The following is a 230,686-nucleotide window of genomic DNA, read 5'->3' as shown; positions in this document are numbered from 1 at the left end:
TTCAACACGTCCTTCCCCTGAAGTCAGTCTGACTTCAATATGATGCGGATCGATATAACGACCATTACCGCGAATAATATCAACTTTACGGGTTTTAGCCATGCCGGCCAGACCGCCGGTCATTCTCGCTACTACTTTTTCCTTGTAGCTGCGCAACTGGTCGATATCAATTTTTGGTGCCGGATACTCAATGCCATTGGCTTTCAGTTCTTTAACTTCATCAATTACAGCTGCATTATGCAGTAAAGCTTTGGATGGAATGCAACCAACATTCAGACAAACACCGCCCAAAGTTGCATAACGTTCCACGATGGCAACTTTCAGACCTTCATCAGCTGCGGCAAAAGCCGCAGAATATCCGCCCGGGCCGCCGCCAAGTACAACAACATCGTACTCAGCATCACTGCTTCCGGAGTAACTGGCTGCCTGAGGTGCTGCTACCGGTGCACTTTCAGCCGCAGGAGCACTTGCTGCAGGTTTAGCTGTAGCTTCTACTACTGCAATCACACCACCTTCAGAAATTTTATCACCAACTTTAACTTTAACCTCTTTCACCACACCGGCTGTTTCTGCCGGTACATCCATCGTGGCCTTATCTGTTTCCAGCGTAATCAATGTGTCATCTACCGCAACGGTATCGCCCGGTTTGATTTCTACCGCAATAATATCGACATCTTTATAATTGCCGATATCCGGTACTTTCAATTCAATTAAGCTCATGGTCTTACCTTTTGCCTGACTGTTGCATCAGATACAACAGTAATTGCCTGTATTTCATGTATACAGGCTGCCAGAAACCAATCTGTTTTCAGGCAGCCTGTTATTTAAAAACTTACAGAGATACGCGGCGGAAATCAGCCAGCAGCTGGCTGATAAATACCAGAAAACGCATACCGGCTGCACCATCAATCACACGGTGGTCAAAAGACAGGGACAGCGGGCATTGTAAGCGCGGCTCAAATTCCTTACCATTCCAGGTCGGTTTGATCTGTGATTTACAAACGCCAAGAATAGCCACTTCCGGCGCATTAACAATAGGCGTAAAGCCTGTACCGCCAATACCGCCTAAAGAAGAAATGGTGAAAGAAGCGCCTTGCATTTCCTGAGGTTTCAGCTTGCCTTCACGGGCACGCTTACTCATATCAGCCAGTTCCTGCGTGATTTCTTTCAGACCTTTCTGGTCAGCGTTTTTAATAACCGGCACAACCAGACCATTCGGCGTATCAGCGGCAAAACCGATATGAATGTATTTCTTCAGAATCAGGTTATCACCATCAAGCGAAGAATTAAATTCAGGGAATTCCTGTAATGCTTTCACGCAGGCCAGAATGATGAAAGCCAGCGGCGATACTTTAATACCTGCACGCTCCCATTCTTTATTCAGCTGTTTACGGAAAGCTTCCAGATCTGTCATGTCTGCATCTTCATGTAAAGTAACATGAGGAATCATTACCCAGTTACGAGCCAGATTCTGACCGGAGATTTTCTTGATTCGTGACAGTTCTTTAACTTCAATTTCACCAAATTTGCTGAAATCTACTTTAGGCCACGGTAATAAATCCAGCCCGCCTCCGAGAGAAGCACCGCTACCACCCCGATCAACCTTCTGCATAACCGATTTAACAAATTCACGCAGATCAACAGGGGTAATGCGCCCTTTACGCCCACTACCACTTACACGTCCTAAATCTACGCCAAGTTCACGAGCCAGTTTGCGTACAGACGGGCTGGCATGGGCTTTTTCAAAACCCTTCTCATCAATATCAGAGCTGCCAAAAGCCTGAGGCACATGGCTTTTGATTTCGGCACGTAATTCGTTATTTTCTGCAGATGGTGTGGCAGCAACCTGTTTTTTGATTTCAGAAGCTTCTTTTTGTTCCGGCGTTAACGGTGCGGCAGCAGCACTTGCCGGAGCAACAGCCACTTCAATCAGAGCACTTCCTTCTGATACTTTATCGCCTACTTTTACATGTACAGCCGTTACTTTACCGGCAACAGTAGACGGTACATCCATCGTCGCTTTATCAGTTTCCAGGGTAACCAGTGTCTGATCAACAGCCACATCATCACCAACCTTAATATCTACTTCAATTACATCAACATTCGAGAAATTACCGATGTCCGGTACTTTCACAGCAACAGACTGAGCAGCTGTACCGGCTGCTTCGGTAGTTGTTGCCTTAACCGGAGCTTCAGTAGTGGTACCGGCAGATGAAGATGCACTTGCGGCAGCAGAAGTTTCTACTTTCACAATCACATTACCTTCAGATACTTTATCACCTACTTTAACCAGGACTTCTTTCACCACACCAGCCTTATCAGCAGGAACGTCCATAGTGGCTTTATCTGTTTCAAGCGTAATCAGGGTATCGTCTACCGCAATGCTATCGCCAACTTTGACCGCCACGTCAATAACATCGACACCGGTATAATTACCGATATCAGGCACTTTTATTTCTACAATCTGACTCATCATTATGTCCTTTGATGACAGCAGGCTTAAGCCTGCGTCCGACAATCATTAGCTTGCACAGCCAGCAAAACCTGCCTGAAATCCGAATGAACTTCAGGCATTGGGTTTATTAACGTGCCCAGCTCGGTTCTACATCAGCCTTGATACCATATTTATTGATGGCATCCTGTACCACCTGTTTACTGATCTTGCCTTCATCAGCCAGACCATTCAGAGCAGCTACAGCCACGTGGTAACGGTTGATTTCAAAGAACTCACGTAAATTGTCACGGGAATCACTGCGACCAAAGCCATCTGTACCCAGAACTGTGAACACATCCTGTGGTACATAAGCACGAATACGGTCAGCAAAGTGACGTACATAATCGGTTGAAGCCACAATCGGACCTTCATGACCAGACAGTAATTGAGTCACATAAGGTACTTTCTGGGTATCGGTCGGATGCAGACGGTTGTAGCGTTCGATATCAATACCATCACGGTACAGTTCATTAAATGAAGTCACACTCCAGATATTGGCATCAACATCGAAATCCTGTTTCAGCAGTTCTGCTGCAGCAATCACTTCCTGCAAAATAACACCGGAACCCATTAACTGCACTTTCAGTTTACCGCTGCCACCTTCCTGCAACAGATACATACCTTTCAGAATCTGCTGTTCGATTCCTTCACGCTGCGGCATAGCCGGATGTTTATAGTTCTGGTTCATCAGAGTGATGTAATAGAACACATCTTCACGGTCTACATACATGCGCTGCAGACCATGCTGAATAATGACAGCAACTTCATAAGAGAAGGACGGGTCATAGGAAATGCAGTTCGGAATCAGCTCAGCCTGAATATGACTGTGACCATCCTGATGCTGCAAGCCTTCACCGTTCAGAGTTGTACGGCCGGAAGTACCACCCAGCATAAAGCCGCGGGCACGCTGATCACCAGCAGCCCAGGCCAGATCGCCGATACGCTGGAAACCAAACATTGAATAATAAATATAGAACGGGATTAGCGGGCAATCATTATTGGAATAGCTTGTTGCAGCAGCAATCCATGAACTCATTGCACCCGGCTCATTAATACCTTCCTGGAAAATCTGACCATTTTTAGATTCTTTATAGAACATCAGCTGGTCGTGATCCTGCGGGGTGTAAATCTGACCTTTCGGATTCCAGATAGCATACTGACGGAACAGACCTTCCATACCGAATGTACGGCTTTCATCCGGCACAATCGGCACAATCCGCTTGCCGATATTTTTATCTTTAAGCAGTGTACTCAGAATACGTACGAAGGCCATTGTTGTAGAGAATTCACGGTCTCCGCTATCCTGCAGCTGAGCTTCAAATTCACTTAATGGCGGAATTGGCAGCTGCTCAGAATCAGGATGACGGTAAGGCAGGAAACCACCCAGCTGAGCACGACGCTCTTTCATGTATTTCATTTCTTCGCTGTCTTCAGGCAGACGGAAGAATGGCAGAGTATGTTCCATCTCTTCATCAGTTACCGGAATCTGGAAACGATCACGGAACTGCTTCAAAGATTTCATATCCATTTTCTTAGCCTGGTGAGCAGTATTCTGTGCCTCACCGGAAGCACCCATGCCATAACCTTTAATGGTTTTAGCCAGAATTACAGTCGGACGGCCATCCGGATTATTAACTGCTTCATAGTAAGCGGCATACACTTTATGCGGATCGTGACCACCACGGTTCAGTGACCAGATTTCATCGTCTGACATATTAGCCACCATGGCTTTCAGTTCAGGCGTATTGAAGAAGTGTTCGCGCACATATGCGCCATTCTGTGATTTATACATCTGATAATCACCGTCAACACATTCTTCCATGCGTTTTTTCAGCAGATTATCTTTATCCTGAGCCAGCAGTGCATCCCACTTACTGCCCCAGATTACTTTCAGTACATTCCAGCCGGCACCGCGGAAGTTGCCTTCCAGTTCCTGAATAATTTTACCGTTACCGCGTACCGGTCCGTCCAGACGCTGCAAGTTACAGTTAACAACAAAAATCAGGTTATCTAATCCATCACGGGCAGCCAGTGCAATTGCGCCCTGACTTTCCGGCTCATCCATTTCGCCGTCACCACAGAATACCCATACTTTACGGCCCTGAGTTTTCGCCAGACCACGGGATTCCAGGTATTTCAGCAAACGGGCCTGATAAATACCCTGGATTGGTCCCAGACCCATAGAAACTGTCGGGAACTGCCAGAAGTCAGGCATCAGCCACGGATGCGGATAAGAAGACAGACCATTACCATGTACTTCCTGACGGAAATTACTCATCTGTTCTTCAGTTAAGCGGCCTTCAACAAATGCACGTGCATAGAAACCAGGTGCACTATGACCCTGGAAAAATACCAGATCGCCTTCCTGATTATCTGTTTTACCATGCCAGAAGTGATTGAAACCAACATCATATAAAGTAGCACAAGACTGAAAGCTGGCAATATGCCCGCCCAGCTCAAGATTCTTTTTGCTGGCATTTAATACCAGTGCTGCTGCATTCCAGCGCACCAGTGATCGGATTCGGTGCTCTAATTCATGATTACCCGGTGATTTTTTTTCTTTACCAACAGGAATAGTATTCAGATAGGCTGTTGTGGCACTGAACGGCATATAAATACCCCGGCGGCGGATATAGCGCACCAGGCTTTCCATTAAATAATGCGCGCGTTCAGGTCCCTCTTCTTTCAGCACCGAGCTGAGCGAATCCAGCCATTCCTGGGTTTCAATCGGATCGATATCTTGATCATGGAAGTCAGCAGACATAGCAATATCCTCTTTCATTTGGGATTGAGTCATGAACAAAACACTTTATGTTGTTGCTATTTCATTTATCATTTTCTTTATTAACCAGATGCTTTACCAAATTAATTAAAAGAAATACAAATAAATTCAAATAACTTACAATAAATCTGCATAATCTTAGTTGAATAAAAGCATATATTATTGTGATGCAACATACTGTATTTTCGTTTAAATCGTACCAGCGTAATACCTAAACAGCAATGTATTTTTACACCAATTTTCTGATTTAAAACAAATAAACAAATCATCACAGAAAGTTTATCAGAATGTGGTAAATGATTTTTACTATGCCAAAAACAGGTAATTAGATAAAACAAAAGTAAATATAATAAGTTATATTAATACCAAATACGTAATTATCATTAACAAAAACTATTTTTTATTAATAAATTCAGAATTGGAATTATTTTTGAACTTCCGCACATTAATTGACATTTATTAACTAATAAATTTTATTTTATACAAACGCTATTACTGAGTAATCAATTTGTTTATTCGCTGCTTTAAACAACCAAACCTAAATCAAGTTATCAGTATCAGTTTTACTCAGACAAATGAAATTTTCTTTATTTTTTATCTTAGTTTTAATTCTTTAGAATTTTATTTATAGTTTAATGTTAAATAATTATCATAAATTGATCCCATAAAATTATTTCACATTCTGTTATTTTCAATCTCAATTTATAATTTATTTAATCTAATCAATATTATATTAGCTGGATTATTACAATTTTTCTTTACCGCATTATCAAATCAAGTTTTAATTTCTTTCAGACTTCAAAAATTAATCATTTCATTTTTATTTATCTATAATTAAAACACAAATATATATTTTATTAATTGTTTTTACTACATAAAATAAGCACTTTAAATCTTAATCATTTGACCTTATTTTGATTTAAATAGTATTTTGAAAACGAATAGAAATTTCAGCAAAGGATAAAATATGGCTGAACGCAATTATTATGAAATTCTCGGTGTTGATCGAAATGCCAGCGAAGACGATATCAAAAAAGCCTATCGTAAACTGGTTCGCAAATATCACCCAGACGTAAGTAAAGATCCTGATGCCGTAGCTAAAACTAGTGAAATCAATATTGCTTATGAAACCTTACATGATAAGGAAAAACGGGCTGAATATGATGAAATGCTGGACAATCCGTTCCGGCATAGCAGCCGGCAGGCTGGAGGTAGCCAGGGTGATTACAGTTATCAGCAGTATGATTTTGACCCAAGTCACTTTGGTCAGAACGGAGCCTTTGGCAATGGCGATTTTCGTTTTGACGACTTATTCTCTGCTTTCGGCAGCAGTGCAAGACAAGGCTTTCAACAACGCCGAAGCGGTCCGGTAGGCGGAGAAGACCAGCATGCTGAGCTGGTTATTGATATAGCCGCAGCCTATCAGGGAGCACAGCGTAATTTATCCCTGGATATGCCTACACTGAATGCTCAGGGGCAAATGGCTTATGAGCGTAAAACACTCAATGTAAAAATTCCGGCAGGGATTACTGAAGGTCAGCAAATCCGGCTTAGCGGTCAGGGATTACCTGGTTTTAACGGTGGTTCATCCGGAGATTTATATTTAAAAATCAGTTTCCGTAATCAGGATAATTTATATGTCCAGAACCGTAAAGATGTTTACCAGCGTATCAACGTTGCTCCCTGGACTGCTGCATTGGGCGGTAAAACAGATATTACTACTCCGGCCGGCAAACTGAGTGTCAATATTCCTACCAACAGCTACAACGGGCAGAAAATGCGCCTGAAAGGTAAAGGTATACCGGCAAAAGCAGCCGGTGATTTGTATCTGCTGATAAATATTGTGCTGCCACAAGCCAGTAACGAAGCAGACCGTGCCGCATGGCAGGCACTTGCCACGCATTATGCCGGTTTTAAACCCCAGAATCATGTTTGATAACAGGAGCGAAGAATGAATAAAAATCAACAAGATATTGAATTAAGCTTTGATGATCTGGTTCGTGCCTGTGACAATCAGAGTAACTGGATATTAAGCCTGATTGCTGAAAGCGTTATTCCTGTTGCACAGGAACCGCAATTGGCGCGCTATAGTGGCTATCATATGGCTATTGCCCGCCGTGCATGGCGTATTCATCGTGATTTTGATGCCAGCGCGAGTGCCACTGCACTGATTCTGCAATTACTGGATGAAGTAGAAGATTTACGCCGACGCGGTTAATCCGGAGTGAGTAATTAACCAATACTCTATGCAGTTACTGGTCATTATCCGGCAATTGTGCAGAACCCATTCGCCGTAAAATAACGTTGGCTTTACGGCGAATTTCTTTATCTCGCGGATGATCAATGTAATAAAGTGGTCTGGGTACACGCGCAGCGAGTTTGGCTGCCTGTTGCGGTGACAACTGCATGGCGGTTCGTCCATAAATCGTTTCACTGGCCGCTTCGGCACCGTATATCCCATATCCCCACTCAATTACATTCAGATATAGCGCAAAAATCCGGTCTTTATTGGTTGTAGCTTCAAGCAGCGAAGTAATCACTGCTTCTTCTGCTTTACGCCAGTAACTGCGACTTTCAGATAAAAACAGATTTTTAGCCAGCTGCTGGCTGATGGTTGACCCGCCAGCCTTAATATTACCCTGACGTTCATTTTTTTTAATTGCCGTACGGATACCATTCCAGTCAAAACCGTCATGTTCGGCAAAACGCGCATCTTCTGAGGCAATCAGCGCTTTTTTCAGATTGGGCGAAATACGGTTGTAAGCTACCCACTGATAATTCAACTGCGTATCCGGGCGGGTTTCAGCCAGCTCATGCATACGTAACAACATAAACATGGTACGGTGCGGCGCCACTGTCCGATAGATTAACAGACTGCCATAAATATAAACATTAAACAGCAAAAACAGCGTAACGAGCACAATTAACAAATTACGCACGATTTTCATGACTGTTCCATTTCTTTACGTATCTGCTCGGTTACCGGCCGGATATCAGGATTAAAACCATGCCACAATGCATATGAGGCTGCTGCCTGCGCTACCAGCATACCAAGACCATCAGCCAGATGCCGGCACCCTGCTTCATGAGCCTGAAGCAAAAAAGGGGTGAGCTTTGCCGAATACATCATATCGTAAACCAGTTGCGCTCTGGCCAGTACTGGCACAGACACAGGTAATTTCTGCCCGTGTAAACTACCTGAGGTAGCATTGATAATGACATCATATTCTGGTTTTATCTGCGTTACCGCGCACCAGTTTACATTATGCTCCTGAGCAAGCAACTGCGCTTTTTCTGCTGAGCGGTTAGCAATGGTCAGTGAAGCCGGCAGTTGCTGTAAAAGTGGCTGAATGACACCACATGCTGCACCACCTGCTCCCAGCAGTAATATATGTTTATTACTCAGAGAAAAAGACAATAATTCTTCAATTGCCCGCACCAGACCGATACCGTCAGTATTGTCCCCCAGCAACTGCCCGTTGCGCCAGAATAAAGTATTAACAGCTTTTGCTGCTTTAGCCCGTTCAGTCAGCACATTAGCCAGAATATAAGCCTCATGCTTAAAAGGCACAGTAACATTAGCCCCGGTTCCGCCAGCTTTAAAAAATTCTCTGGCTTGTGCAGCAAAATCATCAACAGCAATCAGACGCCGCTCATAAATTAACTTTTGACCGTGCTGAGCAGCAAAAGCCTGATGAATTTGCGGAGAACGACTATGCGCTACAGGATTACCCAATACTGCAAATATACTCATTGACTCCCCTCTGCTATGTAAATAACTGTTGCCATTATCCAGACTACACCGGTTAAAGGCAAAACCCTATCATAAAACCATTAATTTTTCTTTCATGATAAGCAGACGCTGGTTTTCATACGCATGCATATCTGGTCGCTAAATAAATTTCTGCCTGAATAAAATTAGTTTTTTAGCCTGAAAACCAGACCAATTAGCAACAATTGTAAAAATTATTTTTATTTAACTTCAATTTACCGTATGATTTACTCGCGCTTACTCTTTAATTTTCGGATTATCGATTAACCGTAATAAAACCTGATTACATCCAGGTAAACACAAAACTACTTATCAATCAGCTGGCATTCAATCAATCAGCACGTTCAAAAAATAATCTGATATCAGGCCAGCATCTGAAGCAAAAATTTTTAATTTTTATGCAATGCATATTGCAATGCCAATTGATATAGTTTTTATCAGGATGAATCATGCATACTCGCCGGCCTGTCATTCCTCACACATTCAATAAATTACCCTTACACGTTAAACTGGGATATGCCATCGGACAAATGGCTGATTCACTCGCCTATAATCTTTTTTATGTTTTTTATCTTTTTTTTCTGACAAACGTTGCCAGCATTCCTGCTGCTCAGGCAGGTACTATTGTTCTGATTGCTGTTATCTGGGATGCTGTGGCTGATCCGCTGGTAGGTCAGTTTTCAGATAATATCTGTTCACACTGGGGGCGGCGCAGACCATTAATGCTGGCAGCTATTCTGCCATATACCCTGCTATTGTTACTGCTCTATACTGATATTTCATCTCTCAGCACCAATCAGAAAACGGTTTATTTCACCATAATTGCCATTCTGTTCTGGTCTGCTTACAAAATCTACGTCATACCTTTCTACACTTTAGGTGCAGAAATGACCAATAACTTTGATGAACGTACTTCGCTTCGGGTATGGGCGGGTTATGCACTTAATGCAGCCGTTCTTGTATCTTCTTGCGCTCCGCCGCTGATTGTTAAATGGATTGTAGATCATGGATTCAGTGTCAGCAGCGGCTGGCACGGCGTGAGTGTGATATTTGCTGTTCTGACTTTACTGAGCGGACTCACCTGCTGGTTTCTGACACGTGGTTATGAACTGCCTGTCCGGCATAAAACAAGCCGAATACATAGCAGATACCGGCTTCTGGCTTTTATTCGCGAAGTTATCAGTAACATGATTGAAATCTGGCGTCTTTCATCAAGTAAATTTCTCGGCGCATCAGTTTTTTTCTGGTCGGCTGCTTACGCGCTCAGTACCGGAGCCTTATATTATTTATTCTTAAACAACATGGCATACAGCGAAAAAGATGCTGCGATCTGTTTTTTGATTTACAGCTTACTGGCTCTTGCCTGGCTTCCCGCTGTAAATTATACCGCGCAGAAATTTGATAAAAGAAATGTCTATTATCTGTCTATGCTCATCAGCTCAATAGGCACAGGCGTATTCTTTTTTTGCGGATTTCCTAACAGAACTATGCTGATAATTTTTTTAATTCTGCTGCAACTTGGTAATAGTTATTTTTGGACTATATATTATTCCATGATGTACGACATTAGTGAGCTGGATGATTTTATTAACAACAAACGAAGAGAAGGAGCAATTACAGCCCTGATGTCATTCTTACAAAAATTCGGTAGTGCACTGGCCATTTGGTTTATTGGTTTTTATCTGGAGAAACATGGATATATATCATCCACAGGTCAGGAAACCATTATTCAGCCACCACTGGCACAACAGGCTATTCTGGAATTAAACACATGGATTCATGCATTAGCCGGCATTATTGCTGCACTGTGTGCCATTGGTTATCCACTGACCCGCAGCCGTTATCAGGCATTACTTACCGCTCTTAAAGCAAAAAAAGAGCAGCAGCCGTACACCACCAGTAATTTCAAACAATTATTGTAAAAATACTGCAAAAGCTGATATTTACAATATAATCAAGATAAACAACATGATACATGTAAAAAAGGAGAAATATTATGACTAAGAAACGTGCACGGGAATTAGGAATTCCTCTAACCGGCATCACTGGCAAAAACAATGCGATAACCGATGTATGCGGCATTGAAGTTGGCTACAGTACCGTTATCTATGGTACACCGGATGATTATACAGGTCCGGGTTCAGCCTTTGCCCGTACTGGTGTAACCGCTATTTTGCCCAGAGGTAAACAACACAGTGCTGTATTCGTTGGCAGGCATGATTTAAACGGCAATGGAGAATTAACCGGCACACACTGGCTGGATGATTCAGGTTTAATGCATGGTCCGGTACTCATTACCAATACTAACAGCGTAGGTATTGTTCGCGATACCACCAGCAAATGGATGATAGATAATCACTTTTATTTTCCATATGTTAACAATGGTCAGCCTGTAGACGGCGTAGGATATTTTTATCCGGTAGTGGGCGAAACATGGGACGGATTATTAAACGACATTAATGGTTTTCATATCAAACCTGAACATGCACTTGAGGCTTTAAATAATGCACACGCAGGTGCCATTGCTGAAGGTAACGTCGGTGGTGGCACCGGCATGATCTGCCATGATTTCAAAGGTGGTACCGGCACCGCATCACGTATAGTCAGCACAGAAGCCGGTGAATTTACTCTGGGTGTACTGGTACAGGCCAACCATGGGATGCGTGATACTTTTCAAATTTGCGGTATTCCGCTGAAAGATGAATTTGGTCCTGAAACCATGCCGGTAATTAATACTTTTGCCCCCAAGCCGGGAACAGGATCTATCATTGTGATTCTGGCTACCGACGCCCCGTTACTTCCCTGGCAACTGAGTAAACTTACCAAACGTGTCCCTATTGGCATCGGCTTACTCGGCGCTTATGGTGATAACGGTTCCGGCGACATTTTTCTGGCTTTCTCTACCGCTAATGAAAATGCTTACAGTCTGGGCATCAGCAAAATTGATATGCTGAGCGATGAAATTATTGATCCGCTTTATATTGCCACAGTAGAAGCAGTTGAAGAAGCAGTATTAAATGCTTTATGTGCAGCTGAAACCATGGAAGGTCGTGACCACAATCTGGTTCAGGCGCTACCGCAGGATCAACTGTTAGCAATTTTGAAAAAATACGGAAAAATCAAATAAATAATTAATATTTATCAATTTCAGCCCGTTAATTATGAGTTAACAGATAACTTACGGGCTGAAATAAATTAATACGATTCGATTCAAATATCAGCATTCCGAATCAATAACATAAGAAAATTTGAAATAACGCCTTTTATTTACCGTTAATATTTTGCCTGATACATCAACCTGGCTCTTCTTTATTTCCTGACGGTATTTGATTTATTAAATTTTTCTGTATTGAATAACTAAATCTGATAGTTCACAAATTCTGATATAAACCAAAATAGATATATATAACAACATGTTTTTAAATAAATTAATTTAATCCATTATAAAAAACCGGCTTTTTTTACATCAATGCGTTTTTTTTACAAATTGAATGTGGCAGAATCACCTTAACTTGCCGGAGAGTTTGTTACTCTCCAGACCTTAATGGGAGCCTTAAATATGTCAATAAAAAAAGTAGTTAGCCTGATTGAAGAAAATGATGCCAAATTCATTGATTTGCGCTTTACCGATACAAAAGGCAAACAGCAGCACGTATCCGTGCCAGCCAGAATTGTGCTGGAAGACCCTGAAGAATGGTTTGAAAACGGTCAGGCTTTTGATGGTTCTTCCATCGCCGGCTGGAAAGGAATTCAGGCTTCCGATATGACTCTGAGACCAGATGCATCGACAGCATTTATTGACCCTTTCTATGATGACACCACAGTAGTTTTAACCTGTGATGTTATCGATCCGGCTAATGGTCAGGGTTACGACCGTGATCCGCGCTCCATCGCAAAACGTGCCGAAGCTTATCTGAAATCAACCGGTATCGGTGATACTGCATTCTTTGGTCCGGAACCGGAATTTTTCGTGTTTGACGGCGTAGAATGGCAAACCGATATGAGCGGTACCCGTTACAAAATTCATTCTGAAGAAGCCGCATGGTCTAGCGGTAAATCATATGACGGTCAGAATACCGGACACCGCCCGGGCGTTAAAGGCGGCTATTTCCCTGTAGCACCTGTTGATTCCGGTCAGGATTTACGTTCTGCCTGCACCCAGACACTGGAAGCGATCGGCATTCCGGTAGAAGTACATCACCACGAAGTTGCCACAGCCGGTCAGATGGAAATCGGTACCCGCTTCAATACACTGGTGCGCCGTGCTGACTGGACACAAGATATGAAATATGTCATCCAGAATGTAGCGCACAACTTTGGCAAAACTGCTACTTTCATGCCAAAACCTATTCTGGGTGACAATGGTTCCGGTATGCATGTACATCAGTCTATCTGGAAAGACGGACAAAATCTGTTTTCCGGTGATGGCTACGCCGGCTTGTCTGATCTGGCTTTGTACTACATCGGCGGTATCATTAAACATGCTAAAGCACTGAATGCGCTGACTAATCCGTCAACCAACTCTTACAAACGTCTGGTACCGCATTTTGAAGCCCCGACTAAACTGGCCTACTCTGCCAAAAACCGTTCAGCTTCTATCCGCATTCCGTACGTTGCCAGTGCAAAAGCCCGCCGTATCGAAGCTCGTTTTCCGGATCCAACCGCTAATCCTTATCTGGCTTTCACCGCTTTGTTAATGGCCGGACTGGACGGCATCCAGAATAAAATTCATCCGGGTGATCCTTCAGATAAAAATCTGTACGATTTACCACCGGAAGAAGATGCTCTGGTACCAACCGTATGTGCTTCTTTAGAAGAGGCACTGGAAGCACTGAAAGCAGACCATGAATTTTTAACCCGTGGCGGCGTATTCAGTCAGGACTGGATCGACAGCTATATTGAATTCAAGAGCGATGATGTAAAACGCATCCGTATGGCACCACATCCGCTTGAATTTGAAATGTATTACAGTCTGTAAAATATTAGTCTCAAGCTGATTCTCAGACCGCTTATCTGTGAATAAATCCGCCATACCGGTAAAATTTATCCCACAGATAAAGCGGTCTGAATTGTATCCGGATTTTAGCTGACTCAAGCTTTATACACTTCTGCAATCTGTCAGCATAATAGCAATGTAAAGTATTCAGCTCTGCCGAAATACTTAAGTACATTCAATCACAAATTTCTCCTTTTTATTTTTATTCAAAAATAAAATTCACTGTTACTTGTGTATCATTTTCGCCGACAGCATTTGGTAAAACAGCCATTCATGGCAGTTACGGTAGGGATACGGTAACATTATGTCTATCTGAACTAAAAAAATATTTATTATGACCACGCAAGACATGCTCGCTACTGTAGACCTAGGCTCTAACAGTTTTCGTCTCCAGATTTGCCACAATCAGAACGGCCATTTACAGGTCATTGATTCCATCAAAGAAATGGTAAGGCTGGCAGCAGGACTGGACGAACAAAAAAATCTTGATCAGGATTCTCAGCAACGTGCATTGGATTGTCTGGCCAGATTCGGAGAAAGGCTGCGTGGTTTCAATCCCGACCAGGTAAGAGTTGTTGCAACCAATACTTTTCGCGTTGCCAAAAATATCAGCCAGTTTATACCGCTTGCCGAAGCCAGACTGGGTTTTCCGATTGATATTATTGCCGGACGCGAAGAAGCCAGACTGATATATACCGGTGTGGTTCACACCTTACCGCCTAAGGGTGAAAACATGCTGGTAATAGATATTGGCGGCGGCTCTACTGAATTTGTTATCGGACAGGATTTACAGCCTGCCATTACTGAAAGCCTGAATCTTGGCTGTGTTTCCTACAGTATGCGGTTCTTCCCGCGCGGTAAAATACACCATAAAAATTTTCAGGCCGCAGTCAACAATGCACGGGCAGAAATTCAGCGTATTTCCGTCGCACTTAAAAATATTGGCTGGCATTACGCTATTGGTACCTCCGGCTCTGCCCGCTCAATTCGCGATGTGATTGCAGCCGGCGACACAACCATCGATGCAATTACCGCAACACAAATGCACAAAATTGCCAATCATATTATTGCAGCCGGAAGTACCAAAAAAGCCAAACTGGAAGGCTTAAAATCAGACCGGACAGAGGTTTTTGCCGGCGGACTGGCTGTAATGATCGCCGCCTTTGCCGAACTGAATATCAGCGAAATGACAGTAACCGATGCAGCACTGCGGGATGGTGTGTTTTACGACATGATCGGACGACAACTTGGTGATGATATGCGCAACCAGACTATAGCTGATTTTCAGCAGCGCTATCATGTTGACACCATCCAGGCAGAACGGGTAGCTGGGCTGGCTCAAATGATATTCAATCATCTGTCCGCCTCCGTCTCTCCTGATCATCCGGAACAATGGCAGCAATATGTACACTGGGCTGCGCTGGTACATGAAATTGGTCTGGATATTTCCCATACTGGTTTTCATAAGCATGCAGCCTATATCCTCGATCAGGCTGATATGCCCGGTTTTTCACGTAAAGAACAGCATATTCTGGCCACAATGGTATTAGGACAGCGCGGCGACCTACGGAAAATAGCCGAATTCAGTCAGCAGGAAATGCTCTGGCTGGGTATATTGTCATTACGGCTGGCTGCACTGTTCTGCCGGGCACGGCAAGACATTCAGATACCGGTGAATCATTGTGACATTCACTATGACAAACAGTTAAGGAAACTGACCATCAGCCTGAGTAAAGAAAGGTTAAAACACAATCCGCTTACAGATAGTGTCTTATTGCAGGAATCTGTTTTATGGCAGAAAATTGGATTACAGTTAGAAATCAAAGCCATGTAAACCAGAAATCAGTCAAGGATGTCCCATGAGTACAACGCCGAATGTTTCCAGTAACAAACTGGCTCAGACCCATAATCTGCCTAGTCTGGTACATCGCAGCAATGTCAGCAACATGCCGGCACAATCCATGACTATTATCCGGATTAAAGAAAAGCAACTAATCAATCATAGCTTCACTGGCGACGATATATGCAGTAAAAACATACCGGCACCTGATACAGAGTGTCTTACATGGATTCACCTGATTGGTATTACTGATAACGAACAGTTGCATCAGCTATTACAGCCTTTTAATATCCATGAACTGGCCATGGAAGACATGCTTAGTCGCAAGCAGCGTCCGAAAATTGAAGACTATGGACATTATCTATTTGTAGCCGCACGAGTTTTTGTTTATAAAAAACAAAAACTGCAATATAACCAGATTTATATCATTATCGGTCAGAATTATATTATTACTTTCCAGTTTGAACCGCTTGGATTACTGCATATTATCCGTAAATATATTCAGCATAATTACAGCGATATCTACCGCAAAGGAATTGATTTTCTGGCGTATTCATTACTGGATCGTATCATTGATGATTATTTCGTTACTGTAGATGAATTTGATAATCGGGTTGAAGGTGTTGACAAACGCCTGTTTAGCAACAGTAATAAAAACTTACTGATTCTGATCCACCAGTTAAAACGTGATGCCAGTAATCTGCGCCGTACCCTTTCCCCTATCCGTGATATTGTCGGCCGAATTGTACATGGTGAATTTTCCATGTTCAGTCAGAACACTCATGTTTATTTACTTGACGTGTATGACCATACCCAGCAATTAATGGAAACGCTCGACAGTGCACGAGATACTGTAATGGGCATGATGGATGTGCATTTATCCTATCAGTCAAACCATCTGAATGAACAAATGCGCATGCTTACCGTTATCACTATCATCGTCATGCCACTGAATGTCCTTACCGGTATCTATGGGATGAATTTTGATAACATGCCTGAATTACACTGGCATTATAGTTATTTTGTGGTACTCGGTCTTATGGCGACTATAATTATTAGCTTATTAATTTATTTCTACAGACGGCGCTGGTTATAACTATCAATAGCTTCTATAATAACAATCAGTCTTCATAGAAAGACAATAATTAATACAGAAATACACATCAGAGGCTATTCCATGAAACCTACACCTTTACCACCACAAGGTGCGCAGCATCAGCTTTCCATGTCTGTACTTATGACTCCAGCATTAGCAAATTTTCACGGAAATGTACATGGCGGAGATTTACTCAAGCTACTGGATCAGGTAGCCTATGCCTGCGCCAGTCGTTATTCTGGCGAATATGTAGTAACATTATCAGTTGATCAGGTAATATTCAAAGAACCAATTCACGTGGGCGAACTCGTTACTTTTTATGCGTCAGTTAACCATGTCGGCCGAACTTCTATGGAAGTTGGTATTCGCGTGGAAGCACAGGATATCCAGCATCGCAGTGCACGTCACACTAATAGTTGTTATTTCAGCATGGTTGCTGTAGACAAAAACGGCAAACCTACAGTTGTACCGCCGCTATGTATTGCCAGCGAAGAAGAGGCTCGCCGTTTTCAGGAAGGAGCCATTCGCAAAGAAGCCCGGTTAAAAGCTGCAAAAACCAGACATACACAATCTGCCTGATCTATTTAAAGGGAATATAAATGTTTACAGGAATTGTCTGCGGTTTAGGTACCGTTACCTCTATTCAAGAGTATGAACAATTGCGCACAATACAGGTACGTCTCCCTGAGGGAGCCTGTGACAACCTGACTATCGGTGCTTCTATTGCCAATAATGGCTGCTGCCTGACCATTACAGCCATTAAAGGTGATGAAGTATGTTTTGATGTCATGGCGGAAAGTCTGGCCAAAACCAATTTAGGACAACTACAAGTAGGTGATGCGGTAAACATTGAGCGGGCTGCACGCTATGGGGATGAAATTGGCGGTCATATTATGAGTGGTCATATTTTTACTACGACCACCATTAATAAAATTGACGATACACCTGATAATCGTACTGTCTGGTTTAATCTCCCTGAAAGTACAGCCCCTTATATCCTTACTAAAGGTTTTATCGGGCTGAACGGTTGCAGCCTGACCATCGGCGAGGTAACCACTACTGAATTTAACGTTCATCTGATTCCCGAAACCCTGAACCGGACTTTATTTGGACGCTGTCAGGTAAATGATCGCATCAATCTCGAAGTGGATGCTCAGACACAGGCAATTGTTGATACTGTGCAGAAATATATGCAACAGTATATAAATAAAGTAAAAAATTAATTATAAATTTGCTTATATATAAAATATGTTATATAAATATACAGAAACTGATTACTATTTATCCTAATAAGTAATAATCAGTTTCAAAATATTCGGCTATAAATAATTATTTGTTATTAATTTTATCTTTAAACTGAGTTTAATCGAAAATATTAAAGTACCTAAGTGACAGATATATAGATAATATTGTCGCAGGTAAAATTAATAATCCTATTCCTATCAGGGCACCAAAACTCAAACACAATGCAGCGTTAGGAAAACCGCAGCAACAGCCAATAATCACCAATATTTTCAGAAAACGATTAGTAGAAATATCAAATATCCATACAAACATCATAATTAATAATATTACTGTGGCTAAAAAAGCCATTACTCCCAATGTGAAATAAAAAATTTCATCACTGCTCATATTTTCCGGCATAGGCATAATATGCAATAAACGTAAAAACGGAAATGCTTTATCATCACCTACAATACCTAGAAAGAAACATGGTGATCCTATAATCAGGCACATGACAGAAATACTAAAACGCCGTAGAAATGTAGCCATAGTATATTCTTTATCCATAGTAGTTATCCTCTGTAATAATATTGATTAAAAATGTAATACATCTATTAAATTTATTAATTTATTTAATAAACTCAATACGAGCAGCAGATGTGACAATTAGTTTTAATTAATGAAATATTTCACGGCCAGTTATCATACTGATATTTTATATTTTTTTAATAGATATTTTTTAAATATAAAAACTAAATCATACTATAACTTTATTGATGACATATTTTAGCTGATTACCTTTAATCTAATTCTCTTTGGCTTTGTTGTGGGCTGGTAATTTGCACCACCTTTCAAATACCAATAAGCTAGGTAATAAGTAAATATGTATAAAGGGAGGCTGAAAATACCTAGCAGAAATACCAAACTGAATAATAAATGAGGAATAGCACAACATGACGCGATGATGACAACTGTCTTAATCCAAATATTTGATTTACAGTTAAGAGCCCATCCTAAAATCATTAAAACAAGTATAGTAAGTATAAAGTAGACTGATAACAAAAGCAGAATTAAATCATTATTTTTGTTTTCTTTATGAATTAATCCGATATACAACAATATTGGATATCCATAGCAAATTATAATTGCCAAAGAAGAGCATAAACGCGAAAAAAATACTGTTGGTGTAAAAGAGCTCATTACTATTCCTATATTTTCATAAATAAACTTTTCTTTACATTTATAAACAAATTATAACTTTAATAACTTAGATTTTCAATATTATTTTTTATTCTAAAAACTACAATTTAATTTTTTATTATTTCAGACAAATCCAGATTAATTTTTTTAGATACATACATATATTCAGACATCAATTGATATATAACATTATGTCTTCTAAGTTTAATTCATAAGGTATTTAAGGCAATACTATCCTATTCAGACAAATTTATATCTGGAATAAAATTTTTAATAAAAAAATTGAATTTAATAGCTAATAAATTTATCGGATACTTTATTTTTGTAATTATAAGATTTGTTTATTCAGACTATATAAATAAGAAATGACTGGGACAATCACCATTGAGCTTGCAGATATGGCTTACGGCACGATGTGTATGGAAAGCAAATTTAAAAATCTATACTATTAAAGTTCAGGAATAATATTGATATCGAATCAAATCTGATGAGCCAATTACTGGCTTCTATAGATATCTATCAGGTAAAATCTGGCTCGAATTTTATTCCCGAAACTGTTTTCCATAAAGTGCAGCTGATTAAAAAAAATTCTTGTCTACAAGGTATTTAATTAAAAGAATAGAAAATATAATTAAATATTATTTTATCTCGATAATAAAAGCTGTTCCGCCAAGTTTGTATTTATCCACCCTTCTACATTCAATCTGTTTTCAAAACGGCTTACTGCTATGTTTCGCTATATACTTACGCAATCAGAAGCAGAAACCTTTATAAACCTTTTTGTATACCGCGTAATATTATTTACCAATACCATTCTATCGTTACTTTCAAAAAAATTTCTACTTTAATCTGAACATGCAGAATTAATTTATGAATCTGTTTTATAGCAGATTGTACAATCTTATGACTGTCAGAATAATCTTTGTTGGTTAGTTGGCAAGTTTTGTGAAAAAATTCGCTAACTGACTGAACTTTACCTTGTTCAAAAATTCAGCTTGCCAGTACCTGAATAACCGAAGAAATCGACTGACTCATGTTTTATTCATCAATAATGCCTGCCGGTAAAATTTTATTATCTCATTGCCTATTCTGTAACTTGAGTAAAAAAAAACATTATTATTTATATAATTTCCTGCCCGATTAATGATATTGCAGCTTAATCTGTTTATTTTAATTTTTTTATTCCGGTAATTTCGTAGCCGGCATTCGAATAACGCTAAGATAAAAGCGCACCAGCCCCGGTAATCCAGAGTAAAATAACTCTTATTTTATTAAGGGAGCGTTGTTTACTATCATGAGTATTGCCACCATTCCTGAAATTATTGCCGACATAAAAGCCGGTAAAATGGTTATTATTACTGATGCAGAAAACCGTGAAAACGAAGGTGATTTAATCATGGCTGCACAGTTTGTCACACCTGAAGCCATCAATTTCATGATTAAATATGCCCGGGGTCTGGTTTGCCTGCCTCTGGAAGAAGAAATAGTAGATCGCCTCCGCTTACCACTGATGACACAGAATAATGGCGCTCAGTATGGTACTAATTTTACGGTTTCCATAGAAGCAGCACATGGTATTACTACCGGTATTTCCGCAGCAGACCGTGCCCATACTGTACAGGCAGCAGTTTCCCCTACAGCCAAAGCAGAAGATATTGTCCAGCCGGGTCATATTTTTCCATTACGTGCACAAAAAGGCGGCGTTCTGGTTCGTACCGGACACACTGAGGCAAGCGTTGATTTAGCCAAACTGGCCGGCCTGATTCCGGCAGCCGTTATCTGTGAAATCATTAATGACGACGGCACTATGGCCCGTATGCCGGAGCTAATGGTTTTTGCTGAAAAACATGATATTAAAATTGGCACTATTGCTGATTTGATTGAATATCGCAGCCGTCACGAAAGTCTGATAGAAGAACTGGGAGTAAATACTATCCATACAACATGGGGAGATTTTACTCAGCATGTATATGTTGATCAATTATCCGGTGAAACCCATCTGGCACTGGTTAAAGGCGATCCGGAAACTGCCGGTGAAGTACTGGTAAGAGTACATGAACCATTTAGTGCCATGGATTTTCTGCAACCGGATCAGTTGCATACATGGCCACTACCTGAAGCTATGGCACGTATACAGCAAGCTGATGCCGGTATAATAATACTGATGCACCGTACTGAAACCGGAGCCACTTTATTAGACCGCACCTTACCCAAAGGCACTCATCAGACCAGACAGTGGGATAGTAAAACTTATGGTATCGGTGCTCAGATATTGGCTGGTTTAAAAGTCAAACGTATGCGGGTAATGGGTAAGCCTTCTGCCTTTACCGGTCTGAATGGATTTGGTTTGGAAGTTACCGGGTTTGAAGAACCATCCCGATAATAATTCTTTACTAAACAAGTATATATTTTAGTAACACAATTAAATACAATACCCCACCTCAGGCTGTCTGAATTATCTGTTGCCATGGAACACCGGCATCGGGTATTTTCCGACAGCCTATTGTAATGGCTGTTATTTAAGGATGGTATCTAATGCAACTGACCCCGCAAAAATGGGCTGCTTCCGGTTTAACTTTCGGCTGCGTTGTTTTCGGACTCGGCAGCCTGATTGTTAAATTTGTATCTATTGGTTCTTATGCCATTGCATTATGGCGTGTATTCATTGGTGGTATCGTTTTTCTGTTTTTAAGTCGCTATTTTGGTCAGAAACTGCCTGAAAGCAATAAAGCAAAACGGTTTTGTATGCTATCAGGTGTATTTTTAGGTTTTGATCTGGCATTCTGGCATGAAAGCATTCATGCAGTAGGTCCGGGAATTTCTACTCTGCTCAACAGTATGCAGATTTTTTTTCTGGCGGCAATTGCCTGGTTTTTCTTCGGTGAACGACAGAGCAAATTACAACTATTTAGCATGATATTGTCTGTAATCGGTATTTTACTGATCGCCCACCCTGAACTCAGACACAATTCACATGGTGGTTATGGTATTTTTATCGGTCTGATTTCCGGTGCAGCAATGGCTGCTTCCATGGCATGTATTCGTCAGGCACATCTGGCAGAGCCGGTTGCATTATTTCCGCTGATGCTGCTGGTCAGCGTCGGAGCAGTCGGTGCATTAATTGTGCCAAGTATTCTCATTGATTCAAGCCATTTCTGGCCTACTAACACAAAAGATATTCTTCTGATCATGATTTACGGTGTGGTCATGCAGTGTTTTGCCTGGGGGTTAATTGCTTATGCCGTACCTTTGCTGTCACTGACTTTAACCGGTTTATTATTATTAAGTGAACCTGTTGCTGCTATTCTGATCGATTTTTTCTTGCTGAATAAACCGATAAATACTGTGCAATGGACTGGTACTGCACTGACCTTACTGGCCATTTATCTGGGCTCACTTAAGCCCAGACACAAACAGAAAAAAACGGTTTAAACATTCCACCCTATTGGCAAATTCGGTAAAATCAGAATGCTAAGCATAAATACTTGTATGTCTGTGATGTAAGTATTTTATTCCGGACAATGCAATGGTGCTTGAGGCGTAACAGATGAAAAAAGGAAACTGAATGAATACCATCACCCCGGAACATAACGGCTCTGGCCTGCGTATAGGCATTGTACAGGCACGCTTTACTAATCCTATCGGAGCAGAGCTGGTCAAAGCCTGTTGCAGCCGCTTGGTTAAACTGGGGGTTAAAGACAGCGATATAACTTTGGCTACTGTGCCGGGTGCTTTAGAAGTACCTCTGGTATTGAAAAGCATGGCTGGTAGCGGCAAATTTGATGCTTTGGTGGCCATCGGAGTGGTTATCCGCGGTGAGACTTATCATTTTGAGCTGGTGTCCAACGAAGCTGCCGCAGGTGTATCCCGAGTTAGTCTGGATCACAATATACCCATTGCCAATGCCATACTGACTACCGAGAACGATGCTCAGGCACTGGCGCGTATGCACAATAAAGGCAGTGAAGCGGCTATAGTTGCAGTAGAAATGGCCAATCTGCTTAAAATTCAATATTGATTATTTATTAAACAAGGACATTGTATACATGTCAATGATTACACCACGTCGTCGTGCACGTCAGTTTGCTGTTCAGGCTTTATATCAGGCACAACTGAATAACGAAGAATCAGCTGCTATTATTGCGCAGAATATTCGTGATAATGAATATTTCGCCAAAGCTGATGAAGAATTGTTTACCCAGATATTTTTTGGTGCCTATAACAATCAGCGTGATTACATGAAACGGATCCGTCCTCTGCTGGACCGCCACGAAGATGAGCTTAATCCAGTTGAACGGGCTGTACTGCTGATGGCCTGCCATGAACTTTCTGCCATGCCGGAAACACCCCATCCGGTAATTATCAATGAAGCTATCGAAATTACTAAAACCTTTGGTGGTACCGATGGCTATAAATTCATTAATGGTATTCTGGATAAACTCTCAGCTGAGTTGAGAACACCTGCATGATATAAAAACGGATTAGCTATATCATAAAACAGATATTTTATTTAAAAATATCTGTTTTTATTTATAAAAAAACATATTTACCAAATAAATCTAATGAAATATAAATAAATTCTGATATTATTATCAAATAATATTATGTAAATCTATAATATTATTTTTTATAAAAATTAACTTAAAACATTGCTGATTTATAAGCATATTGAGTTTGATTTCACACTAGGAGATTTATAAAATTTATGTCCCGTACTCGACAATCATCAGCATTAAATGATAAACATAATTTTTTAATGACAGAAAAAGGCGGCCTGGTTGAACTGGCTCCGCCATGGAAAAGAGTTACAGCATATCTGATTAATTATGTAATATATTATTTTATATTTTACATTGCTTTACATGTTTACAATTTTCAAACTGATTATGAATCGAATCATTCACAAAATATTATAAATCCTTTTGAATTATGGTTTTTTGCAGATTATAGAACTGATAAGTCAATAGAATCTATTTTTTCATTCTTATTTATGGATAATGAGTTTGAGGGAGGTGTACATCAACCAATACGAATATTCTTATATATCATATTACCTTTACTCATTTATGTTGTATTTCAATTTATACAAATGAGTCTAACAGGCCAATCTGTTGGTAAGCGATTAATGAAAATCAAAGTTATTAAAAAGAATGGTGAGAAAGCTGGCTTTTTCAATGTAGTATTAATTCGTGAAATTTTTTATACATTCATTACTCTTATCCTTTTTACAATGTTAATAATAATAATAGATGTGCCACCCAATCTAATGGATTTCGCTAAAAATGTTGGAGTTTACCAGAATTTTATTTATAAATTTTTAAATTATTTATATAGGATTTTATGTATATTCACTGAATTTTCAACTTTATTTCTTTTTATTTGTATAATTATGTTATTTATAAGAAAATCAGATTATCGTACACTGCAAGACTTTTTGGCTAATACAATCGTTGTTAAAATTAAATAACTAAGAAGCCTCAGGAAAAATTAAAATTTCTTGAGGCTGACTAAATTTAAAATTACTCAAATAATATTAATATATTTTTTATAAAGCTATTTTGAAATATTTTGTACTACTTTGGTTTTTGCAAGTTTATCCTGTAAAGTGATAGATAAAAATTTATCTGAAAGTAGTCGATATAGACACGTTAAATTGAATATATTTACCAAAAGAATGATAAATAATAACGGAAGTGTTGTTACTGATGACCATAGCTTAAGCAACGTCAGTAAGAAAAAATTCCAAAAATCCTCATTATGTAGATCTGGTAAATAAAAAATAGTTATTACAAGAAAAAATAAATATAAATAATAAATGATCTCCCTTTTTATCACATTAATCCAAAAATCAGACAACCTAATATTAAGGTATATTACCCTGAACCCATTATCTTTTTACCTATAAACTGCCACCGTGTATACCTTCAATACCATTTATCACAGCACAATGGATTATGATGAGTAAAACTGGTCAGTCATTTGGTAAGCGCATTATGAAAATTAAAGTTATTAACCTTGACGGACGCAATCCGGGATTTGTCGGTACTGTATTAATTCGTGAAATTTTGTTTCAAACAATTATCATTATTTTTTCATACTTATTGATTGAAATTTTTAACCTTAATCCTGAATCTACTGAGAAAATATTTAACTATTTAATTACATTTATTTGTTTTTTTATGCTGTTCAGAACAGAGGCCAATCGTCGTACTCTCCAAGATTATTTGGCCAAAACAATTGTCATAAAAGTATAATTATATATACTTAAGAATATTACATACTGATATGTCGTTTCAGCAATATTAATTTCTGTGTAGTCTGAAATTAACTTGTTAAAATTATATAATCAACTCAGTTCTAAGTTTACAAACATCAACTGCCTGCGTACCATGCTGGCAGTTGTTTTACATTTACAGATAAAAACCAATACAAGGGAATGCATAATGCCACAATACCGTTCACAAACTTCTACACATGGGCGTAATATGGCCGGTGCACGTGCGCTCTGGCGTGCAACAGGTGTCGCTGATAGTGATTTTGGTAAACCGATTATTGCCATAGCCAATTCTTTTACCCAATTTGTTCCCGGACATGTGCATTTGCACGATATAGGTCAGCTGGTAGCACGTGAAATTGAACGTTCTGGCGGTATTGCCAAGGAATTTAATACCATCGCGGTTGATGATGGCATCGCTATGGGACATGAAGGAATGCTTTATAGCCTGCCTTCACGCGACCTGATTGCGGATAGTGTGGAATATATGGTCAACGCACATTGTGCTGATGCACTGGTGTGTATATCCAACTGTGACAAAATTACTCCGGGAATGCTGATGGCATCCATGCGCTTGAACATTCCGACTATTTTTGTCTCCGGTGGTCCGATGGAGGCAGGTAAAATTATCGCTACCACCAATGGTGAGCAACAAATCCGCAAGCTGGATCTGATTGATGCAATGATTGAGGCTGGTAACGATAAAATCAGCGATGAAACGGTTGCACAAGTGGAGCGTAGTGCCTGCCCTACCTGCGGTTCATGCTCAGGTATGTTTACGGCTAATTCAATGAACTGTCTGACTGAAGCGCTGGGTTTATCCTTACCCGGTAATGGTTCTTTACTCGCTACTCATGCATTACGTAAAGAACTTTTTCTTGAAGCAGGCCGGCGTATTGTTGAATTAGCCAAACGCTATTATGAACAGGATGACTCCAGTGTGCTTCCGCGCAGTATTGCAACTAAGGCAGCTTTTAATAATGCTATGAGTCTGGATATTGCTATGGGTGGTTCTACCAATACGGTATTACACTTACTGGCAGCCGCCACCGAGGCCGGTGTTAATTTTAAAATGGCTGATATTGATCAGTTAAGCCGCCATGTACCCTGCCTGTGTAAAGTGGCTCCGGCTACACAGAAATATCACATGGAAGATGTGCATCGTGCCGGCGGTGTTATGGCCATTTTATCCCAGCTTAATCATGCCGGTTTACTAGATACCAGTGTACATACTGTACATATGCCTACACTGGCAGATGCGATTAAGCACTGGGATGTAAGCAATCAGAACAATACTGAGGCAATACAACGATATCGGGCTGCACCGGGCGGTATCCGTTCAACAGAGGCCTTCTCACAAAACGCGATGTGGCCTTCTCTGGACCTGGATCGTGAAAATGGCTGTATCCGTGATAAACAGCATGCTTATTCTCAGGACGGCGGTCTTGCTGTGTTATTCGGTAATCTCGCAGAACGTGGCTGTGTAGTTAAAACGGCTGGTGTAGATGATAGTATTCTTAAATTTACCGGCCGTGCCCGGGTGTTTGAAAGTCAGGATGAGGCTGTTGAAGCCATTCTGGGTAACCAAATAGTAGCTGGTGATGTGGTTATTATCCGTTATGAGGGTCCCAAAGGCGGCCCCGGAATGCAGGAAATGCTTTATCCGACCAGTTATCTGAAATCTAAAGGTTTGGGTAAAGCATGTGCTCTGCTTACAGACGGCCGTTTTTCCGGGGGCACTTCGGGGCTTTCAATTGGTCATGCTTCTCCTGAAGCTGCCGAAGGCGGCAATATCGGGCTGGTACAGGAAGGAGATATTATCGAAATTGATATTCCTGAACGCCGGATACATCTGGCTGTATCTGATGCAGAGTTAGTACAACGCCGCACAGAAATGGAAAGTCGTGGTGCTCGTGCATGGAAACCTGTTAAACGTCAGCGTCATGTCTCTGTTGCTTTACGTGCCTATGCAGCCATGACTACAAGTGCTGATACCGGTGCTGTACGTGATGTAACACAAGTAGAGCGACAAGATTAATTCATTCTGTCAGAGTACCCGTTTCGCTGTCCGGATAGCGAAACGGGTTTATTTTTTTAATCAAAATACACAGTGTATTAATTTGATATTCTGATCAATTCTTTAAATATGATTAAAGTGGTCAGATTAGCGCTATATGTGCAAACATGCTATCGTAACCATGTTGTAATATGCTTTTACTGTTTGTCACTATGTCTACTGCTGATTTTCCCTTTCCAGTAAGTGCCAATACGCTTGCCAAACTGACCAAACTCAATATTACTAATATTTGGGATTTGGCTTTACACCTACCGTTACGCTATGAAGATGAGACACATATTACGCCGATTGCTGATGCACAGAACGGGGTGCCGGTACAGATCGAAGCTACTGTTATTCATCAGCAAATACAATTTCGTCCGCGCAAACAGCTGGTAGTACAAGTTCAGGATGTATCCGGACATGTCTTGTATCTACGATTTTTGCATTTTTATCCTAATCAGCAAAAACAACTGGCAGAAGGTAATGTGATTCGGGCTCTGGGTGAAATCAGACATGGTTTTTTTGGCGATGAAATGGTGCACCCAAAAATTCGCACTGATATTGATAAAGGACTGGCAGAAAGCCTCACTCCCGTTTATCCCACCGTTAACGGACTAAACCAGCCTGCCCTTCGCCGGCTGATTCAGGCTGCACTCAAGCATCTGCCGGCAGATGATACACTGCCGGCTGAATTATTACAGCAGTTACAATTACCTCCTCTGCTGGAAAGCCTGATTTTTCTGCACTCCCCACCGCCAGAGTACACTGCGCGTGATTTACATGAAGGTACTTTACCAGCATGGCAAAGGCTGAAATTTGATGAATTGCTGGCTCAGCAGTTATCCATGAGGCTGGCACGCCAGCAACGCTTAAACGGGCATGCAAAAGCTTTAACTGGTAACGGCCATATTAGTGAGCATTTACTGGCTAATCTGAGTTTTACCTTAACAGAAGCTCAGCAGCGTGCTCTTGCTGAAATCACTGATGATTTAGCCCAGACACACCCGATGCACCGTTTACTGCAGGGAGATGTGGGCAGCGGTAAAACCATTGTTTGTGCTCTGGCAGCGGCAATAGCAATAGAAGCCGGTTTTCAGGTAGCGGTCATGGCACCTACAGAAATTCTGGCTGAACAACATTATCTGAAATTCACACAATGGTTTTCACCTTTAGGAATCCGGATTGCCAGACTTTCAGGCAGTATGCGCAAAAAAGCCCGTGATGACGCACGGAAAGAACTGGCAGATGGTACTGCTCAGCTGGCAATAGGTACGCATGCTCTATTTCAGGATGATGTTACTTTTCATAATCTGGGTCTGATTATTGTTGATGAACAGCACAGATTTGGTGTTGCCCAGCGTCTGGCATTAAAAAATAAAGGTGAAGATGTACATCAGCTGATGATGTCCGCCACACCAATACCACGCACACTGGCAATGAGTTTTTTTGCCGATCTGGATGTTTCTGTCATTGATGAACTGCCTCCCGGAAGAACACCTGTTATAACCCGTCTGGTAAACACTGCCCGCCGTCAGGAAGTTGAAAAACTGGTAAAGCATACCTGTGCACAAGGCCGGCAGGTATACTGGGTCTGTCCGTTAATTGAAGAATCTGAAGTACTGCAATTGCAAACTGCCGTAGATACAGTTGCTGAATTACAGACGGCGTTACCGGAACTGAATATAGGCTTAATACATGGACGGCTCAAGCCGGCAGAAAAAGCAGCTGTTATGACAGAATTTGTTGAAGGCAGTATTCAGGTACTGGTGGCTACAACAGTGATTGAAGTTGGTGTAGATGTACCCAATGCCAGTCTGATGGTAATAGAACATGCTGAACGTATGGGACTGGCACAATTGCATCAGCTTCGCGGTCGGGTGGGACGTGGAGCAGCAGCCAGCCGCTGTGTATTGTTATTCAGTGAACCTCTTAGTGATGTAGCCAAAGCACGTTTGAAAGTAATTTATGAAAATACCGACGGCTTTGAAATTGCCCGGCAAGATTTGAATATTCGCGGACCGGGAGAGTTTCTGGGAGCACGCCAGAGTGGTGTGCCGATGCTGCGTTTTGCCAATCTGGAAGAAGATCTGCCCATACTGGAAAAAGCACGTGATTTAGCGCCTGTTCTGATTAGCCAGCAACCTGAAGTAGTCAATAAACATTTGCAACGGTGGCTATCTCAACGGTCTGCTTATTTGGGCGTATAAAATATTTATCTGTATTAACAGCTCCAGTAAACCTGAAAAAATTAATGACAAAATTCAGCAGCTATATTCTCAGGACTAAACAATTAAACCAGCAATATTTCAAGCTAAAATAAAAAAACCTGTTTGAAAAATCAAACAGGTTTTAAAATCTGGCACGCCCACGGGGAATCGAACCCCGGTTACCGCCGTGAAAGGGCGATGTCCTAACCGCTAGACGATGGGCGCATTAGCTTGATGGTGCACCCGGAGCGATTCGAACGCCCGACCCTCTGGTTCGTAGCCAGATACTCTATCCAACTGAGCTACGGGTGCACTGCTTTCGAACTCGTTTAAGAGTCACCGAAAATCAAGAAGCGCGATAATACGCAATAAATGGTCTTTTGGCAAGCCAAAAATAGATAAAAATGAAAACAAATAGATAAATATCTTGATTTTTATATATTTATTTTGCAACTATATAAGCAAAAAATCTACAGCATTCCGATTCCGGATACTTCACGCGCCAGCTTTGCCGCAGTATTGTCAGTCATACCACCTACAAAATCCAGAACTTTCATATATCCCAGATATAAACCATCCTTTTTATCCAGTTTTTGTTCTTTTAATAATGACAATGCCAGCTCTTGCCTTTTACTAAGCTGACCGGTTTTAATAAAGGCATGTACCGCAGGTACAAGCAAACCCAGTATCGAACCCAGACAAGGAAAAGTAGCTATTTCAGTAATCAGTTTGCTTTGATGGCGGAATATACGTGTGCGAGCCAGCTCTTTTGCAGCGTTCAGGGCTTCACTAACATCCGGACTAGCCAGGGCAAGCAAATCCTTACCACGAAATGAACCATTCAATAAATCCCGATGATGCTTAATAAAAGTATGTGCAATATCGTCTACTGCTCTTCCGATGGCAATTCCGCGCAATCGGGCACAACGCTCCTGACTGCTATAAGACTGCCAGAAATATTCTTTATTTGTCAGCCTGGATAGAATTTGCTCTACGTCTGCCACCTGTAATAATCCCATTTCGACAGCATCTTCCAAATCCAGCAAGGCATAACAAATATCATCAGCAGCTTCCATTAAATATGAAAGCGGATGGCGCATCCACTGATTTTCACCGGTTTGCGGTAACCCCAGCTGTTCTGCAATACAACGCATAAAGGGCAGCTCAGTCTGATAAATATTGAATTTATTCCGCCTATGCGGCGCAGAACTGGTCCACGGATACTTAATTAAAGCACCGATAACAGCAGCAGTCAGACGCATTCCGCCATCATTCTGATACATTTCCAGACTGGCTACCAGACGCAAGCTATGTGCATTTCCTTCATAGGTTTCGATATCATTGCGTTCTGTATTGCTCAATTCCTGTAAATAATGAGCATGCTGCGGATCACGGAACCATTCACGCAATGCATCTTCACCTGTATGACCAAATGGCGGATTACCGAAATCATGAGCCAGACAGGCAACCTGTACAATCGCCCCGATATCAGCAGCATGGCTGCCAGATGGCAGGAAATGGCCGGCATTCAGCATTACACCGACCCGATTTCCAAGACTGCGCCCGACACTGGCAACTTCAACACTATGAGTCAGACGATTATGCGTATGGTCATGTAAGGCAAACGGATGAACCTGCGTTTTACGGGCGAGACGGCGAAAACCACTGGAAAAAACCACACGATCATAATCAATATGAAAATCAGTACGCAGTGCATCAGCCCCCTCTTCACTTGAAGCGGTCACTGTAGGCACAATACAACCATTTTCCGGCTTAAAGCGCTGGGTACTGAGCAACTTAGTCCAGTCCATGCGATATGATGATTTTTTCATATTCAGATAAATTGAAAGCTTCATATGCCGGCTGAGATTATCAGTCGCCATTCTTTAGCTCAGTTTCAACTCATTTATTCCTTCGTTATTATGTTGAAATAATCATAGCATGCAAAAAGTCACATTGTGATTAATTTTAAAAATGATTTTTCCACTCCCTTAAATAAGTAAACACTGCCAATGGTTGGGCAAGCTGCTGCTCTGAGAGGCCTTTTTGGCGTAATGTGGCCATCACTTCCGGTTGACTGGTACGCAAAAAAGGATTGATTGTGCGTTCATGTGCCAGACTTACCGGTAAGGTAGGTAATTTATCTGCCTGTACTAATGCTTTTCTGATTGCAGAATTATTCGGTTCAACGGCTTGTGCAAATTTCAAATTTGCTGCGGTATATTCATGTGCCGGATAAAACAAGGTATCAGGCGGCAGACTGTTTAAACGCTGCAAACTGCTGAACAATTGTGCCATAGTCCCATTCACTCGTCCGCAGCCTGCACTGAACAGCGTATCACCACAAAATACTCTGTAACGACCGGCAGAATCGCATACTAAATAAGCCAAATGATCTGTAGTATGCCCAGGAATATGCCAAACTGTTACATGCTGACCGAATACCTGAAATTTACTGCCTTCAGTTACGGGTATATTCACAATATGCCAATCAATGCAACCGGTAATCTGGCATTGCGAATAATGTTTTTTTAATTCCGCCACCCCATCAATATGGTCATAATGAGAATGAGTAAGCCAGATAGCATCCAGGGTCAGGTTGTGTTCAGTCAGATAATTTATGACAACAGGTGCTTCGCCCGGGTCAATTACTATAGCCTGATTTTCTTGCTGCAACAGCCAGATATAGTTATCAGAAAGAGCGGGTAACGGGATTATTTTCATGACAAATATAAATTTATTAACAATATAACAACCAGTACTGCAAAGCAATCAGCGTTTTTCCATCATGAATCTGATTATTTGCCAGTGCCGAACGCACTTGCTCACGATTGAGCAACACTGGTTCAATAATTTCATCTTCATCCGCCGCCAGAGCACTATTTGGTTGCACATTTTCAGCCAGATAAAGATACATTTTTTCATCACCGAAACCGGGAACAGTATAAAAAGTATGTATCAGTTTTACTTCAGCAGCAGTATAAGGGGTTTCTTCAGCCAGCTCGCGCAAAGCAGCATGCGCAGGATCTTCATTTTTTCCGTCCAGCTTACCTGCCGGGATTTCCAGTAAAGCCTCACCTACCGGATAGCGCCACTGTCGTACCAATACCACTTTTTGCTCAGCCGTAACCGCAAGTACAGCCGCGGCACCCGGATGCTGTACAACTACCCGCTGTGCCTGGTTGCCATTGGGTAAACGAACAGTGTCCTCTGAAACATTTAAAAAGGAACCGCGATAAACTTCTTTACTGGAAATTTTGGTTTCAGTCAGATCCATATTGATACTTTCTATATGTCTAAAAACACTAGCGTAGTCATTTCAGCAGCAGAAGGCAATATGGCATGTCCGGCTTTAGTTTAAAATTATTAATTGTATATTCGTTGTATGATCGGATTAATTATGTATTTATCTTTATTTGCCATTGCTGCCGGCGCAGCTCTGGGTGCCATCATGCGCTGGTTTCTGGGAATCTCGCTGAATACGTTTCATTCCGGTTTGCCCTATGGCACACTGCTGGCAAACTGGATCGGTGCTTATCTGATTGGTCTGTTCAGTGCATTGTGTATACATTTTACCCAGATCGCTCCAGAATGGCGTCTGTTTGTTATTACTGGTTTTCTCGGCGGGCTGACTACGTTTTCCACCTTCTCACTCGAAGCCGTGCAAATGCTTTTGTCACAACGTTATACTCTGGCAGTAACACATATACTGCTGCATACTGGCGGTTCTTTACTGCTGACTATTCTGGGTTTGGTAACTGTGCACTGGTGGCTTAAAGCCGGCTAAGATATGATTTTGTATTGATGGCGAGCTTTGTAAAAAACCGAGTTACTATTAACCATCGACAGGCTGAGCTGGTGTATCCAGAATTAACTGATAAAGTGCCGCATCCAGCCAGTGACCAAATTTAAAACCAATCTGAGGCAATGTGCCTACATGTTTGAAGCCAAGCTGTTCATGCAGAGCAATACTGCTGTCATTGGCTGCATCAATCACACCCATTAACACATGTAAATCAGCCTGACGTGCACGTACAATCAGTTCCTGCATCAGTTTGCGTGCCAGCCCCTGCCGGCGACAGTCATTACGTACATATACACTATGTTCCACCGTATATTTATTGGCAGGATAATCACGGAATGCACCCCATGAAGCAAAAGCCAACAGTTCACCCTGACCATTTACTGCACCGATAACCGGAAAATTGCGCTCACGTTTAGCTGCAAACCAGCTATGCATAAATGATAGTGAACGGGGCTCATAATCATACAGTGCAGTTGAGGTGGCGATAGTATCGTTAAACAGCGCCAGAATGGCTGCCGCATGTTCCTTTTCATTACATTCAATCAGCTCAACTGCGTTACTTTTGCCGGTATTCATTTTTTTCCCATATAAAAAACTGCCTGTAAACACAGGCAGCTTACAAATATTAAACTACACCTTTTTTAGCCAGATAACCTTCATAATCACCCAGATAATATTCATAACCACCTTCACCATCCAGCTCAATAATCTGTGTAGCCAGACTGGAAACAAACTGGCGGTCATGAGATACAAACACAAGAGTACCCGGGAATTTTTCCAGCGCCATATTCAGCGCCTCAATACTTTCCATATCCATGTGATTTGTAGGTTCATCCATTACCAACACATTAGGTTCCTGCAAAATCAGTTTACCATATAGCATACGGCCTTTTTCACCACCGGAAAGTACTTGTACCTGCTTGCCGACTTCATTACTGCCAAAAAGCAGACGGCCTAAAGTACCGCGAATCACCTGCTCATCATCGCCTTCCTTGCCCCATTGACGCATCCATTCTGTCAGAGTCATAGATACATCGAAATCATTTTCATGATCTTGCGGGTAATAGCCAACCTGTGCTTTCTCTGCCCATTTTATAGTACCGCTATCTGCTTTAATGCCATCATTGTATGCTTCATTATATGCACCAGCCAGTAATTTCAGTAGCGTAGATTTACCAGCACCGTTAGGGCCGATAATAGCCAGACGTTCACCGGCATCAAGCATCAAACTCAGTTTTTTAAACAATTGCCGGTCAAAACGTTTTGATAAATCCTCAACTTCAAGTGCCTGCCGATGCAGCTTTTTCTTATCATCAAAATTAAAGCGGATAAACGGGCTTTGACGGCTGGAAGGTTTCACTTCCACCATATCTGCCTTAATTTTATCAGCCAGTTTCGCCCGGCTGGTTGCCTGTCTTGCCTTGGATTTATTGGCAGAAAAACGTGCCACAAACTCCTGTAATTCCTGAAGTTTTTCCTTAGCTTTAGCATTATCTTTTAAAGTACGTTCACGTGCCTGTGTAGAGGCAAGCATATAATCATCGTAATTGCCCGGATACAGAGTAATGCCACCATAGTCCACATCGGCCATATAAGTACATACTTCATTCAGAAAATGGCGGTCGTGCGAAATAATAATCATGGTGGATTCATAGCTGTTCAACACACCTTCCAGCCAGCGAATAGTATTAATATCCAGATTATTGGTCGGTTCATCCAGCAACAGCACATCTGGTTTGGAAAACAGTGCCTGTGCCAGTAATACACGCAGTTTAAAACCCGGTGCAACTTCACTCATGCTGGCATTATGCAGATGTTCATCGATACCGACACCGGCAAGTAATTCTCCCGCCCGTGCCTCAGCAGTATAGCCGTCATACTCGGCAAATTTTGTTTCCAGATCGGCCGCGCGCATATAATCATCTTCAGTGGCATCCGGATTAGCATAAATGGCGTCGCGTTCTGTCATGGCTGCCCACATTTCTGTGTGCCCCATCAGTACCACGTCCAGTACGCGCATATCCTCATACGCAAACTGATCCTGTCTCAGCTTACCCAGACGCAGGCCTTGATCAATGGCCACCTCACCACTAGTAGGTTCAAGATCACCGCCGAGAATCTTCATAAAAGTTGATTTACCCGAGCCATTGGCACCAATCAACCCATAACGATGGCCCCCACCGAACTTAACCGATACATTCTCAAACAATGGCTTCGCGCCAAACTGCATCGTAATTTTATTGGTACTGATCACCGTAATACTTCCTTTAAATTCCTGACAAAATATTCTGATTTTAACACAGGCGCGTGCCAAAATTCGGCAAAGTCTGTGCTGTCGTTTACAATATCGTTATTTAAAAAGCAAAAGTACCTTTGATTTATCGCAAATTTATCATGCCATGTTCAGATTAAATCCGAAACTGATTGCCATATTACTATTTTGTGGTGCCATCGCCGGCGTGGCAGGCATGTCACTTATCGGATTATTGCATTTTATTCAGCAGTTAGTGTACGGAATAGTCCGTACAGACGGCATCACATTTCGTAATATTGTCGAACAAACCACAGCCATACATCGTTTACTTGCATTAAGTGCATGTGGCGTAATAGTGGGCGCCGGCTGGTACCTGTTGCACCGTTTTGCTCCCAAACTGGTTGATATCAGGGAGGCAATTGGCAACAATGCCACACCTATACCGTTAGTTTCTACTTTCTTTCATGGTATGTTACAGATATTCACAGTAGGCATGGGTTCACCTCTCGGACGTGAGACAGCGCCACGTGAAATCAGTTCAGCCATTGCAGATTTTATCGGCCGGCGATTTAACATCAGTACAGAAGAGAGAAAAGTCCTGCTTGCCTGTAGTGCAGCCGCCGGTCTGTCCGCGGTTTTTGATGTACCTCTGGCCGGTGCTCTGTTTGCACTGGAAACTTTATTATTCAGTTTCCAGCGCAATACCGTTATTGCGGCTTTAATCTGCTGTACAACCGCAGCATGGGTAGGCCGGATCGGACTGGGTAGCCAGCCAGCCTATCAGCTACCGGCAATTACCCTGAACAGTCCACTGTTAATCTGGTCGTTGTTGCTGGGACCACTGATTGTTGCATTCTCATGGCTGTTACAATACCAGCTCGCCTATTGCAAACCGGCTGTACGTACCAGCCCCAAGCTGATCTTTATCAGTATCGGTGCCTTTATACTTATCGGGGTTTTGTCCATGCAACTGCCGGAGATACTTGGTAACGGAAAAGCCGGTAATGAACTGTTATTTAATGACCAGATAAGCTGGCATTATGCTCTGGCACTATTAATCGGTAAATGGCTGGCGCTTCTACTAGCCACCCGTGCCGGAGCATACGGGGGATTTATTACTCCTTCGATGATGCTTGGCGGTCTGATTGCATTACTGGCAGCCACTGCATGGAACAGCATGCTGCCACCTGTTCCCATAGTCGCCGCAGTTGTGACCGGAGCTACCGTTTTTCTGGCAGTACAGCAAAAAATGCCTCTTACCGCCATATTATTTGTATTGGAAATAACCAATATTACGCCCGACATGATAATGCCAATTTGCCTGTGTCTGCTTACAGCACTATCCTGCCAGCAAGGATTGAACAAAAAACAAAGTTAAACAGTATTTATAATAATTTTACTACTCAAACCAGACAGTTTTCTGCTTCTGCCAGCCAGTCACGTGCCCGTAAATATCCGGCCAGACCTGCTTCAGCAGAACCAGGTACCGGTTCATACTGATATTCAAAGCGGGCTAAAGGCGGCATAGACATCAGAATAGATTCTGTTCGCCCGCCGGCATGTAAACCAAACTGAGTGCCTCTGTCCCACAATAAATTAAATTCAATATAACGTCCGCGCCTGTATAACTGAAACTGACGTTCACGCTCGCCAAAATCCATATTTTTGCGCCGCGCCACAATAGGCAGATAAGCTTGTAAATAAGCAGCACTTATTGCTCGTATAAAAGCAAAACAACGAGCAAAATCCCAGCGGTTTAAATCATCAAAAAATAATCCGCCTACACCTCGCTGTTCCTGCCGGTGAGGCAGATAAAAATAACGGTCACACCACTCTTTAAATTCAGAATATACCGTTTCACCAAAAGGCAGACACGCATCATAAGCAACCTTATGCCAATGCACTATATCTTCAATAAATGGATAAAAGGGGGTCAAATCAAAACCGCCGCCAAACCACCAGACCGGGTTACTGCGTTCGGGATATGCAATGAATAAGCGTACATTCGCATGACTGGTAGGTACATATGGATTACACGGATGCACCACCAGTGACACCCCCATTGCTTCATAAGGAGCTCCTGCCAGATACTGGCGTTTTCGCACAGCTGAAGCCGGCATAGCGATACCTTTAACATGAGAAAAATTAACGCCAGCCTGTTCAAACACAGCTCCTTGTTTGAGCACCATACTGCGCCCGTTTCCCAATTTGCCAGACCATTCATCTGTTACAAACCCCGCAGTACCATCTTCTTTTGCCAGGGCATCAGCCAAATGTAATTGTAAGTTTTGAAAAAAATCCAGATTTTGATTAAAGACATCGCAACTCATGAAAAAACCGTAAACTAAGTTTAATTAATATATGTATAATATTAATTAATATTTGTAATACACAATCTACAATAACAGATTATTTTAATCAGTATTATTGTTACCTGACAGTATTTATCGCTTATTTAACAATACGAAACTATCAGTATAAATATTAAAACATGATATTTTTTGTATATTGTACATTTAATCAACACACTAAATCCGAAAAGGAAATCTGAATGCAACTTTATATTTATGACCATTGTCCCTACTGTGTACGAGCCAGAATGATATTCGGTAAAAAAATAGTACCGGTAGAAAATATCTATCTGCTGAATGATGACGAAGACACTCCGAATAAATTAATCGGAAAAAAAATGGTACCGATTCTGGTAAAAGATGATGGTACTGCCATGGGAGAAAGTCTAGATATCGTTCACTACATTGACCAGCTTTCTGGTACTACTCTTATAAACAATACAGTACGGCCTGAAATTGAGGGCTGGATAAAAATTGTTGATACTTACCGCAATTTCCTGACTTTACCGCGCTGCATCAGTATCAACCTGCCTGAGTTTGCTACTCAGAATGCCATCAATTATTTCATCAACAAAAAAACTGCTATTTTTGGTGATTTTCAGCACCATTTACAAAATAGTCAAACCTATATTAACCGGTTCAATGCCGATCTGATTGCACTATCGCCGTTGATTGTGAATGATCATGGTAGTAATGGTACTTTCGGAATGGAAGATATTCTTTTATTTCCCTTACTGCGCAATATGACTATGGTCAAAGGAATCGAATGGACTGCGCCGGTGCTGGATTATATGCACAGCATTAGCCGGATTACCCGCATTCCATTGTTTGATGACCGCGCAATCTGATTAATAAGCAGTTTTTTGGCAGCCGGCAAAACATAAAGGCTGCCATTTTTATAAAAATTTATTCAAAAATATCGATTTTAAATGATTTTCAACAATAATCTTGTTTTGTTGATTACACAATATTACAATACAAACAATATTGATAAAGAATTAATATAAAAATTTTATTTATTTATAACATATGGTTATATAAATAAATAGTAAGAAAATATTTACTTTATTATTTTTGAAATAAATAATCAATTTTAAGAGGAAATACAGCATGTCTAAAACGAAAACTGTATCAGAAATATTGGTTGATGTTCTTACCGAAGCAGGTGTCAGCAACTGTTACGGCATCATCGGTGATACCCTGAACTTTGTTGGCAAAGCGATAGAAAAAAGTAGTATTAATTGGGTGCATACACGTCACGAAGAAGCAGCTGCCTTTGCTGCCGGCGCTGAAGCTCTGATTACAAACAAACTTACTGCATGTGCTGGTTCCTGTGGTCCCGGCAGCTTGCATCTGATTAACGGCTTATACGAATCCAACCGCAATAATGCACCAGTAATCGTTATTGCCAGTCAGCTTGCCGCCACTTCTATGGGCACCGGATTCCCGCAGGAAGTGGATTTCCTCAAGGTTTATCAGGATACAAGCGTTTTCTGCCAGATGGTAAACCAGCCGGAAGAAGCTCAGCGTATATTCACTCAGGCCGCACAGGCCGCCATTAATAAACGCGGTGTAGCCGTTGTAATCCTGCCCAGCGACATCAGTAAAATGGAAGTAGCTGAAAAACCAGTAAAAATATGGTGCCCGCAGCCAGTTACCCGTCCGAATGATAACGAAATAGAAGAACTGGTTAAAGCGATTAATCAGGGAAATAAAATTACCATTTACGCTGGTTTTGGCGCTAAAGATGCACATGATGAAGTAATTGCACTGGCAGAAAAACTAAAGGCACCAGTTGTACACACTTCCCGTGCTAAAGACAGCATTGCCTGGGATAACCCTTATCAGGTGGGTATGACCGGGATGTTTGGGACTAAGGCTGGTTATGATGCCATCAAAAACTGCGATACCTTGTTATTACTCGGTTGCAGCTTTGCATGGTCTGAATATTATCCGGAAAAGGCCAATATCATCCAGATTGATCATGAAGCTACTCAGTTAGGCTTGCGTCATCCGATTAATCTGGGGCTGGTTGGTGATGTTAAAACCACTCTGCAAACAATTTTGCCGAAAATACAAACTCGTAACGACAGCAGTTTTCTGGAACACCATACCGCTTTATTTGCCAAAATTATGGATAAATTTGAAACGTATGCCACTCCGGATGACAAACACCCAATTCACCCGCAGCAACTAATCGAATTGATAGATAAGCATGCCAGTGATGATGCATTGATTACCGCAGATGTAGGAACACCAATGCTATGGGGAGCCCGCTATTTAACCATGAACGGCAAACGGCGCTTCCTGACCAGCCTTAAACACGGCACCATGTCAAACGGTATGCCTCAGGCTTATGGTTTCCAGAAAGCCTTTCCGGGCAGACAGGTCATTTCTTTATCCGGAGATGGCGGTTTAGCCATGCTGATGGGTGATTTGCTTACTGCCAAACAGGAAAATCTGCCGATTAAAATAGTTGTTTTCAACAACAGTTCCCTGAACTTCGTGGAGCAGGAACAAAAAGGCGAAGGTTTGGTAGAAGTCTATGTTGACCTGAAAAACGGTGACTTCAAAACCATTGCAGAAGGCTGTGGTTTCAGTGCTCAAAGCGTAAGCAAATCTTCTGAGCTGGAGGCTGCTGTAAAAACATTCCTTGCACACGAAGGTCCGGCATTACTGGATGTCGTAATCAGTGACAAAGAACTGATAATGCCACCAGCAATCAGTTATGAAAATGTAAAAAACATGGTCTGGTATGGTTCTAAAGCCATCCTTGAAGGTAAAGGCAAAGAAGTTATTGATATGATCAAAAATAACATCTAAACCTTTTAACAGGCCCGCTGATTGATACAGCGGGCGCTTTTTTACACATTAATCAAAAATAATTATTTAAATTAATAGTTTAATTGTATTCTTGAATCTCTTATTATTTGAAATAAAAAATAAGTCAAAATTTATGCACACTATTCATAGCCGTATTAAACAAGCTAGAACTAATAAAGGTTTAACCCAAGCTGAATTAGCAGAGAAGTTAAATATATCAATTACAGCTATCCAACTATGGGAAAATAAAGATGAGACTAAAGCCACAGCTCCAAAAAGAAAACGGCTAGAGGAAGTAGCAAAAATTTTAGGAGTAACGGTTACATGGCTATGTACAGGAGAAAATTTTATACAAACAGATGAAAATCCAAAACCAACTGAAAACCCCGGTCCCAGTGACGGATATAAAAAAGTTATGATATACGATATTGATTTATCAAAAAATCATGAAAATATCAATTGGATTTTATCAGAATTTGAAGAACCACTACTCATAAATAATAATTGGTTCACATCTAAAAATTTAATCTCTGATGATTTGCGTGCCATGCGTGTAAAAGGTAATAGCATGGCTCCTAACTTGGACAATAACGACATTGTTATAATAAACACTAATGATGTTGAGCCTGTTGATGATGAAACATATGCTATTATTTACAATAAACATTTTTTTATAAGACAAATCCGTCAAACTGTTGATGGTATAAATCTCATAAGCTCAAATAGTGATTATGAAACTATTAAAATTTCTTCTAATCATCTAGATAATTTTATAATTTTAGGAAAAAAAGTCTGGCGCTGTGGCTAGTTGATATTCTTTATTTCTTTTTTATCTTCTGACATTTTGAAAATAGACATCAAAATTTTTTATACATTTAACATAAAATATTTTTCTAATTCATAAAGATAGCTAATTAATATGAAATAAAATTTTAGTGATGCAAGATACAAATATCCGGCAGCATCAACAATCTAAAAGCAACTTCAAAATTAAAAAATATTATATTTTTAACAACAATCTATTCTATTTTTATATTTTTTAAAATCAAATAGTTAATTATTAACATTAATTACTCCTTTTCATTCCAAAGAATTTAAAGTATTGTTATTTCTTAACTTTTATTCGAACCGAGTAAAAGTTATCTGTCAGTAGTGATTTCGGAAAGTCAGGCATTCCAGACCACACGGAAACACGACTGATCTAAAAATTAATATGGTCATTAAATGTAATAATAAACTACCCAGCTCTAGATAACATTGCTTGCTGGGTAGTTTTCGTTTCTGTGCTTAATAATTTATCCAGACAACTTCGATATGATGTATCAGGATAATCGGCATAATTACAGATTGCGTACAGCTTTCTTCATTTTACGCAACCATTTGCGCTGGCTGCGTATGTCTGGCATTCCTGCTGCTCCATACTGCCAGTCTATATACTGTGTCAATAAAGCAGCTAAATCTTCATTAAGCAAATTATGCTCTGCCAGAATATTTTGTAACTCAAGCGGACCGATTGCAGATAATTCTGACTCTTCACCTTCTACAATAGTCTGCTTAAGCAGATTAATACCATCGGTTAATGGCTGAGTCTGCACATTACCCTGACGGCGTAACCAGAAAATCAGTGGAAGTGACGTAATGACAATTGCGATTATAATGACTATTATCAATACATATATAGGTATATTTTTTAAATTCAGCCAGCTAAGTATTGACTTCTGACTGCCCCTATCATAATTAACCACCCATTGCTGCCAGTAAAACTGACCATTATCCAGATATTTCTGTAATAACGGAAAAGCTGAAGATAATCCGGCACGCTGTTCTGCCGGTAAAGCACTTTCCACCCCTTTGTCTATACGCACTGATGAAACTGCCGTGGTCGGATCTACCCGTTTCCATAAACCCTTTTCAGCAATCCAGATTTCAGTCCATGCATGTGCATCCTTACTGCGAATTTGCCAGAACTTATTGTCAGGGTGATATTCTCCTCCCTGATAACCAATTACGATTCGTGCCGGTACACCGATTGAACGAGCCAGCCACACCATAGCATCAGCATAATCTTCACAAAAACCTTCATGTCCCTCGAATAAAAAATAATCTATTTTATTCTGTGTTTCATGGTTCCGTTTTGGGGTTAGAGTATATTGAAAATGACTGCTTTTGAAATAAGCTAGTATATGATTGATAAACTCTTCGCTGCCACCAGATTTGTCCGCCAGCTGTTTTGCCAGCCTGCGAGTTTCAGGATTCAGTCCATCCGGCAACTGCGTATAATAATTCAGTAAAGCCTGATCCATTTGCTGACGCAGGTATGGTGTCATCTGAGAATATAAATGTACCCTGCGCAGACCTTCGCGACTATTATTGACCCTGACAACGTTACCTACTCGTCGGCTGAAACCAAACTGTTCATTAGGCAAAGGCTGATCCAGAGCCGGTAATCGTCCGTGATCATCCTGAATAATCAGCTGATATCCTACCATTTTGCTATCGGTACGCTGTTCCAGCAAAGCTCTGCTTGGCAGCTGTAAAGTATCTTCATCCGTATACTGTTCTTTTACCGCATGCCATTTTCCGTCCGTGTTATTACCCATTACCATTACACGCCAGTACATATCAGCATTGCGTGGAATAGCATCATTATCAAAGATAACATTGAAAGCCAGTTCATTACTCAAAATCAGATTGCTGACACTCCCTGATTCAAGGGTATCCGACAATCCTGTAACAGATGATTGCTGAGGCTGCGGCACTCCCCATAATGGCGTATTTCTGCGCGGCATTGCTATAAATAAAATAACGGCCAGTGGAAAAGACAGAATTAAAATTACTGCACCCTGCCGTATTGCCGTCATCGGTTTGATGCCCGCAAGTAATCCCAGAGATGAAATCAGGCAGAACAACGCTACAATCAGCCAGGGGGCCATTAATATACTTTGATTAAACAGCAGACCGCCGCCCATCAGTACTAGCTGAGCTAATAATAATATTTGCCAGTCGCGTAACGTTTCACCCTCAAATGCCTTGAGTATAATCATTAACATGAGCAAAGAAACACTGGCATCCCGGCCAATAATCGTTCCCACACGAAAATATACCCATACAGAAGTAGCCACCAGCAATATTATTAATGCCCATAACGGCAATTTTTTAATACTGGTAAACAGCAAAGCAACGCGCGCAATCCACAACAGAGCGAATGCAGCGCACACACTCAGAGGTAATTCAAATAATAAGGGTAACGATACCCATGCCAGCATCAGTAACAGAATAAGCTGAGTGCGTACAGATGGGGATTTACGTAAAAAAACCGGATCAGCAAGCCACATTACCATCTACCCAAAGCATTCAGACATTTTGTCCGTTGACCTGTCGTTGCCTCATAGCGCTGTCTTGGTAACTCCAGTATATATTTTTCCCCGATAGCATCTGCTGCCAATACCCGATAGCACATCATACTCGCCATCTTTTCCAGGCTGGTTCCCTGAGGATAATCCCGATAGGAAATCAGTAACGGTTCTACCCGCTTACCTCCCTGTTCAAAATATTTATCCAATAAATCACCTGTTTTGGCATAATGTTTCCATGCTATCTGCCGCATTGAAGCTGAACTCTGATGAGGCAGCAGATAAGCCGGATCCTGACCGCTCAGACTGATTTGGGTGCTGGGTACGTCATCACTACTACGCTGTGCTGAAATAGTATGTTCTAAAGGTTCCGGAAAAATCACAAGTTCTTCAGTAAATTCCCATTGAGTTTTAATCATCAGCAACCCAAACGGCGCCATACTGGCTCCGGCAAGTATTAATGGTGGCAAAATACCACGGCGCTGCGGAGGTAATTTCCAGAGAAATTCAGTATTTTCTGGTGTAATTGTCCACAATTCCCAGTCACTGGCTGTGCCGGTTATTTCCTGTGCTGTTTGCAGCCATAACCAGCGTGTACGTTTGCAGCTGTCACAGGCTCGCAAAGTCAGAACACATTCTTTACCGGCAAAATATTCCTGTTGGGGTTTAATCGCCAATACTATCCCGGTAAGCTGGCGGACACCGGCAAGTGCACCAAATAATAAAATGCCCACTAACCAGAACACCAGTGCATGAGCTACGTTTACCTGATAATTAACTGCCATAACCCATAACAGAAAACTGGCAATAGCCACACCCCAGCCCATACGTGTCAGGTTGACACGTATATTACGTGCACGCAAAGCTGTGTGCCCGTCAATAAGTGTAGGTGCAGGTGTCTCAGACCACAGCCACATGGTCCAGCATTCCTGTGAGTAAAGTACTGCTTCGGGACTGACTTTGTAAAGGTTGCAGGCGGTGTGCCGCTACTGCTACCCAGACAGCTTTCACATCTTCCGGAACAACATGTGCCCTTCCCTGTACCCATGCATATGCTTTTGCAGCCTGAACTACTGCCAATCCGGCACGCGGACTCAGCCCGACTGCGAATGTACCCGGAGTACGCGTAGCTGCAACTAGCCGATAAACATAATCCGCTGCCGCTGCAGATAAATTTATTTTGGATACTTCTGCCTGCCATTGCTGTAATATTTCCGCATTGCATACTGCTTTAATGCGTGGCACAAACTGGCGACGCCCGCCAGAGATGTAGAGCTGTTTTTCTTCTTTTTCTGCCGGATAGCCAATACTCAGACACATCATAAACCGGTCCAGCTGCGATTCAGGTAAAGGGTAAGTACCCAGCTGTTCTGTCGGATTCTGGGTAGCAACTACAAGAAATGGTTTCGGCAGCGCATAGGTTTTACCATCCACAGATACCTGCCCCTCTTCCATAGCTTCAAGCAAAGCCGATTGCAGTTTGGGAGAAGCACGGTTAATTTCATCAGCCAGTAAAAAAGAATTGAAAACCGGTCCCGGATGAAAAATAAACTCGTTGGAATTTGGCTGGAATATACTGACTCCCAGCAAATCAGCCGGTAACATATCGTTAGTAAATTGTACGCGCTGATAATTTAATCCCAGTACCGCTGCCAGTGCATGTGCCAGTGTGGTTTTACCAACTCCTGGTACATCTTCAAGCAGAATATGCCCGCGTGCCAGTACACAGGTAACAATTTGTATCAGCAATTGTTGTTTGCCCAGAATAAGGGCATTGAGTTGTTTGAAAATCGGTTCGAGTTTTGGGTTCATGTTTGGATACAGTAATAATAAAAAAATCCGGCAGTGATATCGGGTTTGTTATCGCAAAATGTAACTACTGGAAATAATTCTGTATTATTTATACAAAATTTATTTTATACATATAATTTTGCAGCAATACATACGTATATAAATTGTTAAAATTAAATTTTATAACGAATATTAACACTATTCATGAGTATGTGTACATTATCCAATTCGAATATATTCTACTGTTAATATTTCAATATTTTCCACTCCATCAGGGCCATGCAAACGCACTTCATCACCTTCATGTGCTTTTAATAAAGTACGCGCAAGCGGTGAAACCCAGGAAATTTTATTTCTACTGGTATCGATTTCATCTGTACCAACAATATGTACAGTCTGCTCCTGACCATTGCCGCGTAAAATAGTTACAGTAGCACTAAAAAAAATCTGATCACTGGGTTCACGTGCTTCCGGATCAATAACCTGTGCAGCTTCCAGTCTTTTAGTCAGAAAGCGGATACGTCGGTCAATTTCACGCAACCTGCGTTTCCCATACAAATAATCACCATTTTCACTTCGGTCACCATTACCCGCCGCCCAGTTCACCACATTAACAATTTCAGGGCGTTCTTTATGAACAAGCTGATAAAGCTCATCCTGTAAAGCCTGATGGCCCGAAGGGGTAATATAATTAGGTGCAGTCTGGGGTGCTGACACATTACTCATAAACTGTCTCCATAATTGACACAAAAAGGCTGTCTGAAAACACAGACAGCCTGCATGATTCTTCCAGAATTCAGCGATTATTTACGCTGGGCATCTACAGCAGCCAAAGCCACCATATTTACTATACGGCGTACAGAAGCCATAGGAGTAACAATATGTACAGATTCATTCATACCCATCAGAATCGGGCCAATTGTTACGCCATGAGATGAAGTACGTAACAGATTGTAACTGATATTCGCTGCTTCAACATTCGGCATTACCAGCAAGTTTGCTGCACCTTTTAGTTTGCAGTCCGGCATCAGTTTCTGACGCAGTTTTTCATCCAGTGCAAGATCACCCTGCATTTCACCATCCACGTTTAGTTCCGGAGCTGCCTCTTTAATTAAAGCAAGCGCTTCCTGCATTTTGGTGCTGCTTGGCTGATCAAGTGAACCGAAGTTTGAATTGGACAACAAAGCCACTTTTGGTTCTATACCAAAACGTTTCATTTCATCAACACACATCAGTGTATTAGCAGCAATCTGCTCTGCAGTCGGTTCTGGATTAACATAGGTATCAGCAATAAACATATTACCTGAGGTCATAATCAGTGCGTTCATAGCACAGGCATTCTGTTCAGGATTGTTATAGCCGATTACTTCTTCCAGAATATTGAAATGATCATGGAAGCGACCTACCGTACCACACAGTAATGCATCTGCACTGCCCATCCGCACCAGCATTGCACCAATCAGAGTAGAACTGCTAATCATCCGGCGCCGGGCCATTTCCTCGGTGACACCGTGACGTTTACGCAGCTCGTAATAAGCCTGCCAGTATTCACGGTAGCGAGGATCGTCCTGATTATTAACAATCTCAAAATCCTTGCCTGGCTGTATAGTCAGACCCAGTTTTTTCGAACGTGCTTCAATTACTGCCGGCCGGCCAATCAGAATCGGGAAGGCCAGCTTGTGGTTAACAATGTGCTGCGTTGCATGCAGAACACGCTCATCCTCACCTTCACACAATACCACACGTTTCAGTTCTTTTTTCGCCTGAGAGAATACTGGTTTCATAAACAGGCTGGATTTATAGACAAACTGACTCAGTTTCTCTACATAGGCTTCCATATCATCAATCGGACGGGTTGCCACACCGGAATCCATAGCTGCTTTGGCTACAGCAGGCGCCACTACAGCAATCAGACGAGGGTCAAATGGCTTCGGAATCAGATATTCACGTCCGAAAGAAAGCTCGGTATTGCCATAAGCAGCAGAGACTTCATCACTTAGCTCAGCTTTGGCCAGTTCAGCAATAGCATGCACACAGGCCAGCTTCATCTGCTCATTAATGGTAGTTGCACCTACATCCAGTGCACCACGGAAAATAAACGGGAAGCATAGAACATTATTTACCTGATTCGGAAAATCAGAACGTCCGGTACCAATTACCGCATCCGGTCGTGCAGCTTTAGCTTCAGGCGGCCAGATTTCCGGAGTCGGATTAGCCATAGCCAGAATAATCGGATCTTTGGCCATAGTTTTGAGCATATCCACGCTCAACACATTCGGACCAGATAATCCGAGGAAAATATCTTTGTCATGAACAGCATCAGCAAGCTTACGCTGACCATTATCCGGTATGGCGAATAATTTTTTCGATTCCACCATGTTTTCTTCACGATTCTGGTAAATCACACCTTTTGAATCGCACACAGTGATATTTTCACGCTTCATACCCAGCGCAACCAGCAGCTCCAGACAGGCAATCGCTGCTGCACCGGCTCCGGAACATACTAGTTTAACCTGACTGATATCTTTACCAACAACTTCAAGACCATTTTTAATCGCTGCTGCAGTAATAATTGCTGTACCATGCTGATCATCATGGAATACCGGAATGTTGCAACGCTCACGCAGTTTTTTCTCAATATAAAAACATTCCGGTGCTTTAATATCTTCAAGGTTAATACCGCCAAATGTCGGCTCCAGTGAAGCAATAATATCTACCAGTTTGTCTGGATCAGTTTCATTAATTTCGATATCGAATACATCAATACCACCGAATTTTTTGAACAGTACTCCCTTACCTTCCATCACCGGTTTTCCAGCCAGAGCACCGATATTACCCAAACCCAGTACCGCTGTACCATTGGAAATAACTGCAACCAGATTACCGCGTGCAGTATATCTGTATGCATTCAGGGGATCACGGTGAATTTCCATACACGGTGCAGCCACACCCGGTGAATAGGCCAGTGACAAATCATATTGGGTAGCCAATGGTTTGGTAGGCGTAATTTGAATTTTACCGGGACGGGGTTCTTCGTGAAAATGTAATGCTGCTTCTTTGATTAATTCATCCATATCTTTTCTCAGTCTTAGGTTTTCAACACCAGTAAGCTGTTCTTGAAAGAGCACGCTAAAAAGTCACTTTTACCCGAGCAATTTACTAAATATGGCCAAGATAAAAGTTATTCACATTATAGCGTTAATTAACAAAATCATACACCGCTTTATTATCAGTATAATCAATTGCCATTCATTGTAAACATCCGGTTCTTGCGATTCTGCTGGATTTAAAACAACTATTCTTTAAACCGGAAAAAACGTTTTCTTATTTTTATAAAACAACAGTCAGTATTTATTAAAATTATTTTTACCGGTTAATTTATATTCAGTCTGAATCATTATATTTCATATAATACAACCTGCTGATTAATTTATATAAATTCAGGAAATACAGTTCAGTTAAACTAATTTGTAAGAGAAATTATAGTTTTATAATCTGACCATATTATTCAGAATATGATTTATTTAAATAAAAACTATGCTATTAATCAGACAATGATTTCAGCAAATTTTAACTGGTATATCAATAAGCCGGCGCATCTGATATCAGGAACGCCGGCTTCAGACTAGTATGAATTTCAACATAGAGTTTTTTACAGCCAGCTTAGGATTATACAGTATCTGATAATTGCCACCTTCCATTTCAATTGGCCAGCCATGCTGCATTTAAATCACGTAAAGTGGGCTGATAGCGATCACTTAGCCTAAAATCTGTACACTGTCTGCCAAAGTTATGATACATCATTACATAAAATTCAGTATCGGCCAGCCATGGCGATGGGCATACTGCACCAGTTTCTCATCAGGATTAACGGCAACCGGATCAGTTACCAAATTGAGCAAAGGCAAATCATTATGCGAATCACTGTAAAAATACACTTTAGTAAAATCTTCCAGCTGCTGTCCGCGCTGTGCTAGCCACTGCTGCAAGCGGGTAACTTTGCCTTCTTTAAAACTGGGCGTACCTGTATAGTGTCCGGTATAGTTACCATCTGCATCTGTTTCTAACTGCACGCCGATAATATTCTGAATACCAAACGCTTTTGCAATGGGTGCGATAATAAATTCATTAGTAGCAGACAAAAGCAGCATTTCATCACCGGCATCGCGATGACCTTGTACCAGCATTTTAGCCATAGTAGAAATATGCGGCACGATAAAATCACGCATATACTCATTATGCATTTCATCCAGCTCTGCACGGCTAAAACGCACGAGTGGTGCAAGCTGGAATTTCAGAAATTCATCAATATCCAGACAGCCATTCAGGTAATCCTGGTAGAATTTGTCGTTTTTCATGTCAACAAACGATTTATCTACCAGTCCTTTTTGCATCAGATACTTCGGCCATTCATTATCTGAATCACAGTTAATCAGTGTGTGGTCAAGGTCAAAAATAGCCAGATTCATGCATTTTCCTGTTGTTTAAGTAACTGGCGCAATAATGTAAGAGTGATGCGTCGACCCTGCGCCAGTGAATAATCATTCAGGGTATTGAGCATCAGCAGCAAGCTATCCAGATCTCTGCGCCAGTGAGCCAGCAAATAGCGGATTACTTCTGCGTCAACCGGTATTTGCCGTGCGTGAGCCATGCCTACCAGAGCATTGAATTTTTCTTCATCACTTAAAGGTTTGATTTCGTAGACAAGACAATAGGCCATGCGTGTACGTAAATCTTCACGGATCATTAGCTGCTGAGGAGGGATTGCTGAACTTAAAAGCAGATTACCGTGCCGGCTGTTGCGAAAATGGTTGAAGAGAGAAAATAGTTGCTGCTGTTCAGTGGCACTGAGTAATTCAATCTGGTCTACGGCAACACAATCCAGATCGAACAGCCAGTGTCCCAGGCCTTCTCTGGCCGCATCAACATATTCAGCTTTCAGCCCGCGTGACTGTGCTTGAGCCACCCATGCTTTGAGCAAATGGCTTTTACCACTGCCTGCTTCCCCCCAGACAAAGATAAACGGGTCAGCCTGATGCTGTAACACATAAATCAGTTCCGCATTGGTATGGCCAAGAAATTTATCAAATCCGGGATAGCTACGATCGTCAAAGTCAAATATCAGTTGGTTCACTACAGTAGACCAGTTTGAAAGCTAGTTCGACCTTTGATTGTAGCTGTCTGCTTAGTTCATATCAAGCAGCATAACGATGGAATTTAACTGATGAATAAGGATTTTATATTTAGCGGAAGTGAAAACCGACAGATAAAATATTTACTCCGACGGTTCGGCGGCAAATACCTGTTTCCATAGTTTCTTCACTATCTGATAATATTCAAGTAAGGAAGCATCTATGGGCGTAGTGACTGCGTCACGAAGACGGGTGTTATGCTGTAGCTGTCGATAATAACGATACGCAGTACGGCTGTCTTCCGCCAGTTTACTATCAATCAGCCCCAGCTCAGCCGCAATACTGAGTAAAGCAATATTGCCATAATTTTGTAATAATTGCGGATACTGATGTGCAAAAGAAAGAATCAGATACTGCACAATAAATTCCACATCAACGACACCGCCGCGGGCATATTTTACGTTACTATCAACTGGCGGATGTGTAGGGAACATTTTTTCGCGCATGGCAATAATTTCTTTCCGAAGCTGTTCCGCCTCACGCTGACGACACAGTATTTCATTCCGTACAGCATCAAAGCGTCTGCCAACTATGCTGTCTCCGGCAATAAAGCGGGCACGTGTTAAAGCCTGATGTTCCCATGTCCATGCACTTTCACGCTCATAGCGCTCATAAGCCTGTATATGTGTGACGGTAAAACCGGAATCTCCGTTCGGACGCAGACGTAAATCAATATCATAGAGCATGCCGGCGCCAGTTGGAACAGTGAGCCAGCTGGTCAAGCGGCGTGCCAGACGAGTATAAGTATCGACAGCATCTGGATGATTATCATCAAATATATAAACCAAATCCAGATCAGAAGTATAGCCCAGCTCTTTGCCGCCTAATTTGCCATAACCAATCACAGCAAAGTGCGCAGTATCAGTATGCCTGCGTGGTAACTCAGTCCACACTCTTGTAAGTGCAGTTTGAATAATCAGATCTGCTAAAGCGGAAAGCTGGTCGGATAAGGACTCAACTGTCCACAAGCCAGCCAGATCCTGCACAGTCAGACGGAAAATCCATGCATGCTGAAACCGGCGTAAAACATCCATCTGGGCTTCAACATCACCATGACACTCATCAAGCTGATGCTCCAGTTCAATCGAGTGAGCTGCCCAATCAGTATCTATACGCATTAATTCATTGCTGAGCAGTTCATCCAGCAAAACCGGATGCTGCTGCAGATAAGTAGCTACCCAGCTACTCTGGCTCATTAAACTAGCCAGTTTTTCCAGAGCCTCAGGATGCTCATGCATAAATGCCAGATAGGAGCTGCGCCGGCCAATGGCCTCAAGAAAATCCAGTAAACGGGCTAAAGTAACATCTGCTTGCGGACATTTCGCAGCAATACTAAGCACTGACGGTATGATTTCGTCAAAGCGCTGTTGCGCAGTGGACGATAGCTGCCGGTACTGACTGCCATGATGCAATTGTTGCAGCCGCTGCAATACATTTTTGGCATCAAACCCGTGCGCAGTCAGCAAAGCGATTTTTTCTTTGTTGTCACTTTCATCCTGCCATACACGCAGCATATCCGGATCGTTTACTTTGGCTTTGTCTTCCGGTTCAGTAAATATTGCTTCGAAAATCTGGTGCACAGCCTGTCTGTGCTGATTCAGGGCAGCCAGATAATCCTTATAGTCGCTGTATCCCATACTTTGTGCCAGCATTTGCTGTTGCTTTTCACCAGTTGGTAACATCTGGGTTTGCTGGTCATCCCAGTATTGCAGCCGGTGTTCGGTATCCCGCAAAAAATAATAGGCTTTCAGTAATGTATCGACACTATCCTCCGACAGCATACCGTGCTGAAGCAAAGCATGCAGCGTTTCCTGTGTACCTTTTAATTGCAGGCTGCGTACCTGTCCGCCCCGTATTAACTGGAATATCTGGGCAACAAATTCCACCTCGCGGATACCACCGGCACCAAGTTTGATATTATCAGCCATACCTTTACGGGTAACTTCACGCTGTATCTGCCTATGCAGGCTGCGCATGCCGTCATAAGCATTAAAATCCAGATATTTGCGATATACAAAAGGTCGTACCAGTGCAGCAATATTATTCGGATAGTCTGTGACCAGACGCGCCTTTGTCCATGCATAGCGCTCCCACTCCCGCCCCTGCTGAATCAGATAATGCTCCAGTGCGGTTTCATTGATTACCAGAGCTCCAGAATCACCATCTGGACGCAAACGCATATCAACCCGAAAGACCTGACCATCTCCGGTAATATCATTTAACAGAGCAATGATTTTCTGTCCGACTTTTGTAAAAAATTCCTGATTGCTCTTCTGTCGTTTACCATCAGTATCTCCGGCTTCCGGAAACACAAAAATTAAATCAATATCAGACGATACATTCAGCTCATAGCCACCCATTTTCCCCATACCTACAATACTAAGGCGTTGCTTATCCCCGCTATACTGACCGACTGGCTGTCCGTACAAACCAGCATAGTAGGCATGTGCATACTGCTCAGCAATATTTATAGTGAAATCAGCCAGATGGGTAATAGTTACAGTAACTTCATTTAAATCGCTTACCCGCGCCAAATCACGAGCCATAATATGTGCCATTACATAACGGCGCAGCAGGCGTAACTGGCGTGCCAGTTCATCTTCATTTTCACTACTCTGTAATTGCGCCCAGTCAGCGAAATTCCGGAAATCATCAATGGTCAGTTGCCGCTCCAGCCAAGGATAAAGTTTGTCTGTATTAAGTAACTGATTATCCAGTAAACGGCTTAGAAACAATGAATACGGACGTGCTGCTGCAAGAATTTGTTCGGGAGTCATAATGGCATTAATAAGAATATGAATGCATGGTTTATCATACCGTCTGAAACTAATACTGTGAATCAGTAAATCAGAGACAATAACATGCAGTATTTCAGTGAGAAGCTGAATATTGCCGGAAATAAAAAAAGAAGTTTGCGCTTTCGGCGAAACTTCCTTTTTTCAGATTTAATTATCCAATGATGTAACTAATTAGTGATGATGGTGATCATGCGCTCCATGTACATGACCATGTTCCAGCTCCTCAGCCGTAGCAGGGCGAATGTCTTTTACTGTTGCTTTAAAACGAATACACTGTCCAGCCAACGGATGATTACCATCGACTACCGCTTTACCATCTGCTACATCGGTAATACGATAAACCATTACATCACCAGTTTCCGGGTCATCTGCTTCAAACATCATGCCCACTTCAACTTCAACCGGAAACACATCCAATGGTTCAATACGAATCAGATCTTCATCCTGTTCGCCAAATGCATCATCTGGTGCCAGTTTTACATCTACTACATCGCCAACCGTCTTATCATGTAACTGTTCTTCAACCAACGGAAAAATACCGTCATAGCCACCATGCAAATAGCTAATCGGTTCTTCAGTTTTATCGATCAGCTGGTTATCAGCATTGAACATTTCATAGTCCAGTGTCACAACAGAATTTTTGGCGATTTTCATAATTTTTTTCCATAATCAAGCTGCACAGGCAGCAAACAATTTGTATTTTAACATGTAATGGTGCAAACCACATGACGTTACAGACTGCTATTGCAGACTATCCAGCCGTGCCATCATTCCTGCAAGAATACTTTTACCTTCCGACTGACTAACAATGGGTTCACTGCCCTTACGTCCCAGCAAACGAATATCTTCGCCCGGCATTTCATCAATAAAACGGCTGGGTTCATGAAATTCCCAGGAACCGGCACGTTTGCGTTTATGACAATGTGTAAGAGTAAGAGTTTGCCGCGCACGGGTGATACCCACATACATCAGCCGGCGTTCCTCATCAATATTGCCTTCTTCGATACTGTCAGCATGCGGAAATACTCCTTCTTCACAGCCTACCAGAAACACATGCGGATACTCCAGACCTTTAGACGCATGCAGAGTGGACATACTCACCATATCTGCATCTTCATCTTCTTTACCATCAAGCAATGTCATTAGTGCTATAGTCTGGGCTATTTCCAGAATATTCCGGCCATCTTCTTCACCTTTTTTGCCTATCCAGCTGAGCAAATCCTGCACATTGCGCCATTTAATTTCTCCGGCCCGTCCTTCCTCTGTATTGAGCAAATGTGTTTCATAAGCTATATCGGCAAGCAAACTGTGCAACAATTGTCCGGCATCTTCCACAGTAGCACGTGCCTGATAATCAGCCAGCAAAGCCATAAACTGCTGTAACGGTTCACGGCTTTTTGCTGACAACTCTGCCAGCGCATCCATACTGCGTGCAGCTTCAAATAAACTGCATTGTGCTACTTTGGCATAATTATTCAGCTTAGCCAGTGTGGTTTCACCTACTCCTCGCCGTGGTGTCGTTACTGCGCGCAGAAATGCCGGATCATCGTCCGGATTAGCAAGTAAACGAACATAAGCCAGTACATCTTTGATTTCGGCCTTATCAAAAAAACTTTGTCCGCCTGAAAGTCTGTATGGAATTCTCCGGCTACGCAATGCCTCTTCAAAAACTCTCGCCTGATGATTACCCCGATATAAAATCGCAAAATCCCGGTAATGTACGGCATCACCACCAATCAATTTTTGATGAGCAATTCTGCTGACGACTACATCAGCTTCGTGAGCCTCATTTTTACAGGCAATAACATCAATCATGTCACCCAACCCGTATTCACTCCATAATGTTTTAGCAAAAAGTTTGGGATTATGGGCAATCACCTGATTGGCTACACGCAGAATACGTGCAGTAGAACGATAATTTTGCTCCAGTTTAATAATCTTTAAATCCGGATAATCTTGTTGCAGCAGACGCAGATTTTCCATATTGGCACCACGCCAGGCATAAATACTCTGATCATCATCACCTACGGCAGTAAACTTACCTTCTGCACCGGTAAGCAGACGCATCAGCGCATACTGACAGGTATTGGTATCCTGACACTCATCTACCAGCAGATAACGCAAACGAAGCTGCCACTTATAGCGAATATCTGCCTGTGACTGGAGCAGCTCAACCGGTATCCGGATTAGATCATCAAAATCTACTGCCTGATAGCTGGTCAGAGTATCCTGATAAGAGGCATATAACTGCCCCATCTGATGTGTCCATGTATCATCAGCCTGCCGAATAACAGTTTCCGGAGAAAGCAGACTATTTTTCCACAGTGAAATCTGATGCTGGGCTTTAAACACCATTTCCCTGCCGGTACTGCCCAGTAATTCACTGATGATTTTGCCCGCATCGGCACTGTCGAGAATAGAAAATTGTTTTTTATATCCTGCTGCCGCTGCTTCCTCACGTAAAAAACGCATACCCAGCGAATGAAAAGTACATATAGTTAAACTGCGGGTTTGCGGTTTACTTAATAAGTGACCAACACGCTCTTGCATTTCCCGTGCCGCTTTATTAGTAAAGGTAATTGCAGCTATCTGCTGGGCAGGATAATGTGCTTGTGTAATCAGGTAAGCAATTTTTTCAGTAATAACACGCGTTTTACCACTGCCGGCACCGGCCAGCACCAGTAATGGTCCATCAAGATAGTGAATAGCTTCGTGTTGTTGCGGATTCAGATTTAACATGGTTTTATTGATGCTTCCGGCAAAAACACAACCGTACTGTTTATCAGGCCGGCTTCTGGTCAGCCGGATATCTTACAATTGCCAGTCTATCGGGCTTATTCCGTGCTCCTGCAGATATGCATTAGCCCGTGAAAAATGCCTGCATCCGAAAAAACCACGGTATGCAGATAAAGGAGACGGATGAGGTGCAGTTAATACCAGATGTTTTTTCCGGTCAATCATAGCACCTTTTTTTTGGGCATGACTGCCCCAAAGCATAAATACAATATGTTCACGTTCAGCATTCAAGACAGCAATCACATGGTCGGTAAAAGTTTCCCAGCCCAGCTCTGCATGTGAATGTGCCTGACCGGCGCGCACGGTTAAAACGGTATTAAGCAACAATACACCTTGCTCTGCCCAGTGCTGCAAATAGCCATGCTGCGGAATACGAAAGCCGGGTATATCTTCAGCCAGTTCTTTATATATATTGACTAGTGAAGGAGGAATGGCTACACCTTGCCGTACAGAAAAAGACAAACCATGCGCCTGCTGCGGACCATGATAAGGATCCTGACCAAGAATAACCACTTTAACCTGAGCAAATTCAGTTGCCTTAAACGCATTGAACACATCTTGTGCCGGCGGATAAATCACCTTACCGGCCAGCCTTTCAGCACGTACTGTTTCCAGAATATGCTGAAAATATGGTTGCTGTTTTTCTGCACCAATTGCCTGATGCCATGTCTGCATTAGAACTTCCCCTGTCTGATAAAAAGGCAATTTATGCCTTGCAGTCGGCCTTATACCGGTCAAGCTGCCAATTTTAGCATAGCGGCAAAACTACTAATCATGCCTTATACGCCAGAAATGCGCTAACGGACCATACCCATGTCCCAGATGCCAGTGTTGCCCTGCCTCAATCGCACCATGTACATAACTTTTGGCAGCTGCGACTGTATTGGCCAGATTTTCATGCTGTGGTCGCAAAGCGGCTATCGCAGCTGAAAGAGTACAGCCAGTACCATGAGTATGTGAAGTATGAATCCGGAGACTTTTAAAACATACCGGTTCATTATCCCGTTCCATCAGCCAGTCTGCAGCATCTTCAGAATTATTACGGTGCCCGCCTTTTACCAGTACTGCATGACAGCCTTCATCCAGTAAAATCTGTCCCTGTTCGAGCATTTCTTTGTCCGTAGTGGCTATCGGCTTATGTGTCATGATAGAAAGTTCAAAAAGATTAGGTGTCAGAATATCAGCCAGCGGCATCAGCAATTGCTTCATTGTCTGCACAGTATTTTCTATCGACAAAGCTGAACCGGAAGTAGCCACCATAACCGGATCCAGTACAGTAAAAGGCAGATGATATTGTTGCAGTGATTGAGCAACCGTACGGATGCTGTCAATATCAGCCAGCATACCGATTTTGACCGCATCAATACGAATATCAGACATCACTGCCGCACACTGCGCTTCTATCATATCCGGCGTTACTACCATAACCTGCTGTACACCAAAAGTATTCTGTGCAGTAATGGCTGTAATCACACTGGTACCGTATGCGCCCAGCGCAGCAAAAGTTTTTAAGTCCGCCTGAATACCTGCTCCGCCACTGGAATCAGATCCGGCAATAGTTAAAGCACGGGGGTAAGGCTTGGCGAGCGCCATAAGCATCTCCCTGAAAATTTTTATTTGTCAACGAATTAACTTATATATACTTCCAGAAAAAAAAACAAGCCCGTATAAATATCCGCAAAATATGCCTATTGACTATTTGTAAAGAAAAACCCTCAAAAAAATATAATATTTTCAATTAAAAACAGAAATTTAATTCAAACTTTCAATCAGCAAAAATATGTTCTGCTGCCGGAAAAGTTTTTGCTTTTACTTCGCGAACATAGGCACTGACAGCTGCCTGAATACTATCCTGATCCCGCATAAAATTTTTGACAAATTTAGCTGTTTTACCCGGATAAATACCCAGCATATCATGCATTACCAGAACCTGTCCGTCACAGTCGACACCTGCACCAATACCGATTGTCGGACAGCTAAGTGCTGCTGTCACCTCTGCTGCCAGCCGGCCGGGTACACACTCCATTAATACCATATCAGCACCAGCCTGTGCATGAGCCTGAGCATCGGCTATTAATTGTGCCGCGGCTTCACCACGACCTTGTACTTTATAGCCTCCGAGTGTATGAACGGATTGCGGTGTAAGACCGATATGTGCACATACCGGAATACCTCGCTGCTGTAAAAACTGAGTGGTTTCTGCTATCCATGCCCCTCCTTCCAGTTTCACCATATGTGCACCGGCAACCATCAGGCGTACGGCAGTAGCAAAAGCCTGTTCTTTGCTTTGCTGATAGGCACCGAAAGGCAGATCAGCCAGAATCATTGCCTGTTGATTACCTCGTGTTACAGCAGCCGTGTGATAACAGATATCATCAACACTAACCGGTATAGTAGATGTTTGCCCTTGTACCGCCATACCAAGCGAATCACCAATCAGCAATATATCAACACCGGCATCGCTCATCAAACGGGCAAAACTGGCATCATAACAAGTCAGCATGGCAATTTTTTCACCGGCTGCCTTCATTTTCCTTAAAGTATGAATAGTATGCATATACAGATAAATCCGCTATTTATGTTTTATCAGAAAATATTGCCGGTAATAACAGCTTATTTATTTTTAACCTGCATTCCGGCTAAAGAAACTCAAATTTGTTACAACAAATATCTGGCTAGTTGTAATGACCGGCAAAATACCACAGACTACAGCCAAACCAGAACAGATTAACAAATATTTTGCCATCCTTTATTCCCATCTGATGACTGGAATATCTTTAAAACTATTTATCTAATATGGATATATCCAATGTTGGTACTAAACCAGTAATTTCATCCTCAATAATGCCGGAAAAATACGTATCTGAATTCTGCAATTCCATATACAAAAACTGTACTTTTTTCTATAGAAAGTACAGTTTGTAAGTCTGAAATCCATCGCAAAAAGAAAATAAATACCAAATTAATAGAATAATGTCATTGATATTTTTTTACTCAAATTAAACAGCATAAAATGCCGATATAGCTAATTTACGACAAATCAGATTGACTGAAATATCCACGCAGACAACGGAAATAATTATTTCACCAAACAATTTTAAATAACTATTCGCTTAAATTGAGATAATTACGGCTGCCCTGCATATTGGCAATAGTGTTCAGCAACAGTTCAAAATGATCGTCATTACCAAGAAAATCCAGCTCATTAGTATTAGCAATCAATAACGGAGCATGCTGATATAAATGGAAAAACCGGCGATACTCAGCGTGAATCTGCTGTAAATAACCAGCCGGAAACAGATTAACCATTCCGTCATCACGCTGACGCAAACGCTTATCAAGCAACTCGTCATCAGCTTCCAGATAAATCACCAGATCCGGAACCGGAAATTTCGGCATTACTTTTTGCTTAATCTGCCAGTACAGAGTCTGTTCCTCTTCACGCAAAATTACCGGCACATATATCTGATCCTTCTCAAGCAGAAAATCAGCAATAACCCGCGAGCGTCGCTCATCCTCAGCATAAATCACATTTATTGCCTCGCAACGACGCATTAAAAAATGCATCTCTGTCGCCAGCCCGTGATTAGTCGCATTCAGATAAAATTTTTCCAGAAACGGATTGCTTTCCGGAATTTCCGACAGCAGTAGAGCATCAAAATATTGTGCCAGACGGCGGCTTAAAGCTGATTTCCCACTGCCAATAGATCCTTCTACGACAATGTAGCGATAATCCATACTCCCTGTTCCCCTGCTTTTATTCCTGTTCGTCAGTAATTATAGTTACTGCATCTGGCTGTTTCTTCAATAATGCCGCAGCCACCGCAGAAGCACTGTCATGAGTACCAATTACATAATAAGGCGCAATCGCAGCCAGCGGTGCCATTACAAAAGCACGTTCACACGCACGCGGGTGCGGCAGTGTCAGATTCGCATCATTAATATTCTGATGATCATAATCAATTATATCCAGATCAATCACTCGCGGTCCGTTTGGAACATCACGTACCCGTCCCAGCCTGTTTTCCAGATCCAATAAAGAATTTAATAGTTCATGAGCACTTAAAGTGGTATGAACCAGAACAACAGCATTGACAAAATCCGGCTGGTCAGTCAATCCTACCGGCTTAGTAATATAAAGTGGTGAAATTGCCTTGACCCGAACCTCTTTAATTTGATTCAAAGCTGCCAGAGCTGTTTCAACCTGTTTACGTGGATTATCAAGATTAGCCCCTAAAGCAATTACCGCTGTAACTAAATTCATGCTTCCTCCTGCTTAGGTTTGTTGGTACGTCTGTTACGGTATCTTTTTTGTCTTGTTGAATTTTTTTCTGATTGCGAAGCAGTACGAATTAATTGCTCACGCTCTACATCTGAACCATGCTGAAAAGCCTGCCACCACTGAACCGTATCCTGTGATAATTCGCCCAGACTGGCACGCAAACACATAAAATCAAAAGCAGCACGAAAACGCGGCTGTCCGAGTAAGCGGTAAGGACGCGCCCCGCGCATAATTTCAAACTGCGGCTGCAAACTCCAGATTTCACGCATAGTTACACTATATCGCTGCGGCACACCCCAGTTTTTATCTACATGCTGACGTTCTGAAGTAATCGCCGCATTCATCGCCGCACTGGAGCGCATACCACTATTCAGTTCCCGCTGCCATACTGTTCTGATATGCGGCCATAATACAGCCGCCAGTACAAAGCCCATAGATACAGATTTATCTGCCCGCAGGCGTTCGTCAGTATTGTGCAGAGCCAATGCGACAATATTATCATTACTTTCGCCGCCCGGCATTAATGCATCAAGTAGAGGATGAATATCTTTCAGACCAAGATTATTCATCTGGCGCAAACATGCCTGTGCATAACCACTGAACAATATTTTCAGTACTTCATCAAATAGCCGTGCCGGCGGTTCCCGCTTTAACAACTGCGCACATTCAGCTATCGGTTTAGATGTATGTTTATCTACGGTAAAGCCAAGTTTGCCAGATAATCTGGCTGCCCGTAGCATGCGCACCGGATCCTCCTGATAGCGCTCAGCCGGATTACCTATCATTACCAGACGCCGGTTAAGTATGTCTTCAACGCCATGATGAAAATCCAAAACTACTTGCTGCTTCGGATCATAGTATAGAGCGTTGGCAGTAAAGTCCCGGCGCATTGCATCCTGTTCAAGCGTACCGAAACTGACATCCTTCATAATCCTGCCTAGCTCATTATGGCTATTGACTGCCCCGCCCCGAAAAGTTGTTACCTCGATAGTTTCCGGACCAACCATAACATGCACAATCGGAAAACGCCTGCCAATAATGCGGCTGCGCCGGAAAAGTTTATGTATCTGTTCGGGTGTGGCATCTGTTGCCACATCAAAATCTTTAGGTGTCACACCAAGCAGTAAATCACGCACAGCTCCACCTACCACATAAGCCTGATAGCCTTCCTTCTGCAAGCGGGTGATTACCTTTTCCGCTGCAAAACTCAGATCATCTGCCTGAATATGGTGTTGTGCCAATGAGATTTCCCGCCTTTTGCCACGCCGGGCAGACTTTCTCGGCAAAACCTTGTGTAACCACTTTGTTAGCATAAATAATACAAAAGCTTATAAAAAAATACTCGCGTGCCGCAGCAACCACGACCGATAAAGTACTATAGTATAACCTATCTATCCGTATCTCATCATTCCTCACCGCACAGACAAGTGCAATCTGCCGGCATTTTCTTCACTACCACTGCCTACTTTGTATATAATACACCCGTTTCTGAACTCATCATGTAAGAAGAAACCGATATGTATAATTATCAGTCTGACACTACCCAGTTTCTGAATGAATTTCTGACTAAGCACCCGGAAGAAGCACAAGCACAAATCGAACATCGCGGCATGCTATGGGATGTACAGCTCAATCCGGAAGATGAAGCAAACTTTGCCGCCGCCAAATTGCCGAAAAAAGGCTATACCTATCTGACTGAATAATCTCTATTTAACCCGTTATGAGCCAGAACGGTTGTCTGAATACCCCGGAGCTGAGGCAATATCTTGCCGGAATAAACCCTGCAGAAGCGCCACTATTGGCACAGCTGCGTGCTGAAACGGCACGGCATCGCAAGGGTAATATGAGTATCGCACCGGAACAGGCTCAATTAATGGTATGGCTTGCACGGATGATTCAGGCTCGCAACTATCTGGAAATTGGTGTTTTTACTGGTTACAGTAGTACAGCTATGGCAATGGCACTGCCGGAAGACGGACACATCACTGCCTGTGATATTAACGTAACCTATACCGATATTGCCCGCCGCTACTGGCAAGAGGCTAATGTCAGCCATAAAATCCAGCTGTATCTGCAGCCGGCAATAATAACCCTCGATATACTGATTACCAGTAATCAAAACAATTATTACGATATTGCTCTGATAGACGCAGATAAGATACCCACCCCTCAATATTTTGAGCGCTGCCTGCAATTGGTTCGTCCCGGCGGTATTATCGCCATTGATAATGTCTTATTGCATGGCCGTGTTGCACAGACAGCCAACGCTAATGAATCAGAAAGTGTTCATATCATGCGTCAGTTCAATGCCGGCCTGATAAACGATACGCGGATAATTCCGTTAACTATACCACTTGGTGATGGTTTAACACTTATTCAGAAAAGATAATAACAAACAACCAGAGGAGAAAAATACATGAATTCACGTTTAAATCAATACCATTTCAGCCTAATCCTGATAGTTACATTTTGCATCAGTGCTTGCAGTAACCTACCATCCTCCTCTGTTGTGACTAGCACTTCTGCGGCGGAAGAAGTACACACAAATAGTAACCAATCCACTGAACAGATTGGCCAGATTCAGGCGCAGCTGAATGCTTTACAGATACAGATCAATGGCCTGCAAAACCAGATGAATGATATTCGTCAGCAACAAGATACATTATCGCGCTACCTGAATGTACGTACTCCGGTCAGCCACACTACTCCGGTCAAAGCCTCCGCTACTAATGATAATACCAGCGAAGCACGCCGGCTATATAATGCCGGTCTTTATAGCCAAAGCATTCGTCTGCTGAAAAACGCTGATAGTGGTGGCAATGGCAGCGCCCAGGCACAAGAGCGCATGTGGCTGCTGCTGCAAAACCATTCTCGTTTGAATAATTGTGAATCAGTAATTAATATCGGCAAGCGCTTTAACAGCCTTTATCCGCAAAACAGTCAAAGTGCCAACGCTCTTTATATGGTGGCACAATGTCAGACTCATTTACAGCAGCAGGATATTTCCCGCCTTACTTATCAGCACATTATCAGTAGTTATCCCAACAGTAATGCCGCTGTTAAAGCCAGGCATCAATTAAAAAACCTGTTACCAATCAAAAAAGGAACTCGATGAACACTCCGCAAATCGGCATTATTATGGGTAGCAATAGTGACTATCCGATTATGCAGCAGGCAGAGCAGTTTCTGCAGCAATTCAGTATTCCTTATGAAATACAGGTTGTATCCGCACACCGTACTCCGGATTTAATGTTTGAATACGCTGAAACCGCCCGTTCCCGAGGCTTGAAAGCGATTATAGCCGGCGCCGGAGGGGCTGCTCATCTGCCGGGCATGGTTGCTGCCAAAACCACCGTTCCTGTTCTGGGCGTACCTGTACCAAGTAAATATTTGCGCGGTGAAGATTCACTACTGTCTATTGTCCAAATGCCTAAAGGCGTACCAGTAGCCACTTTTGCTATTGGTGAAGCTGGTGCAGCCAATGCTGCTTTATTTGCCATTTCCATGCTGGCCAATGACAATCCGCAGCTGGCACAAAAACTGGCAGAATTTCGTGAAAGCCAGAAACAAAGTGTTCTGGATATGAATTTACCCAGCATTTCAGCCTGATTACTACTTAATTCAGACATATTTGCTGCATAAATATACTGAATAATATCATTATGCTATTGATATTAATTGTATTCAAATAAGAAAGAAAATTGACTATTATCCTCAGTAGCATGAGCATATTTACATGATTAGAATCAGCTCCAGAAAGCAATATCAGTTTTTTAGTTATCAACTTAATCTAAAGAATTTCTGCTAAATAACTGAAAGTAGAATACAATTTAAAATTAAAAATAAAATTCCAGCTTTCTTATTATTGCCAACAACAAGTACTAAAAATATTCATTCTAAATTAAATATTCCATTTGAATTACAATCAGAATTGGACTGATTTAAGATTCAGTTTAACAATAAATTAAGCTAAAAAATTAGTAAATTCATTTATTTATTACAACCAGACAGGATTTGGATATTAAACAAATAAAACCTATAAATATGTTTATATCATTTATTATATTTGATACCCATAATAAATAAATTATTACATTTTATTTACTGAATAAAAAACGGATACTGCTCTTATATTAGCAGTATCCGTTTTTTATAACAAAATATTATTTTTCTGTTCGCAAATCCTTACGCAAAATTTTTCCTACAGCAGATTTGGGCAGTTCTGAGCAAAACTCTATATCTTTAGGCACTTTATAGCCGGTCAGATTCTGGCGGCAATAGGCAATAATTTGTTCACGAGTCAGATTCGGATCTCGTTTTACTACAAATAACTTGATTGCTTCGCCTGATTTTTCATTAGGTACACCGATACAAGCTACTTCCAGCACCTCAGGCATAGCGGCTACAACCTCTTCTACCTCATTCGGATATACATTAAAACCCGATACCAGAATCATATCTTTTTTGCGATCTACCAGCTTTACATAACCTTTAGCATCAATTTCAGCCATATCACCGGTAGCCACAAAACCACGGCTATCAAGAACTTTAGCTGTTTCTTCTGGTCGGTTCCAGTAGCCTTTCATTACTTGCGGCCCCTGAACCCATAACTCGCCTACTTCACCAACCCCGAGAACCTTGCCGTTATCATCACGAATTTCAATATCTGTATTCGAAACCGGCAAACCGGCAGTACCCGTATATTCAGGATTATTCAGCGGATTAGCGCACACGCCGGGGCTGGCCTCAGTTAGACCATAAGCATCAATAATGGGCACACCCGTAATGGCTTTCCATTCCTGCGCCACCATTTTCTGAGTTGCCATTCCGCCACCTAGCACAAGCTTCCAGGTTGAAAAATCAATCGTTTTAAATTCTTCATTATGAATCAGTGCATTAAACAGAGTATTAACGCCACTCATTACCGTTACCCGATTGTTTTTCAGAACCTTAACCAACGCTTTAATATCACGCGGGTTGGTAATCAGAATATTTTTGGAACCGGCATTAGCAAAGATCATAATATTCACAGTAAGTGAAAAAATATGATATAGCGGCAACGGTGTTACTACTACTTCCTTTCCGAGCACCAGATTTGCCTTAATCCATTCTGATGCCTGCTGCATATTGGCTACAATATTACCGTGCGTCAGCATTGCGCCCTTAGACATACCGGTTGTTCCGCCGGTATATTGCAACAAAGCCAAATCTTCCAGCTCAAGCGGTACCGGAGTAAAACGTTGTTTTTTCCCTAATTCCAGAGCATGCAGAAAAGTAACTGCCCCCTCAATCTGAAAAGGCTTCACCATTTTTTTGACTTTGCGCAGCATGAAGTTCACTACAGTACCCTTCAGCCAGCCAAGCATATCGCCCATACTGGCCACTATCACCTGCTTGATTGCAGTCTGCTCCAGAACCTGAGCCACAGTATGCGCAAAATTTTCCAGTACGATAATCGCAGTCGCACCGGAATCAATCAACTGATGAGCTAATTCCCTCGGCGTATACAGAGGATTGACGTTCACAACTACCCCGCCAGCCTGTAACACCCCAAATACCGCAATCGGATACTGCAATACATTAGGCATCATAATTGCTACCCGCTCACCTTTTTGCAGATTCAGTACATTCTGCAAATATGACGTGAACTGATTTACAAAAGTAGCAGTTTGAGTATACGTGAGTGTAGTACCCATATTGGAAAAGCTTGGCTGCGGGCCGAATTTCTTCACACTGGTGTCAAGAACGTCAATAATTGACGAATATGCACGCACATCTACTTCTGCCCGCACCCCTTCCTGATAACTTTGTAACCAGATTTTTTCCATTATCTTTTTCCTCTGCAACAATGCGTCTAATTTAAAGTGAAGTAAGGAAATATCAGTCAAAACAGACTGCAAAGAAAACATCAAATCAGAACATCAGCATTGTCTGCAAGATGACTGACTGTAGCCAGCCAGTCTGTTGATATAAGTGATTAAATTAATTATTTTGAATACTATGACTGTCGGTATCTCTGATAATACCACCACCCAGACACACAGCGCCAGCATACAGTACAGCAGACTGACCGGGTGTCACTGCCCATTGTGGTTCATCAAACACCAGTTCCGCGCAATCATCAGCCAGATAACGCAATTGAGCCGCCGCATCAGGCATGCGATAACGTGTTTTCACGCCATAGCGCCCTTCTGCCGGACGTTCTGGTGTCGTAAAACTTAAATCATGCATAATCAGGCTGCGACTGAACAACAGTGGATGATCATGTCCCTGTACAACCAGAAGCTCATTATCCGACAAATTTTTTCCGGCAACAAACCATGGCTCACCGTCACCACCAATACCCAAACCTTTGCGCTGCCCCAGTGTGTAATACATCAGTCCTTCATGCTCACCTACAATTTTACCTTCCGGCGTCACCATTGCACCCGGATTAGTAGGCAGATAACGCTGTAAAAATTGTCTGAACGGACGTTCACCAATAAAGCAGATTCCGGTACTGTCTTTTTTTCCGGCTGTGGGTAACTGAGCCTGCTCCGCCAGTCGGCGTACTTCAGATTTTTCCAGATCACCCAGCGGAAACAATGCACGCTGTAATTGGTATGGTTGCAGTCGATACAGAAAATAGCTTTGGTCTTTATTCTGATCCAGCCCCTTGAGCAGATAATGTACGCCATCGCGTACATCCTTACGTGCATAATGTCCTGTTGCAATCAGATCTGCACCACCGTTCAGCGCATGTTCCAGAAAACATTTGAATTTAATTTCTGCATTACACAATACATCAGGATTGGGTGTGCGACCAGCCTGATACTCCTGAAGAAAATATGCAAAGACATTATCTTTATATTGACCTGCAAAATTAACAATATCAATATCCATATCAATCAGATCAGCCACTGCTACTGCATCCAGTGAATCCTGCTTGATAGAACAATATTCGTCATCGTTATCGTCTTCCCAGTTTTGCATGAAGACACCGCGCACATCATAACCGCCCTGCTTGAGCAGCCAGGCTGTAACCGATGAATCCACTCCACCGGACATGCCAACAACAATACGTTGTGATAAATTTGCTTTTGTATTCATTTACATTCATCCAAAACCGGCGCAGATTGTGCCACAGGCAGAGCATAGCAGCAACCTGCCTGCATAATTAATTGTGTATCAAACTTACACAAAAAAGCCTTAAATACACAATTTACATCCATAATCAGCTTTTTATTTACACAAAAAAATTTTTACTTAATATTATCAGCCTAAATAACACAGACTGCCGGTACTGTAATATCTGTCTGTAGACAAATAATCACAAGACCGGCAGCCTGTGTAAATGCAAATCAAACTCAGTTCTGATGCAGACGGCGCAACACCTCATCGCGCCCTAATAAAGCCAGCACCTGATCAATCGACGGGGTTTTTCCTGTACCACATACAGCCAGACGTAAAGGCATACCCAATTTACCCATTTTAATATTTTCTGTTTCACAAAATGGTGCAAAAAGAGCGTGAATACTTTCTGCATCCCATTGTGATAACTGTTCAAGTCGGGCTGCAAAGCGCTGCATACGTGCCGGAGCATCTGCATCCCAGTGTTTAGCTACTTCCTTTTCTCCGGGAGTTGCTTTAGCATAAAAATATCTGCATTCCTCAGCCAGCTGATTTAAATCCTGAGCACGTTCCTTAACCAGTGCTATCACTTCAGCCAAATCCGGCTGCTCAGTTACTTCAATGCCCTGCTGTGCCAGACGCGGGCGCACCAGCTCAGCCAGACGGGAATTATCACTGGCTTTAATATGCTGTGCATTCAGCCACAACAGCTTTTCATGATCAAAACGGCTAGCTGAAGGGCTGACATCTTTTAAATCAAACCATTCAACAAACTGTTCCATCGTGAAGAATTCATCATCACCATGTCCCCAGCCGAGTCGTGCCAGATAATTCAGCAAAGCTTCCGGTAAAATACCTTGCCGGTCATAATCAACCACACTAACTGCATCCCGGCGCTTACTCATTTTTGCGCCTTTTTCATTCAGAATCATCGGCAAATGAGCATATTGAGGCAAAGATGCACCCATAGCTAAAAGAATATTAATCTGTTTAGGCGTATTGTTGACATGGTCATCACCACGGATAACCTGCGTAATACCCATATCATAATCATCTACAACTACACAGAAATTATAGGTAGGCGTACCATCGGCACGCGCAATAATCAGATCATCCAGATCCTGATTGGCAATGGCAATATGACCTTTAACCAAATCATCCCATGCCGTTTCACCAGTTAGCGGCATTTTAAAACGTACAACCGGCTGAACACCTTCGGGTACAGGTGGCAGTGTTTTGCCTTCATCCGGCCGCCAGCGGCGGTCATACCAGAAGTGTTCACCACGTGCCTCAGCTTCCTGCCGCATTGCTTCCAGTTCTTCACGGCTGGTATAGTCATAATAAGCATGACCGGAAGTCAATAACTCACGTAAAACTTCAGCATAACGGTCAAAGCGCTTTGTCTGGTAAAACGGACCTTCATCATAGTCCAGACCCACCCAGTGCATACCATCCATAATTGCCTGCACTGATTCAGCCGTAGAACGTTCCAGATCCGTGTCTTCAATTCGTAATATAAACTTACCATGATGTTTACGTGCAAATGCCCAAGAGAACAAAGCAGTGCGCACACCACCAATATGCAAAAAACCGGTAGGACTGGGAGCAAAACGAGTACGAATCATGATTACCATTCTTCAGACACAGAAAAAACCTTATTGTACGCGTAAGCCAGAGTAAACAAAACCCGTTCGTGATATGCTTGCACTAATACCAGTAACCGTATGAAAGGCAGCATATATGAACTCCCCGAAACATCTGGCTGTTTACTACACTGGCGGAACCATTGGTATGCAGCAAACACCGGCCGGACTGGCTCCGGCAGCCAATCTTGCCAGCCTGGCTGCGCCCATATTTCAGGAATACAGTCACCAGCTCAAATGCGACTGGTTTATTTGTGAACCACTGATTGATTCTTCAGCGATTACCCTTTCAAACTGGGAGACATGGCTTAACTGGATAGACAGCAAAGCTGAAAATTATGATGGTCTGCTCATTCTGCACGGTACCGATACCATAGCCTACAGTGCCAATATAATTGCGCTGGCACGGCCGAAACTGAATATCCCCGTTATCCTTACCGGAGCCATGCTACCCCTGGAAGCTGATAACAGTGATGCACCACAAAACCTGCGTACTGCACTAGCTGCATTCAGCCTGCCGGGTTTTACCCAAACTGCCATTGCCTTTAACAGACAGCTCTGGCCGGCTGTCGGCAGCAGCAAAATCAGTACAGAACAGGCAGACGCATTTGCCAATCCGCAGTTTGGTTCACTGGCTCAATGGTCAGAATCCGAAGGATGGTTTAATACTAATCTGCCTGTTGCCGGCAATTCAAACCTATCTGCACAATATGACATCAGTACATCAGCCAGAATTCACTGCTTTACTCTGACTCCGGGCGCTAATCTGGCAATGATTACCACCAGTCTTACTCACAATCCGCCTGACGGAGTAATTTTACAAAGCTATGGCAATGGCAATACACCTAATGATAGGAATTTTCTGGCTGCAATCAGACAGATTAGTGAGCAATCTATACCTGTTCTGAATATCAGTCAGGTTTTACAGGGATGTGCCTCTGCTGTTTACGCACAAGGACATGAATTGCGTGCAGCCGGCGTTATCAACGGCGGTAAATGTAATCTGGAAACTGCTGTGGCTATCCTGACACTGGCTGTAAGCAATAACTGGAATAAAGAACAAATTGAAAATCTGCTGCATACACAGAAGCTGATTTAAATATTTACTTTTGCAGGATTATCCGGCTTACCCTGTAACCGATTAATCCTGCACAATTTTGTTAATAAAGAGCTTGCGATAGCTTAGTCCGGTATCGTCGATACTATAAAAAGCTATTAACAACTTTTTGTATCCTCAATTACTTGAAACTTTCGTTGAAAAACTGTTCAAACTTTCCAAAAAATTTCATTTCAAATTAATCGTATAAACTAATTTGTAATAATCAAATATTTTTTATACAAACACTGGTCTCTGCCAATTATTTTTAGATAAAAATTTATCGGCTTTTATAATCATATTGCTAATTTTTATCAAACACGATTTCTTATATACTGCATTTATATTTACTACCAATAAATTCAAATTGAATAAATATTCAAATTTGAAATTTAATTAACAAATTAACAATAACTTATGTGCTTTATTAAATAAAATATGATATTTTTATAACGAGTTTTAAATACCTATAACCATGATTTATGATATAACTCTTTCTTTTCAGAATAGAAAAGTCAGTTATGGAAGAAAACCTTGCGATAAAACAAAAGGCTTATATTATTCTGGGTTCTTTTCTGGTTGCCGCATTTATTATTGGTATTGCCGGTGCATTGCAGGCACCGACACTCAGCCGTTATCTTGCCGAAGATGTGAAGGTTAATCCATATCAGGTAGGTTTGTTTTACTCAATCAATGCCGTTGCCGGCATTGTCATCAGCTTTCTGCTGGCACAATACTCTGATAATAAAGGTGTTCGACGGAATATTATTCTATTTTGTTGTCTAATGGGCATAGGAAATTGCATTACATTTGCATTTTCGCGCCAATACTTTATCCTCGTTACCGTAGGCATATTTTTTTCAGCTTTTACCTCTGCAGCTATGCCACAAATTTTTGCATCCGCACGTGAATATACAGATAAAACTGGCCGTAACGTTGTCGTTTTTAATGGTATTTTACGGGCACAATTGTCACTGGCCTGGGTAATCGGTCCGCCATTATCATTTGCATTAGCCGTGAATTACGGATTTACCATTATGTATCTGAGTGCGGCAGCTATGTTTTTTGTTGCCATGCTGATCGTTTTTCTGTGCTTTCCTGTCATAAAACGTCCGGCATCTGTTACTAAAAAACAAGAGCCAAAAGAAAAGATTTTCAATAATCCTAATGTCATTTTGCTGTTTATCGCTTCAATCAGTATGGGTACAGCCAATATGATGTATTTGATTGATATGCCTTTATATATCGATGACATTCTGCCCGGTTCACCGTCACTGCCCGGACATTTGATGGGCATAGCTGCTGCCATTGAAATTCCCGCTATGCTGATTGCCAGCATGCTGGTACCGCGCTTTGGTAATAAAAATCTGATTTGTTTTGCAGTCATTTGCGGCATCATATTTTATATCGGTATGGTTTCGACCCAAAACGAATGGATGCTGATTGGTTTACAATTCTTTAATGGTTTATTTATCGGCATAATAGCCAGTATCGGCCTGATTTATTTCCAGGATTTATTACCTAAACGTACGGGTGTTGCTTCTACATTGTTTAATAACTGTATTTCTTGCAGTATTATTCTGGCCGGTATGTTGCAGGGCGTAATTTCGGCCAACTTCGGCCATCAGAGTATCTATACCATTTCTTTAGCCATGGTAATTTTATCTTTCATCTTGTGCCTGATTATTCAGCCACCGCCTTCAGCAATTAAATCGCCCTCAAAGGTTAATCACTGATCAGCACCGTAATCACCGTTCTAATAAGGTTCTAAAACTGACTATAGGCTTATCTTAAAACAACTATTATCAATATCAATAAAGCACTGTAGTAATAAATAAATTCATACCGCCAAAAATCCGCATTAACAAACAAATATTTTCCTAAACTATCCGACACAATCATATTATCGTTTAACAGTTGTAAACGTTTAAATAGTCATATTTCAGGGAAAATAAAACGCAGTTGTATGATTCTAAATTATTCAAAACCCAGTGCTAAGTTGATGGTGAATGATTAAATGCTGATGATAAAAAATCATACCCATATCCAATCCTACAATCGGTGAAAAACTGGCTGATAATCCTAAAATGGTTACCACAGAAGCTGTATGTGCGGTAACTGCCACCCGGATTACTTTAAAAACTAAGTTGGAACAAAACTTATTGCGTAATAAGCATTTTCAGTAAAAAAGTTTCTATAGAACTTGGGAAAAGCTTTATCTATTGTTTTCAATGATACAGATATTGATGCAGCAGTAACCAGCGCCATAATTTTCAAATTCCACAATGACGGACAAACCTAAGTCTGTGCCAATCATATTTATGTGCAAAGCGCTGTCAACAACCAGTTTGTGCCTAAATTCTAAGAAACTATCAACAATTTGACCTTAGTCACGGTATGGATGCAGGTGTTAACGTAAGCCCTTTGATTGATAGTCAGGCAGTAGCAAAATTATTGAACATACTCAAGATGCCATCACTGAAGGCGCTAAATAGTTACAGGTTTGGTTGCAATGTGGGTGTTTGGGAAAAATCATATATTAACAAAAGTTATTATCAAAAGAATAATAGGAGCTTCTCTGAATTACTCAGACAATTTAGAAAGAAAAATAAATTCTCCGTCATTCAGTGATAAAAAGCTTATTTAAATTTAACAAATTATTTTTAATTAACATTAATATACAAATATTGCGAATAAAACAAGGAAAGTTTACAATCCGCAAGATGTGAAACCAATTGATAAACCCGTACTTTATTTTTGCTTGGTTCTACTTTGATATTAAGCATATACATTTGTAAATAACCGGATAATCTCAAAAAGCGGAAGATTAATGAACAGATTTATTCTAACAATAGTAGCATTCTTTGCCTTGTGTTTTGCGGGTTATCAATGGCATAAAAGCAAACAAGAAAAAAAAATATTTGTTCAGGATATCAACTCCAGTACTGATTTTGATTTTGATCAGGATATCAAATCCAGAACTGATCAATATGGTTTTCTGGATATATCAGTTAATCTTCCCGGAAGTAAGGGAATTGTCATTATGGCTCCAATCAATTGTCCGTCACGACAGGCAAAGATTGCTGATTATCTGGCTACAGAATTAAATAAACAGAATATTCCTGCTAACCGAATTAGTGGTTACACTTTCAATCATAATCTAGCCAATATGTCAGAAAGAGAAATAAATCAGATGATTGACAGAATTGAGTATGTCAAAACAATGGCTTTTCCGCTGGTATTTGTAAATGGTAAAGTAAAATCTAATCCATCAATTGAAGACATCAAAAATGAGTGGGAATTACAATAGTTGTTTCGTTAACCAAACCTACTTCGACATGTTCAATAAAAATTAAAATTAATCAAGTGTACCAATGTCTGCATCTTGTATTTTCAGGATCAGCTTCCCAGTTGAACTATTTAATTTCTAATTTGTTTAACAATTGCCTTTATACAGTACTATTCTGCCTGGTTTGTTACAGGACGTAATTTCTGCCAGCTTCGGCCATCACATTATTTATGTCATTGCACTTGCAATGGTGTCTGTTTCATTTATTTCTGTCTGATTATTACTAAACCAGTCCATACCAAAATTGTTTCTTAACAACAGTATTGATTAGTTTTAACTGAATAACTCTACACAACACCAATTTCTATCAGGCTAAACCCAACCGGTTTAGCCTTTTTAATTAACACTGACATCTATACATCATTGAAATCAATAATCAAATAAGGCAGCACTTTATTTGCCTGCTTGTAGACGCTCAGCAATTAAGAATATACGCATAAATTAAGCAATTAATTCTTAAAATAATATTTATAATTAATATTAATTGCCAATAATACTAATTATAAAAACATTTAATTTCATTCTTATTGAATTTTTTTCAATATTCTACGTTAGCAGAATATTTATCCAGATTGACAGTATAAATTTAATCCCGTAATTTAACCGAATAAACCAATCAATTATAAGACTGATATATTCAGTCAGTTAATTATATTGTTAGAACACATATCATACCGTTGATACTAGTAAAAACCTGCTTAGGCCGGTCTGCACTTTTTTGGAGAAAATATTATGAGTCAAACAAGCAATGTTCGTCAGCGTCAACTGGCCGCAGCCCCTCGTGGCGTCGGTTTCATGTGCGATTTTTATATTGATCACGCTAAAAATGCTGAGTTCTGGTCTCCTGAAGGTAAACGTTATATTGACTTTGCCGGAGGCATCGGCGTTCTGAATACTGGTCATCTGCATCCCAAAGTACAAAAAGCAGTAGCTGATCAACTGCAGAAATTTTCGCATACCTGTTTTAATACTGTTCCATATGAGCTGTATGCTAAGGTTGCCGAAAAAATTAATGCCAGAGCACCTATAGCCGGCGACAAACGCACAATGTTTGTTACCTCTGGTGCTGAAGCTGTTGAAAATGCCATTAAAATTGCCCGTGCCTATACCAAAAAACGTGGTGTAATTGCATTTAACGGTGCCTTTCATGGTCGTACCAATCTCACTATGGCTTTAACCGGCAAAATCGCACCCTATAAAGTAGATTTCGGGCCGTTCCCTGCTGATATCGTACATGCACCTTATCCGAATGCACTGCATGGCGTTAGCATTGAAGATGCATTGCACGGTCTTCATAATATTTTCAAATGCCATCTAGCGCCCAGCGATGTTGCTGCTATCATTATCGAAGTAGTTCAGGGTGAAGGCGGCTTTAATGTTACACCAAATGAATTTCTGCGTGCCTTACGCCAGCTAGCTGATGAACACGGAATTGTGCTGATTTTTGATGAAATTCAGTCCGGCTTCGCCCGTAGCGGAAAAATGTTTGCTACCGAATTGACCGGCGTACAGCCAGATTTAATGACTATTGCCAAATCTCTGGCTGGCGGTTTTCCGCTTTCCGGTGTAGTCGGCAAAGAAGCCATAATGAATGCTCCTGTAGTAGGCGGCCTGGGCGGCACTTACGCCGGTAGTCCACTGGGACTGGCTGCTGCTGATGCAGTTATTGATGTTATCGAAGAAGAAAAACTGTGCGAGCGCGCCAATATTCTGGGTAACAGATTGAAAGAACGCTTTAACAATTTAAAAGAAGTTATTCCGTCTATTGCAGAAGTACGCGGACCGGGCTCTATGGTCGCTATTGAATTAGTTAAACCCGGCACCTCAGAACCAGATGCTGAACGAACCAAAAAAGTACAGCAACTGGCGCTGGAAAACGGTCTGATGATTCTGACCTGCGGACAGTATTACAACGTAATTCGTTGTCTCTATCCGCTTACTATTGAAGATCATGTATTTGATGAAGCATTGAATATACTTGAAACTGCCCTGCGTCAGGCTCAATAATATTCATTGTCTGCAGGCTGCTCCGGTAGAATATTTTACCGGCAGCCTGTCATGTCTGTTTCAGTTTTTTTAGGAAAAAACTATGCAATTGCATGATTCTGCATTATTAAAAACCCAGTGTTATATAAATGGACAATGGCTGAACGCCGATAATGGCGCAGTTATTTCAGTTATCAATCCAGCTACCGGAAACAATCTGGCAGACGTGCCCCGCATGGGTACAGCAGAAGCTGAACGTGCTGTAGCAGCAGCACATGCAGCATTGAAACCATGGCAAGCCAAATCAGCCAAAGAGCGCAGTAATCTTCTGCGCCGCTGGTTTGAACTAATGATGCAGCATCAGGAAGATCTGGGCATTATCCTGACTTCAGAACAGGGAAAGCCGCTGGCTGAGGCTAAAGGTGAAATTGCCTATGGTGCATCCTATCTGGAATGGTATTCAGAAGAAGCCAAACGTATTTATGGTGATACCATACCCGCACCGTCAAATGACAAACGGATTATGGTACTTAAGCAGCCAATCGGTGTATGTGCAGCCATTACGCCGTGGAATTTTCCGAATGCGATGATTACCCGCAAGATTGCTCCGGCTCTGGCTGCCGGCTGTACTTTTGTTATTCGCCCGGCTTCACAAACACCATTATCTGCACTAGCCATTGCTGAGCTGGCACAGCGTGCCGGCATCCCGCCCGGAGTAGTCAATGTCATTACCGGCAGCTCCAGTGAAATCGGTAAAGTATTAACTGAAGACGATCGGGTAAAAAAATTCAGTTTTACCGGTTCTACAGAAGTAGGTCGTAAACTGATTGCTCAGTGCGCCGGTACTGTAAAAAAAGTATCTATGGAACTGGGTGGTAATGCACCATTTATCGTCTTCAATGATGCTGATATCGATGCAGCCGTAGAAGGTGCGATGATTTCCAAATTCCGCAATGCCGGCCAGACCTGCGTATGTGCCAACCGGTTGTACGTACAAAATGCTGTATATGATGAATTTGTGGATAAACTGGCTCAGGCCATTGCCAAACTGAAAATAGGCAACGGACTGGATCAGGGTGTAACTGTCGGACCATTAATCGATGCAGGTGCGGTTAACAAAGTTCAGGAACATATTACTGATGCTATTGGCAAAGGGGCGGAAATCGTTACCGGCGGAACCGCAGATAATCACGGTGAATTATTTTTCCAGCCTACATTACTGAAAAATGTTACTCAGGACATGAAAGTTGCTCGTGAGGAAACTTTCGGTCCGCTGGCGCCGGTATTTCGTTTTGAAAGCGAAGACGAAGTTGTCAGCTGGGCTAATGACACCGAATTCGGGCTAGCCAGTTATTTCTACAGCCGTGATATCGGCAGAATAGTACGCGTCAGCGAAAATCTGGATTATGGCATGGTAGCCATCAATACAGGACTGCTGTCAAATGAAGCAGCACCTTTTGGCGGCGTCAAGCAATCCGGTCTTGGTCGGGAAGGTTCTAAATACGGTATAGAAGATTACGTTGAAATTAAATATGTACTTCTTGCCGGCATTGACCAGTAATTCCTGAATCCGCGGCAGCCATAATCTGCTTCGCTGCCGCTTTCTTCATAATTATAAAAATCCTGAATGCACTGCATAAATCAGGATGGGGCGTTGTTGACTGAATTCAGCCAGCTAAAGGCGTTTCAGTCTGATATTACTCTTTCCAAAGGAGAATTAATTTGAGCACATCATCCACACTGAAAAACGGACTTAAATCACGCCATCTGACTATGATTTCTATTGCCGGCGTGATCGGAGGGGCTTTATTTATTGGCTCCGGCTCTGTAATTTACCATACGGGACCCGCAGCCATTCTTGCCTATGGTGCCGGCGGTCTTCTGGTCATGCTGATTATGCGCATGTTAGGAGAAATGGCTGTAGCGCATCCAGATAGCGGTTCTTTTTCCACATATGCCGATACTGCTATCGGCCGCTGGGCAGGTTTCAGCATTGGCTGGTTATACTGGTTTTTCTGGGCATTGCTCATGGGCTGGGAAGCCTATGTAGCCGGTAAAATTCTTAATAACTGGTTTCCTGTATTTCCCATCTGGAGCTATATGCTGGCAGTAACCGTAGCTCTGGTTGTTATCAATCTGATGGATGTTAAAAATTACGGGGAATTTGAATTCTGGTTTGCTTTAATCAAAGTAGTCGCCATTGTATTGTTTCTGATTGTAGGCAGTCTGGCTATTATCTATTTATGGCCGTGGGGTCAGGCAGATGCAAAAGGCTGGACACACTTAACTGATCAGGGATTCATGCCTAAAGGATCATCATCTGTGGTAACAGCATTGCTGGGTGTTATGTTTGCCTATATTGGCGCTGAAATCGTTACTGTTGCTGCTGCAGAATCCAACCATCCGGCTACAGAAATTCGTAAAGCCACAAAATCTGTCGTCTGGCGCATCATCCTGTTTTATGTAGGTTCGATTTTTATTACCGTTTGTCTGATTCCGTATAACGACCCGCGGCTGAATGATGCCACATGGGGAACATACAGTGTAGTATTAACCTCGCTGGGAATTCCTCAGGCACGTCATATCGTCAACTTTGTTGTCCTTACTTCGGTTTTAAGCTGTTTTAATTCAGCTCTGTATACCTGTTCGCGCATGTTATATTCATTGGCAAAACGCGGTGATGCTCATCGGATCATGTCCTACACCTCGAAAAATGGCAGTCCGCAAATTGGCGTGCTTATTTCCTGTATCTTTACCCTGTTTGCAGTATATCTCACCGCCACCTCCAAAATGGATGTTTACGATGTACTGATGACTGCTACCGGTACGATTGCCTTGTATGTTTATCTCGCTATCAGCTGCTCACAATTATTTCTGCGTAAAAAACTGGAAAAACAAGGGCAGACACTGACATTTAAAATGTGGTGCTTTCCATGGCTGACTTATCTGGTTATCGGGCTGATTATTGCTTCGATTATTATTATGATTATCGAAGGAACCTATAAATATGAAGTAATATATACCAGCATACTGGCGGCCATCATCCTGATAATGGGCATAGTGGCACAAATATTTAAAATCGGCAGCCAGCAGAATAAAACAGAATAATATTTAATATTGGTTTTATACAGCTTAGAGCAGTAATAATATTTATCTATCTTGACACAGATTGATTAAGATAAATATTCGGATAAATTAATTTAAATTTTATTCGCCATAACTGGCAACAATTCAGTACACTATTCATTTTGAAATTTAACCGGCACAAAATGATTACACTAGAACAATGTCAGCAATGGGATGCCGCCGATATTCTGGCTCCCCTAAAAAATCAGTTTGAATTACCACAAGAGGTTATATATCTGGATGGTAACTCTTTGGGTGCGAAACCCAGAAAAGCTGCAGAAAATGCTCAAACAGTAATTAATCAGCAATGGGGTACCGATCTGATTAATAGCTGGAATAAAGCCGGCTGGTGGGATTTACCGGTACGACTAGGCAATAAAGTCGGTCAGCTGATTGGTGCTCAGGAAAATGAAACCGTTGTTACCGATACAACCAGTCTGAATCTGTTTAAAGTATTGGCCTCAGCCATCCATATTCAGCAGAATAATGACAATAACCGTAAAATCATTATCGCTGAGCGTGATTCTTTCCCTACCGATATTTATATGATTGAAGGTTTCATGGCTCTGATTAATCAGGGTTATCAGCTTCATCTAATAGATACACCGGCAGATCTGCCCGCCCGTATTAATGAAAACACTGCTGTTGTAGTGTTATCTCATGTTAACTATCGTACCGGCTACCTGCATGACATGGCAGCAAACAATGCACTGGTACATTCGCATGGTGCATTACTTATCTGGGATTTGTGTCATTCAATCGGTGCTGTACCTATTGATCTGAATGCCAGTAACAGTGATTTTGCTATTGGTTGTACTTACAAATATTTGAACGGCGGTCCCGGCGCACCTGCTATGCTGTGGGTAAATGAGCGTTATCAGACTGCATTCAGCCAGCCATTATCCGGCTGGTGGAGTCATGCGCGGCCGTTTGATATGGCTGAAAGCTATACACCTGCAGACAATATCCGTCGCTATTTATGCGGTACACAGCCAATTGTATCTATGAGCCTGATAGAAAGCGGCGTAGATATCTTTTTACAAACAGATATGCAATCACTGCGGCACAAATCTCTGCAGCTAACTGATTTACTGATTGCTCTTACTGAGCAGGAATGTGCCGGACATAACTTAACGCTGATTACACCGCGTGAACATGCTCACCGTGGCAGCCATGTCAGCCTGCGTCATCCTCATGGTTATGCCATAGTTCAGGCTCTGATTGCCCGCGGTGTAATCGGAGATTATCGCGAACCGGAAGTGATTCGCCTGGGAGTTACACCATTGTATCTGAGTTATACCGATATCTGGCATGCTGTTCAACATCTGAAACAGGTATTAATTAATGAGGAGTGGGCACAGCCACAGTTTCACACGCGCGGACAGGTAACCTGATTTGCATTTCTTTAATCCACACAGGTACAGGCCGGGCATGAATATTCTGCTCGGCTTATGCTTCTCATCTTAAGGAAAAACGATGGGTAATTTCGAGCGTATTCAGTCTCGGGAAACAGGATTACACAAAAAGCTATCAGCCGGTCAGATGAGCATGATTGCCATTGGCGGAGCAATAGGAACCGGCTTATTTCTGGGCAGCAAATTTGCCATTGGCTTTGCCGGCCCTGCTGTTATCATCAGTTATGCACTGGGCGGCATGATTGCACTAGCTTTAATGGGATGTCTGGCAGAAATGACTGTGCAGCACCCTACTTCGGGTTCTTTTGGTGCTTATGCTGAATTTTATCTGCATCCTCTGGCTGGTTTTCTGGTGCGTTACAGTTACTGGGCCTGTATTGTTCTGGCTGTGGGTACAGAAGTCACAGCCATCGCTGAATACATGAAATTCTGGTTTCCACAGGTTGATTCATGGATATGGATTGCACTGTTTTCATGCTGCCTGATCGGCGTTAATGCCTATAGTGTCAAAGCTTTCGGTTCAGTTGAATACTGGTTTTCCACCATTAAAATTTTTGCCATTATCGTATTTATTGTACTGGCCATCAGTGTATTACTAACGCAAAGCAGTATCAGCAGAATTGAACAAAACATGTTTAGCGGCGGTTTTGCTCCGCATGGATTTTCCGGTATCTGGACCGGTGTGATTATTTCCATATTCAGCTATCTCGGTATTGAAATGATCGCTATAGCCGCAGGTGAAGCCACCAATCCTGAACAGGCAGTTAAAACCGCGTTTAAAGGAACTTTTGCAAGGCTATTGATATTTTATCTGCTTGCACTCAGTCTGATTGTCATGCTGGTACCGTGGCAGGAATTAATTAAAGAAGGAAGCACCAGCCCGTTTGTCAGCGTAATGAAAAATGTAGGTATACCATTTGCCGACAGTATTCTGAACTTTATTGTCATTGTTGCTGCACTTTCAGCCATGAACAGTATGCTCTATATTGCCACTCGTATGATGTTCAGTCTGTCTCGCGCTAACGAAGCTCCACAAATATTCGGTAAAGTAAAAAGTAATGGCGTACCACTGAATGCACTGGCTTTATCTTCTGCCGGTATTGCTGTCGCCGCACTGGTTTATATTTTAAATCCGGAAACGGCTTTTCCAGTTATGATAGCTTTGTCTATGTTTGGTGCATTATTCAGCTGGGGGGCAGTATTTCTGACACATCTGTGTTTTCGCATCCGGATGCAGCGGCAACAGCAAAAACTGAAATTTCGTGTACCCGGTTTTCCATTTGTCACTATAGCCGGTTTATTGGCCATAATCAGCATCATGATTACCACATGGTTTACTCCGATATTCCATGCTACTTTATTATTTGGCGTGCCTTTTCTGGCATTTTTAATTCTGGCATATTTTATTCAGATATATCATAAAAAAGTACAAATAAATAAATAAATATATACAAAGTGTATATACCCTAACAGCATCACTGCCCGCTGGCATTGATGCTGTTATTAAATTGATAGAATGCCATTTGTAATATCAGACTGGAAAAATCCGAGCCAGATAAAAATTTATATATTAAAAAATATATTTTCAGATTGATAATAAAATATTTTTAGATTATTAAATTATTTAATATAATCCTTCAAAAATATTGAAAGTTTTTGATTTTTTATTTTATGTAAGTAATAAGAAATTAACCCGGAATCCAAAAACATTCTGGCTGAAAAGTCGCCTACACTAATACCAGTAGAAGGTTTAAACAGAATAATCATCGCTATAATAAAATAAAGCATCATTAAACAGAATGTCATTGAAATAGCTTTACGCCACATACTTAAATATAAAAAATACCATGGACTAAAAATGCAAATATATTTCTATTTAACTTAAACTTTAATTCACACGGTAAATTATTATAATTTTTCTGAAACTGCTCAGTGGGATTAAATTTAGGTAATCCATTCTCTTCATAGAACTTAAATCCAAACAGCCATGCTTCACTATGTGCCATATCGGAAGAATCACATGGTTTTTAAATACTATTATTATCCATAAATAATTTATAAGTATGCTAAAACCAAAAAACTTCATTTTTTACAAAAAGCTGTTAATTATAATATAAATAATTATTTTTAAGAAAATTTGAACATTTTGTTTGAAATTTTTATAAATGAATTGAAAGAGCTGCTTTTATGAAAGCAGCTCTTTTGGTCTGATAAAAACAATATTACTGATTTAGTGTCAGCAATAAATGATTCATGCGTTTGACAAATGCCGCCGGATTTTCCAGTTTACCGCCTTCAGCCAGCAAAGCCTGATCATATACCAGCTCAGCCAGTTCATTGCGCTGTACTTCGTCCTGCTCTGAAGCAATTTTCTTAATCAAAGGATGATCCGGATTGATTTCCAGTGTTGGTTTGGTCTGCGGAATTTGACCGGCTGCACCGGAAGCTTCCAGCATTCTTGCCAGATGCTGGCTCATATCATGCTCACCAACAACCAGACATGCCGGACTTTCTGTCAAACGGGCAGTGGCACGAACAGCGTCAACTTTATCACCCAGAGCAGTTTTAATCTGCTCTACCAGTTCCTTGTTGTCTTCTTCTGTCTTAGCCTGGGCTGCTTTTTCCTCCTCATCAGCCAGATTACCTAAGTCCAGTGAACCCTTGGCTACACTTACCAAACCCTTGCCATCAAATTCAGATAAACTATTAACCACCCACTCATCTACACGATCAGTCAGCAGCAATACCTCAACACCTTTTTTCAGGAAAATTTCCAGATGTGGGCTATTTTTGGCAGCAGCATAACTATCGGCAGTAATATAGTAAATTTTTTCCTGCCCTTCTTTCATCCGACCAATATAATCAGCCAGAGTAACATTTTGCTCACTACTATCATTATGCGTAGAGGCAAACCGGCATAAACCAGCTATTTTGTCTTTATTTGTGAAATCTTCAGCAATACCTTCTTTCAGTGTATTACCGAACACCTGCCAGAATTCAGCATATTTTTCCGGCTGATTTTTCTTCAGATCTTCTAAAAGAGACAATACTTTTTTAACACTGCCAGAGCGAATTGCATCGAGATCACGGCTTTCCTGCAAAATTTCACGGGATACATTCAAAGGCAAATCGCTGCTGTCGATCACTCCGCGAATAAAACGCAGATAAGAAGGCATCAGCTTTTTCGCATCATCCATAATGAATACACGTTTTACATATAACTGTACACCATGCTTAGGTTCACGCTCATATAAATCAAATGGTGCATGTTTCGGAATGTACAGCAATCCGGTGTATTCATGACGTCCTTCCACACGGAAATGTGTCCACGCTAAAGCATCATCATAATCGTGTGATACATGACGATAGAAAGTCTGGTACTGCTCATCGGTAATTTCATTTTTCGGCCGCTGCCATAAAGCCTGAGCCTGATTAACCACTTCCAGCTCATCTGAAACTTTTACATTACCTTCTTCATCATATTCAGGCGCTTTCTTCATATAAATCGGCACAGAAATATGATCACTATAAGTCGTTACAATCCGGCGCAAAGTCCAGTCAGACAACAAATCTTTTTCATCATCTTTAAGATGCAGAATTACATCTGTACCACGGGCAGACTTACTAATCGGTTCAACAGTAAATTCGCCGTCACCAGCACTCACCCAGCGTACAGCTTGATTTTCAGCGGCACCTGCCCTGCGGCTTTCAACAGTTACCTTATCAGCCACGATAAATGCAGAATAAAAACCTACACCAAACTGCCCAATAAGATTGGCATCTTTTTTATCGTCGCCAGTCAGTTTTTCCAGAAATGCTTTGGTACCGGATTTAGCAATGGTGCCCAGATGTTCGATAATATCGGCTTCAGTCATACCGATACCATTATCAGATACAGTAATGGTTTTAGCTTCTGCATCAGCAGTAACCTTAATCCTGAATTCTGTATCATCTCCCAGCAAAGAAGCATCATTCAGAGACTCAAAGCGCAATTTATCGCACGCGTCGGCAGCATTGGAAATCAGTTCCCGCAAAAAGATTTCTTTATTGCTGTATAAAGAATGAATCATCAACTGTAACAACTGTTTTACTTCAGTCTGAAAACTGTGTGTCTGTTTCATAATTTTCTCAAAAGCCCAAATATATGATTGTTGTTAATTCAAAATATGGGCAGCACAATTCAGTTTCAAGCCGGATAGTCATATGTTTGCTTGTTGTACAGCTTTTGCCGCAAGCACAACATATCAGACAAATATCAGTATATACATTTCAGACAAAGCTAATTTGTTACAATAGAATATTTACTAAGCCTACTAAATAAAACCGATCAAACATCATGAACACCCATCATTGTTTGCCTGATACCCGCGCATTTCCTACCGATCAGGTTAAAAACGAACTGCTGCTGCATGCAGCCAGTCTAGTGACACCTACATCAAAAGCACAAACTACCCTTGCCCGTGAGAGCCTGCAAACTGAAATCAGCCGTATGCTGGCACAAAATCACTATACCAACCTTTCTGTAGCACTGGCTATGGCGGCCAATAGTGATATTTACAATGCACTGTGGAACAGTATGGAAACTGTATTACAAGCACGTAATCAGACAGAAGTACAATGGTTGGCTTTGCCCGTGATAATAGTAGGTGGTGCTAAAGAAAATATCTCTCTGCCAGACAGCATACCCGCAGAAGCCATTACTGAAATCTTCAAAAACCGTCCATGGTCTGATGAATGGAATAAAATTCACTGGGCATCTCATCTTGTGAGTGATACTACCCTGACCCATATCAAAGCCAGTCAATGGTACGCTGCTAAACAAAATCAACAGATGGCCGCAGATTTTCTCGATCAGTTACCTAAAACACCACTAATAGTTGAAAGCGGACAATCAGTACAGGTTTTTTATGCCCTTGGTTTTTCCGGACCAGACATTCAGTCTGCCCTTAACTGCAATCTGGCAGATACTGCCCTGCCGCTCATGCAAGTCTGGCAAACTCATCTGGCTACAGCCGGTGCTACGCTGTTTATCAACCCGCTTGCGCCACAATCACCATTAAACGCCTTACGCTCTGGCAGTGCCATGCGTCTGCGAATGGCCTGTGATGTCTTTACGACTAATGCTATCCGGGCGATTCGCCTGCAAAGTCCACGGGTTGGCGTAGTTATTGCTGCTCAGGAAGGCGGGAATATATTATTTGGTTTCAACGCAACCGACAGTGTATTTGAACTTCAGCCACAAATTTTTCGCTGGCCGCTAACACAAGCAGACAACATTGACAGCATAATACAAAATTTCATTGATCTGCTGGCTGAGTGCAATGTTGAAAATATTCGCCTGTTACATGAACCAATCAGTGCACAGGCCCAATTGCCTAATTATGCCCAATCTATCAATATGGTCGGACATAACCCACTTTTTCCACGGAGTCACTGATGGCTGCAACTAAAGTATTATTTGTCTGTCTGGGTAATATCTGCCGTTCTCCCATGGCAGAATACATTCTGCGCGACCTGGTAACAAAAAAAGGTCTGAGTGAACAGATTGAAATTGCCAGCGCCGGCACTTCCGGCTGGCACAATGGTGAAGACATGCACTCAGGCACCAAAGAAATTTTGCATGCAAAACAAATCAGTACTAATGATTTTCAAAGTAGTGAAGTAAGGCCGGAGGATATTGCCATTTACGATCATATTATTGCTATGGATGATAAAAACCTGCAAGACTTATCCCGTATTTTTGGGTGTAGCCGTCCGGATAAAGTCTACAAAATTACCGATTTATTACCAGACAGCGAATATGACTACGTACCAGACCCTTATTTCAGCGGTAATTTTACAGAAACCTGCACCATTATCCATGCCGGCTGCGAGGCATGGCTCAAATACTGGCAAACCTCAGCAGGCAAACAGTAATCCAGATTACCCGCCGTTTATACTATCCGGATAGAATCTACTCAATAAAAGAGCAATATGGTAAAATTAATACCATATTTCAATTATTTGATGGTATTAAAACTTGCCAAAGCGCTCAGCTTTGGCATTGTTTTGGTACGTAAAATCAACACAGCAATAAGGAATTTAAAATGGCAGGACATAGTAAGTGGGCCAATATCCAGCATCGTAAAGGTCGTCAGGATGCCAAACGCGGCAAAATCTTCACCCGCCTGATTAAAGAAATTACCATTGCTGCCCGTCTGGGCGGTGGCGATCCCAATGCCAATCCACGCCTGCGTCTGGCAATGGATAAAGCCACTGATGCCAACATGCCCAAAGATAATATTCAGCGGGCAATAGATAAAGGTACAGGTAATCTTGAAGGTGTCGAATATGTAGAACTGCGTTACGAAGGTTATGGCATTGGCGGAGCAGCAGTAATGGTAGACTGTTTGACCGACAATAAAACCCGTACCGTAGCCGATGTACGTCATGCCTTCACCAAACATGGCGGCAATCTTGGTACAGACGGCTCAGTAGCCTTTCAGTTCGTTCATCAGGGCTATTTACTCTTCAGCCCGGAAGTGGATGAAGATACTCTGATGGAGGCTGCTCTCGAAGCAGGTGCTGAAGACGTTATCGTACAGGAAGATGGTTCTAAGGAAGTCATCACCGAACCCTATCAGTACAGCAGTGTTAAAGAAGCACTGGAAGCAGCGGGTTTGCACGCGGCCGATGGCGAAGTAACCATGCGTGCAGTTAATGAAACCGTTCTGCAAGGAGCAGAAGCTGAAAAAATGCAGCGTTTACTAGACGCACTTGAAGATCTTGATGATGTTCAGAACGTTTATACTACAGCCGTACTGGAAACTGAGTAAACATAAAACGGACTGTTACTCAGTCCGTTTTTATCATTAACAGCATATTATTACCATTGATTCATGCAAGCTATAACCGAACTTTTTCAAACAGCTTCTGCCGGTGAATGCGCTGAAATTTTAGATTTCTGGCTCAACGAATGCAGCCTTGATGAAGCACCAGATGTACATACAGTAAAATTATGGCAACAATTGTTTCAACAGCGCGGCAGTAAATTTAACCGTCTGGCTACCCTGTGTCAGCAATGGCTTATTGAAACAGACTCATTATGAAATCATCATGCATGAATAAATGGCTGTTCCTTGCCGTCATCTGGTTTCTGGCCAGCCTGTATTTTTTATTCTTCAAAGCAAGCGGTAATCCGGTACCTATTCCGCAATTTGATAAAATCTGTCACTTTGGCTTATTTTTCGGCCAATTCTGGTTCCTGTCCAAATCCTGCTTCAGTGCCGGCATCACAATTCCGCTACGCCTGTTAATTATAACTGCCATTATCTGGGCTGCTTCCAGCGAAATCATTCAGGCGCTGTTCACTAAACGTGAGGGCGATATAATGGATGCAATGGCCGATCTCATCGGTGCCACACTGGCACTATGGCTGGCTCGTCAAATACAAACAGCTCGCCGCAACATCAGCAGGGAGAAATATTAAAATGGATATTACCGTTTATCAGCAACGCCGTCAGACTGTACTGAATAAAATCGGCGAAGATGGCATTGCCATTATATTTGCCGCTCCGGAACAACGCCGCAGTAATGACACAGAATACCCCTTCAGACAGGATAGCTATTTTCATTACCTGACCGGTTTTCCTGAGCCCGGAGCAGCATTGATACTGAATGGACGTGAACATACCTCCACTCTTCTGTGCCGCAATAAAGACCCTGAACACGAAATCTGGAACGGTTTCCGTTATGGTTATACAGCTGCACGAGAGCAATTTGCTTTCGACTCAGCCGATGATATCAACCAGTGGCCGGTTTTGCTTAAACAAGCACTGACTGGTCACCGACGACTCTTCGCATTGTGGGGACTATATCCTGAAAATGACCCTAAGCTCATTGAATTATGGTATGAAGTTGCCCGTATAGCCAATTATCGCAGTGCCAATGGCAGTACGATTGCACCTGACAGCCTGGTAAATCTGGCCAGCATCCTTGATCCGATGCGTCTTATCAAAGATAAACATGAACAGTCGATCATGCGCATTGCCGCAGAAATCAGCGCACAAGCTCATATTCGTGCCATGCAGACTACTCGTGCCGGTCAGTATGAATATCAGGTAGAAGCAGAAATTCTGCATGAATTCATGCAACGCGGAGCACGCTATCCATCGTACAACAGCATAGTTGCCGGAGGCAAAAATGCCTGTTGTCTGCATTATGTCAGCAATAACTGTCAGTTGCAGCAAAATGATTTACTCATGATTGATGCAGGTGCCGAATACCAGATGTATGCTGGTGATATTAGCCGCACCTTTCCCGTCAGCGGGCGTTTCAGCAGTGCACAAAAAGATATCTACGATATAGTACTGTCTGTTAACGAGGCGAGCATTGCCTCTACTGTAAAACAAGCAAACTGGCAGAATATCAGTGCAACAGCCATCAGCATGCTAACCCAGGGGCTGATTGATCTGGGCATCCTCCGTGGCAGTCTAGAACAGAATATTGAAACTCAGACTTATCGGCGTTTTTATATGCATGGGCTCGGACACTGGCTCGGACTGGATGTTCATGATGTTGGTGGCCGTTTTGACAGCAATGAACAGCCTATTTTGCTTCAGGCGGGAATGGTAACGACCATAGAGCCCGGTTTATATATCAGCGCAGCAGATGATATACCTCAGGCATTTCATAATATTGGCATCCGCATTGAAGACAACGTTCTGATTACAGAAACCGGTAATGAAGTACTCACTGCTTCTGTACCTAAAACTACCGCAGAAATCGAAATATTGATGCAGCACTAAATCAGAATCTGATCAGTATTAGCCATTAAAATAGCCGGATAACATTTATCCGGCTATTTTTTATAAATGTACTTTTAATGATTAAGCTGACGTGCGGCCAGTTCCTCCTGCGCAGTAGCCACAATATCAGTACCAAACAAAGAATTCACATCTGCCTCATCAAATACATAGCGTGCATGACAAAAATCACAGTTCACCTCAATACTACCCTGCTCTGCTACAGCCTCACCTACTTCCTGCCCGCCAAGCAATAGCAGCATATCACCAACCTTAGCACGCGAGCAGGTACAGGAAAATTCAACATTCTGAGGTGTAAACACCCTTAGCTCATGCTCATGAAACAGCCTGAATAACAATGTCTGCACATCCAGCCGCAACAACTCATCCGCCGTAAGCGTCTCAGATAAAGCTGATAACTCTGTCCAGCTATCTTCATCTATATCCTGTTCGGGTAACTTTTGCAGTAATAGACCGCTGACATGCTCATCATCCGCAGCAAGCATAATATACGTAGCCAGCTGTTCGGAACGCGCCATATAATTCATCAGCATCTGAGCAATACTGCTACCACTAAGCTCCACCATACCCTGCCAGGATTCACCCTGAGAGGGCTGCAAAGTCAGTACAAACATTCCTCCTTCACCAAGCAAATCTACCAGTGTCATATTGTCATCAATGACAGCAGATTCATCCCAGCGTGCTGTTGCTCGGCAGGTTGCTGCCGATGTGGCTTCCGCTACCAGCATTTTCAAAATGCCCTTACCCTGCACCTGTACTATCAGATTACCGTCAAATTTCAGATTACTGGCCAACAATACCGCAGCCACAGTCAGCTCACCCAGAGCTTGATGAATTGCCTTAGGATAAACTTTATTTGCTGCCACATGCCGCCATACCTGCTGCAAATTCACTTGCAGACCACGTACAGGACAGTCATCAAACATAAACCTCGTTAACTGATCTGCTTGTACCATCTTATTTTCTGTCATCATTTCAATCCCAGCAAAATAATCAAACAATATGACCGCACCAGCCAAAAAAATCAAGTCAGATTATCGCCACACCAAAACCTGAAAACCCCAATCAATTCAGCATACGAAATATAAGAGCTGTATAAATATAAAGGGATACACTGGCATATCAAAATACAGCAACTACTCACATACTTGATAAAAAATAAATATCAATAAAATATAACTTTAAAGATATAGCCTTCACTAGTACAGTATCATTAACAATAGAGATAGAAACAGTTATATTCTTTAAAACTGGTTACACTTAAAATAGCATTGAAACATACAGATACGTTGTAGATTAAAGAAAGCACAAATCATACAAATTGCAAAATCAAATAGCCGCCTACGCTCCATTGCATTATTCATAATTATTTACACAATCTGTCAGGCAATAGTATTTTTCGCTCATCCCGTTTGGCAACTCATGGAAAAATTATCATTCCTCATAGATGATTTATTAAATATAATTAAAATCATATTGGCTGATGGTGAATTTGATCCAGCTGGATTATGGGTTATTTTTGGCGTTCCCCTATTATTTCCCACCTCTTCAAAAAACTAAGTTAATGCTGACCATTAGGTAAATCCTCTCTTCAGGATAAGATAAATACAATTAATTCTTCTACAACCTATGCCAATAATATCAAATATGGCTTTGGAAAAAATAACGTAATTTATTTCTCGACCAGCATACAGCTTTTATAAAAATAATATATAGCTATTATTTGCATTAATTTCCCCCATACTTGAACAAACCGAAAACAGACAATCAAGTAATAATAGAAAAACACAATAAATACCGCCAAACACTAATGATGATTATACTGAATAAGCATATAGAATAATAAGCAGTACTAATATTAAAGTAGTTAGGCTTAAAATAAATTTTGCCATTTATACTAAACCTAATAGTATTGTTTCACCATTAAATTCCACTTACTTCTGCCGCAATATATCTAAAGTAAAATAATTATTGCTTTTAGCTTACTATTTCATTACATAGATTAAATTTTGTATAACTGATTATTTCCTTTAGGTTAAAACTGTGATAATTTCTATATTAGCTATAGAGGACAAATCTGTATGAAGAGCATATTTAAACTGTATTTCAAGCTTATCTGTTTAAGTTGCCTGCTACTGCTGGCTGGTTGTGATGATGTTAAGCAAACCGGCGATAAAGCGGCGCCGCAACAGCAACCGACGCCTATAGTACGCCATCAGGACAGATTTGGCCGCTATGATTCTATTGGTAATCTGGGCGGCAAGCCGGTAAGTATCCCCGGTGGTGTGGTGTTTACCTGGGTACACTATATCGGCGACCCGGGCGATTTCGATACCAGCAAACAAGCACAAAAGTATCAGCGCCCGCCGATTACTTACCAATTGCCTATTAGTAGTTTTGCTTTTCAGTACCGGCTGACAGATGGCGCGGTGATGAGCTATAGGGAGCAGACGGAAGAGGATTATCTGCGTGATAACAGAACTTTGATTCCACAGGGAAAGCCGTTTCCATGGGGCTATACCATTGTTTACAATATTGTTGATCCACATCAGCCACTTAATTTTAATAAAGCGTTTACTGACACTCAGCAAGCTAAAAAAGAAGTCTGGCACTTTGACTATTTTGAACAACCACAAAAAATATATGGCTTAACTTATTTCAAAGCCAATAATGGGATTGATCCCAGCACCAATCAGCCGTGGCAGGATAATATCGCCGGGCCGGATATTTTGATGTCCAAAAATCCGCAAGGTGATATTAAAACCTATATTCAATGTGATTTTACAGGCGAAATTCAATCTTGCACCCACGAATTCTATATCGACAGTATGCCAGTGGTGGTAGATATAAGCTATGACCGGATTTATTTAGAAAAATGGCAGCAAACCGAAAAAAATATAGCCGGCATACTGGATAGCTGGGTGGTTACGGATAAAGGCGCATTAATTAAGAAGCAGGCAGGAAAGATGTAAAAATTCCTGCTATTTATGTCTATATTGTTAACAACTGATGAAAGAGGTAAAAATATGTCTCAACCACAGGTCTTAACTAAAAAAGAAATAGATACTTGGAGCGAGCAAATCAAAACCGGCGAGCTGTCGGCTATTGGGGAAGTGTATCAGGCGCTGGCCAAAAAAGGCTATGACTATGCTCAATGGGCATTTGGGGTGGCCACGGCTGATACCCTTACTGGCAATGGCGCTTTGCAGTTTATGCAGGCGGTGGCCAAAGACCATAAACAAAAGCTCCCCCAAGCGCGGGTTGACAGTGTACGGCGCGATATGGCGCTGGGCTATCTAGCCATGCTGCAAAAAAAACTAAATGAAGGTAAAGGCGGTGAAGATATTACCTATGATGAAATGTTAGACTTTCATGCAAAAGTTTTTAAAGACAATAAGCTGGATATCGGCTACTGGACGCTGTATACACCGATGTCGATTATCCAGAATCATGCTTCGGCTACCGGAAGCGATGGTCAGGTGATTGGTGGTAAGCAGGTTGTGGAAAATATGTGGCAGCATATGCGGGCTACTAAGGGAACCAAGCTTAAAGGCTCATGGGTAAGCCTGATGTTATACGGAGTAATGCGGGATGCGCAGAAGGGCTACATTTACGTTAATAAGTCCAACGGTGAGGTTGCGCCAATAGACTACATTATCAAGAATGCTGCTTATTCAATTAATTTTCCTATCGCTAATATTGTAGTAGGCACCGATGTGGAGAAGTTGGCTAATGTACTTGGCTATAAAAAGGTGGCCGTTTCCAGTGCTGAGCAGCAGCAGGCGCGGCAGTGGTGCAAAGATACGGATATGGCGGCTGCTTTCACTGCTTTTGCCAAGGAAAAGGTTGGCGATAATATACTTGTTTATGGTTCAACTCATACTTGGTATAAGGATTATGCTACGCCGGAAAACAGACTTACCGGCAAGTTTTTTGCCAATCAGAATACTTCTGCTGCCACGCAGAAGCGGCTGGCCAATAACTGGCAATTGATGGGCGGCGCGAGTATGACTAAATGGATTATCGCCGCGGTATTAAATGAAAATCTGGCCGATAGTTCTAGCGCGCTACTGTCTTCCATTAATGAGATTAACTTTCTGGATAAGGGATTGGGGTTTGTTTTTGAGCCTAAAGCTGGGCATCGCAGGCCGATAGCGGGTGCAACAGATGAGTATGAATTCAAATATGAGCTGGAATATATTGATGCTACGCCGGATAGTGTGCTGAGTATTTTGCAGAATTTAACCAATAAGGGAGAAACAGCTAAGGTATCGCAGTATTTACATGCGCTGTTGCAGTTGAATCCGGTGGTGGTATTGAATCCGGATTTTACGCCACAGCAAAGAAGTGTGGATGATGTAGGTGAAGACTGGATTAAAATCCGCTGCTGGGCCATTCAGGAGATGAAATACGCTGAGGCAGTAGAACACAATGAGTATGTACGTGCCCTGCTCAATGGGCTGTCGCCTACTCCGGCTCCCGAGATTGATATTAATCAGCAGCTAACCATGCATCTGCGGCAACAGAAAGAGCTGGTTGAGTCTATCCGGACGAAATATGGTTTTGGTAAAGATGATGTGATTCGTTTTCGTGATGCGAATACCGGCCTAAGCTGGGTGACCAATGGTGCGATAACTCAAGCCGGCCATGTGGTGCTGATGCTTTCTGATAATGCCACTGGTACTCATTCTGGCAGTAGTTTAGGTGATGTGATTATAGGTGGTCGCGGTGATGATGTTATCGATGGCGGCGCCGGCGATGACTATTTATATGGTGGTGCCGGGAATGATACGTTGATTGGCGGTAGCGGCAATGATTTATTGACTGGTGGTGAGGGAACAGACCGTTATTATTTCAATGCAGATGATGGGCAGGATCGTATTATCGATAGTGATGGTAATGGCTATATCTATCTGGACAATAAGATTTTTTCATCATATCAGTGGATAGGGAAAGAGCTGAATGTATGGCAGTCAGAGGATAATAAATGGCAGGTGTGGCTGAATAAAACCGGTGATTTATGCATTCAGTCCCTGACAGACAATAAAGATATTCTTACTATTGAGGGATGGAATGAGCTTAAAGGAAATAAACTCGGCATTAATTTACCCAATATGCGCCCGCCTAAGGAAAAAAATAAAATTCTGGGCGACTGGCGCACGAAAATCATTCATGTAGAAGGCCATTTTGAGGAAGAGTTAGAGTCTCTTAAAGGCCATTATCACTATGATTGGGATAAGCGCAGTGCCGACGGCCGTATTATCGATGGTAAACAAGAAAACGGCTTTGAGGATGTTATTTTCGGCACAGCCAATGATGATGAAATTTCGGGGCTGGACGGCGGCGATGCTATTGATGGCATGGCCGGTGATGATGTGATTCTGGGTGGCGATGGCATGGATCTGCTCGCAGGCGGCGGTGGCTCCGATACCATCAGAGGTGGTGCCGGAGATGATTATATTTTTGCCAATAATCATTTAACGATATCTCAACGAGAGAAGCCGGATGAGCGCTGGAAGATGCCTGATTATGGTAAAAAACTGATTCATGCTGGCCCAAACTGGGGTATATTTGTAGAAAGAGGTAATTATTTGATTATCTCTGGTATTAGCGACTGTTTTGATGAGCCCATCTCTGCTGTGGACGGTATGTCATATGGGGGAGATTTTCTATATGGTGATGAGGGCAATGACTTTATTGTTGGTGGTAATCTGAATGATTATATCGAAGGTGATTCGGTAGCACCGGGCAGTACGCAAGAAGGAGATGATGTCGTTTTTGGTATGGGTGGCAATGATTATATTGTCGGTGGCAAGGGCAAAGATATCTTATATGGCGATGGTCTTGTTAGACTAGGTCACTTAAATTCTCTTGCTGGCAGGGCTCATGGAGATGATCACATTGATGGCGGCGAAGGTGATGATGAAATCATTGGTGGTGGCGGCAATGATGTGATTATTGGCGGCGATGGTGATGACAAAATTTATGGCGATGATGGTGGAAAGACATCAAGAGAAATACTTGATAGCCAATATCATGGTAGTGACACCATTTATGGCGGTGCCGGTAAAGACTTTATTGTAGGTGGTGGTGGCGATGATTTTCTCTATGGCGGTAATGACGAAGACATTATATATGGCGATTCTTATGATATGAATAGAAATTTTTCACAATTAACATGCAATGATCATATCTGGGGCGATGCCGGTAATGATGAGCTGTATGGTGGCTACGGAGACGATGTGATTCATGGCGGCGCTGATCATGACACAATTTATGGCGGCCACGGTAATGATGAGCTTTATGGCGATGAAGGCAATGACGTTATTTACGGGGATGATGAGAATAACAAAGAAATTCAGGGTGCAGACTATATTGATGGCGGCGCCGGCAATGATAGTTTAATAGGCGGCGGTGGAGACGATTGGATTTTCGGGGGCGATGGCGATGATAAGATATGGGGTGATGAGAATAAAAATTTTGTCGATGCTGACTGTTCAATAAACGGTAATGATCATCTGTTTGGCGGAAATGGTAATGATATTATTGATGCCGGATATGGTACTGATGAAGTTGATGGCGGCGAAGGAAATGATGTTATATTCGGCGGCGGTGGTCATGATTACCTTTATGGTGGAAATGGCGACGATATAATTATCGGTGATTTCAATAATATTATTGGTTGGGGAATTGGTTCGGGTGGTTCTAGTGATCCTATTTTAATTACAACCGAAAATTCTAAATATACCGGCGATGATGTTATATACGGCGGAGAGGGTAATGACAGAATATATGGAGATGTTTTGCAAGAATTAGAAAGTTTTTCTGGAAATGATGTTTTATATGGTGAAGGAGGAGACGATTATATTAATGGGGGTTATGGTAATGATTACATTGATGGAGGTATCGGTAACGACCGGCTGATTGGCAGTGGTGGTGATGATGTGATTTATGGTGGTGATGGTAATGATATTATTTATGGCGACAGTGAAGAACTTGTAAATAGCGATAATGCAAAAACCAGTGGTAATGACGTTATCTTCGGAGGAGATGGAAACGATTTTATCAGTGGCGGCAGCGGCAATGATAATTTACAGGGTGATGATGGCAATGATCAGCTGTATGGAGGCCTGGGCGATGATAATTTATATGGCGGAGCCGGTAATGATTTGCTTAACGGTGGTAAAGGCAATGACTATCTAAATGGCGGTATGGGTGATGATATGTATGTAATTAAAAACGGCGACGGCATCACTACAATTGAAGACCATAATGGATTGTCTTATATTAAGGTTGATCAGATAAAATCGCTTACTTTCAGTGCTTATAAAGACGGAATAGTGATTAAAAACGGGGTTAAAGGCGATACTATTTATCTGCTCGGCTATAATTTGAAAAACCGGGGCAAAGATTCTGATTTAGGCAATATTATATTTACCGAAGATGGTAAGCATGGGCAAACTTTATTAAGCCTGCTTACAAAGCGAAAACCTGTTGATATGCCCCTTATTCCGCAGTTTGAAAAAGATTCGGCTCTCAGTAATCACCTGTTCCATTCTGCTGACAATAGTCTGCATGAAGATTCAGGCAATTATGCCGCAGGCCTTGCCAGAATTCCTGTAAAGAATGCGGCACCGGATAACTATGCCAATGAAATTATCAATTCCGGTTTTAATTACGCTGATGCGATGTTACTCAAGCAGGCAATGGTGGCTATGAGTTCAGGACTTGCTGATAGCAGCATGGCAATATCACCGCCACAGGATAAACTTTTAGGTACTGCTGATAATTATTTGAGTGTTTCGGCTGTATAAAAGCAAGTTTCTGTTCTGTTAATTTGAATTTATGCCTGTAACAGCAGTTACAGGCTTTTTTTACAGGTAAATATTGGCATCAGTTATTGATTACTATAATCAGGATGTATAATCTTTACTTGATGAAACAGCAAATATTAAATTATTAATTTATTTATGGAGAAATAATAAATGTGCCAGTTGTTAGGCATGGATTGCAATACCCCTACTGATATTGTCTTTTCTTTTGAAGGTTTTCGTTTGCGGGGAGGTCTGACTGACAGCCATGCAGATGGTTTCGGCATTGCTTTTTTCGAGGGGCACGGAGTGCGTCTACTTCAGGATGATAAGCCTTGTGCCAGCTCACCTGTAGCGGATTTGGTGCAGCAATATAAAATCAAATCGGAAAATGTAATAGCCCATATTCGCAAAGCTACTCAGGGACAAGTGCACTTAGTAAATACACATCCGTTTGTACGCGAGTTATGGGGAGAATACTGGGTGTTTGCACATAATGGCAATTTGCGCCGTTTTAATCCTTCTGAAGGTGAATATTTCAACCCGGTAGGTACTACGGATTCAGAACAAGCCTTCTGCTATCTTCTTGAGCAGCTACGCCAGCGCTTTCGTCACAAGCCTTCGCGAGAAATTTTATTTAATGCTATAGCAGAAATTACTGCTGAGCTGCGTCAGTATGGTTTATTTAATTATATGCTTTCGAATGGTGACTGGTTAATTGCCCATGCCAGCACCCTGCTTTTTTATATTATCCGGCAAGCACCTTTTGGTAAGGCTGTTCTGGCAGATGAAGACGTGGCTATTGATTTTTCCGCGGTTACTACGCCACATGATCGTGTAGCCGTAATTGCCACATTACCGCTTACCTGTAATGAGCAGTGGCAACAACTGGCGGTTAATGAACTGGTGATGTTCAGCCAGGGAGAAATTGTTTTGCGCGATTGTATCCAGCCGGCTCAATATATGAGTGTAGAAGATGGTCTGGCCATCGCGCGCAAAGCCGGCGTTAGCATGTAACAGGTTAAATTGAACTAAGAAACTAAGATTTCAGAAAATCTGTTATAAACTGAACTATCTTATGTTATTTATCCAGAATGGATTGAAATCAGATTAAAGTATAGTAACAATTGCAGATATTTGATGCAAATCCAGATATTCATTAAATATCTATATCTGCTTTCAGGCATTTTCTATAGTAATTAGTGAATCCATAAAAGAAAATCCCGGATAGTTCCGGGATTTTTTTACTCAGATATGAGAATATTAACTATATATTGATTACATAAATCCATAAATCAGAATTGCTATTACGGCTATCGGAATAACATAGCGGCATAGCACTTTCCAACAAGCAAATACAGCCGGACCTAAATTCAGTTCCTGACGAATTCTTTCCTGATTCATCATCCAGCCGGCAAATACAATCGTACCAAGACCGGTTAACGGTAGCATAAGCTTACTGGTCAGATAATCGAGAGAATCAAAAATATTTTTGCCGAAAATTGTAATATCCTGCCATGCATTAAATGATAGCAGGCAGGCAATGCCCAATGCCCAGATTACCAAACTACTTACTAAAGTCGCTGATTTACGTCCCAAATGGGTTTTTTCTTCCAGTAATTCAACTGTCGGCTCCAGCAATGAAATTGAGGAAGTCAGGGCGGCGAAAGTCAGGAAAATAAAGAATACAACACCAATAATAGTACCACCGGCCATATTGCCGAAAGCGATAGGTAAGGTAACAAAAATCAGACCCGGACCTTCTCCCGGTTGCAGACCATTGGCAAATACCAGCGGGAAAATGGCCATACCAGATAACATGGCAACAATAACGTCCAGAATAACTACAGTACGTGCTGTAGAAATCAGATTCACATCTTTACCCAGATAGGAACCGTAAGCCATCATAATACCCATGCCCAGAGACAAGCTGAAAAATGCATGCCCCAATGCCGCCAGTACTGCCTTACCGGTAATAGCAGACCAGTTAGGAGTAAATAGGAAAGCAAAAGCCTTGCCAAATGAAGGTCCGCTGACAACAGCCGCATAAACTACCAGACCAATCAGTAATAGGCCCAGCCCCGGCATCATCACTTTACAAGAACGTTCCAAACCGGCACCAACACCCATGGCTACAATCAAAGCGGTAGTAAACATGAAGACGGTATGCCATGTAAGTAAATGGCTTACACTACCAAGAAATTGCTGGAAGACCTGACCGGTGCCCTCACCATTTAAACCTTTAAAAGTACCAGTACCGGCAAGAAAAATGTAATCAGCAGCCCACCCGCCAATAACACTGTAAAAAGAAAGAATCAGGAATGAACCAAGTACGCCGATAATACCTACCCAGCGCCATGATTTAGATTGCCCTTCATCAGCAGCTACATCTTCCATGGTATGAATCGGATTTTTCTGCCCGCGACGGCCAATCAGCCACTCAGCCACCAGAATAGGTAAACCAATTACAAACATGCAAATCAGATAGGTAAGCACAAATGCAGAACCGCCCATCTGACCGGCCATATAGGGAAATTTCCAGATATTACCTAAACCAACTGCTGAACCTGCTGCGGCGAGCATAAACCCCATCCGCGAGCTCCACTGAGAATGCGACTTTTTCTTTGTTCCGCCACTCATCGCTACTGCCCCTTACTTCTTAATTCAAACTTTAATCAATAATCATGCCATGAATCGCATTTTTGGACAAGAAATGATTGTGAATGTACCGTTTTTGAGACCATTAAGCCCATTATTCAGACATTATGTCCAAATAATGGGTTTAAGTATGGATTAAATTCAGGCTGGTTCAAAAAATACTAACTTAAAAAACATATTTACAACAGTCGATGCTGTAGTGCCGGTAGCTTAGAACGTACTGATTGCAGAAATTCGGTATCCAGCTCTGCACAAATAACACCCTCTCCTTCTGGCAAAGAAGCCAGGATTTCTCCCCAAGGATTAATAATCATACTATGACCATATGTACGGCGGCCATTCTGATGCTGCCCACCCTGTGCAGACGCCAGCACATAACACTGATTTTCAATTGCTCTGGCAGTTAATAATGTGTTCCAGTGTGCTTTACCCGTGGTATAAGTAAATGCTGCCGGTAACACCAGTACTTCAAACGGAAGCTGGGCACGGAAAAATTCAGGAAAACGTAAATCGTAACAAATACCCTGTGCCACAGCGATATTATCAATTCTCAGCTCCGGTACATCCATGCCCCGCAGTATTGTATCGGCTTCTGCATAACACTCATTGGCACCAGTGTAACCAAACAAATGCATTTTATGGTAGAAACCCAGCAATTCTCCTGAGCGCCCGTACACTAGCATAGTATTAAATATTTTGGTTTTATCCGTACTTTGTAAAGGTATGGTACCACCAAATAATATGATCCCCAGTTCAGCAGCAAGAGTTTTCAAAGCTGTTTGCAATTGCCCATCTCCAAAAACCTCAGCTATAGCTACTTTATCTGTTTCGTCTTTACCCATTATCGGCCAGTATTCAGGTAATACTACCCACTCCGCACCCTCAGCAGCTGCCTGTTGCACCAGTCGTTGCATTGTGCACACATTCTCTGCTACCTGAGTACCAGATACCATTTGCACTATAGCTACTTTTACATTCTGCATCAGTTACTCCCGAATTTTTATCCTCATCTATGCTCTTTATAACCGTAACATAGCCGTCTGGCAAATTATTCTCTTTTCAACAAGATTATCTGAATTTTGGTCTTAATTTTGTAAGCGTTGGCAGATGCGGATTTATTTTACTTTGATTAGCACGGATAACAGCAAATATTACGACTGATTTTCTCGATAATTGCTTCCCATTTTCTTCAGAAATTCCTGTTGGGATTTAAACAGACCGATTAAAGATAAAGCCTGATACGAAATATTGAATTGCTGTGCTATATCCGCCACAATAGGAGTCAGCTTATGATAATGCCGGTGGCTAACACCGGGATATAAATGATGGGTTAAGTGCAAATTCAATCCGCCCAGCCAATATTCAAGCCAGCCATATTTTAGATGCCAATTGAGCGTTGTGTTAAAAGCATGCTGCAAACGTCCATGCATAAAATGTCCATTTTCCGGCGCCTGATAGAAAGTAGCTTTAGCCCAATGGCTACCTAAAATCAATATGACAAATATCAAAGAAGAACACATTTGACTTAAACAATAAACCAATACAATCCAGCTAAAATTGAATTGTGGACATACCCAAGCCGGCAAAATGAACGCCAGTAAAATATGTACCCATTTAGCTAGTAAAAATACCATCCATCCATTCCAGCCCTGGCTAGTAAATTTTTTAACATTGAACTTAAGACCTAATCTGTCCTGCCAGTCAAAACACCAGACAATTGCCGGAAATGTCATTGCTGCTACTATTGGCCAATAATAATGCTGATAGCGCATAAACCAATAATGTACCTGAAACGGAGTCTGTCGCAGCACTCCGTTATAATCAATATCTAAATCGTAGTATTCAACATTAGTGTAAGGATGATGTTGAATAACATGACGAACACGCCAACAGTCTGGATCAATACCCAGGGGAATGGTAATAAGACAATTTAACCATTTATTTGCTCGTCCGGAACGGAAAAAAACATTATGCGAAGCATCATGTACTACATTAATAGCCAGCAGCAGCGCAAAGGTAATATAGCAAAAATAAAATAATGAAAACCAAATTACTGAGCTTTGATGTAATGCCGTAATATAGCTTGCAGCACAAAACAGACAAAGTATTGCCAACTTGAACTTCATACCCCTGTCAGCATAGCGATGATCTTGATGTGTAGTCAGATATTCTTGCAAAGCATCATTAAGAGCTTTTTTTAAACTTTTATCCTGTTGCGAATTGTATTCAAGTTCTCTTAATTCAGATCTCATATTTTATCCGTACTCGGCTTTAGGGTTCGATTACAGGCAAAGATTTTCGATACACTCTTATCCAGTTAATGAAAATAATGATGCCATGTATGCTCAGCAGTGCCATAGTAATTTGCCAGTAGGTCTGATGCCATTGAAATCCATACAAAAATAACAAAGGCATAGTTAAAGTTAATATTATCCAGCCTATTATTCCCCACGGGCGACCTTCGGACATCGCGCCCAGAAAAATTGTTCCACCAGCCAGATAAGCAAATAATATATATTGAGTTAAACTAATATCGTTCAAACCGTACCCATATGTATAGATATAACTAATAGCTAAAATAAACAATGCTGTTGAACCTAAAGTCATGAGTAAATTTGAAATAACAAATTTGTTAGGAAACGAAGAAGGTTGAAAACGAATTTTAAATATTTGCATAAATGGAAAATTACTGGCCAATAATGGATTAAATGTTTTCACACCCGGAGAACCATAATTAACCGTACCTTCCGGCATTTCCGCATAGCTACCAAATAACTTATCCCATATAATAAATGAACCACCAAAATTGCGATTAGAATAATATCTGTCATTAATATGATGCACACGATGATGATTGGGCGTGACAAAAATTTTCTCTAAAAAGCCTAGTCGGGGTGTGAAATCATTATGATTAAAAAACTGGATAGAATAATGTATCATAGAAACTGCTAAGAAGATTTCGGTAGGTAATCCAAGAAAAGCTAAACCAACATTAAACACAGCAGACAGTAAAGAAGAGTACCAGGAATTTCTGACCGCCAAGGATAGATTAAAATTTTCACCCTGATGATGAATTAAATGAACAGCATATAACAAACGATAAGTATGTAATAAACGATGCTGCCAGTAAAAACAAAAATCCCAGGCAAAGACGGCAAATATCCATATATAAAAGACTGGGGTTGAAGAAAATAAATTTAAACTACAATTTTGATAAACATAGGCATAACATAAAATTTCCAGGCCTCTGAATAACCACAAAACAATATGCCCAGAATTTAAATTGAAGATAATATCAAGCCAATTAATATTCTGCTTTTTAATCCATTTCAATAATATTGCTTCAATATAGATACAAACCAGCATAAAGATAATAGGAAATGTCAATGTATTCATTCTGCTTCCAATAACTTAATTGGTAAAATATTGACTGTTATTTATTAATCTATATTCCCTGTTAGCTACCGTAGTTCAGCGATTGCTTAGAATCAGATCAAATAATAGTTATAATCTTTTAAGAATTAAATTCTAAAAGTTCAAAGACAGACTTCATAATACAGATATTAAAATTAGATACTTTACTCTAGATCAAATTTTCTAATTTTATTTATCATAAAAAAACTTGATTTAACATTTATTTTAAATGCTGGCTTATAATCGGATATGACAATATCGCTTTGCCAGATAACACCGTTCCAGTGTCCAAAATTAAGTTAATTGCCCGCTTCTTGATAACCAGTGATGCATTGTGATCTGCATTGTCAGTATTTCCACAATTACCGCAAACAAACAGGGCTTGTGTTTTGCGATTGTCGGGATGAGTGTGACCGCATTTTGCGCACTCCTGACTGGTTGTTGGTGCGGGTATTTTAAATACCGCTTTGCTGGATGAATAAGCCTTGTAGTAGGTGTAAGTCTCGATCACATGCCAGCCCACATTAAGAATAGACTTATTCAGTCCTGCTTTCTGCTTGGCTTTATTTGATATGAATCGACCTTGTTCATCCTGTTTTGCTTTCGGCCTTCTCGTCATCCTTGCGGTTCGTAACGCCTCAAACACAATGATTTTGGCGCTGCTATCAACCAATAACCGACTGGTCTTATGCGCAAAATCATTTCGTATGTTAGCCTTTTTAGCATGATGAACCGCAATTCGATGCTTGGTCTTGGCTCTGCGGTTAGAGCCTTTTTGCTGCCTTGCCAGTTTGCGCTGCAATCGCTTGATATAGCGGTCTGCTTTGCTCATGTTCTTTTTCTGGCTATGGGTGAAATCATAGGTTTGTTCGCCAGCACAAACGGGGATCGCCACGCCTCGGTCAACACCCATGGTGTGCTCTTCCAGATATTCTCTGGTCGCCCCTTGCAGAAAAGCTAAGTGCTCTTCATTGGTACTTAGTTTGCGATCAGGCTGTCCTTGCTCATAGCAGAATGACACATAATAGTGGCCGCGCTCTTTTCTCACATAAAGCGAGTTTGGGATCTCAAATTTGCCATGTGCCTTAAAGGACAGATAACCGATATTGTTGGTCTTTGTCCCAATAAACAGGCGCACGTTGCCGTCATCGCAATGGTCGAAACGGAACACTTCACGGGTAAGATAAATGCTTCCTTTGTCCGTTTTAGGTTTTCGCTTTGGCCTGCCGCATTTCCCGCTCATGAATTTCTGATAAGTTTGATACCAGTTAACCGCGCTATTACGCAAGATTTGACTAGGGCATTCACTTAGCCACGGAGAAAGCTCTTTGGATTTGAATTGTGAAGTGGTCTGGTCGATGGGCGCGTAAGTTCCGATGGTGCAATATTTACGGGCATAGGTTCGGTAATAACGCTCTTCTTCTACCTTGGCATTCCAGATACTACGAGCGCACCCCATCCACTGACTCAAGATCAGTTTTTGGTGAGATGTCGGGTTAGCGCGTAGCTTGATGCCAGTTAACATGATGTCCGTTTATTTGCTATTTACACCTGAAATTATTACACTTACTTAAACTTTGTCAATCTAGCATGTGGTTATAATGTACGATTGGAGAACAGGTAGAAGCTGCATTTTTAAAAACAACGTTCATCTAGTCTTTGTTACAAAGTATCGTCGTGGTGTTTTTACCAAAGAAATGCTTGAACGGACTGAGGCAATAATGAAAGAGACTTGTGAGCAGATGGATTGTGAGCTACTGGAGTTTGGTGGAGAGGACGATCACATCCATATGATGGTGTCCGTACATCCAAAATTGGCAATCTCAAATTTAGTCAGCAAGTTAAAAGGTAAATCGTCTTACATGATCCGGCGAGAGTATTGGGACAGGGTAAAAACAATGCTTTGGGGCAACCATTTCTGGTCGCCAAGCTACTGTGTGGTTTCTTGCGGAGGGGTTGCCCTCGATGTTGTTCGGGAGTACATCAACAACCAGAACGAACCGCCCAGCGAAAAAGCCATGAAGACATCACAAGCGTTGAAGCAAAGAAAAGAGTAGAAACCACTTGCTTGACTCGCCCCTAAAGGAGCGAGATTGCGCAAGCACTCCGTTCAAGACCGCCGATGATGAGAGCCAGGCCTCGCTCGAATGCCGCGTCCGGACCGCCTTCGTAGACGATTTTCATCGCGCTCTGTAGGCGCGCCGGCATCGTAGACGCTGAGGTGGTCAACTGATCTTCGCCCCGCTCCTCGGCGTCTGCCTCGCTAGCTTGCTGCTCAAGAACAGCGCCGACGGTGAAGTAGCTGATTGCCATCAACGCATAGGTCGCGTCACCTGCCGAAAAGCCAGCATCGCAAAGGAAGCGAAGCTGCGCGTCGGCTTTTTCCATCTGCGGCGCGGCTGGCCGCGTCCCGGCATGAATACGCGCGCCATCGCGATAAGCGAGCAACGCCCGTCGAAAACTGCATGCATTGCCCTTCAGGAACGAACGCCAGTCGTCGTCATCCCTTGGCGTCGAATGCGTGTGATTTATCGTCAGCATGGCTTCGGCAAGTGCGTCGAGCAACGCACGCTTGTTCTTGAAATGCCAGTAGAGCGCTGGCTGTTGCACCCCGAGGCGCTCAGCCAGTCGGCGCGTCGTTAGACCTTCCATGCCCACGTCGTTAAGCAGTTCGAGCGCGGTTCGGATCACGGCCTCGCGTTGGAGCTTGTTCATTCGCGAATTCTCATGCTTGACAGCTTATCATCGATAAGCTTTAATGCGGTAGTTTATCACAGTTAAATTGCTAACGCAGTCAGGCACCGTGTATGAAATCTAACAATGCGCTCATCGTCATCCTCGGCACCGTCACCCTGGATGCTGTAGGCATAGGCTTGGTTATGCCGGTACTGCCGGGCCTCTTGCGGGATATCGTCCATTCCGACAGCATCGCCAGTCACTATGGCGTGCTGCTAGCGCTATATGCGTTGATGCAATTTCTATGCGCACCCGTTCTCGGAGCACTGTCCGACCGCTTTGGCCGCCGCCCAGTCCTGCTCGCTTCGCTACTTGGAGCCACTATCGACTACGCGATCATGGCGACCACACCCGTCCTGTGGATCCTCTACGCCGGACGCATCGTGGCCGGCATCACCGGCGCCACAGGTGCGGTTGCTGGCGCCTATATCGCCGACATCACCGATGGGGAAGATCGGGCTCGCCACTTCGGGCTCATGAGCGCTTGTTTCGGCGTGGGTATGGTGGCAGGCCCCGTGGCCGGGGGACTGTTGGGCGCCATCTCCTTGCATGCACCATTCCTTGCGGCGGCGGTGCTCAACGGCCTCAACCTACTACTGGGCTGCTTCCTAATGCAGGAGTCGCATAAGGGAGAGCGTCGACCGATGCCCTTGAGAGCCTTCAACCCAGTCAGCTCCTTCCGGTGGGCGCGGGGCATGACTATCGTCGCCGCACTTATGACTGTCTTCTTTATCATGCAACTCGTAGGACAGGTGCCGGCAGCGCTCTGGGTCATTTTCGGCGAGGACCGCTTTCGCTGGAGCGCGACGATGATCGGCCTGTCGCTTGCGGTATTCGGAATCTTGCACGCCCTCGCTCAAGCCTTCGTCACTGGTCCCGCCACCAAACGTTTCGGCGAGAAGCAGGCCATTATCGCCGGCATGGCGGCCGACGCGCTGGGCTACGTCTTGCTGGCGTTCGCGACGCGAGGCTGGATGGCCTTCCCCATTATGATTCTTCTCGCTTCCGGCGGCATCGGGATGCCCGCGTTGCAGGCCATGCTGTCCAGGCAGGTAGATGACGACCATCAGGGACAGCTTCAAGGATCGCTCGCGGCTCTTACCAGCCTAACTTCGATCATTGGACCGCTGATCTTCACGGCGATTTATGCCGCCTCGGCGAGCACATGGAACGGGTTGGCATGGATTGTAGGCGCCGCCCTATACCTTGTCTGCCTCCCCGCGTTGCGTCGCGGTGCATGGAGCCGGGCCACCTCGACCTGAATGGAAGCCGGCGGCACCTCGCTAACGGATTCACCACTCCAAGAATTGGAGCCAATCAATTCTTGCGGAGAACTGTGAATGCGCAAACCAACCCTTGGCAGAACATATCCATCGCGTCCGCCATCTCCAGCAGCCGCACGCGGCGCATCTCGGGCAGCGTTGGGTCCTGGCCACGGGTGCGCATGATCGTGCTCCTGTCGTTGAGGACCCGGCTAGGCTGGCGGGGTTGCCTTACTGGTTAGCAGAATGAATCACCGATACGCGAGCGAACGTGAAGCGACTGCTGCTGCAAAACGTCTGCGACCTGAGCAACAACATGAATGGTCTTCGGTTTCCGTGTTTCGTAAAGTCTGGAAACGCGGAAGTCCCCTACGTGCTGCTGAAGTTGCCCGCAACAGAGAGTGGAACCAACCGGTGATACCACGATACTATGACTGAGAGTCAACGCCATGAGCGGCCTCATTTCTTATTCTGAGTTACAACAGTCCGCACCGCTGCCGGTAGCTATTGACTATCCGGCTGCACTAGCCCTGCGTCAGATGGCTCTGATCCAAGGCAAACTGCCAAAATATCTGCTGGCACCGGAAGTCAGCGCCCTGCACCATTATGTTCCGGATCTGCATCGCAGGATGCTGCTGGCTACCCTGTGGAACACCTACCAATCCTATTTAATTATTACAGGATAACATGTCATACAATAAATAATGGAAATAATGTCAGACGCAACAATCTAATGTAATCTATATTTGTTTTTCTTTATTACTGTTTGGGCACAATTTATTCCGTTAGTAGGATATTTGCTATAACAACAAAATTTAGTGCATATAGTTTTCATTCAACATTATAAAACGCCATCCGGATAGGTAATTTCACTTAGTTCTTTGAGAATGTATAGGTAATAATGTTGTTTAATTAACTATTTTTTCACGAATAATTCGGCGTTTCTTATGCATAAAAGATAAAGGAATAGTTTCAACCGATTTAAGAATCCAAAACTGACTGAATAACTTATTTAAAGTTTTCATTTTGAGTACGACACTGACTACACATACCAGTCAAAACAATATGTTCGTCATTAAGTATAAATCCGCTATCAGCTACCCTCTGTCGTAAAGCTAACCATTCCGGGCTCATACTTTGTTCATCCACAGCCCCGCACTGATTACATACCAGCACAAAATCACTGTGATGAATATGATCCGGCTGGCATTGTTCACCACAATCATGCTGAGCATGCCGACATAATATATAGCCATTAATCGCCGGAATTTTGTGCAAAATACCTTGCTCGGTCCAAAAATCCAGCGCTCTGTACGCTGTCGGTGGGGCAATTGTGTTGTGACTACTTTGCTGCATATGAGCCAAAACCTGATAAGCTTTAATCACTCCGCTCATGCTCAGCACGATATCCAAAACCTGTGCGCGCAACTGAGTAATGGTTACACCTTGTGCTTCACATTGAGCCAATATACGCGTTTTCTCAGTGGTTCTTGTCGACCATGCAAGTTTATCCGTCATGACTCAAACCTCAAGCCAAATCACGGGTTACACTCAGACCGGCGAAGGTTTGTGATACCGGCATAATTTCAATATGGTTAACATTCATATGTGCCGGAGTCTGATACAGCCATAATACGGTGTTGGCAATATCTGCCGGTTGCAGATAGCTGATATTTTCATATACGGCAGCAGCCTGTTTATCATCTCCGCGAAAGCGTACATTGGAAAATTCAGTATCACCGCATAAACCGGGGGCAATATTGGTGACTCGTATGCGGGTACCGGCCAGATCAGTACGCAAATTCAGGCTGAACTGGCGTACAAAAGCTTTGGTAGCACCGTAAACATTACCGCCTTTATATGGCCATGATCCGGCAGTAGATCCCAGATTAATGATATAGCCGCTATTTTTCGCTACCATACGTGGCAATATTTGCCGGGTGACATAAGTTAAACCCAGAACATTGGTATGAATCATGGTTTCCCAGTCAGCAAAGTTTGCTTCCTGAGCCGGCTCCATGCCCAGCGCCAGCCCGGCATTGTTCACAAGTAAATCAATATCCGCCCAAGTACTCTGTAAGGAGGCTAATGCATTATCTACACTGCTTTTATCGGCTACATCCATTTGTAATGGTAAAAACTGTGCACCCAGTTCTGTCTGTAAATCTTGCAGCTTATCCAACCGCCGTGCGGCACCAATAACATGGTAACCGGCATGAACCAGCACACGACACATTTCTGCGCCAAATCCTACAGAAGCACCTGTAATTAATATTGCCATGTCAGTATCTTTCTCTGTTTAAAGATAACACCTCTATTTGTCCCTTATGAGATAAGTCAATATTTATTCGATTTCCAATATTATGGTATTACATTTCTATTTTGCTACGACCGAGTCTTGTTTATCAACCGGTGACATCCATTCATTCATCCCTCAGGAATATTTATCAGTCTCAGAACCAATATTTTACACTGATGATTAAGCTTTTTACTCAGTACTATTCTCGGAAACTATGCCTTGCCCATTATTTTACAAACAAAAGATGCAGACGAATCAACTGACTCATTTATAAAACGCTATTAATCATATCTGTTAAATTACTTTCAGTTGCTGATGTTAATTCGTTATGTCTGGCTTTCTATCATGTTAATTAACTGCTTTGATAGTTACATTACGATATAAACGGATTGATTTATTGATAAAAAACCCCGTTATTGCTAACGGGGCTCTTTGATAACAGATATATGGTTTATAAGGATTGCTGCATCGCCCATGAACGTAAAGCGCGGGCATCGCTTACGCGGGTTGTTGAACTGGGAGAGTTCAGTAAAACAATGGTTACCGGCTGGTTCTGAACACTGGTCAGCAGCACCATAGACCGACCTGCTTCACGAATATATCCGGTTTTTTGCAGCGCGATAGGCCATAAACCTTCGCGTACCAGCGCATTGGAGTTGTGATATTGCTCTACTCTGCCATTACTGGTGTATACCGAACCGGAATTGTCAGTTGAATATTGTCTGATAAGCGGATACTGACTGGCACCACGCACCAGCAAAGCCAAATCCCGTGCAGTGGACTGATTGCGCGGATCAAGCCCGGTTGGTTCGTAAAAACGTGAATTAGTCATTCCCAGCTCAGCTGCCTTATTATTCATGGCTTCTACAAATGCCGGCATACCACCCGGATAAGTACGTGCCAGAGCATGGATTGCCCGGTTTTCACTACTCATTAAACCAATATGCAACAGCTCACGCCGGGTCATTACTGTACCAACAGACAGACGACTGGTTGAGTTTTTCAGCCGGTCAATTTCGGCATCTGTGATGGTAATCTGATCATTCATGTTCTGATTGGCATCCAGCACTACCATTGCTGAAACCAGCTTAGAAATGGATGCAATTGAACGTACCTGATTGATATTTTTTTGGTAAAGAATTTCACCGGTCTGATTATTCATAATCAGTGCCGATTGTGAGCTCAATAAAGGACCGGCAACCTGTGCACGGGTTTCTAGACTGGCGTCAGGATGGTTGCTGATAAATGTACTGAGCGTGTCAGACTGACCACCTGCCTGCTTTTGTTCGATAAACTGACCAAGAACATCTATATCTCCGGCCACAGCAGGTACTGCAAAAAACAGACTGCTGCTTAACAGGCTTACCCACTGCCAGCGACGCAGACGTGATAAACATGACATGATAACTTCCTTTTTGACCCTGAATCAGGGTAATTTATTTCTTAAGAGAATACTACTTCATACTGGACGCAATAGAGACACAGACATAATTATTATCTGTGTTTGAAAGAAGTTTTTAACGTCCAATTATTCAATAAAAATATTGTTTCTCAATCTAATTATAAGACAAATTTGCTTACGGCCGGTATTTTCTTATTATATTTGGCTAAAAAAGGTGTTTATAAACGATATTTTAATCAGATTTTCATTATCAAACTGATTTCTTCAGTGATTAAAACCACACTAGCATTCAGTTTGATATCAGCCTGATAAAACTATATACTCGTTTTTTGGCTGAATCCGATACGATATCACTTATGTATTTGGTCCGGCATTCAATATAAGCTCTATTTTCTTGATGAAATCCTGTTTATGAGTAAAGAAATTCGTTATTGTTCGTTTTGCGGTAAACCTGAAAACGAAGTTAAAAATTTAATTGAAGGTGAAAACGCATTAATCTGTAATGAGTGCGTGGATACATGCAATGAAATGCTACATAATCCGGGTGCTTCTTCTACAGAGAATGGCATGCCGGCAGCTGACGGAGACGGACAGGAAAAACTGCCTACTCCGGCAGAGATTGTTGCTAATCTTGACCAGTATGTAATCGGACAGGAAACAGCAAAAAAATCACTGGCTGTAGCGGTATATAATCATTACAAACGCTTGCGTCTGGGTAAGGAAGAAGGTCAGGTAGAGCTGTCTAAATCCAATATTCTGCTGATTGGACCTACCGGTTCCGGTAAAACTCTGCTCGCTCAGACTCTAGCGCGCAAACTGGATGTTCCGTTTGTGATGGCTGATGCCACCACACTTACCGAAGCCGGCTATGTTGGTGAGGATGTGGAACAGATTATCACTAAATTATTGGGGAAATGCGATTTTGATGTACAAAAAGCACAAAAAGGCATTGTATACATCGATGAAATCGATAAAATCTCCCGCAAAAGTGATAATCCCTCTATCACCCGCGACGTTTCCGGTGAGGGTGTTCAGCAGGCTTTACTTAAACTGATAGAAGGAACTGTTGCATCTGTGCCGCCACAGGGTGGACGCAAACATCCTAATCAGGAATTTATTAATGTAGACACTACTAATATTCTGTTTATCTGTGGTGGTGCATTTGCCGGACTGGAAAAAGTTATCCGTCAGCGTACTGAAAAGGGTGGTATCGGCTTTGGTGCTGCGGTACACAGCAAAGACGAAAATACCAATGTAAGCGAACTATTTCAGACGGTAGAACCGGAAGACCTGATTAAATTCGGTTTGATTCCCGAGCTGATCGGCCGTCTGCCAGTTATTGCAACGCTCACTGAGCTGGATGAAGATGCACTGATTAATATCCTTACCGAACCTAAAAATGCATTAATTAAGCAGTTTCAGGCTCTGTTTGCGATGGAAGGTGTGGAGCTACAAGTACAACCCTCTGCATTACGGGCAATTGCCAAGCTGGCCATGGCGCGCAAAACTGGTGCCCGCGGCCTACGCTCAATTGTAGAAAAAGCGTTGCTCAATACTATGTATGCTTTGCCGGATTTAAACGATGTAAAAAAAGTGGTTGTTAATCAGGATGTAATTGATAAAGGTGCTGAACCTGAATGGTTACTGGCTGATGGCAGTGCTTATAAAGGCTAAAACCATAAGCTGAATTTTACGTGCATAAAAAAACCGTCTGAATTTTGGAATTCAGACGGTTTTTCATGTCCAGAATAAATGAGTTAACCGGTTAATAATGTGTCTGCAGTAATACCCGGATTATCAAACTGGCTCTTCAGTATGAAATTTTATTATCAGAACATTACAGATAACGGCCAAACCACAATACTTTACCGATGATTTGTACATCATCACTTTCACTATCCAGCCGGATTTCAAAACTCGGATAGGCTTCATTAGCAGAAATAACATTCACTACATTACCCGGCATCAGCTGTAAACGCTTAACCAGCAGATTATCGTTAATACGCAGTACATACAAACCATCACGGCGTATATGATTCATTTGCTGTACCAGAATGGTATCCCCGTCATTGAGTACACCTTCCATTGAATCGCCTTTGACCGAAATCACTGACAAGCCACTAACTTCAGGGCTAATCATTGAATTTATCCAATCCTTGCGAAACGCCATGGTAAACATCGGTTTTTCATTAGCAACTAAACTACCATGTCCGGCAGCTGCTTCAATTGCATAACGCGGTACATAAACAAAATCTTCAGTATTCACCGGATTACCCAGCGTATCATGTGCTGCCTGAGTTTGCTGTTCAGGAAAGGGCTCCCCTTCTCCGGTCAGCAGCCAGTCAATACTGCAACCTTTTAATTCTTTGATACGTTTCAGGGTTTCTGCTTTAGGTAACCCGCCTTCATGCCAGATACGGCTGAAACCGGCCATAGTCATATCAATGTCTGTAGCAATTTTAGACTGGCGCTCACCCGGCCACAGTGAAGCCAGACGGTCTTTAAATGTTTGCATGCACAAATTCCGGCAATTTCTTAGAAATATCGTCAATAAATTTGTTTTTATTATACTTCATTTTTAGAAAAATGAAAAGTAACTAAATATTTAAGAAATAAATTCCTTGAATATTTATTTTTTTCTAATTAATATAATAAAAATTAAATAATTTATTAGATTTTTCTAAATAAGGAATGGATTATGAAATTATTAAAAATATATGGGTTAATGGCTTTATTATTGTTGCTGGGCAATTTTCATTCAGTGCCAGCTCGTGCTACAGCTCCTGCGGCATTGATTTCGCAAACGCTGGACTGCCAGCATCTGGCGAATTTAACTTATACTGAAATGAATCCAACCCAGATTAAAGTAGCCAAAAACTGTGACCAGCGTGAAGCTGCACAAAGCTGGCAGAATGCATACGGGAAAATGAATCATACTGAAATGGCTAAAGCTACGGTTTATGAGGCTTCCTGAAATATTGTATCGCTCTGCTTCTGTTGTACTATCAACCATGTAATTTCATTATTTTTTATATTTACCCTGATAATGCAGTGTTTTAAAACGCACATAAAATAAAAGCCTTAGTACCTGAAATAACAGATAGCTCCGGCCTTTAGAAAATCTGAACAGAGGTTATTGTTTTACCTTGAATTCAGTACAAAAATAATTAATTATTTGCTTTGTGTTGTAACTGAGTCAGTAATTGCTGATGAATACCACCAAAGCCGCCATTACTCATGATCAGAATATGATCCCCCTGCTCTGCCTGTGCAGTGATAGCTTCAACCAATGACTGCATATCCTGAAAAACTGCTACTTTATCCTGTAACGGACTTAGTGCAGCCGCAATATCCCAGTCAACCCCGCCGGCATAACAGAATACTTTATCAGCTTCCGCCAGACTGGCAGGTAAAGCAGCTTTCATGGTACCCAGCTTCATAGTATTAGAGCGTGGTTCAAGCACAGCCAGAATACGTGCATTAACGACTTTCTGACGCAGGCCGGCAATAGTTGTAGCAATGGCTGTCGGATGATGAGCAAAATCATCATAAACCGTAATATCGTTAACAACACCTTTGACTTCCATGCGCCGTTTAACATTCTCAAAACGAGATAATGCCGCACATGATTGCCGGATCGACATACCTGCATGACGTGCCGCAGCAATTACTGCCAGTGCATTCATGCGGTTATGCTGCCCCAGTAGTTTCCACTCTATATGTCCCACCTTTTGTTGCTGATAGAGGACATCGAAGCCACCGGTTGAGGAAATTTCACCAATCTGCCAATCCTTATTCAGACCAAAACCTTCTACTTCTGACCAGCAGCCTTGCTGTAAAACTTCGTCCAGTGCAGCAGATTGTTCATTAACGACAATCAGCCCCTCACTGGGAATTGTACGAATCAAATGATGAAACTGAGTCTGAATTGCTGCGAGATTGGGGAAAATATCCGCATGATCATATTCCAGATTGTTCAGAATTGCCGTACGCGGACGATAGTGGACAAACTTACTGCGTTTATCAAAAAAAGCTGTGTCATACTCATCTGCCTCGATGACAAAAAACGGACTGCACTCTGGTTCAGATGTAGATTGCTCAGCCGGTGGTACCTGAGGCAGGCGCGCTGATACAGCAAAATTTTGCGGCACCCCGCCAATCAGAAATCCGGGAGCCAGACCAGCATCTTCAAGCACCCATGCCAGCATACTGGCTGTCGTTGTCTTACCATGAGTGCCGGCTACTGCCAGTACCCAGTGCTGTTGAAGAATATTTTCAGCCAGCCATTGCGGGCCGGAAGTATAAGGTAAGTTACGATTAAGGATGGCCTCAATGACTGGCATGCCGCGACGGGCAACATTACCAATTACATAGACATCAGCGGGATATCTGTCCAGCTGTGCTGCTTCAAATCCTTCCACCACATCAATGCCCAAATCAGCCAGCTGTGTACTCATGGGCGGATACATTTTGGCATCACAACCAGTTACTTGATAGCCTGCCTGTTTGGCTATAGCGGCAATTCCTCCCATAAATGTTCCGCCGATACCAATGATGTGGATATGCTGCATTTCTCTGTCTCTATGCGATGAAAACCAGCATTATAGACTTTCCTCATATTTACTACATGGATGTTTTGTATTTTCTATACACTATCACCACTGAAATTAAATTCAAAATACAAACAGACACTGAAAAACAGAAAACAGACTATTATGATTAATTTAAAAGGGTTTATATTGAATCATTATAAATATTTGATTATGAGATATATTATTATCTGCTAATACTGAGAAATAATTATTTGGTGTTTTTATGAATATTTAATAATATAACGCTGAAGGATATTTTTCAAATTTCTTTTTTGCCATTTCGCGACAAGAATAAAGTTCGGGACTTTTATAAGATATTCCTTTTGTTTAAATTTAAATGTCAGCTTGCCTCTGATAAAGCCTGATTTGAAGCTTAGTTCAGAAACTTCTGTCATAGGAATAACAGTAATTGCATCTGTTATATTTGTATTCAAGGTTAAACCAATCAGAATTATTTTTTCTGCATTAAAATAAATAAGCAGATGTTTAATAAATAATCCAGAAAATTGAGTTATTACAATCTTTAGCCATAATTTTGCATCTATTGATCCATACAATATTGATGAACTGTCGAATTTTGGTAATTTATGCTCTTCAAAATATGCTTCGATATTTTCTAACTTTAAACCATTACTCATATAAGATATCCGTAATTTTTAAAAAATTCAAAATTTCTTTAATCCTGTCAATATAATAAATATATTTTAGTTTATCCACAATCATAATACCTGATATTGTTTTTCCCAGTTTTTATCCACGTATCTGTCAGTGTATGCGATAAGATGAATAAATACACATTATTCCTGTGATTATTGGGATGGTGTTGCACATAAACTGTGGATAAGTAATTTATAGCCTTGTTATATATAAATTAAATTTAACTGCCTATTTTTTAATCAGCAAATTATAACTGAATCAATTTTCCTTGATTCCGTTGCATAAACTGCTCTGACAATATCTGTTTGCAAACAGCAGTATAGCCCTCATATCTATAATAGACATAGTTGCTAGGACATATCAAATTCAGTATTGTCTTGTTGAACTCGCTGATTATTTTGAAATGCTGATAAGTTTCCACCGTTATGATGTTAATCGGAATGGTTTTCTGAAAAGCTGATTATCTTTATCATAAAAAACAAGTAAACGCTGAATTTTATATTCATTTCCGGATTTGAATTTGATTTATATAACGGAATATTGAACATTGATTACTGCTTTGATAATGGCTTTGATTTATTCCTTATTATATTATTTGAAATTATTATAACAACACTCCCTTATTAAAAAGGGATGCTATGATTAAATTACTTTTTTGCTTTATCAATTCATTTATTTTACTTTTTCCACTTATCTCCAACGCTTCAGAACATATTGGTTTTAAGCGAATTCACTATGATATACATGATGGAAGACCATTAGATATTGCTGTTTGGTATGTCACTAATAATAAGCAAAATTCAATAACTATAGCTGATAATGCTATTTTCGAAGGTTCTGAAGTTATTGCTGATGCAGTACCGGAAATGAAGAATACTAAATCGCCATTAATTTTACTTTCACATGGTTACGGTGGGAGCTGGCGAAGTTTAAGCTGGCTTACACATGCATTAGCTGCAAAGGGATATATTGTTGCAGCTCCTAATCATCCGGGGACAACTGGATTTGATCAGAATACTGAGCAGTCAGCCAAACTATGGTTACGGCCGCAAGATTTAAGTAAAACTATTGATGCGCTGACTGAAAATCAAACATTCTCAAATATCATTAATTTAAATCAGATTTCCGCTATAGGCCATTCGCTTGGTGGTTGGTCAGTAATTGCACTTTCCGGAGCCAGATTTGATACAGAGTCCTTTAAGAAAGATTGTAATAAATATTCATATTTAAAAGCTTGTCATTTGATATCTGAACTTGGTTTGGCAAATTCAGAGCTTAATAAGAATATGTCAGACCCCAGGATAAAAGCATTCGTATCATTGGATGCTGGTTTGACAAGAGGGTTTACCATTGAAAGCTTACAAAAAATCAAAATACCATCTCTTATTATTGGTGCAGGAGTTGATATAGGTGATACAAATACACAACTTGAATCGGGTTATGTACAAGAATTTCTACCAAAATCCTCCTCAACTTATATTATTATTCCAGATGCAATGCATTTTAGTTTTATCCAAATTTGTAAATCTGATGCAATTGATATATTGAATCAAGAAAAAGAAGGAGAAGGAATTATTTGTAAGGATGGCGGCAGCCGGAATAGAAGTGAGATTCATCGTGAAATTACTCATCTCATTGTTGATTTTTTATCTAAGACATTTTCAAATTATAAAAACTGATTTCAAAAAACTGCTTTAAATGATGCAGTTTCTTATTATTCTTATAATGGGTTATACCCCTTATAAATGATGTAATACTTCTATTTTGCTACAAAAAAAGACTGCCTTATATGTAAGGCAGTCTTGAATACTCAATATTAATGATTAATTTTCAGCCGGTTTTTGTTCTTGCGGTGCCTTTTCAAGCAAAGCTTTGATTGACAGGCGTACACGGCCGCGATCATCAATTTCCAGTGCTTTTACTTTAACCTGCTGACCAATTTGCAGGTAATCGCTTACATTTTTCACACGATCATGTGAAATCTGGCTGATGTGTACCAAGCCGTCTTTACCCGGCATAACTGATACGATAGCACCAACATTGTTATCCAGAATCTTGATTACTGTGCCTTCGTATACTTTACCCACTTCTACTTCAGCAGTAATTTCCTCAATACGGCGTTTGGCCGCTTCTCCTGCTTCACTGGTGCTGGCAGCAATGGTAATCGTACCATCTTCGGCAATATTAATTTCAGTACCGGTTTCTGCGGTTAATGCACGGATAGTTTCACCACCTTTACCAATAACATCACGAATCTTGTCCTGATGAATTTTCATGGTAAATAAACGTGGTGCATGTGCAGATAATTCTTGCGGACCTTTTACTGCTTCCTGCATTTGTCCGAGAATATTCAAACGAGCTTCTTTCGCCTGAGCCAGTGCAATCTGCATGATTTCCTTGGTAATTCCCTGAATTTTGATATCCATTTGCAGAGCAGTCACACCTGTAGTGGTGCCGGCAACTTTAAAGTCCATATCACCAAGGTGGTCTTCATCGCCCAGAATATCAGTCAGTACAGCAAATTTATTGCCATCCAGAATTAAACCCATGGCTATACCGGCAACATGACTTTTCAGAGGAACACCAGCATTCAGCAGACTCAGACATCCGGCACATACGCTGGCCATGGAAGAAGAACCATTGGATTCAGTAATTTCAGATACTACACGCATGGTGTAGCTGAAATCTTCAACATCAGGCAATACAGCCAGCAGTGCGCGTTTTGCCAGACGGCCGTGCCCGATTTCACGGCGTTTTGGTGCACCCATACGGCCTACTTCACCGGTTGAGTATGGTGGGAAATTGTAATGCAGCATAAAGCGGTCGGTATATTCACCACTCAGAGCATCAATAATCTGTTCATCACGCTGAGTGCCCAGTGTTGCTGTAGCCAGTGACTGAGTTTCACCACGGGTAAACAAGGCAGAACCATGTGTACGCGGTAATACGCCGGTCCGGATATTAATAGGTCGAACAGTGCGGGTATCACGGCCGTCAATACGCGGCTGACCTTCCAGAATCTGACCACGAACTACTTCTTTTTCCAGATCTTTGAAAATACCGCGAATCTGGTTAGCCAGTAATGTATCAGTTTCTTCGGTAATCAAAGCCGCTTCAACAGCAGACCATGCTTCATCTAGTTTTGCTGTACGGGCTTGTTTTTGCTTGATTTTGAATGCTTCATCAATTGTTGCACCAGCCAGCTCGCGCACTTTGGCAATCAGGCTTTCATCAGCAACAGGAGCCTGCCAGTCCCACATTTCCGGATTAACTTCATCAGCAAATTCATTGATGGCACGGATGGCTGCCTGCATTTGTTCATGACCGAATACTACTGCACCCAGCATGGTTTCTTCAGACAGTACATCTGCTTCAGATTCCACCATCAATACGGCTTTTTCTGTACCAGCAACAACTAAATCCAGTTGTGACTGAGCCAGCTGAGTTTTAGTCGGATTAAGAACATATTCACCATTGACATAGCCGACACGGGCTGCACCAATCGGACCGGCAAAAGGAACACCTGTTAGTAGTAGTGCAGCTGAAGCACCTAGCATAGCCGGAATATCTGAATCAATTTCCGGATCAACTGATACTACCATAGCAACTATCTGAATATCGTTGTAGAAACCTTCCGGAAATAAAGGACGAATCGGACGGTCAATCAGGCGGCTGGTAAGGATTTCTTTTTCACTCTGTTTGCCTTCCCGCTTAAAAAATCCGCCCGGAATTTTACCGGCTGCATAGGTGCGTTCCAGATAGTCTACGGTCAGCGGAAAGAAATCCTGACCAGGTTTGACTTCTTTAGCAGCTGTAACGGCTACCAGTACCACAGTATCGCCCATGGAAATTTTTACTGCACCGGCTGCCTGACGGGCAATTTCACCAGTTTCCAAAGTAACTGTCTGATTGCCGTATTGAAAGGTTTTAATGTGTTTATTAAACATATTGTTTTTCCATTCTAATTTTTTGCAGATACCGCACCTGCTAAAAAACCTAACAATGTACACGTAACTGGCATATACATAGGTAGGGTTTCTGGCCGGGCGTGATTTGCAAAATGATTATTAATGAGGTTTTAATCAAGCCTGTAACAGGCTATAAATACATTTTGTATTATGGTCAAATTCTAACATATATTTTTTACCTTATCGCAAACTCAATGACTGTCCCGACGCTGGTTAAGCTCAGGATATGCATTTTTGGTCTTTTTCAATCTGCCATAAAAATATTTCTATTGGCCGTATATTTTTTCTTTACCCAAAATCATTAATATTAAAACTATTTACTTGTATGTTAGAATTGATTTTACTAATGTAAATTACCATATTGGTTCAACCGGATCTGGCTGTACCTGTATTATTGAGGACAAAGTAATGTCTGAATTTTTATATAAAAAACCAACTGACAGTGATGTACTGTTATCTGTTGTGATGCATCCGGAAGATACCAACGCAAACAACACTATTTTTGGCGGACGTATTCTGGCTTTAATGGATCAGGCCGCGTATGCATGCGCCTGTAAACACTCACGTTCTGTAACGGTAACAGCAGCTATTAATACTGTTAATTTCCGTACGCCAATTTATGTGGGTGATTTGGTCTCAATTAAAGCTCGGGTCAATTATGTAGGTAAATCGTCCATGATGATTGGTATTCGTGTAGAAGCGGAAAATCTGGTTACCGGAGAAATTCGTCATAGTAATTCCAGTTATTTCACCATGGTCGCCATTGATTCTGCCACCGGTAAGCCACAGTCTGTACCCGGTCTGATTCTGGAAACATCCAATGAAGTACGCCGTTTTGTACGCTCATATACTCGTAAGATGGAACAGCAGGAAGCTTTGAAAGAATTTCAGGCAAAAGCTTTTCATTTAAATAAGGATCATCTGGACTGGTGTCAGACACAGAATGCGCGTTTGAATCCGGATTTATATAACGAAATAGGATAATCAAATATTGCCTGAATGGTTTTAGTTTGATGTATAAAAAAGCCGCCTCTTTTAAAAGGCGGCTTTTTTTCAGATGGAGAATGCTTATTTACGCAGACCCAGACGTGCAATCAATTCGCGATAGGTATCCGGTTTAGTGCGGCGGATGTACGCCAGCAAACGACGACGGGAGCTAACCATTTTCAACAGACCACGACGGCTGTGATGGTCTTTCGGGTTAGCTTTAAAGTGACCAGTCAGATCATTAATACGGAAAGTCAATAACGCGATTTGTACTTCAGAAGAACCAGTGTCCCCTTCGGCACGTTGATAATCTTTAATAATTTGTGCTTTTTGTTCAACAGATAACATGTAATTTACTCTTAAAAAAAGCCTTACGGCAGACAAGTTGGCCAAGCTAATATATGTCATTAACAAATACCAACTCCGGATACATATTTAACTGATATAAGCCGTATTCATCAGACGCAGCACTTTCAAACGCCTGCTGGCAGCCTGATATTGCACCAGCCCGATAAAGCGGCCATCCACAGCATAAATACGCAAGGGGCACATTGTGCCATAATTTTGCTCAGAATGCACGGCTATACCATGCTGTAACTGCAAAATATCTTTATCATTCAGAGTGACAGCCGGAAAATGTTGTACGAGTACATCACAAGGTAAAAGCCAGTTATCCCGTGCTGTCTCATCCAGATTACTGATTGCTGCAAGTGAATGAGTCTGTTCAATGGTAAAGCCGGCAGTAGCAGTGCGGCGTAATGCAGTCAGATGCGCTACAGTTCCCATATGTTTGGCCATATCTTCAGCCAGAGTACGTATATACGTTCCCTTACTGCAACGCACACTGATGACCAGCCGCGGGAAAGTAAATTCAATAATATCTATCTGATAAATCGTCACCTGGCGGCTTTTACGTTCGATGGTGATACCCGCACGGGCATATTCATATAATGGCTTACCCTGATATTTAATAGCTGAATACATAGGCGGTGTCTGAGTAATTTCACCACTAAAAGCAGAAATGGCTGCCTGTACCTGCGCCAGTGTAATCACTGTATCGGCAGTGGCAACGATTTCACCTTCAGCATCACCTGTGCTGGTAGCCGCACCCAGCTGTAAAGTCGCTATATAAGCTTTATCTGCATCCAGAAGATACTGAGCAAATTTAGTTGCTTCTCCAAAGCATACGGGTAACAAACCTGTTGCCAGCGGATCCAGTACACCGGTATGCCCTGCTTTGGCCGCACCATATAAAAAGCGCGCCCGCTGCAAAGCACTGTTACTACTCATTCCGCTGTCTTTATCAAGTAACAGCACACCATTAAGAACGCGTTTGCGCCGGCTAGTCTGGGTATTCATGATGTTGTTTATCTAATTTCAGTTTCAAGGTCATTAGGCGAGCGCATCATAACATGCTTTATCCGGCCTATTCAGGATTAGTCGCTTTTTCGATTAGAAACAGGCTTGAGAACCAGTACTGGCTTTTAAAATTACCAGCTCCGCCGATAACAGAACTTCGGACATCTATATTTTCAAACTTAAAAACTGACTATAAAAGCATCTTATCAGGATGCACACAGATGACATAATTTCCAGATTTCACTATCAGTGGAATCTGCGAACCCAGATAGGTGTATGGATCAGATGTATATGCCGTTAGTCATACTATTCTTGATTTCCAGCGATGTTTACCCATGTGATAGTTAATTTTGCATACTGTTTTATTGTCTTAATTTAGGTGTGCATGCCTCTATGCAGATTTTATGTTTTCTTACCTGAGCAGATCTGATTAGTAGGACAATAGCACAAAGGAATCATTGAAATTTATTAAAATTTCTTATAAATATATGGTATTTTGCTGCAATTAAGTCTTACGCAGATGCTTTATTTAGAGTTACAATTATTTTATATACCAGTGCTGGTACTGTACTGATATATCTGTCAGAATAACTGGTAGAAAATAAATATTTTAATCCTGTTTTAAATGACATTTAATCGGTAATATGAGGTACATTTACACCTCTGTATAATTTTCTGTCATTTTTATTCAGGATTATATTTATACCGGTATTGATTTTATCCGGTAAATGATTTTCTGGTTGTACCGGTCTGTTTATCTGAGAACAGAAACTAACAGACTAAACACTTCTTCTTTACTGATGAAAAGGGTTCATTATGAAAGCAGCCGTAGTAACAAAAGACAAAAAAGTTGCCATCCAAGATAAAGCTGTACGCCCGTTGAAAGCCAATGAAGCATTGCTGAAAATGGAATGCTGTGGCGTTTGCCATACCGACTTGCATGTAAAAAATGCGGATTTTGGCGACGTAACTGGTGTAACACTGGGACATGAAGGTATTGGGGTTGTAACTGCTGTAGGTGAAGATGTTACTTCTTTAAAAGTGGGTGACCGTGCCAGTGTTGCCTGGTTCTTTGAAGGCTGCGGACATTGTGAATATTGCAACAGTGGTCGCGAAACCTTCTGCCGTGAAGTTAAAAATGCCGGCTATACTGTAGACGGTGGTATGGCTGAAGAATGTATCGTTGTAGCAGATTATGCAGTTAAAGTACCAGACGGACTGAGTTCTGAAGCAGCCAGCAGTATTACCTGTGCCGGTGTGACAACCTACAAGGCAATCAAAGTTTCTCATATTCAGCCGGGTCAGTGGATTGCGATTTATGGCCTTGGCGGTTTGGGTAATCTGGCGTTGCAGTATGCCAAAAACGTGTTTAATGCTAAAGTAATTGCTATTGATGTTAATGAAAAACAACTTGAGCTGGCACGCGAAATGGGTGCAGATATGACTCTGAACCCTGCTAAAGAAAAAGTAGAAGAAATCATTCAGGAAAAAGTAGGTGGTGCTTACGCTGCTGTGGTTACAGCTGTAGCTAAATCTGCTTTCAATTCAGCCGTAGCCTCTGTTCGTGCCGGCGGACGTATTGTTGCTGTAGCCTTGCCAGTTGACACTATGGATCTGAATATTCCGCGTCTGGTTCTGGATGGTATTGAAGTGGTAGGTTCACTGGTAGGTACACGTGAAGATTTGCGTGAAGCATTCCAGTTTGGTGCAGAAGGTAAAGTAGTACCAAAAGTAACTATGCGCCCTCTGGAAGATATCAATGATATTTTCGATGAAATGACTGCCGGTAAGTTTACTGGTCGTATGGTAATCGACTTTAAAAATGCCTGATATCTGTTAGGCAGTTTAAAAAAGCCATAGTCTGACTATGGCTTTTTTGTTGTCCGGAGAAATAATTAGCAGGCTTCGCCTACCTGAACACCATTGAGAGTGTCCTGAGCAGAGGCCAGACTGGCTACCAGTTGCTGAGCTGCCTGAAATTCAGGTGTCTGCATAGTAGCAACATATTCTGTTGCACTCCCCTTACCGGCAATCATCTGCCAGCGCTGTGCCAGCCGGCTGATATCCGGCCAGACAAAATCGGTCAGAAGGTTATCTACCCAGTCTGGTTTATTACATACCAGAGCGATATCACAGCCGGCACCAAAAGCCTGCGCTGTACGTGCATGGATATCACCGGCGCAGCTGGCTCCTTCCATAGTTAAATCATCAGAGAAAATCACTCCATCAAACTGCATTTTATCGCGTAAAACACCCCCCAGCCAGATAGTGGAGAATCCTGCCGGTTCTGTCGGATCAACTTTAGGATATACCACGTGTGCGGGCATGAGTGCCGGCATACCATTATGAATTAAATCTTTAAATGGCTGAATATCATCAGCCCATAATTCTTCCCAGCTGCGGTTATCTTCCGGTAAGGTAAGATGGCTATCACCACTGACAGCTCCATGCCCGGGAAAATGTTTGCCACAGCAAGCCATACCACCACGAGCCAGACCACGTTGCAAAGCTACTGCCAGAGAGCTGACTACAGCCGGCTGCTGATGAAAACTGCGATTACCAATAACAGCACATTCACCCCAGTCCAAATCCAGAACAGGCGTAAATGATAAATCTATGCCACAGGCACGTAATTCAGTAGCCAGTACCCAGCCTACCGTTTCGGCCATTTTGTCGGCCATTGCTGCACCATGCTGCTCCCAGCACTGTCCCAGAGTACGCATGGCCGGCAATCGGGTAAATTCGGGAATAAAGCGCTGTACCCGCCCGCCTTCATGATCAACAGCGACAATAAGCTCCGGTGTTCTTAATGCTTTAATTTCCGCAACCAGCTCGGTTAACTGAGCACGGGACTGATAATTGCGCCGGAACAGAATCACACCGCCAATGGCCGGATGACATAAACGTTCACGTTCGGTATCACTTAACCTGAACTGTGCCACATCAGCCATAACCGGACCACGTGCTAATGCTTTGGGATGTACTGACAACATAAATTATTCCAAAATTTTTCTGAATGAATCGCGTGGTCTGACCAGAAAGTGTTCCATCATTAACAATGGAACAATTAATAAAACCTGTATAATGGTGTAAACGACCTGTACGATTAACTAATTATCCAACTAGAACAGTATCTTTATAAAAAATTACGGCAGCATCATAGCAATAAACAGGGTATTGTTTGCACGCCTGATTAACAGAGGTACATTTTTTCCACTGGCTGCTACTGCATTATCAAAATCTTTTTCGTCATGAACCAGTTTCTGACCAACGGCGATAATAATATCGCCACGACGTAAATCTACCTGTGCAGCCAGCCCGCTGATGTCTTCAATAATCAGCCCCTGAGCTGTTGCCCGCAATACCAGACCGAGACGGTGTTCGGCAAAACTGGTTCCGTCAGTTGGCATAATGGTACTACTGGCAGAACTGGCCGGATTAGCTACAGCCGGAGACACATTATCCAGCGTTACCTTGATTTCTTCTTTTTTACCTTTACGCCAGATACCCAGAACGATTTGCTTACCTGGTGGCAGTAAACCAACTTTCACCGGCAAATCGCTTGAATTCTTTAGCTCATCGCCATTCACACTTTGTACGATATCACCGGATAATAAGCCTGCTTTAGCTGCCGGTCCGCCGGCAACAACTTGAGTAATCAGCGCACCATTGGCTTTATCCAGACCAAAAGATTTAGCCAGATTATAGTTGACTTCCTGAATAACTACTCCAAGCCGGCCTCGCTGTACCTTACCTGATGTTTTCAATTGTTCGGCTACATTCATGGCCACATCAATCGGAATGGCAAAAGAAATACCCATAAAGCCACCACTGCGGCTGTATATCTGTGAGTTAATTCCTACTACCTGTCCCTTAAGATTAAATAATGGTCCACCTGAATTTCCGGGATTAATAGCCACATCAGTCTGGATAAACGGCGTATAGTTTTCTTCCGGCAGACTGCGTCCTTTGGCTGAAACGATGCCGGCAGTCACACTATTATCAAAACCAAACGGCGCACCAATGGCCGCTACCCATTCTCCGACTTTTAATTCTTCAGGATTACCCAGTTCTACAACCGGTAATTCATCGGCATTGATTTTTAATAATGCAACATCAGACTGAGCATCAGCACCAATCAGTTTTGCCTGAAATTCACGTTTATCATTCAGTAAAACCTTAATATTATTCATACCGTTGACTACATGAGTGTTGGTAAGAATATAACCATCCTTACTGATAATAAAACCTGAACCAAAATTATATTCATCATCATTTGCCTGCGGGGTTTGCGGTACATTTGGCAAAAGGCGTTTGAAGTATTCGTAAAACGGATCATTGTCAGGCAAAGCATCCGGACCGGCTTCATTATCGATATTACGGTTATTGCGTGTAGCCTGAATATTGACTACTGCCGGACCTTGCTGGTCGACCAGCCGGGTAAAATCGGGCAACAACATAGCTACCTGATTGCTGTTCCCATCAGTACCGGCAGGTATTTCCTTCACAAAACCCTGACCGTCCTTATTTTTGCCAAACCATTGTTCCAGCCTGTCACAACCTGCTACTAACAACACTGACAAAATTGCCGTCAACATATATTTGCGATTTATCCGCATCCACTTCCCTAACTTTTTTGTTTTCTTACACAAGCAAAGATTAATAATATTGTAACGAAAAGAGGCGTTAAGTTACACAATCAGACGGTTAAAGTCGACTTTGCCGGATACTCGCACAAATCATTTATCAGACATTGCTCACACAGCGGTTTACGCGCTTTACATATGTAACGTCCGTGTAAAATAAGCCAGTGATGTGCATTAAGTCTGAACTGTTTCGGCACCACCTGCATTAATTTATCCTCAACTTCACGTACCGTTTTACCCGGTGCCAAACCAGTACGATTACATACCCGGAAAATATGCGTATCTACTGCAATCGTTGGATGACCAAAAGCTGTATTCAGCACAACATTAGCCGTTTTTCTCCCTACTCCCGGCAATGCCTCCAGCTCTTCTCTGGTTTGCGGTACATCTCCGTTATACTGCTGCACCAGAATCCGGCAAGTTTCCATCACATGTTTGGCTTTGGTTTTATATAAACCGATGGTCCGAATACACTCCATAACTTTATCTATTCCTAACTCCAGCATAGCTTGTGCCGTGGGTGCCATTCGGAATAAATGTATAGTGCATTTATTGACAGAAACATCCGTTGCCTGTGCCGAGAGCATAACAGCTATCAATAATTCAAATGGTGAATGATATATCAGCTCTGTAGTCGGATTCTGACAGACGGCCTGCAAACGAGTGAATATTTTCTTGCGCTTTTGTGCATTCATGAAATTAAACCATTATCGGTTTTTTTGTTGCTGACGAAACTGCCACGGTGCTATTGCACTGGCATTGTGCCATAAACCGAGACGATTTTGGCGCGCCTGTATCTGAGCACTCTGATAACGGCCAAAACCTAATCGATCCTGCTGCTTTTTAGCAATTGAGTCGTAATGCCATGCATATCCCTGCTGAACCATCCATAAGTTAATATCTGCATTATTCAATATAATCTGACCAACCTCACGCTGATACTGATCTATAGCAACCACATTGACATCAACATACTTACCTTCAATACGTGCTTTTAAGGCATCACGACTGGCTATACCATAAGCTTGTTTGATTTCCGGCGCATCTATATTAGCCAGACGAACTTTATGCATATGCCCGTCCTTGTCTCTGATATGCACAGTATCTCCGTCATGCACACTGTCAACATTACCGGAATAGCGTCCTTTACTGGCTACTGCCCACTTTTTTCCTCTTACAGGCGGCTTACCATTAAGTAAATCCTGTACAGAGCGCACAATACTGTCCGCTTTCTGTGTCCATTCCGCTAAAGGTGTAATTATACTTTCCGGCAACCACACTTTAGCGATTGTCAGAATAACAGCCACCCAGACCAGAATTTTACGCCAGTTAGTCAGAATTTTTTTTCTTTTATGCATTTATCAGAAAACCACATTGTTAAATATGCCCGGCATGAACAGAATAAACCACAGACAGTAAAATAAACCCTTAAAACAACAGCAGCCAGCTACCCTTTTTTCAGGTAACTGGCTGCGCAGATATTAATTAATTGTAATATTAAATACTTCTGTGCAGCGAATTCAGACTCTGGCAGTTAATACCTTGACACCATCGCTGCAACCCAGCACCAGTAAATCAGCCGGATGGTGAGTAAACAAACCATTTTCCACTACACCGGGTATCTTATTAATGGCATCTTCCATTTTAATCGGCTCATCAAAGTTCAGATTAGCTACATCCAGAATCTGATTACCATGATCAGAAGTAAAACCCAGACGCAGTTCAGGCTCTCCGCCAAGTTTCAGTAGCCGGCGCGCTACCAGTGAACGGGCATTGGGCGTCACTTCAACTGGTAACAATACATGACCAAGACGACTGGTATATTTACTTTCATCAGCAATACAAATGAATTTCTCAGCAGCACTGGCAACAATTTTTTCATTTAACAATGCACCGCCGCCACCTTTAATCATCTGCAATAAATGATTGATTTCATCAGCTCCATCAATGTACAGCGGTAAACCATTCACTTCATTGAGTGTTACTTCCGGAATACCAAATTTTTTCAAAGTTTCACTGGTCAGGGCAGATGTGGATACTGCACCTTTAATCTGCTTTTTACTTTGTGCCAGTGCCTCAATAAAAAAATACACGGTAGAACCGGTACCAATACCCAGATACTCGTTTTCATTGACATATTCAACAGCTTTTTGCGCTGCCTGACGTTTCAACTCATCCTGTGTGGCCATTCTACTGCTCCTTGATCAGCTTAACTTTAAGTACATTTCAAACAATAATTATTCCTGCACGAAATTATAACTGATGCCGCAACAGGATTAAACTGCCGTCAGCAATACGACTGCCTGAGCCTCAATAGCTTCTTTCCGCCCCAGATAGCCTAATTTTTCATTGGTTTTACCCTTAACATTTACTGCATCCACAGCTATATTCAAATCAGCTGCAATATTTATGCGCATCTGATCTATATAAGGACGCAATTTCGGCTCCTGAGCAATAACCGTACTATCAACGTTGACCACACGCCAGCCGGCAGCCAGAACGGCAGCACAGGCACCACGTAACAGTACACGGCTATCGGCATCTTTATTTGCAGCAGCTGTATCCGGATAAAGCTTGCCAATATCACCTAAAGCAGCTGCACCCAGCAGTGCATCGGTAATCGCATGCAATAGCGCATCTGCATCAGAATGACCAAGCAAACCTTTATCAAAAGGAATTTTTACGCCGCCAAGTAACAATGGCCGCCCGCTAACGAGCTGATGCACATCATAACCCTGACCAATTCTTAAAGAACTCATTTAATGGTGTCCTGCTGTAAAAAATAGCTAGCCAGTAACGCATCCTGTGCACTGGTGAGTTTCAGATTGCGTATATCCCCTGCTACCAGTAATGGAGTTAGACCAAGCGCCTCTACGGCAGAAGATTCATCTGTAATTACATCCAAATCTGCCTGTGCCAGTGCTCTGGCCAGAATACCGGTACGAAACATTTGTGGAGTCTGAGCCTGCCATAAACCTGTCCTGTTCACTGTCCGGCTCACCTGCTGTTGCTCATCTGCCTGTTTAAGGGTATCTGCTACGGGAAGCGCTAGTAACCCGCCGACTGCATGATCCTGCACAGCAGCTAATAAACGTTTTACAGAATCCGTACTCACACAGCAACGAGCGGCATCATGTACCAGTATCCAGTCGTTATCCTGTACATTAAAATATTTTTGCGCCTGCACAATCCCATTGTGCACAGTTTGCGCCCGCGTCGCTCCGCCACAACGCAGGATATGCACATCCGGCGGTAATAAATCTGCCGGATAGACAGCATCGATATATTCATCCTGTTCTGATACAACAATCAAAAACAGATCAATTGCACTGATTTGTGCCAGTCGCGACACTGTATGCTGTAATACAGTCTGACCGGCCAAAGTAACATATTGTTTCGGACATCCTGCACCAAATCGTGCTCCGACACCCGCGGCAGGAATCAGCACTACATGCCGGGTCATACAGATTTATCTCCGTTATTTTCCTGCCATTTCCGCCACATACAGGGTTCACCAACTATTTTATCCAACGCCTGCAAATAAGCTTCATGTTCAGCCAGTTCTTCTGCACTGGGTTCCACTACTGTTAACCCAGTATGTTTTATCTGATATTTGCTGTCTGCAATCTGATTTTCACTGGCAGCAGCAGTGGCTATCAGTTCATCTACCAGACTGAACTGGCTTCGGGTCATGGCAAGATAAACTTCACCAAGTAATTCACAGTCAATCAGCGCACCATGCAGTACACGCTTACTGCGGTCTACTTCCAGCCGCGTACATAAAGCATCCAGCGAATTTTTCTGTCCAGGATATTTATCACGAGCCATTTTGAGCGTATCAACTGTCCCACTGGTAATCGTTTCAATCTTGGGCATACCCAGACGCTCAAACTCCATATCCAGAAAGCCTTCATCAAACGCAGCATTATGAATAATCAGTTCGGCACCATGCAGGTAGTCGGCAATCTGCTGAGCCACACCGGCAAACACCGGAGCATTCATTTCCTGTAGCTTTTCCAGTGTAATTCCGTGTACTGCCACAGCTTCGTCTGGAATATCGCGCTCAGGATTAATATACAGATGCAGATTATTTCCGGTAAGGCGCCGGTCTACCATTTCTACACCGGCAAATTCAATCAGGCGATCACCATTGTTTGCATACAGTCCGGTGGTTTCAGTATCAAGAATAATTTGACGCATATTGATTCAATGCTTTATGCGGTTGAACACCGCTGACTTAAAACTCCGATAATACTAAAAAATCAACTCCGGTGCATAACAGCGGTCCGTGCCGGTAAAACAAATTACTCAGCAGGCAATCCAACAGATGACTATTACAAACTAATAGTCATTAAGCGGTTTTATCCGGATAAAACATTAATTTTTGGTATTTTTTGTCATAGTCTCTATTAACGGGTATATATACCACTATTTATTTTTCTTTTAAAAACAAAATTATAAATAAAATTCTCATTTATTTTTGCAAATAATAATAACTATCATTTGCAATTAGAAAACAATTTGTTTATGATGCATCTATGTTCACGAAACGACACAAATATTCACAAATATTTTGCAGCCATTTCTGAACATACTCACAGATTTAAAATAGATTGTTTTTGTTCAACAATTTATTTAGCACTTTTCTATTGGTAGTGGTTTGTGTTCCTTTTTGCGCCCCCTTTTTTGAGGGGCGATTTTTTTGTTAGTCATTAGTGTAATGAAAACAGAAAAATAATTCAATTATCAACTAACCTATAAAAAGCCGGCCTGTATATTTTCAAACAGGCCGGCTTGAATATTATTGCGGCTGATAGCGTCCGGCCATAGCCTGATAAATCAGATTTTCATTTTGCAGGACACTATAACGGTTGTTTAACACGTTTTGTGCCGAAGAATACTGAGTATTCAATGCATCCAGCCAGTCACTAAGCGGATTAGTACCGTATTGATAGCGGGCATGGTAGTAGCGACTGTTTTTTAAATCGTACTGGTATTTTTGTTCATTATTGGCCAGTGTATTGCGGCTAAGCGTGTATTGCCGGTAATAGCGTTCAACTTCATTAAGGGCGGTAGTCAGAGATTGTTCAAAAGTCAGTTTAGCACTTTCAAAATCTGCCTTAGCCTGTTTGTTCTGCCAATACAGAGTCTGCCAGTCGAGAAAAGGCAAATTTACATTAACACTTGCCGTACCGACAGGAAAATGTAAAGCCGAAGAAGCAGCCTCAGAACGCGAATTAACCGCACCATTCAGACTAATACTCGGATACCAGCTACGTTTAGTTGCCTGCTGACTGGAAAAAGCAGATTGCAAACGATATTCTGCCGCACGTAAATCAGGGCGATTAGCCAGTACAGACAATGGCACATTCAGATTCACTTCACTCAAATGAATCTGATTTAAAGGAGTTGGTTGAATATCCGTTACCTCACCCGGACGCTGATTGAGTAAATTATGCAGATTCTGCAATACTTCCAGCCGGTTCTGCTGCAATGAGGTCAGATTATTCTCTGCGCTCAGTAACGATTGTTTGGCATTAGTAGCATTAATGCTGCTGACTTTACCTACCTGATACTGTGCCTGAGAGATTCTGGCAATCTGCCGGTATTGTTCAATACTGTCTTTAGTTAAACTGATTGCACCATCAATGTAGGCAAGATGAAAATAATTATCGACGACACTATTAATCAGTGAGAGTCTGCTGGCGGCCAGATCCTCTTCACTGGCCTGATATTTCCAGCGTGCCGCATTGGTATTGGCACGAATTTTCTGCCATACGTCCAGTTCATAACTTAATCCGAGCTGGCCGGTAAAATTACGGCTGGACACCCCGCCATGTTTCAAATCTTTGGAGCTGCTGGCACCAAGAGAACCACTGGCATTCGGTACCAGGTCTACTGCTGTCAGGCGGGCACTATAACGTGCTTTTTCAGCTGTCAGTGCTGCCTGACGCAAATCAACATTATTAGCCAGCGCAGTATTTACCAGCTGATTCAGAGTGTCATCATGGTAAATTTCCCACCAGTTAGCATTAACCTGATACTGCGCAGCAATTTCTGCACTGCTCAGCATTCCGGCTTTATGCATGCTTTGCTGCGGATAGGAACTATGCGTAGCACAGGCGGTTAACAGCAGACTCAGATTCAGCATCCATACTGCGCTGCGTTTTTTCACAAAATTATCTCTCATCATCGTAACTTTTTATTCTGACGCTTACTGCATTTATCAATGCAGTACAGCCATTTCCGCCAGATTGAAATTTCAGCATCAACACAATTAATCGCGTGACAGCGCATCAATAGGATTAAGCTGCGATGCACGTTTTGCCGGCATAAAACCAAACAGCACACCAATTACACTTGAACAAAGTACAGCCATCACAATAGAGATGGTTGAAAATGACATGGCAAAATCTGTTGCCAGCAAATTAAACAGCATACTGATGGCAAACGAAAACAGTACACCTACCAACCCGCCAATCAGACAAATAAGCACCGCTTCAATCAGAAACTGTTCAAGAATATTGTGCTGACGTGCACCGATAGCCATGCGTATACCAATCTCCTTCACCCGCTCGGTTACCGATACCAGCATGATATTCATCACCCCGATACCGCCTACGACCAGAGATATCAGCGCAATACTTGATATCAGCAGAGTCATGGTGCCGGTAGTACTTTCAATTGTCTGCTTAATAGTGTCACTGTTACGGGTAAAAAAGTCCTCTGTACCATGACGTACTTTCAGTAATTCAATAATGCCTTTTTCTGCCGTTTGTGAATTGACATTATCTTTTACCTTTACCGTAACTGAAGTAATGTATTTAGAGCCGGAAATCCGGTTCATCAGCGTGGTATAAGGAGTAAACAGTTGTAAACTGTCACTGTCCGAAAAGCCGTTATTATTGGGTTCTGTTACTCCGATAATACGCAACGGCCGTTTATTAAACAGAATAACCTTTCCCAGCGGATTAGTACCATCAGCAAACAATTTGTTTTTGGTATTGTCATCAATTACGACTACCTGGCTGTTCTGAGTTACATCATCCTCATTAAACAGCCGGCCAAAAGCAAGCTTGATACCGCGTACATCAAAATACTGGTCACCTACACCGTATAGCTGAGCTGAAAGAGACTGATTATCATAAGTAAGCGTACCACTGGTACTGACACCCGGAGTAACACTGTCAACATAGTCCTGTTGCTTCAGAACCTCTGCATCACCAACAGTCAGCGTTTTAATACGGGAAGAACGGCGATCCCCATATCCGTAACCCGGATATACGGAAACCGTGTTTGTGCCCATGGCATTAATGTTTTCAAGAATTTTTTCCTGCGACCCTCTTCCCAGTGCTACTACCGACACCACTGAAGCAATCCCGATAATAATGCCGAGCATCGTAAGAAACGAGCGCATCTTATGCGCCATAATCGCCTGAATAGACATCAGAAAAGATTCAAAAAACTGATCACGGTAAAAATGCCATGAATTATGCTCTTCAATACTCTCAATATTGCTGGGCGGAATATCTGTATTCTTACTGTGGTCGGCGATAATCCGTCCGTCACTAATTTCAATTACCCGGTTAGCATTAGCAGCAATCGTCGGATCATGTGTAACCATCACAATGGTATGACCGGCATCATGCAGTTTATGCAGGATTTCCATCACGTTTTTTCCGCTACCGGTATCCAGCGCACCTGTTGGCTCGTCTGCCAGAATAATTTCACCGCCGTTCATCAGCGCACGGGCTATACTTACCCGCTGCTGCTGACCACCGGACAGTTCACTGGGACGGTTTTCTTCCTTACCGGCAAGCCCGAGCTGAGCCAGCAACTCATCCGCCCGTTTCATTCGCTCACCGTACTCCATACCGGCATATACGGCCGGCAGGGCTACATTTTCACGTGCTGTTAATGTGCCGAGCAGGTTATAACGCTGAAAAATAAAACCAAAGCTGCGACGGCGCAAAGCGGCCTGTTCATCTGCGGTCATAGCAGCAGTTTCTACGCCATCAATTTTGTACGAACCGCTGGACGGCACATCCAGACAGCCAATGATGTTCATCAGAGTAGACTTACCCGAACCAGACTGACCGATAATAGCTACAAAATCGCCTTTTTCTATGCTCAGATTAATATCTTTGAGCACCTGAACCCGGTTTTCACCAGTGCCGAACCAGCGATTGATTGCCTTAATTTCCAATAAACTCATGGCTTACATTCTCGGACCGCGCATTTTAGGTTCTTTGCTGACACCATTTTTGGCGTCTGCCTTGCTCAGCGCAGATAAAACTACCCGGTCACCCTCTTTCAGGCCTGATTTCACCTCTGTGCGCATACCGTCTGTAATACCAGTCTCAATCTGTTTTTCCTGAACCTGCTGATTATCGCCCAGCACCTTCACCACTTTTTTACCACGGTTATGCCTGATTGCCTGATTCGATACAGTCAGTACATTTTTAACAGATTTTACAAAAATATTATTCTGAGTAGTCATCCCGATGTGCAGTGTGCCATCATCATTCGGAACCAGAGCCCGGGCATAGTAATAAATAGCTGTATCAGTTGTATCCGTACTGGTGTCATAACTTCCCTGAGACATCTTGGTTAACCCCGGATCTACTGCTTCAAGAGTAGCTTTACGCACTTTGTTATTGTCCGCCAGTGTAGTAAAAGTTAAATGCATTCCTGCCTTAACCTTACTCATGTCGCCCTCGGCAATCTGCATTTTATTCAGCATTTTGCTTAAGTCAGCCAGCTGTACAATCGTTGGCGTATTCTGACTGGAGTTCACAGTTTGTCCCTCTTCTACCGGAATGGATACAACTGTACCGTCCATCGGAGCAGTAATGCGGGTATAGCCTAAATCTGCTTCTGAAGTGTTAATGGCAATCTGTGTTTGCCGGATTTGTGACTTCAGCTCAGCCACGTTAGCCCGTGCTGCGGCCAGATTATCCTGAGCATTATCAAAATCTGCTTTAGAGGTAGCATCCTGCCCCATCAGCGCGCGTTCACGGTCAAATGCACGCTGCTTCATTTTCAATGCAATTTGAGCAGATACCAGCTGAGCACGATAAGTATCCAGCTTAGCTTTATTAGTGTTGAGAGTATTTAACTGGGTAGTGGAATCGATATCAGCAATCAAATCACCTTTTTTAACCTGCTGACCCAGCTTAACATACAGTTTTTTGATCTGGCCGGAAGCCTGAGCACCGACATCAACCAATTGTGCCGCCGCAATTTCTCCTGTGGCATTAACTGTCTGCATGATATCGCTGCGACGAACATCATCTGTCACAAAATTCATCTGGTCTTTAGGTTTAAAAAACAGACTCCATACAACAGCAACCAGCACCACCACAACTAACAACCATACAAACCTTTTAACCCATTTTTTTTTCATTTGCTTAATAATCCGTATATCACTCAAATTTTGCTCTAATTAATAAATTTAATAAATAGCGGCAAAAGATTAAGATTGTAAAGGATGAAAACCATTCTCATCAATATATCATGTTAGTTATTAATATCTGATATCCATTATTAGTTTATGAATATTAAATAATAATCCAAGATCATTATAAAATCATATATATATTAAATCGTTAGCTCGCTTAAAAAATATAATGATAAAATTTTAAATGATTTCAACAAAATAAACATTTTACTGATACTCAAATATGAATAAGAGTCTGAAAATATATTTAACTGTTCATTGGCTACAGAGTTGCTGCTCCATATCGAAATTCTGCTAATAAAAATATATAGTAGTTATTAAGAAAAACCACCACTACAAATACAGCAGAAAAAATTAAAGGATTCCTCTTTTTTAAGTATTTTTTAATAAAATCAATATAAAAAATTATATAAATAGAAATTAAAAAACTCCTCTTTTTATATGAACCGTTAAAATAAAATGACGAAATCTCATCTGAATATTCACATATGGCAAAATTAAGCAGGCAAACTACTTACTATTTACACTATTAAAACAAAAGTGATTATTTTATAATATTTCATATTATTCTTTTGAATTCTTTACCTTTATTCGGCTTAATATTTCTTTCCCTCATAAAAAAACATTTATGTTTTGACAATGCACACACAACTGATTAAGCTGCGCAGCTTTGTATTAACGACATTGAAAAAAATAATAACTGTTTACAGTTAAATCAATCATGTTCAGCAGATAATATCTGCATACTGGTTATTTTCCGGCACATGAAAAAGCAGTTTGGAATAAGCAACAATGACTAATTCAACTACCCGCCGTGCAGTCTATGCCGGCAGCTTTGATCCCCCTACCAATGGTCACTTATGGATGATTCGTGAAGCACAACCATTATTTGATGAACTAATCGTCGCTATTGGTGTTAATCCGGAAAAAAATGCCACATATTCAGTTGAAGAGCGCAAAGAAATGCTTCAGGCTATCACGGCAAATTTTCCCAATGTTAAAATCTCCAGTTTTCAAAATCAGTATCTGGTTAATTATGCGCGCAGTATTGGTGCAGATTTCATTATCCGCGGTATCCGTACCGCTTCTGATTATGAGTATGAGCGTTCCATGCGCCATATCAATCATGACTTACAACCGGAAATTTCCACTATCTTCCTGATACCGCCGCGTGAATATGCCGAAGTGTCATCAACCATGATAAAAGGCATGGTCGGCCCGCAAAACTGGCAGGCCATGATTCGCCGTTATGTCCCTGATGCAGTTTATGAAAAAATTATGCAAGACCATATGTACACTGAGAATTGACCAGACAGAATGATCCGGACAGTCGCAACCTGCGTGCCCGGTTCAGAGACTGATTTTGCATTAATCTTGATTCTTGAATAATAGGATAGCTGATTATCAGCTACCCTATTCCATCTGGTTTTAAAACAGAGGATTCAAAAAATTTTTCATATTCAACTTTGCAAATACGAATTGAATATTCTTCGTACCATTGTTTAATACCCATTTTTTTCCCTTCTATATGCAGAGTATGGTTTTTCCATTTATCAATAGCCTCTAGTGTTCGCCAGTATGAAACTGTAATACCGATTCCTTCTGTGTCTCTGACGCTGTCCGCTCCTAAAAATCCTTCTATTTTTTCGGCTTCAATTAATAAATTTTGTGCCATCTCTGAGTAGCCAGAATCTCCCGGGCTGCGTTTAGAGGTAAAAATGACGGCATAATAGGGTAATTCAAATACTTTACTGATCATTTAAAACCTTTTTATTCTTGATTGCCGTATTCTGTTATGGAAAGTGATAAAAGGGTTTTTCCGGTTATTATATGAATTTATCCTCAGTTAGTTTTTACAATAACCCTTTGTAAAAATATAAATCACTATCATTCTGCAGACAATAAAGAAAGTTATTTCTCAAGCTGCTGTTTGTCATTGGTTACTTTTTTCTGCTTTTCCAATACTCTGCTTACTTATACGTTGAACAGTTATTTGGAAAATTCCTCTCTGATAACTTTAAGCCATGCTTTTACAGCCGGTGTCAGTTTTTTGTGACGAGGCCACGCCATAGACAGACTCCAGTTAATTGCCGGATCGGTTAACGGAACTGCTGCAAATATTTTATCGTCAAATTCATCCGTATAATAACTGGGCAGTAAAGCAATGCCCATTTCTTTTGCTACCATATCACGCAAAAGTTCCCACTGGCTGGTACAGCAAACCACATTTGGCTCAAATCCCTGATCACGACAACCATTAACAACACGTTCAAATAAAACAAAACCGCGACTAAACAAAATAAAAGACTCATCACGCAAACTGCGTAAAGACATAGATGCAGGTATCTTTACTAACCGTTTACGCGGAAACAGTACCATCATCGGGTAATCGCATAAAGGAATATAATCAAATTCATCACTTACCGGTAACAGTAACTGACCTACATCCAGACGGTTTTCCAGCAAGGCTGCTTCAATATCACGAGTACCTGCTTCAATAAAAGCCAGCTCAATATCCGGACATTGCTGATGAAAATTAAAAAAAGCCGGTGTTAGCAAACGGCTCCCTAGTAACGACATACCGATACGCAATGTACCCGATTTTAGTTCACGATAATCTTCTACCTCCTGTTTCAGCAACGACACCTGATTAAGTATCTGCAGAGAATATTCATATACACGCTTACCAATTTCTGTTGGCAGTACCTGACGCTTGCGTCCGTTTTCTCCTTTCTGCAGTAAGGCTACATTTAAATCATTTTCCAGTGCGTGAATTATTTTGCTGATACTCGGTTGGGATAATGCCAGTTTTTCAGCAGTAACTGAAAAGCTGTGATTTTGAACCAGAGTGACCCAGCATTGAAGTGCTTTTATATCAATCATAAATATTCAAAAAAAGAATAATAATAAAATTATAATTCATATTATGCCTAATAAGGCTAATTATAATGAGTGGTTTCCAATAATTGGCTATAAGGAACAGCCATAATGAATATGTTACACCTTCGCATGGCAAACTGCTTACATATATGCGCACAAATTTTACTAATCATTTTATTTTGGCTGATAGGGCTGGGTATCGAAAAAGCTGCCCATATTCCTTTATCTGCCGGTGTAATCGGATTATTTCTGGTATTGCTGTTATTACAGCTTAACATATTGAAATTATCATGGATCGCCAGTGGTGCACAGGTTTTGCTGGGTGAATTAATGTTGTATTTTATGCCTGTTCTTATTGCAGTGGTTCAATACAAGGCATTGTTTGCTGCTGAAGGATGGCAATTGGTTATTAGCATCGTAACAGGTACATTTCTGGTAATGAGCAGTACTGCTCTGACCTTAAAATACTGCTATCGTCTGCGCCGTGTATGGATTAAACATCGCCATGTCTGAACTGGCCATATTTAATTGCTAACTGGATATCTGTTATGAATATAATTGCTGCCGGCTGTTTTATCTGGACAATTGCATTGTATGCACTGGCAAAAAAATGCTATCGCGCCAAGCCAGTTATATTTTTGTCACCCGCCATTACTTTTAGTGTATTAACCATAGCCCTCATGCAATGGCTGGACATCAGTTATACACAATATAATCAATATACACGTTATATTTCCGGCTTACTTGGTCCTGCCACTGTTGCTTTTGCCATTCCGATTTATCAATATCGTGATGTAATGAAACGTCAGTTACCGATTCTGATGACAGCTATTATTGTGGGAATGTTTGTCGGAGTGGGTAGTGCTTATCTGATGGCTCGACTATTTCATTTTAACCACGAAGTGACTTACAGCCTCATGGCACGTTCCGTATCTACTCCGTTTGCCATTGAGCTCGCAGACAAAATTCATGGTTCAGCCGCGCTGGTATCCGTATTCACCATCATAACCGGACTGACAGGCATGCTGTTTGGTGATATCACACTGGCTTTTAGTCGCAGCCGGATGCATCTGGCCAATGGTGCTGCTTTTGGTAATGCCGCACATGGATTTGGTACTTCGCGGGCAATTCAGCGTAATGCCGACGAAGGTGTGGTTGCCAGCCTGACTATGATTCTGGCAGGTCTATTTATGGTGCTGGCCGGACCTTTAATAGTGAAAATCATAGTCTGGTTATAATAAAGATAAGCTGCTTTACATAAACTTTACCGCTGCCGTACAATCATTAGCGGCTTCTGTTACTATTTCTTAATTGCGTTAAAGCTGTTCGGGCATGATTCGGACAGCCGCTTTCTTCTGCTCTGCATTTTTACAGACAAATTACTCTTATCTATTACATCTGTGGAGGATAGCTGAATATGGCTTATCAATCTATCAATCCGTTTACTGGCGAGCTAGCCAGAACTTTTTCCAATCATACTAATACTGAGGTAGAAAACGTACTGACTCAGGCTCATGCTCTGTACAAGTCTGAATGGTCACAACCGGAAAACATCAGCGAAAGACAGGCATTACTACAACGCCTGGCTGAAATTATGACACGGCATCAGGAAAAAATTGCCCGTATTATCACATTGGATATGGGTAAGCGTATTGCAGAGAGTCGTAACGAAATTGTTAATTGCATTGAAATTGTCCAGTACTATGCAAAACAGGCTGCAGAATTGCTAAAACCGGCAGCCTATCCGAGCAAACTGGGCAAAGGCTGGGTGGAACATCATCCAATCGGTATCATTCTGGCAGTTGAACCATGGAATTTTCCTATTTACCAGCTTATCCGGGTTATTGCACCGGCTATTGCTGTGGGCAATCCGGTTGTAGCCAAACATGCCAGTAATGTTCCGCAATGTGCGCAACTAGTGGAAGATCTGCTGCATGAAGCCCAGGCACCAGCCGGTACTTATACCAATCTGTTTGTAACTCCGGAGCAGATAGAAACCATTATCGGTGACAAACGCGTACAGGGTGTGGCTCTGACAGGCTCAGAAGGTGCCGGCATTATTGTAGCCGGACAAGCTGGTAGTAAACTGAAAAAATCTACTATGGAATTAGGCGGTAATGATGTATTCGTTGTCACAGATGATGCAGATGTAGTAGCCGCCGCACATACCGCAGTAGCAGGACGCTTGTTTAACGCCGGTCAGGTATGTATTGCAGCAAAACGTTTTATCGTGCATGAAAAAGTGGCTGAACAATTCACCCGGATTGTTCAGGAAGATTTTGCTCAGGTAGTCATGGGCGATCCGCTGGATGAAAATACGACACTGGCACCACTTTCATCTCGTAAAAGCAAGGATACATTACAAGAGCAGCTTGATGCTGCCATTGCCCATGGTGCTAAAGTAATATGCGGTAACAAACCTGCTAAAGGCAATTTCTTTACCCCTACACTGATTACAGATATCAGCCGGGATAATCCGGCCTACTTTGAAGAGTTTTTTGGTCCCGTGGCACAGTTGTATATTGTAAAAAATGACGAAGAGGCAATTACACTGGCTAATGATTCTAATTTTGGCCTGGGCGGAACTGTTTTCAGTAAAGATATTGAACGCGCTAAAAAACTGGCTTCGCGAATTGAAACCGGTATGGTGTTTATTAACCGCTTCGGTGATTCCGTGGCTGAATTGCCGTTTGGCGGAATTAAACGTTCAGGCTTCGGACGTGAACTAAGTGATCTGGGCATTAAAGAATTTGTTAATCACAAACTAGTGGTACTTGCACAGGACTAATCCTCCTATTTATGCAAAAAGCAGTCTGTTTATACAGACTGCTTTTTTAGATAATAACCAGTTACTGGCCATAAAACACCAACCATATCTTTACTGCTTATGGTTGTAGCAATTTGAATTCCACTTTATCAGGTAAATTTTTAGGCACAATCAAAATTACAAACGGATGCATCTGATAACTTTGTCTTGCTCCAGAACGAATGCGTACATCTAATACCAGCTTATCCTGAGCATAATTTAAGGTTAAGGGCGTAATTTCCAACTGCTTTTGCACGATTCCGGCATCATATACAATTACATCATGAGCTGCAAAATCAATAGGAGTTGGTTTCCCATTTTTCCCCATAGTTGCAGCCATACCGAAATAACGGGCAAACTCAACAGATGAACTAATGTGTCTCGGGACTAATCCGGTTACCGTATTTTTAATGAAGTAATTATCGGCCAGCTGATAAGCAACTGGAGTCGCTGATTGGTTGAAAACCTGAGCAGAGCTATTAGCTGTGACAGCTGCTGAATGGCTACAAGCACACAGACTGCCTGCCAGTAAGAAACTCATTATCATTGAATAAACATTACCGCGCATAGCAACCTCCTGTCAGGTTTCGTAAATTTTACTGCTGTTTAAAAGCCAGCCATGCCAGAGTCAGCCAGCCGGAAATCATTAAAACACCGCCAACCGGTGTAATTGCACCGAGCCAGCGTGGCAAACCTAAAGCCATCAGATATAGTGAACCACAAAAAATAATCAATCCCAGCTGTAGCAAAGAAAACGGCATTTTTACCATAAATGCCGGAACTGCTTTTGCCAGTACGCCTAATACCAGTAATCCCAATGCATGCCAGAAAAAATACTGTGTTGCTGTATGCCACCACTCCAGTTGCTGCGCACTGGCCATATGTTTTAATCCGTGTGCACCAAATGCACCCAGCATTACCGCCAAAGCCAGATTAACTGCTGCTATACCTAACCACATATCAATTCCCCATTATTCAATTAATTAAACCGTAGATGTACCTGTTTTATTACAAACAGACTATTCAGCAAAGCGCAGTATAAAGGTCGGTTTACTGAATCTCAAATTACTTCACAAATACAATCATGGCAAATTTTCATTTTCTTCCCTTCATGCAAGTAAAAACCAAAATAAAAGCTGATGGAAAGATTATATTGCTGAAAATAAAATTTATAAAAACCAATCGAAAGAGTAAATTTTTCTCCAAGATACATTGATCTTTTCACTCTTTCTTCTAATTTTCATAATACTATTACCGATAAAAAAAACTGACCGGTTACTATGAACAGGTCAGTTTTTTATCTTTTGATTGTAATAGCTGTTTTCTATTTATTTACAGCTGATACCGCTAATTTGTGGCGTTTTTGCCGTACCTACTTTAAATATACATTTAGTGTCACTACTGCCGGTAACAATGAGATTACCGGAAGCAACATTCATATTCAGAGGTTCTTTTACCCCCATTTTTACTGCTGTATTGGCCAGTTTCTGTATTTCTTCCGGCGCATATGCAGTGTTATTACTGGCTACTTTGATTTCCTTAGCACTAACACTTGCTGCTACAACCAGCCCAATAACAAAAATCAGACTATTACGCATAGATTTATTCATTCGGATTCCTTTCCGAAGATTATATTCATTAAATATACTAATACAAAAAACCAGCACTTTCCAGCAAAATACATCAAATTTACTGTAAATCAAACAATAATGAACAAATCATTTCAATAAATATAATTGTTATCTTTGTATTAACCTTAGTATAAAAGAAAAAGCTGTATACCAAGCAAACTGGTATACAGCAAACCAAAGGAACTTTTTTAAAATTAATTAATTCAGTAACAGAATGTATCGGATTGGCATACGCTATTTCATTGTTGTGATTGCTGATCCAGCTTATCTCTGTCTTGCTGATATTCACCCCATAATGCATTTACTACTCCAAGCAGTATGGCAAAACCAATACCTAAACACCAGGCGAAATACCACATAAAATACTCCTTGTTTTACTGGCTTGTCTGCCGGCTAAAATACCAGCGGCAGACTAAGCCGAATTTAATACAGGCTATGGTCGTTCTTGCGAATCATGTCGGTAGTTACCTTACCGCGCATCACCCGATAACACCAGCTGGTATAACACAACATCAGCGGCACGAAAATTAATGCCACCACCAGCATAACTTTAAGAGTAAATTCACTCGAACTAGCATCCCATACCGTCAGGCTGGAGCGCAAATCTGTGTTTGAGGGCATGATAAAGGGGAACATGGATACACCAGCGGTACTGATTACGCCGCCAAGACCCAATGCTGAAAACCAGAATGCTACAAAATTCTTCCCGCCTTTTGCCAGAAGCCATGCCACTATAAAACCAACATAAGCCAGTACTGGTATCACTAACAGCAGTGGATATTGCTGATAGTTATTCATCCATGCACCAGTAGCACTGACCACCTGTTTATTCAGCGGATCAGGTGAAGCTCCGGGCAAATAACTTCCTTCAACCATGCTGTAACCATTAATTCCCATATTGACCCAGATACCGGCCAGTGAGAATGCGATTACCACAACAATCAGAGCAATTGTGCTGGCACGCAGTGCACGTTGTCTTACCTGTTCATCTGTGCGCAATGCCAGATAAATCGCACCATGAAAGGTAATCATTGCAGCCGATACCACACCACACAACAAACTGAAAGGATTGAGCAAAGCCCAGAATGAGCCAGTATAGAAAGAACGCAAATCATCATCAAAATGAAATGGCACTCCCAGTAGCAGATTACCAAAAGCCACACCGAAAATCAGCGGTGGAACGAAACTGCCGACAAACAGTAACCAGTCCCAGGTAGTACGCCAGCGGGCATTATTGATTTTACTGCGATAGTCAAATCCTACCGGACGGAAAAACATTGCCCACAGCACAGCCATCATTGCCCAGTAAAAGCCAGAAAATGCTGTCGCATAAGCATATGGCCATGCTGCAAAAATAGCACCACCACCAGTAAGAAACCATACCTGATTACCATCCCAGTGCGGGGCTATTGAATTAATAATGACACGGCGCTCGTTATCGTTTCTGCCAACAAACGGAAGCAGACAACCTGCCCCCATATCCTGCCCGTCCATAATGGCAAAGCCAATCAGCAGAACACCCAGCAACAACCACCAAATGAATTTTAATACCGAATAATCCAAGAATTCCATGGTCTACTCCTAATGTTCTGCTTCATTAGCATAACGCCCTGTACCCAGTGAACCCGGGCCCTGACGGGAAAACCGCACCATCAGATACACTTCCACAATTAATAAGATTGTGTACAGTGTTACAAAACCGAAAATTGATCCCCAGAGACTAGCAGCCGTCAGCGAAGAAGCCGAAAGATTAGTCGGTAGCACACCATATACTGTCCATGGCTGGCGTCCATACTCTGCAACAAACCATCCTGCCTCACAGGCCAGCCAGGGCAATGGTAAACTCCAGAACACCCATTTAAGCAACCAGCGTTTATCTGCAAAATTATTTCTAACCGAAGTATAAAATGCTACAACCATCAGCAACAGCAGCAGACAGCCACACAATACCATGATGCGGAAACTCCAGAACATCGGAGCGACACGCGGAATTGTTTCCCGGGCTGCATGTGCGATATCAGATTCAGTAGCCTGACGTACATCCGGCACATAGGATTTAAGCAGTAAGCCAAAGCCCAGATCATCGCCATATTTTTTCATGGCAGCCTGTGCTTGTGCATCTGTACGGTCTTTACGCAATGTTTCCAGCGCAATCACAGCTTCCCGGCCATTGCGAATACGATCCGTATTCTCAGCAATGATTTCCTTGATTCCCGGGATCTGTTTATCCAGTGACCGGGTACCGATTAAACCCATTACCCATGGAATTTCGATAGCGAAATCATTTTCCATTTTCTGCTCATTTGGCAGAGCAATCAGATTAAACGAAGCCGGAGCCGGTTCTGTTTCCCACATAGCTTCCAGTGTCGCCATTTTGGTTTGCTGTGATTTTCCCACGGTATAACCGGATTCATCACCCAGGATAATAACTGACAGAATTGAAGCTACACCAAAAGCTACGGCAATACGAAAGCTTTTCTTGGCAAATTCGACATCCTGACGTTTCAGCATATACCAGGCAGAAATAGACATCACGAAAACCGCAGCAGTTACATAACCGGCAGAGACTGTATGTACAAATTTATTCTGCGCTACTTCATTCAGGAAAATTTCAGTAAAACTGGTCATTTCCATACGCATTGATTCAAAATTGAAATGCGCCCCTACCGGATCCTGCATCCAGCCATTGGCTACCAGAATCCACAATGCAGACAGATTGGAACCAAGCGCCATAAGGATGGTGACTAACAGATGGCCAGGCCGGCTCAGTCTTTCCCAGCCAAAAAAGAACAGGCCTACAAAAGTGGATTCCAGAAAAAATGCCATCAGCGCTTCAATAGCCAATGGCGCACCAAAAATATCCCCCACATAATGCGAATAATATGACCAGTTGGTACCAAACTGGAATTCCATTGTTATACCGGTAGTTACACCCAGAGCAAAATTGATGCCGAACAATTTGCCCCAGAATCGCGTCATATCTTTATATATCTGCTTACCGGTTAACACATAAGTGGATTCCATTATTACCAGAATCCATACTATCCCCAATGTTAGCGGTACAAACAAAAAATGATAAAGCGCGACCAGCGCAAACTGCAGCCTTGACAGTTCCACTAAATCCATGGCTTTGTTCCTGTAATTTATATTAATAAAAATTATATTTATCTTTAAACCGGCATTGATAAATATTTCAATTTAATAGAATTTAATATACTATACAAATCGAAAATATTAAACTAATGCATAAATTTAACAAATAAATATAGTTATTTAAGTTTACATTAAATATGTAAAATTAAAAATAAACTAAACTTCTATTGTTAAAAATATTATATATTTTACTTTTACATTATAAATGCTAAAAATATATATTTAGAAATTATAATACAATGTCTTTGTTAAAATTTGTTATTAGTTATTTTTTTGATCTAGATCAAATAAAGGCAGCCACAAAATGGCTGCCAGAAAAGTAAATCAGCTAAAAATTTATTCAGAATTTATTCAATTTATTTGCAAAATCTGAGCCTCAGACCACGGATTAGTCTGATGGCTTGCTACAATCAGAATACCTTGCCGCTGATGCTGTTGCAGCACAGAAGCCAGCTCTGCCTGTGCCTGCTCATCAATACCGGCAAACGGTTCATCCAGTATCAGTATTTTATAAGGACGCAGCAGTAAACGTGCCAAAGCAATACGACGTGCCTGCCCTCCTGACACAGCTGCTCCATATTCTCCCAGACGTGTCTCCAGAAGCTGGGGCTGATTTTCAGCCCATACAGCCAGCCCGACGCTGGAAAGTACTGACCACAACTCATCCTCAGTAGCATCAGCTTTACCCAAACGCAGATTCTCAGCCAGAGTTAAATCAAATATATCCAGTTGCTGAGCCAGATAACCCACCTCTCCCTGCCACTGCCATGCTGAAAACGGTTGCTGATTACAACACAATTGCCCTGCTGCTGGTTCCAGTTCCCCCGCTAATACTGCCAGCAAAGTTGATTTCCCGGCACCAGATGCTCCTTGCAGCAACAAAATATTACCGTTAACCAAATCAAAACTGACATTTTCCGCTCCGTTCAGCGCATCCGGCCAGCGTGCCTGTAATGCACGCGCCTGTAAATGCAGTTGTGCCGGTAAAGGCTTTTTATCTGATTCTTCAACAGTCAGTGCGGGCGTAATTGCATTAAGACGTATGCATGCAGCCTGACACAGACCATAGGTCATCATATTCATACCCAGTACCAGCACCAGTTCTGTAAAACCAAATACAGCCAGCACCAGCGCCAGCAACATGGCTACTGAAAGGTTTGCATCACCACCGAAACGCTCACTTCCCAACCATAACAAAACAGCCACTGCTGCAGCCATCAATACCTGCTGTAACAATACTACTCTTCCTGCCAGTTGCTGCTGATGCAACTGGCCAGAGACATAATATTGATCTTCGGCATGAAAAACCGTTGCAAAGCGTGACCATTGCTGCCATTGCAACAAAGCTGTTATTGCTTCAAGCGGTTGCAATAAAGCTGTACGCCGCTTTTCAGCCAATCCTGCCTGCTGTTTGCCCCAGTTTTGTCCGTACAGTGCAGCCAATGCCGGAATCACGACAGTTGCCAGAAATAATGGAATAGACAGATACAATGTCAGTTTGCTGCCGGCCACAATTAAAGTTAGCCCCAGAATGCCCAGCAACATGAATAATGCCCATAACCATGGCAATACAACATTAAGCGGCCAGTTATTCAGCAATTCAATATCACTCAGTAAAGAATGCATCTGCCGCAGAGCGTTCTGTTGCTGCTGTTTACCTGTAGCCAGACGAGAAAACAGCCCGCTGCGTAAATCAGCCAGAAGACCCAGTACTGCATCATGTGAACCAAGACGCTCACCATAGCGCCCCGCGGTACGCACAATCGCCAGCAAACGGATCACCCCTGCCGGAGTAAAATAGTTAAAGGTGTAAGCTGTTGCCAGACTTATTATTCCGGCCAACCCGGCAGCAGTAATAAACCAGCCGGACAGAGCCAGCAGTCCGATACTGGCTATAGCTGTTACCTGCCCTAATAACCATGCCAGTAACCAGGCACTCTTGCGACTCAGCAATAAATTAGACAGTTTCAGCTGCTGTTGTGACCATAACAAATGATAACGCTTCATCGTAATTGCTCCTGCCGGTCAGTCAGCATGATTTCCCTATCAACCCATCCGGCAAAACTAATATCATGACTAACGAGTATCACCGTTTTACCGATACTCAGCTGCGCCAGCAACTGCATAATTTCCGATGCTGTTTGCGCATCCAGATGAGCGGTTGGTTCATCCAGCAGCCATAACGGTGCTTTTCGTAACAGCATTTGTGCCAGCGCCAGTCGTTGTAGCTGTCCGCCGGACATTCCACGACCACGCTCACCCAGTTGTGTATCCATTTGATGAGGTAAACGCTGAATTAATACCCATAGTCCTACTTGTTGCAGTACCTGCTGCAATTCTTCATCCGTAGCATCCGGGCTGGCCAGCCGCAAATTTTCGGCAACTGATAGTGACAATATTGGTGGCGTCTGTGCCAGATAAGCCACCGACTGCCGTAATAGCGGTAAATTTAATTCAGCATAATTATGCTGATTAATCCATAAAGTACCAGAGTAAGGAGCAAACCCCAGTAAGGCCTGCAGCAGACTGGATTTTCCACTCCCACTCGCTCCTCTGAGCAGAACACGTTCTCCGGCTTCTATACAAAAACTGAATTGCGGTAGACGGATACGTTCATCACGTCCGTATACCACCAGATAATCTGCACGCAAACTGGGAGGTGTTTGCAATACAAAATCAACTTCTTCAGAAACAGCAGGAATATTTTCGACCACTTTATATAGTGGCATTAATGTCTCGGCTGCTGCCTCTGCCTTAGCTTTATCATGATAATCAGCACCAAGCTGACGCAATGGTGCATAAAATTCCGGCGCCAGCAATAAAATAAATAATGCCCCCTGATAAGGTACCGGTATTTGTCCGTTTGCCCAGGGCAATACACCCAGCAGTCCGAGACCCAGATACACAGCCACCAGTGCGATCGCCAGCGAAGCAAACAGTTCCAGAACGGCTGTAGACAGAAATGCCAGCCGTAATACCGCCATTGTTCGCACCCGATAAGACTCAGCAGCGGCATCAATAGTCTTCTGTGCCTGCAACTGAGCACCTAAACGACGTAACGTGGGCAGACCCCGCAGCAAATCCAGAAAACGTCCGCTTAAAGCCGCCAGTGCTGAAAACTGCGCACGATTTTTACGTGCTGCCGCCTGTCCGAGCAAAATCATAAAAATCGGAACCAGTGGCGCAGTCAGCAATAATAGTGCAGCAGCAAATGGACTATAAAAACAGGTAGCCGCAGCAATCAGTACCGGCATCAGTACTGCAAGTTGCTGTTGCAGAACATAACGGCTTAAATATCCATCCAGAGCATCTACCTGTTCCAGAACCATTGTAGACAGAGCTCCATCACTGCCATACTGGCTGCGCTCAGGTCCCAGTAATGCCAGTGCTTTCATCAACTGACTGCGCAACTGTAATCTGATTGCCACACTTGCCCGTAATAGCAACCGGTCTTTAAAATAGTTCAGTAACGGCCGCAACAGCCAGCAGATTAATAGATAAGGTAAAAACTGGAATAAAGTCTCAGTTACATTCTCTCTATTAAGCCACAAAGCAAAAAGGTTAGCCAGTAGAGCACTCTGTACAATAATTAATACGGCTGCGGTAACCATCAGCACCCATGCCAGCCGGTATGAGCGGTGTTGTTGTTTTTGCCATAAGCGCAGATAAAATCGCGGAGCAGATGCATGTAAGTTACTTCGAACCAACCCTTTTCTCCCTCGTTGTCTAAAATTTTCTATCAGCATTAATTTGTTGCAATTGCCTGTGGTGAAACACGCGTAAGCTGCCAGTGCTGCACCGCCCAGCTCAGCAAATCAGACAGACTATCCACCTCTGGTGCCTGCGGCTGCCCGAGATAAGTGAGAACCTGTCGCAGTAAAGTTTCACGCCGGCGCAAATCTAATGCAGGTGCCTGTGTCTGTTTTGACCATTTTTGTCCCAGCGTATTAGTCAGCAACGGTAAATGAGCATAAGCAGGATGTGAAAAACCCAGTAACTGCTGTAAATAAATCTGACGGGGGGTAGATAATAACAAATCCTGACCGCGTACTACATGATTGATTCCCTGATCCGCATCATCAACTACGACCGCCAGTTGATAAGCCCAGAAACCATCTGCCCGCAACAAAACAAAATCGCCCACATCTCTGGATAAACACTGTTGCTTATAACCTTGTATTGCATCCGTAAAACCGGTTATATCTGTACCAGTTCGCAAACGCCATGCCGGCATTTTCTCTGAACAGACAGACATATCTGCATTCAAAGATGCACAATGTCCGGCATAAATAAAACCATCCGTACCCATGCCCTGTGCTTCAGCCTGTATCGTTTTTCGGCTGCAAAAGCACGGATACACCAGTTCTTGCGCTTTCAATCGCGCCAGAGCTGCAGCATAAAGGTGATGACGCTTGCTCTGATAAACAACTTCACCATCCCAGTGCAGTTCAAAAGCTTCCAGTGCAGATAAAATAGCTGCTGCCGCACCCGGCATTTCACGTGGCGGATCCAGATCTTCCATCCGCACAAGCCAGCGTCCTTGCCGGCTGCGCGCATCCAGATAAGAAGCTACCGCAGTAAGCAGCGAACCAATATGCAACAAACCGGTAGGGCTGGGGGCAAAACGCCCTACATACAACTCATCCACAAACAACTTCCATTCTTAATTCAATTTCACAGCCGGCACAGCTAATATAACTTAACATCACACCCGAAAAAGTACAAACCAGCCGTGATAATTAATCACTAAATCTAGAATATAAACAATTATTTATCAAAAAATTACCCAAAAATAGCATTTATTACCCTTACCTATAACTTTACTCTGGCACAATATTTAACCTAAAAAATAAAGGCATAAAACGGTATAATTCAATTTATCCGAATACATTAACACATCATGATTAGCAATGATTCACGTCTGCTTGTAATCGATACCAGCACCAGTTATCTGTCACTGGGACTGCATCACAACGGACATACTGACAGCATCTGCGAAGCAGCCGGTGCAAAACAGTCTGAACTGATATTACCGCGTATACAGCAGTTACTGGCAGAATCCGGACTGATACTGTCTCAGCTGGATGCCATCATTTACGCACAAGGCCCCGGTGCTTTCACCGGATTACGCATTGGTCTGGGTGTAGCTACTGGTTTAGCATTGCCATTCAGTCTGCCACTGATTGGCATTCCCTGTCTGGATGCTGTAGCTGCTCTTGCACCGGATCAGCCTTGCGTACTGGCCGCAACAGACGCACGTATGAACGAACTATTCTATGCATGGTATGACACCCATAATCATAAACGTCTGAGTGATTATCTGGTGGGTACTGCCGAAAGCATCTGTCTGCCGGCCGGTCAGCATCAGGCTACAGGTATCGGTAATGCTTACGGGCTGAATATCAATTTACCCGTATCAGGGCAGAATCTTATGCCCGGAGCTCAGGAGTATGTGCAACTGGCCTTATCCGGTCGTTACAAAGCAACTGATGCTGCTCATGCCAGCCTGCATTATGTCCGCAATAAAATTGCTCTGACAGCTGCCGAACAGGCTGCCAGACGAACTGCGAGTCAGATAGCATGAATATCCGTGCCGCCACTCTCGCTGATGTCGCCGCTCTGCATGAGCTTGAAAAACAGTGTAATCCGGCGCCATGGTCAGCAACACAACTGGCCAATACCGTTTATGCACCACAGCCTGTATGGGTAATCGACCTGCCTGTGCATGGAATTGTCAGCATGCTGGTCTGGCAAAAACTGCCGGGGGAAGCCGAAATTCATTTGCTTGACACCCATCCTGATTTCAGACGGCAGGGTTATGCACAACAATTACTGGAACATTTATTCCAGCATGCAAAGCAACAGCATCTGAATCGGATATTGCTTGAAGTGCGTGCCGGCAATTCCGGTGCACTGCAACTGTATACAAACAATGGTTTTGTATCCTGTGGCATACGTAAAAATTATTACCAGAATGGTGATGATGCTGTATTAATGGAAAAACCATGCTAGACAGCCGCTATCTTTATCTGCACGAAGCGCTGGGTCTCGGCCCCATGTGGTTATCACAAACTGCTTATCTGATACCTTCCGAAATTACAGAAACAAATACGCCAGTAAAAAACGATACCCGGCCTGTTGCGCGCTCTGTTCCGGACAATTCTGTCCGTTCACAACCAGTGAGAACTTCTCACCAGACGTCGCCGGCTGATATTACTGCAACTCAGCCAGCCAACCGGCATCGTGACGCACTTCGGCAAATTATCAATCAGCCGGCAACTGAATCTGTAACACAGATTACCAAAGAAGATAACACTAGCAAAATCAGCCCCATTACCACAAGTGACAAATTAAATATCAGTTTCGAATCGATTCCGGCAACACTGGCCGCATGCACCCGCTGCAATTTGCATCAGGAGCGCTGCACTCCACTTCCGGGATATGGTGCAAGCAATGCACGGCTTCTGGTTATCAGCTCTAATCCTGCACCGCCAGACGACAGCAGCAGGCAGCTTTTCAGCGGAGAAGTCGGCAAATTGCTCAGCAATATGCTGGCAGCCATCAATATTACTGCTGAAGAAGTTTTTTTTACCAGTCAGGTGAAGTGTGCGCCTAATGTCAGCCTGCGTATTACTGATGAGCATCTGCAAGCCTGTTTGCCTTATCTGAATGCTCAGATCGAACATATCCGGCCTCAGGCTATTCTGCTGCTCGGGCAGATATTCAGCCAGCTCGACCAGACAATACTGGCACACAATCTGCACAATATTCCTTACGTAATATCGCCCCACCCTGCACGATTATTGCGTCAAAGCCATTTAAAAGCCAATGCATGGACAGCACTTAAACAATTGCGCAATTTCTTACAATAATCTGTTAAAAAATGTATCTTTATAAGGTATAAGTCCGCACAAGCCAAAACATCTATGTTAAAATATGATAATAAAATTTTAATTAAATAAAATCAATATATTATGCATATTTCTCTTGGCCCTGTCGTGATGATTCTTTTGGTGGCTGTTTTGGCCTCTATCATCTGCCGACGTTTACACATTCCCGCCATGCTAGGCTACCTGGTAGTTGGCTTCATAGCCGGTCCTGGCTGGCTGCATTTAATTAATCAGAGTCATGCCACCGAATTTATCGGAGAAATCGGCATTACTTTTCTTATGTTCAGCATCGGGCTTGAGTTTTCCATCGGCAAACTTAAGGCCATGCGCAGGCTGGTGCTTGGTTTAGGCGGATTACAGGTCGCACTTACCCTGTTGATACTTTTTATCCTGTTTGCAGCCATGCGTATTCAGCTGACATGGGCGTTTACCCTCGCCGCAGCCATGACTATGTCTTCGACGGCTATTGTCAGCCGCATTATGGTAGAAAAAAACGAACTGGGACAGCATTACGGCCACATGATTATGGGCGTACTGCTGATGCAGGATATTGCCGTCGTTCCATTGATGATTTTATTACCTGCTCTTGCTCACAGCAGTGACGGTCTGATCCTGCAAATGGGCAAAGCCCTGCTTACCATGGCACTTGCCTTAGGTCTGCTGCTGGTGGTCGGCAGTAAAATCATGCCTATGTGGTTCCGTCTGATTGCCCGCACCAAATCCAGCGAACTCTTCATGATTAACGTTTTACTGGTCACTCTCGGAGTTGCTTATCTTACTCAGCTGGCCGGTCTGTCACTGGCACTGGGTGCCTTTGTTGCCGGTATGCTGATATCAGAAACCGAATACCGCTATCAGGTAGAAGATGACATTCGCCCCTTCCGGGACATTCTGCTCGGCTTCTTCTTCATTACTATCGGCATGAAACTGAATATACAAGTTTTACAATCAAGCTGGTTAATAATACTGATACTGGGAGCACTGCTAATTATTCTAAAAGCAGCGGTACTATTTGGCATTAGCCGCTACATGAAAGAAAATACCGGCGACAGCATTAAAACAGCTTTGTATCTCGCTCAGGGCGGTGAATTCGGCTTTGTTATGCTGGCCATTAGCGGCGCATTAAAACTCATTTCTCTTGAGCTGCAACAGGCAGCCATAGCCGCTATTCTGCTTTCCATGATACTGGCACCCTTTATTATGCGAAGTGCAGATAAAATCAACAAACTGCTGGTTAAACGCAGCTGGGACGAACAGGCAGTTGATTTACAGAGCATACTGGTAGATACCATGAGTAAATCTGACCATATCCTCATTATCGGTTTCGGCCGCTGCGGTCAGAGCATTGCCCGTATCCTGCAACAGGAGGATACACCCTACTATGCCATTGATCTGGATGCTGAACGGGTTGCCACAGCCAAAGCTGCCGGTGAACCGGTCACCTTCGGTGATGCCAAACGGCAGGAAGTATTACAGGCAGCCGGATTAAAACGTGCCAATACCGTACTGATTACCATCAACAACATGACAGAGGCTAAGCATATTCTCAATAATATTATGCTGATTGCCCCTACCATGCCGGTAATTGTGCGCGTTACCAACGACGACAACATTCCTGTGCTAACCAATATGGGGGCAGACGACATCGTTTCTGATGAAAAAGAATCCAGCCTTACACTCGCCAGTCAGGCATTATTAAGCTCAGGCAAACCGTTTGATGAAGTCTATCAAATCATGCAGCGTATTCGTCAAAACCGTTATCAGGCACTTGAAGGTTTATTTGCCGGTAGTGATGACACCGTCTCTGATGAGAATATCCATTATTTCCGTCAGGCTTTCACTCTGCCGCCAGATGCTTTTCTGGTAGGTAAAAGTGTAGACGACCTTCCGCTGGACAAATTGAAAGTAAAACTGCTCTCAGTACGCCGCAATGCTCATCAATTACGCAAATTTGACTCTGAATTCCGTTTTAAAAATGCAGATACCCTGGTTGTACTTGGTCCCAGAGACAAAGTAATTCTTTTTGAAAACTGGTCACTACAGGGAACGAACTAATTTTTTCATAACTAGTACTTGCCAGCGAACGGCATATCTGGTTTAATAGCGTCTTTCCCAAGCAGGGGTGATTAGCTCAGTTGGTAGAGCGTCTGCCTTACAAGCAGAATGTCGGCGGTTCGACTCCGTCATCACCCACCAGTTTTCTGTTTTATGCGTTGCATAAAACTTGCGCGGTGGTAGCTCAGTTGGTTAGAGTACCGGCCTGTCACGCCGGGGGTCGCGGGTTCGAGCCCCGTCCGCCGCGCCAAATTAAATAAAAAAGCACAGCATAAGCTGTGCTTTTTTATTATTCATTATATACAAACATTTTTCAGACAACCTATTACGTCAAACCCGAATATTCAAATACATAATCCTTATAGAACAGATATCCTTTAATCAGACCATTTATACATCATTCCCAGAATTTTTCTGGTAGATAATTTCGATTACAGCAAAAATTATTTCAGTCAGATTTTTTCTGCTTAGCTATTTATCTGATTCATTATATAAAAAAGATTCAAAAGCAACACTCAACTTATATTCAGCATGTCCAGCTGAATAAACCACCAATAAACCAGACATTTTAATATTGTTAAATTATGTATAATACATTATTATAAATAAGGAAAATAAAAATTCCGTATACCATAAAGACAGGTATTGCTTTACTCATATAACATCGACAAAATCAATAAATTTAACTCCCTGAACAAGAAAGGTTTAGAGTGGGAAAAATCAATTATCTCATTGAAGTTAAAAATGTTAGCAAAAAAATTAAAAACAGGAAGATTCTGGATAACATTTCTTTCAAGATTGCACCCGGTCGGATTATGGGCTTTTTAGGCCCCAATGGTGCCGGCAAAACCACTATGCTGAAAATACTCACAGGTCTGATGTTTCCTACTTCCGGAGACATAAAAATCTGTGGGCACAATATACAAAAAGACTTTGAAAAAGCAGCTTTTAATCTTGGTACCATCATTGAAAATCCGGAATTCTATAATTACATGTCCGGTTTTAATAATCTGCAAATCTTTGCTGATATGAGCCGTCAGTCAATCAGTAAAGATGATTTAATGCAAACATTAACCAGAACCGGGCTTGAAGGTGCAGAACACCAAAAAGTCAAAGGCTATTCTCTGGGTATGCGCCAAAGATTAGGCGTCGCAAACGCAACTATTCATCAGCCTAAAGTATTAATTCTGGATGAACCCATGAATGGCCTTGATCCTGAAGGAATGAAAGATTTTCGTACATTGATGAAAAATTTTGTTCAGCATGGAAACAGCATTATTATTTCCAGCCACCTGCTTTCCGAACTTCAGGAAATTGTTAATGATATTTTTATCGTTAATCAGGGCAGACAGGTCTATGCGGGAACAATGAGTGATTTTCTGGGTAAATCCAATAACATTATTCATATCGAAGTAGACGGAGATTTAGCACCGGCAGAAAAAATTCTGCTAAACAACGGGTATCAGGTTACCCGTCAGCTCAATAATCTTGAAATTGCAACTGATTCAACTGACCACGATCCGCGTGCAGAAATTGCCAGACTTCTTGTTCAACATGATATTCCCTTAATTGGTTTGAAGCTGACTCATTACTCTCTGGAAGATTCTTTTCTGCAAAGCATAAAAAACGATAATCAACAAAAGGCCAACAAATGAAATTACTAATTAATGAATGGCGTAAATACCTTAAAAAAAACCGAAATATCATTATCATACCCATAATATTATTATTGATATTAATTATTTATTTCAGCACTATAACTCATACATCACATCCAATTTCTAAAGATGATAGTGACCGCGTCTTTTTATTTAGTATCACTATTTGTTACAAATTTATTAATTTTATCTCTATTATTTATGCATCTAATATTCTAAGTTCTGAAATATCCAAAGGAACAGTTAAATTTATTCTGACCCGTCCTTATCAGCGCTACAAAATATTACTGGCTAAACTTGCAGCGATTACTATATTAATGCCTGTGTTTCTGATTATATCTGTAATCATTTCCCTATTATTACATATACTGACAATTCACCAAATGCCGGAAATTAGCATCATATTAAAGTACACTGGAATACACGGCATATTCATATTAGCCATTACAATATTTTTTACTGCTTTTGCTCTGATGCTTTCTTCTGTATTTAACAGCAGTGCACTCATAACCGGTAGCTGTATTGTGTATTATTTCTTTGCTAGTGGTCTGTGGAGAATAATCAACTTTTACTACCTTGATTTACCTGAAGACGGATGGATATACAAATTAAGCCCATTAAATGTAAACAGCTATTTGATTGAGTTAATTTCTAAAACAGTTGATCAGTCTGTCCAGAGTGAATTTTTTATTATCTTGGCAGCCAATATTGTTTATGCATTGATTTTTTTCCTGATAGCCACATTGATATTCAGACGGCGTGATATTTCATTATCCAACTAACTGTCAACACTAAAATTTTAAAGGTCAGGCTTCAAAATATTATTTAATAATTCAGTAATTTAACTGACATTTTCAGTCTGACCTTTATGCTATTTTGCAATTTATCAACCTCAATCAGATTAGTATGATTGAGGTCTTTGCTTTTTGCATTGGTTTATCTTGTTTTTTCTACAATACGAATTTCGTATAACAAATTATATATTTCTCAATTCTTATTTTGTTAGTTAACCTGTCTTGAACTCAATCACTCGCTAATCAGGATTTTGTTCATGGAAGCAAAGTCTAAAGAAAATTTTGTACAGACAAAACCGAATTTAATGTTATCAGCATTATTAATCTTGCTGTTAGTCGGGTCGGTTTATATCAGCCAACTTATTTTCCAAGAGATCTCTCAAAGCTATCATATTGATATTTTAGCAGCGAGAAATGTATTCAGCTTATCTTGCTTTTTTTATGCCATTTCTTTTTTTATTTATGGCCCGCTTTCGAACAAAGTTTCGACAAAGTTGTTAGTTTTGGTCGGTAGTATTGGAACTGTTTGTTGTTTATTTTTATCGGTGATTGTTGATTCTTTTACGTTGTATTTGGTCACCATGTCATTAATCGGTTTTTTTGCCGCTGCTGTTCCTGCGGCATTATTCGCTTATACAGCTAAAAACACGCCTAACCATAAATTACCCCAAGCAATGGGAATGATGATTTCAGCTTCTATTGTGGGCATGATTTTTAGTCGAAGTATAGTCGCAATGCTGACCGATCTTTGGTCCTGGCAAGTTGCATTTATTATTTATGCAGGTTTGATAACCGCAACATGTCTTTTTGTCCCTTACGGTATAAAACGCTCAATAATCCAACCTTCAACTAATAGTGTACGGGGTACTTATCTAGCGGCAATTAAATTATTACTTGATAAAACGGTAGTTATTTTTTTATTAGTCGGCTTTTTACTATTTTTTGTTTATTTAGGATTATCTTCATTACTTACTTTTTATTTGAAAAGTTCACCTTTTTATTTGTCTGCAACAACTTTAGGCTGGCTTAATTTTGCCGGTCTGAGTGCGGTTATTGGCACCATAACTACTGGTAAATTATCACAGATTATCAAAGAACGGTCTCTCTTAATCATCTGTTTGCTAGCTGTATGTATATCGGTTCTGACTATTGGTTATAGCTCAGCAATATATATTATCGGATTCGAAATTTTTGCTTTATTTTTATTTGTATTTGGCATTCAGCCATTAGTTATAGCCATGCTTAATAAAATTGTGCCAATTAATTCGCGCGGTGCGATTTCGTCTTTATATTTACTCTCGTGTTTGGCAGGAGGCAGTATTGGCACTTATCTATTAGGTATAGTTTATCAAAACATGACCTGGAATGGAGTAATAGCCATTTGTGTTCTGTTATCAACGTTAAATCTAATCTTAGCGTTAGTTGGTATTCAACTTATTAACAATAATCATAAATAATAAAAATACAGGAATTTATTAATAAGGAAACTCGTTATGAAAAAAGATTATTACCATCCTCGATATTTATGTTTTGCTGATTTATTGGTGATTAAGTATGACAAATTTAAGATGATCACCTACAAGCTCAATGCTCCGATAGCAATTGCCTTTGATAGCGCAGAGCTTATGTATGTAACAGATTAGTCAAATAATTCAATAATCAAAGTAAACACCAACGGTGAAAAAAAGATTTTCTTTGACATCATACATAAACACTTAAATACAGATGTGCAGACAATCTTTGGGATTCTGCCATTAAATAAAATAGCTAAACGAATTCATAAGTGAAACTGATACAACTTATTTTCAACAATATCTGTTTTCTGCTGATCCAGCCAATGCATAATTGATAATTAGCTTAGCCGATATCTGTAAACCATATATTTAGTTTCCCATACGATTGTTACACCAGATTATTTGGTATTATTTCTCTCATTATTAGTTTTTATAGATTTAATTAATATTTTCTCGTTGACTTTCATACTAACATTAACTATATCTTTTCTGTTATGATTCCCGACGATATCAATAATTACCTGCAGATAATTTAATTTTAGATTTGATTTTTTTAAATCATTTCCATTAAACATTCGCATGATGTGCTTTTCCAGTCTGATTGACGAAAATATTGTCGCTTATACAGTTTAATTGCGAACGGATGCACAACAATGAATTAGGGGAAATATGTATAATCAATTACCTGCTCAGACAGAACATAATCTCGATAACTCAGCCATTTACAGCCGGCATCTGCCAACAGTCCGACAATTGCAATATTTTCTGGCAGTATGTGAAGAAGGCAATTTTCGCAAGGCTGCCAGCAGACTGGGTATTAGTCAGCCCCCGTTATCGATGCAAATCAAAGAGCTGGAAGAAAAGCTGCAAACTACTTTATTAGTACGTAATACCCGTTATGTAATGCTTACAGAACAGGGAAGACAATTCAGAGACAAAGCCAGAAACTGGCTGGAAGGCTTATCTCTGGCCATAACCAATGTTAATAATTATTCGACAGACAGAATAACTGTTGGCATAACTAAAATTCTGGGTTTTAATTTTATTCCGCTATTCAGCGAATTTATTAGCAAATTCCAGCCAAACATCGATCTTTTGCAGCAGGACTATTCTTCAAAAGAGCTATTGGCTGAATTTAATAAAAGCAATATTGATCTGATTATTATTTCAGATTATAAAAAAAATAATGATCAGGCAAATAGTTTATTAGTTTATCAGGAAAAACTGGTACTAGCCTTACCTGAAAACCACCCTGCCTGTTCACAGGAAGAAATAAATTTAAATACGGTAACAGACTTACCTCTGTACTGGTGTAAACGTTACCAAAATCCGGGATTGTATGATCAACTGCAAAAAGTCATCAGCAACTTAACCGCTTCTCTGGTTTTACAACCGAAATTACCTAATTTTTTAACCATGCTGATGGAAATTGCCATGGGCAGAGGCATGTTATTACTTCCGGCTTCTATGGCACAGGCACATATCCCGGGAGTGGTATATAAAAAATTAACTACTGAATATGAACAGCAACTATCAATCGATATACATCTGCTCTGGCATCAGCAGGCTGAAAATACTGTGATACAAACTATTATTGAGTATTTTAAGCACCATAATACAGTTGATACCCAATTGTGACATGTATATTTCCGGAAGGTTGTGAAATTCAAATCATTGATATATTTTTTATATCAATGATTTTATATTTCTCTTAGCAAGGTTAATTATTTACTATCACTATCAGTAATTAACAATTATCTGACCGCAGTCGAATAAAAGCATTATTTGATTAAGCGTTTCAGATATAACTAATCTGAGGATAGAAAATAATGAGCCATTCTTTACCACAACGAAAACTTGGACAAAACATTACCGTATCTGCAATGGGCTATGGAGCAATGGGTCTGAGCGAATTTTATGGTGATATGGATACAGCACATGCCCGCACAATGATGCACAAAGTTATTGATAGCGGTGTTACGCTGATTGACACAGCAGATATGTATGGTCGGGGTGAAAACGAAAAACTGATCGGTGCAGTATTGAAAACTCTGCCTGCTTCAGTACGGGCACAACTTACTATCGCAACCAAATGCGGTATTGATAGAAACAATACTTCCGGCTATAACCGCAGCATTAATAACCACCCTGAATATATTAAACAATGCTGCGATGACTCTCTGGCCAGACTCGGCATTGAACAGATCGATTTATTTTATATTCATCGTTTAGATCCTAATGCTGCAATTGAAGATACGATGCAGACTCTGGCAGAACTGGTACAGGCAGGGAAAATAGCCCATGTCGGTTTATGTGAAGTTTCTGCCCCTGTTTTGCAGCGTGCCCATGCAGTTCATCCGGTTGATGTGGTGCAAACAGAATATTCGCTGTGGACACGTCATATAGAAGATGATTCAGTGCTGCCATTACTAAAAGAATTGAATATCGGTCTTGTACCCTACTCACCTCTCGGGCGTGGTTTTCTGACCGGTAAAATTCAGAATAAAAACGAATTGGCTGAAAATGATTTCCGCCGTACCAACCCCCGTTTTCAGGATGATAATCTGGAACATAACAAACGTTTGCTTCAGGCATTAGAACCCATGACTGTTAAATATAATTGCACTATGGGTCAAATCGCACTGGCCTGGCTGCTTGCTCAATGGGAACATATTGTACCGATACCGGGAACCAAAAGTGAAAAATACCTGAATGAAAATAATCAGGCTTGCCAGTTAAAAATGGATACAGCAGATATTCAGACATTGAATGAGCTGAAAAATCATATCAATATTCAGGGAGAACGCTATACACCGGAAGGTATGAAAGGCATTTTCTGATCAGACCGGTAGAATAAGCTTTGCTGTTCATACAGATAACTCCCGCAGCTTGTTAAGCTGCGGGAGTTATCTATTATTCATGGCTGACAATAACTAATGATTTAATCGCCTGACGCTGATCCATAGCCTGATAGGCAGCCTGAATATCGGTTAAATCAAACCGATGGGTAAATACTTTCCCCGGCTGAATTTCTTCATTTAACACAGCTTGCAGTAATAAATTTTTATCATAAGTGGTGACACTGGCAATACCGCCGCGTAATCCAATATTCCGCCAGAAAACATCGCTGGTTTTAATTTCTGTGTCATGCTGTATACCAACACAACCAACAATCGCTCCAGGACGGGCTACTGCAACTGCTGTTTGCAGTGATTGCTGAGTTCCCACACACTCCAATACTGCATCAGCACCAGCCTGCCGGGTAAGCGACAATACTTTTTCTACCGCTTCATCGCCACGCTCAGGCACAATATCAGTTGCTCCGAACTCCTCTGCCAGTTTTGCCCGGTCAGGATGACGGCTCATCGCAATAATTCGTTCAGCGCCGCGCAGTTTCGCCGCGATGACTGCGCACAACCCAACCGCTCCATCGCCCATCACCACTACCGTATCTCCCGGCTTTACTTCAGCACTGGCAGCAGCATGATAACCGGTAGCCATAACATCGGCCAAGGTAAGTAACGAATTTAAAACAGCATCTGAATAATCCTGCGGCTGACCGGGAATTTTCACCAAAGCCCAGTCTGCATTAGTAAAGCGCAGATATTCACCCTGATACCCGCCATTGCGCTCATCTTCTTTATTCTGACAATTACCATCAAAACCTGCCTTACAGGCAGCACAATGGCCACAACCATGCGTAAACGGTACAATAACAAAATCACCATTACGGACATGAGTTACTGCGCTGCCGGTAGCTTCAACAACACCAATAGCTTCATGGCCGACAATTCGTTCCGGCTCACAGGTACTGATTCCGCGATACCACCATAAATCAGAACCGCAAACACAGGCACGAACAATGCGAATAATGGCATCAGTAGATTTCTGAATAACCGGCTTTTCCATTTCCCGTATAGCTACTTTTCTGGGTTCAACGAATACTGCTACTTTCATAGTTATTTTCCCAGATTACTGTGATTTACCTGTTTCTGACAGCCAAATCACTTTATATAACATAGTGAATCAGTACTATTCAGATTAAGCCGGAAGGAGCCAAAGAATTTTTCCAGCTTTTTCTGTATTGTTTAGCAATAACTCTTTGCTATCATTATTTTTTTCATTAAAAAATATTAAGACAAGATTATTTTACGCTATTTACTGAGTTTTTCATCAAGCAATGCACAGTAGCAACCGGTTTGGTTATAACCCATATTATTTATTCGTTATTTCATAACGTTAGCTATTTTTATACATTTAATGGTGTTCAGTTATTTGATACTGTGATCCCGTTTACTCTTTCAGGCTCTTCTGACAGTAAAGGGGATCAGTCAGTTTGACAGGCATTGTATCTATGCCTGGATTCAAGTGGTTATGTAAACCGGCAAAATAAAATGACAGAATGCTTTTGGTTTAATTATCATTTACCAATGGTACAAATAAAGTCTGTTGCACACAGGTTTCCTGAAAACCTTCAGCAGTTTTGTCGATTACCCATAAAAACTGCACCCCGCCTTCATCCAGAGGTAAAACCATACGCCCACCAATTGAAAGTTGCTGTAATAAAGGCAAAGGCACCTCTTTCGGCGCAGCTGTCAGTATAATGCCATCAAAAGGTGCTTCCTGCGGCAAACCCAGATAACCATCTCCACAGACCAGCCGTGCATGAGCCAGTAAACGTACTGCACGTAAATTCTGTTTGGCACGCTCATGTAACGGACGCAAACGCTCTATTGAGTAAATTTCACGTAAACCCAGTGCCTGTAAAATAGCTGTCTGATAACCGCAACCGGTACCGATTTCCAGTATCCGCAGATTATTTTGTATTGGCCGTCTGGCAAACAATAACTGCGTCATGACTGCGACCGTATATGGCTGGGAAATAGTTTGCCCTAAACCCAGCGGCAGAGACATATCATCATAAGCATGAGAGCGCAAAGCTTCTTCAACGAATACATGCCGTGGCACAGCAGACATAGCAGCCAATACTTCAGCACGGGTAATACCCATCTGTTTCAGCCGTTCTACCATTCGTGCACGCCGGAATTCATATCCGGTCCAGCTTACGCCCTGTCCCACTTCTGTCACCATTGTATGTCGTGTAAAAATGTACTGACTGCACCCATTTGCTGATAATTAGTTAAGTCCAGCGATAATGGCGTAATGGTAATAAAACCTGCTTCGTTATCACTAAAATCAGTTTCCTGCCAGCGGGTATCAGCGGCACCTACGCCACCAATCCAATACAGGGTTTCGCCGCGAGGACTGCTATACGGCACAATACACTGGTCATGGTGTCGGCGCCCCAGTTTAGCCACACGATAGCCCTGCACTGATTCTGCTTTTACAGCAGGAATATTAACATTCCATAAAACCGGTTCAACCGGCGGATGTACACATACTTTTTCCAGAATAGTCATGACGGCTTTTTCAGCCGTTGCCCAATACTCACCGCTGCGATCATTAATTGAAAATGCCAGTGCAGGTATACCCATCAGAAAAGCTTCAGTAGCCGCAGCCACTGTGCCGGAATACAGCACATCATCACCCATATTGGCACCATGATTAATACCGGACAAAACCAAATCAGGTTTAAAGTCAGTCATGGTATGCATAGCTACATGGATACAGTCGGTTGGTGTGCCATTAACATAATAAAATCCGTTTGCGGCTTTTTTAATCGACAGAGGCCGGTTCAGAGTAAATGAATTGCTTACGCCGCTCTGATCACTTTCCGGCGCAACAACTCTTATTTCAGCAAATTTAGATGCTACCTGTGCCAGTAAAGCAATCCCATCTGATAAATAACCGTCATCATTACAAATTAAAATTTTCATAACCATCCCATTTAAAACTTTAAAACCTTTATTCTGCTAACGCTGCTGCCCTTTACACTTTTTATCCGACCGTGAGCAGCCAGTCAGATTAAAGATTAAGCGTGTAAATCTCAGAACAAACTTTTATTTTAAATGAATAAAAAACCATTACTTCCGATAATGACTGATAATTTCATTGATTTACTATCTGCTATATGAAAATATGCTGATATTCACTCTCAAATTTTGTCTGACCTTCAACAATCAGAACTGGTGCTGTAGCCTCTGATTATAAGTGTTTACCCATATTCTGACAGCTAATATCTATAACGATTCTGCCATTACAAGCATACTACACCCTTACAAAGAGTGTTATGTTCCGATGATTCTCCAAGATAAACTAATCATCCTAAATAAAAAACGAACCGGAACGATTCGTTTTTTATTGAAACCTGCGTGCGCGAATATCAAACAGCTACTGCCCTGCTTTTACCTGCTGGAACAGGCGCACAGCCAGACGCACAGCATCCTGTGATTTCGGTGATACGATAAAACTCTTATCCAGTACTTCCTGAGTAGGAAATATGCTGGGATCGCTACTAATTTCACTTCTCATCAGTGCCCGTGCCGGTTTACTGGCAGGTGCAAAAGTCACATAATTACCATTTTTCGCGGCAACTTTAGGTTCGAGTGTGTAATTGATGTATTTCAGAGCATTGGCTACATTCTGGGCATCTTTAGGAATCATAAACGAATCAACCCAGATTCCAACCCCTTCTTTCGGTGCCAGCACCTGTAAATGCACGCCACTTTTAGCATCCTCAGCACGTTTTTTAGCGATGTTTAAATCACCACCGTAACCGGTAGCCACACACAGATCACCGCGAGCCATATCATCAATATAGCCTGATGAGCTAAAACGTTTCACATCATTACGTACGGATTTAATCAGATTGGTTGCAGCACGGATATCATCCGGTTCACTGCTGTTCGGGTCTTTACCTAAATAATGCAAAGCCAGCGGATACAGCTCTGTAGGGCTGTCAAACAGAGAAATACCGCAATTTTTCAGTTTATGTGTATATTCCGGATTAAATACCAGATCCCAGAGATTATCCGGTAATTTGCCATCAAGTGCTTTCTCTACCATAGCGGTATTGATACCGATAGTATTAATACCCCAGAAATAAGGCACTGCATATTTATTACCCGGATCTACCTTATCCATCATTTTCAACAGATTCGGGTCGATATTATTGTAATAGGACAGCTGGCTTTTATCTACCGGCCGGTAAGCACCAGCTTTAATTTCCCGACCGACATTGGCAATGGATGGTACAACCAGATCATAGCCGGAACGACCAATCAGAATTTTGGCTTCCAATGTTTCGTTACTATCATAATAATCGTAACGAACCTTGATATTATTTTCTTTTTCAAAATTTTTTACTGTATCAGGGTCAACATAGTCAGACCAGTTATAGATATTAAGCTGGTCAGTCGGATTCATGACTCCGTTATTGGAAGTATTGGAAGCAGCATCTTTATTTGCTGTACCGGCATCCGAGCAGGCAACTATCAGCAAGCTTACGATGGCTGACAATACCAGTAATTTTTTCATACACGATTTCCAATTTGTATGCCCCGTTATAACGGGAGGAAGCAAGTATCTATGACGTGCACCAGCACAGCCACCACTAAACCGACATTAAACTGTGAAATACCGTACCATGCAAGAGCATTTGGCAAATTATTACAGAGTTTGTAACCACTCAGAACACAAATAGTAATACATACTCAGAAAATCATCCGAAAAAACCAAAATAAGCCTCCGGCCAGCAGAATGGAAACCGGCAGAGTAAGTACCCATGCCATCACCAGATTACGAATTGTGGATTTTTGCAGACCACTTTTATTGGCAGCCATCGTACCGGCTATACCGGAAGTCAGTACATGTGTAGTGCTTACTGGCAGACCAAAGCGATCGGCAGCAAAAATCAGCGCCGCCGTTACTAGTTCCGCAGAAGCACCCTGTGCATAGGACAAATGGGTTTTGCCAATTTTTTCACCCACTGTTACCACAATCCGTTTCCAGCCAACCAGTGTACCCAGTCCGAGTGCCAGTGCAACCAGTACCTTTACCCAAACCGGAATATACTTAGTGGCATGATCAATTGACGTGTGATATGTCTTTAAACTGTCCATCTGTATCGGATTAAGACTGTATTGATGAACCAGGGCATTTTTTTGCAACAAGGTCATTGATTCAGACACCAGATACATATCGTTGCGGATATTACCTACCTGTTCAGGCGGTAAATTACGCAGACTGTCGCTTTTACTCACATCATGCGCCACAATTTCTACCAACTGTGCCAGTGCGTCCAGTTGTTGCGGCGTACCCTGTTTATTTTCCACTAAAGCCGTGACCTGTGCCCGCACATCTGTCCCTTGTTGCAACACGAAGCCCGCTGGCAGCAAATCATGTATAGTTTTCTGTGCAGCCACTGAATGGGCTGAAAATTTTGCCCATTCTTCCTTGGGTACAGTATGGTTAAGAGCATACGCCATGGGCACGGTACCAATCAGAATCAGCATAATCAGACCCATACCCTTTTGTCCGTCATTTGAGCCATGGGCAAAACTTACTGTAGTACAGGTAAAAATCAGCAGCAGACGAATTGGCCAGGGTGGTGGCATATCATTTTCCGGTGCTTTATATAAAGCAGGAATACGCAATAATTTTTTAGACAGAATTAACAGCAAAGCAGCCAGAATAAAACCAAGTAACGGCGAAAATAATAACGATTCACCAACATTAATTACCTGATTCCAGCTTACACCGCTGGTTCCCTGATGTGCCGACATCAGCTGATTAGCCACCCCTACACCGATGATTGAACCAATCAAAGTATGCGAGCTGGAAGCCGGTAAACCGAGCCACCATGTGCTCAGATTCCAGATAATGGCTGCTGAGAGCAAAGCAAAAATCATCGCGTAGCCAACATCACTGCCCATATGCAGAATCAGCTCCACCGGCAGTAAAGAAATCACACCATAAGCCACGGCACCGGTAGACAGCATCACCCCGAGAAAATTGAACGTTCCAGACCAGATTACCGCAGTATTGGGTTTAAGCGAACGTGTATAGATAACACTGGCCACTGCATTGGCGGTGTCATGAAAACCATTCACAAACTCAAACGCCAGCGCAATCAGAAGTGCTACTGTTAATAAGGCATATACCAACAATGAAGAAGTGGGAATTCCCTGCAAATCATGATAAATACAAACGCCGGCATAGGCCAGACCACCCATTAGTATCAGCAGGAATAAAATTTTACTTACTTTACTGGTTTTACTAGATGCAGACATAATTGCCCCAGACGACGAAGCCGCAGACGAAGCAGACACAGCTTTCTCCCTAATGTTAGGAATTACCCTGACTTATTGTAAAAGACCAACATGACAACTTTGTGACAAACACAATATTATTGCCAATGCCGGAATTCTCCTTATGACCCAAATTTGGCTGATAAAAGACAATCGGTATACAAACAGCTGCATTTCTGCGCCAGCACAACATTCATATTATTCTTGCCGTACAGTAATCAATTACTGTACATCTATTATTCTGCTGTATCAGTATACAGACAGTAATTAAACTCTGCTATCACTAGCATACATAAAATTAACAATATAGTTATAAATTACCCGATCAAACAAGGCAATAATCAAAAATAATCTGCTTTCTCAGATACTAAAATCAAACAAAATAAATAATTAATATATTATCATTCTAAATTTATCTTCTGATTGAGCAGAAAAAAGAATTATTCAGCCGCATCGGCCTTAATTACAAAGATTAAAATATAATATACAAACATTGACGTTAACATTTTTATTTTTTAAAGTAACAGCCTGCAAGGCATTATGTATTAGTTAGCATTAAAAAATTAATAGTACTCAGCATTTTCAAAAACGCACATACCAATCAACTTATCACACACAGACTCATACATTGAGGAGAAATATATGCACCAATGGGTACAAAGTTACTCGGCATTAGGTAACAGCATTTATCTCACATTGCTGGCAGCCCTTTTACCAATTATATTTTTTTTTGCAGCACTCACTGTTTTGCGCATGAAAGGCCACGTTGCCGGAGCCATTACGCTGATTCTGTCAATTATCGTGGCTGTTGCCGCATATAAAATGCCGGTCGCTCTCGCCCTGTCCTCTGCCTTGTATGGTTTCTTTTATGGTCTGTGGCCAATTGCCTGGATTATTATTACCGCAGTTTTTCTCTATAATCTTACGGTTAAAAGCGGACAGTTTGACATCATTCGCTCATCTATTCTGTCCATTACTAAAGATCAGCGTTTGCAATTGCTGCTGATTGGTTTTTGCTTTGGTTCTTTTCTGGAAGGTGCAGCCGGATTTGGTGCACCTGTTGCCATCAGTGCAGCACTACTCGTAGGTCTTGGTTTCAAACCATTATATGCAGCCGGACTGTGTCTGATTGCCGATACCGCACCAGTAGCATTCGGCGCACTGGGCATTCCGATTCTGGTTGGCGGACAAGTATCAGGTATTGATCCGTTTCATATCGGCCAGCTTGCTGGCCGGCAGTTACCTATGATGTCTGTCGTTATTCCGTTTTATCTGATATTCATCATGGACGGGATGCGCGGTATTCGTCAGACATGGCCTGCTTTACTGGTTTCCGGTGTTTCTTTTGCCGCTACCCAGTTCATCACAGCCAATTTTGTCGGGCCTGAATTGCCGGATGTTACATCTGCCCTGGTTAGTATGGTGTGTCTGGCACTGTTTCTTCGGGTCTGGCAGCCGAAACAGATATTTACGTTCAGCGGCATGCAGCAGCCTGAAAAACAACGCGGTACTTCAGAATACTGCGCCAAACAAATTGCCCTGGCCTGGTCACCTTTCATTATTCTGACCGTTTGTGTTGCAGTCTGGACAATCAAACCGCTGCAAGAATGGTTTAACTCATTCAGCCTGATTAAAATTCAATGGCCGTGGCTTGATAATCTGGTGATTAAAACCGCACCTATCGTAACGGAAAACACCCCTATCGCAGCCGAATTTAAACTTAATCTGTTAGGAGCAGTGGGCACATCCATACTGCTGGCTGCCATTATTTCCATATTGCTATTAAAAATAAAACCACGTCTGGCTGTCGACACATTCAAACATACTCTGTACGACTTACGCTATCCGGTACTGTCTATCGGATTAGTACTGGCTTTTGCATACGTGGTTAATTATTCCGGTCTTTCCTCCACACTTGCTCTGGCGCTGGCTGATACCGGCAAAGCATTTCCGTTTTTCTCACCATTCCTTGGCTGGGTAGGCGTTTTCCTCACCGGTTCAGATACTTCTGCCAATGCTCTGTTTGGCGCCCTGCAGGCTAATACTGCTATGCAGGTAGGTATGGATCCGGTACTGGCTGTAGCAGTTAACTCAGTTGGTGGTGTAACCGGTAAAATGATTTCACCGCAGTCTATTGCCATTGCCTGCGCTGCTGTAGGTCTGGCTGGTAAAGAATCAGATCTGTTCCGCTTTACTGTACGTCATAGTCTGCTTTTCTGTGTAATCGCCGGCTTATTTACCGTCGTACAAACTTATCTGTTACCGTGGACACTCATCCTGTTCTGATTTATTTCTAAAACAAAAGCCCGCTCTCCTGAGCGGGCTTTTGTTTTCCGGTAACTGCAATAACCAGGATACTAACCACCGGTTTTGGCCATAATGCGCACAATTTTATCCGGTTTTTCATTGAATTCATGTTTTTCCGGTTTTAAATCCACTGCCTGCTGAATTGCCTGCTCCAGCAAAGCATCAGAACAATTTGCCATTAATAAAGGTTTTAATGCCATACTCTGTTCCTGCCCCAGACACAAATACAATGTCCCATCAACAGACATACGTACCCGGTTACAGGTGGCACAGAAATGCTGGGAACGTGGCGTAATCAGTCCTAAAGTAAATCGGCCATCCGCACTTTCCCAGTATTTAGCCGGACCGCCGCCATAGACACGTTTACTTTCATGCAACTGATATTTCGGGCGCAGATTTTCAATCAGTTCCAGTAAATTAAAATAATCCAGTTCGCGGGCGCTTACACCCATCGGCATTACTTCAATCAGGCGCAGAATAAAGCCATTGGCAATACAGAACGCCACCATATCCTCTATATCACCGGTATTAACCCCCGGCAGTGGCACCATATTAATTTTAATCTGCTCAAAGCCTGCATCGCGTGCCGTTTGAAGACTATTTATTACCTTATCAAAGCTATCCTTACCGGAAATCTCCTGTACACATTCACGCCGCAGTGAATCCAGACTCACATTCAGCCGGTTTAGTCCCGCTTTGCGTAAATCATAGGCAAACCTGTCCAGTTGCGTGCCATTGGTGGTTAACGACAAATCTGAAACCCCAGGCAATACCGCCAGCCGCGCGACCAGATCGGGCAGATTTTTGCGTAATAGCGGTTCGCCGCCGGTTAAACGGAAACGTGACACGCCCATACGAGCAAATGCGCCGGCAACACGCTCAATCTCAGCAAACGACAGCCAGTTGACCGGTTTTTCAAACTCTGTGAATCCCTGCGGAATACAATAAGTACAGCGCAAATCACATTTATCCGTTACCGAAATTCGTAAATAATCAATACGTCTGTTGAAGCGGTCAATCAGCATGAGATAGGTAAAAGCCTGTTATCAGAAAAAAATTTCAGAATAAGGCAAATGATTGGAATAATTAAGAAAAGAACGGCATTTTATCCTAAATTATTACTTAAATCCAATAGCATTGGCAGCAGCTATCTGCCACAAAAAGAAAAAACACGGCATAATAAACGATTATTGGTTTAACTATGTCTTTATCATGATTACGGTTATTTATCTGGCACGCTTTGCCGAAGAACTGGGTATGGCACAGGAAGAGCTTGCATGTAGTTTTGATGACAGCAATACCCTGCTTGCCTATCTGCGGCAGCGCGGAATACCGTTCTCCGAGGTACTGGCCGAGGGAAAAGTATATAAAATTGCTGTAAATAATATTATTCAGCATGGCAACACAGCCATTAGAGACGGAGACAGCATCGCACTGCTACCACCAGTAACCGGAGGTTAAAATGCAGACACGCATACAAATACAGACAGAAGACTTCAACCTCAATCATGAGCTGGCACTGGCTGAACAAAGTGCTCCGAATTGCGGAGCTGTAGTCAGTTTTATTGGTAAAGTGCGCGGCAACGATAACCCGCAGCAACCACTGAGTCATCTGTATCTCACTCATATGCCGGAAGTAACCGAGCATGAAATCAGCAAAATCATCACCCGTGCCAGCGAACGCTGGTCTTTACCCTACGCCTGCGTCATTCATCGTGTGGGTGAATTACCAATAGGCGCACAAATAGTACTGGTACTTACTGCCAGCGGCCATCGCGAACATGCTTATCAGGCCAATCATTTTATTATGGACTACCTCAAAACCGAAGCACCATTCTGGAAAAAAGAATGTTTTGCCAATGGTCAGCAGCACTGGGTAGAAATGAAACATACAGACCGGCTGCGCACACAGTCATGGGAATAAATGCAAAGCTCGGGCTGATTATTCTGGCCGGCGGACTCGGTACCCGTGTAGGTGGTGCCAATAAAGCCCTGCTCACATTAAATGGTCAGCCATTGCTGGAACATATTCTGCATCAGCTTGGTCACTGCAGCGAGCACATTATTATCAGTGCCAACCGGGATATTGCCCGAATAGAAAAATACGGCTACCCCGTATATTCTGATCTGCCGGCCTATAGCGGGATGGGACCACTTGCCGGTATCATCAGTGCTGCACAATATTTACCGGAAACTATTGAATATCTGCAAATAGTACCGTGTGACCTGCCATTACTCAACACCGATATCATTGCCGGTTTGTATCAGAAACTATCCGGCCGACCTGAACTTGATATTGTTTGCGCCGCAGATTCTTTCACTCTGCACCCTGTCGTTTGTCAGATGCGGCGTCGTCACTTACAGCATATCCGGCAACAGCTTAACAGTACCGGCAAACACAGTGTCCGCTCCGTCATTCTGCCTTACCGGCATGCTATCGTTACCTTTGCCGACAATATTCCGTTTACTAACTATAACAGCAGCGCAATGTTTACCAGCATGCGCAGCGGAGAAACAACCTTATGATGGATTTTTACCAAGGGCAGGAAGCCCTGTTGCAACAGGCAAGCCGCATAGTCGAAACTGAAACCGTACCGCTTAATCAGGCTGCCGGGCGTATTCTCGCCCAAAGCATTATAGCTACTACAGACTCTCCCGCATTCGACAACAGCGCTATGGACGGCTATGCAATATGCGGACTCGATTGCTCTGAATGGCAACTAACCGATACAGCCGCAGCAGGAGATACACGACAGCTAACCCTGCAACACGGTCAGGCTATGCGTATCTACACTGGTGCCGGAATTCCGGTAAATACTGATGCAGTAATTATGCAGGAGAACACCTGCGTTGAAGGACTCACCCTCAGCTGCACCAGCACACCCGTTGCCAATGAAAACATTCGCCGTCAGGGCGAAGAGCTGAAACAAGGGGCAACTTTACTGGAAAAAGGTGCATTACTTAATGCTCAGGCAATCGGACTGGCCGCCTCACAGGGATTCAGTGAACTACAGGTTTACCAAAAACTGCGTGTAAGCGTATTTACCACCGGTGATGAACTGATAAGCGGCAATAGCCAGTTACAGCAACATCAGATATATGATAGTAACCGCCCCATGTTGCTGGCCTGTCTTCAAACTTACACATTTATTGAAATCATTGACGGCGGTATTCTGCCGGATAATCTCGATATAATCACCGAAACCCTTTCCAAAGCCGCCACCAGCAGCCACAGCATTATTATTTCCGGTGGTGCTTCTGTAGGTGATCGTGATCTGGTTAAACCGGCACTGCAACAATTAGGCAGTATAGAACACTGGAAACTGGCGATAAAACCGGGTAAACCCTTTGGCTGGGGCTGTATCGGTGAATGCCGCGTCATGCTTCTGCCCGGCAATCCGGTAGCCAGCTTTGTTACCTTCAAACTGCTTGGACTACCGGCACTGCAAACAGCCGCCGGGCGTCATATTCTGCAAGCACTACCCGAATGCTATCAGGCCAAAGCTGCTTTCAGCATAACCCCAAACCGGCAAAAACGACGCGAATTCCTGCGCGGGGCCTTGCGCTTTACCAATAATGGTCCGGAGGTTATTCCATTAAATAAACAGGGTTCACATATGCTTTCCGGTTGCGTGAATGCACAGGTATTAATCGATATTCCCGCACAAACTGATATTCAGCAGGGACAGTGGCTGACAGTTTATCCTATATAAAAAATAAATTATTCAGCAAAAATAAAGCCGGAAAGAGCAAGAGAGCTTTTTCCGGCTTTCATATAATCAAAATTTTTCAGATTTTATTATCTGATTAGCCTAATGATCTGATAACCTGAGCAGAATTTCAATTTACAAATGGCCGACTATATTTAGTTTAAATTACTGCTCAATTTGTTTTATAAATATATTGCGCATCGCGATCAGGTGCTGCTGATAATCAGATTAATCGTATGCAGTAAATCTGCCTTAATTTTATCCAACTCAATACCCGAGCGGTTTTTCCCCGCAACCACCCATACACCTTCGAGCAAGCTAACAATGATTAATGCACGCCGCTGTATTTCATCATTATTGAGTACAGTATTCTGTGATTGAACGAAACAAGCTATTTTTTTTAAATATTCCTGATAAAACAAATCAATAGCATAATGAGCTTCTGTTGTTCGTTCAGACAGTGCCCAGATTTCCCACATTAACTGACAATTGTAAACATCATCAAGCTCTGAGCAAATGATATCTATCAGTACACTCATCGTTTCAGCATCACTTTTTAGCGCAAGATTTATTTTCCGCTCAACCAGTAGCAGCATATTTTCAACCAGCGCGCTAAAAAGTTTTTCCAGCGTAGGAAAATAATATTGCAGATTACTTAGCCGTATTCCCATTTCATCTGCCACTATCCGCATACTGAAATTCACCCCACCCCGTGTCGCCAGCAACCGCGCGGCAGTAGTCAGTATTTGTTCTTTTTTTGGAGATAATTTAGCCATCATGATTTTTATAAATAGGTCAATTGACCAAAAATAAATTATTTAGTATATTATTTTAGGTCAATCAACCTAAAATAGAAAGTCTGCATGAACAATCAGCTGTCAGTATTATTAATCGGTGGCTATGGTGTAGTAGGCAAACAAGTAGCGGCACTGTTAAATCAATATTATCCGGATGTACATATTATTATTGGCGGGCGCAATATACATATTGCAACTGCATTTGCCAGTACCTTATCCAAAGCATCTGCAATACAATTCGATATCAATGCACCACTGCTTCCAGACAATATCCGGCCCCAATTAATCGTAACCCTGGCCAATGATCCCGATAACCGCGTACTGCATTTTGCCATCAAAAATCAGATTGCCTATCTTGATATCACCCGCTGGACGGATAAATTAAAAACAGCGATTACCTATACCCATACATTCGACCAGTTGCATGCTCCCATAGTATTTTCTTCCACATGGATGGCTGGTGTAGCTGCCAGCCTGATACTCCGGCACACACTTAAATTCAAACAGATAAACAGCATAGATATTAATATTCTCTATTCTATGCAAGATAACTCAGGAATCAATTCTGTAGATTATATGGACAGAATGCTGATTCCTTTTGAAGTCATCGCCGAGGGACACACTCAAAGCTGTATGCCATTTTCAGACAGCAGGCTGGTCAGCTTTACAGATAAAAAACGTTTTCGGGTTTATCTCTTTGATACACCTGATCAGTTAATCTTGCCAATGTTAACCCAAGCCAGATCAGTATCCACACGAATTGGTTTTAACAGCAATATAACCAACCGCCTTTTCTACGTATTAATTCATAGCGGCTTCTGGCGTTTAATCTCAACGCAACGTTTTAAAACATTTCGCCAGAAATTGCTATACAATCCGGGTAAAGGTGATGAGCACCACATTTTAATCAATATCACAGGCACAGATTCGGCCAACCAGCCAGCTCAATCCATCTTATCCATTACAGATCCAAAAGGTCAGTCCCATCTCACCGCTATTGGTGCATTCAACCAGATACATTCGATATTCACTCAGCAATTATCTAATCGGGTTTACTTCGGCGAAACACTGCCGGATATGAATATTGCAACTAATATACTTAAAAAAGAAGGCGTGAAAATCGATTTCGACTAATATTTATCTGAAGCTTATCAAAGTCTTCAGACAATAAATTCTGAAATATTTTTATTAAACAAAAGATTATGATTCATTAATCAGTACATGAAAAGATTAATAAATCATTTCAACTAAGATTTTTTTAACAGCTGATTCAGCGGATAGTACGAGCTTATCATAAGCTGATATACACTGGATTACCTTATCTTCTGACCAATTTTCTGCGCCAAAAAAGTATCACAAAGTTTTTTCAATTTACTGATAACAACATGATAGGTTTATTATTATTTTTCTTTTTCTTTAAAGAGTGCCAGCCAATAGACAGGCCAATGCGTTTGATTAAAAAAATTATTAACTAAATAAGCAATTGCTACCAATATTACTGACCCGGACAGAACTGGAAACAACAGAAAAGTAAAATCATAATCTATTTTATCTGCTGTTAATAAAATGACTAATGGATTAGCACCGGCTGGTGGATGCACTGCCCGAAAATATTGCATAGCGATAATTGCTATGCCTACAGCCAAGGCAATAATAATGACATCATGACCGAATAGCTTTAAAAACAGTAACCCGCAAAAAGCTGAAATTAAATGTCCCAGAATAACATTTCTTGGCTGCGCAAGTGGTGACTGAGATACAGCAAACAAGAGCACACAACTTGCTCCAAATGGTGCCATTATTAAAGTATAGCCGGTGACCTGACTAAACCAGATCAGAAAAAATATAGCTACGAAACCACCGGTCAGACTTTGCAATAATTCACTATTTGTGGGCTTTGGTGGCAGTTTCTCCTTGCCGAAAAAAAATGGTTTCATTATTCTTTATATCCTATAAGATTAGCTTGAGTGTTAGCAATTAGTGCCAGCACAAAAGTGAACAAATCTGTTCATTTTTATAATAGTACAGATCTGTCCACTTATCAAACACTTTGGATAATAAATGAAAAAAACATACAGATTAATTGCTGATACAGCAGAACAACTCTTTTATCAAAAGGGTTTTGGCAACGTAGGAGTCGATGAAATAAGAGACCAGTCAGGTTGCTCTAAAACAACGCTATATAAACATTTTGGCAATAAAGACAATTTAATCTTTGAAGTTTTAAAACTAAGAGACTTGCGATTTAAACAAGAACTTACCGAAGCAATAGCTGATATTGACCAGCAACAGTCCATTATTCAGATATTTAAATGGCATTTAAACTGGTACAATCAAGACGATTTTAATGGCTGCTTATTTGTCAGAGCAAGAGAAGAAATCCATAACGATAATGCAATAAAAGAGCTGGTTATGGAGCATAAAGAATTTATTCGAAATTTAATCCGCGATAAACTCCGGCAAAACCCACAAAATGAGGCGATAACCAATCAATTAATGGTGATATTAGAAGGACTCAGTAATATCAGTCTTATTTATAAAGATAATAAATTACTTTACGATGAAATAATAAAAAATAGTTTTAATTGGGTATCAGAAATACTTCTTTAATTATTTATCAAGCCTGCTTTTTAAAAAAATTTTATTCCAATAGCTGATTAGAGTAAGAATAATTCCTCCAATAATAATAAAAAAGCCTTCAAAAAAGCCATAAGGGCTGGGAATTTCATGAAGAACTTTTGCATATGTCGCGGGTAAATTTATATTTGGATTATCCGGGTCAAAAATGATTTCTTCTGAAAAAAATTCAGCTGAATTCAGACCACCTGCAGGAAAATAGCGCAATCCGGCTTTGTTAAAACCAAAACCTTCACTAAAAACACGCAAATCATCATTAATATAGGTTTTATCTGCTATCCGGAAATAATAGCGAAAATGATAAATTGGTGTACTGATGGATTTAGCAGATATATTTTCCGGATGGTTATATATCATCTTCCCCTGTGTAGTGCATTGGTTTGGTGCACAATTTAATGATAAAAGATATTTGGCTTTATTTTGCAAAGGAAGATAATAGAGCTGCTGATTGCTTTTACTTTCAGCTAAACAGATTATCCCCAATACGATAATTAAAGAACCAATTACTCTGGAAAAAAACTTCTCCGCTTTTTTCATCTTTATTATCCATCTGTTAGATCAGATTTTCTTATTTAAGCTGTTTGACTCCCTATTATTTATTCAAGCCAAACAGCTTTAGCTTAATTTAATGTCTGGGTATTTTTCCCATCAGTAAAAACGGATTAGCTCCGCCACGCTGCCATCCCTCTTCATTCAACAGTATATCCAGAGCTAAAGAGGCCAAATCATCAGCAATCGGATCAGCATATTGTTGCCTGGCCAGGCGATAACGTTTACGGTAAGCATGACAGCTGGGGCAGCATTCCGCCTCTGCACCAGACAATACACCTTCTTTTACCTGTTCAATCCGGTGTACGCCCAGATCACGGCTATTATCACAAAAACTACAGCGTGCCCGTACACTGTGCCAGCGACTATTGCATACACCACAACACAAATAGCGCAACCCTTCAAGTTCACCCTGTCCGACTATTACTGAACCCACAGCATCAGTACCACAGCAGGGGCAAAAACCCGGTTCAGACAGAGGTTTTACCGTTGTAGCAGCCAGATTTAACGCTGCATGAGTATAAACAATCTGCACCACTGCATTTACCCAGACCTGATAATCCTGCTGAGCTATCCCGAGCTGCTGATTAAATGCATGCTGGCATAACTGGTTGCGGCTTTCACTGTCGAGCTGCAATAACTCTTTCCATACCTGCTGAGCAGTTGGTGACAAATCTGCTTGCAGTAAAGCATGTAAATCGGTAAACAGACGCTCTGTCAGGTCTCTATTGGCACTCAGTAATGCCAGAGTAAGCGGAACTTCATCTTTATCAGTCTCAGGAATTACCCAGGCTTCCTGTGCATATTGCTCCAGTAAATTTTGCTGAGCATTATTGATAACAGCCAGTAGCTGTAAGTATGATTGCCAGTCACTATTATCTTCTGCAGCCAATTCATTCAGCCGCAATGCGCGCCGGCTGAAAATATCAACAGGAGGCTGCTGCCAGAACGGGATGTGAAAAAATTCCTGTGCTTGTATGGTTTCTGGTGTTACTTGTGTTTTCATGTATCAACGCGGTTATATAACGGTATTACTTGTTCAGGTAATGGTACCGTTATCATTATCAACAAATTAAATAACCAAGTTTAACCAAAAATAGGTATTCTGTCTGGATTTACTGTCTATGATTTTCTATATGCCATCAATAGAGAAAGATAATGTCTCTTATCAATTTGTTTTTCAAAATGTGATAAATCGGATAACAAAAAAGGTTCAGAAATTTCTGAACCTTTTTATTACTGAAAACTAATTATTTAATACCAAGTGATTTCTCATATTCCCGCGCTTTTTCATCATCAAAATCATGTTCCCAGCGCGAAATAACCAATGAAGCCAGAGCATTACCGATTACATTAACTACAGTACGTCCCATATCCAGAATACGGTCGATACCCAGAATAAAGCCCAGACCTTCTAACGGAATGGATGTTGTAGCCAGCGTGGCAGACAGTACCAGAAACGATACACCCGGTACACCGGCAATACCTTTAGAAGCCACCATCAGCGTAATCACAATCATTACCTGATCACTAACCGACAGAGAAATACCGTATAACTGCGCCAGAAAGATAACTGCAATACTCTGATACAGCGTAGAACCATCCAGATTAAATGAATATCCGGTAGGAATCACAAAGCTGGTAATAGATTTCGGCGCGCCATATGCTTCCATTTTCTCAATCATTTTTGGCAGCGCAGTTTCTGAGCTGGAGGTTGAGAAAGCCACTATCAGCTCATCTTTCAGAATTTTGATAATAGTGAAAATGTTAAAGCGGCAGAAATAGGCCACGCCACCCAGAATCACCAGAGTAAATACTATCATCGCCAGATAAACTATTAAAATCAGTTTCATCAGCGGAATCAGCGAACCGAAACCGAATTTACTGATGGTAACAGTCATCAGACCAAATACCCCGATAGGTGCGTAACGCATAATCATATTGGTGATTTTGAACATTACGTCTGAAATCACTTTCAGAAAATCTGAAAAGAACAGGCGCTGATTATCAGGTAGCTTAGTTAAGCCCAGACCAAAAAACACACAGAAAAAGATTACCGGCAGAATTTCACCGCTGCTAAGCGAATCAAATATATTATGCGGAATCATGTCCAGAATCATTATAACCAGACCATGAGGCTTCTCGGCCAGTGCTTCACTTTTTTGTACGTACTGACTGACATTGCTGTGGTGCAGATTGGAAATATCAATGCCGCTACCCGGGTGAAACAGATTACCGAAAAGTAAACCCACACCAATGGCGATAGTAGTGATAATTTCAAAATACAGAATAGTTTTACCGCCCAGTCGACCCAGACTTTTGGAGTTACCCAGTCCGGCAATACCCAATGTCAGCGTACTGAGAATGATGGGCAGCACAATCATTTTAATCAGGCGGATAAAAATATCCCCCATCGGTTGTAATACATTGATTACCCACGACTGATAGGTTTTGTAGTAGGGATGAGAAGGATCTGAAAAAGTATGCAGATATAATCCCAGTGCTACCCCCATAATCAGTGCGATTAAAATTTGCCAGGCCAAATTACGGCTATATCGTTTGATAATCGATAACATAGTCGTCCTTACTGTAAGTGGTAATATAGTTCTTATTCAATCTAAAAAGCGAAACAAAAACAATAGAGTATATTCTATTATTTTTTGTTTTAAACATGCGTTAAGGATGAAAAAATTGAGGATGGGTATAAATTACTTGGCGATTATGACGCGCAAAACCCACCAGCGTGATATTAGCCTTGTGAGCCAAATCAATGGCATAGGTGGTGGGCGCAGATACGGCCACGATACACCCGATACCGGTTATTGCTGATTTCATTACCATTTCAAAACTAGCGCGACTGGACAATACCACAAAACCATGCTTCCAATCCACTTTTGCATGTAATCCCCAGCCAATAAGCTTGTCTAAAGCATTGTGCCGGCCGATATCTTCACGGACGGTTACAATCTTACCTGCCTTGTCAGCCCACGCCACGCCGTGAACTGAACCAGTTTGCGCCCGCAGTTGCTGATGATGGTTAAAATCGGTCAAAGCACGCCCGATTATGCTAAATTCTACATGCCAATCGCGTAAAACCGGTTCTATTTCTGGCTGAACAGCTGCCAGACTGTCAATACCGCACAGTCCGCAACCAGTGCGTCCGCTCATCTGGCGACGGCGACTTTTCAAACGTGCAAATGCTGCGCTGGCCAGCTCAATCTCAGCCACAATTCCATGCAGATGTTCAGTAATTTCAATCGCATAAATTTGCTCTGCATTTTCAATGATGCCTTCACTCAGGCTGAAACCCAATGCCAGTTCGGCAATATTAGCGGGCGTAGCCATTAATACGACATGGGAGATACCGTTATAAACAAGTGCTACCGGGATTTCGGCACTGATATTATCACTGGTACTACTGCATTCTCCAGCCTGTGCCACCCAGACAGTGCGATTTTGGGCGGGGGTGTAATTCATGAGGTTTCTGTATTTATGAACCGGTAATAGCCGGAAAAGACTTGTACCGACATATTAACCGGATTACGTAAGAAGATAAAATATTACTGTCTGTATGACAATACGCCATACAGACAGCACTACTGATGATGATTATCTAAATTATTCAGTTGTCTGTGACGTGGAATTTTGCTGCGCTTTGGCTTCTTTTTTTGCCATCATTTCGCGGTACCAGCGCGGATGGTGCTTTTTCGCCCATTCCTGACTAACCACTCCTTCCACCATCGCCGGAATTGTGCCTTTAATCCACAAGGCGGCATACACATGAATAATAATACCGACAATCAGCAGGATTGCAGAGGCAGAATGCACCAGCAAAGCGATACGTACCACCCAAATTGGAAAATATCCGGAAAAAAACTGCCGCCAGGCAATCAGCCCGCTGATAAGCAGCAGTGCCATACTGATGGACATCAGCCAGAACATACATTTTTGTCCAGCATTATATTTGCCAGTATCACCAATTTCTCTTCCCAGCAGAATATGCTTAATTCCCAGTAACCATTTAATATCATCCCGCTCAAAAAAATTATATTTTACATAGCGGAAAAACTGGATAAAAAAGCCCAGAAACATCACCACTCCGATGAACGGATGCAGGATGCGTGCCAATTGCGGAGAACCGAAAACTTCAGTGAGCCAGAAAAAAGACGGATAGAAAAAACCCAGACCGGAAACAGCCAGCAGCACAAAGCAGCCGGCTACTACCCAGTGATTAAACCGCTCGGATTTTTTATATCGCTGAATTAATAATCTTTTCATTATGCGTCCCCTTTATCTTTGAGGATTTCGCCTTCACGATTCAGAACCTGTTCTTTATCATCGTCAGGGCGATTCGGACCAATGGTAATGTAGTGCAGCCAGCCGGCAAAAGCAGCGGTAGCAATACCGAATGCTGCTATCGGTTTGAGCATACTCTTCCATAATTTAACGGTGGTACTGATACGCGGATTGTCCGGCAGACCATGGTACAGGCTGGGTTTATCCGCATGATGCAGTACATACATAACATGGGTACCGCCCACACCCTGTGGATCGTAGAGCCCTGCCTGCTCAAAACCGCGCTGTTTTAAGTCTTTTATACGCTCCCCGGCCAAAGACTTCATGTCTTCTTTGCTGCCGAAATGAATAGCGCCGGTAGGACAAGTTTTCACACAGGCCGGTTCCTGCCCGACGGCAACACGATCGGAACAAAGGGTACACTTGTAAGCGCGGTTATCTTTTTTCGAAATACGCGGAATATTAAACGGGCAGCCGGAAATACAGTAACCGCAACCAATACAGTTTTCCTGATGGAAATCGACGATACCATTTTCATACTGAATGATTGCACCCGGTGACGGACAGGCTTTCAGACAGCCTGGGTCAGAACAGTGCATACAGCCGTCTTTACGAATCAACCACTCCAGCTTGCCGTATTGCTCAGTTTCAGAAAACCGCATTACTGTCCAGCTATCCGCACTCAGGTCAATTGGGTTATCGTATACACCATGATTGGTACCAACTTCATCACGAATGTCATTCCATTCCGAACACGCAGCCTGACAGGCTTTGCAGCCTATACAGGTAGAAACATCAATCAGTTTGGCAATTTCAATTGGTTTTCTTGCCTGTGGTAGCGGCGTGAGCTGATTAGTAGCCGAACGACGTTTTATATCCAAAGATTGTAAAGCCATGACTTATTCCCCTCACGCTTTTTCGATATTGCATAAAAAGGTTTTGTATTCTGGTGTCTGTGTATTGCAGTCACCAACAAATGGTGTGAGTGTGTTAATGAGAAACTGTTTTTTCTCACCAACATTCACCCAGCCACCATGCAGGGGAATACCTATCTGATGGATGGTCTGCCCGTTAATTTCCAACGGACGCAGGCGTTTGGTTACCACGGCTTTAGCCTCTACCCAGCCGCGCTTAGTACTGATTTTAACCGTATCGCCTTTAGCAATATTTTTTTGTGCTGCCAGCTCTTCGCTGATTTCAACAAACTGTTCGGGCTGAGCAATCATCAGCAATTTCACGGATTTCGTCCAGAACTGAAAATGCTCTGTCAGACGATATGTAGTGCCGACACAAGGAAACTCATCTTTATTACCGATACGACCTTTAACGCTGTCAAACAAACGCATTGCGGGTGTATTCAGCACTTTAGGATAAAGCAGGTTTTTGCCAACCGGTGATTCAGTAGGCTCATAGAATGTCGGAAACGGACCATCTACCAGTTTTTTGGTACAGAACAGACGACCAACACCCTCTTCATTCATAATAAACGGATTCATATTGGTGTCAGGTGCCTGATCTGCCTTGTAGTCAGCCACATCCGCACCAATCCATTTGCTGCCGTCCCAGTGAATTAATATTCTGTCAGGATCCCAGGCTTTGCCGGACGGATCGCAGGAAGCGCGGTTATACAGAATACGGCGGTTTGCCGGCCACGCCCACGCCCAGCCCGGGGTATTACCCAGTCCGGCATTGCTGTTATCACGCCGTGCCATCTGGTTGCCGTTTTTAGTCCAGGAACCGGCAAAAATCCAGCAGGCACAGGCTGTTGTTCCGTCATCGCGTAACTGAGCAAAGCTATCCAGCTGCCCGCCTTTAGGCACGATAATATTACCCTTCTCGTCTTTAATATCCGTCAGTGCCCAGCCGTTGGATTCCTGTGCCATTTCTTCTGGTGTAGGTGAATGCGGCACTTTATACGGCCAGCTCAGATTCAAAATCGGCTCAGGTACTTTACCGCCCTCTTTTTCATACAGAGCTTTAATACGTAAATGCAAATCAGCCAGAATCTCAAGATCGGCTCTGGCTTCTTCCGGAGCTTCGGCTCCGGCATAATGCCATTGCAGCCAGCGTGAAGAATTGACAATCGAACCATTTTCTTCTGCAAAACAAGGTACAGGCAGACGGAACACTGTCGTCATGATAGAGCGTGAATCTACGTCATGCGCATCACCATGATTTTCCCAGAAGGTAGCCGTTTCGGTATTAAGCGGATCCATTACTACCATCCACTTGAGGCGGGAAAATGCTTCAATGATACGGTTGGAATCCGGAAAGGAACCCATGGCATTGAAACCCTGTACCAGCAAACCGTGCATCTGACCCTGATACATCATTTCGGTCATTTGCAGCACATCATACATTTTGTCCCACTTCGGCAGCCAGTCATAGCCCCAGTCATTTTCTTTGGTAGCCTTATCACCAAAGAACCATTTGAGCAGGCTTACCATAAATTTGGGCGTATTGCTCCAGTAATTAAGCTGTCCCGGACGCATGGCCGCAGGTGTCTGAACTTTCAGATAATCATCAAAAGTCGGATTTTTCTTTTCGTTAGGCAGGCTCAGATAGCCCGGAAGACTGGTAGACAGCAAACCAAGATCAGACAAGCCCTGAATATTGGAATGGCCGCGTAAAGCATTCACACCCCCACCGGGCATACCGATATTGCCCAGAATCAGTTGAATCATAGCCATGGTACGGATATTCTGCGAACCATAAGTATGCTGAGTCCAGCCCAGTGCATACAGAATTGTACCGGCTTTGTTTTTTGCCGAGGTTGCCCCCAGAGCTTCACACACCAGCAGAAAATCTTTAATCGGGGTACCGGTAATTTTGTGCATCATTTCCGGTGTGTACTGGGCATAATGTTTTTTCATTATCTGCCAGACGCAACGCGGATTTTCCAAAGTCGGGTCTACTTTGGCATAGCCGTTTTCATCCAGCTCGTATGTCCAGCTGGCATTATTATAAACAGCCCCGCCTTTGGCACCTTTCGGAGCTGCTTCCGGTGCCGCGCTGCCGTCTTCAGTCGTGTAATCGGCATGTCCGGAAAACAGACCTTCATGAAAACCATAGTCATCAGCTAGAATAAAGGCAGCATTGGTATAGTTTTTAACATAATCCCATTGCACTTTATCATTTTTAATCAGCCAGTTGATTACCGCTCCGAGGAAAGCTATGTCGGTACCGGAACGAATCGGCAAATAATGATCGGCTACAGAGGCAGTACGGTTAAAACGCGGGTCGCAAACAATCAGTTTAGTGCCTTTTTGTTTTTTGGCTTCAATAACCCATTTAAAACCTACCGGATGTGCTTCCGCGGCATTACCACCCATAACCAGAATAAAATCGGCGTTCTGGATATCAGTCCAGGTATTGGTCATAGCGCCACGACCAAACGTAGCAGCCAGTGCAGATACTGTTGGGCCATGACAAACCCGTGCCTGTGAATCAGCACCAACCAACCCAAGCGAACGCATGAATTTCTGAGTCAGAATACCGGTTTCATTGGAGCTGGCAGAAGCGCACAGCATACCCACACTTTCCAGCCGGTTAACCGTAACACCATCAGCATTTTTTTCAATAATATTGGCATCACGTTCTTCTTTAATCAGGCGGGCAATACGATCCAGTGCCTCATCCCAGCTGATGTCTTTCCACTCTGTGCTTCCGGCTTCACGAACCTGCGGATGCAATACACGGTTCGGGCTGTTAACAAAGTCAATCAGTGAGGCGCCTTTAGGACATAAGCTGCCGCGACTGACCGGATGATCGGGATCACCTTCTATGTGAAAAATTTTCTTTTTGGCGTTTTTGGCACCGTCACCCAGACTATACAACAACGTACCACAACCAACTGAGCAATATGTGCAGTTATTACGTGTTTCTGTAGCCCTCAACAGCTTGTACTGGCGGACTTCAGCAAAGGCTGTGGCAGGAGCCATGCCCATCACTGCCAGTCCTGTCGCGCCGGCACCTGCTGCGGTAACCTTGAAAAACTGGCGTCTTGTCAGGTTCATGTGTGTATGTTCCTAATAAAATTTTTATTATTTATTTGCAGGAAATCCATCCCCGCACTGCTTACTAATTATGCTAGAAAATTAATTTATACTAACATTTAATCCTATTATAATACCTTATTTAAACTATTATAAAATTTTATCAACATTTTCTACTTTAAATAAATAATTACAATTTCATTTAAATTCCGGATTTAATTAGTATAAAGGTTAAAATACAAGTTATTACATTAGCAATAAATAGAAATAATTTATTCAATAAATTATTTCTATTAGTCATGAATATTTTGCATACAAATTGATTTATAAATTATTTATTTGCTATGACATATATGTTGTATCGCACATCTCTATGACTGTCTATCGCTATATACTTATATATATTTCGAAACAATTTTCCTTTATAATCGGTATTGCCTGACCTGGCGCCGGATAATAATTTATTTCAAATAGGGATAAGAATATGCGCTTTGACTACATTCGTCTGACTACTATCATTACTGCAATCAGCCTGAGTGTAATGAGCACTGCTTCACTTGCCGCCAATATCACAGTTTCAGCGGCTGCCAGTCTGACCAATGCATTTAATGACATTGCCAAAGCATATCAGCAGCAATATCCTCAGGATAAAGTACTGCTTAATTTCGGAGCTTCAGGCTCTCTGCTTCAGCAGATGCAAAACGGTGCGCCAGTAGATGTATTTGCTTCTGCTGATCAGCAAACTATGGATCAGGCTCAGACTAAGAATCTTGTGCGGGCACAGGACAGAATTAATTTTGTAAATAACAGTCTGGTACTGATTATTCCGAAAAAAAGCAGTCTGAATGTACGCGGACTGAAAGATCTGCAGCAACCAGGTATTAAACATATTGCACTGGGCAACCCCGCTTTTACACCGGCCGGACGTTATGCTCAGGCAGCAATGGAGCAGGCAAAAGTATGGAGTACGGTAAAGCCTAAAATTGTGAATGTGAATAATGTCCGTCAGGCTCTGGATTACGTAGCTAATCAGTCAGCAGAAGCCGGTTTCGTATTTGGCACAGATGCGGCCATTATGCCGGATAAAGTTAGTGTAGCTGCAACCATCCCGACCAGTAAGCCAATCAGCTATCCGATTGCTAAGACAGTAGCCAGTAAAGAACCGGCAGCTGCCAGCCGCTTTATTAATTTTATCCAGTCGCCAAAGGGTCAGAAAATTCTTAAGCGTTACGGTTTTCAAAACGCACGCTGAGTATTTTTCCACCGGCAGTTATCCTCCCGCAATTCTGTCTGAATTTTTATTTCAAGGAGTAGATAATGGCTGCGGCCTGGATTGCTCTTGCCCTGTCACTTAAAATCGCCCTGTGGGCAACTGCTATCAATCTGGTTCTGGGGGTTGGTATAGGTTATGTACTTGCCCGTAAAGCTGTCTGGGGTAAGGAGCTGATTGATACCATTCTCACTTTGCCAATGGTAATGCCGCCAACGGTACTGGGATACTACTTACTGGTTCTGATTGGAAAAAATGGCTTTATTGGTCAGTGGCTGGAACGTTATCTGGGTATTAATCTGATTTTCACCTGGCAGGGTGCTGTTGTAGCGGCAACAATCGTATCGTTTCCTCTGGTATTCAAACCGGCACGTGCTGCATTTGAAAGTCTGGATTCCCAGCTGGAGCAGGCAGCGCGTGTTCTGGGTATCAGTAATGCCGGAGTATTTCTGCGCATTACTCTGCCGCTGGCCTGGAGAGGTATTCTGGCCGGCGTATTACTGGCATTTGCACGCAGTATGGGTGAATTCGGTGCTACGCTGATGGTGGCAGGCAGCATTCCGGGGCAGACACAAACTCTGTCGATTGCCGTATATGAAGCAGTACAGGCCGGAGATGACTATCTGGCCAATACTCTGGTCTTGATTATATCTGTGGTCTGTATTCTGATATTACTGCTTACTGGCAAACTTTTATCCGGCAAAGTACCTATGACCAATCTTAAATAATCCGCTACCTGAATCAAACAATATGGTTTTCCGATATTGCTTTGTCAGTTTTTAACCAGGCCAATGGTTTTTATGTTAGATTTTAATTTTCAGAAAACCCTTCAGCGTAATGACGGAAGTCATTTTACTCTGGATATCCGCCTGTGCTGTCAGTCACAGCGTACAGTTATTATGGGAGCCTCAGGCAGCGGTAAAAGTCTGATGCTAAAGGCTGTTGCCGGTCTGCTGACTCCTGAACAGGGTCATATTAATGTGAATGGTGTTACTCTGTTTCAGGCACAGCAGCATATTAATCTCAGCCCGCAACAACGTAAACTGGCCTTTGTATTTCAGGATTATGCCCTCTTTCCCCATTTAAATGTCCGGCAGAATATTGCCTGCGGTATTCGTCACGGCTTATTCAATCCGAAAAAACGCAGTCGGTATACAGAAGTGGATCACTGGCTGACTGCTATGCAGCTCAATTCGGTAGCAGAACAATATCCGGCTCATCTGTCCGGCGGGCAGCGCCAGCGTGTGGCTCTGGCTCGTGCATTGATTGCTCAGCCGCGAGCTATTCTGCTGGATGAACCATTTTCTGCACTGGATACTCAGCTACGGGCTCAAATGCGTTCTGAGTTATCTGCCTGGCAGCAGAAATTAAATTTACCCATGCTACTGATTACTCACGATCCGGAAGATGCAGCTGCTTTTGACGCTCAAATCTGGCATATGGATAATGGATGTCTGTACTCAGCTCCTCGTAACAATCGCAATGAATCAATTTAATCTTAACAGCGAACTAATTCCCACTATTAACGGCCAGCGAATTGGCAACAGCAAACGGATTAGTTTACTGGAAAATATCCGGCGTTTCGGTTCCATTACCCAGGCAGCTAAAGCGGTACCTATGAGTTATAAAGCAGCATGGGATGCCATAGATGCAATGAATAATCTGGCGCCTGAACCTTTAGTCTTACGCCAAACCGGTGGTCAGGGCGGCGGGAGCAGTGTATTAACAGCTTTTGGTGAAGCTTTTTTAAATTATTATCACACTATGCAGCAACGTCATCAGCAACTCATCCGGCAACTGGAAGCTGACGCTGACAATAGTCATCATAGTTTATGGCAAAAAATGAATCTGGATTTAAGTGCTGATAACCAGCTCGCCGGAAGAATCAGCCAAATCATTGAAGGGGCTGTAAATAATGAGGTTCATCTGCAACTGAGCAACGGACAGGAACTGGTAGCCATACTTACCAGACACAGTTGTGAACAGATGGAACTGGCTGTAGGCGTTGATGCACTGGCACTCATTCAGGCATCAGCCATTATGCTTGCACATCCCGATCCGAATTTACAAATATCCGCTCGTAACCAGCTAACCGGTCAAATACGCCACATAGATACTGGTGCTGTAAACAGTGTGATTACTGTGGATTTAGGCGCAGCTGTCAGCCTGACCGCCAGTATTACCTGTCATAGTGCACAAACTATGCAATTGAAAAATGAAGATAAAATCATGCTGTTAATCAAGGCGCCGAACATTATTATCGGACGTTTGCGCTGAATGTGCATTCATCAGACAAACTGAAGCCAGAATAACCCTGTCATGCAATTTTAGATTATTCCGGCTTATGCATACGTGCGATAGTCAAACTACCTGCGGCCATGCACATTCCCTCTTTGTCAATCTGTCCTTTTAAGCCGCAGATATATTATAGACCTTATATATTTGTATTTTAATATTATTAAATAAATTTAATTCAAAAAAACTATTTATGGCGTTTTATCCCGAAATATTAATAATTAATTCCACATCTTTTGTAATTATGGGCTAATTTACTGAAAATGCTGCACACTGATAACTTAATTGAATATTAAGCCGTTACAGTACTTTGAAAATTAACCCATATAAATACTTAGCTTTTCAAAACTAGTGCAGAATAACTTCATCGGCCAGTTCATTAGTACCGACATGCGTACGCGGAAAATACTGTACAAGTAATTCCGTCAGCTCATCCAGTCCGGCAGTTAAACCATCCATATATCGTTGATGCTGAAATGCCTGAGTAATGCGATTACATATCTGCTGCCAATGCACCATACTCACACAGGTATTAATACCCCGGTCTGCAATAATTTCTACTGCGCGATCTGCAAAAAGTACATAAACCAAAATACCACTTTTTTCAGCAGTATCCCATATACCCAGATTTCCGAACCAATACTGTGCACGCTGGCGTGCCGTAGTGTGATGACACAAATTCGCGGTATCAAGGCTGGATTCAATCACAAACCGAAGCTGTCCGGTATGACGTTGCTCAGATAATGTAATTTGTTCAGTTAGCTGTTGCAATGCAAGAGCAGGAAAATATTTACTTACCCGCTGGCGCGGATTTATCCAGTGGCGCCAGATACGTGGTAATAATTGCATATTGAGTTTATTTAAGCTCGTATATTCTGCTTTTTCCTGTATATCTGATTTCATAGTTAGCACCGCAGATTTATTAAAAAGTATATATTGAGTTACTTAATTAATTCCAGAATAATCAGCATTCTACTTACACTACCATAAATTTTCTTAATAAGAAAATGCTGCTGTTACCAGGCTGATAACAAAAACAACATATATCATATAAAAACAGAAAATCGGAAAGTCAGATGTAACGAATATTATTGCTGGCGACATTAGTTAGCATATATTTTGATGATAACGATACTAATCAATTTATCAGGAAAATTAGCCTTTAAAGTAAAAATCCAGATATTGCCAGAGAGCAAAAATGATTTCTAACATAAAAACCAACCTATTATCAGAGCCAGCTCTGACAGATTTTCTAGTTAGGAAATTAGAGATTATTCAAAATTCTAAGGGCTATATATTTTAAAATAAGCATATATTCTATATGCCCTTATCTATATCTAAACAAATCCGCGTAACTGTTTCACATAAGCATAGGCTGCCTGTATACGCTGAGCATGTTCAGTTGCCTGCTGCATCTTAGTTTCCGATAGATTTTGCTTAATGAGTTTATCCGGATGATATTTATTCATCAGGCGGCGATATGCCTGTTTAATTTCCTGCGGGCTCGCTTTTGCTGATATACCCAGTACCCGATAAGGATCACTACCAAACGGTTCTTCAGGCTGTTGTTGCTGATTATAGTGTTGCTGTTGCTGGTATTGCTGCTGATATTGCTTCTGCTGTTGCTGATATTGTTGCCGGCGTTGCTCTGAACGCGCACGCTGACGCTGCTGTTTCCATTGCTCGTTGGTCTGCCAGTAATGCCGGTATTCATTTTCCTGATGAATAGTCTGGCTGGCAAAAATAAGCATTTGTGCATAAGGAATACGAAATTCATCCGCTATGATATTCAGAATGCGCCGTTCATTATTATGCAGCCGTCCGTCAATCAGCGCTAATTCAAGCATATTTTTACAAAACAGCATTAAACCGCGCTTGTCATCACTATAAGCCCGGTATAGTTGTTTAAGTCTGGTTCTGAGCGGATAATTTTTTGTCTGCCCCATATTAAAAGCATAACGCGACAAAACTTCAGTTTCTGCATCCAGCTGCATTTTTTTAATCATGTCATAGACACGCGACCGGTCTTCATCAGAAACATGTCCTTTGGCTGCACATATCTGACCGGCCACTTCAAACATAACAACTATATAAAGATTATTGTCGGCAGCGATAGATGCTTCAGTACCATCATCTACAATCTGCAAAGCTTGAAGATAAAACATAATCAGGATGATTAGTACAATATCAATCAGCACCCCGAACACGCTATAACGCATGACTAAAAAGCACAACAGCAAAAAACAGATACCATAACCGACTTTAGACATGTATGCCCACCAGAAACGAAATGCTAAATAATCATAATTATATAAATAAATAACTATACATTATTTTACGTAAAATTTACAAATTGTCAGTATTTAACGGGGAATTCAATTATGACTGCCAGTATTACCAGCTACCGGAGGCTCCGCCACCACCATAGCCGCCGCCTCCTCCGCTAAACCCTCCGCCTCCTGAACCACCGCCAAAACCGCCCCTACCACCGCCAGAGCCGCCAATAAAAATATTACCGGCAAAAATGAGTGCTATTATGAATGCCAGAATTGCACCAATAATCGCTGCAAACAGGCTCCAGCCCGAATACCAGCCAAAACTTAATACCAGAAATCCGACAATTGCACTGCCCAGCGTATTACCAAATATATTTTTCAAAAATGAACCGGCTATAAATATCAGTAACAGAATTCCAAAAATTGTTGAGCCTGAATCATCAGATTCCTGATGTGCAGATTGTTGTGCCGGTAATTTTTCACCGTTAATCAGCTTCTCCAGCTGATTTACAGCCTCACGTACACCTCCGTCTGCATTATTTGCCCGTAACTGCGGACGAAGCACATCATCCAGAATTCTTTTAGCATAAACATCAGGAATAGCCCCTTCCAGTCCGCGACCGGGTGCCAGAAACGTTTTATGTTCATCGCGCACCAGCAACAACAGTACACCATCATCAATTCCTTTACGTCCTGGTTTCCAGCTATCCATAACACGTGTAGCATAGTCAAAAGGTGTTTCCGGTGCGATAGCCGGAACTGTCAATACTATAATCTGGCTGCCATGCTGCCGGCTGAACGCCAGTAACTGCTGGTTTAATTCTGCACGGGTTGCCGGCTGTAACATATTGGCTGTATCCATTACCGGATCAGTCAGCGCTGGTACAGGAACCAAACCATCGGCAGCGAGCAAATGCATTGCAAAAAAACAGCCCAGAAAAAGACCGAGTAGCCTGTGGACAGATAAGCGTATTGTGTTCATCTTTGCAACCTTAGTGCCATAAAAGCAAATTTGCTTGTATTTTAGTTCATACTAACCTTTTGTTTGTCAGGATAATAAGACCGCTATTATCTGACTCCATACTTTCAGACAAACAGATTCTGCTATTACATCAGAATACAAGTATTCAGTCCGATACAGCAAATTTCCACAGTTATCATTGCAAGTTTTTATCGAACTGCTGGTATGTTTAACAATTACCCTTATCTGTTCAGAAAACAGCCGCAACCATATAAATTTTTAATTTCCATTTTGTCAGATTCTGCAAACAAACATTTTGCACAATAGTAGCAGCTGCTTACTATGCTGATATGCAAACAGCCAGTTCTGATAAACTGGCTGTTTAATTGATTACATAAAATAACAACAGAAAACGAATTAAAATTCTACCTGCGGTGCCTGTTTTACCGCCGCTTCATTTTCCGGTACAAAATTCGGGCGAACATGCATTCCGAAAATTTTGGCTGTGATATTGTTCGGGAAAGAACGCAAAGTAGTGTTGTAAACCTGTACTGTCTGAATATAGCGGTTGCGTGCCAGAGCAATACGGTTTTCTGTGCCTTCAAGCTGCGCTTGTAAATCCCGGAAACTTTGATCAGCTTTCAGATCAGGATAATTTTCTGTTACTACCAGCAAGCGGCTCAGAGCACTGCTCAGATTTCCCTGTGCCTGTGAAAACTGTTCCATTTTTGCCGGATTATCAGCATCACTGCTGGTCATATTCAGACTGCCTACACGTGAACGGGCATTAGTAACGTCGGTTAAAACTTGTTGTTCATGTTTAGCATAGCCTTTAACTGTATTCACAAGATTGGGTACCAGATCAGCACGACGCTGATACTGATTCAGCACTTCCGACCAGGCAGCATTTGCAGCCTCATCCTGTGACTGCATTGTATTATAGCCACACCCGCTGAGGCTTAAAGCCAGAATAAATGCGCCTATCCAACCCATTAACCGTTTATACATTATAAACTCCCGTATGTATTATTGTGCCAGTTTAACATGCTCTTGTTACTTTTTACGTCATAACTAGCGCAATCTTATATACCTTAAGCTATAATTAATGCAAAATAATAAAAATCATTTTAACCAACTGTAAAGGATGTTATATGTTTCCTGAATATCGCGACCTGATTACCAAATTAAAGGCGGAAAATACCCATTTTGCTAATATATTCGAAGAACACAACCGACTGGACGATAAAATTACCGGTCTGACTAATAACCCGGTAACCAGTGGTCTGGATAATCTGGACGAACTGAAACGGGAAAAATTGCGCCTGAAAGATGAAATTTACGCCATGCTGCGTGAAGCTGACGGTAAAGCCTGATAGTGGTTGAGTTAAGTCAGTAAAAAACCCTGCCAAGCGCAGGGTTTTTTACTGACTTAACTTATATTGTTACCTGATAGCATTAAATCGTTCTTGTATCGCAGCAGGAAAAGAAATTGCTTTATTGCTTTGCTGATCGAAAGCCATAAACGTCACCACAGCCTGCACAACTGTCTGTCCTGTATTTTTAAGAGTAATCGTTTGATTAACTTCTACTTTGCGCGGTTGTATTTTGCTCAAAGCAGTAGATATCAGCAAATCATCTCCGAAACCGGCACTGCGCCGGTAACTGATATTGATATTTATCACAGCCATTCCACAACCGGCTTCAGTAAACATTGGCGTTAAGCCGGCTTCATCAAAATAATGCCAGCGTGCCTCTTCCAGAAATTCCAGATAGCGTGCATTATTAACATGGCGGTATACATCTATGTGAAAGCCGCGCACCCGAATTTCGGTTTGATGTGCTTGTACTGATAGCCGGTCTGTAATTTGAGTTGAATCTTGCATATTTAATTATTTACCACACTCCAGCTAATGGTCTGATTAGCACGCAACGGAATCAGTCGTTCATGATTACCATACGGATAGTATGGTGGCACTGTGCGATTTATTTTTTTCAGTGTAATGGTTTCCTTATTGATTTCCAGACCATAAAACCGCGGACCGTTTTCTGCTGCAAAAGCCTGTAATTTATCCAGTGCTCCCGCCTGCTCAAAAGCTTCCGCATATAACTCAATAGCAGCAAAGGCACTGAATATACCCGCACATCCGCAAGCACATTCTTTACTGTGCTGAGCATGCGGCGCACTATCGGTACCGAGAAAAAATTTATGTGACTGTGTACCGCTTACAGCCTGTAACAGTGCCTGACGATGGGTTTCGCGCTTTAGTACCGGCAAACAGTAGTGATGAGGCTGGATTCCCCCTACCAGTAAAGCATTGCGATTGTAGAGCAAGTGCTGGGGTGTTACCGTAGCAGCCACATTTTCACCAGCCTGAATCACCAGCTCAGCAGCTTGTGCAGTGGTGATATGCTCAAATACTAATTTCAGTTCAGGCAGACGTTGTAATAGCGGCTGTAAAAGTTCATCAATAAATACTGATTCACGGTCAAAAATATCAATTTCACTTTTGGTTACTTCACCATGCACCAGTAGTGGCATGCCTGTTTCAGCCATGGTTTCCAATACTGGCAATAAAGCCCACAAATCACTGACACCAGCCGCAGAGTTAGTTGTGGCACCGGCAGGATAAAGCTTACACGCAATAATACCTGCCTCTTTGGCTTCGCGTATCAGTGCCGGAGTAGTCTGGTCAGTCAGATATAAAGTCATCAATGGCTGAAAATGACTGCCCGCAGGTACTGCAGCAAGTATACGTTCACGATAAGCCAGTGCTGCTGCAACTGAGGTTACCGGTGGTTTCAGATTTGGCATAATCAGGGCTCGCCCCATTTGCCGTGCACTGAAAGGTAATACTGCCTTTAATGCTGCACCATCACGCACATGAAGATGCCAGTCATCCGGACGGGTTATAGTGAGAGTCTGCATCTGTATCCGTTCTATCAGCGTGTGTTACACAGCTAAAAATAATAGGTTAATGTACTATTCTGTCGCAGCTTCTACAACCTGAACCTGAATAAAGTTAACAAAATATTGTAATTAATTGTAATAAATTACCGTCTGAAAAACTTAGCGGTGTTTTACCCACATCATTATTACATCATCATTTCTGATTTGCTGATGCAATAATTCATGTCCTGTCTGCCGGCAAAAAGCTGCAAAATCATCAGGAGCAGTTTTATCTGTTGCCAGTACTAGCAATACTTCTCCACTATCCATTACTGCCAGCGCTTTTTTTGCACGTAAAATCGGCATCGGGCAATTTAAATCGATAACATCTAGTGTTCTATCACTGTGTGGTTCACTCATCAGCAACTCATCATAGAATATTGAAAGTTATTATTATACATCGCGCATGAAACAGACTGAACGTATACACCTTGCTCAGGCTAAAGCAGCCCGTTCCAGTCTATATCAGTCATATATTATAAAAATGCACGCTGACAGGAAAATTATCAGAATATGTTTTGTTATTAAAACTGTTGTGATAAAGAACAGCATGCATAAAACATAAGCAGATAAACGTTATTTTATAATTATTTACTTAAATAAATATCATTTCCGGCTTTTGCAGTAATGACATATATACATTGAAAAATCAGAAAGCTTGCAGATAAATTCGTAATAGCAGAATTAACTTTGCGCCAGCTCCAGCATTTCCCTGGCATGATTACGTGTGGTATCGGTAATGGTTTCGCCGCCAAGCATTCGTGCAATCTCATTCACCCGATCAGTCGCAGCCAGTACATTTATTTCACTTACAGTCTGCCCTTTGCTGTTATGTTTTCGCACCTGCCAGTGCTGCTGACCACAAGCTGCGACCTGCGGCAGATGAGTAACAGCCAGCACCTGACGATTTTGCCCCAGACTACGCAGTGCGTGACCAACAACATCAGCTACAGCTCCGCCAATACCGGTATCCACCTCATCGAAAATCAATGTAGGTACCGCATTATACTGACTGGTAACCATTTGCAGAGCCAGACTGATACGTGCCAACTCACCACCGGAAGCGACTTTGCTCATTGCTCTTAAAGGCGTGCCCTGATTGGCAGCTACCTGATACTGTACCTGCTCCAGACCATGCACAGATGATGAGGCACTTAACAATTCAATATGAAAGCGTGCGCCTTGCATTGATAAATTTTGCATGTGAGCCGTGGTTTGTTTCGCCAGCTTTTTCGCTGCCTGATGGCGTTTCACTGATAATTGCTGTGCTGCATGCATATATTCATTTTCGCGTTCTACTACCCGCGCCTGTAACGCTTCAATATCCGCAGCCGCCTCCAGTTCATTAAGAGCTGATTCAACTTTTTCTAGCTCTTCAGGCAATTGTGGTGGCTCGATCCGATATTTACGCGCAACACTCATTAACTCCTGCATGCGCTGTCCCTGCTGTGCTAATAAATTTTCATCAGTCTCTACACTGGCAGTGGCTTCACGCAAATACGCACTGACTTCACTCAATTCTGCTTCTACTGATTCCAGTAATGCCACGCTGTCTGCAAAAGCAGGAGCTGCTTTAATCAGTGCAGCCAGTTGCTGCCGGCAATGATACAAACGGCTTTGCAAACCCTCATCACCATTGAGAACTTCTTCTACATTTTCCGCCGTTTGCAGTATTTCCGCCGCATGTACTAATGAATCATGACTCTGACTGAGATTTTCCCACTCATGCTCTTGAAGATTCAGGGCATTTAGCTCATCAAAGCGCCATTGCAAGCGCTCACGCTCAATATTCAGACTATCAGCCTGTGTTTGCGCTTTTTCCAGCTCTTTTTTGGCTTCATGCCAGCGCTGATAGGCTTCACGTACCAGAGCAACTTCTGTATCAGCACCCGCAAATGCATCCAGTAATATACGTTGCGCGGATTCACTATTTAAAGAGTGGTGTGCATTCTGACCATGTATATCAATTAATAATTCACCTATCTGCCGCAACTGACTCAGAGTAACCGCCTGATTATTAATAAAACTGCGACTTTTTCCTTTTATATCAATCGTACGGCGGATACTTAATTGCGTTTCGTTTTCATCCAGTAATCCCTGTTCCTGTAGTAAGGTGCGGGCATGCGTTACATCACTGACATCAAACAGTGCTGATAACTGGGCTTCTCTGGCACCATGTCTTATCTGACCATAATCAGCTTTATCACCTAACAACAGACCCAATGCATCCAGCGTGATTGATTTACCCGCCCCTGTTTCACCTGTCAAAACGGTAAAGCCGCTTTGAAAACTCAGATTCAGTTCATCAACAATGACAAAGTCACGCAAAGACAGCGCCAGAAGCATAAACAACCTTTCTTAGAGAAAGTATTAATGATTTATGCCGGATTTTAGTATTTTTTAGGAAAATAAGAAACCATTTTTTAGAAAAATCTAAAATAATCGATAATAAATTTCGGTTTTATTAATTTTTATTGTGTTTTTTCCACCAATAGCAACATACACATTATTTTTTCAGAGATGATATCAGGCTACAAAAATTATTTAAAATCTGATTAACGGCTTAAGTTTGTTTATACAGCAAACAGCTATACCAGCTGGTCACCCCAATGCAGTTTCTGGCGCAGAGTTTTGTAATATTGATAATTAACCGGATGTAAAATCCTCAGAGAATTGCGATAGCGGCAAATACGGATTTTATCCATAGTATGTAAATCAAAAAACGCCTGTCCGTCAAAATGAGCCCGGGCATCGCTGCCTTTAGTAATCAGCACTTCTATTTCACTGGTATCACTAACAGCAATCGGCCGGTTGGACATGGATTGCGGGCATATAGGAACCAAACTGAATGCACGCAGAGTTGGCTGTAAAATAGGACCACCGGCAGCCAGAGCATATGCCGTCGAACCAGTAGGTGTAGACACAATCAAACCGTCTGAACGCTGGGTATAAACAAACTCTTTATTGATGAATACCTCAAATTCAATCATCTGCCCCAGTGCACCACGGCTGAGTACAACGTCGTTTAGTGCCAGTGAATGATAAACTTCTTCGCCTGCACGTACCACAGTCGCTTCCAGCAAAATACGTTCTTCGGGCAGATATTTGCCAGTCAGCATGCCGGTTAATTCTGTTACCATCTGAGCACGCGGTACTTGTGTCAGAAAACCAAGATGTCCCTGATGAATACCAATCAATGGTACCCGGTAAGGTGCCAGTTTACGGGCAACAGACAATAAAGTACCGTCACCACCCAGTACCATAACGAGATCACAACGCCGCCCCATTTCACATTTATTAATAATATTACAGCGTTGCAGCAATACCGGATTAATCTGGTTATCCGCTTGCGCTTCACTATCCAGATACACCGAAATTTCTTCTTCACATAAAAAAGTAATGAGTTCGTCCAGTACTTCACTCATCATTGGTGTTTGCGGCCGTGTCACAATTCCGATATGGTTAAACTGGCTATTCATGTAAACATTTATTCCTGACTAAGTTACTCTCTCTAAATAACTACCATAACTTTATTTGGCTATTATAAAGGTTAGTGTAACAATAAACTTATATTATGTGCATTTTCATGCCGAATGCAAATATTATGCAAATGCACTGATAGCAAATTTGAAAAGGTATAAATATAAGATATTACTTTCATAGTTGCTGATATCCGCAGCACTTATTCTTTTAGCTGGCTGAAATATCTGCTACTGAGGTATCTGATTATTCCGAATCATAAAATTAAATCTTAACTTAAAACAAAATATTAATTACTAGCAGAATACCTCTTGCACAACAGTTATATTAATTTGCCGGCACAGATTAATTTTAAAGTCGTTTAGCTGACATCTGATTAGAAATACACCCGTGTTATGCAAGTAAATTATCATTGCTTTCGTACAATAGCTGTTTTCTTCTCAATTCAGCTAATCAGCAATTGAAATTACTCGCTAATTTTTTTGTTACTCTATTGCTTCAAATATCTCTGCAAAAAAGAAAATTTTAAAATATCTAATGTTCAAAAAATAATCTTCATATTTATGCTTTGATTTTCTTTAACTGCTTTAACAGATTACATAACATTATGCTGCTTATCCCGATTTATACTCTTATCTAACTATCTATCGCTCAATTGAGCGTAAATCGCTACAATAACTGTTTAAACTACGGTAGCCACTATGTCTGCATCTCTGCCAAAAGTTTTTGCTCTGCTTGGTCCTACAGCGTCAGGCAAGACCAGTCTGGCTCTGAGTCTGGCTGAGCAGTTTCCGATTGAAATTATCAGTCTGGATTCAGCCCTGATTTATCGTGATATGAATATTGGTACGGCTAAACCCAGTGCAGAAGAGTTAGAAGCAGTGCCCCATCATCTGATTGATATTATTTCACCGCTTGAAAGCTACAGTGCTGCCCAGTTTGTCAGTGATTGTGTGGATTTAGTCGAGGAAATTCATACACGCGGTCACCTGCCTTTGCTCGTGGGCGGTACCATGATGTATTACCATGCCCTGACACAGGGACTGAACAGCCTGCCGGAGGCCAATCCGCAAATCCGTGCCGAACTGGATAAACTTAAACAACAGCACGGTACAGACTTTCTGTATGCACAATTACAGCGGGTGGATCCCATTACTGCTGCCCGCTTGCCTGCCGGTGATAGCCAGCGTATTGAACGGGCACTGGAAATCTATCACATCACTGGTGTTCCCATGAGTAGCCATCTGGCTAAACAGGAAAACCGGCAGAGTCCTTTAAATGTATGTACACTGGCACTTTTACCGGCCGACCGTGCCCGCCTGCATACACAGATTGCCACCCGCTTTCATTCGATGCTGGCACAGGGTTTTGTGGAAGAGGTGGAAGCACTTCGTCTGCAATACCCGGAATTGCATCCTGATTTGCCTTCAATTCGCTGTGTAGGCTATCGGCAGGCTTTTGACTATCTTAATGGCACAACTAACTACAGTACATTTGTTGAACGCGGAATTACTGCCACCCGGCAACTGGCAAAACGTCAGCTGACATGGTTGCGTAAACTGAATCCCGAACATGTATGCGATCCGTTTAATCCAACAGGGCTGCAAGAACATGCGCAGCAATTAATACAGCAGTTTTTTGCTTAAACTGATTTAATTTAGAAAATTCTCCGGCAACGAAACCTTAGGCAATACTATTAAAATATTGTGTAAACATTGTCTAATCTGATAGTCTGTTTATTTTGCAACTTAATGTATTAATTCAAATTCTTAATTATTAATTTGTAATTATTTATCTGTATCTGCTGTTCTGCACTTTTTCAGTACAAAGACAGAACAGCAAAACAAAATTATTTACAGTAAAATGCAGTCCGTTGTTAGAGTCATTATGTCATAGCATTCGTACTGAATTGAATATACGGCAAAGACAAACACTTATCTTCTACGCCTCACTCTGACCAGGCAAGGGTCAGGCATTTTTGATTTAATAAGGAGAAAACACGATGTCCGTACAGGATCGCATTCGTTATACCTCACTTCATTCCCGCCTTATGTCTGCTGAGCAAGCTGCTACCCTGATAGATAATAATGCCAATGTCGGCATGAGCGGATTTACCGGTGCCAGCTATCCTAAAGTTTTGCCGAAGGCTATTGCTGACTTTGCCCGTGCTGAACATGCTGCCGGTCGGCCATATAAAATTAATGTATGGACTGGTGCTTCCACTGCGCCGGAATGTGATGGCGCACTAGCTGAGGCACATGCAATAAATCAGCGTTTACCATTTAATACTGATCGCCATATGCGTCAGGAAATCAACAATGGCGATGTCAATTTTATTGACATGCATTTATCGCATGTTGCCCAGCAGGCATGGTTTGGTTTTCTGGGTCACATGCATGTAGCCATTATCGAAGTACTGGGCATTACTGAAGACGGACATCTGATTCCGTCTACCGCAATCGGTAATAATCAGACGTGGCTGGATATGGCGGACAAGGTTATTCTGGAAATCAATACCGGTTTGCCGATACAAATGGAAGGTATGCATGATATTCCTATGGATAATGCTATTCCGCCCCACCGCAAACCAATTAACATGACCCGCGCTGATGATCGCATCGGTGAAAAATACCTGAAAGTTGATTTAAACAAAATAGTCGCTATTGTTGAATCCAATGCTCCGGATCGCGACAATGTTTTCAGCGAACCTGATGACAAATCCAAACAGATTGCCGCTTATATTGTTGATTTCCTGTCTCATGAAATCAAAATGGGGCGTCTGCCTAAAGAAATGCTGCCAATTCAGTCTGGCGTTGGTAACGTGGCAAATGCCGTACTGGCAGGTCTGTTAACCGGTCCGTTTGAAAATCTGTATGGCTATACCGAAGTATTGCAGGACGGCATGCTGGATCTGATACGTGCCGGAAAAATGGCTACTGCATCTGCTACCGCTATTTCCCTGTCTGCTAAGGCATTCCAGGATTTTGCAGACAATATTGATTTTTACCGTGACCGCATTATTCTGCGCCCGCAGGAAATCTCCAATCACCCGGAACTGGTGCGCCGTTTAGGTATTATTGGGATGAATTCAATGATTGAAGCCGATATTTACGGCAACATCAATTCTACCCATGTAATGGGTACCAGCATGATGAATGGTATCGGCGGCTCAGGTGACTTTGCACGCAACAGCTTCCTGAATTTCTTTGTTACCCCGTCTACTGCTAAAGATGACAAGATATCCTGCATCGTGCCGATGGTTTCACATGTTGACCATACCGAACACGATACACAGATTATTGTTACTGAGCAGGGTCTGGCTGATTTGCGCGGTCTGGCTCCGCGGCAGAGAGCAAAAGTGATGATTGAAAAATGTGCTCATCCGGATTATCGCGATCAGTTGCAGGATTACTACGACCGTGCTTTGCAAACGGCAAAAGGTATTCATACACCTCATATTCTCACTGAAGCTTTAAGCTGGCATGAACAATTCCTGAAAACCGGTTCTATGAAAATGTAATTGATTCCGGATAATGTCAGACAGCCCTGTTTCTAACAGGGCTGTTTTTTATCAGACTGCATCACTTCTCGACCAGATAATTTATTTTTGATTCAGCATCCGCAATTGATTTACTGAATCCTATAAACAGGTTATTACCATTACCAGGCGGAAATCCAGTATTACATCGTCTGAATGAGTATTTATGAATATACTTCATCATCACACATTATCAAATTCAGCCACATACACAATACTATCAGTTAAAATAACCACCACTCATTCTCTGCTGCATTCAGCAAATTCTTTATTTCTTCATCCTCAAAAGGAACAACCACCATGTTTTCCAAAGCGTTAACCATCGAAAAATTTGATCCGGAACTGGCCGGTGCCATTGCCCGTGAAGATCAGCGCCAGCAAGATCACGTAGAACTAATTGCATCAGAAAACTACGTAAGCTGCGCCGTAATGGAGGCTCAGGGCAGCCAGCTAACCAATAAATATGCCGAAGGCTATCCGGGTAAACGTTATTATGGTGGCTGCGAATATGTTGATGAAGTAGAACAGCTGGCTATCGACCGCCTGAAAGAATTATTTGGCGCCAGTTATGTCAATGTACAGCCTCATTCTGGTTCTCAGGCCAATCAGGCCGTTTACGCCAGCGTATTACAACCAGGCGACACTATTCTGGGCATGTCTCTGGCGCATGGGGGCCATCTGACTCACGGAGCCAGTGTCAACATTTCCGGTCGCCTGTATAACGCCATTACCTATGGTTTGGATGAAAATGAAATCCTCGACTACAAACAGGTGGAACAGCTGGCATTGGAGCATAAGCCGAAAATGATCGTGGCCGGTGCTTCCGCTTATGCTCTGGAAATAGATTGGGCACGTTTCCGTGAGATTGCAGATAAAGTAGGTGCTTATCTGTTTGTAGACATGGCGCATTACGCCGGTCTGGTCGCTGGCGGAGAGTATCCGAATCCGGTGCCTTTTGCTGATTTTGTGACCACTACTACCCATAAAACTCTGCGCGGACCGCGCGGCGGTGTAATTATGTGCCGCAGCGATGAACATGCAAAAGCACTGAATTCAGCTATTTTCCCGTGCCTGCAAGGTGGTCCGTTAATGCATGTGATTGCAGCCAAAGCAGTAGCCTTCAAAGAAGCCTTACAACCAGAATTCAAACAATACGCCCGTCAGATTAAAGCTAATGCCAAAGTACTGGCAGAAACCTTGATTGAACGTGGTTTGCGTATTGTTTCAGGCCGTACTGAAAGCCATGTATTTCTGGTAGACCTGCAACCAAAAAAACTTACCGGTAAAACGGCAGAAGCGGTGCTGGGCAAAGCACATATTACCGTTAATAAAAATGCCATCCCTAATGATCCGGAAAAACCATTTGTCACTTCTGGTATCCGTTTAGGCACGGCAGCGATTACTACTCGCGGCTTTACTGAAACAGATACGCGTGAACTTGGTCATCTGATTGCTGATGTTCTGGATAATGCAGACAATGAAAAAGTTATTTCAGAAGTCTCAGAAAAAATACAGAAAATTTGCAATCGTTTACCTGTATATGGTAAATAAACCACAATATTATAGTATTAATATAATTTCCAATCATTCCTGTTGATTGACTATAAAATAGTACTTATACTCAAAGCAGACTTTTTCATCATTGAATAAATGATGTTTTAGTCTGTTTTTTATTGACATTAAACATCGCCATTGAGTTTCTCAATAAGAAATTCATCTTTAACTAATCAGGTATTATCAAAATACTAATAAAGTATTAATATAACCATATTGCAAAAGCAAAAATAACAATTTGGCGTTTAAATTTAAAATATTTTGATAATTCATTTTGAAAGGAAACAAAAATGAAAAAATTAGTTTCTTCCGCTTTACTGGCTGCTTCTTTAGCTATGACTGCAGGTTTCGCTATGGCTAATAGTAACAACGATGATACTGATGTTCGTCATTTCAGCGAATCTACTGCTCAAAATGGTCAAAACACTCATGTTTCTGACTCTACACCAGAAAATACTCCTTTCCGTACTGTTAATACCTATGCTGGTAATCACTAACATTCTGGTAATAAAAAAAGCATAACTTATTGTTATGCTTTTTTTTTACTTATCTATTTTCATGCAAATACTATTCTCTTAGAGATTAAACTAAGAATTATCTTACACTTTCTCTTTCACGCTGCTTAAATCTTCCGTCAGTTGTTCTTGTGTTTATCTTTAAAATATAACTTACTGATTACATATATTTATTTAAAAAATCATAATTAATATTGATTTTACTTAATAACTCAACTTTTATTATAGCCACAGGATTAAGATAAAGCTTCCTTATTCTCAGGAGTACAACATCATGGGGTTACTCTGGACAATTATAGTTGGCTTTATCATTGGTTTAATTGCCAAACTAATCTATCCGGGCAAACAGCAACTTGGCATAGTGATCACCACTTTACTCGGTATCGGCGGCTCATTACTGGCCGGATATGTTGGTCAGGCATTTGGCTGGTACCATGCAGGTGAAAAAGCCGGTTTAATAGCTTCGATTATTTTTGCCTGCATTATTCTGTTTATTTACGGCAAAATTAAAAACAGACAGATATAACGAAACGGTGATGGATATTTAATCCATCACCGTTTTTTTGTTCAAATAAATGTATTATTTATTGATTTGCACTTTACCCAAACCTTTATCACGTAACTGAGCAATAGTTGCATCAATACCCTGTTTCTGAATCAATTGATCAAACTGACTGCGGTATACCGTTACCAGACTGGTACCATTGACCCGGAAATTATAAATTTTAAAGACACCATTAGCATAATACATCTGATAACCCACGGTGTAGTGCTTATTACCGGCACTAACAATTTCGGTAAATGTTTCCAGCCGGTTATTACCCTGATTCACTACCTTAGGTATAACCTTCACAGATGCATTACTGGCACCCATCAATGCTGAATGTGCATAAATGCGCACAATCATATTTTTAAAGGCCGCACTGAAATCCTGTCTTTGCTGTGCAGTAAACTGTCGCCATTGCATACCTACGGCCAAAGCTGAAATACGCTCATAATCCAGATACTGATCGGCATAACGTTCTATCTGACTAATACGCTGTTGTTCATTCAGGCTTTTGTCACGAGCCACTGATAACACCATATCCACATTTTGCTGTAACTGTTGTTGCGCCAGCTGTTCCTGCGTTGCAGCGAACGAACATACTGCAACCATCAGCATCCAGCCTGCCAAACAAGCTTTTACATACCTCTGCATTGTATTCTCCTGTGAATAAGCAAAAAAAACGGCTTATGTTTTTTTATCATCCATAAACCGCTTGCTGTTTTCATTTACTAAGTCTTTATCCTAATTTGGAAGCTAACCAGTCAGTTACACTGGCGAGCGCCGGTTCTAATGCAGCTATATCCTGCCCGCCGGCTTGTGCCAGTTCGGGACGACCGCCACCCTTACCACCAACCTGACCGGCAACATAATTAACCAGCTCACCAGCCTTGATTGTTTTAGTTAATGCTTTTGATACTCCTGCTATGATGGCAATTTTACCATCATTTACTGCTGCCAGCAGAACGATAATATTATCACCCTGTGCAATTAAATCAGCAGCAATATCTCTCAGAGCACTGCTTTCTGCCTCAATTTGTCCCAGCACCAGACGAGCTGTACCAATAGTTCTGGCCTGAGCCAGCAAAGCGGTACCTGCCTGTCTGGCCAGTTCACTTCTGGCTTCAGTTAATGCCTTTTCCAACTGTTTGGTCTGAGTATGTATTGCCTGAAGTTTAGGCAGCAAATCTTCAGCAGTCTGTGCTTTTACTTCGGCAACCGCTGCCTTAAGCAACTCTTCCTGCTGCTGAACAAACTGTAAAGCATTCAATCCGGTCACAGCTTCAATACGGCGTACTCCGGCAGCAATACCACTTTCAGAAATAATTTTGAAAAGACCAATATCTCCAGTCCGTGCAACATGGGTACCGCCGCATAATTCGGTAGAAAATTCGCCCATGCTCAGTACACGTACCTCGTCACCATATTTTTCTCCGAACAGCGCCATCGCACCGGCAGCAATGGCTTCATCAAAGCTCATATTCTGCGCACATACAGGAACATTGGCCACAATTGCCTGATTTACCCGACGTTCAACTTCGGCCAGTTGTGCAGCGGTAACCGGCTGTGGATGTGAAAAGTCAAAGCGGGTGCGCTCAGCATTAACCAGAGAACCTTTCTGCTCAACGTGTGTACCCAATACTTCACGCAAGGCGCGATGCATCAGATGAGTGGCACTGTGATTACGCATACTGGCTTCGCGCAGTACACTGTCTACCTGAGCAGTAACAGCATCACCCACTTTCAGACTGCCGGATAGCATTTCGCCAAACTGACCAAATACTTTAGCTTTGATTTTTTGCGTATCTTCTACCTGAAAGCGGTTTTCACCGGCAAAAATATAACCAGTATCACCAGTCTGACCACCAGATTCTGCATAAAACGGTGTGAAGTCAATCACGACCACACCTGATTCACCGGCATTTAACTGCTCAACAGCTTCACCATCCTGATACAAAGCCAGAACTTTGCTTTCATTCTGGCGTTGCTGATAGCCGGTAAATTCTGTGTCAGCACCTTCATAGGTAAGCTGAGTATTGGCTTTAAAATTCTGCGCTGCACGGGCACGGGCACGCTGAGCAGCCATTTCACGCTCAAACCCTTCTTCATCCAGACTGATATTACGCTCACGCGCAATATCAGCGGTTAAATCATATGGAAAGCCATAAGTATCATACAGTTTGAAAATTACCTCACCAGCCAGTGTCTGTCCGCCATCCTGCAAGGCACTTTCCAGCAGAGTCATTCCGGTTTCCAGTGTTTGTGCAAAACGGCTTTCTTCCTGTTTCAGTACATCACTGATTTGTGTCTGTTTTTCAACCAGCTCAGGATAGGCAGAGCCCATTTCCTGCACCAGATCCGTTACCAGCAAATGGAAAAATGCCTGTTTACAACCCAGTTTATAACCATGGCGTACAGCCCGGCGGATAATACGCCGCAATACATAGCCACGCCCCTCATTGCTGGGTAATACACCATCAGCAATTAAAAACGCACAAGAGCGGATATGGTCGGCAATGACTTTCAGACTCGGTACATCCTGACTATAGGGAATGCCTACAACACGGGCTACAGCATGCAGCAAATTGACAAACAGATCGATTTCATAATTACTGTGTACATGCTGCAATACTGCCGACACCCGCTCCAGTCCCATCCCTGTATCAACTGACGGCTTAGGAAGCGGATTCATGTTACCGTTTTCATCCCGGTTATACTGCATGAATACACAGTTCCAGATTTCTATAAAACGGTCACCATCTTCTTCGGCGCTGCCCGGAGGCCCGCCCCAGATATGTTCGCCATGATCATAAAAAATTTCCGAACAAGGACCGCACGGACCAGTATCGCCCATTTGCCAGAAATTATCAGAAGCATAACGTGCGCCTTTATTGTCACCTATACGGATAATTTTTTCCGGTGGCAGACCAATCTCATTTAACCAGATATCATAAGCTTCATCATCATCTGCATATACAGTTGCCAGCAGTTTTTCCGGTGGCAGGTTCAGCCAGTCCTTACTGGTGAGAAATTCCCAGGCAAAATGCAGGGCATCACGCTTAAAATAATCGCCAAAGCTGAAATTGCCCAGCATTTCGAAAAATGTATGATGGCGCGCGGTATAACCAACGTTTTCCAGATCATTGTGTTTACCACCGGCACGCACACATTTTTGTGCAGTTGTCGCACGGCTGTACGGGCGCTTGTCAAAACCCAGAAACACATCTTTAAACTGATTCATACCCGCATTGGTAAACAACAGGGTTTTATCATCCTGCGGAGGTACAAGTGAAGATGAAGGTACAACCTGATGACCCTTACTTGCAAAAAATTGAAGAAATTTAGAACGTAATTCTGCTGTTTTCATGGTAGTTTCAATAAGACGGGTGATTAATCGTATTCAGGCAGTCTGTATAAAACACAGACTGCCTGAACATAGATATAAAAACAGGACACTGGTTAGTCCACCTCAACCATCACCCTTGTTAAAATCATCCGCTTATCTTACCGCAGTTTTACGCATAAGCCTACCTGAACAGACGAAAATCCATGCCAAAATGACAATTCCGACAACACTAATGCCTTATGCGGTATAGTTACCCCCATACGAACAGATTGAAGTTACAAAGGTGGTTAACACATAACCATGCCAGCCAGCCTTGGCACATCTTTGAAAAGGACGGACATGAAAAACACAGCCTGTCTGGGTTTATCCGGTTTGATTTTATGTATTCTGACTGCATGCAGCGGTTCACACGACAATGCCGGTCCTCAACCGGCTTCTGCTGTAGCGGCCAGCAAACCTGGTAGTTTGAGCGACACCAAGACACTTAAAATATTTAACTGGTCAGACTATGTTGACCCGAAAACTATTGGTGAATTTGAAAAAAAATATGGCATTAAAGTCACTTACAATTTTTATGACAGTGACGAAACACTGGAAAGCAAAATTCTGACCGGACAGTCCGGCTATGATATTGTCGGGCCGTCCAACTCATTTGTCGGACGCCAGATTAAAGCCGGAGCATACCAGCCACTGGACAAAAATCAGTTGCCTAACTGGAAATACATTAACCCGAAATTACTGGATTTATTAAAAGACGTAGATCCGGATAATCAGTATGCGGTACCCAACTACTGGGGTATGAATACCATTGCAATCAATATTGAAAAAGTGAATGCCGCACTCGGTGCTACACCAATGCCGCATAATAGCTGGGATTTGGTGTTTAATCCTGAGTATACCGACAAACTGAAAAACTGTGGCATCAGTTACATGGATAGTCCGGTAGAGATGATTCCGCTAGCGTTGCATTATGCCGGCAAAGATCCGAACAGCCAAAGCAAAGATGATATAGATATTGCAGCTAATATTATCAAAGCGAACCGAAGCAATGTATTGCGTTATTCGTCTTCTGGTTATATCGACGATCTGGCACGCGGCGATGTTTGTGTAGCCATTGGTTTTGGCGGTGATTTGAACATTGCCAAACGACGCCGGCTGGATGCAACCGGTAAAAAAGATATCGTGGTACTGGTTCCGACTCAGGGAGTTTCTCTCTGGATAGATACATTAACTATCCCGAAAGATGCAACCAACCTCAAAAATGCCTATCGCTACCTGAACTGGATACTGGAACCGCAAATAGCGGCCAGAAACGCCAATTATGTTAGTTACGCGCCCTCAAGCATGCCGGCAAAAGAACTGATAAAAAAAGAATATCGCGAAGATAACAGTATTTTTCCGTCAGATGAAGTTCTGGCTAACAGTTATCTGGTATTACCGGCAAAATCGGATACCCTGAAATACGAATTGCGATTATGGCAAAATCTCAAAGCAGGAAAATAAATTTCCGGCTAAATCCCATGTTTGCAAAAGCCCCTCCTTTGAGAGGGGCTTGATACATTCTACTTTATGCAAATCAAAAACTGATGCCATTTAGCGGCACAGCTCAGGAAATTTTTTCCACGCTTGCGACAAAGTCATACCATTAGAATATAGATTAACTATACTTTGCGACATACCTGCTTTAACTACGTCTATCTGTAAACCTTCTGTCTGTGTGAAAGGATTTACCAGTGCCAGTGTCTGAGTGCCATTAGGATAGGAGCTGATTTTGTAAAATTCCTGCGGCAGTTTAAACCGTGACTGAAATTTTTCATGCAGACATTTACTCACTTCTGTCACCGACCGTTCAATACGCAGGCTGACTTCAGGTGGTGCGGTACGTTCAGGTTTCATTACAGGTAAGTTTTTTGACGATACCGCACAGCGAACATTATTGGTACCATAAGGCTGATTAGATTGCAATAAAGCCATTGCCATCGCTCTCGAATCACATTCACGCTCTTCAGCAACAGGAGGAGGAACCTGAGCACAGCCGGCCAGAATACTGACACAAAAACAGGGCCACCATAATATTTTTTTCCACAACATGCTTATCATTCCATGATCAGTATTAATATTTGTATTTAGTTATTCAGAAATTTAAGTTTTTTGCCAGCCTGCCATTACCTGCGGAGCTTGATTAATTAATCACAATTACAGAAAATAAAACTTCAACTGGCTAATAATGGTTTTCATCTGAATATAGCTGTCATATGCCAAATGTTATATTGAAAACAAAATAGCTATAATAACAGGCATATTTGAATATACACTAGTTTTATTATGATTTTTCCCTCTGCTCATTCTGTCAAAACCGTTACGCTGGCTCTTACCGGAGCATCGGGTATGCCTTATGCCAAACGTCTGCTGGGCTGCCTGTTACAGGCTGATATAAGGGTCTGGTTACTGTATTCACAGGCTGCCCAGATAGTCGCACAACAGGAAATCAACTGGCATTTACCTGCAAATGCTAAACAGTGTAATGCCGCATTGTGTGCAGAATACGGCGTAGACTTATCCATGCTTACTGTATTTGGCCGCGATGAATGGTTTGCACCTCCGGCCTCTGGTTCCAATCCCGCTGATGCAATGATTATCTGTCCGGCCAGCATGGGTTGTGTTGCTGCCATTGCAGCCGGCACTTCCGACCATTTACTTGAACGGGCAGCTGATGTATCGATTAAAGAAAATCGTCCGCTAATCATCGTACCGCGGGAAACGCCTTTATCAGCCATTCATTTGGAAAATCTGCTTAAACTGTCACGTTTGGGTGTATGCATTCTGCCCCCAGTATCCGGTTTTTATCAGCACCCTCAAACTATTCAGGATATGGTGGATTTTGTAGTTGGACGTATTTTGGACCAGTTGCATATACCTCATCAGTTGATTACACGCTGGGGTGAAAAAAATAATTCTTGACACATGTTTCAATAAGGTTTAAGGTTTAATGATGAAAAACGCAACCACTTTCTCTTTTGCTTATTATTGGTACCACACCTCGGTGCGGTGCTTTTTTGCGTTTATATAATATCTAATAAGCAAAATAAAAAAGTGAACCGCCCGGCCAAACCGAGGCGGTTTTTTGTTGCTACAAACGCCTCATACAGAAAGGCATTACAAATGAATCGACAACTACTGGAGAATAAAATGTCCGCATTACCGCTAAATCAGATACGGCAATCAGAATCACCTGTGGCTCAGCTTCAACGGTGGTACATGATTGTTGACGGCAATCAGCACCGCTCTGACCTATGTCAGCTACAGCCACAATTCCAGACTGCATTTATGCTTAGTGAAGCTCTGATTCCTCAGCTTCGCCTGATAGCAATGTTAATTGCTGCACAGCGTCTGGGCTTTGAACAACCTACTCCTGATATTATCAGTGATGAGGCAGATTGGTTTGCCGCACGTATTCTGGTAATGGGTGTAAGAATTTTTCATCTGGATATTACCCTGATACCCATGCTGAAAACAGCAAACAGCCGTGCACGCAGCTTCGCCCAAAAGCATAATCTGCCGTTTACTCCCGCACAAATGCGCATGAGCCTGCATGCTGGACGGCCGGAACAAATGCTGATTATTGAAACTGAAACTCAGTGCGAAGAAGATCTGGGGCTGGTAGAAAATAGTTTATATTTTGCTCACAATCTGTGTCTGAAAGAACATACCATTATTGCCGCATGCCTTACTCAATAAGCTTACACAGATATCAGATTAAATCAGTCTGCGTAATTTATGGCTTACTTTATAACGTGCGTAAACTGTTATCTGTTGTAAAAACGGTTCCAGCTGCTCGGCAGTAAAATTTGCATGAATATAATAGCAACCATCACCCGTAATTTTATACAGAGCCTGTACCTCAGCAAAGGTACTCACCAAATGCTCGAATTCAGCAAACCGGCTGCTATTCATATAAATAAAAATAAATTGTTCCGATATCAAGTGTTCAGTCAGTGTAAAACGTTCTATCACGCCGGTCTCAATCAGGTTCTGTACCCTTAGCCCCACTGCCTGTCCACTAAGAAATACTTTCTCACCAATTTCTTTCCACGACAAACGACTATTATTTTTTAATAAATCCAGAATTGCTCTGTCTTTTTTATCCATAGTTTCATCCTGAAAATAAATCGTGTATATCTTTTTCATCAGCCTATTCTGTCGAAAACAGATAAGGCGCATAATTAAATTATTAAAACCAACAGGATATAACTAATGAAACAAGCACTCATTATAATTGATGTACAAAATGATTATTTTTCAGAAGGTAAAATGGAACTGTACCAACCACAACTGGCACTGAAAAAAATATTGAAGGTTCGTGAGTATTTCCGCAATCAGCAGCTGCCCGTGTATTACATCCAGCATATTAATAATAAACCGGGAGCTACTTTTTTTCAGCCTGACAGCCATGGTGCAGAATTACATCATCAATTACTGCCGATTGCAGACACGAATGAATTTATAATTCATAAAAGCTATCCCAATAGCTTCTTACAAACAACCCTGCATGAATACCTTCAACAACAAAAGATAGAGCAACTGGTTATCTGTGGCATGATGACACACATGTGTGTCGACTCTACCACTCGTCAGGCAGTTGAATTCGGTTATCAGCCAATTGTTATTGCAGATGCATGTGCAACACTGAGTCTGGAGTTCAATAGCACCATCATTAGCGCGACAAATGTACAAAACAGTTTTTTAGCCGCATTGAATTATCTTGCTACTGTACAATCTGCTGAACAGTTCCTCAGTTAATACTTTTAATAGTATAAATTTTACTTGAATCGCAATTCAGTCAGCAGTTTACATAAATTTTTAGAAATACGCCTGTAAACCTTATTAGCAAAAAGAATAAACAGGTGTATTTATTTGTATTATTGACTCAAAGATGATAAATATTTCTAAATTATCTCTAAATTAGAGTTATATAAATTATTTGAAAAAGAAAAATTATGCCCAAAAAGATAATTAAATATAGGAAAAATATAGATTATCAATAATTTATTTGTTCAAATTTCACTAAGATTCACAAAGATTTTCTGGCTTCCTAAAATATAAATGATAAGTTTCATAAGAACCTCCTGTCCCGCCATCTTGTTCATATAATAAATATATTGTTCTTAAACCTTTAGAACTTAGTTCATACCCTACAGTCTCAAATCCGTTCCCTCTTTCAATTTTGCATATCTTTTTATAATTTATATTCACTCTTTTTAACGACTTAAATGGCGGAAGTATACAATTATTTGTAGTGTAATAACCAAAGCATTCATTATCAATACTTACCACTTCAGCACCAAAATTTGGATTAGAAGTTGTTGAATACCCTACCGTCCAAGGCATTTCTGTCCAATTTTGCTTTAATCTCATAGGAGCAAGACCATTAACATTAATTCGTACCATTGCATTTCGATAATAGGAAACTAAACCATCATCTGATTCAGAACTATCAACCCCATCAGTTTCCCAAATAAAATTTTCATTATTAACAAATGTATCCCATGCAATAAAATCTTTGCTTTCATTTGTAGGGATTTGCATAAATAATTTTATAAAGTCTCCTATTTCAAAGGATTGCAATGATTCTGCTTTTTGGGGGTAAACTGGATAAGCACAACATATCAAAGGCAGCATTAAAAACAAAAAGATAATCTGTTTTTTCATAATTCACCCCTTACTAATTATTAAATTGAATTTATTTTAATTATGTAAATTAATATTATTTAAAACAGTATTAAAATATATAAATAGCACTTTTTTCAGAATTTATTTATCCTAATAATAAGTGCTATTATTAATAACTAAAACAATCAGTTAGCCGACTGATACTCACATTGGCAGAAAACGGCTGGGATCCTGTGGCTGGCCATTTTCACGCAATTCAAAATGCAGCTGAGTTCGTTTAGCATCAGTATTACCCATAGTAGCAATCTGCTGCCCACGTTTGACCTGCTGACCTTCTTTTACCAGAATATTCTGGTTGTTACCATAGGCAGTCAGATATGTCTGATTATGCTGTACGATAATCAGATTACCATAGCCACGCAAACCATTACCGGCATACACTACTTTACCAGAAGCAGCTGCCAGAATAGGCTGCCCGGCATTACCACCATAATCAATACCTTTACTGCTGCCGCCATAACTCTGCAGAATATTACCGGCGGTCGGACGCTGCCATTCAATTCCGCTTACATTGCGGACGCCTCCAACACTCACTGTTTTACTGGTTGATACAGTACTTGTACTAGTTGGTGTAGTTGTCGTGGTTGTACTGGTAGTAGTAGTAACATTTGCTGTTTGTACAGGAGCAGTCACAGTAGTAGTTGTGTTTGTGCTACCTGCCGGCGCCACATAGCCGGCAGGCTTCACGCGCAGAACCTGCCCTATCTTAATATTATTCTCTATTATATTATTCCATGAACGCAGATTATCCTGAGTAATCTGATAACGTTTGGAAATGTTATATACCGTATCTCCGCGCTGTACCGTATGCGTTGCTGCATTAATATCAACCGGAGAGTAATTGCCCACATAACCAGTAGAAGTACCTGCAGCGGCAGGTGTATAAGCCGGAGCTGTATTTGCCGGTGGCGTATAAGGAGCAGCACCATATGGATTGTCGGCAGTGGTAGCAGCAGTACCTGTAGTTACATCACTGCTACCCGTTTCTGTCGGTGCTGCCGGCTGTTTGAAAAGGGTACAGGCACTTAATGCCAGTACCAGCAAGCACCAGCCGGAACGATTCACACTTTTTTTCAACATAACGGTTTACCTTAAATCATTGCAATATTCAGGGGGTGCCAGCGCAACAGCGGCGGCAATAACCAATTCAGACAGTATCATAAACAATGACCAGCATTGTGTAAAATAGCATCGGGCATAAATTATTTTAACATGTCCTAATGATTGTGTTTATTCTGATAACTTTTTAGCATTAATTGCCCAATCATATAAGGCTTTTCGGTTTTCACCACTAATCTGCGCAGCCAGTACAGCAGCCTGCTTGGTTGACAGTTCCTGCACTAAAATCTGCATAATATTAATAGCTTCAGCAGACAGCTCGGTATTTTTTTCTACTGGTGCCGGATGAAGTACCAGTACCATCTCACCACGTTTCTGATTAGCATCTGCCTGTACAATCGACTGAATTTCAGAAACTGTGCCGCATAGATAGGTTTCATGAGTTTTACTGATTTCACGTGCCAGCATCAGAGTACGTTGCGGATAAAGTAAAACCATTTGTGCCAGTGTATCTGTAATTCTGTGGGGCGTTTCAAACATAACTACCGGATAAGATACTTCTTTCCATAACTGTAGCTTTTGATGACGTTCACCACTTTTTGCCGGTAAAAATCCCGCAAAATAAAAATCTGACTGAGTAACTCCCGCAACACTCAAAGCTGTCATTACTGCACTCGGGCCTGCTACCGGTAATACCTGATAACCGGCCGCACGTACCCGTGTTACCAGCCGTGCACCAGGATCACACACTGCCGGCGTACCGGCATCAGAAACCTGTGCCACTACCTGACCGGCAGCCAGAGCAGCAATAACGCGCTCTGCCATACTTTGTTCGTTCTGTTCACGCACACTGATCAATCGTGCAGAAACACCGTATGCACGCAGTAATTGCTGTGTTACCCGTGTATCTTCTGCACAAATTAAATCTGCCCGGGATAATACTGCCAATGCATGAAAACTCAGATCTGCCAGATTACCAATCGGAGTAGCCACTACATAAAGGGTTTGCGGTACAATGCTGGCAACAGCTTTCTGGTAATGGGCTTGCATTTATAAATCCGTAATCTGATTAAACTTTAGCATCAGGCATTAAACTGAAAACTCCGTACATAAGCCTGAAACTGTTACTATACCACGTAGTGATAATGTTTCAGAGTTTACGGTTAACAATTGCACGGGTTATAAACCGTATAATAGTGCCGTTTCAGAAGTCACGCAGCCTGAAACCTGCACAGGGGTATTTACGCGTAACACATTGTGAATACCAAGCATATTTCATGCTCCCGCCTTAATTAACAAATTAATTTATATGACAGAATCCATCTCCGTCCATCAACATTTTGCCGATAGTGCCCAGCTTCTGAACGAGTGTGCAGACTTACTGGCTGAACCAATTGCCGAAGTTGCTCAGGGAATACTGATGGCCTTGATGAGTGATGGCAAGCTGCTTATTGCCGGTAATGGTGCATATGCATCACTGGCAAACACGCTCGCCGCCTATATGGTGACCCGATTACAACAGGAACGCATGGCACTGGCCGCCTTATCACTGTGCAATAATCCTTCTGTACTCAGCATATTAACCGACAGCGGTCCTAACGATATGTTTGCCAAGCAAATTCACGCACTTGGCAAACAGCATGATATGCTCTGTGTACTATCGGCAGATGGTCAGAATATCAATCTGGTTAGTGCGATTAAAACCGCGCATGAACGTGATATGCGAGTGCTGGCGATTACCGGCGGAAGCGGTGGTGAAGTTGCCGGATTATTGCGCGATGACGATCTCTGGCTCAATGTACCCGGCGACCATCCTTTACGTGTACTTGAGGCACATCAGGTAACTATTCATGCCTTGTGCGCACAGATTGACCAATTATTGCTAGGTGGTATATAACCTGCAACAACCAATTTACAGGTGTATTTCATGAAAAAATATCTTTCTGCTCTGGCATTGGGACTTTGCCTGACCACTACCCTGACCGGCTGTCCGGCTGTTCTGGTAGGTGGTGCCACTGTTGGTACGCTTTCAGTTATCGACCGACGTACTACTGGCGCACAGGCAGATGACAAAATAATGGAAGTTCGGATTCATGATGGTGCTATCTCATACCTGAATAGTCAGGCACAGGAAAGTAAATTCCAGCCTACACTCTCCGTTATCAGCTACAACCGACAGATATTACTGCTTGGCTTAGTAGCCAGTGAAAATGATAAAAATCTGGTAGAGCGAGTTGCCCGTGCCCAGCCTGCGGCACAAAAAATCTATAACTACATTGATATTGCCACTCAGAATCGTAAATTAAGTCATGTTACAGATGATACCTGGGTTACCTCAAAGATACGTTCCAATCTGCTAAATACCAAAGGCGTATCGGCAAATCACGTCAAAGTAGTTACTTATAATGGCGTCACCTATGTAATGGGTATTCTGACACCAGATGAACAACAGGCCGCTACAACGGCCATCAGTACAACGTCTGGTGTTCAGAAAGTTATTACTTTGTATCAAACCTTTGAAAATACTCCGAAGAGTACACCGGCCAATCCCTGATAACCGACATTCTGCTGCGATACAACCATATAGACCAAACTTATCGAAGCAGTAAATTGCCAGTACCTGATTAGCGTAAACAAAATTTTGCGTATAATAACGATATTATACGCAACGATATCCCTGAAGGATTACCTATCATGAGCACTAAACCTACCGCACCGGAAACAAAAAACAAAAAAAAAGCGGTTAAAACTGGTCTGAGTACATTCACCAAAATTCTACTGACTTTATTTCTGATTCTGGCCATATTTGTTGTTTGGTTTGTTTTTCACGCATGGCAAGTTCTGAATTCAACCTCTGAAACCACAGAGTTCGCCTCGCAGGCAAGCTTTGAAGTACTGACCCCGACCGGTGCACCGGTAACAGGCAGTAATGTTCCAACACCAGTATTTTCACCCAATCCTGCTATAGCTGCTTCAGAGAGTACAGAACCTGATACTGCTTCCGAACCTGCTCTACCTGCTACTACCGGCAGAGCTAATACCAGAGACAGAGCCACCCCGGAAAATACACAAGAAATTCGACCTATTACGCCCACAAATGTACCAGCTGCCACTAATAGAGAAAATAACTCTGAAACTCCTGTTAATACCGCTCCGACAACAAAACCAAAACCCGCAGCAAACGGAAATAACGGCAAACCGCTGGATAATCTGTTTTAAACCAATATTCACAGCAACAATAACGCCCATCCTGATGATGGGCGTTATTTATGGCCAACTGGTGACCCTGACAAAATTTCATAGTTGTATTTAATCATTTTAAAGGCAGCAGAAAACCATTGCTATGTACGCAACAAATTAGCATACATAACCAAATATTCAGAATTTTGATAGATGAAGTTCGATGAGTGCTTAAGCAGTACACACTATCAATACATTATTGATAGGGGTTCTCCACTGCGTTCATCAGTTCGCTCAGATAAGCGCGTAACTGCTTTTCCTGACACCCCATCAGTAGTCCGTCTTCAAAAGCTTCCTGTGCCAGCTCATAGATCTCCTGCATATTTTGCTGCATCACCTTAATTTTTTCAGTGCAAGAGACCACATTGCCCGCATCATCTACCCACTTCGGCATCGGTGGTAAAGGTTTCATCAGTGTTTCACCCTGCGCGCAGTCACAAAAGCACGAGACCAATAACCCTGTTCAATACTGGTAATTTCAATATTCTTACCCGTACGCGGCGCATGGATCATCCGGCCATTACCGATATACATACCAACATGGGAAATTCCACCACCACCCGGACTAAAAAATACCAGATCCCCCGGCTGCAAACTGGTTCGGCTGACTGCTTCACCTACCGTAGCCATCTGCCGTGAACTGCGCGGCAAAGTAACACCCATACTGCGCCGAAAGATATATTGCATAAAACCACTGCAATCCAGTCCGCTTGTGGGTGAATTTCCGCCAAAATGATAGGCAACACCAAGCAGTCCCATTGCGTTCATAATCAGGTCACTGGCGTCATCACCTGTACGCACAGCCGGTGTAGCAGTCCTGTCACGAATCAAACGCTCCAGCGCTGCATTATCCAGACCTTCATCCGGCGCCGCCATTACCGGCGAAATCAGAATGAAATTGGCACACAAGCATACCGTTGCCGTCTTCATTAATGTTTTTATCCACTTCATGCCAACATTATTCCATCAGTTCATCAAACAATTCTGCTATCCTGTAAATAGCAATTGTTCGGGACATCATCATATGTATTCACCCAGCTCATCCCATATCAGCGATTGGGCGCGTATGCGCGAAATTATCACCATTCTGGCCAGACATGGTCTGGGTGAATTTCTTGTTCGTATCAAATTACCAAGACGCTGGTACAAACACTCCGACCCATCAGGCCAGAATCACCAGCACTACCTGAGCACACCAAAACGAGTGCGGCTCGCCTTTGAAGAGCTCGGACCAACATTCATCAAACTCGGACAAATATTGGCTACCCGTACCGATGTCTTCGGAGAAGAATGGACAGAGGAATTTGCCCATCTGCAAAACAACACACATCCTCTTCCGATTCCAGACATCAGAAATATTATTCAGGCTCAGCTTAACCAGCCACTGGAAAGCATTTTCAGTAATATAGAAGCTCAGCCTGTCGGCAGCGCATCCATAGCACAGGTTCACCGCGCCACACTTATCAGCGGAGAACAGGTCGCCATTAAAGTTAAACGCCCGGGTATTGAGTCAACCGTAGCAGCTGATCTGCGTATTCTTAACCACATAGCACAACTGCTTGAATCGGAAATACCCGAGTCCAGACGTTACTATCCGGTACAAATGGTGCAATATTTTGCCCGTTCACTCGAAAAAGAAACAGATTTGTCTGCCGAACGTCGCAATATGCAACATTTTTCCCGTCTTTACAACCATCAGCAGCAAATCCATATACCACAAACTTATGCGGCATATTCTAACCGGCAAATATTAGTACAAGAATATATTGACGATACTTTACTTAAAAATCTTGATTTCACCGGCTGGGACAAGCAGCAGCGAAAAAATCTTGCAGCCACACTGGTCGATACCATTCTTGATATGATATTACAGCATGGTTTATTTCACGCAGACCCGCATCCGGGTAATATTTTAGTACGAAATGATGGACGAATCACCTTAATTGATTTCGGACTTGTCGGCCGGCTAAGCCAGCAGCGCCATCAGGAAATCATCACTCTGATTCATGCACTGCTGGAACACGACCAGTTTGCACTGCAATATGTTCTGTCCAACTGGGCGCAGGGAGAAATTATTAACGAAGACCAGCTCGGAACAGATGTATTGGAAATGCTGAATAATTATGAGCAGCTCAATAGTAAAGAACTGCGTATCAGTCAGATAATTAACGATATTACCCATATTATTCGTGAACATGGTCTCACCCTGCCTGCGGATCTGATTATCCTGTTCAAATGCCTGATTACCCTTGATGGCGTTATAAAAAAAATAGACGGCGACTTTGAACTGTTAAATCATGCACGAAACACCATCAAAAACGTACTGCGCAATCGCTTTAACATCCAGTCAATCTGGCGCCACAATAAAATACAGTTACATCTTTTAGCTCAGTTAATAGATACACTACCCCAAAATCTATTACGTCTAAGTAAACGCATCCGGCACGGACAGCTCCCTGTTAACCTGAACATTCAGCACATCGATAAATTTAACAACCAGCTGGATAAAGTTGTTAATCGCCTGACAATGGGAATTGTTACAGCGGCACTTATCATTGGCTCATCTATTGTTATGAGTATTAATTCCGGTCCGAAAATATTCGGCCTGTCGTTTTTCGGACTGATTGGCTATTTACTGGCATTCAGCAACAGCCTCTGGGTAATCTGGTCAATCTGGCGCTCAGGACGACACTGAATCAATCCCGCAGTTACTCACAGTTACCCTTGTAAGAAAACAGCTGATACCATTAAAATATATACTTGAAGTAATAGAAATCCCTTCACACAGCAAATGTGTTATTGAAAACTGAATAACCACGTGGTTCGCAATCCATCCCACGAAAAAAAACTAGGAGCCCTGCTACACATGTATCAACTGTATTCTGCAATATCATCTTCTCTTAATGATAAATCTTTCTTCTTTGGCTTTTAGACAGAAAATATGTTTAAAATCGCCAAAGAATTCCAGTTTGATGCCTGCCATATGCTGGACGGGCATCAGGGCAAATGTCATAACCTGCACGGACACACCTATCGCCTGATTGTCGAAGTAAGCGACCAGCTACATCAGCAAGGATCCAGCAAAGAAATGGTTATGGACTTTTCCGACATCAAAAAAATCATTAACCAGCATATTATCAGCCTGCTGGATCATGCCTATTTGTATGATGAAACGAATAGCAACGAATGTAAAATCGCAGCCCTCCTTCGCCAAATGGAGCGAAAAGTATTTGCCTTTCCCTGTCGCACTACTGCTGAAAGCATGAGCCAGTTTATCTTCAACAAGCTTACGGCTCATCTGCCAGTATCCAAAATTACCCTATGGGAAACCCCTACTTCCTATTGCGAATATCAGAATACCAGCTCATGATCCAGTTTAATATTGTCGAAATCTTCGAATCCCTGCAGGGCGAAGGCTACAATACCGGTATGCCTGCTATTTTCATCCGTCTGGCAGCCTGTAACCTCAAATGTCCCTGGTGCGATACTGACTTCATGAATTACCAAAGTATGAGTCTGGAGCACATCCTCAATACCGTCAGTCAGTTTCAGAGTAAAAACATTATCATTACTGGCGGCGAACCTACTATCAACAAAAAACTGCCCTTACTTTTACGCGCACTTAAACAGGAAAATTATTATCTTGCCATCGAAAGCAATGGTTTGGGCACAGTAGACCCGCTTATCGACTATATAGCCCTGAGCCCGAAGTTTCATTACCGGCAACAATATCCGTTTCCACTACAGCGCCAGGCTGACGAAGTACGCATCGTAGTTGAAAACCATCCGGATTTTCTTACCTTCTGCCAGAACATAGAACAACAGATTCAGGCCAGACACTATTTTCTTTCACCCTGCGAACAAAACAACCAGTTCAATATGCTTACTACATTACAATATCTCGGCAGACTGAATCAAAACCGCCATAATAATAAATGGTTGCTAAGCATTCAGACACACAAACTGGCCAATATAGAATAATATTTCTGCTCATTTATGTATTCTGCCGGCGATTCAAAATCCTTGAAAAAATCCAAATCAGCCTAATATTATTAGAAAATATATTTAAAAATTAAAATCAACATTTTTATTGTAACAATTCATCATTATTGTGCACATTTCGCCAACAATTGTTACAATATAATTAACCAGAGAAATTATTTACTGACAAAATCACGGAGAATATTATTCATGAAATCTCGTAACACTTACGATTTTACCCAGCTGGGTCAGGCAGGGGACAACCAGCAAACCGTTGTTCTGCGCAAAGCCTACAGCCTGCTCGGACTTTCTTTCCTGCCCTGTGCTGCAGGTGCTTACGCAGGTAATTATATAAATTTCTATGCTCTGTTTAGCAATTCATGGCTATCAGTTGTAGCGTTTTTTATTCTCGCTTACGGGCTGATGTTTGCAATTGAAAAAAACCGTTATAACAATCTGGGTATAGCCTTGTTAATGGTTTTTACTTTTGTTATCGGATTTTTCATCTCTCCGCTTTTACAACTTGCTGTGGCTTCTGCTGTCGGATCACAAATTGTAGGTATGGCAGCATTAATGACAGCGGCCGTATTTTTTACCATGGCAACAATTGCTCATCGTTCCAAATCTGAAATGAAAGGTATTGGTCAGTTTCTGGTCGTTGGAGCAGTTGTTTTAATTATCGGTATGATTCTGAATATGTTTATGCATTTACCGGTTTTGTCACTCACTATTGCAGCCGGTTTTGTCATTTTCAGTTCACTGATGATTATGTGGCAAATCCGTACAGTTATTGCCGGTGGTGAAGACAGTGCAACCAGTGCAGCACTCACTCTGTTTGTCTCTTTGTACAATATCTTTACCAGTCTGATACAAATTCTGCTGGCTATAATGGATAACCGCTAAAATACATACCAACTACAAAACTGCCTGAACATCTGTTAAGTTCAGGCAGTTTTTATTTCTGCAAAATCATGTACACCCAATCCATAGCCATATTATTTACCTGCAACCCCGTTTAACATATTATTCTCTTATATAATGCCTTTTATATAACAAACCAACATGAACGAAACCATTCACTGGACAGAAAACGCACAAAACATGCAGGCAGACTGGGGAGGCGACAGCCGCCATCCCGCTCCGAAACACATTCAGGCTATCACTCAGATCAGCGCTGAACAGGCGATTCAACTCATGCGTCAGCATACTGCATTGCTCTGGCGCGGTGATTATCATCAGGGTAAACAACTACTGGCTGCGATTAAAAAACGTGTTCGCAGTAAAGCCCGTATTCATACTGATTTTCATAAACATCGTTTGCAACAGGCTCAGCACAGCCGCCTGTTCCAGCTTCTATTAGTAGAGATTCAACCTCAGGGCATACTTAACAATAGTCGCGCACCAGACATTGCAGCTGCTCTGAACGACGTATTCGGCAAACCCAATCAGAACGCCCTACTTCTGCCATTGCATCTGTTATTAGGCTATATTGGCGCTTATGAGTGGCATAAAACCGGTGTTTCCATTCCTGCATTGCAAGGACAAAAAATCCATGTTCCTTACGGTGTATTTTCGCCCGTACGCGGTGAATATCTTGAACTGGTTGCCCATGCAGCACTTCCCTCTGCCTGTCAGACAGCATGGGACATCGGAACCGGCAGTGGCGTACTGGCAGCTATACTCGCACAGCGTGGAATACCTGAAATCATTGCAACAGATAATAACCCGCGCGCCATTGTATGCGCACAAGCAAATATAGAGCGTCTGGGTTTAAATAAACAAATTCATATTCAGCATACCAGCCTGTTTCCTGAGGGCAAGGCCGATCTTATTGTCTGCAATCCTCCATGGTTACCCGCAAAACCAAGCAGCGATATAGAAACCGCACTCTATGACCCCAACCATCAAATGTTGAAAACATTTCTGGAAAATATCAGAAACCACCTCTCAGCAAACGGGCAGGTATGGCTGATTATGTCCGATATAGCTGAACATCTGGGCTTACGCCCCTCAGAAGCCTTACATCAATGGATAGAAGCAGCAGGGTTAAAAATTATTCATAAAATCGATACTCAACCCACGCATCAAAAAGCCCGGGAACAACATCATCCACTTTCCTATGCCCGTAATCGTGAAATCACTTCTTTGTGGCAATTAGGCATTCAATAAAACAGGTGTTTGCATTACTATGCAAACACCTGTTTTATTCTTCATCGTACATACAAACAAAAAATCCATTCACAGACATAAGCTATAATTTAGTAAACTTAATATCACCGGAAACCACTTCCAGAATCCAGCTCACCCTTAACACAAAAATTATTGATTTATTTAGAATTACAAGTCATAAATATCTTTTTCAGATATATCACCATTGCCTGGCGCCAAATTGAAATTAATTTCAGTTTGTAAGAAATTCAGTTGAAAAGCATATATTTTAATTACTAATCCAGACACATATTGCAAAAAACCTTCTTCCTTAATCAATATCTGCTTCATCATTTTTATTACTCAAAACACTATCTGTACTCTTTACCCGCAGATACAGTAAACCTTTTACTTAAACTATCTAAATACAGTTCCAGATAATTACAGATATACTTAATATTAAGTATAAATATACAACTGAATTCAAAGCTTAAATATATATCAATAAAACATATAAAATTTTGTATTAATTACTTATTACATTTCTATTACTTCCTGCTATTTATCTTTGAATAAAACATTGATTGCAGTAAGATATATTTTTCATTCCGAGTATATGAACAAAACCATTTCTTCATTGTATGATTTATCTTATTAAGAGATCATCAATTTATATACATCACATCATTATGCATTACTTAATTGTTATTTGTTTGCTCACAGCATCCAACCTGGTCATGACTACTGCATGGTACTGGCATATTAAACCCAATAATTACCAATTTCCGCTCTGGCGGATTATTTTGATTAGTTGGGGAATTGCTCTATTTGAATATTGTCTTGCAGTGCCTGCCAATCATCTGGGAGCACATTGGGGGATTAAACCATTTCAACTGAAGATTATTCAGGAAGTAGTGACACTGGTCGTATTTACTCTGTTTGCGATTCTTTATTTAAAGGATGAGTTCAGACTTAACTATTTAATCAGCTTCGGCTTTATTCTTGGTGCAGTGTATTTTGCTTTTAAACGCTAATCTGTAAAACCACCACCTGAACATCCCGATTTTTAAGGACGCAATTGCGTCCTTTTTCAAACACAGACTTATATCAAGCTTTAGGTAAAGTTACGCCCGTCTGCCCCATATATTTACCGGCACGATCCTTATAAGAAGTAGCGCACTCTTCATCACTTTCAAAAAACAATACCTGTGCCACCCCTTCATTAGCATAAATCTTTGCCGGTAATGGCGTGGTATTGGAAAATTCCAGAGTTACATAGCCTTCCCATTCAGGTTCAAATGGCGTGACATTAACGATAATACCGCAACGTGCATAAGTGGATTTACCCAGACAAACAGTCAGAACATTGCGCGGGATACGGAAATATTCCACAGTACGTGCCAAAGCAAACGAATTAGGCGGAATGATGCAAAAGTCGTCTTCAACAGTTACAAAATTACGCGTATCAAAATTTTTCGGGTCTACAATAGTACTGTTGATATTAGTAAAAATCTTGAATTCGCGTGCACAGCGAATATCGTAGCCATAGCTGGAAGTACCATAGGAAATGATTTTTTCACCGTTTAACTGCTTAATCTGATTAGGTTCAAACGGTTCAATCATGCCGTGCTCTTCACTCATACGGCGTATCCATTTGTCTGACTTAATACTCATGACAGTATCCTTAATAAATTTAGCGCATTATACCGAAGCCAATGCCATAGTTGCAGGCAAATTGCGACTATTTACGCCGTTTAAAGCCATTATTCCGGTAACCAACCGCCCAAATGATGCACCAGCTCAGCAAGCAGATCGCCTAAGGCTTCTGCCATCAGTATTTGTGATGCAAAGGTTATACTTTGCATATCGTCTCCCTGCCCTGCAGCTTCCTCCTGAATCACATCCAGAAACTGAATACGTTTAAGAGTAAAATCCTGCGTCAGCACAAAACGTACTCTGTCCTGCCAGCATAACCCCAACTGAGTAACAACCTTACCATTTTTGACCAGATTAACCACTTCCTCTGCGGTTAAATCCTGATGGCTGATACGAACTACAGGTGCAGCATCACCTAATCCTTTGAGTTCACAATCACAGTCCAGTTCAAAATGACCGGCCGCATCTCCTCTTAACAGCCATTCCGTCATCAGACTGCCAGGCGACTGCTGAGTGCGTGGCAGCTTCGCTTCCAGTCCGCCCAGTGCCTCACGTAATTTCGTAAGCAGCATTTCAGCACGATTGGCATTGGCCTGATTAATCATTAATAAGCCGCGCTGAGTATCAATAATGGCTTCTGTTTTACCACTTTTAGTAAAAGCACGCGGTAACAAATCATCGGTGATGGTTTCTTTCAGCTCCATCTTCTCCTTACGCCCGACATTCCGCCCTTCAGCTTCACGAATCTCATTAATTTTTTCGTCAAGAATATCGCGCACCACGGCTGCCGGTAATACTTTTTCTTCTTTTTTGAGCGCAATGCGCCATGTATTCTGTGCCGGAAATACCATCTCAGGGCTAAACGATACAGGACTGGCAAAACCAATACTGTCCCAATCCAATCCCATACACGGCTTAAACTGAGCTTCGGTCAGCTTATCAACCAAAGTTTCTAAATTCGGCAGATTGTCTTTATTGAGCGGATAAATACTTAATTGCTTAAACCACATGCGTAATTTCTTTCACAGCCAACTAGGAAATGAGTGATTATACGGCAGCTTGAACCTAAGTGCGTTATCTATACAACTTAATAAAAATAATAATTGCTCAAATAAATAACCAAGTTAATTTCTTCAAAAATATTAATATAGTATAAGAATTGACCTAGTTAATCATCTCAATAGCTTTATACACATCAAATTTATTGTACATAAAACAACACAAACTAATAAATTATTCCATTTCAAATTAAAAAAAGCCAAATAACTTGGCTTAAATATATATATGGTCGTAATATCTAAAAATATATTTACATAAAATGTGTATTAGGCAGTCAGCTTTTGTTTGTTAACTATTTCTATATGTTTTTAACATTGAATTAAAGTGGAATGGCATTTTATAAAATGGTGATTTTTACTTGTATAGCAATTTTTTTTTCATTAATAATCATCTTTTCCAATAAAAAGCAAAAACCACCAGCTCCAACATCACGCAATCGTATTCAGAAAAGCTCGGCTTCGCAAATAGCCAAACCTCATCAAGATAATATTTTGTCTGTAGAAACAGAATCTGAAAAATCAGAATATGATAGCAACACGCAACAACCCTATTCTCAAAATAATATCAATTCAGTTATTATCGAGTTATCGACTCAATATAATAATGATAAACAATCAGTTAATAAAAATGAAGATGATGAACTGGTAACTTTTACAATTACCTCCGATAATTATTCAAAAAAATCAGAAATTCAGGATATCGAAGACGGACGCTGGCTCCCGCAGGATAGTTCAATTACCATTCAAAACCGGGAATTGAACAAAGGATTTATTTTCTACGGCAGTAAATTAATGGGATTAAACGGATACAGTAGTGAAGATAGTTTGATTGATCCTGCTTTACCTGTGTCTAAACCAGTTGAAATTGAAAATGAGACTGAATTCTATACTGATGCTACATTATGCTATTGGCCAAGCTATTCAGAACTTTCTCCTCAATGTCGCGGGATATATTTAGATTGGCTGGCATCTGATCGTTCTCATCCCAATATGCCTATAGGCTATGTTTTCCTATATTTTTATGGTTTGGAACGTCGC

At 42.0% G+C, this 230,686-nt stretch carries 203 protein-coding genes, 4 tRNA genes, 1 pseudogene and 1 riboswitch (2 of these 209 only partly in view); of the genes and pseudogenes, 100 read left to right on the top strand and 108 right to left on the bottom strand.

Annotated elements, in window-relative coordinates; translation table 11 throughout:
* The 3 genes from lpdA to aceE form a co-directional block, all read right to left on the bottom strand.
* A protein-coding gene (gene lpdA, locus SALWKB2_RS03990) for a dihydrolipoyl dehydrogenase (RefSeq protein ID WP_025330390.1) crosses the window boundary here: on the bottom strand, positions 1 to 720 show its start. The gene continues 1,032 nt to the left of window position 1, outside the view; 720 of the gene's 1,752 nt are visible here — the first part of the coding sequence; the start codon lies at positions 718 to 720; its stop codon lies beyond the left edge, outside the window.
* A gap of 112 nt (positions 721 to 832) precedes the next feature.
* Positions 833 to 2,473, bottom strand: coding sequence for a dihydrolipoyllysine-residue acetyltransferase (aceF, locus tag SALWKB2_RS03985; RefSeq protein WP_025330389.1), 1,641 nt, complete (start codon positions 2,471 to 2,473; stop codon positions 833 to 835).
* Positions 2,474 to 2,582: 109 nt separating this feature from the next.
* The gene (gene aceE / locus SALWKB2_RS03980; RefSeq protein WP_370570142.1) at positions 2,583 to 5,291 is read right to left on the bottom strand and encodes a pyruvate dehydrogenase (acetyl-transferring), homodimeric type; all 2,709 of its coding nucleotides are present in this window, start codon (positions 5,289 to 5,291) and stop codon (positions 2,583 to 2,585) included.
* A gap of 952 nt (positions 5,292 to 6,243) precedes the next feature.
* On the opposite strand from aceE, the gene SALWKB2_RS03975 reads away from it, so the two are divergent.
* Both SALWKB2_RS03975 and SALWKB2_RS03970 read left to right on the top strand, forming a co-directional pair.
* Positions 6,244 to 7,212, top strand: coding sequence for a DnaJ C-terminal domain-containing protein (locus SALWKB2_RS03975; protein ID WP_025330387.1), 969 nt, complete (start codon positions 6,244 to 6,246; stop codon positions 7,210 to 7,212).
* 15 nt (positions 7,213 to 7,227) lie between these two features.
* The gene (locus tag SALWKB2_RS03970) at positions 7,228 to 7,494 is read left to right on the top strand and encodes a chaperone modulator CbpM (RefSeq protein WP_025330386.1); all 267 of its coding nucleotides are present in this window, start codon (positions 7,228 to 7,230) and stop codon (positions 7,492 to 7,494) included.
* Positions 7,495 to 7,528: 34 nt separating this feature from the next.
* On the opposite strand, the gene mtgA is transcribed toward SALWKB2_RS03970, so the two are convergent.
* Positions 7,529 to 8,224, bottom strand: a complete 696-nt coding sequence (gene mtgA, locus SALWKB2_RS03965) for a monofunctional biosynthetic peptidoglycan transglycosylase (RefSeq protein WP_025330385.1) — start codon at positions 8,222 to 8,224, stop codon at positions 7,529 to 7,531.
* The gene (gene aroE / locus SALWKB2_RS03960) at positions 8,221 to 9,030 is read right to left on the bottom strand and encodes a shikimate dehydrogenase (protein ID WP_025330384.1); all 810 of its coding nucleotides are present in this window, start codon (positions 9,028 to 9,030) and stop codon (positions 8,221 to 8,223) included. Before aroE ends, mtgA begins: the two co-directional genes overlap by 4 nt.
* Before the next feature lie 467 nt (positions 9,031 to 9,497).
* Between aroE and SALWKB2_RS03955 the strand changes: the two genes are divergently transcribed.
* The 7 genes from SALWKB2_RS03955 (at position 9,498) to SALWKB2_RS03925 (ending at position 18,203) form a co-directional block, all read left to right on the top strand.
* Positions 9,498 to 10,970 carry an MFS transporter gene (locus SALWKB2_RS03955; protein WP_025330383.1) on the top strand — a complete coding sequence of 491 codons (1,473 nt, stop codon included), beginning with the start codon at positions 9,498 to 9,500 and terminating at the stop codon, positions 10,968 to 10,970.
* Positions 10,971 to 11,044: 74 nt separating this feature from the next.
* Positions 11,045 to 12,175, top strand: coding sequence for a DmpA family aminopeptidase (locus tag SALWKB2_RS03950; protein ID WP_051506411.1), 1,131 nt, complete (start codon positions 11,045 to 11,047; stop codon positions 12,173 to 12,175).
* 432 nt (positions 12,176 to 12,607) lie between these two features.
* Positions 12,608 to 14,026 (top strand): type I glutamate--ammonia ligase, encoded by a 1,419-nt coding sequence (glnA, locus tag SALWKB2_RS03945; RefSeq protein ID WP_025330382.1) that lies wholly within the window; start codon positions 12,608 to 12,610, stop codon positions 14,024 to 14,026.
* 352 nt (positions 14,027 to 14,378) lie between these two features.
* A complete protein-coding gene (gene ppx, locus SALWKB2_RS03940; RefSeq protein ID WP_025330381.1) occupies positions 14,379 to 15,878 on the top strand; it encodes an exopolyphosphatase in 1,500 nt (499 codons plus the stop codon).
* Positions 15,879 to 15,903: 25 nt separating this feature from the next.
* Positions 15,904 to 16,980, top strand: coding sequence for a magnesium/cobalt transporter CorA (gene corA, locus SALWKB2_RS03935; RefSeq protein ID WP_025330380.1), 1,077 nt, complete (start codon positions 15,904 to 15,906; stop codon positions 16,978 to 16,980).
* A gap of 81 nt (positions 16,981 to 17,061) precedes the next feature.
* Positions 17,062 to 17,559, top strand: a complete 498-nt coding sequence (locus SALWKB2_RS03930) for an acyl-CoA thioesterase (RefSeq protein ID WP_025330379.1) — start codon at positions 17,062 to 17,064, stop codon at positions 17,557 to 17,559.
* Positions 17,560 to 17,579: 20 nt separating this feature from the next.
* Positions 17,580 to 18,203: a riboflavin synthase gene (locus SALWKB2_RS03925; RefSeq protein WP_025330378.1), complete on the top strand. Its 624-nt coding sequence runs from the start codon at positions 17,580 to 17,582 to the stop codon at positions 18,201 to 18,203.
* Between the two features lie 139 nt (positions 18,204 to 18,342).
* On the opposite strand, the gene SALWKB2_RS03920 is transcribed toward SALWKB2_RS03925, so the two are convergent.
* The gene (locus tag SALWKB2_RS03920; RefSeq protein ID WP_025330377.1) at positions 18,343 to 18,771 is read right to left on the bottom strand and encodes a hypothetical protein; all 429 of its coding nucleotides are present in this window, start codon (positions 18,769 to 18,771) and stop codon (positions 18,343 to 18,345) included.
* A gap of 1,933 nt (positions 18,772 to 20,704) precedes the next feature.
* Here SALWKB2_RS03920 and ribBA point away from each other — a divergent pair.
* The 8 genes and pseudogenes from ribBA to recG all read left to right on the top strand — a co-directional run.
* Positions 20,705 to 21,787: pseudogene (gene ribBA, locus SALWKB2_RS03915) on the top strand (bifunctional 3,4-dihydroxy-2-butanone-4-phosphate synthase/GTP cyclohydrolase II); the annotation flags it as partial.
* A 152-nt stretch (positions 21,788 to 21,939) separates the two neighbouring features.
* On the top strand, positions 21,940 to 22,836 hold the full coding sequence (locus SALWKB2_RS03910) for a DMT family transporter (protein ID WP_025330375.1): 897 nt from the start codon (positions 21,940 to 21,942) through the stop codon (positions 22,834 to 22,836).
* Positions 22,837 to 22,969: 133 nt separating this feature from the next.
* Positions 22,970 to 23,422: a 6,7-dimethyl-8-ribityllumazine synthase gene (ribH, locus tag SALWKB2_RS03905; RefSeq protein WP_038648753.1), complete on the top strand. Its 453-nt coding sequence runs from the start codon at positions 22,970 to 22,972 to the stop codon at positions 23,420 to 23,422.
* 34 nt (positions 23,423 to 23,456) lie between these two features.
* Positions 23,457 to 23,873: a transcription antitermination factor NusB gene (gene nusB / locus SALWKB2_RS03900; RefSeq protein ID WP_025330374.1), complete on the top strand. Its 417-nt coding sequence runs from the start codon at positions 23,457 to 23,459 to the stop codon at positions 23,871 to 23,873.
* 236 nt (positions 23,874 to 24,109) lie between these two features.
* Entirely contained in the window at positions 24,110 to 24,871 is a 762-nt protein-coding gene (locus tag SALWKB2_RS03895; protein ID WP_080690439.1) for an RDD family protein, read from the top strand.
* A gap of 487 nt (positions 24,872 to 25,358) precedes the next feature.
* The gene (locus SALWKB2_RS03890) at positions 25,359 to 25,658 is read left to right on the top strand and encodes an RDD family protein (protein WP_051506409.1); all 300 of its coding nucleotides are present in this window, start codon (positions 25,359 to 25,361) and stop codon (positions 25,656 to 25,658) included.
* Between the two features lie 189 nt (positions 25,659 to 25,847).
* Positions 25,848 to 27,716: a dihydroxy-acid dehydratase gene (gene ilvD, locus SALWKB2_RS03885; RefSeq protein WP_025330372.1), complete on the top strand. Its 1,869-nt coding sequence runs from the start codon at positions 25,848 to 25,850 to the stop codon at positions 27,714 to 27,716.
* A 191-nt stretch (positions 27,717 to 27,907) separates the two neighbouring features.
* Entirely contained in the window at positions 27,908 to 29,944 is a 2,037-nt protein-coding gene (gene recG / locus SALWKB2_RS03880; RefSeq protein ID WP_025330371.1) for an ATP-dependent DNA helicase RecG, read from the top strand.
* A gap of 150 nt (positions 29,945 to 30,094) precedes the next feature.
* Here the strand turns inward: recG and SALWKB2_RS03875 are convergent.
* The 5 genes from SALWKB2_RS03875 to SALWKB2_RS03855 all read right to left on the bottom strand — a co-directional run bounded on the left by SALWKB2_RS03875 (position 30,095) and on the right by SALWKB2_RS03855 (position 33,221).
* Positions 30,095 to 30,169, bottom strand: a tRNA-Glu gene (locus tag SALWKB2_RS03875).
* 10 nt (positions 30,170 to 30,179) lie between these two features.
* Positions 30,180 to 30,256 (bottom strand) — tRNA-Arg (locus SALWKB2_RS03870).
* 158 nt (positions 30,257 to 30,414) lie between these two features.
* A complete protein-coding gene (locus SALWKB2_RS03865) occupies positions 30,415 to 31,755 on the bottom strand; it encodes a deoxyguanosinetriphosphate triphosphohydrolase (protein WP_025330370.1) in 1,341 nt (446 codons plus the stop codon).
* Between the two features lie 157 nt (positions 31,756 to 31,912).
* Complete coding sequence (gene gloB, locus SALWKB2_RS03860) at positions 31,913 to 32,668, bottom strand: hydroxyacylglutathione hydrolase (RefSeq protein WP_025330369.1); 756 nt, start codon at positions 32,666 to 32,668, stop codon at positions 31,913 to 31,915.
* A gap of 16 nt (positions 32,669 to 32,684) precedes the next feature.
* A complete protein-coding gene (locus tag SALWKB2_RS03855) occupies positions 32,685 to 33,221 on the bottom strand; it encodes an NUDIX hydrolase (RefSeq protein ID WP_025330368.1) in 537 nt (178 codons plus the stop codon).
* A 123-nt stretch (positions 33,222 to 33,344) separates the two neighbouring features.
* On the opposite strand from SALWKB2_RS03855, the gene crcB reads away from it, so the two are divergent.
* The gene (crcB, locus tag SALWKB2_RS03850) at positions 33,345 to 33,731 is read left to right on the top strand and encodes a fluoride efflux transporter CrcB (RefSeq protein WP_025330367.1); all 387 of its coding nucleotides are present in this window, start codon (positions 33,345 to 33,347) and stop codon (positions 33,729 to 33,731) included.
* A 48-nt stretch (positions 33,732 to 33,779) separates the two neighbouring features.
* On the opposite strand, the gene SALWKB2_RS03845 is transcribed toward crcB, so the two are convergent.
* Positions 33,780 to 34,325 carry a GNAT family N-acetyltransferase gene (locus tag SALWKB2_RS03845; RefSeq protein WP_025330366.1) on the bottom strand — a complete coding sequence of 182 codons (546 nt, stop codon included), beginning with the start codon at positions 34,323 to 34,325 and terminating at the stop codon, positions 33,780 to 33,782.
* A 49-nt stretch (positions 34,326 to 34,374) separates the two neighbouring features.
* The gene (locus SALWKB2_RS03840; protein WP_025330365.1) at positions 34,375 to 36,003 is read right to left on the bottom strand and encodes an ABC-F family ATPase; all 1,629 of its coding nucleotides are present in this window, start codon (positions 36,001 to 36,003) and stop codon (positions 34,375 to 34,377) included.
* 145 nt (positions 36,004 to 36,148) lie between these two features.
* Here SALWKB2_RS03840 and SALWKB2_RS03835 point away from each other — a divergent pair, with 145 nt between their 5' ends.
* The gene (locus tag SALWKB2_RS03835; protein ID WP_025330364.1) at positions 36,149 to 37,381 is read left to right on the top strand and encodes a chloride channel protein; all 1,233 of its coding nucleotides are present in this window, start codon (positions 36,149 to 36,151) and stop codon (positions 37,379 to 37,381) included.
* Between the two features lie 25 nt (positions 37,382 to 37,406).
* Here the strand turns inward: SALWKB2_RS03835 and hemF are convergent, their stop codons facing one another.
* Positions 37,407 to 38,333: an oxygen-dependent coproporphyrinogen oxidase gene (hemF, locus tag SALWKB2_RS03830; protein WP_025330363.1), complete on the bottom strand. Its 927-nt coding sequence runs from the start codon at positions 38,331 to 38,333 to the stop codon at positions 37,407 to 37,409.
* A 221-nt stretch (positions 38,334 to 38,554) separates the two neighbouring features.
* Here hemF and grxB point away from each other — a divergent pair, with 221 nt between their 5' ends.
* The 3 genes from grxB (at position 38,555) to SALWKB2_RS03815 (ending at position 41,985) form a co-directional block, all read left to right on the top strand.
* The gene (gene grxB / locus SALWKB2_RS03825) at positions 38,555 to 39,202 is read left to right on the top strand and encodes a glutaredoxin 2 (RefSeq protein WP_025330362.1); all 648 of its coding nucleotides are present in this window, start codon (positions 38,555 to 38,557) and stop codon (positions 39,200 to 39,202) included.
* A 262-nt stretch (positions 39,203 to 39,464) separates the two neighbouring features.
* Positions 39,465 to 41,177, top strand: coding sequence for a thiamine pyrophosphate-dependent enzyme (locus SALWKB2_RS03820; protein ID WP_025330361.1), 1,713 nt, complete (start codon positions 39,465 to 39,467; stop codon positions 41,175 to 41,177).
* A 133-nt stretch (positions 41,178 to 41,310) separates the two neighbouring features.
* Positions 41,311 to 41,985 carry an XRE family transcriptional regulator gene (locus SALWKB2_RS03815; RefSeq protein ID WP_025330360.1) on the top strand — a complete coding sequence of 225 codons (675 nt, stop codon included), beginning with the start codon at positions 41,311 to 41,313 and terminating at the stop codon, positions 41,983 to 41,985.
* A gap of 532 nt (positions 41,986 to 42,517) precedes the next feature.
* On the opposite strand, the gene SALWKB2_RS03810 is transcribed toward SALWKB2_RS03815, so the two are convergent.
* From SALWKB2_RS03810 to pcnB, 16 genes are all read right to left on the bottom strand, one after another.
* Positions 42,518 to 44,512, bottom strand: a complete 1,995-nt coding sequence (locus SALWKB2_RS03810; protein ID WP_025330359.1) for a transglutaminase family protein — start codon at positions 44,510 to 44,512, stop codon at positions 42,518 to 42,520.
* Entirely contained in the window at positions 44,512 to 45,447 is a 936-nt protein-coding gene (locus tag SALWKB2_RS03805) for a DUF58 domain-containing protein (protein WP_025330358.1), read from the bottom strand. The genes SALWKB2_RS03810 and SALWKB2_RS03805 overlap by 1 nt, the downstream gene beginning before the upstream one ends.
* Positions 45,431 to 46,342 carry an AAA family ATPase gene (locus SALWKB2_RS03800; protein ID WP_025330357.1) on the bottom strand — a complete coding sequence of 304 codons (912 nt, stop codon included), beginning with the start codon at positions 46,340 to 46,342 and terminating at the stop codon, positions 45,431 to 45,433. Before SALWKB2_RS03800 ends, SALWKB2_RS03805 begins: the two co-directional genes overlap by 17 nt.
* A gap of 198 nt (positions 46,343 to 46,540) precedes the next feature.
* Positions 46,541 to 47,047, bottom strand: a complete 507-nt coding sequence (gene greB / locus SALWKB2_RS03795; RefSeq protein ID WP_025330356.1) for a transcription elongation factor GreB — start codon at positions 47,045 to 47,047, stop codon at positions 46,541 to 46,543.
* A gap of 77 nt (positions 47,048 to 47,124) precedes the next feature.
* Positions 47,125 to 49,395: an NADP-dependent malic enzyme gene (locus SALWKB2_RS03790; protein WP_025330355.1), complete on the bottom strand. Its 2,271-nt coding sequence runs from the start codon at positions 49,393 to 49,395 to the stop codon at positions 47,125 to 47,127.
* A 729-nt stretch (positions 49,396 to 50,124) separates the two neighbouring features.
* Positions 50,125 to 50,790, bottom strand: a complete 666-nt coding sequence (locus SALWKB2_RS03785; protein WP_025330354.1) for a histidinol-phosphatase — start codon at positions 50,788 to 50,790, stop codon at positions 50,125 to 50,127.
* On the bottom strand, positions 50,787 to 51,455 hold the full coding sequence (gene hda / locus SALWKB2_RS03780; protein WP_025330353.1) for a DnaA regulatory inactivator Hda: 669 nt from the start codon (positions 51,453 to 51,455) through the stop codon (positions 50,787 to 50,789). The genes SALWKB2_RS03785 and hda overlap by 4 nt, the downstream gene beginning before the upstream one ends.
* Positions 51,456 to 51,596: 141 nt before the next feature.
* Positions 51,597 to 54,290, bottom strand: a complete 2,694-nt coding sequence (gene glnE / locus SALWKB2_RS03775; protein ID WP_025330352.1) for a bifunctional [glutamate--ammonia ligase]-adenylyl-L-tyrosine phosphorylase/[glutamate--ammonia-ligase] adenylyltransferase — start codon at positions 54,288 to 54,290, stop codon at positions 51,597 to 51,599.
* A gap of 192 nt (positions 54,291 to 54,482) precedes the next feature.
* Complete coding sequence (locus tag SALWKB2_RS03770) at positions 54,483 to 54,965, bottom strand: FKBP-type peptidyl-prolyl cis-trans isomerase (protein WP_025330351.1); 483 nt, start codon at positions 54,963 to 54,965, stop codon at positions 54,483 to 54,485.
* A gap of 87 nt (positions 54,966 to 55,052) precedes the next feature.
* On the bottom strand, positions 55,053 to 57,050 hold the full coding sequence (rep, locus tag SALWKB2_RS03765; RefSeq protein ID WP_038648748.1) for a DNA helicase Rep: 1,998 nt from the start codon (positions 57,048 to 57,050) through the stop codon (positions 55,053 to 55,055).
* A 72-nt stretch (positions 57,051 to 57,122) separates the two neighbouring features.
* Positions 57,123 to 57,782 (bottom strand): uracil-DNA glycosylase, encoded by a 660-nt coding sequence (gene ung, locus SALWKB2_RS03760; RefSeq protein ID WP_025330350.1) that lies wholly within the window; start codon positions 57,780 to 57,782, stop codon positions 57,123 to 57,125.
* A 93-nt stretch (positions 57,783 to 57,875) separates the two neighbouring features.
* Entirely contained in the window at positions 57,876 to 58,700 is an 825-nt protein-coding gene (gene thiD / locus SALWKB2_RS03755; protein WP_025330349.1) for a bifunctional hydroxymethylpyrimidine kinase/phosphomethylpyrimidine kinase, read from the bottom strand.
* 172 nt (positions 58,701 to 58,872) lie between these two features.
* Positions 58,873 to 59,664, bottom strand: a complete 792-nt coding sequence (panB, locus tag SALWKB2_RS03750; RefSeq protein WP_025330348.1) for a 3-methyl-2-oxobutanoate hydroxymethyltransferase — start codon at positions 59,662 to 59,664, stop codon at positions 58,873 to 58,875.
* 548 nt (positions 59,665 to 60,212) lie between these two features.
* Complete coding sequence (locus SALWKB2_RS03740; RefSeq protein ID WP_025330346.1) at positions 60,213 to 60,845, bottom strand: deoxynucleoside kinase; 633 nt, start codon at positions 60,843 to 60,845, stop codon at positions 60,213 to 60,215.
* Between the two features lie 19 nt (positions 60,846 to 60,864).
* Positions 60,865 to 61,371 carry a 2-amino-4-hydroxy-6-hydroxymethyldihydropteridine diphosphokinase gene (gene folK / locus SALWKB2_RS03735; protein WP_025330345.1) on the bottom strand — a complete coding sequence of 169 codons (507 nt, stop codon included), beginning with the start codon at positions 61,369 to 61,371 and terminating at the stop codon, positions 60,865 to 60,867.
* Positions 61,368 to 62,702, bottom strand: a complete 1,335-nt coding sequence (pcnB, locus tag SALWKB2_RS03730) for a polynucleotide adenylyltransferase PcnB (RefSeq protein WP_025330344.1) — start codon at positions 62,700 to 62,702, stop codon at positions 61,368 to 61,370. Before pcnB ends, folK begins: the two co-directional genes overlap by 4 nt.
* Before the next feature lie 204 nt (positions 62,703 to 62,906).
* On the opposite strand from pcnB, the gene SALWKB2_RS03725 reads away from it, so the two are divergent.
* Genes SALWKB2_RS03725 through purE form a run of 4 tightly spaced genes read left to right on the top strand, consistent with a single transcriptional unit; the run spans position 62,907 to position 64,998 of the window.
* A complete protein-coding gene (locus SALWKB2_RS03725; RefSeq protein ID WP_025330343.1) occupies positions 62,907 to 63,092 on the top strand; it encodes a DUF3460 family protein in 186 nt (61 codons plus the stop codon).
* Positions 63,093 to 63,109: 17 nt separating this feature from the next.
* Positions 63,110 to 63,778: an O-methyltransferase gene (locus SALWKB2_RS03720; RefSeq protein ID WP_025330342.1), complete on the top strand. Its 669-nt coding sequence runs from the start codon at positions 63,110 to 63,112 to the stop codon at positions 63,776 to 63,778.
* A 27-nt stretch (positions 63,779 to 63,805) separates the two neighbouring features.
* The gene (locus tag SALWKB2_RS11595) at positions 63,806 to 64,504 is read left to right on the top strand and encodes a tol-pal system YbgF family protein (protein WP_051506406.1); all 699 of its coding nucleotides are present in this window, start codon (positions 63,806 to 63,808) and stop codon (positions 64,502 to 64,504) included.
* The gene (gene purE / locus SALWKB2_RS03710; protein WP_025330340.1) at positions 64,501 to 64,998 is read left to right on the top strand and encodes a 5-(carboxyamino)imidazole ribonucleotide mutase; all 498 of its coding nucleotides are present in this window, start codon (positions 64,501 to 64,503) and stop codon (positions 64,996 to 64,998) included. The genes SALWKB2_RS11595 and purE overlap by 4 nt, the downstream gene beginning before the upstream one ends.
* A 554-nt stretch (positions 64,999 to 65,552) precedes the next feature.
* Here the strand turns inward: purE and SALWKB2_RS03705 are convergent.
* The 3 genes from SALWKB2_RS03705 to gltX all read right to left on the bottom strand — a co-directional run bounded on the left by SALWKB2_RS03705 (position 65,553) and on the right by gltX (position 70,127).
* Positions 65,553 to 67,217 carry an AMP-binding protein gene (locus SALWKB2_RS03705; RefSeq protein ID WP_025330339.1) on the bottom strand — a complete coding sequence of 555 codons (1,665 nt, stop codon included), beginning with the start codon at positions 67,215 to 67,217 and terminating at the stop codon, positions 65,553 to 65,555.
* Between the two features lie 154 nt (positions 67,218 to 67,371).
* Positions 67,372 to 68,478 carry a tRNA 2-thiouridine(34) synthase MnmA gene (gene mnmA, locus SALWKB2_RS03700; protein WP_025330338.1) on the bottom strand — a complete coding sequence of 369 codons (1,107 nt, stop codon included), beginning with the start codon at positions 68,476 to 68,478 and terminating at the stop codon, positions 67,372 to 67,374.
* Positions 68,479 to 68,735: 257 nt separating this feature from the next.
* Entirely contained in the window at positions 68,736 to 70,127 is a 1,392-nt protein-coding gene (gltX, locus tag SALWKB2_RS03695) for a glutamate--tRNA ligase (RefSeq protein WP_025330337.1), read from the bottom strand.
* Positions 70,128 to 70,239: 112 nt separating this feature from the next.
* On the opposite strand from gltX, the gene SALWKB2_RS03690 reads away from it, so the two are divergent.
* From SALWKB2_RS03690 to SALWKB2_RS03650, 8 genes are all read left to right on the top strand, one after another.
* Positions 70,240 to 71,241 carry an asparaginase gene (locus SALWKB2_RS03690; RefSeq protein WP_025330336.1) on the top strand — a complete coding sequence of 334 codons (1,002 nt, stop codon included), beginning with the start codon at positions 70,240 to 70,242 and terminating at the stop codon, positions 71,239 to 71,241.
* Positions 71,242 to 71,759: 518 nt separating this feature from the next.
* The gene (locus tag SALWKB2_RS03685) at positions 71,760 to 72,974 is read left to right on the top strand and encodes a sugar efflux transporter (RefSeq protein WP_025330335.1); all 1,215 of its coding nucleotides are present in this window, start codon (positions 71,760 to 71,762) and stop codon (positions 72,972 to 72,974) included.
* A 1,094-nt stretch (positions 72,975 to 74,068) separates the two neighbouring features.
* Positions 74,069 to 74,548 (top strand): hypothetical protein, encoded by a 480-nt coding sequence (locus tag SALWKB2_RS03675; protein ID WP_025330333.1) that lies wholly within the window; start codon positions 74,069 to 74,071, stop codon positions 74,546 to 74,548.
* A 771-nt stretch (positions 74,549 to 75,319) separates the two neighbouring features.
* Complete coding sequence (gabT, locus tag SALWKB2_RS03670) at positions 75,320 to 76,594, top strand: 4-aminobutyrate--2-oxoglutarate transaminase (protein ID WP_025330332.1); 1,275 nt, start codon at positions 75,320 to 75,322, stop codon at positions 76,592 to 76,594.
* 82 nt (positions 76,595 to 76,676) lie between these two features.
* Positions 76,677 to 78,134 (top strand): NAD-dependent succinate-semialdehyde dehydrogenase, encoded by a 1,458-nt coding sequence (locus SALWKB2_RS03665; protein ID WP_025330331.1) that lies wholly within the window; start codon positions 76,677 to 76,679, stop codon positions 78,132 to 78,134.
* A gap of 161 nt (positions 78,135 to 78,295) precedes the next feature.
* A complete protein-coding gene (locus SALWKB2_RS03660; RefSeq protein WP_025330330.1) occupies positions 78,296 to 79,681 on the top strand; it encodes an amino acid permease in 1,386 nt (461 codons plus the stop codon).
* Positions 79,682 to 79,842: 161 nt separating this feature from the next.
* The gene (gene kynU, locus SALWKB2_RS03655) at positions 79,843 to 81,093 is read left to right on the top strand and encodes a kynureninase (RefSeq protein ID WP_025330329.1); all 1,251 of its coding nucleotides are present in this window, start codon (positions 79,843 to 79,845) and stop codon (positions 81,091 to 81,093) included.
* A gap of 82 nt (positions 81,094 to 81,175) precedes the next feature.
* Positions 81,176 to 82,558, top strand: a complete 1,383-nt coding sequence (locus SALWKB2_RS03650) for an amino acid permease (RefSeq protein WP_025330328.1) — start codon at positions 81,176 to 81,178, stop codon at positions 82,556 to 82,558.
* Positions 82,559 to 83,336: 778 nt separating this feature from the next.
* Here the strand turns inward: SALWKB2_RS03650 and htpG are convergent.
* Complete coding sequence (gene htpG, locus SALWKB2_RS03640) at positions 83,337 to 85,235, bottom strand: molecular chaperone HtpG (RefSeq protein ID WP_025330326.1); 1,899 nt, start codon at positions 85,233 to 85,235, stop codon at positions 83,337 to 83,339.
* Positions 85,236 to 85,450: 215 nt separating this feature from the next.
* Here htpG and SALWKB2_RS03635 point away from each other — a divergent pair, with 215 nt between their 5' ends.
* From SALWKB2_RS03635 to SALWKB2_RS03610, 6 genes are all read left to right on the top strand, one after another.
* Entirely contained in the window at positions 85,451 to 86,551 is a 1,101-nt protein-coding gene (locus SALWKB2_RS03635) for a hypothetical protein (RefSeq protein WP_025330325.1), read from the top strand.
* Positions 86,551 to 87,030 (top strand): low molecular weight protein-tyrosine-phosphatase, encoded by a 480-nt coding sequence (locus SALWKB2_RS03630; RefSeq protein WP_025330324.1) that lies wholly within the window; start codon positions 86,551 to 86,553, stop codon positions 87,028 to 87,030. The genes SALWKB2_RS03635 and SALWKB2_RS03630 overlap by 1 nt, the downstream gene beginning before the upstream one ends.
* A 170-nt stretch (positions 87,031 to 87,200) precedes the next feature.
* A complete protein-coding gene (locus tag SALWKB2_RS03625; protein WP_025330323.1) occupies positions 87,201 to 87,929 on the top strand; it encodes a YebC/PmpR family DNA-binding transcriptional regulator in 729 nt (242 codons plus the stop codon).
* A gap of 63 nt (positions 87,930 to 87,992) precedes the next feature.
* Positions 87,993 to 88,202 carry a hypothetical protein gene (locus SALWKB2_RS03620; RefSeq protein WP_025330322.1) on the top strand — a complete coding sequence of 70 codons (210 nt, stop codon included), beginning with the start codon at positions 87,993 to 87,995 and terminating at the stop codon, positions 88,200 to 88,202.
* An 11-nt stretch (positions 88,203 to 88,213) separates the two neighbouring features.
* A complete protein-coding gene (locus SALWKB2_RS03615) occupies positions 88,214 to 88,582 on the top strand; it encodes a VanZ family protein (RefSeq protein ID WP_051506547.1) in 369 nt (122 codons plus the stop codon).
* Position 88,583: 1 nt separating this feature from the next.
* Entirely contained in the window at positions 88,584 to 89,900 is a 1,317-nt protein-coding gene (locus SALWKB2_RS03610) for an aminopeptidase P N-terminal domain-containing protein (protein ID WP_025330320.1), read from the top strand.
* A gap of 74 nt (positions 89,901 to 89,974) precedes the next feature.
* Here the strand turns inward: SALWKB2_RS03610 and hslO are convergent, their stop codons facing one another.
* A complete protein-coding gene (gene hslO / locus SALWKB2_RS03605; RefSeq protein WP_025330319.1) occupies positions 89,975 to 90,889 on the bottom strand; it encodes an Hsp33 family molecular chaperone HslO in 915 nt (304 codons plus the stop codon).
* 451 nt (positions 90,890 to 91,340) lie between these two features.
* Between hslO and SALWKB2_RS12260 the strand changes: the two genes are divergently transcribed.
* From SALWKB2_RS12260 to SALWKB2_RS03590, 4 genes are all read left to right on the top strand, one after another.
* On the top strand, positions 91,341 to 91,478 hold the full coding sequence (locus tag SALWKB2_RS12260; protein ID WP_157785042.1) for a hypothetical protein: 138 nt from the start codon (positions 91,341 to 91,343) through the stop codon (positions 91,476 to 91,478).
* Between the two features lie 521 nt (positions 91,479 to 91,999).
* Positions 92,000 to 92,890 carry a hypothetical protein gene (locus SALWKB2_RS03600; RefSeq protein ID WP_025330318.1) on the top strand — a complete coding sequence of 297 codons (891 nt, stop codon included), beginning with the start codon at positions 92,000 to 92,002 and terminating at the stop codon, positions 92,888 to 92,890.
* Positions 92,891 to 92,944: 54 nt separating this feature from the next.
* On the top strand, positions 92,945 to 97,732 hold the full coding sequence (locus SALWKB2_RS12625) for a calcium-binding protein (protein ID WP_269146748.1): 4,788 nt from the start codon (positions 92,945 to 92,947) through the stop codon (positions 97,730 to 97,732).
* A 171-nt stretch (positions 97,733 to 97,903) separates the two neighbouring features.
* Positions 97,904 to 98,746 carry a class II glutamine amidotransferase gene (locus SALWKB2_RS03590; RefSeq protein ID WP_025330316.1) on the top strand — a complete coding sequence of 281 codons (843 nt, stop codon included), beginning with the start codon at positions 97,904 to 97,906 and terminating at the stop codon, positions 98,744 to 98,746.
* Positions 98,747 to 99,007: 261 nt separating this feature from the next.
* On the opposite strand, the gene SALWKB2_RS03585 is transcribed toward SALWKB2_RS03590, so the two are convergent.
* The 5 genes from SALWKB2_RS03585 to SALWKB2_RS03565 all read right to left on the bottom strand — a co-directional run bounded on the left by SALWKB2_RS03585 (position 99,008) and on the right by SALWKB2_RS03565 (position 105,326).
* Positions 99,008 to 100,369 carry a sodium-dependent transporter gene (locus SALWKB2_RS03585; RefSeq protein WP_038648737.1) on the bottom strand — a complete coding sequence of 454 codons (1,362 nt, stop codon included), beginning with the start codon at positions 100,367 to 100,369 and terminating at the stop codon, positions 99,008 to 99,010.
* A gap of 197 nt (positions 100,370 to 100,566) precedes the next feature.
* Entirely contained in the window at positions 100,567 to 101,370 is an 804-nt protein-coding gene (locus SALWKB2_RS03580; RefSeq protein WP_025330314.1) for a carbon-nitrogen hydrolase family protein, read from the bottom strand.
* Positions 101,371 to 101,538: 168 nt separating this feature from the next.
* Positions 101,539 to 102,639: a fatty acid desaturase family protein gene (locus SALWKB2_RS03575; RefSeq protein ID WP_025330313.1), complete on the bottom strand. Its 1,101-nt coding sequence runs from the start codon at positions 102,637 to 102,639 to the stop codon at positions 101,539 to 101,541.
* Positions 102,640 to 102,658: 19 nt separating this feature from the next.
* Complete coding sequence (locus SALWKB2_RS03570) at positions 102,659 to 103,783, bottom strand: sterol desaturase family protein (protein ID WP_025330312.1); 1,125 nt, start codon at positions 103,781 to 103,783, stop codon at positions 102,659 to 102,661.
* A 238-nt stretch (positions 103,784 to 104,021) separates the two neighbouring features.
* A complete protein-coding gene (locus SALWKB2_RS03565; protein WP_025330311.1) occupies positions 104,022 to 105,326 on the bottom strand; it encodes an RNA-guided endonuclease InsQ/TnpB family protein in 1,305 nt (434 codons plus the stop codon).
* 76 nt (positions 105,327 to 105,402) lie between these two features.
* On the opposite strand from SALWKB2_RS03565, the gene tnpA reads away from it, so the two are divergent.
* Positions 105,403 to 105,858: an IS200/IS605 family transposase gene (gene tnpA / locus SALWKB2_RS11590; protein WP_009873365.1), complete on the top strand. Its 456-nt coding sequence runs from the start codon at positions 105,403 to 105,405 to the stop codon at positions 105,856 to 105,858.
* A gap of 22 nt (positions 105,859 to 105,880) precedes the next feature.
* Here tnpA and tetR(C) read toward each other — a convergent pair whose 3' ends face one another.
* Positions 105,881 to 106,516: a tetracycline resistance transcriptional repressor TetR(C) gene (tetR(C), locus tag SALWKB2_RS03555; RefSeq protein WP_009873364.1), complete on the bottom strand. Its 636-nt coding sequence runs from the start codon at positions 106,514 to 106,516 to the stop codon at positions 105,881 to 105,883.
* A 92-nt stretch (positions 106,517 to 106,608) separates the two neighbouring features.
* Here tetR(C) and tet(C) point away from each other — a divergent pair, with 92 nt between their 5' ends.
* A complete protein-coding gene (gene tet(C), locus SALWKB2_RS03550) occupies positions 106,609 to 107,799 on the top strand; it encodes a tetracycline efflux MFS transporter Tet(C) (protein WP_000841446.1) in 1,191 nt (396 codons plus the stop codon).
* 55 nt (positions 107,800 to 107,854) lie between these two features.
* Here tet(C) and SALWKB2_RS12695 read toward each other — a convergent pair whose 3' ends face one another.
* Positions 107,855 to 107,983, bottom strand: a complete 129-nt coding sequence (locus tag SALWKB2_RS12695; protein ID WP_001260374.1) for a type VI secretion protein — start codon at positions 107,981 to 107,983, stop codon at positions 107,855 to 107,857.
* 62 nt (positions 107,984 to 108,045) lie between these two features.
* Here SALWKB2_RS12695 and SALWKB2_RS12490 point away from each other — a divergent pair, with 62 nt between their 5' ends.
* On the top strand, positions 108,046 to 108,237 hold the full coding sequence (locus SALWKB2_RS12490; protein ID WP_009873362.1) for a hypothetical protein: 192 nt from the start codon (positions 108,046 to 108,048) through the stop codon (positions 108,235 to 108,237).
* An 11-nt stretch (positions 108,238 to 108,248) separates the two neighbouring features.
* Positions 108,249 to 108,485 (top strand): hypothetical protein, encoded by a 237-nt coding sequence (locus SALWKB2_RS12290; protein ID WP_025330310.1) that lies wholly within the window; start codon positions 108,249 to 108,251, stop codon positions 108,483 to 108,485.
* 322 nt (positions 108,486 to 108,807) lie between these two features.
* On the opposite strand, the gene SALWKB2_RS03535 is transcribed toward SALWKB2_RS12290, so the two are convergent.
* From SALWKB2_RS03535 to SALWKB2_RS03525, 3 genes are all read right to left on the bottom strand, one after another.
* The gene (locus tag SALWKB2_RS03535; RefSeq protein ID WP_025330309.1) at positions 108,808 to 109,317 is read right to left on the bottom strand and encodes a Fur family transcriptional regulator; all 510 of its coding nucleotides are present in this window, start codon (positions 109,315 to 109,317) and stop codon (positions 108,808 to 108,810) included.
* Positions 109,318 to 109,327: 10 nt separating this feature from the next.
* Positions 109,328 to 110,080 (bottom strand): SDR family oxidoreductase, encoded by a 753-nt coding sequence (locus tag SALWKB2_RS03530; protein WP_025330308.1) that lies wholly within the window; start codon positions 110,078 to 110,080, stop codon positions 109,328 to 109,330.
* A 469-nt stretch (positions 110,081 to 110,549) separates the two neighbouring features.
* Positions 110,550 to 111,500: a D-alanyl-D-alanine carboxypeptidase family protein gene (locus tag SALWKB2_RS03525; protein ID WP_025330307.1), complete on the bottom strand. Its 951-nt coding sequence runs from the start codon at positions 111,498 to 111,500 to the stop codon at positions 110,550 to 110,552.
* 411 nt (positions 111,501 to 111,911) lie between these two features.
* Here SALWKB2_RS03525 and clpX point away from each other — a divergent pair, with 411 nt between their 5' ends.
* The gene (gene clpX, locus SALWKB2_RS03515; RefSeq protein WP_025330305.1) at positions 111,912 to 113,174 is read left to right on the top strand and encodes an ATP-dependent Clp protease ATP-binding subunit ClpX; all 1,263 of its coding nucleotides are present in this window, start codon (positions 111,912 to 111,914) and stop codon (positions 113,172 to 113,174) included.
* 163 nt (positions 113,175 to 113,337) lie between these two features.
* On the opposite strand, the gene SALWKB2_RS03510 is transcribed toward clpX, so the two are convergent.
* A complete protein-coding gene (locus SALWKB2_RS03510) occupies positions 113,338 to 114,015 on the bottom strand; it encodes a S24 family peptidase (RefSeq protein WP_025330304.1) in 678 nt (225 codons plus the stop codon).
* A 183-nt stretch (positions 114,016 to 114,198) separates the two neighbouring features.
* Here SALWKB2_RS03510 and SALWKB2_RS03505 point away from each other — a divergent pair, with 183 nt between their 5' ends.
* Positions 114,199 to 114,474 (top strand): hypothetical protein, encoded by a 276-nt coding sequence (locus SALWKB2_RS03505; RefSeq protein ID WP_025330303.1) that lies wholly within the window; start codon positions 114,199 to 114,201, stop codon positions 114,472 to 114,474.
* Between the two features lie 193 nt (positions 114,475 to 114,667).
* Here the strand turns inward: SALWKB2_RS03505 and mpl are convergent, their stop codons facing one another.
* Together mpl and SALWKB2_RS03495 are read right to left on the bottom strand one after the other, a co-directional pair.
* The gene (mpl, locus tag SALWKB2_RS03500; protein WP_025330302.1) at positions 114,668 to 116,071 is read right to left on the bottom strand and encodes a UDP-N-acetylmuramate:L-alanyl-gamma-D-glutamyl-meso-diaminopimelate ligase; all 1,404 of its coding nucleotides are present in this window, start codon (positions 116,069 to 116,071) and stop codon (positions 114,668 to 114,670) included.
* A gap of 242 nt (positions 116,072 to 116,313) precedes the next feature.
* Entirely contained in the window at positions 116,314 to 116,730 is a 417-nt protein-coding gene (locus SALWKB2_RS03495; RefSeq protein ID WP_025330301.1) for a hypothetical protein, read from the bottom strand.
* A gap of 657 nt (positions 116,731 to 117,387) precedes the next feature.
* Here SALWKB2_RS03495 and SALWKB2_RS03490 point away from each other — a divergent pair.
* A complete protein-coding gene (locus SALWKB2_RS03490; RefSeq protein WP_051506404.1) occupies positions 117,388 to 118,428 on the top strand; it encodes an alpha/beta hydrolase family protein in 1,041 nt (346 codons plus the stop codon).
* A gap of 144 nt (positions 118,429 to 118,572) precedes the next feature.
* On the opposite strand, the gene pnp is transcribed toward SALWKB2_RS03490, so the two are convergent.
* Positions 118,573 to 120,696, bottom strand: a complete 2,124-nt coding sequence (gene pnp, locus SALWKB2_RS03485; RefSeq protein WP_025330299.1) for a polyribonucleotide nucleotidyltransferase — start codon at positions 120,694 to 120,696, stop codon at positions 118,573 to 118,575.
* Between the two features lie 429 nt (positions 120,697 to 121,125).
* Between pnp and SALWKB2_RS03475 the strand changes: the two genes are divergently transcribed.
* Positions 121,126 to 121,701: an acyl-CoA thioesterase gene (locus tag SALWKB2_RS03475; protein WP_025330298.1), complete on the top strand. Its 576-nt coding sequence runs from the start codon at positions 121,126 to 121,128 to the stop codon at positions 121,699 to 121,701.
* A gap of 84 nt (positions 121,702 to 121,785) precedes the next feature.
* Here the strand turns inward: SALWKB2_RS03475 and rpsO are convergent, their stop codons facing one another.
* Positions 121,786 to 122,052 carry a 30S ribosomal protein S15 gene (gene rpsO, locus SALWKB2_RS03470; protein WP_025330297.1) on the bottom strand — a complete coding sequence of 89 codons (267 nt, stop codon included), beginning with the start codon at positions 122,050 to 122,052 and terminating at the stop codon, positions 121,786 to 121,788.
* An 87-nt stretch (positions 122,053 to 122,139) separates the two neighbouring features.
* On the bottom strand, positions 122,140 to 123,063 hold the full coding sequence (gene truB, locus SALWKB2_RS03465; RefSeq protein WP_025330296.1) for a tRNA pseudouridine(55) synthase TruB: 924 nt from the start codon (positions 123,061 to 123,063) through the stop codon (positions 122,140 to 122,142).
* A gap of 816 nt (positions 123,064 to 123,879) precedes the next feature.
* On the opposite strand from truB, the gene adhP reads away from it, so the two are divergent.
* Positions 123,880 to 124,893 (top strand): alcohol dehydrogenase AdhP, encoded by a 1,014-nt coding sequence (gene adhP, locus SALWKB2_RS03460; RefSeq protein WP_025330295.1) that lies wholly within the window; start codon positions 123,880 to 123,882, stop codon positions 124,891 to 124,893.
* A gap of 65 nt (positions 124,894 to 124,958) precedes the next feature.
* Here the strand turns inward: adhP and nagZ are convergent, their stop codons facing one another.
* The 11 genes from nagZ to SALWKB2_RS03405 form a co-directional block, all read right to left on the bottom strand.
* On the bottom strand, positions 124,959 to 126,056 hold the full coding sequence (nagZ, locus tag SALWKB2_RS03455) for a beta-N-acetylhexosaminidase (protein ID WP_025330294.1): 1,098 nt from the start codon (positions 126,054 to 126,056) through the stop codon (positions 124,959 to 124,961).
* 153 nt (positions 126,057 to 126,209) lie between these two features.
* Positions 126,210 to 127,682: a DegQ family serine endoprotease gene (locus SALWKB2_RS03450; protein WP_025330293.1), complete on the bottom strand. Its 1,473-nt coding sequence runs from the start codon at positions 127,680 to 127,682 to the stop codon at positions 126,210 to 126,212.
* An 80-nt stretch (positions 127,683 to 127,762) separates the two neighbouring features.
* Positions 127,763 to 128,404, bottom strand: coding sequence for an endonuclease III (nth, locus tag SALWKB2_RS03445; RefSeq protein WP_025330292.1), 642 nt, complete (start codon positions 128,402 to 128,404; stop codon positions 127,763 to 127,765).
* Positions 128,405 to 128,416: 12 nt separating this feature from the next.
* Positions 128,417 to 129,067, bottom strand: coding sequence for a thermonuclease family protein (locus SALWKB2_RS03440; protein ID WP_025330291.1), 651 nt, complete (start codon positions 129,065 to 129,067; stop codon positions 128,417 to 128,419).
* A gap of 162 nt (positions 129,068 to 129,229) precedes the next feature.
* A complete protein-coding gene (rpiA, locus tag SALWKB2_RS03435; protein WP_025330290.1) occupies positions 129,230 to 129,898 on the bottom strand; it encodes a ribose-5-phosphate isomerase RpiA in 669 nt (222 codons plus the stop codon).
* Between the two features lie 87 nt (positions 129,899 to 129,985).
* Positions 129,986 to 130,468, bottom strand: a complete 483-nt coding sequence (ispF, locus tag SALWKB2_RS03430) for a 2-C-methyl-D-erythritol 2,4-cyclodiphosphate synthase (RefSeq protein WP_025330289.1) — start codon at positions 130,466 to 130,468, stop codon at positions 129,986 to 129,988.
* Positions 130,465 to 131,172 (bottom strand): 2-C-methyl-D-erythritol 4-phosphate cytidylyltransferase, encoded by a 708-nt coding sequence (gene ispD, locus SALWKB2_RS03425; RefSeq protein WP_025330288.1) that lies wholly within the window; start codon positions 131,170 to 131,172, stop codon positions 130,465 to 130,467. Before ispD ends, ispF begins: the two co-directional genes overlap by 4 nt.
* Positions 131,169 to 131,909: a DNA polymerase III subunit epsilon gene (gene dnaQ, locus SALWKB2_RS03420; RefSeq protein ID WP_180297648.1), complete on the bottom strand. Its 741-nt coding sequence runs from the start codon at positions 131,907 to 131,909 to the stop codon at positions 131,169 to 131,171. Before dnaQ ends, ispD begins: the two co-directional genes overlap by 4 nt.
* A 601-nt stretch (positions 131,910 to 132,510) precedes the next feature.
* The gene (locus tag SALWKB2_RS03415; protein WP_237749813.1) at positions 132,511 to 133,884 is read right to left on the bottom strand and encodes a TolC family protein; all 1,374 of its coding nucleotides are present in this window, start codon (positions 133,882 to 133,884) and stop codon (positions 132,511 to 132,513) included.
* Positions 133,885 to 133,986: 102 nt separating this feature from the next.
* A complete protein-coding gene (locus tag SALWKB2_RS03410) occupies positions 133,987 to 135,924 on the bottom strand; it encodes a MacB family efflux pump subunit (RefSeq protein WP_025330285.1) in 1,938 nt (645 codons plus the stop codon).
* A gap of 3 nt (positions 135,925 to 135,927) precedes the next feature.
* Positions 135,928 to 137,115, bottom strand: a complete 1,188-nt coding sequence (locus SALWKB2_RS03405) for an efflux RND transporter periplasmic adaptor subunit (protein ID WP_051506402.1) — start codon at positions 137,113 to 137,115, stop codon at positions 135,928 to 135,930.
* An 846-nt stretch (positions 137,116 to 137,961) separates the two neighbouring features.
* Here SALWKB2_RS03405 and coaD point away from each other — a divergent pair.
* Positions 137,962 to 138,477, top strand: coding sequence for a pantetheine-phosphate adenylyltransferase (gene coaD, locus SALWKB2_RS03400; RefSeq protein ID WP_025330283.1), 516 nt, complete (start codon positions 137,962 to 137,964; stop codon positions 138,475 to 138,477).
* A 100-nt stretch (positions 138,478 to 138,577) separates the two neighbouring features.
* On the opposite strand, the gene SALWKB2_RS03395 is transcribed toward coaD, so the two are convergent.
* Positions 138,578 to 138,928: an antibiotic biosynthesis monooxygenase family protein gene (locus tag SALWKB2_RS03395; RefSeq protein WP_025330282.1), complete on the bottom strand. Its 351-nt coding sequence runs from the start codon at positions 138,926 to 138,928 to the stop codon at positions 138,578 to 138,580.
* Positions 138,929 to 139,158: 230 nt separating this feature from the next.
* A complete protein-coding gene (locus SALWKB2_RS03390; RefSeq protein ID WP_025330281.1) occupies positions 139,159 to 140,052 on the bottom strand; it encodes a LysR substrate-binding domain-containing protein in 894 nt (297 codons plus the stop codon).
* Between the two features lie 105 nt (positions 140,053 to 140,157).
* Between SALWKB2_RS03390 and SALWKB2_RS03385 the strand changes: the two genes are divergently transcribed.
* The 3 genes from SALWKB2_RS03385 to SALWKB2_RS03375 all read left to right on the top strand — a co-directional run bounded on the left by SALWKB2_RS03385 (position 140,158) and on the right by SALWKB2_RS03375 (position 142,837).
* Positions 140,158 to 140,562 (top strand): CidA/LrgA family protein, encoded by a 405-nt coding sequence (locus SALWKB2_RS03385; RefSeq protein WP_080690438.1) that lies wholly within the window; start codon positions 140,158 to 140,160, stop codon positions 140,560 to 140,562.
* Positions 140,563 to 140,597: 35 nt separating this feature from the next.
* Positions 140,598 to 141,287 carry an LrgB family protein gene (locus SALWKB2_RS03380; protein ID WP_025330279.1) on the top strand — a complete coding sequence of 230 codons (690 nt, stop codon included), beginning with the start codon at positions 140,598 to 140,600 and terminating at the stop codon, positions 141,285 to 141,287.
* Positions 141,288 to 141,466: 179 nt separating this feature from the next.
* The gene (locus tag SALWKB2_RS03375; protein WP_025330278.1) at positions 141,467 to 142,837 is read left to right on the top strand and encodes an NAD-dependent succinate-semialdehyde dehydrogenase; all 1,371 of its coding nucleotides are present in this window, start codon (positions 141,467 to 141,469) and stop codon (positions 142,835 to 142,837) included.
* Between the two features lie 97 nt (positions 142,838 to 142,934).
* Here the strand turns inward: SALWKB2_RS03375 and SALWKB2_RS03370 are convergent, their stop codons facing one another.
* From SALWKB2_RS03370 to gluQRS, 9 genes are all read right to left on the bottom strand, one after another.
* Positions 142,935 to 143,423 carry a hypothetical protein gene (locus SALWKB2_RS03370; RefSeq protein ID WP_025330277.1) on the bottom strand — a complete coding sequence of 163 codons (489 nt, stop codon included), beginning with the start codon at positions 143,421 to 143,423 and terminating at the stop codon, positions 142,935 to 142,937.
* 28 nt (positions 143,424 to 143,451) lie between these two features.
* Positions 143,452 to 143,814, bottom strand: coding sequence for a DUF423 domain-containing protein (locus tag SALWKB2_RS03365; protein WP_025330276.1), 363 nt, complete (start codon positions 143,812 to 143,814; stop codon positions 143,452 to 143,454).
* A 369-nt stretch (positions 143,815 to 144,183) separates the two neighbouring features.
* Positions 144,184 to 144,465: a hypothetical protein gene (locus SALWKB2_RS03360; RefSeq protein WP_025330275.1), complete on the bottom strand. Its 282-nt coding sequence runs from the start codon at positions 144,463 to 144,465 to the stop codon at positions 144,184 to 144,186.
* Between the two features lie 260 nt (positions 144,466 to 144,725).
* Positions 144,726 to 144,845 carry a cytochrome bd-I oxidase subunit CydX gene (gene cydX, locus SALWKB2_RS11835; RefSeq protein ID WP_025330274.1) on the bottom strand — a complete coding sequence of 40 codons (120 nt, stop codon included), beginning with the start codon at positions 144,843 to 144,845 and terminating at the stop codon, positions 144,726 to 144,728.
* A 64-nt stretch (positions 144,846 to 144,909) separates the two neighbouring features.
* Positions 144,910 to 146,058, bottom strand: coding sequence for a cytochrome d ubiquinol oxidase subunit II (cydB, locus tag SALWKB2_RS03350; RefSeq protein WP_025330273.1), 1,149 nt, complete (start codon positions 146,056 to 146,058; stop codon positions 144,910 to 144,912).
* Positions 146,059 to 146,067: 9 nt separating this feature from the next.
* On the bottom strand, positions 146,068 to 147,612 hold the full coding sequence (locus SALWKB2_RS03345) for a cytochrome ubiquinol oxidase subunit I (RefSeq protein WP_025330272.1): 1,545 nt from the start codon (positions 147,610 to 147,612) through the stop codon (positions 146,068 to 146,070).
* A 378-nt stretch (positions 147,613 to 147,990) separates the two neighbouring features.
* Entirely contained in the window at positions 147,991 to 149,646 is a 1,656-nt protein-coding gene (locus SALWKB2_RS03340) for an amino acid ABC transporter ATP-binding/permease protein (RefSeq protein ID WP_025330271.1), read from the bottom strand.
* Positions 149,643 to 151,346 carry a thiol reductant ABC exporter subunit CydD gene (cydD, locus tag SALWKB2_RS03335; protein ID WP_158500015.1) on the bottom strand — a complete coding sequence of 568 codons (1,704 nt, stop codon included), beginning with the start codon at positions 151,344 to 151,346 and terminating at the stop codon, positions 149,643 to 149,645. Before cydD ends, SALWKB2_RS03340 begins: the two co-directional genes overlap by 4 nt.
* 38 nt (positions 151,347 to 151,384) lie before the next feature.
* Positions 151,385 to 152,278, bottom strand: a complete 894-nt coding sequence (gene gluQRS / locus SALWKB2_RS03330; protein WP_025330269.1) for a tRNA glutamyl-Q(34) synthetase GluQRS — start codon at positions 152,276 to 152,278, stop codon at positions 151,385 to 151,387.
* Positions 152,279 to 152,539: 261 nt separating this feature from the next.
* Between gluQRS and tsaB the strand changes: the two genes are divergently transcribed.
* From tsaB to SALWKB2_RS03270, 12 genes are all read left to right on the top strand, one after another.
* Positions 152,540 to 153,223: a tRNA (adenosine(37)-N6)-threonylcarbamoyltransferase complex dimerization subunit type 1 TsaB gene (gene tsaB / locus SALWKB2_RS03325; protein ID WP_025330268.1), complete on the top strand. Its 684-nt coding sequence runs from the start codon at positions 152,540 to 152,542 to the stop codon at positions 153,221 to 153,223.
* The gene (gene rimI, locus SALWKB2_RS03320; RefSeq protein WP_025330267.1) at positions 153,220 to 153,651 is read left to right on the top strand and encodes a ribosomal protein S18-alanine N-acetyltransferase; all 432 of its coding nucleotides are present in this window, start codon (positions 153,220 to 153,222) and stop codon (positions 153,649 to 153,651) included. The genes tsaB and rimI overlap by 4 nt, the downstream gene beginning before the upstream one ends.
* Positions 153,645 to 154,511, top strand: a complete 867-nt coding sequence (locus tag SALWKB2_RS11585) for a uracil-DNA glycosylase (protein WP_025330266.1) — start codon at positions 153,645 to 153,647, stop codon at positions 154,509 to 154,511. Before rimI ends, SALWKB2_RS11585 begins: the two co-directional genes overlap by 7 nt.
* Before the next feature lie 99 nt (positions 154,512 to 154,610).
* Positions 154,611 to 156,584: a monovalent cation:proton antiporter family protein gene (locus SALWKB2_RS03310; RefSeq protein ID WP_180297650.1), complete on the top strand. Its 1,974-nt coding sequence runs from the start codon at positions 154,611 to 154,613 to the stop codon at positions 156,582 to 156,584.
* A 65-nt stretch (positions 156,585 to 156,649) separates the two neighbouring features.
* Positions 156,650 to 156,725 (top strand) — tRNA-Val (locus SALWKB2_RS03305).
* A gap of 32 nt (positions 156,726 to 156,757) precedes the next feature.
* Positions 156,758 to 156,834 (top strand) — tRNA-Asp (locus SALWKB2_RS03300).
* Positions 156,835 to 157,294: 460 nt separating this feature from the next.
* A complete protein-coding gene (locus SALWKB2_RS03295; RefSeq protein WP_051506400.1) occupies positions 157,295 to 158,239 on the top strand; it encodes an ABC transporter ATP-binding protein in 945 nt (314 codons plus the stop codon).
* Positions 158,236 to 159,024, top strand: a complete 789-nt coding sequence (locus SALWKB2_RS12690) for an ABC transporter permease subunit (RefSeq protein WP_025330263.1) — start codon at positions 158,236 to 158,238, stop codon at positions 159,022 to 159,024. Before SALWKB2_RS03295 ends, SALWKB2_RS12690 begins: the two co-directional genes overlap by 4 nt.
* 269 nt (positions 159,025 to 159,293) lie before the next feature.
* A complete protein-coding gene (locus tag SALWKB2_RS03285; protein WP_025330262.1) occupies positions 159,294 to 160,493 on the top strand; it encodes an MFS transporter in 1,200 nt (399 codons plus the stop codon).
* Between the two features lie 36 nt (positions 160,494 to 160,529).
* Positions 160,530 to 160,679 carry a hypothetical protein gene (locus SALWKB2_RS12250; protein WP_158500014.1) on the top strand — a complete coding sequence of 50 codons (150 nt, stop codon included), beginning with the start codon at positions 160,530 to 160,532 and terminating at the stop codon, positions 160,677 to 160,679.
* A gap of 540 nt (positions 160,680 to 161,219) precedes the next feature.
* Positions 161,220 to 162,188 carry a LysR family transcriptional regulator gene (locus SALWKB2_RS03275; RefSeq protein ID WP_025330260.1) on the top strand — a complete coding sequence of 323 codons (969 nt, stop codon included), beginning with the start codon at positions 161,220 to 161,222 and terminating at the stop codon, positions 162,186 to 162,188.
* 191 nt (positions 162,189 to 162,379) lie between these two features.
* Positions 162,380 to 163,390 (top strand): aldo/keto reductase, encoded by a 1,011-nt coding sequence (locus SALWKB2_RS03270; RefSeq protein WP_025330259.1) that lies wholly within the window; start codon positions 162,380 to 162,382, stop codon positions 163,388 to 163,390.
* Between the two features lie 73 nt (positions 163,391 to 163,463).
* Here the strand turns inward: SALWKB2_RS03270 and SALWKB2_RS03265 are convergent, their stop codons facing one another.
* The 5 genes from SALWKB2_RS03265 to SALWKB2_RS03245 form a co-directional block, all read right to left on the bottom strand.
* On the bottom strand, positions 163,464 to 164,507 hold the full coding sequence (locus tag SALWKB2_RS03265; protein WP_025330258.1) for a zinc-dependent alcohol dehydrogenase family protein: 1,044 nt from the start codon (positions 164,505 to 164,507) through the stop codon (positions 163,464 to 163,466).
* 456 nt (positions 164,508 to 164,963) lie between these two features.
* Positions 164,964 to 165,641 (bottom strand): protein-L-isoaspartate(D-aspartate) O-methyltransferase, encoded by a 678-nt coding sequence (locus SALWKB2_RS03260; RefSeq protein WP_025330257.1) that lies wholly within the window; start codon positions 165,639 to 165,641, stop codon positions 164,964 to 164,966.
* Positions 165,635 to 166,387 carry a 5'/3'-nucleotidase SurE gene (gene surE / locus SALWKB2_RS03255; protein WP_025330256.1) on the bottom strand — a complete coding sequence of 251 codons (753 nt, stop codon included), beginning with the start codon at positions 166,385 to 166,387 and terminating at the stop codon, positions 165,635 to 165,637. The genes SALWKB2_RS03260 and surE overlap by 7 nt, the downstream gene beginning before the upstream one ends.
* Before the next feature lie 454 nt (positions 166,388 to 166,841).
* On the bottom strand, positions 166,842 to 167,987 hold the full coding sequence (locus SALWKB2_RS03250) for a polyamine ABC transporter substrate-binding protein (RefSeq protein ID WP_025330255.1): 1,146 nt from the start codon (positions 167,985 to 167,987) through the stop codon (positions 166,842 to 166,844).
* A 176-nt stretch (positions 167,988 to 168,163) separates the two neighbouring features.
* Positions 168,164 to 169,741 (bottom strand): inorganic phosphate transporter, encoded by a 1,578-nt coding sequence (locus tag SALWKB2_RS03245; RefSeq protein ID WP_025330254.1) that lies wholly within the window; start codon positions 169,739 to 169,741, stop codon positions 168,164 to 168,166.
* 660 nt (positions 169,742 to 170,401) lie between these two features.
* Here SALWKB2_RS03245 and SALWKB2_RS03240 point away from each other — a divergent pair.
* Complete coding sequence (locus tag SALWKB2_RS03240; protein ID WP_025330253.1) at positions 170,402 to 172,045, top strand: lactate permease LctP family transporter; 1,644 nt, start codon at positions 170,402 to 170,404, stop codon at positions 172,043 to 172,045.
* Positions 172,046 to 172,116: 71 nt separating this feature from the next.
* On the opposite strand, the gene moaA is transcribed toward SALWKB2_RS03240, so the two are convergent.
* Positions 172,117 to 173,091 carry a GTP 3',8-cyclase MoaA gene (moaA, locus tag SALWKB2_RS03235; protein WP_025330252.1) on the bottom strand — a complete coding sequence of 325 codons (975 nt, stop codon included), beginning with the start codon at positions 173,089 to 173,091 and terminating at the stop codon, positions 172,117 to 172,119.
* Between the two features lie 187 nt (positions 173,092 to 173,278).
* Between moaA and SALWKB2_RS03230 the strand changes: the two genes are divergently transcribed.
* The 4 genes from SALWKB2_RS03230 to SALWKB2_RS03215 are packed head-to-tail and all read left to right on the top strand — an operon-like array spanning position 173,279 to position 175,779.
* Positions 173,279 to 173,527: a MoaD/ThiS family protein gene (locus tag SALWKB2_RS03230; protein WP_025330251.1), complete on the top strand. Its 249-nt coding sequence runs from the start codon at positions 173,279 to 173,281 to the stop codon at positions 173,525 to 173,527.
* Position 173,528: 1 nt separating this feature from the next.
* On the top strand, positions 173,529 to 173,990 hold the full coding sequence (locus SALWKB2_RS03225; RefSeq protein WP_025330250.1) for a molybdenum cofactor biosynthesis protein MoaE: 462 nt from the start codon (positions 173,529 to 173,531) through the stop codon (positions 173,988 to 173,990).
* Positions 173,981 to 174,592, top strand: coding sequence for a molybdenum cofactor guanylyltransferase (mobA, locus tag SALWKB2_RS11580; RefSeq protein ID WP_025330249.1), 612 nt, complete (start codon positions 173,981 to 173,983; stop codon positions 174,590 to 174,592). Before SALWKB2_RS03225 ends, mobA begins: the two co-directional genes overlap by 10 nt.
* Positions 174,589 to 175,779: a molybdopterin molybdotransferase MoeA gene (locus tag SALWKB2_RS03215; RefSeq protein ID WP_025330248.1), complete on the top strand. Its 1,191-nt coding sequence runs from the start codon at positions 174,589 to 174,591 to the stop codon at positions 175,777 to 175,779. The genes mobA and SALWKB2_RS03215 overlap by 4 nt, the downstream gene beginning before the upstream one ends.
* A gap of 203 nt (positions 175,780 to 175,982) precedes the next feature.
* On the opposite strand, the gene SALWKB2_RS03210 is transcribed toward SALWKB2_RS03215, so the two are convergent.
* Positions 175,983 to 176,552: a TetR/AcrR family transcriptional regulator gene (locus SALWKB2_RS03210; protein ID WP_157785019.1), complete on the bottom strand. Its 570-nt coding sequence runs from the start codon at positions 176,550 to 176,552 to the stop codon at positions 175,983 to 175,985.
* 87 nt (positions 176,553 to 176,639) lie between these two features.
* Here SALWKB2_RS03210 and SALWKB2_RS03205 point away from each other — a divergent pair, with 87 nt between their 5' ends.
* Positions 176,640 to 177,707 carry a saccharopine dehydrogenase family protein gene (locus tag SALWKB2_RS03205; RefSeq protein WP_025330246.1) on the top strand — a complete coding sequence of 356 codons (1,068 nt, stop codon included), beginning with the start codon at positions 176,640 to 176,642 and terminating at the stop codon, positions 177,705 to 177,707.
* Positions 177,708 to 177,973: 266 nt separating this feature from the next.
* Here the strand turns inward: SALWKB2_RS03205 and SALWKB2_RS03200 are convergent, their stop codons facing one another.
* Positions 177,974 to 178,510, bottom strand: coding sequence for an HPP family protein (locus SALWKB2_RS03200; protein ID WP_025330245.1), 537 nt, complete (start codon positions 178,508 to 178,510; stop codon positions 177,974 to 177,976).
* 124 nt (positions 178,511 to 178,634) lie between these two features.
* Here SALWKB2_RS03200 and SALWKB2_RS03195 point away from each other — a divergent pair, with 124 nt between their 5' ends.
* A complete protein-coding gene (locus SALWKB2_RS03195; protein WP_025330244.1) occupies positions 178,635 to 179,183 on the top strand; it encodes a TetR/AcrR family transcriptional regulator in 549 nt (182 codons plus the stop codon).
* On the opposite strand, the gene SALWKB2_RS03190 is transcribed toward SALWKB2_RS03195, so the two are convergent.
* From SALWKB2_RS03190 to fdnG, 7 genes are all read right to left on the bottom strand, one after another.
* Positions 179,184 to 179,747: a hypothetical protein gene (locus SALWKB2_RS03190; RefSeq protein ID WP_025330243.1), complete on the bottom strand. Its 564-nt coding sequence runs from the start codon at positions 179,745 to 179,747 to the stop codon at positions 179,184 to 179,186.
* Positions 179,748 to 179,835: 88 nt separating this feature from the next.
* A complete protein-coding gene (locus SALWKB2_RS11575) occupies positions 179,836 to 180,765 on the bottom strand; it encodes a formate dehydrogenase accessory protein FdhE (RefSeq protein ID WP_025330242.1) in 930 nt (309 codons plus the stop codon).
* A gap of 244 nt (positions 180,766 to 181,009) precedes the next feature.
* Complete coding sequence (locus tag SALWKB2_RS03180) at positions 181,010 to 182,335, bottom strand: cation:dicarboxylate symporter family transporter (protein ID WP_037393559.1); 1,326 nt, start codon at positions 182,333 to 182,335, stop codon at positions 181,010 to 181,012.
* A gap of 100 nt (positions 182,336 to 182,435) precedes the next feature.
* Positions 182,436 to 183,236 carry a formate dehydrogenase accessory sulfurtransferase FdhD gene (gene fdhD / locus SALWKB2_RS03175; protein ID WP_025330241.1) on the bottom strand — a complete coding sequence of 267 codons (801 nt, stop codon included), beginning with the start codon at positions 183,234 to 183,236 and terminating at the stop codon, positions 182,436 to 182,438.
* A 141-nt stretch (positions 183,237 to 183,377) separates the two neighbouring features.
* Positions 183,378 to 184,037, bottom strand: coding sequence for a formate dehydrogenase subunit gamma (locus tag SALWKB2_RS03170; RefSeq protein WP_025330240.1), 660 nt, complete (start codon positions 184,035 to 184,037; stop codon positions 183,378 to 183,380).
* Positions 184,037 to 184,951 carry a formate dehydrogenase subunit beta gene (gene fdxH / locus SALWKB2_RS03165; protein WP_025330239.1) on the bottom strand — a complete coding sequence of 305 codons (915 nt, stop codon included), beginning with the start codon at positions 184,949 to 184,951 and terminating at the stop codon, positions 184,037 to 184,039. The genes SALWKB2_RS03170 and fdxH overlap by 1 nt, the downstream gene beginning before the upstream one ends.
* A 12-nt stretch (positions 184,952 to 184,963) precedes the next feature.
* Positions 184,964 to 188,071 carry a formate dehydrogenase-N subunit alpha gene (gene fdnG / locus SALWKB2_RS03160; RefSeq protein ID WP_080690436.1) on the bottom strand — a complete coding sequence of 1,036 codons (3,108 nt, stop codon included), beginning with the start codon at positions 188,069 to 188,071 and terminating at the stop codon, positions 184,964 to 184,966.
* 463 nt (positions 188,072 to 188,534) lie between these two features.
* On the opposite strand from fdnG, the gene modA reads away from it, so the two are divergent.
* The 4 genes from modA to SALWKB2_RS03140 all read left to right on the top strand — a co-directional run bounded on the left by modA (position 188,535) and on the right by SALWKB2_RS03140 (position 191,597).
* Positions 188,535 to 189,302 carry a molybdate ABC transporter substrate-binding protein gene (gene modA, locus SALWKB2_RS03155; protein ID WP_025330237.1) on the top strand — a complete coding sequence of 256 codons (768 nt, stop codon included), beginning with the start codon at positions 188,535 to 188,537 and terminating at the stop codon, positions 189,300 to 189,302.
* A 65-nt stretch (positions 189,303 to 189,367) separates the two neighbouring features.
* Complete coding sequence (gene modB, locus SALWKB2_RS03150) at positions 189,368 to 190,048, top strand: molybdate ABC transporter permease subunit (RefSeq protein ID WP_025330236.1); 681 nt, start codon at positions 189,368 to 189,370, stop codon at positions 190,046 to 190,048.
* A 72-nt stretch (positions 190,049 to 190,120) separates the two neighbouring features.
* Complete coding sequence (locus tag SALWKB2_RS03145) at positions 190,121 to 190,816, top strand: ATP-binding cassette domain-containing protein (RefSeq protein ID WP_025330235.1); 696 nt, start codon at positions 190,121 to 190,123, stop codon at positions 190,814 to 190,816.
* The gene (locus SALWKB2_RS03140; RefSeq protein WP_025330234.1) at positions 190,803 to 191,597 is read left to right on the top strand and encodes a TOBE domain-containing protein; all 795 of its coding nucleotides are present in this window, start codon (positions 190,803 to 190,805) and stop codon (positions 191,595 to 191,597) included. The genes SALWKB2_RS03145 and SALWKB2_RS03140 overlap by 14 nt, the downstream gene beginning before the upstream one ends.
* 366 nt (positions 191,598 to 191,963) lie before the next feature.
* On the opposite strand, the gene SALWKB2_RS03135 is transcribed toward SALWKB2_RS03140, so the two are convergent.
* The 4 genes from SALWKB2_RS03135 to SALWKB2_RS03120 form a co-directional block, all read right to left on the bottom strand.
* A complete protein-coding gene (locus SALWKB2_RS03135; RefSeq protein ID WP_025330233.1) occupies positions 191,964 to 192,518 on the bottom strand; it encodes a TPM domain-containing protein in 555 nt (184 codons plus the stop codon).
* A 434-nt stretch (positions 192,519 to 192,952) separates the two neighbouring features.
* Positions 192,953 to 193,885 (bottom strand): DnaJ domain-containing protein, encoded by a 933-nt coding sequence (locus SALWKB2_RS11570; protein WP_025330232.1) that lies wholly within the window; start codon positions 193,883 to 193,885, stop codon positions 192,953 to 192,955.
* A gap of 124 nt (positions 193,886 to 194,009) precedes the next feature.
* A complete protein-coding gene (locus SALWKB2_RS03125; protein ID WP_025330231.1) occupies positions 194,010 to 194,873 on the bottom strand; it encodes a TPM domain-containing protein in 864 nt (287 codons plus the stop codon).
* Positions 194,874 to 195,269: 396 nt separating this feature from the next.
* Complete coding sequence (locus SALWKB2_RS03120; RefSeq protein WP_025330230.1) at positions 195,270 to 195,860, bottom strand: LemA family protein; 591 nt, start codon at positions 195,858 to 195,860, stop codon at positions 195,270 to 195,272.
* Positions 195,861 to 196,003: 143 nt separating this feature from the next.
* Here SALWKB2_RS03120 and SALWKB2_RS03115 point away from each other — a divergent pair, with 143 nt between their 5' ends.
* Complete coding sequence (locus SALWKB2_RS03115) at positions 196,004 to 196,225, top strand: YdcH family protein (RefSeq protein ID WP_025330229.1); 222 nt, start codon at positions 196,004 to 196,006, stop codon at positions 196,223 to 196,225.
* 69 nt (positions 196,226 to 196,294) lie between these two features.
* On the opposite strand, the gene SALWKB2_RS03110 is transcribed toward SALWKB2_RS03115, so the two are convergent.
* The 5 genes from SALWKB2_RS03110 to SALWKB2_RS03090 form a co-directional block, all read right to left on the bottom strand.
* The gene (locus SALWKB2_RS03110) at positions 196,295 to 196,735 is read right to left on the bottom strand and encodes an acyl-CoA thioesterase (RefSeq protein WP_025330228.1); all 441 of its coding nucleotides are present in this window, start codon (positions 196,733 to 196,735) and stop codon (positions 196,295 to 196,297) included.
* 2 nt (positions 196,736 to 196,737) lie between these two features.
* Positions 196,738 to 197,778 (bottom strand): dihydroorotase, encoded by a 1,041-nt coding sequence (pyrC, locus tag SALWKB2_RS03105; RefSeq protein WP_025330227.1) that lies wholly within the window; start codon positions 197,776 to 197,778, stop codon positions 196,738 to 196,740.
* 141 nt (positions 197,779 to 197,919) lie between these two features.
* The gene (locus SALWKB2_RS03100) at positions 197,920 to 198,159 is read right to left on the bottom strand and encodes a sulfurtransferase TusA family protein (protein WP_025330226.1); all 240 of its coding nucleotides are present in this window, start codon (positions 198,157 to 198,159) and stop codon (positions 197,920 to 197,922) included.
* Positions 198,160 to 198,483: 324 nt separating this feature from the next.
* Entirely contained in the window at positions 198,484 to 200,145 is a 1,662-nt protein-coding gene (recN, locus tag SALWKB2_RS03095) for a DNA repair protein RecN (RefSeq protein WP_025330225.1), read from the bottom strand.
* 242 nt (positions 200,146 to 200,387) lie between these two features.
* Positions 200,388 to 201,278 carry an NAD(+) kinase gene (locus SALWKB2_RS03090; RefSeq protein WP_025330224.1) on the bottom strand — a complete coding sequence of 297 codons (891 nt, stop codon included), beginning with the start codon at positions 201,276 to 201,278 and terminating at the stop codon, positions 200,388 to 200,390.
* Positions 201,279 to 201,980: 702 nt separating this feature from the next.
* On the opposite strand from SALWKB2_RS03090, the gene miaA reads away from it, so the two are divergent.
* From miaA to SALWKB2_RS03065, 5 genes are all read left to right on the top strand, one after another.
* Entirely contained in the window at positions 201,981 to 202,925 is a 945-nt protein-coding gene (gene miaA, locus SALWKB2_RS03085) for a tRNA (adenosine(37)-N6)-dimethylallyltransferase MiaA (protein WP_038648713.1), read from the top strand.
* A 356-nt stretch (positions 202,926 to 203,281) separates the two neighbouring features.
* On the top strand, positions 203,282 to 204,799 hold the full coding sequence (locus SALWKB2_RS03080; protein ID WP_025330222.1) for an acetyl-CoA hydrolase/transferase family protein: 1,518 nt from the start codon (positions 203,282 to 203,284) through the stop codon (positions 204,797 to 204,799).
* 318 nt (positions 204,800 to 205,117) lie between these two features.
* Positions 205,118 to 206,368: a serine hydroxymethyltransferase gene (gene glyA / locus SALWKB2_RS03075; RefSeq protein WP_025330221.1), complete on the top strand. Its 1,251-nt coding sequence runs from the start codon at positions 205,118 to 205,120 to the stop codon at positions 206,366 to 206,368.
* 293 nt (positions 206,369 to 206,661) lie between these two features.
* Positions 206,662 to 206,868 carry a hypothetical protein gene (locus tag SALWKB2_RS03070; RefSeq protein ID WP_025330220.1) on the top strand — a complete coding sequence of 69 codons (207 nt, stop codon included), beginning with the start codon at positions 206,662 to 206,664 and terminating at the stop codon, positions 206,866 to 206,868.
* A gap of 292 nt (positions 206,869 to 207,160) precedes the next feature.
* A complete protein-coding gene (locus tag SALWKB2_RS03065) occupies positions 207,161 to 207,412 on the top strand; it encodes a GlsB/YeaQ/YmgE family stress response membrane protein (protein ID WP_025330219.1) in 252 nt (83 codons plus the stop codon).
* Between the two features lie 54 nt (positions 207,413 to 207,466).
* Here SALWKB2_RS03065 and SALWKB2_RS03060 read toward each other — a convergent pair whose 3' ends face one another.
* Positions 207,467 to 208,084, bottom strand: a complete 618-nt coding sequence (locus SALWKB2_RS03060; protein WP_025330218.1) for an MlaC/ttg2D family ABC transporter substrate-binding protein — start codon at positions 208,082 to 208,084, stop codon at positions 207,467 to 207,469.
* Positions 208,085 to 208,169: 85 nt separating this feature from the next.
* Complete coding sequence (alaS, locus tag SALWKB2_RS03055) at positions 208,170 to 210,797, bottom strand: alanine--tRNA ligase (protein WP_025330217.1); 2,628 nt, start codon at positions 210,795 to 210,797, stop codon at positions 208,170 to 208,172.
* A 318-nt stretch (positions 210,798 to 211,115) separates the two neighbouring features.
* On the opposite strand from alaS, the gene SALWKB2_RS03050 reads away from it, so the two are divergent.
* The gene (locus SALWKB2_RS03050) at positions 211,116 to 212,279 is read left to right on the top strand and encodes an extracellular solute-binding protein (RefSeq protein WP_038648710.1); all 1,164 of its coding nucleotides are present in this window, start codon (positions 211,116 to 211,118) and stop codon (positions 212,277 to 212,279) included.
* A gap of 90 nt (positions 212,280 to 212,369) precedes the next feature.
* Here SALWKB2_RS03050 and SALWKB2_RS11565 read toward each other — a convergent pair whose 3' ends face one another.
* A complete protein-coding gene (locus SALWKB2_RS11565; protein WP_025330215.1) occupies positions 212,370 to 212,867 on the bottom strand; it encodes a hypothetical protein in 498 nt (165 codons plus the stop codon).
* Between the two features lie 234 nt (positions 212,868 to 213,101).
* On the opposite strand from SALWKB2_RS11565, the gene SALWKB2_RS03040 reads away from it, so the two are divergent.
* Positions 213,102 to 213,737 (top strand): flavin prenyltransferase UbiX, encoded by a 636-nt coding sequence (locus tag SALWKB2_RS03040; RefSeq protein ID WP_025330214.1) that lies wholly within the window; start codon positions 213,102 to 213,104, stop codon positions 213,735 to 213,737.
* A gap of 201 nt (positions 213,738 to 213,938) precedes the next feature.
* Positions 213,939 to 214,514, top strand: coding sequence for a hypothetical protein (locus SALWKB2_RS03035; RefSeq protein ID WP_232617003.1), 576 nt, complete (start codon positions 213,939 to 213,941; stop codon positions 214,512 to 214,514).
* Positions 214,515 to 214,532: 18 nt separating this feature from the next.
* Here SALWKB2_RS03035 and SALWKB2_RS03030 read toward each other — a convergent pair whose 3' ends face one another.
* Positions 214,533 to 214,964 carry an Lrp/AsnC family transcriptional regulator gene (locus SALWKB2_RS03030; RefSeq protein ID WP_157785018.1) on the bottom strand — a complete coding sequence of 144 codons (432 nt, stop codon included), beginning with the start codon at positions 214,962 to 214,964 and terminating at the stop codon, positions 214,533 to 214,535.
* A 66-nt stretch (positions 214,965 to 215,030) separates the two neighbouring features.
* On the opposite strand from SALWKB2_RS03030, the gene SALWKB2_RS03025 reads away from it, so the two are divergent.
* A complete protein-coding gene (locus SALWKB2_RS03025) occupies positions 215,031 to 215,576 on the top strand; it encodes a cysteine hydrolase family protein (RefSeq protein WP_025330211.1) in 546 nt (181 codons plus the stop codon).
* 264 nt (positions 215,577 to 215,840) lie between these two features.
* On the opposite strand, the gene SALWKB2_RS03020 is transcribed toward SALWKB2_RS03025, so the two are convergent.
* The 3 genes from SALWKB2_RS03020 to rsmI all read right to left on the bottom strand — a co-directional run bounded on the left by SALWKB2_RS03020 (position 215,841) and on the right by rsmI (position 218,615).
* On the bottom strand, positions 215,841 to 216,485 hold the full coding sequence (locus SALWKB2_RS03020; RefSeq protein WP_025330210.1) for a hypothetical protein: 645 nt from the start codon (positions 216,483 to 216,485) through the stop codon (positions 215,841 to 215,843).
* 165 nt (positions 216,486 to 216,650) lie between these two features.
* Complete coding sequence (locus tag SALWKB2_RS03015) at positions 216,651 to 217,586, bottom strand: peptidoglycan DD-metalloendopeptidase family protein (RefSeq protein WP_025330209.1); 936 nt, start codon at positions 217,584 to 217,586, stop codon at positions 216,651 to 216,653.
* A gap of 150 nt (positions 217,587 to 217,736) precedes the next feature.
* A complete protein-coding gene (gene rsmI / locus SALWKB2_RS03010; protein ID WP_025330208.1) occupies positions 217,737 to 218,615 on the bottom strand; it encodes a 16S rRNA (cytidine(1402)-2'-O)-methyltransferase in 879 nt (292 codons plus the stop codon).
* A 259-nt stretch (positions 218,616 to 218,874) separates the two neighbouring features.
* On the opposite strand from rsmI, the gene SALWKB2_RS03005 reads away from it, so the two are divergent.
* The 3 genes from SALWKB2_RS03005 (at position 218,875) to SALWKB2_RS02995 (ending at position 220,784) form a co-directional block, all read left to right on the top strand.
* Positions 218,875 to 219,462, top strand: a complete 588-nt coding sequence (locus tag SALWKB2_RS03005; protein ID WP_025330207.1) for a D-sedoheptulose-7-phosphate isomerase — start codon at positions 218,875 to 218,877, stop codon at positions 219,460 to 219,462.
* A 30-nt stretch (positions 219,463 to 219,492) separates the two neighbouring features.
* Positions 219,493 to 220,119 (top strand): BON domain-containing protein, encoded by a 627-nt coding sequence (locus SALWKB2_RS03000; protein ID WP_025330206.1) that lies wholly within the window; start codon positions 219,493 to 219,495, stop codon positions 220,117 to 220,119.
* Positions 220,120 to 220,259: 140 nt separating this feature from the next.
* On the top strand, positions 220,260 to 220,784 hold the full coding sequence (locus SALWKB2_RS02995) for a hypothetical protein (protein ID WP_025330205.1): 525 nt from the start codon (positions 220,260 to 220,262) through the stop codon (positions 220,782 to 220,784).
* A gap of 217 nt (positions 220,785 to 221,001) precedes the next feature.
* Here SALWKB2_RS02995 and SALWKB2_RS02990 read toward each other — a convergent pair whose 3' ends face one another.
* Entirely contained in the window at positions 221,002 to 221,217 is a 216-nt protein-coding gene (locus SALWKB2_RS02990) for a hypothetical protein (RefSeq protein ID WP_025330204.1), read from the bottom strand.
* Entirely contained in the window at positions 221,217 to 221,756 is a 540-nt protein-coding gene (locus tag SALWKB2_RS02985) for a C40 family peptidase (RefSeq protein WP_025330203.1), read from the bottom strand. Before SALWKB2_RS02985 ends, SALWKB2_RS02990 begins: the two co-directional genes overlap by 1 nt.
* A 73-nt stretch (positions 221,757 to 221,829) precedes the next feature.
* Here SALWKB2_RS02985 and SALWKB2_RS02980 point away from each other — a divergent pair, with 73 nt between their 5' ends.
* From SALWKB2_RS02980 to SALWKB2_RS02955, 6 genes are all read left to right on the top strand, one after another.
* The gene (locus SALWKB2_RS02980) at positions 221,830 to 223,500 is read left to right on the top strand and encodes an ABC1 kinase family protein (protein ID WP_025330202.1); all 1,671 of its coding nucleotides are present in this window, start codon (positions 221,830 to 221,832) and stop codon (positions 223,498 to 223,500) included.
* A gap of 117 nt (positions 223,501 to 223,617) precedes the next feature.
* Positions 223,618 to 223,663: riboswitch (PreQ1 riboswitch) on the top strand.
* 83 nt (positions 223,664 to 223,746) lie between these two features.
* Positions 223,747 to 224,175, top strand: coding sequence for a 6-carboxytetrahydropterin synthase QueD (gene queD / locus SALWKB2_RS02975; protein ID WP_025330201.1), 429 nt, complete (start codon positions 223,747 to 223,749; stop codon positions 224,173 to 224,175).
* Positions 224,172 to 224,786, top strand: a complete 615-nt coding sequence (locus SALWKB2_RS02970) for a 7-carboxy-7-deazaguanine synthase QueE (protein WP_038648707.1) — start codon at positions 224,172 to 224,174, stop codon at positions 224,784 to 224,786. Before queD ends, SALWKB2_RS02970 begins: the two co-directional genes overlap by 4 nt.
* A gap of 210 nt (positions 224,787 to 224,996) precedes the next feature.
* Complete coding sequence (locus SALWKB2_RS02965) at positions 224,997 to 225,689, top strand: Bax inhibitor-1 family protein (RefSeq protein ID WP_025330199.1); 693 nt, start codon at positions 224,997 to 224,999, stop codon at positions 225,687 to 225,689.
* A 159-nt stretch (positions 225,690 to 225,848) separates the two neighbouring features.
* Positions 225,849 to 226,955 carry a methyltransferase gene (locus SALWKB2_RS02960; RefSeq protein ID WP_080690431.1) on the top strand — a complete coding sequence of 369 codons (1,107 nt, stop codon included), beginning with the start codon at positions 225,849 to 225,851 and terminating at the stop codon, positions 226,953 to 226,955.
* A 620-nt stretch (positions 226,956 to 227,575) separates the two neighbouring features.
* The gene (locus SALWKB2_RS02955) at positions 227,576 to 227,968 is read left to right on the top strand and encodes a DMT family protein (protein ID WP_330981653.1); all 393 of its coding nucleotides are present in this window, start codon (positions 227,576 to 227,578) and stop codon (positions 227,966 to 227,968) included.
* 73 nt (positions 227,969 to 228,041) lie between these two features.
* Here the strand turns inward: SALWKB2_RS02955 and dcd are convergent, their stop codons facing one another.
* Complete coding sequence (gene dcd, locus SALWKB2_RS02950; RefSeq protein ID WP_025330196.1) at positions 228,042 to 228,608, bottom strand: dCTP deaminase; 567 nt, start codon at positions 228,606 to 228,608, stop codon at positions 228,042 to 228,044.
* An 89-nt stretch (positions 228,609 to 228,697) separates the two neighbouring features.
* Positions 228,698 to 229,600, bottom strand: coding sequence for a recombination-associated protein RdgC (locus SALWKB2_RS02945; protein WP_025330195.1), 903 nt, complete (start codon positions 229,598 to 229,600; stop codon positions 228,698 to 228,700).
* A 378-nt stretch (positions 229,601 to 229,978) separates the two neighbouring features.
* Between SALWKB2_RS02945 and SALWKB2_RS02940 the strand changes: the two genes are divergently transcribed.
* A protein-coding gene (locus tag SALWKB2_RS02940) for a tellurite resistance TerB family protein (RefSeq protein ID WP_051506391.1) crosses the window boundary here: on the top strand, positions 229,979 to 230,686 show its 5' end (the start). It continues 1,722 nt past the right edge of the window; the window shows 708 of its 2,430 coding nt (coding positions 1-708); it begins with the start codon at positions 229,979 to 229,981; the stop codon falls past the right edge of the window.

Source organism: Snodgrassella alvi wkB2 (genome assembly GCF_000600005.1).
Taxonomy (GTDB): Bacteria; Pseudomonadota; Gammaproteobacteria; order Burkholderiales; family Neisseriaceae; genus Snodgrassella; species Snodgrassella alvi.
Note: the sequence above shows the minus strand (reverse complement) of the source record. Positions and strands in the feature narration are given on the sequence as shown.

What these genes read in the sequence shown, in the direction of transcription:
- nusB (WP_025330374.1), top strand. Translation starts at nt 23,457, where the DNA reads ATGATTACACCACGTCGTCGTGCACGTCAGTTTGCTGTTCAGGCTTTA.
- SALWKB2_RS03450 (WP_025330293.1), bottom strand. Translation starts at nt 127,682, where the DNA reads ATGCGGATAAATCGCAAATATATGTTGACGGCAATTTTGTCAGTGTTG.
- SALWKB2_RS03970 (WP_025330386.1), top strand. Translation starts at nt 7,228, where the DNA reads ATGAATAAAAATCAACAAGATATTGAATTAAGCTTTGATGATCTGGTT.
- miaA (WP_038648713.1), top strand. Translation starts at nt 201,981, where the DNA reads ATGTCTGCATCTCTGCCAAAAGTTTTTGCTCTGCTTGGTCCTACAGCG.
- SALWKB2_RS03535 (WP_025330309.1), bottom strand. Translation starts at nt 109,317, where the DNA reads ATGACGGATAAACTTGCATGGTCGACAAGAACCACTGAGAAAACGCGT.
- SALWKB2_RS03890 (WP_051506409.1), top strand. Translation starts at nt 25,359, where the DNA reads ATGATGAGTAAAACTGGTCAGTCATTTGGTAAGCGCATTATGAAAATT.
- SALWKB2_RS03180 (WP_037393559.1), bottom strand. Translation starts at nt 182,335, where the DNA reads ATGTTATCGATTATCAAACGATATAGCCGTAATTTGGCCTGGCAAATT.
- SALWKB2_RS03090 (WP_025330224.1), bottom strand. Translation starts at nt 201,278, where the DNA reads ATGAATAGCCAGTTTAACCATATCGGAATTGTGACACGGCCGCAAACA.
- SALWKB2_RS11565 (WP_025330215.1), bottom strand. Translation starts at nt 212,867, where the DNA reads ATGTTGTGGAAAAAAATATTATGGTGGCCCTGTTTTTGTGTCAGTATT.
- SALWKB2_RS03785 (WP_025330354.1), bottom strand. Translation starts at nt 50,790, where the DNA reads ATGAATCTGGCTATTTTTGACCTTGACCACACACTGATTAACTGTGAT.
- SALWKB2_RS02990 (WP_025330204.1), bottom strand. Translation starts at nt 221,217, where the DNA reads ATGAAACCTTTACCACCGATGCCGAAGTGGGTAGATGATGCGGGCAAT.
- SALWKB2_RS03625 (WP_025330323.1), top strand. Translation starts at nt 87,201, where the DNA reads ATGGCAGGACATAGTAAGTGGGCCAATATCCAGCATCGTAAAGGTCGT.
- surE (WP_025330256.1), bottom strand. Translation starts at nt 166,387, where the DNA reads ATGAAAATTTTAATTTGTAATGATGACGGTTATTTATCAGATGGGATT.
- SALWKB2_RS03070 (WP_025330220.1), top strand. Translation starts at nt 206,662, where the DNA reads ATGAAAAAATTAGTTTCTTCCGCTTTACTGGCTGCTTCTTTAGCTATG.
- SALWKB2_RS03805 (WP_025330358.1), bottom strand. Translation starts at nt 45,447, where the DNA reads ATGTGGCTGTGGTCTGAGACACCTGCACCTACACTTATTGACGGGCAC.
- SALWKB2_RS03100 (WP_025330226.1), bottom strand. Translation starts at nt 198,159, where the DNA reads ATGAGTGAACCACACAGTGATAGAACACTAGATGTTATCGATTTAAAT.
- SALWKB2_RS03375 (WP_025330278.1), top strand. Translation starts at nt 141,467, where the DNA reads ATGGCTTATCAATCTATCAATCCGTTTACTGGCGAGCTAGCCAGAACT.
- fdhD (WP_025330241.1), bottom strand. Translation starts at nt 183,236, where the DNA reads ATGAATTACACCCCCGCCCAAAATCGCACTGTCTGGGTGGCACAGGCT.
- SALWKB2_RS03665 (WP_025330331.1), top strand. Translation starts at nt 76,677, where the DNA reads ATGCAATTGCATGATTCTGCATTATTAAAAACCCAGTGTTATATAAAT.
- SALWKB2_RS02960 (WP_080690431.1), top strand. Translation starts at nt 225,849, where the DNA reads ATGAACGAAACCATTCACTGGACAGAAAACGCACAAAACATGCAGGCA.
- SALWKB2_RS03275 (WP_025330260.1), top strand. Translation starts at nt 161,220, where the DNA reads ATGTATAATCAATTACCTGCTCAGACAGAACATAATCTCGATAACTCA.
- glnA (WP_025330382.1), top strand. Translation starts at nt 12,608, where the DNA reads ATGTCAATAAAAAAAGTAGTTAGCCTGATTGAAGAAAATGATGCCAAA.
- SALWKB2_RS11585 (WP_025330266.1), top strand. Translation starts at nt 153,645, where the DNA reads ATGCTAGACAGCCGCTATCTTTATCTGCACGAAGCGCTGGGTCTCGGC.
- SALWKB2_RS03405 (WP_051506402.1), bottom strand. Translation starts at nt 137,115, where the DNA reads ATGAAAAAAAAATGGGTTAAAAGGTTTGTATGGTTGTTAGTTGTGGTG.
- SALWKB2_RS03240 (WP_025330253.1), top strand. Translation starts at nt 170,402, where the DNA reads ATGCACCAATGGGTACAAAGTTACTCGGCATTAGGTAACAGCATTTAT.
- SALWKB2_RS03030 (WP_157785018.1), bottom strand. Translation starts at nt 214,964, where the DNA reads ATGAAAAAGATATACACGATTTATTTTCAGGATGAAACTATGGATAAA.
- SALWKB2_RS03590 (WP_025330316.1), top strand. Translation starts at nt 97,904, where the DNA reads ATGTGCCAGTTGTTAGGCATGGATTGCAATACCCCTACTGATATTGTC.
- grxB (WP_025330362.1), top strand. Translation starts at nt 38,555, where the DNA reads ATGCAACTTTATATTTATGACCATTGTCCCTACTGTGTACGAGCCAGA.
- SALWKB2_RS12290 (WP_025330310.1), top strand. Translation starts at nt 108,249, where the DNA reads ATGAGCGGCCTCATTTCTTATTCTGAGTTACAACAGTCCGCACCGCTG.
- hemF (WP_025330363.1), bottom strand. Translation starts at nt 38,333, where the DNA reads ATGAGTTGCGATGTCTTTAATCAAAATCTGGATTTTTTTCAAAACTTA.
- SALWKB2_RS03040 (WP_025330214.1), top strand. Translation starts at nt 213,102, where the DNA reads ATGATTTTTCCCTCTGCTCATTCTGTCAAAACCGTTACGCTGGCTCTT.
- SALWKB2_RS03050 (WP_038648710.1), top strand. Translation starts at nt 211,116, where the DNA reads ATGAAAAACACAGCCTGTCTGGGTTTATCCGGTTTGATTTTATGTATT.
- SALWKB2_RS12490 (WP_009873362.1), top strand. Translation starts at nt 108,046, where the DNA reads ATGAATCACCGATACGCGAGCGAACGTGAAGCGACTGCTGCTGCAAAA.
- SALWKB2_RS03845 (WP_025330366.1), bottom strand. Translation starts at nt 34,325, where the DNA reads ATGAATACCGGCAAAAGTAACGCAGTTGAGCTGATTGAATGTAATGAA.
- SALWKB2_RS03370 (WP_025330277.1), bottom strand. Translation starts at nt 143,423, where the DNA reads ATGCGCGGTAATGTTTATTCAATGATAATGAGTTTCTTACTGGCAGGC.
- folK (WP_025330345.1), bottom strand. Translation starts at nt 61,371, where the DNA reads ATGAATTTAGTTACAGCGGTAATTGCTTTAGGGGCTAATCTTGATAAT.
- SALWKB2_RS02985 (WP_025330203.1), bottom strand. Translation starts at nt 221,756, where the DNA reads ATGAAGTGGATAAAAACATTAATGAAGACGGCAACGGTATGCTTGTGT.
- SALWKB2_RS03490 (WP_051506404.1), top strand. Translation starts at nt 117,388, where the DNA reads ATGATTAAATTACTTTTTTGCTTTATCAATTCATTTATTTTACTTTTT.
- ispD (WP_025330288.1), bottom strand. Translation starts at nt 131,172, where the DNA reads ATGACCCGGCATGTAGTGCTGATTCCTGCCGCGGGTGTCGGAGCACGA.
- SALWKB2_RS03835 (WP_025330364.1), top strand. Translation starts at nt 36,149, where the DNA reads ATGTTCAGATTAAATCCGAAACTGATTGCCATATTACTATTTTGTGGT.
- SALWKB2_RS03740 (WP_025330346.1), bottom strand. Translation starts at nt 60,845, where the DNA reads ATGGATTATCGCTACATTGTCGTAGAAGGATCTATTGGCAGTGGGAAA.
- coaD (WP_025330283.1), top strand. Translation starts at nt 137,962, where the DNA reads ATGACTAATTCAACTACCCGCCGTGCAGTCTATGCCGGCAGCTTTGAT.
- SALWKB2_RS03125 (WP_025330231.1), bottom strand. Translation starts at nt 194,873, where the DNA reads ATGAACACAATACGCTTATCTGTCCACAGGCTACTCGGTCTTTTTCTG.
- SALWKB2_RS03380 (WP_025330279.1), top strand. Translation starts at nt 140,598, where the DNA reads ATGAATATAATTGCTGCCGGCTGTTTTATCTGGACAATTGCATTGTAT.
- SALWKB2_RS03975 (WP_025330387.1), top strand. Translation starts at nt 6,244, where the DNA reads ATGGCTGAACGCAATTATTATGAAATTCTCGGTGTTGATCGAAATGCC.
- gabT (WP_025330332.1), top strand. Translation starts at nt 75,320, where the DNA reads ATGAGTCAAACAAGCAATGTTCGTCAGCGTCAACTGGCCGCAGCCCCT.
- mtgA (WP_025330385.1), bottom strand. Translation starts at nt 8,224, where the DNA reads ATGAAAATCGTGCGTAATTTGTTAATTGTGCTCGTTACGCTGTTTTTG.
- SALWKB2_RS03025 (WP_025330211.1), top strand. Translation starts at nt 215,031, where the DNA reads ATGAAACAAGCACTCATTATAATTGATGTACAAAATGATTATTTTTCA.
- aceF (WP_025330389.1), bottom strand. Translation starts at nt 2,473, where the DNA reads ATGAGTCAGATTGTAGAAATAAAAGTGCCTGATATCGGTAATTATACC.
- SALWKB2_RS03895 (WP_080690439.1), top strand. Translation starts at nt 24,110, where the DNA reads ATGTCCCGTACTCGACAATCATCAGCATTAAATGATAAACATAATTTT.
- SALWKB2_RS02965 (WP_025330199.1), top strand. Translation starts at nt 224,997, where the DNA reads ATGAAATCTCGTAACACTTACGATTTTACCCAGCTGGGTCAGGCAGGG.
- glnE (WP_025330352.1), bottom strand. Translation starts at nt 54,290, where the DNA reads ATGACTCCCGAACAAATTCTTGCAGCAGCACGTCCGTATTCATTGTTT.
- moaA (WP_025330252.1), bottom strand. Translation starts at nt 173,091, where the DNA reads ATGCTGATTGACCGCTTCAACAGACGTATTGATTATTTACGAATTTCG.
- pnp (WP_025330299.1), bottom strand. Translation starts at nt 120,696, where the DNA reads ATGTTTAATAAACACATTAAAACCTTTCAATACGGCAATCAGACAGTT.
- SALWKB2_RS03135 (WP_025330233.1), bottom strand. Translation starts at nt 192,518, where the DNA reads ATGAAATCAGATATACAGGAAAAAGCAGAATATACGAGCTTAAATAAA.
- SALWKB2_RS03475 (WP_025330298.1), top strand. Translation starts at nt 121,126, where the DNA reads ATGTCTGAATTTTTATATAAAAAACCAACTGACAGTGATGTACTGTTA.
- SALWKB2_RS03365 (WP_025330276.1), bottom strand. Translation starts at nt 143,814, where the DNA reads ATGTGGTTAGGTATAGCAGCAGTTAATCTGGCTTTGGCGGTAATGCTG.
- SALWKB2_RS03720 (WP_025330342.1), top strand. Translation starts at nt 63,110, where the DNA reads ATGAGCCAGAACGGTTGTCTGAATACCCCGGAGCTGAGGCAATATCTT.
- SALWKB2_RS03495 (WP_025330301.1), bottom strand. Translation starts at nt 116,730, where the DNA reads ATGAGTAATGGTTTAAAGTTAGAAAATATCGAAGCATATTTTGAAGAG.
- SALWKB2_RS03525 (WP_025330307.1), bottom strand. Translation starts at nt 111,500, where the DNA reads ATGTCATGTTTATCACGTCTGCGTCGCTGGCAGTGGGTAAGCCTGTTA.
- recG (WP_025330371.1), top strand. Translation starts at nt 27,908, where the DNA reads ATGTCTACTGCTGATTTTCCCTTTCCAGTAAGTGCCAATACGCTTGCC.
- fdxH (WP_025330239.1), bottom strand. Translation starts at nt 184,951, where the DNA reads ATGGCTTTACAATCTTTGGATATAAAACGTCGTTCGGCTACTAATCAG.
- SALWKB2_RS03600 (WP_025330318.1), top strand. Translation starts at nt 92,000, where the DNA reads ATGAAGAGCATATTTAAACTGTATTTCAAGCTTATCTGTTTAAGTTGC.
- SALWKB2_RS03060 (WP_025330218.1), bottom strand. Translation starts at nt 208,084, where the DNA reads ATGCAGAGGTATGTAAAAGCTTGTTTGGCAGGCTGGATGCTGATGGTT.
- SALWKB2_RS02970 (WP_038648707.1), top strand. Translation starts at nt 224,172, where the DNA reads ATGATCCAGTTTAATATTGTCGAAATCTTCGAATCCCTGCAGGGCGAA.
- SALWKB2_RS03005 (WP_025330207.1), top strand. Translation starts at nt 218,875, where the DNA reads ATGACAGAATCCATCTCCGTCCATCAACATTTTGCCGATAGTGCCCAG.
- SALWKB2_RS11595 (WP_051506406.1), top strand. Translation starts at nt 63,806, where the DNA reads ATGAATTCACGTTTAAATCAATACCATTTCAGCCTAATCCTGATAGTT.
- recN (WP_025330225.1), bottom strand. Translation starts at nt 200,145, where the DNA reads ATGCTTCTGGCGCTGTCTTTGCGTGACTTTGTCATTGTTGATGAACTG.
- ppx (WP_025330381.1), top strand. Translation starts at nt 14,379, where the DNA reads ATGACCACGCAAGACATGCTCGCTACTGTAGACCTAGGCTCTAACAGT.
- SALWKB2_RS03345 (WP_025330272.1), bottom strand. Translation starts at nt 147,612, where the DNA reads ATGGATTTAGTGGAACTGTCAAGGCTGCAGTTTGCGCTGGTCGCGCTT.
- cydB (WP_025330273.1), bottom strand. Translation starts at nt 146,058, where the DNA reads ATGGAATTCTTGGATTATTCGGTATTAAAATTCATTTGGTGGTTGTTG.
- htpG (WP_025330326.1), bottom strand. Translation starts at nt 85,235, where the DNA reads ATGAAACAGACACACAGTTTTCAGACTGAAGTAAAACAGTTGTTACAG.
- SALWKB2_RS03140 (WP_025330234.1), top strand. Translation starts at nt 190,803, where the DNA reads ATGAATCAATTTAATCTTAACAGCGAACTAATTCCCACTATTAACGGC.
- SALWKB2_RS03580 (WP_025330314.1), bottom strand. Translation starts at nt 101,370, where the DNA reads ATGCAGAATGTAAAAGTAGCTATAGTGCAAATGGTATCTGGTACTCAG.
- pyrC (WP_025330227.1), bottom strand. Translation starts at nt 197,778, where the DNA reads ATGCAGACTCTCACTATAACCCGTCCGGATGACTGGCATCTTCATGTG.
- SALWKB2_RS03020 (WP_025330210.1), bottom strand. Translation starts at nt 216,485, where the DNA reads ATGAAAAAACAGATTATCTTTTTGTTTTTAATGCTGCCTTTGATATGT.
- SALWKB2_RS03190 (WP_025330243.1), bottom strand. Translation starts at nt 179,747, where the DNA reads ATGAAAAAAGCGGAGAAGTTTTTTTCCAGAGTAATTGGTTCTTTAATT.
- SALWKB2_RS03675 (WP_025330333.1), top strand. Translation starts at nt 74,069, where the DNA reads ATGAACAGATTTATTCTAACAATAGTAGCATTCTTTGCCTTGTGTTTT.
- cydX (WP_025330274.1), bottom strand. Translation starts at nt 144,845, where the DNA reads ATGTGGTATTTCGCCTGGTGTTTAGGTATTGGTTTTGCCATACTGCTT.
- kynU (WP_025330329.1), top strand. Translation starts at nt 79,843, where the DNA reads ATGATTACACTAGAACAATGTCAGCAATGGGATGCCGCCGATATTCTG.
- clpX (WP_025330305.1), top strand. Translation starts at nt 111,912, where the DNA reads ATGAGTAAAGAAATTCGTTATTGTTCGTTTTGCGGTAAACCTGAAAAC.
- corA (WP_025330380.1), top strand. Translation starts at nt 15,904, where the DNA reads ATGAGTACAACGCCGAATGTTTCCAGTAACAAACTGGCTCAGACCCAT.
- glyA (WP_025330221.1), top strand. Translation starts at nt 205,118, where the DNA reads ATGTTTTCCAAAGCGTTAACCATCGAAAAATTTGATCCGGAACTGGCC.
- rpiA (WP_025330290.1), bottom strand. Translation starts at nt 129,898, where the DNA reads ATGGCCACACAGGATGAGTTGAAACGTCAGGCAGCGCAAAAAGCTGTT.
- SALWKB2_RS03585 (WP_038648737.1), bottom strand. Translation starts at nt 100,369, where the DNA reads ATGAGTGGCGGAACAAAGAAAAAGTCGCATTCTCAGTGGAGCTCGCGG.
- SALWKB2_RS03910 (WP_025330375.1), top strand. Translation starts at nt 21,940, where the DNA reads ATGCAACTGACCCCGCAAAAATGGGCTGCTTCCGGTTTAACTTTCGGC.
- SALWKB2_RS03385 (WP_080690438.1), top strand. Translation starts at nt 140,158, where the DNA reads ATGAATATGTTACACCTTCGCATGGCAAACTGCTTACATATATGCGCA.
- SALWKB2_RS03930 (WP_025330379.1), top strand. Translation starts at nt 17,062, where the DNA reads ATGAAACCTACACCTTTACCACCACAAGGTGCGCAGCATCAGCTTTCC.
- aroE (WP_025330384.1), bottom strand. Translation starts at nt 9,030, where the DNA reads ATGAGTATATTTGCAGTATTGGGTAATCCTGTAGCGCATAGTCGTTCT.
- SALWKB2_RS03950 (WP_051506411.1), top strand. Translation starts at nt 11,045, where the DNA reads ATGACTAAGAAACGTGCACGGGAATTAGGAATTCCTCTAACCGGCATC.
- SALWKB2_RS03925 (WP_025330378.1), top strand. Translation starts at nt 17,580, where the DNA reads ATGTTTACAGGAATTGTCTGCGGTTTAGGTACCGTTACCTCTATTCAA.
- SALWKB2_RS02955 (WP_330981653.1), top strand. Translation starts at nt 227,576, where the DNA reads ATGATTTATCTTATTAAGAGATCATCAATTTATATACATCACATCATT.
- SALWKB2_RS03505 (WP_025330303.1), top strand. Translation starts at nt 114,199, where the DNA reads ATGAAATTATTAAAAATATATGGGTTAATGGCTTTATTATTGTTGCTG.
- mobA (WP_025330249.1), top strand. Translation starts at nt 173,981, where the DNA reads ATGGGAATAAATGCAAAGCTCGGGCTGATTATTCTGGCCGGCGGACTC.
- SALWKB2_RS03620 (WP_025330322.1), top strand. Translation starts at nt 87,993, where the DNA reads ATGCAAGCTATAACCGAACTTTTTCAAACAGCTTCTGCCGGTGAATGC.
- SALWKB2_RS03230 (WP_025330251.1), top strand. Translation starts at nt 173,279, where the DNA reads ATGATTACGGTTATTTATCTGGCACGCTTTGCCGAAGAACTGGGTATG.
- ispF (WP_025330289.1), bottom strand. Translation starts at nt 130,468, where the DNA reads ATGAGTTCTTTAAGAATTGGTCAGGGTTATGATGTGCATCAGCTCGTT.
- SALWKB2_RS03245 (WP_025330254.1), bottom strand. Translation starts at nt 169,741, where the DNA reads ATGTCTGCATCTAGTAAAACCAGTAAAGTAAGTAAAATTTTATTCCTG.
- SALWKB2_RS03250 (WP_025330255.1), bottom strand. Translation starts at nt 167,987, where the DNA reads ATGAAAAAATTACTGGTATTGTCAGCCATCGTAAGCTTGCTGATAGTT.
- SALWKB2_RS03120 (WP_025330230.1), bottom strand. Translation starts at nt 195,860, where the DNA reads ATGTATAAACGGTTAATGGGTTGGATAGGCGCATTTATTCTGGCTTTA.
- SALWKB2_RS03650 (WP_025330328.1), top strand. Translation starts at nt 81,176, where the DNA reads ATGGGTAATTTCGAGCGTATTCAGTCTCGGGAAACAGGATTACACAAA.
- SALWKB2_RS03630 (WP_025330324.1), top strand. Translation starts at nt 86,551, where the DNA reads ATGGCTGCAACTAAAGTATTATTTGTCTGTCTGGGTAATATCTGCCGT.
- SALWKB2_RS03820 (WP_025330361.1), top strand. Translation starts at nt 39,465, where the DNA reads ATGTCTAAAACGAAAACTGTATCAGAAATATTGGTTGATGTTCTTACC.
- SALWKB2_RS12260 (WP_157785042.1), top strand. Translation starts at nt 91,341, where the DNA reads ATGGAAAAATTATCATTCCTCATAGATGATTTATTAAATATAATTAAA.
- SALWKB2_RS03015 (WP_025330209.1), bottom strand. Translation starts at nt 217,586, where the DNA reads ATGTTGAAAAAAAGTGTGAATCGTTCCGGCTGGTGCTTGCTGGTACTG.
- tnpA (WP_009873365.1), top strand. Translation starts at nt 105,403, where the DNA reads ATGTACGATTGGAGAACAGGTAGAAGCTGCATTTTTAAAAACAACGTT.
- SALWKB2_RS03690 (WP_025330336.1), top strand. Translation starts at nt 70,240, where the DNA reads ATGAACTCCCCGAAACATCTGGCTGTTTACTACACTGGCGGAACCATT.
- SALWKB2_RS03110 (WP_025330228.1), bottom strand. Translation starts at nt 196,735, where the DNA reads ATGCAAGATTCAACTCAAATTACAGACCGGCTATCAGTACAAGCACAT.
- SALWKB2_RS03195 (WP_025330244.1), top strand. Translation starts at nt 178,635, where the DNA reads ATGAAAAAAACATACAGATTAATTGCTGATACAGCAGAACAACTCTTT.
- SALWKB2_RS03530 (WP_025330308.1), bottom strand. Translation starts at nt 110,080, where the DNA reads ATGGCAATATTAATTACAGGTGCTTCTGTAGGATTTGGCGCAGAAATG.
- modA (WP_025330237.1), top strand. Translation starts at nt 188,535, where the DNA reads ATGCGCTTTGACTACATTCGTCTGACTACTATCATTACTGCAATCAGC.
- SALWKB2_RS03260 (WP_025330257.1), bottom strand. Translation starts at nt 165,641, where the DNA reads ATGGTGACAGAAGTGGGACAGGGCGTAAGCTGGACCGGATATGAATTC.
- dnaQ (WP_180297648.1), bottom strand. Translation starts at nt 131,909, where the DNA reads ATGCGTCAAATTATTCTTGATACTGAAACCACCGGACTGTATGCAAAC.
- mnmA (WP_025330338.1), bottom strand. Translation starts at nt 68,478, where the DNA reads ATGAATACAAAAGCAAATTTATCACAACGTATTGTTGTTGGCATGTCC.
- SALWKB2_RS11575 (WP_025330242.1), bottom strand. Translation starts at nt 180,765, where the DNA reads ATGAAAACACAAGTAACACCAGAAACCATACAAGCACAGGAATTTTTT.
- aceE (WP_370570142.1), bottom strand. Translation starts at nt 5,291, where the DNA reads ATGACTCAATCCCAAATGAAAGAGGATATTGCTATGTCTGCTGACTTC.
- SALWKB2_RS03340 (WP_025330271.1), bottom strand. Translation starts at nt 149,646, where the DNA reads ATGAAGCGTTATCATTTGTTATGGTCACAACAGCAGCTGAAACTGTCT.
- truB (WP_025330296.1), bottom strand. Translation starts at nt 123,063, where the DNA reads ATGAATACCCAGACTAGCCGGCGCAAACGCGTTCTTAATGGTGTGCTG.
- SALWKB2_RS03955 (WP_025330383.1), top strand. Translation starts at nt 9,498, where the DNA reads ATGCATACTCGCCGGCCTGTCATTCCTCACACATTCAATAAATTACCC.
- SALWKB2_RS03035 (WP_232617003.1), top strand. Translation starts at nt 213,939, where the DNA reads ATGAATCGACAACTACTGGAGAATAAAATGTCCGCATTACCGCTAAAT.
- alaS (WP_025330217.1), bottom strand. Translation starts at nt 210,797, where the DNA reads ATGAAAACAGCAGAATTACGTTCTAAATTTCTTCAATTTTTTGCAAGT.
- SALWKB2_RS03285 (WP_025330262.1), top strand. Translation starts at nt 159,294, where the DNA reads ATGGAAGCAAAGTCTAAAGAAAATTTTGTACAGACAAAACCGAATTTA.
- crcB (WP_025330367.1), top strand. Translation starts at nt 33,345, where the DNA reads ATGTATTTATCTTTATTTGCCATTGCTGCCGGCGCAGCTCTGGGTGCC.
- SALWKB2_RS03610 (WP_025330320.1), top strand. Translation starts at nt 88,584, where the DNA reads ATGGATATTACCGTTTATCAGCAACGCCGTCAGACTGTACTGAATAAA.
- SALWKB2_RS03440 (WP_025330291.1), bottom strand. Translation starts at nt 129,067, where the DNA reads ATGCATAAAAGAAAAAAAATTCTGACTAACTGGCGTAAAATTCTGGTC.
- SALWKB2_RS03210 (WP_157785019.1), bottom strand. Translation starts at nt 176,552, where the DNA reads ATGGCTAAATTATCTCCAAAAAAAGAACAAATACTGACTACTGCCGCG.
- SALWKB2_RS03920 (WP_025330377.1), bottom strand. Translation starts at nt 18,771, where the DNA reads ATGGATAAAGAATATACTATGGCTACATTTCTACGGCGTTTTAGTATT.
- SALWKB2_RS03790 (WP_025330355.1), bottom strand. Translation starts at nt 49,395, where the DNA reads ATGGATGAATTAATCAAAGAAGCAGCATTACATTTTCACGAAGAACCC.
- rep (WP_038648748.1), bottom strand. Translation starts at nt 57,050, where the DNA reads ATGTTAAATCTGAATCCGCAACAACACGAAGCTATTCACTATCTTGAT.
- SALWKB2_RS12690 (WP_025330263.1), top strand. Translation starts at nt 158,236, where the DNA reads ATGAAATTACTAATTAATGAATGGCGTAAATACCTTAAAAAAAACCGA.
- ilvD (WP_025330372.1), top strand. Translation starts at nt 25,848, where the DNA reads ATGCCACAATACCGTTCACAAACTTCTACACATGGGCGTAATATGGCC.
- SALWKB2_RS03225 (WP_025330250.1), top strand. Translation starts at nt 173,529, where the DNA reads ATGCAGACACGCATACAAATACAGACAGAAGACTTCAACCTCAATCAT.
- SALWKB2_RS03215 (WP_025330248.1), top strand. Translation starts at nt 174,589, where the DNA reads ATGATGGATTTTTACCAAGGGCAGGAAGCCCTGTTGCAACAGGCAAGC.
- SALWKB2_RS03200 (WP_025330245.1), bottom strand. Translation starts at nt 178,510, where the DNA reads ATGAAACCATTTTTTTTCGGCAAGGAGAAACTGCCACCAAAGCCCACA.
- SALWKB2_RS03360 (WP_025330275.1), bottom strand. Translation starts at nt 144,465, where the DNA reads ATGAATAAATCTATGCGTAATAGTCTGATTTTTGTTATTGGGCTGGTT.
- dcd (WP_025330196.1), bottom strand. Translation starts at nt 228,608, where the DNA reads ATGAGTATTAAGTCAGACAAATGGATACGCCGTATGAGTGAAGAGCAC.
- SALWKB2_RS03570 (WP_025330312.1), bottom strand. Translation starts at nt 103,783, where the DNA reads ATGAATACATTGACATTTCCTATTATCTTTATGCTGGTTTGTATCTAT.
- SALWKB2_RS03815 (WP_025330360.1), top strand. Translation starts at nt 41,311, where the DNA reads ATGCACACTATTCATAGCCGTATTAAACAAGCTAGAACTAATAAAGGT.
- SALWKB2_RS03170 (WP_025330240.1), bottom strand. Translation starts at nt 184,037, where the DNA reads ATGAAAAGATTATTAATTCAGCGATATAAAAAATCCGAGCGGTTTAAT.
- SALWKB2_RS12625 (WP_269146748.1), top strand. Translation starts at nt 92,945, where the DNA reads ATGTCTCAACCACAGGTCTTAACTAAAAAAGAAATAGATACTTGGAGC.
- purE (WP_025330340.1), top strand. Translation starts at nt 64,501, where the DNA reads ATGAACACTCCGCAAATCGGCATTATTATGGGTAGCAATAGTGACTAT.
- SALWKB2_RS03205 (WP_025330246.1), top strand. Translation starts at nt 176,640, where the DNA reads ATGAACAATCAGCTGTCAGTATTATTAATCGGTGGCTATGGTGTAGTA.
- fdnG (WP_080690436.1), bottom strand. Translation starts at nt 188,071, where the DNA reads ATGAACCTGACAAGACGCCAGTTTTTCAAGGTTACCGCAGCAGGTGCC.
- SALWKB2_RS03000 (WP_025330206.1), top strand. Translation starts at nt 219,493, where the DNA reads ATGAAAAAATATCTTTCTGCTCTGGCATTGGGACTTTGCCTGACCACT.
- SALWKB2_RS11570 (WP_025330232.1), bottom strand. Translation starts at nt 193,885, where the DNA reads ATGTCTAAAGTCGGTTATGGTATCTGTTTTTTGCTGTTGTGCTTTTTA.
- SALWKB2_RS03115 (WP_025330229.1), top strand. Translation starts at nt 196,004, where the DNA reads ATGTTTCCTGAATATCGCGACCTGATTACCAAATTAAAGGCGGAAAAT.
- SALWKB2_RS12250 (WP_158500014.1), top strand. Translation starts at nt 160,530, where the DNA reads ATGAAAAAAGATTATTACCATCCTCGATATTTATGTTTTGCTGATTTA.
- rimI (WP_025330267.1), top strand. Translation starts at nt 153,220, where the DNA reads ATGAATATCCGTGCCGCCACTCTCGCTGATGTCGCCGCTCTGCATGAG.
- hslO (WP_025330319.1), bottom strand. Translation starts at nt 90,889, where the DNA reads ATGACAGAAAATAAGATGGTACAAGCAGATCAGTTAACGAGGTTTATG.
- SALWKB2_RS03065 (WP_025330219.1), top strand. Translation starts at nt 207,161, where the DNA reads ATGGGGTTACTCTGGACAATTATAGTTGGCTTTATCATTGGTTTAATT.
- SALWKB2_RS03770 (WP_025330351.1), bottom strand. Translation starts at nt 54,965, where the DNA reads ATGAAAATCGCCAAAAATTCTGTTGTGACACTGGACTATGAAATGTTC.
- SALWKB2_RS02980 (WP_025330202.1), top strand. Translation starts at nt 221,830, where the DNA reads ATGTATTCACCCAGCTCATCCCATATCAGCGATTGGGCGCGTATGCGC.
- SALWKB2_RS03390 (WP_025330281.1), bottom strand. Translation starts at nt 140,052, where the DNA reads ATGATTGATATAAAAGCACTTCAATGCTGGGTCACTCTGGTTCAAAAT.
- SALWKB2_RS03705 (WP_025330339.1), bottom strand. Translation starts at nt 67,217, where the DNA reads ATGGAAAAAATCTGGTTACAAAGTTATCAGGAAGGGGTGCGGGCAGAA.
- SALWKB2_RS03635 (WP_025330325.1), top strand. Translation starts at nt 85,451, where the DNA reads ATGAACACCCATCATTGTTTGCCTGATACCCGCGCATTTCCTACCGAT.
- SALWKB2_RS03265 (WP_025330258.1), bottom strand. Translation starts at nt 164,507, where the DNA reads ATGAAAGTAGCAGTATTCGTTGAACCCAGAAAAGTAGCTATACGGGAA.
- SALWKB2_RS12695 (WP_001260374.1), bottom strand. Translation starts at nt 107,983, where the DNA reads ATGCGCACCCGTGGCCAGGACCCAACGCTGCCCGAGATGCGCCGCGTG.
- rpsO (WP_025330297.1), bottom strand. Translation starts at nt 122,052, where the DNA reads ATGTTATCTGTTGAACAAAAAGCACAAATTATTAAAGATTATCAACGT.
- modB (WP_025330236.1), top strand. Translation starts at nt 189,368, where the DNA reads ATGGCTGCGGCCTGGATTGCTCTTGCCCTGTCACTTAAAATCGCCCTG.
- SALWKB2_RS03395 (WP_025330282.1), bottom strand. Translation starts at nt 138,928, where the DNA reads ATGATCAGTAAAGTATTTGAATTACCCTATTATGCCGTCATTTTTACC.
- SALWKB2_RS03565 (WP_025330311.1), bottom strand. Translation starts at nt 105,326, where the DNA reads ATGTTAACTGGCATCAAGCTACGCGCTAACCCGACATCTCACCAAAAA.
- ribH (WP_038648753.1), top strand. Translation starts at nt 22,970, where the DNA reads ATGAATACCATCACCCCGGAACATAACGGCTCTGGCCTGCGTATAGGC.
- SALWKB2_RS02945 (WP_025330195.1), bottom strand. Translation starts at nt 229,600, where the DNA reads ATGTGGTTTAAGCAATTAAGTATTTATCCGCTCAATAAAGACAATCTG.
- thiD (WP_025330349.1), bottom strand. Translation starts at nt 58,700, where the DNA reads ATGGCGCTCGCCAAGCCTTACCCCCGTGCTTTAACTATTGCCGGATCT.
- SALWKB2_RS03575 (WP_025330313.1), bottom strand. Translation starts at nt 102,639, where the DNA reads ATGAGATCTGAATTAAGAGAACTTGAATACAATTCGCAACAGGATAAA.
- nth (WP_025330292.1), bottom strand. Translation starts at nt 128,404, where the DNA reads ATGAATGCACAAAAGCGCAAGAAAATATTCACTCGTTTGCAGGCCGTC.
- mpl (WP_025330302.1), bottom strand. Translation starts at nt 116,071, where the DNA reads ATGCAGCATATCCACATCATTGGTATCGGCGGAACATTTATGGGAGGA.
- SALWKB2_RS03685 (WP_025330335.1), top strand. Translation starts at nt 71,760, where the DNA reads ATGGAAGAAAACCTTGCGATAAAACAAAAGGCTTATATTATTCTGGGT.
- SALWKB2_RS03270 (WP_025330259.1), top strand. Translation starts at nt 162,380, where the DNA reads ATGAGCCATTCTTTACCACAACGAAAACTTGGACAAAACATTACCGTA.
- SALWKB2_RS02995 (WP_025330205.1), top strand. Translation starts at nt 220,260, where the DNA reads ATGAGCACTAAACCTACCGCACCGGAAACAAAAAACAAAAAAAAAGCG.
- nagZ (WP_025330294.1), bottom strand. Translation starts at nt 126,056, where the DNA reads ATGTTGTCAGTACATCCCAAAGCATTAGCACGTGGTCCGGTTATGGCT.
- ung (WP_025330350.1), bottom strand. Translation starts at nt 57,782, where the DNA reads ATGCAGACATGGCATCAGGCAATTGGTGCAGAAAAACAGCAACCATAT.
- greB (WP_025330356.1), bottom strand. Translation starts at nt 47,047, where the DNA reads ATGAGTAATGTGTCAGCACCCCAGACTGCACCTAATTATATTACCCCT.
- SALWKB2_RS03510 (WP_025330304.1), bottom strand. Translation starts at nt 114,015, where the DNA reads ATGCAAACATTTAAAGACCGTCTGGCTTCACTGTGGCCGGGTGAGCGC.
- queD (WP_025330201.1), top strand. Translation starts at nt 223,747, where the DNA reads ATGTTTAAAATCGCCAAAGAATTCCAGTTTGATGCCTGCCATATGCTG.
- panB (WP_025330348.1), bottom strand. Translation starts at nt 59,664, where the DNA reads ATGCATACTATTCATACTTTAAGGAAAATGAAGGCAGCCGGTGAAAAA.
- rsmI (WP_025330208.1), bottom strand. Translation starts at nt 218,615, where the DNA reads ATGCAAGCCCATTACCAGAAAGCTGTTGCCAGCATTGTACCGCAAACC.
- SALWKB2_RS03145 (WP_025330235.1), top strand. Translation starts at nt 190,121, where the DNA reads ATGTTAGATTTTAATTTTCAGAAAACCCTTCAGCGTAATGACGGAAGT.
- SALWKB2_RS03725 (WP_025330343.1), top strand. Translation starts at nt 62,907, where the DNA reads ATGTATAATTATCAGTCTGACACTACCCAGTTTCTGAATGAATTTCTG.
- pcnB (WP_025330344.1), bottom strand. Translation starts at nt 62,702, where the DNA reads ATGCTAACAAAGTGGTTACACAAGGTTTTGCCGAGAAAGTCTGCCCGG.
- tsaB (WP_025330268.1), top strand. Translation starts at nt 152,540, where the DNA reads ATGATTAGCAATGATTCACGTCTGCTTGTAATCGATACCAGCACCAGT.
- SALWKB2_RS03810 (WP_025330359.1), bottom strand. Translation starts at nt 44,512, where the DNA reads ATGTGGCTTGCTGATCCGGTTTTTTTACGTAAATCCCCATCTGTACGC.
- SALWKB2_RS03080 (WP_025330222.1), top strand. Translation starts at nt 203,282, where the DNA reads ATGTCCGTACAGGATCGCATTCGTTATACCTCACTTCATTCCCGCCTT.
- SALWKB2_RS03855 (WP_025330368.1), bottom strand. Translation starts at nt 33,221, where the DNA reads ATGGATCTGACTGAAACCAAAATTTCCAGTAAAGAAGTTTATCGCGGT.
- SALWKB2_RS03800 (WP_025330357.1), bottom strand. Translation starts at nt 46,342, where the DNA reads ATGAACCCAAAACTCGAACCGATTTTCAAACAACTCAATGCCCTTATT.
- SALWKB2_RS03615 (WP_051506547.1), top strand. Translation starts at nt 88,214, where the DNA reads ATGAATAAATGGCTGTTCCTTGCCGTCATCTGGTTTCTGGCCAGCCTG.
- SALWKB2_RS03865 (WP_025330370.1), bottom strand. Translation starts at nt 31,755, where the DNA reads ATGGACTGGACTAAGTTGCTCAGTACCCAGCGCTTTAAGCCGGAAAAT.
- adhP (WP_025330295.1), top strand. Translation starts at nt 123,880, where the DNA reads ATGAAAGCAGCCGTAGTAACAAAAGACAAAAAAGTTGCCATCCAAGAT.
- SALWKB2_RS03410 (WP_025330285.1), bottom strand. Translation starts at nt 135,924, where the DNA reads ATGAGTTTATTGGAAATTAAGGCAATCAATCGCTGGTTCGGCACTGGT.
- gloB (WP_025330369.1), bottom strand. Translation starts at nt 32,668, where the DNA reads ATGAAAATAATCCCGTTACCCGCTCTTTCTGATAACTATATCTGGCTG.